This is a genomic window from Stenotrophomonas rhizophila (assembly GCF_001704155.1).
In the GTDB taxonomy this organism is placed as follows: domain Bacteria; phylum Pseudomonadota; class Gammaproteobacteria; order Xanthomonadales; family Xanthomonadaceae; genus Stenotrophomonas; species Stenotrophomonas rhizophila_A.
In genome coordinates this window covers 2940252-3167415 of sequence record NZ_CP016294.1, presented here as the reverse complement: position 1 = coordinate 3167415, position 227164 = coordinate 2940252, and the positions used below count along the sequence as shown (strand labels likewise).

Below are 227164 nucleotides of genomic sequence, written 5' to 3'. Positions count from 1 at the left end.
ATGTGCTGATTGCCAGCAGTGGTGCGGATACCTCGATGCTGCCGTTCAACCAGCCGGCGCTGGACCTGAGCGAGTTTGCCGTGTCCGGCCGCGACAACGCGTGGTTCGACGTGTTCGCCTGGTCCGGGCGCGACCTGTACCGTCCCGGCGAAACCGTGCGCATTTCCGCGCTGCTGCGCGACAACGACGGCAAGCCGGTCAGCGGCCCTGGCAAGGGCGGGCAGCCGGTGTTCCTGCGCCTGAAGCAGCCTGACGGCAAGACCTTCCGCGAAACCCGCCTGCAACCGGGCGAGCAGGGCTACCTGAGCTTCGAACAGACCATCCCGGTGGAGGCGCCGACCGGGCGCTGGCAGGTGGAGTTCCGCACCAACCCGGCCAGCAAGGAGGCAATCCAGGGAATGACCCTGCGCATCGAGGAGTTCCTGCCCGAGCGCATGAAGCTGGACCTGGACAGTCCGCAGAAGACCCTCAAGCCGGGAGAGCCGCTCAAGCTGCAGGCCGATGCGGCCTACCTGTACGGTGCGCCGGCCGATGGCAACCGCTTCACCGCGCGCCTGGCGGTGGCGGCCGAGCAGTCGCCGGTGGAATCGCTGCCGGGCTACTTCTTCGGCGACCCGACCCTGGAACTGCCGCGCGAAGCGCGCGATGTGATCGATACCGAGTTCCCCGCCGACGGCACGCTGCGCCAGGACGTGGAGCTGCCGGCCGAGGTCAAGGCCAGCGCGCCGGTGGCGGTGGTGCTGTCGGGCAGCGTGTATGAAACCGGCGGGCGCACGGTCAGCCGCACCCTGAAGCGGGTGCTGTGGCCGGCCCCGGTGCTGGTCGGCGTGCGCCCGCTGTTCAACCCCGATGACGGCGCCGATGCGAACAGCAACGCGCGCTTTGAAGTCCTGCGCGTGGATGCGGCCGGCAAGCCGCAGCCCGGCAAGGGCCTGAAGGTCACCCTGGTGCGCGAGCTGCGTGATTACCACTGGACCTTCAACGACAACCGTTGGGATTACGACTTCAGCCGCCGCTTCGAGAACAAGGAAAGCCGCACCCTGGACGCCGGGAGCGCGGCGGTGGGGGTGGACTTCCCGGTGGAATGGGGCGAGTACCGCCTGGATGTGTTCGACCCGGCCACCGGGCTGACCAGCCGTTACCCGTTCCACGCCGGCTGGAGCTGGAACGACGAAAACCGCGGCTTGGATGCACGCCCGGACAAGATCAAGCTGGGCCTGGACAAGACCGGCTACAAGGCCGGCGACAAGGTCCGCGTCACCGTCACCCCGCCGCACGCCGGCAAGGGCGTGCTGATGGTTGAAAGCGACAAGATGCTGTACGTGCAGGAGATCGACGCCAAGCCGGGCAGCACCTTCGACATTCCGGTCACCGCCGAGTGGGAGCGCCACGATGTCTACATCACCGCGCTGGTGTTCCGCGGTGGCAGTGCGCCGAGCAAGATCACCCCGGCCCGCGCGGTCGGCGTGGTCCACGTTCCGATGGACCGCAAGGCACGCCAGATCGCGGTCGGCCTGTCCGCGCCCAAGCAGATGCGGCCGGAGCAGGCCCTGCCGGTGACGGTGAGCGCGCCGCAGCTGGCGGGCAAGCTGGCGCATGTCACGGTCTCGGCGGTGGACGTGGGCATCCTCAACATCACCCGCTTCCCGGTGCCCGATGCGGCCGGCCACTTCTTCGCCCAGCGTCGCCTTGGCGTGGATGCGTACGACATCTACAGCCGGGTGATCGAAAGCTTCGATGGCAGCAGCGGCAAACTGAAGTTCGGTGGTGACATGGCCCTGGCCGCGTTGCCGCAGGCCAAGCGCCCCACCGCGCGCGTGCAGACCGTGGACCTGTTCTCCGGCCCGGTGAAACTGGATGCCAAGGGCATTGCCCGGATCGCGTTGAAGGTGCCGGATTTCAACGGCACCCTGCGCGTCTCCGCGCTGGTCTACGCCGATGACCAGTACGGCAAGCGCGACGTGGAAACCGTGGTGCGTGCACCGATCCTGGCCGAAGCCAGCATGCCGCGCGTGCTGGCCCCGGGCGACCGCAGCACGGTCACCCTGGATGTGCAGAACTTCACCGGCAAACCGGGCGAGTTCAACGTGCAGGTCGATGGGATCGGCCCGCTGACCCTCGGCGAGCCCAGCCGGGCGCTCAAGCTCAACGCCGATGCCAAGAGCACGCTCAGCTTCCCGCTGGTGGCGCGCGAGGGCTACACGGTGGCCAAGGTGCGGGTGCGGGTGGAAGGCAACGGCTTCAAGGTCGACCGCCGCTATGACCTGCCGGTACGCGCGGCGTGGCCGCAGGTGCTGCGCGCGCAGACCCGCACGCTGGACCCGCTGGCCGACGTGGAGCTGGGCGCCGGCCTGGCCGATGGCCTGATGAGCGATTCGGTCACCGCGCGCATGCTGGTCAGCGCGCTGCCGCCGATTCCCTTCGCCAGCGCGCTCGACGGTGCCCTGAAGTATCCGTATGGCTGCGCCGAACAGACCACCAGCAAGGGCTACGCGGCACTGATGCTGGATGAAGCCACCTCGGCCATGCTCGGTGCCGATGGGCTGGATGCCAGGACCCGCCGCGAACGCATGGAAGGCGCGTTCGGCCGCCTGGCGTCGATGCAGGTAGCCAACGGCAACTTCTCGATGTGGGGCGACGACGGCTACGTCAACCCGTGGCTGACCCCGTACATCGCCGAGTTCCTGCTCGACGCCAAGGACGCCGGCTTCGCCGTGCCCGACGGTGTGCTGCAGAAGGCGCTCAACCGGCTCAGCGAGGACCTGCTGTCCGGCGGCAACCAGTTCTACGGCGAGGACCGCCGCGAGAACCTGAAATTCGCCAACCAGGCGTACTCGGGCTATGTGCTGGCGCGGGTCAACCGGGCCCCGCTCGGTACCCTGCGCGCGCTGTACGACAACGAACGCAGCAAGTCGCTCACCGGCCTGTCGCTGGTACACCTGGGCATCGCGCTGTCGCTGCAGGGTGACCACAAGCGGGGCGATGCGGCCATTGCGGCCGGTTTCGCCAAGCCCAGCAGCGAGCGCCCGCAGTACTTCGGCGATTACGGCAGCGCGGTGCGCGACGATGCGTTGATGATCGCGCTGCTGCACGAGCGCAAGCTGTCCAAGCCCGCCTACGACGCGCGCGCGGTGGAACTGGGTCGCGCGCTGGATGCCCGCCGCAACAACGGCTGGATGTGGCTGAGCACGCAGGAACAGGTGGCCATCGCCCGCCTGGGCAAGGCGCTGGCGGCCAACCAGACCAGGCAGGTATCCGGCGAGCTGGCCGTCGGGAGTGACGTGGAAGCGATCGCCGCGCGCCGCATGTTCGGCCGTAGTTTCGACTACGCCGCACTGGCCAAGGGCGTGCGGTTCAGCCCCAAGGGCGAGCCGCCGATGTTCGCCAGCCTGGAAGTGGCCGGCATTCCGCGCACCGCCCCGGAACCGGACAGCCGCACCCTCGGCGTGGAACGCAGCTGGTTCACCACCGACGGCAAGCCGTGGACCCCGCGTGCGCTGAAGGAAGGCGAGGCACTGATCGTGCGCGTCAGCGTGACCCCGAACGTGGACATGCCCGATGCGCTGCTGACCGACCTGCTGCCGGCCGGGCTGGAGATCGAGAACTTCAACCTGGGCGATGCCAAACAGTGGGCCGACGTGGTGGTCGATGGACTGCGCGTGGAAGACCGTGGCGAGGCGGCCACGCTGCGCCACGAAGAGTTCCGCGACGACCGCTACGTGGCCGCGCTCAAGCTCTCGCGTGGCAGTACCGCCAAGGTGTTCTACCTGGTGCGTGCGGTCACCCCCGGCACCTACACGGTGCCCCCGCCGCTGGTCGAGGACATGTACCGGCCCGACCTGCGCGGGGTGGGGCGCAGCAACCCGACCACGCTGACGGTGGTCCAGCCGTGACCAAGGGCGGGCCCCGGCCGACGCCGGGGCCCGCGATGCCGGCCGTACTGCAATGACGACCCTTCGCTCCCGACTGCACTGGAACCGCTGGCGTCCCTGGCTGTGGCCGGTGTTGCGCTGGGGCACGGCCGCGCTGCTGGCTCTGCTGCTGGTGCTGGACCTGGCGTTCCCGCCGCCGTTGCCCCGGCAGCGCGATACCAGCACGCTGGTGGTGGCCGGCGACGGCACGCCGCTGCGCGCGTTTGCCGACGCCGATGGCGTGTGGCGCTATCCGGCCTCGGCCAGCAGCGTGTCGCCGCTGTACCTGCAGGCCCTGCTGAACTACGAAGACCGTTGGTTCTGGCGCCACCCCGGGGTCAACCCCTGGGCGCTGCTGCGCGCCGGCAAGCAGTGGCTGCTGGAACGGCGGATCGTGTCCGGTGGCTCCACCCTCACCATGCAGGTGGCCCGCATCCTCGACCCGCACACGCGCACCCCGTGGGGAAAGGCCAAGCAACTGCTGCGCGCGGTGCAGCTGGAACTGCACCTGGACAAGGCGCAGATCCTGGCGTTGTACCTCGAGCGCGCACCCTACGGCGGCACCATCGAAGGCGTGGAAGCGGCAAGCTGGGCGTATCTGGGCAAGCCGGCAGCGCAGCTGTCGCATGCCGAAGCCGCGCTGCTGGCGGTGTTGCCGCAGTCGCCCAGCCGGCTGCGCCCGGACCGCCACCCGGAGGCGGCACAGGCTGCGCGCGACAAGGTGCTTGAGCGCATGGTGGCGCTCGGGGTATGGACACGCGAGGAAGTGGACGACGCCCGTATCGAAGCGGTGGTGACCCGCGCGCTGCAGCCGCCGCTGCATGCGGCGCTGCTGGCACAGCGCCTGCATGCCGCGCAGCCGCGCGCCGCGCGCATCCAGAGCACGCTGGACAGCGGGCTGCAGCGCACCCTGGAAGAGCGCGTGGCGTCGTATTTCTCGCAGCTGCCCGAACGCACCTCGGCGGCCCTGCTGGTGGTGGACAACCGCACGCTGGAGGCGCGTGCCTACGTCGGGTCGGTGGCGTTCGGTGACAGACAGCGGCTGGGTCACGTGGACATGGTCCAGGCCTGGCGTTCGCCGGGCTCCACGCTCAAGCCGTTCCTGTATGGCATGGCCATCGACGACGGCCTGATCCATTCCGAAAGCCTGATGGTCGATGCGCCGCAGAGTTTTGCCGGGTATCGCCCCGGCAACTTCGATGCAGCGTTCAATGGCCCGGTGAGCGCCGCTACCGCGTTGCGGTTGTCGCTCAACGTACCGGCGGTGGACCTGCTGGACCGGGTCGGCTCGGCGCGTTTCGCCGCACGCCTGTCGCATGCCGGCATCACCCTGCGCTTCCCGCACGGCAGCGCGCCGAACCTGTCGCTGATCCTGGGCGGCACCGGTGCGCGGCTGGAGGATCTGGTTGGCACGTTCGCCGCGTTCAACCGCAACGGCATCGCCGGCCGCGTGCGCTACACGCCCGGTGATGCAGTGATCGAACGGCGGCTGATGTCACCGGGCGCCGCATGGATCACCCGCGAAGTACTTGAATCCAACCCGCGCCCGGGCTATGGCGCCGGTACGTTCGACGTGACCGGGCGCCCGCGCGTGGCCTGGAAAACCGGCACCAGCTACGGCTATCGCGATGCCTGGGCGATCGGCACCACCCGCCACTACACCGTGGGCGTATGGGTGGGGCGACCGGACGGCACGCCGTTGCCGGGCCAGTACGGCGCGGTGACCGCATTGCCGCTGATGTTCGAAGTGGTGGACAGCCTGCCACGCCAGCGCGGTGACGCCGCCGCCGCGCCACTGCCGGCCAACGTCACCCAGGCCGAGGTGTGCTGGCCGACCGGCGAACGCGCCGAGGCCACGCCGCCGGCACTGTGCCAGCGACGCCTGCAGGCCTACCTGCTCGATGATGTGGTGCCGCCCACCTTCGCAGAACGCGATGCGCGGCTGTGGCAGGCGGGGCGGCAGGCATTCAACGTGGATGCCCGCACCGGCCTGCGGCTGTCACCGGAATGCAGCGAACCGCACGAGGCCCAGCGCCGTGAAATAGCGCGGTGGCCGGCGCTGGTGTCGCCGTGGCTGCCACTGGCCCAGCGCCAGGCCGCGCAGCTGCCGGCGCTGTCGCCGGATTGCCGCGATGATGGCCGCAGCAGTGCGGGCAGCCTGCATATCGAGGGCCTCAACGACCGCGCAACGCTCGCACGCGCTCCCAATGCCGAACACGGTGTGCGCCTGCAGCTGCGTGCGCTGGGCAGTGAGCACGCGGTGGACTGGTTGCTGGATGACCGCTGGATCGCGCGCAGCGAAGGCGCGCGCAGCTTCCAGCGGGATTTCGACGAAGCCGGCGAGCACACCCTCACCGCGCTCGCCGCCGATGGTGCCTGGACCCAGGTGCGGTTCCGGATCCTCCGGTAACCGTCATTCGCGGGGGTAGACGGCCAATACCGAACAGCCGGGGCGGGCGAAGCGTGGGGTGTGGGCGCGTTGATCGCCTCCCTCACCATCGTTGACCAGGCCATTGTCGGCCATGACGATGCGGTCGCCCGGGTTGCCGCAGATCAACCCGTTCTGGAAACCGGACTGGAAGTCCACGGCGGTGGCGCCCTCCAGGATGCTGCAGCTGCTGCCCAGCTCCAGGTGGTAGTAGCGATGACCGCCGTTCTTCTTCGGATTGGTTTCCACCACCACGCCCTTGGGATCTTCGCTCCAGCCGCGCACGTTGCGGGTGGCGAAGCAGAACTCGGGAGAACCCTGGAAGGCCTGGGCCCGGTTGCTGCGCGCTGATCTGGCCGTCACATTGACTGTCGGCAGGGTCGCCGCGTACTGACGGCTGCTTTCGCGGGCGGCTTCGGCGAAGCTGCGGTTGTCCATCAGCCCGACCGCCGCCACCGCGCAGGTGCGGCCGTCGACCACCAGACGCTCACCGGGACTGCCACACGCCCAGCCATCGGGTGCGTCCAGCCGGACTTGTTCGGCCTCGTTGACACCGGGGCAGGCATCGGTGAACTCCAGCCGGTACGCCTGGCCATTGGCGCCCAGCACGGCGATGGCCGCAGGGCTGGCCTGCTCGACCTGGCGCACACCGCGTGCATCCAGGCAGTGCGGTGAAGGTGGCGAGCGCTCGCCTGCCGCGGGGGCAGGCTGAGCGAAGGCCCCGGCAGAAGCCAGCAGGGCAAGCACAAGCGGGGCAGAACGGCGGGCAATGGTCACGATGCATTCCATGCAAGGAGGACGTGGGCGACCTTACCACCGTGCCATGGCCGACGCATTGCCGATTCATTGCACGGTACCGACCAACGGTCGGCACCTACCGATCATGCATGCGTATCTGGTAGGTACCGACCGTTGGTCGGTACGGCGATCATTCGCCGATCCAACCCTCGAGCAGGTCCGCGAACTCATCGGCGTGTTCTTCTTCCTGCGCCAGGATTTCCTCGAGGATCCGCTTGGTGGTGGTGTCCTTGTCGCCAACGAAGTTGATCATTTCCCGATAGCTGTCGATGGCGATGCGTTCGGCGATCAGGTTCTCGCGGACCATGTCGCGAAGGTCCTTGCCTTCCTTGTACTCGGCATGGGAGCGTCGGGTCAGCGTGTCGGGGTTGAGGTCGGGTTCGCCGCCCAGCTGCACGATGCGCTCGGCCAGCTTGCCGGCATGCGCCTGCTCCTGCTGTGCGTGCTCGAGGAATTCGCCCTTGACCGCATCGGCCAGCATGCCCTTGGCCATGAAGTAGTGGCGGTAGTAGCGCAGCACGCACACGTATTCGGTGGCAAGCGCATCGTTGAGCAGCTTGATCACCGCTTCGCGGTCGGCGGTGTAGCTGTCGGTGATGGCGCCATCTTCGATGTCCTTGCGGGCCTTGGCGCGCAGGGTGGCCGTGTCGCTGATGCCCGGCGGACGGCTGGCGGGCTGCGGCGTGCTGTCGTTGGAGGAGGGTTTCGGGTGCTGCTTGGCTGGCTTTGACATGGCTGGCCGGGTTCCTTTGTTGCGGGAGGGGGATCAGCTGGGCAGGTGCTCCAGCACGTACTGCGCCGAAGAGACCTCGAACTTGCCGGGCTCTTCGATGAAGGTGTTGCGGACCACGCCGTCTTCCACGTACAGCGCGAAGCGGCGCGAGCGCATGCCCATGCCGGAACTGCTGGCATCCAGTTCCAGGCCGAGCGCGCGGGTGAAATCGCCGTTGCCATCGGACAGCAGCTGCAGCCCGTCGGGAACCTGCTGGCTTTCGCCCCAGGCCTTCATCACGAACGGGTCGTTGACCGCCATGCAGAACACGTCGATGCCGCGGTGGCGGAAATCGGCGAAATGCTCGACATAGCCGGGCAGGTGGCGGGCCGAGCAGGTCGGGGTAAACGCGCCGGGCACCGCGAACAGCACCGCCTTGCGGCCATCGAACAGGGCATGGGTGTCCAGCGTCTCCATGCCCTCGCGGATGCGCTTGAGGGTGACTTCGGGAATGCGGTCGCCAACGTGGATGGTCATGGGAGCTCCTGGGTCAAGGGCAGGGTAGTGAGGGGCGTGGGAGGGCGGCGTCAAAACGTTGAAAGCCGCCTGTTCATTCCCATATCGAGCATGAGCGGAACTTGTGGGTACCGCATTGCGCAGGATCATCCGCCCGATCACGGCAGCCGGGCTGCCAGCCGCTAGAATTGCGCTGACGGGGCCCGCCGGCGCGGGCGGCCGAACTTATTCGAGGTGTATGGATGGAATTCAAGGATTACTACGCCACGCTGGGTGTGGAACCCAGCGCGGGCGATGCCGAAATCAAGACCGCCTACCGCCGGCTGGCGCGCAAGTACCACCCGGACGTGAGCAAGGAAACCGGCGCGGAAGAGAAGTTCAAGGCGGTCAACGAGGCCTATGAGGCGCTGCGCGATCCGCAGAAGCGCGCGGCCTATGACCAGCTCAAGGCCCAGGGCTACCGGCCGGGCGAGGAGTTCCATGCCCCGCCGAACTATGGCGGTGCGCAGGGCTTTGATTTTGAGGAAGTGTTCGGCGGCGGCGCCGGTGGTGGTGGCTTCAGCGACTTCTTCGAAAGCCTGTTCGCCCGCCAGCGCGGCGGCGGCGGGGCTGGCCGCGCCAGTGGCTTTGGCGGCGCCGGCGCCGGCGCCGGCCCGCAGCCGGTCCGCGACACCCGCGCCAAGCTGTCGGTACCGCTGGAAGCGGCCTACGGCGGTGACAGCCTGCGCATCACCGTCAACGGCAAGCAGCTGGACGTGCGCGTGCCCAAGGGCATCCGTCCGGGCCAGGTGATCCGGCTGACCGGGCAGGGCACCAACGGCGGCAACCTGCTGCTGGAAGTGGAATACGCCGCGCATCCCCAGTTCGAGGTCGACGGCCGCAACATCCTCTACACGCTGGATGTCACCCCGTGGCAGGCGGCATTGGGGACCTCGATCAGCGTCCCCACCCTGGGCGGTGCCGTGGAGCTGAAGGTGCCGGCCGGCTCGGACGCCGGGCGCAAGCTGCGCCTGCGTGGCCGCGGCCTGCCGGGCAACCCGGACGGCGATCAGATCGTGGAAATCGAGATCATCGCCCCCGTGCCGACCGATGAGGCGCAGAAGAAGGCCTACAAGGCGCTGGCCAAGGCATTCGGCGAAAAGATCTAGCCGGGGTACCGACCAACGGTCGGTATCCACAACGGGTAGGTACCGACCGTTGGTCGGTACGCACTCAGATCATGCGGAAGGCGGCTGCTGCCCGCTGAAGACCCGTTCCAGCACTTCGGACAGCTCGTCTTCGGAAAACGGCTTGGTGATGTAGGCCTTGGCACCCTGGCGCATGCCCCACATGCGGTCGGTGTCCTGGTCCTTGGTGGTCACCAGGATCACGGGGATGTGCTTGGTGGTGGCATCGCGCGCAAGGGTGCGGGTCGCCTGGAACCCGTTGAGGTTGGGCATCACCACATCCATCAGGACCAGGTCGGGCAGCTCGGCCTTGGCCACTTCCACCCCGTCGGCGCCATCCACGGCGGTCAACGTCTCGTGACCCAGCTTCTCGACGATGCGTTTGATTGCGACCTGCTGCAACTGTGAATCGTCGACGATCAGAATGCGTGCCATGTTGTTCCCCAAGTGATGCCCGCAGTGTAGGGCCGCGCCCGTGTCAGAGAGAAGCGTCCGCCGCGCCGTCCGTCGCCCAGCTGCAACGCTCAGTCGATCCGCACCACGGTGCGGCCCAGCGCGCCGCCAGCCAGCATCCGCTCGAACGCGGCCGGCAATGCCTCCAGGGCGATCTCGCCGGTGCAGATCGCGTCCAGGTGGCGCGGCTTCCAGTCGCCGCCCAGTCGCTCCCAGACCTGCTCACGCAGCGCACGCGGGGCCGAAGACGACGACACGCCCAGCAGCGACACGCCGCGGATGATGAAGGGCATCACCGTCATGTCCAGCACGGGGCTGGCGGCCAGGCCCGCGCTCACCACGCTGCCATAGGGCACGGTCTGGGCCAGCAGGCCGGCCAGCATCGGCCCGCCAGCATTGTCCAGGCCACCCCCGAAGCGGGCGGACGCCATCGGCTTGTCCGTGGCCAGGCTGTCGCGCGGCAGCACCTCGCGCGCGCCCAGCCCCCGCAGGTAATCGGCCTGATCGGCCTTGCCGCTGATCGCGTGCACCTCGAACCCCGCCCGGCTGAAGATATCCACCGCCAGCGAACCGACCCCGCCGGTCGCACCGGTCACCGCCAGCGGGCCGTGGGCCGGGGTGAGCCGGTTGTCGAGCATCCGGAGCAGGGCCAGCGCCGCAGTGAAACCGGCGGTGCCGATCACCATTGCTTCGCGCGCGCCCAGGCCGGCGGGTCGTGCGATGACCGCGCTGGACGCCAGCCGGACATACTGGCTGTAACCGCCATCGCGGGTCTCGCTGAGCCCGCAGCCGGTGGCCAGCACCGCATCGCCCTCGCGCCAGGCCGGGTCGGCCGAGGCCACCACCGTGCCGGCCACGTCGATCCCGCCCACCAGCGGGAAGCGGCGCAGGATGCGCCCCTTGCCGGTGCCGGCCAGGGCATCCTTGTAGTTCACCGACGACCATTCGGCGCGCACCACCACCTCGCCCGGGTTGAGCTGGGCCAGGCCGATCGGCTCCAGGCCGCTGTGGTGGCCCTGCTCGTCCTGGTGGATGCGGAAAGCGGTGAACCGCTCGGGGATCGCCATGGGGGTGGCCCTGCAGAATGGGGGGCTCCACCTTACCGTGATGAATCGCGGCCTGCGCCGGGTTGCCCCTTCCAATCCTGTCGGTCAGCCCCATCTAGTAGAATCGGACAGGATTGAACGGTTGACGGTGCGGGACTGGCCCGCAGGCAACCTTTACTGATGGAGCGTGCATGGCCTGGAATACACCCGGCGGCAACAAGGGCGGACAGGGTTCCGACGAGAATCGACGAGGGCCGTTCGGCCCGCGCGGTGGCGGCGGTGGTGGTGGTTGGGGCGGGTTGCCCGGACCGCTCAAGGACCTGTTCGATGGCGGCATCCTGCGTTGGGTGGCGGTGGCGGTGGTCCTGCTGCTGTTGTTCTCCAGCTTCCAGCTGATCGGCGAACAGCAACGCGGCGTGGTGCTGCGCTTCGGCCAGTTCTCGCGGATCCTGCAGCCCGGCCCGAACTTCAAGCTGCCCTGGCCGATCGAGTCGGTGACCAAGGTCAACGCGACCCAGATCAAGACCTTCAGCAGCGAAGTGCCGGTGCTGACCCGCGACGAGAACATCGTGCGCGTGTCGCTCAACGTGCAGTACCGCATCGACGATCCGCGCCTGTACCTGTTCGGCTCGGTTTCGGCCGACCAGGTGCTTGAGCAGTCGGCGCAGAGCGCGGTGCGCGAGCAGGTCGGCCGTGCCGACCTCAATGCCGTCCTCAACAACCGTGGCCCGCTGGCCGTGGTCGCGCAGGAACGCCTGCAGGCCGCGCTCAAGGCCTACCGCACCGGCCTGGTCGTGACCGGCCTGACCCTGCCCGATGCCCGTCCGCCAGAAGAGGTCAAGCCGGCCTTCGACGAGGTCAACGGTGCCCAGCAGGTCAAGGAACGCCTGATCAACGAAGCCCAGGCCTACGCGGCCAAGGTCGTGCCCGAAGCCCGTGGCCAGGCCTCGCGCGCCCGCACCACCGCCGAAGGCTTCAAGCAGGCCGTGGTGGCTCGCGCGCAGGGTGACGCCGAGCGCTTCAGCCTGCTGCAGGCCCAGTACAAGGACGCCCCGGAAGTCACCCGCAAGCGCCTGTGGCTGGAAACCGTCGAGAAGGTGTTGGCCGAGAACCGCAAGGTCATCGGCGGCGATGGCCGCCAGCTGATCTACGTGCCCATGCCCGACAACCGCGCCGGCGTTGCCGCCGGCAACAGCGGCACCCCGCTGGTGACCCCGGAAGTGATGATGCCGTCGCTGCCGGCCAGCACTCCGGTTGACGGCGTGCGCAACGCCGAGCGCCCGACCACGCGCCCGACCACCCGACCGACCGGTAGCGAAGGAGCCATCCGATGAAGAGTCCGCTTTGGATTGGCCTGGCCGTTGCTGTCCTGCTGGGCCTGCTGGGTTCGGTGTTCGTGGTCCGTGAGGACCAGACCGCCATGGTGCTGAACCTGGGCAAGGTGGTCCGTGCCGACATCAAGCCCGGCCTGCACTTCAAGCTGCCGCTGGTGGAAACGGTGCGCGTGTTCGACCGTCGCTTCCAGGTGCTGGCCACCGCCCCGGCGCGTTACTTCACCGCCGAGCAGAAGGACGTCAGCGTCGACTTCTTCGCCATTGGCTACATCTCCGACGTGCGCGCCTACTACCGCGCCACCGGCGGCGATGCCAGCGTGGCCGATGCCCGGCTGGCGCCGATCATCACCGACTCGCTGCGCAACCAGATCAACTCGCGTTCGTTGCAGCAGCTGGTCTCCGGCGATCGCAGCGAATTGATTGCCGGCCAGCTGACCGGCATCAACGAGGCGGTCAAGGGCCTGGGCATGCAGATCATCGACCTGCGCATCAAGCAGATCGACCTGCCGACCGACAGCCAGGTGATCAACGACGTGTACGAGCGCATGCGCGCCCAGCGCAAGCAGGAAGCGGCCAAGCTGCGGGCAGAGGGTGAAGAGCAGTCGCTCACCATCCGTGCCCAGGCCGACCGCGAAAGCACCGTGATCGTGGCCGAAGCCGAGCGCGACGCCCAGCGCCTGCGCGGTGCCGGCGACGCCGAAGCGGCCCGCATCTACGGCCAGGCCGGCTCGGCCGATCCGTCGTTCTTCTCGTTCTACCGCAGCCTGGAGGCCTACCGGAACTCCATGACCGACGGCAACGGGGTGATCGTGCTGGACAAGAACGACCCGTTCCTGCAGTACCTCAAGAACGACCGCTGACCGCCGGTTGAACCTGCCACCCTGCGGGGTGGCGGTCGACCCCGGAAACCCGGATAATGCACAAAAGCCGGACGGGCCTCCCCGTTCGGCTTTTTCCGTGTCTGGGACTGCCTGCGCCGACCGCTCCCCGATTGGAGCCGTCACTTCCGCGCCGGCCGGCCCTGCTACGGTTTACCCGTCCGCGGCCCCGATGGCCGCAACAATTCGAGGAGCCCGTCATGGGTCAGTCTGTCGTAGTGCTTGGTGCCCAGTGGGGCGATGAAGGCAAGGGCAAGATCGTGGATCTGCTCACCGAGGAAATCGGTGCCGTAGTGCGTTTCCAGGGCGGCCACAATGCCGGCCACACGCTTGTCATCAATGGCAAGAAGACCGTGCTGCACCTGATCCCGTCGGGCATCCTGCGTGAAGACGCGCTGTGCCTGATCGGCAACGGCGTGGTCATTTCGCCGGCTGCGCTGCAGAAGGAAATCGCCGAGCTGGAAACCTCCGGCGTGGAAGTGCGTTCGCGCCTGAAGATCTCCCCGGCCGCGCCGCTGATCATGCCGTACCACATCGCCCTGGACCAGGCGCGCGAACGCGCCGCCGGCGGCAAGGCGATCGGCACCACCGGCCGTGGCATCGGCCCGGCCTATGAAGACAAGGTGGCGCGTCGCGGCATCCGCATCGCCGACCTGCATTACCCGGCCCAGCTCGAAGAGCTCCTGCGCACCGCGCTGGATTACCACAACTTCGTGCTGACCAATTACCTCAAGACCGATGCGGTCGACTTCCAGAAGACCTACGACGAAGCACTGGCCTTCGGCGAGTACGTCCAGCCGATGAAGTCCGACGTGGCCGGCATCCTGCACGACCTGCGCAAGCAGGGTAAGCGCGTGCTGTTTGAAGGTGCGCAGGGCGCGCTGCTGGACATCGACCACGGCACCTACCCGTACGTCACCAGCTCCAACACCACCGTGGGCGGTGCGCTGGCCGGTGCCGGCGTCGGCGCCGATGCGATCGACTACGTGCTGGGCATCGCCAAGGCGTATGCCACCCGCGTCGGCGGCGGCCCGTTCCCGACCGAGCTGGACGACGAGATCGGCCAGGGCATCCGCGACCGCGGTGCCGAATACGGCGCCTCCACCGGCCGTCCGCGTCGTTGCGGCTGGATGGACATCGTCGCGCTCAAGCGCGCCGTGGCCATCAACGGCATCAGCGGCCTGTGCATCACCAAGCTGGACGTGCTGGACGGCATGGAAAAGCTGAAGGTCTGCATTGCCTACGAATACCGTGGCAAGCGCACCGAATACGCGCCGCTGGACGCGCAGGGCTGGGAAGAGTGCACCCCGGTGTACCTGGAGTTCCCGGGCTGGAACGAGAACACCCACGGCATCACCGAGTGGGACAAGCTGCCGGCGGCCGCGCGTGCCTACCTGCGTGCCCTGGAAGAGCTGGCCGGTTGCCCGATCAGCATCGTCTCCACCGGCCCGGACCGCGACCACACCATGGTCCTGCAGGACCCGTTCGCCTGATCCAGGCGCCGGGCTACGCCGGACACCATCCGGCGTAGTGCCAGGCCCTGCCTGGCAACCAGAAGCCCCGCGAAAGCGGGGCTTTTGCGTTTGTGGCGTCCCTGCACTGCCCAGATCGGGTAGAACCCTGCTCAATCTGGGCATTGCCGAAAATTATAAGCAATTGTTTCGTTTTAGATGCGCTGATGTTTAACTAACTCAACTTCGAAGCTGTTGCTTAGAAATCGTTGCAATCGACCCGATCAGCCCGCATTATAGAAACAACTGCTTAGATATGGTGGTAATGGCGGTGATCGACATCCAAGTGAAAAACCCCGAAGACATTGGCCAGATCATCCGCCGTGTCCGCAGGAATCAGGGCATCCGCCAGGACGACCTGGCCGCCTACATCGACTCCAGCCACGTTTTCATGCGCGACGCCGAACGCGGGAAGCCCTCCGTGCAGCTGGGGCGCGTGCTGCGCGCGCTCGACGAACTTGGCATCAAAGTCACGCTGCAGGTTCCAGATGCAGTAATGGAGCCCAAATCAAAACGACCTGGTGCCAAATGAGCGCGCCCTTGCCGCGCCTGCTGTGCGTGTGGCTGGATACGGCGCTGGTAGGGCGCCTCTCCGAACACGGGAATATCTGGCGATTCGACTACGAACCAGCGTGGCAAGGGGGCGACCTGTCACCCGCGATTCGCCGCTCACAGGTTTCCATCATCGACGGAGCCTCGCTTCGACCGGTCCAATGGTTTTTCAGCAACCTCCTGCCGGAGGAAGGCGCGAAGGTTCTCCTCGCGCGGGATGCGCGCGTGGATGCTGCCGACAACTTCGGCTTGCTGCAATTCTACGGCCGGGAATCAGCAGGAGCCCTGACGCTGCTGCCCGAGGGTGAGGGCATTTCGCCTGCCAGCCTCCAGCCGTTGACCGATGAAGCCCTCTCCGAGCGAATCCGTCGCCTACCTCAGGTTCCCTTGAGTCATGACGCACCCAAGCGCATGTCGCTGGCGGGTGCTCAGCACAAGCTTGCGGTGACAGTGTTGGAGGACGGCATTTTTGAGCCCGTGGGAGCCGAGCCTTCCACCCACATCCTCAAACCAGATCACCCGCAGCCCGACCACTACTGGCAGACCACCATCAACGAGTGGTTTGTGATGCGGCTGGCATCGGCTGTGGGAATGGATACGGCAGAAGTGTCCATCCGACGCGTTCCTGAAGCGGTCTACCTGGTCCGGCGCTTTGATCGTACCTTCCGGACACCCGTCGAGCGTCTGCCGGTGCTGGACGCGTGTCAGATGCTCTCTCTGGACGCAGTGTTCAAATATAGGGAAGCGACGTCGACGTCATTGAATGCGCTCATCGACCTTTGCGTACATAAAGCCGACACGCGCGCCCGGCTCTACCGGTGGTGGCTGTTCAACCTGATAACGGGCAACTCCGACGCGCACTTGAAGAATCTAAGCTTCCTGGGCGGGACAGACGGATGGGTGCTGGCGCCGCACTACGATCTGATCTGTACCAGCATCTACGCAACAGGCGACGCGTGGGGTGACGATGTGCCCGTCACTCCTCCCGGATGGGGGCCGTACAAGCAGGTGAGTCGCGGCAGCGCAATTGCATTTGGCGCCACCATCGGAATCAACGCCCGGGCTGCCGAACGCGAGCTGGATTACCTGCTTGAGCGCATCCAGGCGCATGCGGGCAAGCTCTACGACGAGTACGAAGCAGGCGCCGCCCGGGGCGTGGATCCTGGGGAGGCCCGACTGATCCGAGGGATCATCCATGGCCCGGTCAGGGATATGCTTGCCCAGCTGCAATAGCGCCTGCATCTTTGAGCTTGGCGCCCATGATGTCTGCTCAGCCCAGGTTGGCGAGTCGGGGCAGCAAAAACCAGGTAATCAGCAATGACATGGCGCAGTAGAGACTGAGTAAGTAGTTCAGCGCTGCCAGTGCGGCCAGCGCGAAGGGCCGGTTGGATACCTGCTCCGCGACCGCCAGATTCCTGCAGCGGCAAGCACTGATACGGCTGCCGTGCCAAACAGCAGAACCGGCGCATGTAACAGCCACCGTGCATTCAGTGCGGCCACCGCGGGAATGCGCGGGCCATAGCTGGCCAGATGTTCTACGGGGAATGCCTCGATCAGCTGGGCGGTGTAAGCCCCCGTTCCCAGCACCGCAATCAGGCTGGTCACGTACAGGAACATTCCAAGGATCCGCGTCATGCGATGTGCCCCAGCATCAGTGATGAGCCTCGGCCGGATTCAGTTGATGTCGAAGGACGACTGCAGTGGAAGGCTGACGTTACGCACGGTGTCGCGCACGGTGATCGCCACGGTCCAGGTGCCATGCGGATCGCCCGCTTCCGCGGTGAACTTCATCCCCACCGAAGACAGATAGACACTATTGGGATCGGTATCGAGCTGGGTAACGAAGCAGGGCAGGTCATGCTCATCCCCGCTCAGGCTGCCGTCGGGGCGGGTGATCCGCAGGTCGCAGCGCACTTGCGCCATGCCGGCGGCGTCCAGCTTCGGGTTGGTCAGGAAGGACAGGATGTAGAGCGAGCCGCCTTCCTTGACCTCGGTGGCCAGTTCGAAACGCGGCACCCCGTTGACCGGGTTTTCCCATTTCTGTTGCCATTCCGGGTCTGCGGTGACCACCATCGACGCGGAGAAGTCTTCGCTGGATTTCGCCGACGACGTATCAGGCAGGGCGTTTCCTTGGCCGTCGTGGAGGGCGGTCTGCGCCAGTGCGGACAACGGCGTCAGCAGGGCCAACAAGGCAAGCGTGCGTGCAGATTTCATGTAAGTGGTTCCCCTGTCCGCATCCTGCGGTGATGAGCGAGTATCGCCCATCCACCGCGCAGGCCGTCAAGGCGGTGCCGGGCCAAACCCTGCATCGGGTCAGGGCGGCTGCTTACCCAGGCGCGGTGGTGGCCCGCTGGTGTACGCGTTGGTGATGCGGGAGCCTGTTTCGATTTCAGGTCCATGCGTCAATGTGCGTGGCACCTGTACCGGCGGTTGTTTGGGAACCAACCCTACCGGGATGCCTTGGAGGCCTTCTTCGCCGGCCGTTTCTTGCCGCCGCCATCCTGCTTGTTCACGGTCGCCCAGGCGATGCGTTCGGCGGCTTCGTCGCTGCGACCCTCGGCTTTTTCGCTTTCCTCGATGTGCTCGGCCTGGCGCTTCTGCTTGTCGGTGTAACTGGATTTGTCTCCGCGCGGCATGGGAATCGTCCTCTCTTCAGGAAGCAGCGGACCAACGGTCCGCTCTACACGTTGCCCGGCAGGAGCGGATCCACTGTCCGCTCCTGCCGGGCCGGGTCAGGCGAGGGTGCGGACCTTGGGTTCACGCGCCCACTGGCGGGTGGCGGCGGCGGCGATGAAGCCCTTGGCGTCTTCGGCTTCCACCACGCCATAGTCTTTGCCAACGCGCGCCGTCTTGAGCAGCTGCTGGGCGCCGTCATCGGCGGCGATGGCCTTCAGGTGGGCCCAGGCGTCCGCAGCGAAATCGATCGCGGCCGATTCCTTGCTCAGGCGCTTGGCGGCGTCGGCGCTCAGTACGATCGCCACTGCGTCGAACACCACCGAGGGCGTGCCTGCCAGCTGGCCATCCGCAGGCTGCAGTCTGCCGTCGCTCAACTTGCCGCCGCCGACCTTGGGCGCGACCAGCTTCACCTTCGCGCCGGCTTTCTCGGCCGCTTTGCGCAGGTTTGCGATCAACCCCGCGTCGGAGCCCTCGTCGAACAGGATGCCGATGCAGCGGCCCTTGAGCAGGTCCTTGGTGCGGCCGATGATGCGCACTTCCGGCGCCTTGGGCAGGTCCTTGGCCGGGGTGGCCGTCGGTGCAGGTTCCGGCAGGGCGGGCATCGCCAGGCCGTCGGCAACGCGTTTGGCCAACGACTCGTCGATGTTGCGCAGATGACTTACCGTGCGCTCGCGCACGGGTACCGTTTCCACCTTGGACAATTCAAACACCAGCGCCGAGGCCAGGTGCGCCTGCTCCGGCGCCTCCAGGCTGCGGAAGAACATGCGCGCCTGGCTGTAGTGGTCGGCGAAACTGGCAGCACGCACGCGCCCCTTGCGACCATCATCGGCCGGCGTGGCATGGCTGGGAAAGCCATCAGCGGTCTCGCGCGGGCTGTCGCCCTGCAGGGAGCTGGGGTCATATGCTACCCGGCCCTTGGGGATGTTCATCTGCATATGGCCGTCGCGTTGATGGTTGGCGAACGGGCACTTGGGTGCGTTGACCGGAATCTGGTGGAAGTTCGGTCCACCCAGGCGGCTGAGCTGGGTGTCCAGGTACGAGAACAGCCGTCCCTGCAGCAGCGGGTCGTTGCTGAAATCGATGCCGGGCGGCACGTTGGCCGGGCAGTAGGCGACCTGCTCGGTTTCGGCGAAGAAGTTGTCCGGCCAGCGGTCCAGCACCATCCGGCCGATCACGGTCAGCGGCACCAGCGACTCGGGAATGATCTTGGTCGAATCCAGGTGGTCGAACGGGAACGCCTCGGCTTCTTCTTCGGTGAACAGCTGCACCGCCAGCTCCCATTCGGGGAAGTCACCGGCAGTGATCGCCTCGAACAGGTCGCGGCGGTGGAAATCGTTGTCCGCCCCCTGCAGCTTCACCGCCTCGTCCCACACGGTGGACTGCACCCCAAGCTTGGGCCGCCAGTGGAACTTCACGAAGGTGGATTCGCCGGCATCGTTCAACAGCCGGAAGCTGTGGATGCCGAAGCCTTCGATGGTGCGAAGCGAACGCGGAATGGTGCGGTCGCTCATCGCCCACATGATCATGTGCATCGATTCGGGCATCAGCGAAACGAAGTCCCAGAACGTGTCATGGGCGCTGGCGGCCTGCGGGAATGCACGGTCCGGTTCCATCTTGACCGCGTGGATCAGGTCGGGGAACTTGATCGCGTCCTGGATGAAGAACACCGGGATGTTGTTGCCCACCAGGTCCCAGTTACCCTCGGGCGTATAGAACTTCACCGCGAAGCCGCGCACATCGCGCGGGGTGTCCACGGAACCGGCACCACCGGCGACGGTGGAGAAACGGGTGAACACGGGCGTGCGGACGCCTACTTCGGTCAGCACGCGCGCACGGGTGAATTCCTCCAGCGAACGGGTAAGTTCGAAATAGCCGTGCGCAGCGCTGCCGCGCGCGTGCACGATGCGCTCCGGAATGCGCTCATGGTCGAAGTGGGTGATCTTCTCGCGCAGGATGAAGTCTTCCAGCAACGTCGGTCCGCGCGGGGTGTCGCGCAGCGAGTTCTGGTTGTCCGCCACCGGGATGCCCTGGTTGGTGGTCAGTGCCGGATGGCCACCGCCGGCCTGCTGGTGAAGTTCGTCGCCTTCGCCACGGCGATCGGCGGGCGGGGCGGATTTGGTGCGGGGCTTGCTGGTGGCCATCAGGCGACTCCGGGCTGGCAGGGGGGATGCAACGCCTCACAGTGGCGGGCGGGGCGTTAATCGCCGGTCGGAGAACCCGGTCGCGCATGCACCTGCGCTTCACGCCGGCAGCCAGGCAGGTATCCTTGGTGGCGTGTCCATCCTCCTGCCGCCCCCGCATGCGCGTTGAACCTGCCGACATCGAAGCCCTGTTCGATGCGATTCCCGATGTGCTGTTCTTCATGAAGGACCGCGACGGGCGCTACACGCACATCAACCAGACCATGCTGCGCCGTCTGGGGCTGAAGTCCCGCAAGGAAGTGATCGGGCGCACCGCTGCCGAGATCTACCCCACGGGGCTGGGCGCGGACTACGCCACCCAGGATGCGCAGGTACTGGCCGGCAAAGTGATCGAGAACCTGATGGAGCTGCACCTGTTCGCCAACCGCGAGCCGGGCTGGTGCCTGACCTGCAAGCGGCCGCTGCTGGTGGACGGGCAGATCCGCGGGCTGATCGGCATCTCCCGCGACCTGGGGCAGAAAGACAGCCTGGGCACCCAATACGAACAGCTGCGGCTGGCGCTGGCCCACCTGAACGCGCATTACGCCGAGAACGTGCGCATGCAGACCTTGCTGGATATCACCGGGTTTTCGCTGTCCAAGCTGGAGCGCACCTTCCGCAGGGTGTTCCAGATGACCCCGCAGCAGGTACTGACCCGGCTGCGCATCCAGATGGCGGTGCATCTGCTGCATGGCAGCGACACCATCGCCAGCATCGGCCAGGCCTGCGGGTTTACCGACCAGAGCGCGTTCACCCGCAAGTTCAAGGCCGAGGTCGGGGTGTCGCCACGGGCCTATCGCGCCCAGATCGCGGAGCGCGCAGAGCCCTGATTACAGGGGCAGGGGCGTTGCCCCTATCCCGTCCGCCGGCCGGACAAGGTATGGTGTCGCACCTGTTGCCCGCCAATCGATTCCGATGCCCGCATCCCAGACTCCGGCCTCCGCCGCCGCACCCGCCGACACCCGCCTCGGGAGCTCGCTCAAACCCCGCCAGCTGATCATGATGGGCCTGGGCAGCGCCATCGGCGCCGGCCTGTTCCTGGGCTCCGGGGTGGGCGTGCAGGCCGCTGGTCCGGCGGTGCTGCTGTCCTACCTGGTGGCCGGTGCGCTGGTGATCATCGTGATGAACGCGCTGGGCGAGATGGCTGCGGCCAAGCCGACCAGTGGCGCGTTCTCGGTGTATGCCGCCGACGCCATGGGCGCCACGGCCGGCGCCACGGTGGGCTGGCTGTGGTGGGTGCAGCTGGTGATCGTGATCGCCGCCGAAGCGGTCGGTGCGGCGGGCCTGCTGGCCACGGTTTGGCCGGTGATCCCGGTACCGATGGCGGCGCTGGCATTCATGCTGTTCTTCACCGCGATCAACCTGCTGGGAGTGAAGAACTTCGGTGAATTCGAGTTCTGGTTCGCCATCCTCAAGGTGGCCGCCATCATCGGGTTCATCCTGATCGGCGTGGCGCTGCTGATGGGCTGGCTGCCGGACGTGGCGTCGCCGGGCCTGAGCAACTTCACCCAGCACGGCGGTTTCGCCCCCAACGGGCTGGCCGGGATCGGTGCGGCACTGCTGGTAGTGGTGTTCGCCTTCGGCGGCACCGAAATCGTGGCGGTGGCCGCGGCCGAAACCGAAGACCCCGAGCGCAGCATTGCCCGTGCCATCCGCACCGTGGCGTGGCGCATCCTGGTGTTCTACATCGGCTCGCTGAGCGTGATCATCGCCGTGGTGCCGTGGACCAGCGAAGCGCTGAAGTCGCCGTTCGCCGCCGTGCTGCAGGTGGCCAACATTCCGGGGGCCGCCACGGCCATCACCCTGATCGCGGTGATCGCACTGTTGTCGGCGCTCAACGCCAACCTGTATGGCGCCTCGCGCATGATGTATTCGCTGGCGCGCCGCCGCGAAGCCCCGGCGGTGCTGGGCTGGACCGACCCGCGCCACGTGCCGCTCATTGCGGTGCTGGCCAGCGTGCTGTTCGGCTTCGCCGCCACGGTGATGGAGCTGGTGTTTCCCGACAAGGTGCTGCCGGTGCTGCTGAACATCGTGGGCTCCACCTGCCTGCTGGTGTGGACGATTTCGCTGCTGTCGCAGCTGATCCTGCGCCACCGGGCCAACCGCGACGGCACCCGCCTGCCGTTCCGCATGGCCGGCTACCCGTACCTGACCGTGCTCGGCCTGTGCGTGCTGGCACTGATCTTCGGCCTGCTGCTGTCCGAAGCGCACACCCGCGTGCAGTTCCTGTCGATGGCCGCGCTCACCGCTGTGATTGCGATCATCAGCGAAGTCACCCGCCGCGTGCGCCGCAACCGCTCCTCGGAATAATCGTAGACACGCCACGCGTGTCCTGCGTGATCGAGGCGACCCATGACGGCGGTCGCGCGCGACACCGGCCAGGCAGAACCCATAACAATGACGGCCCGCGTCTGCGGGCCGTTCACACTGTTGCCACGCCGCTCAACGGTCAGCGTCAAGACGTAGGACTGTCGCCGTCAGTAACGATTGTCCAGATGCCTGTTGGCAGAGTTAGCATGGAGTGCAGGGTCTACGTCGTGCTCGCACTTCTGCGATCCGTTGGTGGTCTGGTCGATTCTTGGCGGGGTCGTGTTGGAGATCGTGGCCGGCTGCGGTCTTGCCGACGCCGGCGCCGGTCCGTACGGTTGTTCAATGCGGAACACCTGCGGCGGAATGATCCTGCCGACGGAGTGGGAAGAAACTTCTTTCGGAATCATCATTGCTCCAAGCGTAAGTCCAGCTGGGTGGGCAAGGGTGACCGCGATCATGCGATGCAGCTTTCAGAATGCCATCGCAGGACAAGAAAGAACGGCCCGCTTTGCGCGGGCCGTCGTCATTACCGCCTGGGCCGGCCAATGGCCGGCACTACCGGGTCATGACTTCGCCGGGGGCGCCTCTTCGGTCATTTTCAGCGCCACAGCGTACTCTTTCACGTTTGGATATTTTTGCGCCAAGGTGCACCATGGCATGTCGGCTTCGGACGTATAGGTGCGGTACAGCGGCGCCGCCGCGAATGCCATGGCCGCCGCTACGTTGTTCACATGGGTGATCGGCGCCTGCTCGCTGGCTTGGCTCGCTTGGCTTCGCATGGGCGCGGAGCTTGGGGTGCTGGTATCGAGTTTTGGGATCATGCGGAACGGGTCCAGTGTGAGAGGACCTGTACGCTACGAACCGTCCAGCGCCCGCGCTTCCATGTTTCATGCATGTGGGTTCGTTCCAGGCAGCGCTGGCCCAACTCGGGCCAAGCAAAAACGGCCCGCTTTCGCGGGCCGTTTCGTTTCAGCCAGGCAGGAGGATCAGACCTCCACGCCCTCGTCTTCCTTGTACGCGTCGACCGGGATGCAGGCGCACATCACGTTCTTGTCGCCGTAGACGTTGTCCACGCGTGCCACCGGCGGCCAGTACTTCTGCTGGCGCAGGCTGGCCAGCGGGAAGGCGGCCAGTTCGCGCGGGTAGGCGTGCGACCACTCGCTGGCCGACACCGCGGTCGCAGTGTGCGGTGCATGCTTGAGCGGGTTGTCCTCGCGGTCCAGGCGGCCGTCTTCGATCGCGGCGATTTCCTCGCGGATCTGGATCATCGCGTTGATGAAACGGTCCAGCTCGTGCAGCGATTCGCTTTCGGTCGGCTCCACCATCAGCGTGCCCGCGACCGGGAAGCTCAGGGTCGGGGCGTGGAAGCCGAAGTCGATCAGGCGCTTGGCCACGTCTTCAGCACCCACGCCAGAGGTCTTCTCCAGCGGGCGCACGTCCAGGATGCACTCGTGCGCCACCAGCCCGTTGCGGCCGGTGTACAGCGTCTTGAAGTGCGGGGCCAGGCGCTTGGCGATGTAGTTGGCGTTGAGCAGCGCCACCTGGGTGGCCTTGCGCAGGCCTTCAGTGCCCATCAGCGTGATGTACATCCAGCTGATCGGCAGGATCGAGGCGCTGCCGAAGCTGGCCGCGCTGACCATGCCCACCGGGCCGTTGTCGCCCAGCTTGCCCGGCAGGAACGGGGCAAGGTGCGACTTGACCGCGCACGGGCCCACGCCCGGGCCGCCGCCGCCATGCGGAATGCAGAAGGTCTTGTGCAGGTTCAGGTGCGACACGTCCGAGCCCCACTTGCCGGGCTTGGCCACGCCGACCAGGGCGTTCATGTTGGCGCCGTCGGTGTACACCTGGCCGCCGTGCTTGTGGATGATCTCGCAGATCTCGACCACTTCTTCCTCGAACACGCCGTGCGTGGAGGGGTAGGTCATCATGATCGCGGCCAGGCGGTCGCTGTACTTCTCGGCGTTGATGCGGATGTCTTCCACATCCACGTTGCCATTGCCGTCGGTCTTGGTCACCACCACCTTCATGCCGCACATCTGCGCGGAGGCCGGGTTGGTGCCGTGCGCCGAATCCGGAATCAGGCAGACGTCGCGATGGCCTTCGCCACGCGAGCGGTGGTAGGCGCGGATCGCCAGCAGGCCGGCATATTCGCCCTGCGCGCCGGAGTTCGGCTGCAGGCTCACCGCGTCATAGCCGGTGCACTCGACCAGCATCGCTTCCAGCCCGTCGATCAGTTCCTTGTAACCAAGGGCCTGGTCGGCCGGGGCCAGCGGGTGGATGTTGGCGAACTCCGGCCAGGTCACCGGGATCATCTCGGCGGTGGCATTGAGCTTCATGGTGCAGCTGCCCAGCGGGATCATGGTGCGATCCATCGCCAGGTCCTTGTCGGCCAGCGAGCGCAGGTAGCGCAGCAGCTCGTGTTCGCTGTGGTGGGTGTTGAACACCGGGTGGGTCAGGAACGCGCTGGTGCGCACCAGGCCGGCCGGCAGGGCATCGGCGGTGGCCGCGTCCAGTGCTTCCACGTCCACGCTGGCACCGAACAGCTGGCCCAGCGCGACGATGTCGGCGCGGGTGGTGGTTTCGTCCAGGCTGATGCCGACCGCTTCGCTGTCGATCGCGCGCAGGTTGATGCGGGCGGCGGCCGCCTTGGCATGGATCGCGGTCGCGTCGATGTCCTTGACGTGCAGGGTGTCGAAGAACTGCTCGCCGACGTTGATGCCGGCCGTGCGCAGCGCGGCAGCCAGGATCGCGGCCAGGCGGTGGGTGCGGCGGGCGATGCGGGTCAGGCCCTCCGGGCCGTGGTACACGGCATACATCGAGGCCATGACCGCCAGCAGCACCTGCGCGGTGCAGATGTTGGAGGTGGCCTTCTCGCGGCGGATGTGCTGTTCGCGGGTCTGCAGGGTGAGGCGGTAGGCCGCATTGCCCTGCGCATCGACCGACACGCCGATCAGGCGGCCCGGCATCGAACGCTTGTAGGCATCACGGCAGGCCATGAAGGCCGCGTGCGGGCCGCCGAAGCCGAACGGCACGCCGAAGCGCTGCGAGTTGCCCACCACGATGTCCGCGCCCCATTCGCCGGGGGCGGCAATCAGGGTCAGCGCCAGCAGGTCGGTGGCCACGGCCACCAGGCCACCACGGGCATGCACGGCATCGGCCAGCGCCTTGTAGTCGCCGATGTGGCCGAAGGTATCGGGGTACTGCAGCAGCACGCCGTAGGCTTCGGCTTCCATGGCTTCGGCCGGGGTGCCCACGCGCAGCACGATGCCCATCGGCTCGGCGCGGGTGCGCAGCAGTTCCAGCGTCTGCGGGTGCACGGCGTCGTGCACGAAGAAGGTGTCGGACCTGGACTTGGCCGAACGCTTGGCCAGGGTCATCGCTTCGGCCGCGGCGGTGGCTTCATCCAGCAGCGAGGCGTTGGCGATCTCCATGCCGGTCAGGTCGGCGCACAGGGTCTGGAAGTTGATCAGCGCTTCCATGCGGCCCTGCGAGATCTCGGCCTGGTATGGGGTGTAAGCGGTGTACCACGCCGGGTTTTCCAGCACGTTACGCAGGATGACGTTCGGGGTGAGGGTGCCGTAGTACCCCTGGCCGATGAAGGTGCGGAACACCTGGTTCTTTTCGGCGATGGTGCGGATCTTGGCCAGGGCTTCCACTTCGGTCAGCGAGCTGGGCAGCGCCAGCGCGGCCGGCGACTTGATGCCCGACGGCACGATGGCGTCGGTCAGTGCGTCCAGCGAGGCGTGGCCGACCACGTCGAGCATCTGCGCGATTTCGGCGTCGTTGGGGCCGATGTGGCGTTCAACGAACGCGTGGTGGTGTTCAAGCTCGCGCAGGGTAGGGGTGTTCTGGGACATGGCTGGCATCCAAAAGAGTGGGCACGCACGTTCGGAAGCGCGGACGGGGCGTGTCATGGGCGACAACGATCCACCGGACCCTGCGGTCTTCCTGGGTGCCCCTCTGTCCTTTTGCCTGAGAGTTTAAAAGCGCGCGGCTGCGTGCTTCGTGCCCCTTCGGCGCCGGCACTGGCCGGTCTCTCCAGAGTTTTGGTGCGGGTGGTATCGGGCCTGAGCGATTACGGGCGTTGCGCCTTCGGCAGCGGGTGCTTCAATACAAAGCGCCGCTTCTCCCACCATGTAGCGTGGGAATTATAGCCCAGCGGCCCGGCCGACAACGCCCGTCCGGCACATGAACAGGGGGCGCCGACCGCGTCATAACCGGCCGCCGGGCATGGTGCCAGGCAGGCGGACGGCCTATCATGGCTGCATCCTCGTATTCATCAGGCGCCACCGCAGGCTGCGGCCGGCGCCTTCCGTGCGTTCGCACGGCCGCTGACGGAAGACCCGATGACACCCGCTCCGCCCTCCAACCGCCGCCTGGCCCTGCTGCTTGCCGGCCTGGCCATGTTCGGCCCGTTCTCGATCGACACCATCTTCCCGGCGTTCCTGCTGCTGGGCGAGCGCATGCAGGTCGACCAGGTCGCGGTGCAGCAGACGGTGAGCGTGTACCTGCTGTTCTACGGCCTGATGAGCCTGGCGCACGGCCCGCTGTCGGACGCGTTCGGCCGCCGCCGGGTGATCCTGGGGGGGCTGGTGCTGTTCATCGCCGCCTCGATCGGCTGCGCGCTGTCGCGCGACCTGACCACGCTGCTGGTGTTCCGCGCGCTGCAGGGCGTCACCGCCGGCGTAGGCGTGATCGTCGGCCGCGCGGTGATCCGCGACCTCTACCATGGCGCCGACGCGCAGCGGTTGATGAGCCAGGTCTCGATGATCTTCGGCATCGCCCCGGCGATCGCGCCGATCATCGGCGGCTGGATCCTGCTCGGCGGCGGCGACTGGCCGCTGATCTTCTGGTTCCTGGTGGTGTTCGCGCTGGTGTTGCTCGCCGCCACCGGCAAGTGGCTGCCGGAGACCCACCCGGTGGAAGCCCGCACCCCGCTGTCCACCCGCGCGCTGCTGCGCAGCTACCTGCAGATGGGCACCAATCCGCGCCTGCTGCGCCTGGCGGCAGCCGGTGCGTTCAATTTCTCCGGCATTTTCCTGTACATCGCCTCGGCACCGGTGTTCGTGATGCAGCACCTGCAGCTGGGCGAGGGCGGTTTTGCCTGGCTGTTCATTCCCACCATCGGCGGCATGACCACGGGCTCGTTCCTGTCCGGGCGCATGGCCGGGCGGATGACCGCCGCCCGCCAGGTCGGGATCGGCTTCAGCCTGTGTGCGGTATCGGCGCTGGTCAACCTGGCCTATGTGCTGGCGGTGGACCAGATCGCGCTGCCCTGGGCGGTGCTGCCGATCTTCGTCGGTGGCGTGGGCATGGCGCTGATCTTCCCGATCCTGGCGCTTGCCGTGCTGGATATGTACCCGCACCAGCGCGGTCTTGCCTCGTCGATGCAGATGTTCCTGCAGCTGATGATCAACACCGTGGTGGCCGGGGTGGTGTCGCCGATGCTCAGCCACACCCCGCTGCACCTGGCGCTGGGCTATGCCGGCTTCTTCGCCATCGGCGCCAGCTTCTGGTTCTGGGAGCGTCGCTGCGAACGCCGCCGCGAGGCCCTGGCCGGCCTGGCCTGAGCCGGTGCGTTATCCTTTCCCCATCTGTTGAAGTCCGGAAGTCCCGCTGATGTCGACCACCTCCAAGCTGCGCCGTGACCTGCGCAAGCGCCGCGAAACCGAAGCGGCCAATCGTGAAAAGGCCAACGCGTCGCCGGTGGAGCCCCATGCCGAACTGCGCGACCAGCAGCGCACGCTGCTGGCCGGCGTGGTGCGCCGCGATGGCGAATGGGTGCTGGGCATGGATGGCCGTATCGCCGGGCAGACCCCCAGCGCCGCCCGCGTGCTGGCGCTGATCATGCAGGCCGCCGAACTGCACGAGCGCCAGGGAACGCCGGTGCGCCTGGTGTATTCGGATGCATTGAAAGACGCCGCGCACGCCGAAGCCAAGGCCGACGGCAAGGATTTCGAGCAGTTCAAGACCGAGTTGGCCGCGTCGTTGAAACCAAGATCCTGACAACCGACCGCGCAAAAAAAAACCGGCCAATGGCCGGTTTTTTTCGTTTACGGGGCCTTCGGCGCCGCCGCCGCCGGCGGCTGCCACCCGCACATCTGGCCCTGGTTCTGCTGCTTCAGCCACTCGTTGACCGGGGTGAAGTACTCGATCATCGGGCCGGCATCGAGCTTGTCGCCGCCGGTGATTTCCTTCAGCGTGGCCTGCCACGGCTGGCTGGCACCCTTGCTCAGCATCGCCCAGAACTTCTGGCCGGCTTCCTTGTTGCCGTAGAAGCTGCACTGGTGCAGCGGGCCCTTGTAGCCGGCCGCGTCGCACAGGCCCTTGTAGAACTGGAACTGCAGGATGCGCGCCAGGAAGTAGCGCGTGTACGGGGTATTGCCCGGCACGTGGTACTTGGCGCCCGGATCGAAGAACTCCTCGCCGCGCGCCGAGGCCGGGGCCACGCCCTGGTACTTGGCCTTCAGGTCCCACCAGGCCTTGTTGTACTGGTCCGGGGTGATCGAGCCATCGAACACGCCCCAGCGCCAGCGGTCGATCATCAGGCCGAACGGCAGGAACGACACGCCGCTCAGGGCCATGCGCATCTGCGCGTTGATGGTCGCCTCGCGGCTTTCCTGCGGCTTGTCGACCAGGCCGATCGAGTTCAGGTACTGCGGGGTCATCGCCAGCACGATGGTGTCGCCGATCGCTTCGTGGAAGCCATCGTTGGCACCGCCCTGGAACAGCGGCGGCAGCGGGTTGTAGGCCAGGTCGTAATAGATGTGGCCCAGCTCGTGGTAGATGGTGGTGAAGTTTTCTTCGGTCGGCTTGATGCACATCTTGGTACGCACGTCGCCTTCCATGTTCATGTCCCACGCGCTGGCGTGGCAGACCACGTCACGGTCCAGCGGCTTGATGAACTGGGTCTTGTCCCAGTACGACTTCGGCAGCGCCGGCATGCCCAGCGACACGTAGAAGTCCTGCGCGCGTTCGGTCATCTGCTTGGCGGTACGCAGTTCGGCCTCACGCTGCGCCTTGTACAGCGCTTCCACGTTCGCGTTGCTGCCGCCGGCCTTGGCCAGCGCACCGCTCAGGTTCGCCTGGTACTGCTTTTCCAGCGCGGCGGTGATGTCCAGGCTGCCCGCGCCCGGGTACGGCTCAAGCTGGTCCCACAGGTTGGACCAGTCCTGCTGCCACATGTTGCCCAGCAGGTGCGCGGCGATCAGGCCGCCTTCGGTTTCGGCCTTGTCCTTGCCGTAGGTGCCGTCCAGCTTGGTGCGGGCGTAGCAGTGCAGCTGCTCGTACATCGGTTTGACCTGTTCCCACAGGCGGTCGGTTTCCGGGCCGATCTGCTCGGGCGGCATGTCGTAGCCGCTGCGCCACATCTGCCCGGCATCGGCGAAGCCCATTTCCTTGGCGCCTTCGTTGACCAGGCCGACGAAGCGCTGGTAATCGGCGCGCATCGGCTTGGTGGTGCCGTGCCAGCCCTGCCAGGCGTCCAGCTGCTTGTCGTAGTCGCGGCTGCTGGCCAGCACTTCTTCCAGGTCGCCGAGCTGGCGGCAGGTGGCCGGGTTGGCCTCGTCGGTGCAGTACTTGCCCGAGCCGTACGCGCCTTCCATGCGGCTGGCGATGCGGGTCAGCTCGCCCAGCTTGGCCGGGTCGCGCGGGGCCGGCATGGCGGTCATCAGCTTGAGCAGGTGGATCTGGCGCTTGGTGTCCTCGCTCATCGGCTGGCCGTCGTACTTGCCGGCCTGGGCGATCCAGCCATTGAGGATGGTCAGCCAGCGTTCGTTGGCCTTGGCCGCCACGCGCTCGGAATCGTCATTGATGTAGGTCGACGACAGCCACTGCGCCGAGGTCATTTCCGGGTACAGGGCCTTGTACTCGGCGTTGACGCGGGCGATGAACTGGTCCGCGGTCTCGGTCGGCGCGGTGGTGCCTGCGGCCGGTGCGGTGGTGGGGGACGATTCCTTCTGGCAGGCCGCCAGCGTCAGTGCGGCAGCACCGACAGCCAGGGCCAGCAGGAGCGGGCGGTGGTTCACGGGGACATCCTTGGGTGGTGACAGACCGGCGAAGGCTAGTGGGGCCGCCGCCGCACCGCAAGGGCCACAGGTCCCGTCAGCGCCCGCAGCCGGCGAACAGGTCGCGGTCGCGCTCGTACAGCGCGGTCTTCACCTGCATCAGGCCCAGTACCGACGGGAACACGTTGTCATGGTCCGTGTACTGGCTGGCGCGCCGCCGCACGCAGGCCAGGTCCAGCCCGCGGCTGGCGGCGAAGCCGGGCGAGAACCACATCGTCATCGGCACCCGGGTCTGTTCCTGCGGGGCGATCGCGTACGGCACCCCGTGCAGGTACAGGCCCTTCTCGCCGAGCGATTCGCCATGGTCGGACAGATAGATCATCGCCGTGTCGTAATCCTGCATGCCCTGCAGCGTGCCGATGGTGTGGGCCAGCAGCTGGTCGGTGTACAGCAGCGCGTTGTCGTAGCTGTTGGTGATTTCCTCGCGGCTGCACTTGCCCAGGTCCGGGGTGTCGCAGGTCGGGGTGAAGTGGCGGAAGCGGGTGGGGTAGCGCTCGAAGTAGCTCGGGCCGTGGTTGCCCAGCTGGTGCAGCACCACCACCCGGTCGCCCGGCGTTGCACGGACCTGTTGGGCGAGGTTGTCGATCAGGATCTCGTCCATGCAACGGCCGTTGGCGCACAGCGTGGGATGCGTTGCATCGTCCAGTGCCTGCATCGGCAGTCCTTCGCACACGCCCTTGCAGCCGGACTGGTTGTCGCGCCACAGCGTGCCGATGCCGGCGTGGTCGAGCACGTGCAGCAGCGACTGGTGCGCGTGGATCTTCTTCTCATCGTAATCGTGGCGGCCATAGGGCGAGAACAGGCAGGGCAGCGACACTTCCGTGCTGGTACCGCAGGAATGCATGTCCGGGAAGTTGATCGCGCTGGTCTGCGCCAGCTGCGGCGTGGTCTGCCGCGCGTAGCCGTTCAAGCCCCAGTTCTGCGCGCGCGCGGTTTCGCCCATCACGATCACCAGCAGCCGCGGCCTGCTGTCGGCCGCGCGCGGGGTGGCCTTGGCATCCAACCCGATCGGCAGCTTCGGTGCGCGCTGGATCGGGTTGTCGCCGCGCAGCGCCTTGGGCAGGCCCAGCAGGTAGTTGCCCGGCGTGGCCAGGTAGCGCACCTCGCGCTGGTTGCGCATCAGCGCCGACATTTCCTGGAACGACAGCAGCGAACCGCCCAGTGCGGTGGCGGCCGACAGCAGCAGGAAGCCGCCACGCCACAGCAGTGCCTTGCCCCAGCTGCGGCGCAGCAGCTGCAAGCGCCACAGTACGACCATCGGCAGCGCCGCGAGCAGCACCAGCGGGGCGATCAGGCTGGGAGTGATCAGTTCGCGGCTTTCCTTGTGGTCGGTCGCCAGCACGTTGCGCAGCATGTCCGCATCCAGGTAGATGTGGTAACTGCCCATGTAATGTGCGGCCATCGCCGTGCCCAGCAGCAGCACGCCGATCATCACCTTGGCGTTCCAGCGCCACACCAGCAGTCCCATCAGCAGGCTGTGCGCGCCGACCAGCAGCAACAGCAGCGAAAGGCCGAAGCGCAGGCTTCCCGGATGGGTGGCCATCGCGCTGTGCCAGAACAGGCCGTTGCAGGCCAGCGCGAAGAACATGCTGGTGAGCGCGATCAGGACTTCCGTGGACAAGGTTGGGCGCCAGTTGCGCACGGTGGTGAACGCGGAGAGGCCTGGCACTCGCGATGCGAGGGTGTTCACGCGCGGACTCCGCGGGCGTTGATGCGGCGTACCAGCAGGAACAACAGCAGCGACACCGTCCAGCAGGTCGCCAGCGTCCACAGGTCATGCGACAGGAAATGCGCGCCGCGCAGCTGCTGCGCGGCACCGAACACGCCGCCGGCGACCAGCCCCACGGCAAGGCCACGCCATCGCCATGCCGGGCGCACCAGCAGCGCGAAGAAGTACAGGCTCACCCAGGCAAACCCGGCGCTGGAATGCCCGGCCGGGAAGCACACCCCGCGCGGCATGTCGTGCGGGCGGGAGGCGAACAGGCCTACGTACTCGCGCAGGCCGCCATAGCGCGCCAGGTCCCACGGGCAATCCATGTTGGTGAGCGACTTCAGCAGCGACACCACGCCGGTGCCCAGCGCGACGGCCATTACCAGGTACAGCAGCGGCCAGCGCCATGCGGCCGCGCGTTCGTGGCGCCAGGCGTGGAAGCACAGCACGAGGGTCAGCAGCGTTGCCGCTGCGCTCAGCCACTTGCCACCCTTGTGGATCAGCTGGCTCGTCGCCCATGCGTTCTGCAGGAGCCAGTGATGGCCTTCCATGCGGTACAGCTGGTCCGCAAGCCACTGGTCACCCCCGCCCGCCATCAGCACGGCACTGGCGGCCAGCACGGCCAGCAGCGGCCAACCGAGATGGCGGCGCAGGAAGCCGGACGCCTGCGCGGGCGCATCGGAAGCAAGCGGGACAAGTGCAGGGGAAGCAGGAAGCATCAGGCAGGGCCGGCGGGGAAACCGGCGCCATGGTCGTCAGCGGCGTGTCGGAGACCGGTCGGAGCGATGTTCCCCGCGCGTTAATCGGCCGCGCCGTGCATCCGCGATTCAGTCACCGTCGTCCACGCCGGCGGCTGCATCCTTGGACAGTTCCGCGTGGCAGGCTGCATTCCATGCCGTGCCGGGTACCAGCCACCAGCGGTTGCGGTTGGCACTGCCGACCATCACCGCCTGCGCGCGATCCACGCAGGGACTGATCGCCTGCTCCAGCACCAGCAGCCAGCGCTCGTGCGGCGCCTGCGCCAGCCACGGGCCCGCGTCATGCCACTGTTCGTCCCAGGGGCGCTTGAACCCGAAGTCGGTCACCGGCCGGTCGGCCTGCAGCAGGTTCTGCTCGCGCCAGGCCAGCGCGCCCAGCTCGGCCGACGGGCCCATCCGCTCGCCGACCTGCTGCATCAATGCCGACGAAGAACTGTACGGACCCAATGCAGGCATCAGGCCCCAGCCGTGCAGGTTCCACAACAGCACCGCAGTCAACACAGCAAGCATGCCGGCACGCCGCTGGCGAAGCCAGGCGGCCAGCAGCAGCACCACAATGCCGAAGCCAAGCAGCCACGCCCCGAGTACCGGCAGCAGGGTTTCTGGCATGCCGCGCTTGGCCAGCTGCGCATGCGCCCAGGCACCGTCGCCCAGCAACTGCGCGCCGATCCCCAGAGCCGCCGCGCCCAGCACCAGCACGTAGGCCAGCAGCAACCAGCGCGGACCAGGCCGGCGCAGCAGGCCGGGCAGCAGCGGGGCGGCGGCCACGCACAGCGCCGGCAGCATCGGGAAGATGTAGACCTCGCGCTTGCCGGGGCTGGCACTGAAGAACACCAGCACCAGCAGCGCCCAACCGAGCAGGAGCCAGTAGCGTCCATCCAGGCGCTTCAGGCGCCTCCACCACGCCGGAGCCAGCGCGGGCAGCAGCAGGCTGCCGGGCAGCCACAGGATGGCGATCACCTGCAGGTAGTACCAGGCCGGCTGCACGTGGTGCCAGGCATTGGCATCGCGGGTGCCGGTCTGCTTGAACAGGAGTTCGCGGGCATAGCCCTGCAGCTCGGGCGCGGGGTCATTGAGCAGCGCGATCCCAAGTGGACCCAGCCACACGGCGGTGCCGAGTAGGAATGCGGGTATCAGCCACAGCATTGAACGCGCGCGGGGCAGGGCAGCGCCAGGCCGCAGCTGGCCCTGCCAGCGCCACAGCGCCCACGGCAGCAGCACCAGCAGCGGCAGGAAGCCCACGCCCTTGGTGACCGTGCCGAGGCCCGCAGCGAACCCGGCCACCCACAGCATGCGCGTGTTCGGCCGTTCCAGCAGGTGACGCAGCAGCGCCCACAACGACAGGGTGGTGAGCGTGACCAGCACCATGTCGATCTGCGCGCGCTTGGCCATCAGCCCGAACTGCAGGCAGCTGGCCAGCGACAACATCGCCCACCACGCGACGCGCCGGTTCCACAGGCGCCGGGCCAGGTCCCAGCTCAACCACAGCGTGGCCAGCCCGGCCAGCAGCGAGGGCAGCAGGAAGGCCAGGTTCCAGTGGCCGATCAGCTGGTAGGTGGCCGCCTGCATCCACATGAACAGCGGCGGTTTTTCGGCGTAGAGTTCGCTGCCCCGGTGCGGCAGCAGCCATTGGCCGGTCTCGACCATGGCCCGGGCGGCCAGCACGAAGCGCGGCTCATCCGGTGGCGTAGGAGCGCGCAGGCCGATTCCCGCCGCAAGGGCCAGCAACAGGGCAAGGCAGGTGAGCAGTTGCCACCGATGGCGCGTCAGTAGTGTCGGCAAGGGGGCATGGGGTTCCCGGAAGAGCAGGCACTTTCGCCGAAGCAATGTAAGAAAAGCGTCGAATCGGGGCAATTGCGACTGGATTCCGACATTCCCGGGGCTACCATGCGGCCATCACCCCCGAGTTCCCGACGCATGCGGCTCCTGGTCATCGAAGACAACCGCCAACTGGTCGCCAACCTGTTCGAGTATTTCGAAGCGCGTGGCCATGTCCTCGACGTCGCCCCCGATGGCGTCACCGGCCTGCACCTGGCCGCCACCCAGAACTACGACGCGCTGATCCTGGACTGGATGCTGCCGCGCATGGAAGGCCCCGACGTGCTGCGCCGCCTGCGCGTCGAGCACGGCTCGGAAGTGCCGGTGATCATGCTCACCGCGCGCGACGAACTGCCCGACAAGATCGCCGGCTTCCGCGCCGGCGCCGACGACTACCTGACCAAGCCGTTCGCCCTGCCGGAACTGGAAGTCCGGCTGGAAGCGCTGCGCGTGCGCGCGCAGGGGCGCAACCCGCGCAAGGTGCTGGAAGTAGCCGATCTCACCCTGGACCTGGCCACGCTGGAAGCGCAGCGCGACGGCCAGGCCCTGCACCTGTACCCGGCCTGCCGCAAGCTGCTTGAAGTGCTGATGCGCGCCAGCCCGGCGGCGGTCACCCGCCAGCAGCTGGAGTTCGCGCTGTGGGGCGATGAGCTGCCCGACGGCGACCTGCTGCGTTCCCACATCTACGAACTGCGCCGCAGCGTGGACGGTCCGTTCCAGCACAAGCTCATCCATACCCTGCCGCGCGTGGGGTATCGCCTGGGTGCGCCGGCCACCGAAGGCCACGATGAAACTGCGTAAGCCCGCGCCGCTGCACCGGCGGCTGGTCTGGTGGCTACTGGGCTACCTGGCGTTGATCTCCCTGGCGGTGTTCAGCGTGGGCAACTACGTGCACGAGCATGCCGAGCATTCGGCGTGGCGCGCACTATTGAACTCCGAACTGGACAGCATCGTCAGCCACATCGAACACGAACCGCATTACCGCTGGCAGGACTCGGACACGTTGCGCCTGTTCACCGTCGATGACAGTCCCGGTGTTCCGCCGATCCTGCGCACCCTGCATCCGGGCCTGCACGACGGCGTGGAAATCGCCGGCCGCGCCAGCGCGGTGATGGTGCGCGACACCGCCGGGCAGGGGCGGCTTGCACTGGTGCTGGACATCAACGACTTCCACGACCTGGAAGAATTCGCCACCCGCTGGGTGATGCTGGCCAGCGTGGTGATGATCGTAGTGACGGTGGTGATGGCCTCGTTCGGTGTCAGTCGCCTGGTCAGCCCGCTGCGCTCGCTGGCCCGGCATATCGACGGCCTCAAGCCCGGCGTGCCTGGCCAGCGCGTCGAAGTCGACCCGCGCGGCAGTTCCGAGCTGTACGTCATCGCCGCCGCACTCAACGACTACCTGGCCCGCAACGAACAGTTCGTCGAGCGCGAACGGGTGTTCATCAGCACCGCCAGCCACGAACTGCGCACCCCCATCGCGGTGATCACCGGCGCCGCCGAACTGGCGCTGGAGCAGCCCGCGCTGCCCGACCGTGCGCGCCAGCAGATGCAGCGCGTGCACCGCACCGCCCAGGGCGTGGAGCAGCTCATCCAGCTGCTGCTGGTGCTCGCGCGCGAACCGGCGCGCCTGGCCGCGTTGAAGGAACGCATCCCGCTGGACCAGCTGGTGCCGGACATCATCGAAGACCATCGCCACCTGATGGGCGACAAGGACCTGCAGATCGCCGTGCAGGGCCTGGCCAACGTGGACATCATCGCGCCGCTCGGCGTGGTCCAGGCCGCGATCGGCAACCTGCTGCGCAACGCCATCGAAAACAGTGGCCGCGGCACCATCACCATCAACGTATCCGACCGTGCCGTGGTCACCCTGCAGGATCCCGGCGAAGGCATGAGCCCTGAAGAAATTGCCGCGGTCTACGCGCGCATGGCCCGCGGTGATCGCAACGGACAGAGCGGCATCGGCCTCGAACTGATCGCCCGCCTGTGCGAACACCTCGGCTGGGCACTCACCATCGAACAGAGCGAACCGCGCGGTACCCGCGTCATCCTCGACCTGAGCGCATCGCTGCCAGGGTAGGCGTGGCAGTGCGCGGCAGCGCAACGTGGCATGTGGTGAAGAGAGTGTTAAGCTCAAAAAGGCGTCGCATCATGCGGCGCTTTTTTTTGCCCTTTCGATCGACAGAGGATCGCATGCCGACCGAACCCAGTACTGCCCTCATCACCAACGACATCGTTGGCCTTGGCCTGATCGCCGCCACCCTGGCCCTGATTTTCTGGGCCGCCAGCGGCCCGACCCCCCTGCTGAAGAAAATCTTCGCCTGGGTGCCCGCCCTGCTGCTGTGCTACTTCATCCCGGCCATCTACAACACCGCTGGCCTCATCGACGGCCACGACACCGCCCTCTACAACCCCATCGCCCGCGACGTGCTGCTGCCCGCCGCCCTGGTGCTGCTCACCCTTTCCATCGACCTCAAGGGCATCCTCAAGCTCGGCCCCAAGCTGCTCATCGTGTTCTGCGCCGGCACCTTCGGCATCATGCTAGGCGCCGTGGTGTCGTTCCAGCTGATGTCCTGGATCCACCCGGAAACCGTCGCCGGCGACACCTGGGCCGGCATGGCCGCACTGGCCGGCAGCTGGATCGGTGGCGGCGCCAACATGGTCGCCATGCGCGAAGTATTCGGTACCGACGCCACCACCTTCGGCCAGTTCGCCGTCGTCGACGTCGCCTGCGCCAGCCTGTGGATGGCCGTCCTGCTGTTCCTGGCCAACCGCGCCACCCAGATCGACGCCCGCAACGGCGCCGACACCCGCGCCATCGACGAAATGAAAGCGCGCATCAGTGCCTATGAGGCCCAGAATGCCCGCATTCCCAGCCTCACCGACCTCATGCTGATCGTCGGCGTCGCCCTCGGCGGCGTCGGCCTGGCCCACGCCATCGCCGCCCCCCTGAGCGCCTGGTTCAAAGCCCACATCAGCTGGGCCAGCCAGTTCAGCCTCGACAGCGCCTTCGTCTGGGTGGTCCTGCTCTCCACGTTGCTCGGCCTCGGCCTGAGCTTCACCCGCGCACGCCGGCTCGAATCGGCCGGCGCATCCCGCCTGGGCACCGTGTTCCTGTACTTCCTGATCGCCTGCATCGGCATGCAGATGGACCTGCTGTCCCTGCTGGATCGCCCGTGGCTGTTCCTGCTCGGCGTGATCTGGATGCTCACCCACATCCTCGTCCTGTGGACCGTCGCCAAGCTGGTCAAAGCGCCCCTGTTCTTCTTCGGCATCGGCTCGATGGGCAACATCGGCGCGGCGGCATCGGCGCCGGTGGTGGCGGCAGCATTCCATCCCAGCCTGGCGCCGGTGGGAGTGCTCCTGGGAACAGTCGGGTACGCCACGGGAACCGGTCTGGCATACGTAACCGGCTTGATCCTTAAATGGATGGCCGGAGCGTAACGACACCATCAGCATGGTGAGGGCCGGCCAACGGCCGGCGCTACCGCGTTTTCGTTCCGTCCCGCCATAGCCGATGGAAATGAAGAGCCAAAGAAAAGGCGGCGCAGATGCGCCGCCTTTTCGGTTTTGAATCCACCACCAATTAAATCAACAGCAGCGACCCCCATTACGGCCGCCGTAACGCGCTTCCTGGCGCTCGCGGAAGAACGTCTTGTAGTCCATCGGCGTGCGGTCCGGATGCTTCTCCAGCACGTGCCGCACGTAGTTGTCGTAATCGGGAATCCCGCAGCACAGACGTGCCGTCTGCACCAGGCGCCGCCAGATGCGGCGGTGCGCCTGGTACTGCCCGACCGGAACCAGACCCGTGCTCATCACAGGTCCGCCATCTGGTGCGGCTGCAGCGCCACGTATTCCGTCTCACGGTCCGTGCGCTGCGGCGTACGGCGTGCCACCACGATCGTCTTGATCGCATAGGCCAGGATCGCGAACACCACGAACAGGAACAGCACCGTCAGACCCGTGTTCACGTACGCGTTCACCACGATCTGCTGCATCTGCCCCACCGTCTTGGCCGGTGCCGTGATCGTCCCGCTCGCAATCGCATCCTGGAACTTGTGCGCCTGCGCCAGGAAGCCCTGCGCCGGATTGCTGTCGAAGATCTTGATCAGCCCCGCATACGTCGTGCAGATCAGCAGCCATACCGCCGGCACCGCCGTCACCCACGCATAGCGGTCACGCTTCATCTTGAACAGCACCACCGTACCCAGCATCAGCGCGATACCCGCCAGCATCTGGTTCGAGATGCCGAACAGCGGCCACAACGTCTGGATGCCACCGAACGGATCCACCACGCCCGTGTACAGCAGGTAGCCCCACAGCGCCACGCAGCCCGCCGTCGCGATGATGTTCGCCGTCCACGACTCGGTCTTCTTCAGCGCCGGGATGAAGTTGCCCAGCAGGTCCTGCAGCATGAATCGGCCCGCACGCGTACCCGCATCCACCGCCGTCAGGATGAACAGTGCCTCGAACAGGATCGCGAAGTGGTACCAGAACGCCATCATCGCGTTGCTGCCACTCGGGATCGCCTGGTGCAGGATCTGCGCGATACCCACCGCCAGCGTCGGCGCGCCACCCGCACGGTGCAGGATCGTCGGCTCGCCAATCGCCGCCGCCGTCGCCTCCAGCTGCTCCGGCGTGATGGTGAAGCCCCACGTCGTGGTGATGTAGTGTGCCGCCGAGACCGCATCGGCACCGATCACCGCCGCCGGGCTGTTCATCGCGAAGTAGATGCCCGGATCGATGATCGATGCCGCCACCAGCGCCATCACCGCCACGAACGATTCCATCAGCATGCCGCCGTAACCGATGTAGCGCATGTGGCGCTCATTGGCCAGCAGCTTCGGCGTCGTGCCCGACGCGATCAGCGCATGGAAGCCCGACACCGCACCGCACGCAATGGTGATGAACAGGAACGGGAACATCCCGCCCTTCCACACCGGACCATCGCCGCTGGCCGCGAACTGCGTCAGCGCCGGCATCTTCAGCTCCGGCATCACGATCAGGATGCCGATGGCCAGCGCCACGATCGTGCCGATCTTCAGGAACGTCGACAGGTAATCGCGCGGGGCCAGCAGCAGCCACACCGGCAGCACCGAAGCCACGAAGCCGTAACCGATCAGCATCCAGGTGATCTGGATCCCGGTGAAGGTGAAGGCCGGGCCCCAGACCGGGTCCGCCGCCACCTTGCCGCCGTACCAGATCGCCAGCAGCAGCAGGATCAACCCCACCACCGAAATCTCGCCGATCTTGCCAGGGCGGATGTAGCGCATGTAGATGCCCATCAGGATCGCGATGGGCATCGTCGCAATCACCGTGAACATGCCCCACGGGCTTTCCGCCAGTGCCTTCACCACGACCATCGCCAGCACCGCCAGGATGATGATCATGATCAGGAACGCGCCGAACAACGCGATGGTGCCAGGCACCTGGCCCATTTCCTCGCGCACCAGGTCACCCAGTGAACGCCCGTTGCGGCGGCTGGAAATGAACAGGATCATGAAGTCCTGCACCGCGCCGGCCAGCACCACGCCCACCACCAGCCACAGCAGGCCGGGCAGGTAGCCCATCTGCGCCGCCAGCACCGGGCCCACCAGTGGCCCCGCGCCGGCGATGGCCGCGAAGTGGTGGCCGAACAGCACGTGCTTGTTGGTGGGCACGTAATCCAGGCCATCGTTGTTGATCACCGCGGGCGTGGCCCGGGTGGGATCGAGCTGCATCACCTTGTCGGCAATGAACAGGCTGTAGAAGCGATAGGCAATGAGATAGATGGAGACTGCGGCGACCACGATCCACAGCGCGTTGATGTGTTCGCCCCGCCGCAATGCGACGGTGCCAAGACAGAATGCGCCGAGCAGCGCGAGCGCCGCCCAACCCAGCTTGGAAAAACCTTTCATGAGATTGCGTCTCCCTGAAGAACTCCGTAAGGGTCCGCCCTGGCAGTGACCGGGTCAATGCGCCTGCGGAGGCTTGCCGCTAGTACTTTGGTCGTACACGGGTACAGAACACCACGCTTGGAACAATCGGTTGCGGGCATGACGGTTGGCGCCTCCGGGGGCTGCGCCCATCTTGTATCCATCTTCCTTTCGCCGGAGTCAACATGAGCAGCCCAACCCCGGTGCGCGTGCAGCGCACCATCCGTGGCATGGCCACCTCCGACGGGGCCGGCGTGCGCCTGACCCGGGTCATCGGTGGTCCCTCGCTGCCGGACCTGGACCCGTTCCTGCTGCTGGATGAATTCGGCACCGATCGCGCCGAGGACTACATCGCCGGCTTCCCCAGCCACCCGCATCGCGGCTTCGAGACCGTGACCTATATGCTCGACGGGCGCATGCGGCACAAGGACAACCACGGCAACGAAGGCCTGCTCACCCCGGGCAGCGTGCAGTGGATGACCGCCGGCCGCGGCCTGGTGCATTCCGAAATGCCCGAGCAGGAATCGGGGCAGATGCGCGGCTTCCAGTTGTGGGTGAACCTGCCGGCGCGCGACAAGATGACCGATCCCAAGTACCAGGAGTTCGCGCCGGACCGCATCCCGCTGGCCCAGCCGGCGCCGGGCGTGCAGGTCAAGGTGATCGCGGGGCAGGTGGGCGACACGGTCGGCCCGATCGTGCAGCCGGCCACCGATCCGCTGTACCTGGACGTGCAGCTGGACGCAGGCACGGCCTGGGATTACGTGCTGCCGGAAGGACATAACGCGTTCGCCTATGTGTTCGAAGGCGGGCTGACGATTGGCGACGGCGATGACGCGCGTCCGGTCGACCGGCAGGAAATGGCGGTGCTCGGTGGCGGCGAACTGCTGCAGCTGCGCGCGGGCGCCGGTGGAGCGCGATTGATCCTGGTCGCCGGCCGGCCGTTGCGGGAGCCGGTGATGCGTCATGGCCCGTTTGTGATGAACACCAGGCAGGAACTGATGCAGGCCTTCGTGGATTTCCAGGAAGGCCGCTTCTGAAACAAGGCAGCGCCGGCCGTTGGCCGGCGCTGGCCACCCGCGTGCCGGCCAACGGCCGGCGCTACCGGGTGTCACCGCTCGGCGGCGACCGCCGACGGATTGAGGTTCATGCCCTGCGACAACGTCTGCAGCGTGCGCAGTTCGCTGGCGTCGCTGGGATACAGCGAAATCTGCGCGTAGCGGTTCTTGTCGAACTTGACCACGGTCATACGGCGGGTGGCATACCCCGGCGGCTGCTGTCCGCCCAGGTCAGGCTGGTACCAGTACAGCGACTCACCGGCGAAGTTGCCCTTTTCCTGGCGCAGCGGGCGGGCCAGCGGAATTTCCGGGTCGCGCCCGGTGAGCATCATGGTCATCACCTCGCGCCCGTCTGCCGCAGTGGCCTTGCAGAGCACGTAGGTGGCCGCAGACTGTTCCTGCCACTGCAGGCCGCTGGATTCGGGCAGTGCCGGGCATTTGGCCGCCGATTGCGCCGTGGCGGTGCCGGCCGTCAGTGAAAGGCCAAGGAATATCAAGGCGTGCAGGATCTTCATGCGTTCCCCCAAGTGTGCAAGTAGCCGTGCCGTCCCCTGCGGGCGCTTCCGGTGGCCAAGCGTTCCCTGGCCGATGTGCTGCGCATGCCCCATGCGCGTACCGGAAGGACCCGTCAGGTGACGGTCTGGTGATTTCGACCTTAACGGAATGTGACCGGTTCTTCAAATAACCGTTTCAAATGTTTCTGAACGCGGTTAGCGGTCGCCGTCGATGGGAACGTCGCTGGCGCCCATCCACTTGTAGGCGATCCCGCCGATCAGCCCGCCCAGCAGCGGGGCCAGCCAGAACAGCCACAGCTGGCCAAGCGCGCCGCTGCCGGCGAACACCGCCACGGCAGTGGAGCGGGCCGGGTTCACGGAGGTGTTGGTGACCGGGATGCTGATCAGGTGGATCAGGGTCAGGGCCAGGCCGATGGCGATCGGGGCGAAGCCCGCCGGGGCGCGGCCGTGGGTGGCGCCCATGATGACGACCAGGAACAGGGCGGTGAGCACCACTTCGCACAGGAAGGCGGCGGCGACGCTGTAGCCACCGGGCGAGAGTGCGCCGTATCCGTTGCTGGCGAAGGCACCTGCCTGGCTGCCGTCGATCTGGAAGCCGGGTGCGCCGGAGGCGATCTGCAGCAGGATGAAGCCGGCCAGCAGGCCGCCCAGCACCTGGGCGACGATGTAGGGCAGCAGGTCGCGCGCCGGGAAGCGCCCGCCGACCCACAGGCCGACGCTGACAGCGGGGTTGAAGTGGGCGCCGGAGATGTGGCCGAACGCGTAGGCGCCGGTCAGGACGGTGAGGCCGAAGGCCAGTGCGACGCCGAGGAAGCCGATGCCCAGCGGGTTGCCCTCACCGCCGAATTTCGCTGCGAGGACGGCGCTGCCACAGCCGCCGAGAACCAGCCAGAAGGTGCCGAGGAATTCGGCGGCAAGACGCTTGCCCATGCTCATTGAAGATCTCCACGGATGCCCAGGGGGAATCACGTCGGAAATCGGATGATGCAACGCGCGCGCATTACGCCGGCAGTGGAATGAACTCCTTGTCGTCGCCGGGAATGTTGCCGAAAGCCCCCGATTCCCAATCGTGCTTGGCCTGCTCGATGCGTTCCTTGGAACTGGAGACGAAGTTCCACCAGAGGTGGCGCGGTCCGTCCAGCGGTTCACCACCGAGCAGCATGGCCTTCAACGGGGTCTTGGCGCGCAACCGGCCACGTGCGCCGGCTTCGGGAATGATGAGATGCTGGGCGGGCAGATCGACGCCGTCGAGCTGGGCCTCGCCTTCCAGGATGTAGAGCGCGCGTTCGACGTGGCCGGTATCGAGGTCGAGTTCGGCACCGGGGTCGAGGTCGATGGCGACGTTGAGGGTGTCGGCAAAGACTTTCACGGGGGATTCTTCGCCGTAGGCGCGACCGGCGATGACGCGCAGCCAGGCGCCGTTGCGGCGCTGCTCGGGCAGGGTGGCGGCGGCGTGGTGGTAGAAGGCGGGCGCGGTTTCTTCATACGCCTTCGGCAGTGCGACCCAGGTCTGCATGCCGTGGATGGGGTGGTCGTGTTCGCGCTCCACCGGCGGGGTGCGTTCGGAGTGGGCGATGCCGCGGCCGGCGGTCATCCAGTTGACGTCGCCGGGGCGGATCACCTGGTCGGAGCCGAGGGTATCGCGGTGGCCGATGGCGCCGGACCAGAGGAAGGTGACGGTGGCCAGGCCGATGTGCGGGTGCGGGCGGACGTCGATGCCGGCACCGGCGCCCATGACGGCGGGACCCATCTGGTCGACGAACACGAACGGGCCGACGCTGCGCGCCTGGATGCTGGGCACGGCGCGGCGGACTTCAAGGCCGCCGATGTCATGGACGCGCGGGGCGATGATGGTCGTCATGCGGGCTTTCTCGCTGGCGGGGGACAGGTTGGAAGGATGGCACGCGCGCAGGGCGGTTTCATGGCCCGTTCGGGTAACAGGTTGTTCCAGTCAACCGCAGGTCGCCCGCGTTACATGTTGGTGGGTTGACCTGGATCCGAATGGGCCCGTGGTGGGTTAATCCCGATCCCAATGGGCCCGTATGAATTCGTAGCCCCGGCCGTTGGCCGGACACCGCGCAGCGCGGCCCAGGTTTCCGAACACCGTGGTTCATCGCCCGCGACCATCCACCCGACGTTTGGACCATACCGAAATCGTGTTTCAGGCGTTCATGACCCCGGACGGACGGCTTCGGAACGTTTAAACGCCGGGTGGATGGTGGCGATCGTTGCGCAACCGCCTTCGGATGCTTGGGCCGCGCTGCGCGCGGTGTCCGGCCAACGGCCGAGGCTACGAATTGTTACGTAACGTCCGCAGATCGGGATCAACCAACCAGAGGCCAGTGACCGTTACCGGCCCATTGGGATCGGGATCAACCAACCAACGGCAAACAGAAACGCCACCGGGCGGTGGCGTTTCTGTTTTGGTCAATCAACCGTCAGATCACCGGCTCACGCAACACCGCCGCGTCCCACCCCGGGCGCGGGGCAAAACGGTCGCCGTGGCGCTGCTGCAGTACCTTCAGGCGCTCCACCAGCGCATCGGCGCCGGTGGCGCGGATGTACTGGATCGGGCCGCCGCGGAACGGGGCGAAGCCGGTGCCGAAGATGACGCCGGCGTCGAGCAGGTCTGCGTCAGCCACCACCCCGTCGTGCAGGCAGGCGACGGCTTCGTTGAGCAACGGCAGGATCAGGCGGTCCTCCAGGTCCTCCGGCGCCTGGTAATTGGCCGGTACGTCCGGCTTCTGGGCGCGGCCGTTGTCCCACTTGTAGATGCCCTGGCCATCCTTCTTGCCGCGCTTGCCCGGTTCGACGGTCTGCAGGGCAGCGGGGATCTGCAGGCCCAGGAACGGAGCCAGTTCCTTGCCGACGCCGCCGGCGACGTCCAGGCCGACGGTGTCGAGCAGTTCGATCGGGCCCATGGGCATGCCGAACTTGACGGCGGCCTTGTCGATGACCGGGCCGGGCACGCCTTCGGCATAAGCGGTGGCCGCTTCGAGCATGTACGGGAACAGGACGCGGTTGACCAGGAAGCCGGGGGTGCCGGCGACGGGCACGGGGAACTTGCCCAAGGCCTTGCAGAACGAGGCCAGGCGGCGCTCGGTCTCCGGGGCCATGCCGTCGTGGTGGATGATTTCCACCAGCGGCATCTGGGCGACGGGATTGAAGTAGTGCAGGCCGGCGAACTGGGCCGGGCGCTGGATGTGGTCGCGCAGTTCCACCAGCGGGATGGAGGAGGTGTTGGTGGTCAGCAGGGCGTCGGCCTTCATCTTCGGCTCGAGCGTCTGGTAAAGGCCACGCTTGGCTTCAGCATCCTCGATGATGGCTTCGATCACCAGATCGGCCACGGCAACGCCGTCGCCGGCGAGGTCGGCCTTGAGGCGCGCGGCGACGGCGGGGCGCTTGCTCTCGTCACGCACTTTCTTGGCGAACAGGGCCTGGGCGCGTTCGATGGCCGGGTCGATGAAGCGCTGTTCGCGGTCCTGCAGGGTGACCTCGAAGCCCTTGTAGGCAGACCACGCGGCGATGTCGCCGCCCATCACGCCGGCGCCGACCACGTGCACGTGGCGGATGCCGTGGTCCTTTCCGCCCAGTGCCTTGAGGCGCTCGGTCAGGAAGAAGATGCGGATCAGGTTGCGCGCGGTCGGGGTGCCGGCCAGCTTGACCACGGCGCGGCGTTCGGCGTCCAGGCGGGCCTGGATGCCGCTGCCGCCGGTGCGTGCCCAGGTGTTGATCAGGGCATACGGGGCGGGGTAGTGGTCTTTCTTGGCCTTGCGCGCGACCTGCTTGGCCATCTGCGGGGCGAGCAGCCTGCGCGCCAGCCAGATGTTGGTGGCCCAGGCGGTCAGGCGTTGTTTGAACGGGCGGGTGGTGCCGGACAGGCCCAGTGCGACGGCGGTGTCGAGCAGCACTGCCGGGGCAACGACCTTGTCGACCAGGCCGATGTTGCGGGCGGCCGATGCCGACAGGTTGCGGCCGGTCAGCATCATGTCCATGGCGGCGGGGGCGCCGACCAGCTGCGGCAGGCGCGCGCTGCCACCCCAACCGGGGAAGATGCCGAGCTGGGTTTCGGGCAGGCCGATCCGGGTGGAGGGATCGTTGGAGGCCACGCGGTAGCGGCAGGCCAGCGCCAGCTCGGTGCCGCCGCCCAGGCAGTGGCCATGGATGGCGGCCACGGTCGGGCAGGGCAGCTCGGACAGCTTCTGGTAGGTGGTCTGGCCACGGCGGATGGCGTCGTTGACGGTGCCGCGGCGATCGAATTCCTGGAATTCCTTCAGGTCCGCACCGGCGATGAAGCCGGCCGGCTTGATCGACTGCACCACCACCGCCTTGGGCGGGTCCAGCGCCAGGCGTTCGACCAGGTCGCCCAGTTCCAGCAGCACGTCCTGCGACATCGCATTGACGCTGCTGTCGTGGCGGTCGAGGCTGAGCACCACGACACCATCGTCACGGATCTCGGGGTGCCAATGTGAGAAGCGGAGCCCATCGAAGCCTGAGAGCATGGAGGCGTTCCATCCGGTTGTGTATGGAGAAGGGGGCTATGATCCAGAGGTTGTTTCCTCCCCGTCAAATCCCTATAGCTGGGGGGAGGAGCAGCCGGTTCATGGCGGTGATCTGGAACCTTAACGGAACGGTGGTTAAAAGCTGGTACGGCGCGCGGTGATCGGCGCTGAACTTTTCCCGGGATTGGCAGTCTCATTGCCCGACGTCGGTTGGGCTGACAGGAGTGCGGCCCCCCATGGCCGAGGTTGAAACACCACAGGAGCTGGACCTGGAGCTGGTCCGGCGCGTGCAGCGCGGCGAAAGCGCGGCGTTCGATGTGCTGGTGCGCAAGTACCAGCATCGGATCGTCGCCTTGATCGGGCGCTACATCGCCGACTGGAGTGAATGTCAGGACGTTGCCCAGGATACGTTCGTCCGCGCTTACCGCGCGATCGGCAGTTTCCGCGGCGATGCCCAGTTCTATACCTGGTTGCACCGGATTGCCGTGAACACTGCCAAAAACCATCTAGCCGCCCACAACCGCCGCCCGCCCACCGATGACATCGAGATCGGGGACGCCGAACAGTTCGACAGCGGCACCCGCCTGCGCGATACCGACACGCCCGAACGCGAGTTGATGCGCCAGGAGCTGGAGCAGACGGTGATGAAGGCGGTGTCGGCGTTGCCGGAAGAGTTGAGATCGGCCATCACCCTGCGCGAGGTTGAGGGCCTGAGTTACGAAGAAATCGCGCAGAAGATGGGGTGCCCGATCGGCACCGTGCGGTCGCGGATCTTCCGTGCCCGCGAGGCGATCGACACTGAACTTCGGCCGCTGCTGGATGTCGGCAGCGCCACCCGCGAGAAGAGCCGCGTATGAGCCACCAGATGCCTGACAAATTCGATGCCCACCACCGCCAGCAGCTTTCTGCACTGGTCGATGGAGAGCTGCCGCTGGAAGAGGCGCGGTTCCTGCTGCGCCGCCTGGAACACGATGAAGACCTGTCCCGCTGCCAGGAACGCTGGCAGCTGCTGGGCGATGTGCTGCGCGGGCAGGCCTGTGCGCCGGCGCCGCAGGGCTTTGCCGACCGGATCCAGGCCGCTGTTGCGGCCGAGCCGGTCACGGTGGTCGCCGCAACGCCGGCGCCGCGCCAGCGCCGCGGCGGTCTGCTGCGCTGGGGTGGCGGTGCCGCGCTGGCCGCCTCGGTGGCCGCCATCGCACTGTTCATGAGCCGCGAGCAGTTGCCCGGGCAGGCCCCGCCGGAGCAGCCGACCACGATCATCGCCAGCCAAGCGCAGCTGCCGCCGGCCCCGCCGCGCGCGCCGCTGGATGCCGCCGTAGTGGCCGATGCCGCCCTGGCCGTGGCCGCCGTGCCGGCCGCAGCCGTCAATGCCCGCCGTAGCAGTGCCACCCGCACCCAGCAGGCCGCCGCGCGCAGCGTGGCCGGCCGCAGCGCCGAACCGGTGCGTGCGGTGGCCAGCCAGCCTGCACCGGCCCCGTCGGTGCCAGCCCCCGATGCCCGGACCCTGCCGTTCGGTGAGGTCGGCAACCTGCAGGCCCGGCCGTGGCCGCGCTCGACGGTGGGCAGCAGCGGGGCGCTCAATGCCAGCTTCTCCACGCAGGAGCCCCAGGCGGCGTTCTATCCGTTCGAGCCGCGCCTGCAGGATGACGCGTCCGGCGCGCCGCCGGTGCGTCGCCAGCGCGACTGACCTTTGCCTCCATTCCCGACATCCAGGCGCTGCACGCGACGTGCAGCGCCACCCCTTCCCCTGAACATCCCTGACCCGGAGGCTCGAGTCTGATGACCGCCCGTATCCGCACGCACGCCATGGCCCTGCTGGCCATCACCCTTCCGCTGGTGGCCTGTGCCCAGTCGCCCAGCCCGACCGCGCCTGCGGCGCAGGTGGCCGCCGCCCCGCGTGCGCCGGCCGCGCCGCTGGTCAGTGGCCTGCCGGACTTCACCAACCTGGTGGAGCAGGTCGGTCCGGGCGTGGTAAACATTGAAACCACCATCGTGCGCAGCAACCGCCAGGCGCGCGGCGCCGGCCCCGGTCCGGGCGATGACGAGATGCCGGAGTTCTTCCGCCGCTTCTTCGGCCCGGACTTCCAGATGCCGGGCCAGCCCGGTGGCGATGATGAAGGTCCCAGCATCCGCGGCCGCGGCATGGGCTCGGGCTTCATCATCTCGCCCGACGGCTACGTGCTGACCAACCACCATGTGGTGGCCGACGCCGGCGAAGTGAAGGTCAAGCTGGGCGACCGCCGCGAATTCACCGCCAAGGTGATCGGCAGCGACCAGCAGTACGACGTGGCCCTGCTCAAGATCGATGCGAAGAACCTGCCGACCGTGCGCGTGGGCGATTCCAATACGCTCAAGCCCGGCCAGTGGGTGGTCGCGATCGGCTCGCCGTTCGGCCTGGACCACTCGGTCACCGCCGGCGTGGTCAGTGCGGTTGGGCGGAGCACCGGCGGCCAGGACCAGCGCTACGTGCCGTTCATCCAGACCGACGTCGCGATCAACCAGGGCAACTCGGGTGGCCCGCTGCTCAATACCCGCGGTGAAGTGGTCGGCATCAACTCGCAGATCTTCTCCGCTTCGGGCGGCTACATGGGCATCAGCTTCGCGATCCCGATCGACCTGGCCATGGGTGCGGTCGAGCAGATCAAGAAGAACGGGCGCGTGAGCCGTGGCCAGCTGGGCGCGATCGTGGGCGCCATCACCGGCGATGTTGCGCAGGGCTTCAACCTGCCCGACAGCCGTGGCGCGCTGGTCAACGAACTGGTTCCGGGCAGTGCCGCGGCCAAATCCGGGCTGGAAGTCGGCGATGTGATCCGCTCGGTCAACGGCACCCCGATCAACACCTTCAGCGATCTGCCGCCGCTGATCGGCGCCCAGGCGCCGGGCAGCAAGGTCCGCCTGGGCGTGCTGCGCGAAGGGAAGGAGCGTGAGATCACCGCGACCCTGACCGAGCTGGCCGAGGATGCCGCCCGCGGCACCGCCGGTCCGGCTGCCGCCGACGCGGCGCCGCAGGTGGGTGCCAACGCCCTGCTGGGCCTGGACGTGGCCGACCTGACCGCCCCGCAGCGCCAGCAGCTGGGGCTGGACGCGGGTGAAGGCGTGCGCATCACCAACGTCAAGGGCCAGGCTGCCCGCGATGCCCGGTTGTCGCCGGGCATGGTGATCCTGCAGGTCGGGCGCACCCCGGTCGGCAGCGTGGCTGCGCTGAACAAGGCGCTGGGCGGCTACAAGAAGGGCGATGTGGTGATGCTGCTGGTGCGCGCGGGCAGCAACAGCGCCTTCGTGGCGGTCAAAACCGGGCAGTAAACCCCGTCCCTGCTGCGTTTCCGGGCCCGCTTCGGCGGGCCCGGTCGTATTTGGCCCCCCGGCACGCGGGGAGGGGTCGGCCATGCGATAATGTGCCGTTATCCTGACGACGCGCCGCGCCGCCGCCACCTATGTCCTCTGATTCGATGCGGAACATCCGCAACTTCTCCATCATCGCCCACGTCGACCACGGCAAGTCCACGCTGGCCGACCGCATCATCCAGCTTTGCGGCGGCCTCCAGGCCCGCGAGATGGAGGCGCAGGTGCTCGACTCCAATCCGATCGAGCGCGAGCGTGGCATCACCATCAAGGCCCAGTCGGTGTCGCTGCCGTACGTGGCGAAAGATGGCCAGACCTACCACCTGAATTTCATCGACACCCCCGGGCACGTCGACTTCTCCTATGAAGTCAGCCGCTCGCTGGCCGCCTGCGAAGGCGCGCTGCTTGTGGTGGATGCGGCGCAGGGCGTGGAAGCGCAGTCGGTCGCCAACTGCTACACCGCCGTGGAGCAGGGCCTGGAAGTGGTGCCGGTGATCAACAAGATCGACCTGCCCACTGCCGACATCGAGCGCGCCAAGGCCGAAATCGAAGCCGTGATCGGCATCGATGCCAGCGACGCGGTGCCGGTCAGTGCCAAGACCGGCCTGAACGTGGTGGACGTGCTGGAAGCCATCGTGCATCGCATCCCGGCCCCGCAGCCGCGCGATACCGACAAGCTGCAGGCGCTGATCATCGACTCCTGGTTCGACAACTACCTGGGCGTGGTCTCGCTGGTGCGCGTGATGCAGGGCCAGATCAAGGCCGGTGACAAGCTGCAGGTGATGTCCACCGGCCGCAACCACCAGGTCGACAACGTCGGCGTGTTCACCCCCAAGCGCAAGGTGCTGCCGGCCCTGCGCGCGGGCGAGGTGGGCTGGGTCACGGCCAGCATCAAGGACGTGCATGGTGCCCCGGTGGGCGACACCCTGACCCTGGCCGCCGACCCGGCGCCGTCGGCATTGCCCGGCTTCCAGGAAATGCAGCCGCGCGTGTTCGCCGGCCTGTTCCCGGTCGATGCCGAAGACTACCCGGACCTGCGCGAAGCGCTGGACAAGCTGCGCCTGAACGATGCGGCGCTGCGCTTCGAGCCGGAAAGCTCCGAAGCGATGGGCTTCGGCTTCCGCTGCGGCTTCCTGGGCATGCTGCACATGGAAATCGTGCAGGAGCGGCTGGAGCGCGAGTACAACCTCGACCTGATCAGCACCGCGCCGACCGTCATCTATGAAGTCCTGAAGACCGACGGCACGATCATCAACATGGACAACCCGGCCAAGCTGCCGCCGGTGAACATGGTGAGCGAGATCCGCGAGCCGATCATCCGTGCCAACGTGCTCACCCCCGAGGAGTACATCGGCAACATTATCAAGCTGTGCGAGGAAAAGCGCGGCAGCCAGATCGGCATCAACTACCTGGGCAGCCAGGTGCAGATCAGCTACGAGCTGCCGATGGCCGAGGTGGTGCTGGACTTCTTCGACAAGCTCAAGTCGGTCAGCCGCGGCTATGCCTCGCTGGATTACCAGTTCGTGCGGTTCGACGCCGGTCCGTTCGTCCGCGTGGACGTGCTGATCAACGGCGACAAGGTCGATGCGCTGTCGCTGATCGTGCACCGCAGCCATGCCGACCGGCGCGGCCGCGAGCTGTGCGAAAAGATGAAGGAACTGATCCCGCGGCAGATGTTCGACGTGGCCATCCAGGCCGCCGTCGGCTCGCAGATCATCTCCCGCACCACGGTCAAGGCCATGCGCAAGAACGTGCTGGCCAAGTGCTATGGTGGCGACGTTTCGCGCAAGAAGAAGCTGCTGGAGAAGCAGAAGGAAGGCAAGAAGCGCATGAAGCAGGTCGGCCGCGTGGAGATTCCGCAGGAAGCCTTCCTCGCCGTGCTGCAGATGGACAAGTAAGGCTCCCGTTCCCAAGGACACTGCATGAAACTGTTTGAAATCCTGCTGGTCGTACTGACGCTGGCCTCGGGCCTGATCCTGCTGGCCGACAAGCTGTACTTCGCCAAGCGCCGCGCGGCGCGGGCCGGCCTGCTGGACAGCGAGCCGGTACTGGTGGATTACTCCCGGGCGTTCTTCCCGGTGCTGGCCATCGTGCTGGTGGTGCGCAGCTTCATTGCAGAGCCTTACAAAATCCCGTCCAGTTCAATGATGCCGAACCTGCTGATCGGCGATTTCATCCTGGTCAACAAGTTCGCCTATGGCCTGCGCCTGCCGCTGAACAACGCCAAGGTCGTCCCGATCGGCGAGCCGGCGCGTGGTGACGTGGTGGTGTTCCACTTCCCGGGCCATTCGGACAACGACCCGAACAGGGGCGAGAACTTCATCAAGCGCGTGATCGGCGTCCCGGGCGACGAAATCGCCTTCCAGGGCGATGGGGTCATCCTCAACGGCACCCCGCTCAAGTACGACAGCAAGGGATTGTATGCTGGGCACCGTGGCCAGGGGGAGGGCGCCTCACTGCTGGTGGAGCACCTGCCGGGCCGCACCCATACCGTGCTGGAGACCGATTATCCGCGTGGCGAAGGCCAGTGGACCGTGCCGCCGGGCAAGTACCTGGTCATGGGCGACAACCGCGACAACAGCGATGACGGCCGTTTCTGGGGCCTGCTGCCGGAAGAGAACCTTCGCGGCAAGGCGTTCCTGATCTGGCTGAACTGCTCGGGCTGGTTCTGCAAGGATGGTTTCGAACCGTCCCGCATCGGCACCGGCATCAACTGATTCCAATGGCAAACGCGTATCTGGGGAGAACGCAATGAAGACGATGAAGACGCAGCGTGGCATGACCCTGACCTCGTTCCTGGTCGTGCTGTGCATCGTGGGGTTCGGCCTGTACATCGGCATGAAGCTGTTCCCGATGTATTCCGAGTTCTACGCAGTGAAGACCGCGCTCAAGGGCGTGGCCAAGGAACCGGGCGTGGCCAACATGGAACCGGGCAAGGTGCAGGAAATGTTCTTCCGCCGGCTGGACATCAGCTATTCGGAGAGCGTCAAGCCGGCCAACGTCAAGTTCGAACGCGTCAGTGGCGGTTGGAACATGAAGGTCAACTACGAAGTGCGTCGCCCGCTGGTGGGCAACCTCGACGTGGTTGGAAAATTTGATGCACACCAGGAATTGACCCTCAGCGGTGCCGACTAAAACCTATCAACGTGGTGACCAGATCGGTCACGCCTTCCAGGATCCGGGCCTGCTCCAGCAGGCCCTGACGCATCGCAGTGCCGGCACGCCGAACAACGAGCGGCTGGAATTCCTCGGCGACAGCATCGTCAACATGATGGTGGCCCAGGCGCTCTACCAGCGCTGGCCGAAGGCCGACGAGGGCGCCTTGACCCGGGCGCGGGCCGAGCTGGTGCGCGAAGGCGCGCTGGCGGTCATTGCCCGCACCCTGCATCTGGGCGAGCGGCTCACGCTCGGGCCGGGCGAAATGAAATCCGGGGGCCACCGGCGGGACTCGATCCTGGCCGACGCGCTGGAGGCCGTGGTGGCCGCCATCTACCTGGACGCAGGCTTCGCCGCCTGCCAGGCCGTGGTGCTGCCCTGGTTTGGCCCCTCCATGGAGGCGCTGCCGGCTACCGGCAAGCCTGAAAAAGACCCCAAGACCCGGCTCCAGGAATGGCTGCAGGGCCGACAGAAGGCATTGCCGCTGTACGAATTGGTGTCAGAATCAGGCGACGATCACGCCAAGACCTTCCGGGTACGCTGCGGCGTAGCCGATCCTGCTGTCAGCACCGAAGGCGAAGGTGCCTCGCGACGGCTGGCCGAACAACAGGCGGCAGCTGCCGCCCTCGAGCAACTGGATTCCAAGTGAGCGAAGCAACTCCCCATCATTGCGGCAGCGTGGCCGTTATCGGCCGCCCCAACGTCGGCAAGTCGACCCTGACCAACGCCCTCGTGGGCGCCAAGGTCAGCATCGTCTCCAACCGGCCGCAGACCACCCGCCACCGGTTGCTGGGCATTGCCAGCTATCCGGAGGGCCAGCTGGTGCTGGTCGACACCCCCGGCCTGCACCGCGTGCAGAAGCGCGCCATGAACCGGGTGATGAACCGCGCTGCGCGCGGCTCGCTCGAGGGCGTGGATGCCGGCATGCTGGTGATCGAGGCTGGCCGCTGGGACGAAGAGGACACCCTGGCGTTCAACGTGCTCAGCGACGCCGGCATTCCGGTGGTGCTGGTGGTGAACAAGGTCGATCGACTGAAGGACAAGGCGGCCCTGCTGCCGTTCCTGCAGCAGGTCACCGAAGGCCGTACGTTCGCGTCCGTGCATCCCATCTCCGCGCAGAAACGCAACGGCCTGGAAGCGCTGGTGCGCGACCTCCTGAAGCTGCTGCCCGAAGCCCCGCCGATGTTCGGCGAAGATGAAATCACCGACCGCAGCCAGCGCTTCCTGGCCGGGGAACTGGTTCGCGAGCAGCTGATGCGCCAGCTCGGTGAAGAGCTGCCGTACGCCACCACGGTGGAAATCGAGCGCTTCGTCGAAGATGGCAACCTGCTGCGCATCGGTGCGGTGATCTGGGTCGAACGCGAAGGCCAGAAGGCCATCGTGATCGGCAAGGGCGGCAGCCGCCTGAAGGACATCGGCGCGAAGTCGCGCATGCAGATGGAGCGCCTGTTCGACGCCAAGGTCTTCCTGGAAACCTGGGTGCGCGTGCGCGAAGGCTGGTCGGACGACGAAGCTGCGCTGAAGGCCTTCGGCTACGAGTAAACCCGGCAGGGTTGCCGCTCACCGCCCCCGGCCATGCGCATCGACGACGAACCGGCCTTCGTGCTGCATGCCCGCCCCTGGCGGGAGACCAGCCTGCTGGTCGAGGTCCTGACCGAGCAGCACGGCCGGATCGGGCTGCTGGCGCGCGGCGTGAGCAGCCCGCGCAGCCAGGCGCTGCGCGCCGCCCTCCAGCCCCTGCAATGGATCCGCCTGGCCGCCGTGCAGCGCGGCGAGCTGGCCCAGCTGCGTGGGGCCGAGGCCCTGGATGCCGCGCCGCGGCTGAGCGGCGATGCCATGCTGGCCGGCTTCTATGTCAATGAACTGGTGATGCGGCTGGCGCCCCGCCAGGACCCGCTGCCCGACCTCTACGACCACTACGGGCAGGTGCGCCAGCGGCTGGCAGCCGCCGAGCCGTTGGCCTGGACGCTGCGGCGGTTCGAGCGCGACCTGCTGGAGACATTGGGGTTTGGCTTCGAACTGACCCATGGCAGCGATGGCGATCCGGTCGACCCCGCCGCGCGTTATGAGCTGGACCCGCTGGAAGGGCCGCGACGGTTGCTCAGCGAGCGCGGGGTGGATCCGCGGCGGGGGACGGCGACCGGGAGTGCGTTGCTGGCGTTGGCTGGCGACGTCCTGCCCGGCGCGGAGGATCTGGCCAGCCTGCGGCGAGGCATGCGTGCGGTGCTGCTGCACCACCTGGGTGGGCGCGGGCTGAAGTCGTGGGAAATGCTGGAGGATCTGGCGCGGCGGCGGTGACCTTCAATGCAACAGGGACTCCACGGCCGCCTTGAACTGGGTGTGGGCGCCGTTGGATTCGGGGGCCTGGTGCAGCTGGCGTACCGCGCGCGCAAGGCGCGCGGCGCCGACGAAGCCGCAGCTGGCCTGCAGCCGGTGCAGCTGGCCCTTCAAGGTGCCTACATCGTGTTGCTGTACCGCCTGGGCCACCGCGTCGCGGACCCCGGGCAGCTCTGCCAGGAACAGTTCGCGCAGGGCGATCAGGTGATGGCGCTGCCCATTCAGGGCCGCCAGGGCGGTGATTTCGTCCCAGTCCTCGCGTTCGAGCTCACTGCCGCCAGCGGCGACGGCCCGGGCGGCGCTGCCGGGGCTGTTGACCAGCGCACGGCGCACGGCCTGCAGCAGCTGCTCACGGCTCAACGGTTTGACCAGGGTTTCGCTGAACCCGTCATCCCGCAGGCGGGCATGGATGCTGGTGTCGCCATCGGCCGTGTGGGCCAGGGCGGGCGTGTCAGGACGGGTCAGCCGCAAGGCGCTCAGCAGCTGGCTGCCATTGCCGTCGGGCAGGTTCACATCGATCAGCCACAGATCGTGCTCGCCGTTGCGGCCCCGTTCCAGGGCAGTGACCAGCGAATCGGCGGTTTCCACCTGCGCGGGCAGGGTTTCCAGCGCGGCCCGGAAAAAGCCGCGACTGATGGTGTCGTCCTCGACGAGCAGGAGTCGGGGCACGGGAGCCCTCGGGGTCATCTGCATTGGGGCTGCCTCCATGTCAGCTATGCCCATATTAAACACGATATGGCGTCCTGCAAGCCTCCCGATGGGGTCACCCGGCAGCTCGCGGCGCGTATCTGCGACAATACGCACCCTTTTTGCCCGCAGCCTGTTGCCACGTGGCCCGATCCCGTTCCCGCCTCGACAAGACGCCGTTCCAGACCGACATCCTCGACCTCAGCCATGATGGCCGGGGCGTCGCCCGCCGTGAAGGCGAGGGCGGCAAGGTCACCTTCATTTCCGGCGCCCTGCCGGGCGAAGTGGTGCGCGCCGAGCCCACTGCCCGCAACCGCCATTTCGACGAGGCGCGGACCGTGGAGGTCCTGCAGCCCTCGCCGCAGCGGGTCACCCCGCGCTGCCCGCACTTCGGCGTCTGTGCCGGCTGCGTGCTGCAGCACCTGGAAGAAGGTCAGCAGATCGTGGCCAAGCAGCGCGTGCTGCTCGACAACCTGACCCGGATCGGCCATGTCAGCCCCGGAACCGTGCTGCCGCCGCTGGTCGGCGAAAGCTGGGGCTACCGCCGCAAGGGGCGCTTCTCCGTGCGCCGGGTGGAAAAGAAGGACAAGACCCTGGTCGGCTTCCGTGAACAGGACCCGCGCTTCGTGGCGGACCTGAGCCAGTGCCTGACCGTGATCCCGGAAATCGGCCTGAAGGTGGCGGCACTGTCGGCGTTCATCGAATCCCTGGATGGCAAGCGCGACATCCCCCAAGTAGAGTTCATTGCCGGCGACGATGCGATCGTGCTGACCATCCGCCACATGCTGCCGCTCAGCGATGCGGACAAGGCGGCCTGGGCCGCGTTCGGGGCTGAGCACGGGTTTGCGATCTTCCTGCAGCCCGGCGGTGTTGAATCGGTGCACCCGCTGCTGCCTGGCGAGGTGCCGCTGTCGTTCCGGCTGGCGCCGTGGAACGTGGAGCTGGCGTTCCGCCCGCTGGATTTCATCCAGGTCAACGCCAAGCTCAATGAAAAGATGATCGCGCTGGCGCTCGAGCTGCTCGACGCCGGCCCGGACGAGCGCGTGCTCGATCTGTTCTGTGGCCTGGGCAACTTCACCCTGCCGCTGGCGCGCACCGTGCGCGAAGTGGTGGGCGTGGAAGGCGAAGCCGGGCTGGTGGCGCGGGCCAGGGAAAACGCCGCGCGCAACGGCCTGGACAACGCGCAGTTCTTTGCCGCCGACCTGACCCAGGACCAGCGCCAGACCCCGTGGATGCGCCAGGGCTTCGACAAGCTGCTGCTGGACCCGCCGCGCTCGGGCGCGATCGAAGTCCTGCAGCAGTTGCCGCTCAAGCAGTTCAAGCGCATCGTCTACGTCAGCTGCCACCCCGGCTCGCTGGCGCGCGACGCCGGCTACCTGGTCAACGAGCAGGGCTTCACCCTGGTGTCGGCCGGTGCGATGGACATGTTCCCGCACACCGCGCACGTGGAAAGCATCGCCGTCTTCGAGAAGCGTTGAGATGGGCATCGAGATCGAGCGCAAGTTCCTGGTCACCGGCGATGACTGGCGCGCCGCCGCGCACGCGGTCATTCCGATGGCACAGGGCTACCTCAACGACACCGCCTCGATCGACAGCGGCGCCCAGAAGGCCTCGGTGCGGGTGCGCATCCAGGGCGATGAGGCATTTCTCAACATGAAATCGCGCGAGATCGGGCACACCCGCCAGGAATTCGATTACCCGATCCCGGTGGAGGACGCCCGCGCGCTGCTGGCGCTGTGCGTGGGCGGCCTGATCGACAAGCGCCGGCACCTGGTCCACCACGCCGGGCTGCTGTGGGAAGTGGACGAGTTCCTGGGCGACAACGCCGGGCTGGTGGTGGCCGAGGTCGAACTGGACCAGGCCGACCAGGCCATCGACCTGCCGTCCTGGGTCGGGGAGGAAGTGACCGACCAGGTCCGGTACTACAACCTCGCCCTGGCCGCGAACCCCTACAGCCGCTGGCCCTGAATACGCCCGCCGCGCCCGTGGCCTCGGGGACACGCCTTCTGCGACAATGCGGCAGTGCGCCATCACGGCGCCCCGCTTTGGAGATCGACCCATGCTCGTGATCGGCGTTGCCGGGACCGAACTTACCGCCCAGGAACGCGATTGGCTGCAGCACGACGCCGTGTCCGGCGTCATCCTGTTCAAGCGCAATTTCGCCTCGCGCCAGCAGATCGCCGAGCTGTCGGCCGCGATCCGCGCCGCCGCGCCGCGCCCGCTGCTGATCTGCGTGGACCAGGAAGGCGGCCGCGTGCAGCGCTTCCGCGAAGGGTTCAGCGCGCTGCCGCCGCTGCAGGGCTTCGACTCCCTGTACGCACAGGATCCCGAGGCAGCCCTGGCCCTTGCCGAACAGCACGCCTGGCTGATGGCCAGCGAAGTGCGCGCCAGCGGCGTGGACCTCAGCTTCGCCCCGGTGGTCGACCTGGGCCGCGGCAACCGCGCCATCGGCGACCGTGCCTTCAGTGCCGACCCGGAGGTCGTTGCCGCCTTCACCCGCGCCTACGTGCGCGGCATGCACAGCGTCGGCATGGCCGCCACCCTCAAGCATTTCCCCGGCCACGGCAGCGTGCTGGAAGACACCCACGTGGCGGCGGCCAGCGATCCGCGTGATCTCGACGCGCTGCGGGCGCTGGACCTGGTGCCGTTCGTCGCCGGCATCGATGCCGGCGCCGACGCGGTGATGATGGCCCATGTGGTCTACCCGCAGGTCGCACCGGAACCGGCCGGTTACTCGTCGCGCTGGATCCAGCAGATCCTGCGCGGGGAAATGGGCTTCCGTGGCGTGGTCTTCTCCGACGACATCGGCATGGCCGCCTCGTTCTCCGCCGGGGGCGTGCAGGCGCGCGTGCATGCGCACCTGGATGCCGGCTGCGACGTGGTGCTGGTCTGCCACCCGGAACTGGTCGACGAGGCGCTGCTCGCGGTCGACGGCCGCCCCCTCAATACTGCTGCGCTGCTCGGCCTGATCGGCCGGGGCGCGCTTGGCTGGGACGGCCTGCTGGCCGATGCCCGCCATGGCACCTCCCAATCCCGTTTGCTCGACACCCTTGGAAGAAACGTCTGATGCCCAACCTCACCATTTCCCAGGCCCTGGCCCAGGCCGACCTGCTGGTCGACCGCCCCACCATCGATGCGGCCATCGCGGCCATCGCCGATGCCATCGCGGCGGATTACAAGGGCGAGGTCCCGCTGTTCCTGTCGATCATGCACGGCGCGCTGCCGTTCGCCGGCCAGCTGGCGCTGGAGCTGGGCGCGCGCGGCCAGGACCTGCAGTTCGATTACCTGCACGCCACCCGCTACCGCGGTGAAACCACCGGCGGCGAGCTGGTCTGGAAGCACAAGCCGGCCACCTCGCTATTCGGCCGCCGCGTGCTGCTGGTCGACGATATCCTGGACGAAGGCTTCACCCTGCAGGGCGTGCGCACCTGGTGCCTGGAGCAGGGCGCCACCGATGTGCGCATCGCCGCGATGACGGTGAAGAAGCACGACCGCGCGCTGCCCGACGTCAAGGCGGACTACGCCGGTGTCGAACTGCCGGACCGTTACGTGTTCGGCTTCGGCATGGACGTCAACGAAGCGCTGCGTGGCGTGCCGGCCATCTACGCGATGAAGGAATAAGCAGCGCCCATGGACCCTATTGCCCTGGCCGTCATCGGCGGCACCGGTGTGTACAAGCTGGCCCAGCTCGATGACGTGAACAGCCACGTGGTCGAAACCCGTTACGGCACGCCGTCCGGCCCGATCCGGGTCGGCACGCTGCTCGGCCAGCGCGTGGCGTTCCTGGCCCGGCATGGCGAAGGTCATTCGCTGCCGCCGCACAAGATCAATTACCGCGCGAATCTTGCTGCGTTGCAGCAGATCGGAGCCACCCGCGTGCTCGCGCTCAACACCGTCGGCGGCATCACCGAGCAGTTCGGTCCGCGCGTGCTGGCCTGCCCGGACCAGCTGATCGATTACACGTGGGGCCGCATCTCCACGCTCAGCGAGGAGCCGGGCACCGAGGTGCTGCATGTGGACTTCGGCCACCCGTACACGCCGATGCTGCGCAGCAAGGTGCTGGCGGCGGCCAAGGTCACCGGGGTGCGCCTGCAGGACGGCGGCTGCTACGGGGCCACGCAGGGGCCGCGGCTGGAGACCAATGCGGAAATCGCGCGCATGCGCCGTGATGGCTGCGACCTGGTCGGCATGACCGGCATGCCCGAAGCCGGCCTGGCCCGCGAGCTGGGCCTGGACTACGCCTGCCTGGCGATCGTGGCCAACTGGGCGGCCGGCTGTGGCGATGGCGACGAGATCACGATGGCCGAAGTACTGGCCAATGTTGACGCGGCTTCGGCCGGATTGCCGGAACTGATTGGCGAATTGGCACGCGGATGATTGTCATTGCATGACAAGCTTTGCATACTCCGCCAGTGCGCTGGTTGAGCGTACACCACCCATTCATTGAAGAAGGTCTCGCATTACCATGCCGAACGGTACCGTCAAGTGGTTCAACGACGCCAAGGGATTTGGCTTTATCTCGCCGGATGACGGCAGCGCTGATGTCTTCGCGCACTTCTCCGCGATCAACTCCAAGGGCTTCCGCAGCCTGCAGGAAGGCCAGAAGGTCACTTATGAAGTGAGCCAGGGTCCGAAGGGCGCCCAGGCCTCGAACATCGCGCCGGCGGAGTAACTCCACCGTAGCGCAAGGAAAACCCCGCTTCGGCGGGGTTTTTTTTGATGCCGGACAGGACGTCAGATGAAAAAACGTACGATTGCCATCGTTGGCTACGGAACGGCGGGCCAGGCGCTCTCGATTCTTCTTTCACGCGACCATCACGATGTGCACGTGTTCGAGCGCGCGCCCAAGCCGGGTCCGGTCGGCGCGGGGTTCCTGCTGCAGCCGAGCGGTCTGGACGTGCTGTGGCAGATGGACCTGCTGCCACGGGTGCTGCAGCACGGCGCGCCGGTGCGCCGGCTGTACGGTGAAACGCCGTGCGGGCGCGCGGTGATGGACATGCGCTATGCGGCGTTGCACGCGCACCTGCACGGCATCGGCATGCAGCGCGGCGCGCTGTTCTCGCTGCTGGCCCAGGCCTGGGAGCACCCGGGCAACCTGCAGGCCGACACCGCCATCGTCGATGTGGATACCGAAAATGGCCGCGTGCGCGACGCACGCGGGCACTGGCACGGCCCGTATGACCTGGTGATCGCCGCCGATGGGTCGGCCTCGTCGCTGCGCACGCTGGTGCAGGGCACGCGGCTGGACCGCGAATACCCGTGGGGTGCGCTGTGGTGCCTGTTGCCGCGTGGCGACTGGCCGCATCACGACGAGCTGCGGCAGCGCTACGTGGCGGCGCGCAAGATGATCGGGCTGTTGCCGGTCGGCACCCGCCCCGATGATGCGCAGCCGCGCCTGAGCTTCTTCTGGAGCCTGCCGCGCGCGCAGTTCGAGCAGTGGGAACGGGATGGCATGCAGCGCTGGCTGGAGGAGATCGCCGCGCTGTGGCCGCAGGCGCACTTGCGCCTGCAGGACGTGCGTGATGGCGCGCAGCTGGCGCGTGCCGGTTACCGGGATGCCGTGATGAGCCGCTGGCACCGCGACCGGCTGGTGCTGGCCGGGGATTCGGCGCATGCCATGAGCCCGCAGCTGGGGCAGGGCGTGAACATGGCGCTGATGGACGCGCTGGCGCTGCGCGATGCGCTGCGCGCGCACGACGCTGCCGATGCCGCGTTGCAGGCCTACCAGGCGCAGCGCAGTGCACACGTGGGCATCTACCAGTTCTGGAGCCGGTGGCTGACCCCGGTGTTCCAGTCCGAGCGCGACCTGCTCGCGCACGCACGCGATGTGCTGTTCCAGCCGATGGGTCGGCTGCCGGGTGGTCGCGGCCACATGCTGCGCGTGCTCAGCGGCACCCAGCGCGGCTGGTGGGGCACGCTGGGATTGTCGCCGGGTTTCGTCGAGGCGATGAGCACATGAATGGCGGCCGTTGACGGCAGGGTCACTTGCCTTGTGGCACAAGAACAATGCTGTGTTGTTGCCCCCAAGGAGAAAGACATGCTGTTTCCGGCCGACGTTCTCGATTCTGAAATCCGCAAACTGCGCGGGTTGCTGCAGATGCTCCACGAGGATCAGCCGGATGTGATGGAAGATGTGTTCGACTTCCATGTCACCAGTCTGATCACCCATGCCGCCCCCGAACACCACGCCCGCATCCGCGCCGCAGCGCGTTCCATGCTGGCCGAGGTGCAGCGCTGTCCCGTGCGGCGCAATCCCGATGCCCCGCAGATCCTGTTGATGGAAGCGCTCCCTTCGGCGGCGTAGGCCGCCGTACCCGCGCGTGCCGGCGTCAACGTGCCGGCAGCGCGATCGCGTCGTCGTCGACGCACGCGACCAGCTGCTCGCCGGCGCCCACGACCGGTGCGATGCCGGCGGTGAAGCGCGAGTAAGCCGGCAGCACGGTCAAGCGTTCGCGCAGCCAGAAGGCCGGCCAGCGTCGTTGCATGCCCGGCAGGCGGGCCAGTGGATGCAGGTGGCCACACAGCACATGCAGGCTGGGATGCGGTTGTGGATCATGGCGCAGCAGGAACGGCCCCTCCTGGACGCGTTCGCCGAGCAGGGTGATGCCCAGGTCGGCCTTGGGCAGCACGCGGTCATGGTTGCCGGCCACTGCGCCGATCTCCAGTCGCGGATGCTGCTCCCGCCATGCCTGCCATTGCCGATACCACGCGGCCCGATGCGCGGGGCCATGCAGCACATCGCCCAGGATCCATACCGTGCGGACGGGGCGGTCGGCCACCAGTGCAGACAGCCGCGCCAGATCATCACCGGTGCCGCCGCTGGGCAACCCGATGCCCGCGCGCCGGAACAGATCGGCCTTGCCAAGGTGGAGGTCGGCAATCAGCAGCGCTTCGCGCGCCGGCCAGTACAGCGCGCGCGCGCCAAGCAGGCGGACCTGCTCGCCCGCGATCTCGGTCACGACGTCAGTCGGCATGGCGTTTCTCCAGTTGGCCCACGGCGCGCAGCACGCGCGTCTTCCAGTCTTCATTGCTGAGTTGCCCACGCAGGCGCTCGGCCCACAGCGGGAAAGACAAGGGCCCCAGCGTTGCCGGGTGCTGCACGCACAACGTGCGGCCCTGGCAGCGGCGCAGCGTTTCGGCCAGGCAGGTCAGGTCGAGCTGCTCATGCAGTACCTCACGTTCGGCCAGGCCGAGCAGGATGTGCCCGGGATCATGCTGGCGCAGCACGTCATACAGCAGGCCGGCCGACGCCTGCAGCTGGCGCAGGCTGCGTGGCGTGCGGCCTGGCAACGCGGGGATCAACAGCCCGGACACACGCGCGATATCGCGGAACTGGCGGCGTGCCAGCTCGCCCAGGTTGAGGCTGTCGCGCAGGTCCTCGAACAGACCCTCCGGCTGCAGCAGCGCCGCTACCTGCGCCGCATCCACCTCCACCGCGCGCGCCGGTGCCAGCACGAAGCCGTAGTCGTTGGCGGCGTAGCCGAAGGTATTGGCCTGCAGGCGCGTCCAGCGCATCGCCATCAGCGCCGCCAGCCCCTCGTTGACCTGGCGCCCCGCGAAGGGATACACGAACACGAACTGTCCTTCGCGGCGGCGCACGCTTTCCACCAGCAGCAGTGACGGGCCGGGCAGCGCGGATACGCGTGCCTGCAGGCGCAGCAGCGGTGCAAGCCAGTGCATTTCGGGGCTGTCCGGCGCGGCCGCGAGCACGCTTTCCATTTCGTGGCCCAGCGCCTCCGACAGCGGCAGGCGGCCCCCCTGCCAGCGCGGCACCACGCCATCGCCGCCACGCGCCATCCTGACGTAAGCGGTGAGGTTCTCCAGCCGTACCAGCTCCAGCAGCCGGCCGGCGAACTGGAAGCGGTCGCCGGGGCGCAGGCGACCGACGAACTGTTCTTCCACGCTGCCGAGCCGGCCGCCGCGCAGGAACTGCACCATGACGCTGCCATCGCTGGTGATGGTGCCGATCGACAGCCGGTGGCGCAGCGCCACGCGGCGGTCGTTCACGCGGTAGATGCCGTCGTCGTCGCGCACCACCTTGTGGAAGTCCGGGTACTGCGCAAGCGCCTGGCCGCCTTGCACGATGAAGTCCAGGACGCCCTGCCACTGCGCCAGCTCCAGCGATGCGAACGCGTGCGTGCGCCGCACCTGGGCCAGCAGCTCCTCGGCGCGGAAGCCGCCGCCCAACGCGCAGCTCACGCAGTGCTGGGCCAGCACATCCAGCGACAACCGCAGCGGGCGCCGCGCTTCGATCACGCCAGCGGCCAGTGCACGCCGCGCGGCGGCGTATTCCACCAGCTCCAGCGCGTGCGACGGCACGCAGACGATGTGGCCCGATTCCCCCGGTCGATGCCGCGCGCGCCCGGCGCGCTGCACCAGCCGCGCGATGCCTTTCGGGCTGCCGATCTGCAGGACCTGGTCGACGGCCGGGAAATCCACCCCCAGGTCGAGGCTGGAGGTGGCCACCACGCAGCGCAGTGCCCCGTCGCGCAGGCCCTGCTCGACGGTGCGGCGCTGCACCGGGTCCAACGAGCCGTGGTGCAGGCCCAGCGTGGCCGGGTCTTCGGGCCACACCGCCGACAGTGCCTGGTGCCACAGTTCGGCCTGCGCCCGGGTATTGGTGAACAGCAGGCTGGTGCCGACCGCGAACAGCTTCTGCTGCACCCGCTGCAGCTGCGACAGGCCGAGGTGGCCCGCCCATGGAAAGCGCTCGCCATGCGCGGGCAACAGCGTTTCCACCTTCACCGGGCGTGGCCGCGCCCCCGACACCAGCGGCGCGTCGGGCACATCGGGCAGCAATACCTCGCGCGCTTCGTCCAGGTTGCCGAGCGTGGCCGACAGGCCCCACACCTGCAGCGCCGGCAGCGCATCACGCAGGCGACGCAGATTCAACTGCAGCAGCACGCCGCGCTTGTTGCCCAGCAGCTCATGCCACTCATCCACCACCACGCAGCGCAGCCGGCGCATGCGCTCCTGCGTATCGGGGTAGCTCAGCAGCAGCGCCAGCGATTCGGGCGTGGTCACCAGTACATCCACCCGGCCTTCGCGGGCGAGGCGTTTGTCGCGCGCGCTGGCATCGCCGGTGCGCAGCCCCACCTGCCAGTCCAGCCCAAGCGCCGCCAGCGGTTCACGCAGCGCGCGTGCGGTATCGCTGGCCAGCGCGCGCAGCGGGGTGATCCACAGCACCTGCAGCGCCGGCACGGTCTTGCCAGCGCGCGTACCCGGTGCGCGCGGCAGCGGATCGACCAGCGCCTGCAGCAGCGGCCCGCCGAACATCGCCAGCGTCTTGCCGCTGCCGGTAGGCGTGTGCAGCAGCCCGGATTCGCCGGCCAGGTAGTGCCGCCACATCGTTTTCTGGAACGCCAGCGGCGACCAGCCACGGCTGGCGAACCACGCCGCCAGCCGCGCCATCGCGTCGCGTCGGGTCACCGTGCCAGTGCCTGCAGCTGAGCCAGCGTGTCGGCTTCGCCGGCCGGCTTGTCGTGGCGCCAGCGCAGGATGCGCGGGAAGCGCACTGCGATGCCCGACTTGTGCCGGCTGCTGCGGTTGACCGCTTCAAAGCCGAGTTCGAACACCTGCTCGCCACGGACGCTGCGCACCGGCCCGAAGCGTTCGATCGTGTTGGCCCGGATCCAGCGGTCCAGGGCCAGGATTTCCTTGTCGTCCAGCCCCGAATACGCCTTGGCCACCGGCACCAGTCGCTCGCCGTCCCACACCCCGAAGGTGTAGTCGGTGTACAGCGTGCTGCGCCGGCCATGTCCCGCCTGCGCGTAGATCATCACCGCATCGATGGTCAGCGGTTCTATCTTCCACTTCCACCAGTCGCCACGGCGGCGCCCGCCCTGGTAGACCGACGTGCTGCGCTTGAGCATCAGCCCTTCCACGCCGCGTTCGCGCGCCAATGCCCGCTGAGCGGCGGCGTCCTGCCAGTCCGTGGCATCAAGCGTGGGCGACAGCACCATGCGCGTATCGCCGAGCGTGGCAAGCAATCCGGCGAGCAGGGTGCGCCGTTCGGCCAGCGGCTGCTGGCGCAGATCGTTACCGTCGAGTTCGAGCAGGTCGTAGGCAAGCACGCGCACCGGCGTATCGCGTAACGTCTTCGGGCCGGGTCTGCGCCGTTGGATCCGGGTCTGCAGGGCGGTGAAAGGCAGCGGCTGTGCATCGTCATCGCGCCAGGCGAGAAGCTCGCCATCGATCACGGTGCCATCCGGCAACGCCATCGCGGCCGCTTCGATTTCCGGAAAGCGCCCATCCAGCCGCTCTTCGCCGCGCGACCACAGGGCGACTTCGCCTTTGCGACGCAGCACCTGCAGGCGGATCCCATCCCACTTCCATTCCAGCGTCCACTCGCCGATCGGGCCCAGGCTGTCGGCCTCGGCTTCCAATGGCGAGGCCAGGAAGAACGGATACGGCTGCTGGCGGTCTTCCGGCCGTTCTTCAGCGCTGAGGAGGTTGGCGAGCAGCCCCGGCGAGGGCACCCACTCGCCCAGCATGCGCTGCGCGATGCGGGCGATGTCGATCCCCGACAGTTCCGCCAGCGCCTGCTGGACCAGCCGCTGGGAGACGCCTACGCGCAACGCCCCGGTCAGCAGCTTGTTGAATACCAGCCGTTCGGCGGCAGGCAGCTGCCTCCAGCCTGCCTCCACCGCAACACGACGTACCGGTTCCGGCTGGTTCGCCACCGCCAGCAGGTGGCCTTCGATCCAGTCGGCAAGGGGGCGGTCCTGCGCGCCTTCCGCAGGATCATCCAACAGCAGGGTCAGGGTTTCGGCCAGGTCGCCGACCTGGTCGTAGCTGTCGGCCACCAGCCACGCGGGTAGGCCCGATGCCTCGGCGATCCACGCGCGCAGCTCGCCGCTGGCCGCGATCTTCCGGCGTGCGCCACCGACCTTGCCGCCGCTGAGCAGGTACAGCGCCCACGCTGCGTCATGCGGGCGCGCGTCGCGGAAGTAAGCCACCAGCGCGGCGCGTTTGTCCGACGTGGCGGTGCTGCGGTCCAGGCGCTGATACAGCGCGGCAAATGCCTTCATTCCTCGCTCCCGAAATCGGTGCGGAAGGCTTCGGCGGCAACACCACGTTCGCGCAGGAACGGAATCAGCGCATCGGTGTTGCCGTGGGTGGCGATCACCCGGCGCGCACCGGTCTGTTCAATGGTCTGCAGCAACGCCGGCCAGTCGGCATGGTCGGACACCACGAAGCCACGGTCGTAATTGCGTCGGCGCCGGTTGCCGCGCAGCCGCATCCAACCGGAGGCGAAGCCCAGTTGGTGCTTGCCGAAGCGGCGCAGCCAGGTGGTGCCCGCGGCAGAAGGCGGCGCCAGGATCAACTTGCCGGCCGCGTCGGGTTCGCGGCCCTGTTCGGCCACCGTGTGGGTTTCCAACATGGCGATGCCGGCCTCGCGATACACCGCCACCCCATTGGCGATGGCGCCGTGCAGCCAGGCCGGTCGGTCATCCAGCGGCAGCAGTTCGGCCAGCACCCGCTGCGCTTTGCCCAGCGCGTAACACAGCAGGATCGCCGCTTCGCCGCGCTGTTCGCATTCGCGCCGCCACGCCACGATCTCGGCGGCGACCTCGCGCGTGTCCTGCCAGCGGTAGATCGGCAATGCGAACGTCGCCTCGGTGATGAACACATCGCAGGGCACCACCTCGAACGGTGCGCAGGTCGGGTCCGGTTGGCGCTTGTAGTCGCCCGACGCCACCCACACCTGCTGGCCGTCATCGATGCGCACCTGCGCCGACCCCAGTACATGCCCGGCCGAATGCAGCGACACCTGCACGCCGCCCAACGTGAAGCGTTCACCGTAGTCATGTGCTTCCAGGGCCACATCACCCAGCCGCCAGCGCAGGATCGGCACGCTGCCGGTACTGCAGTAGTAGCGGCCCATGCCGCTGCGCGCATGGTCGCCGTGGCCGTGGGTGATGACCGCGCGCGGCACCGGTCGCCACGGGTCGATATGGAAATCGCCTGCTGGGCAGTACAGGCCCTCGGGGCGCAGTACTACCAGGTCGCTGTTTGCCGCGTGCGTCGTCATGCCTGCACTGTGCCGACGGGTTCGTGCACGAGGTGAGAATCCGCCTGAACAGCAGCCCGCATGCGGATGCGGCAGAATCATCGGGTCCGCCAGGAGGCCCGCACGATGACGTCCGTATTGCCTGTATTCGAGACCCATGAAGTGGCCAACCAGCCGCCCCCGTTCGGCGGCCGCAACCTGTGGGCCGACGACGTGGCATTGAGCGAGGCGGTGCAGCGCGAGGGCGGTGCCGCGTTCATCGATACGCTGCAGACCTATGGCGCCATTGCGGGCGACACCCTCTACCGGCTCGGTTTCGACGCCAACCGCGACCGCCCGCGGCTGCGCACGCACGACCCGCAGGGGCACCGCATCGACACCGTGGAGTTCCATCCGGCCTACCACCAGCTGATGGAGCTGGCCAAGCGCCACGGAGTGGCGGGACTGTCGTGGCACGAGGGCGGCCCCGGCGCGCACGTGGCCCGCGCCGCACTGAGTTTCCTGCACCACCAGGCCGATGCCGGTACCAGTTGCCCGCTGACCATGACCCACGCCGCGGTGGCGGTGCTGCGCCAGGACCCGTTGCTGGCCGAGTGGGCCGAAAAAGCCGCCGCACCGGTCTACGATCCGCGCGACGTGCCGATGGCCGACAAGGCCGGCATCACGCTGGGCATGGGCATGACCGAGAAGCAGGGCGGCTCTGACGTGCGCAGCAACACCACCCGCGCCGAACGTCGCGACGATGGCAGCTACGCGCTGGTGGGGCACAAGTGGTTCTTCTCCGCACCGATGTCCGATGCATTCCTGGTGCTGGCGCAGGCGGCGGGAGGACTGACCTGCTTCCTGATGCCACGCCGGCTGGCCGATGGCAACCGCAACGCGTTCCGCCTGATGCGGCTGAAGGACAAGCTGGGCGACTGGTCCAATGCCTCCAGCGAGATCGAGCTGTGCGGCGCCTGGGCCCGCCGGGTCGGTGCCGAAGGGCGGGGCGTGGCAACCATCATCGGCATGGTGATGATGACCCGGCTGGACTGCATGCTGGGCGCGGCGGCGGAAATGCGCATGGCCCTGGCGCAGGCGCTGCACCACACCCGACACCGCAGCAGCTTCGGACGCCGCCTGTGCGACCACCCGCTGATGGCCAACGTGCTGGCCGACCTGGCCATCGAATCCGAAGCGGCCACCACCTTCGCCATGCGCGTGGCACGCGCGGTGGACCAGGCGCCGCAGGATGCGCATGAAGCCGCGTTCGCACGCGTTGCGACGGCGGTGGGCAAGTACTGGGTCTGCAAGCGCGCGGCGGTGTTCGTCAACGAAGCGCAGGAGTGCCTGGGCGGCGCGGGCTACGTGGAGGAGTCGATCCTGCCGCGGCTGTACCGGCAGGCACCGCTGAATTCCATCTGGGAAGGCAGCGGCAACATCCAGTGCCTGGACGTGCTGCGTGCGTTGGCGCGCGAGCCGCAGGTGCTGCCGGTGCTGGATGCGGAGCTGGACGCGGTGGCCGGGCGCGATGCGGACTATGACCACGCGTTGGCGTCGTTGCGGGAGCTGTTGGCCGCTACGCCATCGGAAGCGCAGGCGCGGGTGGTGACCGAACGGCTGGCCCTGTTGCTGCAGGCCGCCGTGCTGCTGCGTGCGGGAAGCCCGATGGCCCCTGCGTTCGTGCGCTCGCGGTTGGGCGGGGCGCATGGAGCGGCATTCGGGACGCTGCCCGATGAGGTGGATGTCGGCGCGGTGATGGCGCGGGCGTTGCCTTGATCGATTGCCAGGCCGGACCTGGCACTACCGCTGGAGGTCACGCCGGCCGGTGGCCGGCGTGACATGTCGCATCAGCGTTTGGCGGCGTCTGCGTTCTGCTTGGCGTCTTCGGCCACGTCACGCGCCTTGTCGGCCACCTTCTCGGCGGCATCGGCGGTCGCCTCGCTGGCATGCGCCGCTGCATCGCGCGCGGCAACCTTGGCATCGGCAGCAGCCGCTGCACTGGCGTCGGCGGCACGGTCCAAGGCCGGCTGTACATCGGCCGCGGCGCGTTCGGAGGCGGCAGCCGCTTCATCGGCGGCATTGCGGGTGGATGCCGCAGCCTTGTCCACGGCGACACGTGCCGCTTCGCCGGTGCTGTCGGCCGCCTGCGCGGCATCGGCACGCGCCTGTTCGGCTTCCGGGCCCTTGCAGGCCACCAGGGCCAGCAGCAGGGAGGCGGCCATCAGCGGGGTGGTGATCGAACGAATCTTCATGGCGTTCTCCGTCAGGTTTCAGGGACGCTGATCCTATTCACCCTGCCGTGAAGCCAAAGAAAAAGCCGCTGGCGAACCAGCGGCTTTTTCAGACTTGCTTGAAGAAAGAAGTTATTACTTCTTGGCTTCTTCAGCAGCGTCCTTGGCCTGCTCGGCGGTGGCTTCACCGGCCTTGGCAGCGTCGGCAGCAGCGTCGGCAGCAGCGTCGGTGGCAGCAGCGCCAGCCTGGGCAGCGGCATCAGCCGAAGCGTCAGCAGCGGTGGTGGCGGTGTCGGCGGCAGCCTGGGCAGCGTCCGCGGTCTGGGCGCCAGCAGCAGCGGCCTGGTCGGCAGCGACCTGGGCGTCGGCAGCAGCTTCGTTGGCCGAAGCGGCGGCGTCAGCAGCCTGCTCCTGCTTCGAGCAGGCGGTCAGAGCCAGGCCCAGGGCCATTGCGATCAGCAGCTTGTTGATGCTCATTTGTGTGAATCCTCGTCGTTAGATTAGGCAACGCGCTATTGCGCGCCCGGCAACATGATGACAAGCCACGTTGGGCTGTCAAGCGATCCCGCATTCAGTTTTGCGAAACGGGTGTTAAAACCAATCAAATCAATTCGATGGCGATGGCGGTTGCTTCCCCGCCACCAATGCACAGTGTAGCAATTCCGCGCTTTGCATCACGCTTGCGCAAGGCATTGACCAACGTCACCACCAGCCGGGCGCCCGAGGCACCAATCGGGTGGCCCAGTGCGCAGGCGCCGCCGTTGACGTTGACCTTCGCCGGGTCGATGCCCAGTTCGCGGATGGGCGCCATGGCCACCACGGCGAACGCCTCGTTGATCTCGAACAGGTCCACCTGGTCCAGGCGCCAGCCGGCTTTTTCAAGCACCTTGTGGATGGCGCCGATCGGCGCGGTGGTGAACCACTCCGGTTCCTGCGAGTGGGTGGCGTGGGCCACGATCCGGGCAAGCGGCTGCACGCCGCGGGCGGCCGCATCGTCTTCGGACAGCAGCACGACGGCGGCAGCGCCGTCGGAAATGCTCGACGAGCTGGCGGCAGTCACCGTGCCGTCCTTCTTGAACGCCGGGCGCAGGGTCGGGATCTTGGCGATATCCGAACGGCCGGGCTGCTCGTCCTGGCTGTACTCCACGTCGCCCTTGCGACCCGCAACCTTCACGGCCACGATTTCATCATCGAACGCGCCGGCAGCCTGCGCGGCCTGCGCGCGGCGCACCGATTCGATCGCATACGCGTCCTGTTCCTCGCGGCTGAACTGGAACTTGTCCACCGCGCATTCGGCGAATTCGCCCATGGCCTTGCCGTCGTACGCATTGACCAGGCCGTCGTGGGCCATGTGGTCGACCGCCTGGAAGTTGCCGAAGCGGTTGCCGGTGCGCGAATTGGGCAGCAGGTGCGGCGCGTTGGACATCGATTCCATGCCGCCGGCGACCACGATGCTGGCCGAGCCGGCCTTGATCAGGTCGTGGCCCAGCATGATGGCCTTCATGCCCGACCCGCAAACCTTGTTCAGGGTGGTTGCGCCGGTGGCGTAGGGGATCCCTGCGGCCACGGCGGCCTGGCGGGCCGGGGCCTGGCCCAGGTTGGCCGGCAGCACGCAGCCCATGATCACTTCGGAGACATCCGCCGCCGGCACGCCGGACTGTTCCAGGGCGGCGGCGATGGCAGTGGCGCCCAGGGTGGGGGTGGGCACGCCGTTGAACTGGCCGAGGAAGGAACCGATGGCGGTCCGCTTGGCAGCGGCGATGACAATGTTGGGCATGGCAATCTCGTTATTGCGTGAGCGATTTACGAAAAGGGAACGCAGGGCATGGTATAGCGGCGCGTTTCCCGGCAGACTGCGTGGGGGTGGCCCAGTATAGAGGGTCAGCATTTACCACCGGTGTCGGCCGGACAGGCGGGACGCCACGCGTGGTTTCAATTACGTTTTGGGGAGCAGGGATGAATCAGGTAGTTTTCAGCAGGAACGTGCTGGCCGGCGCGCTGGCCGTGGCCTTGAGCGCGTGCGGTGGCGGCAGCGGCAACAGCAAGGGGGACCTGCCGGTAGCGCCGGTCGTGCCGCCGGTCACGCCACCGGTCGTGGTGGTGCCGCCGGTGACGCCGCCGCCGGTCAAGCCGACCCAGCCGGCCATCGACGCGCACCTTGCCATCATCAACGGCAAGGACCAGGACTGGAGTGGCGAGGGGATCCGGATCGGCGTGGTCGATTCCGGAGTAAACCGGGCCCATCCGACCCTGGCGGGCCGGGTGGTGGCCAGCCACAGCTATGTCGATCCGACCAAGAACAACCTGGCGGTGGACGATGTGGTCGGCCATGGTACGACCGTGGCATCGCTGGCCGCTGGCGCCGCATTCGGCGACTGGCCTGGCGGGGTGGCCACCAGGGCGCAGATCGTGTCGGCGCGCATCATCGCCGACAAGGCGCCGGTCGACGACGGCACCGGCAACGGCAACCAGGTGGATGGTGCGCTGGGGCTGGCCAGCGTGCACCAGGATCTGATCGCCGACGGCGTGAAGATCATGAACAACTCCTGGGGCGGGCTGTACTGGACCAACCCGGCTGCGACCGCTGCAATTGCGGCCGAGTACCGGCCCTTCATCACGACCAACAACGGCCTGGTGGTGTTTGCCACCGGCAACGAAAGCAAGGCGGACCCGTCCAACATGGCCGCGCTGCCGAGCCAGGCCGGTCCCAACGGTACCCGCCCGGCCGCGGACCTGGAGCGTGGCTGGCTGGCAGTCACCGCGGTCAATTCCAACCAGCCCGACACCCTGGCGTCCTACGCCAACGCCTGTGGCGTGGCGGCCAATTACTGCCTGGCCGCGCCGGGCGAAGCGGTGTTTGTCGACCCCGCAAGCACCACGGGCAGTACCCCCAGCTACCTCTGGGGCGGCGGTACCTCCTACGCGGCACCGCTGGTCTCGGGTACGGCGGCGCTGGTGTGGCAGAGGTACCCGTACTTCAGCAATGACCAGGTGCGGCAGACCCTGCTCGGCACCGCCACCGACCTCGGCGCGGCCGGCGTGGACAGCGTGTTCGGGTACGGCCTGCTCAACGTGGGCAAGGCGGTCAACGGCCCTGGCCGGTTCGACTGGGGCACCATGGTGGTCGACCTGCCGGGTTCGTCCAACTTCAGCACCTGGAGCAACAACATCGGCGGTGCCGGCGGACTGGACAAGTCCGGCGCGGGAACGCTGATCCTCGGTGGCAAGAACACCTACACCGGCGGCACCATCGTCCGCTCGGGCGCGCTCTCGCTGGCCGACGGCGCGTCGCTGGGTTCCGATGTCCAGGTCCTGCAGGCCGGCGGCCTGCAGTTCCGCGCCGGTACCACGGGGGTTACCGGCAACGTGGTCAACCGCGGCACGCTGTACCTGTTCGAGGCCGGCGTTACCGCCGTGATCCAGGGCAACTACACCCACGAGGCGACCGGCGTGTTCTCGACCGCGCTGGGTGCGCAGGCGTTGAAGGTGACCGGCACCGCCCAGCTCAACGGCGGCACCGTACGGATCGACCGCGCGGTGGAAGGCTATGTCCCGCAGACGGGTGTCCGGCAGGAGCTGATTACCGCCGCCCAGGGCCTGACCGGCACGTTCGATCGCTACACCGCGCTCGGCAACGTCGTGCTGCTGGATGCGACGTTCACCTATGACCACTACTCGGCCGGGTTGAACATCAACCGCGTGAGCGTCTCCGGCGCTGCCGCGTCGGCCGGATTGGGTGCCATTTCGGCCGCCTCGGCCCTGCGCGTGGAACAGGCGTTCGACCTGCTCGATACCGGCACCGGTCCGGGCACGCCGGGCTTTGCCGATGCGGCCGGCGAGCTGCAGCGGGTGCAGGGCGCGGCCGGCCTGGAGGCCAGCCTGGAAAGCCTGTCGGGCAAGGCGCACAGCCTGGCCAACGGCATGACCTTCGACAACCTCGACATGAATCGCCGCGCATTGTCGACGCGCTTCGATGCAGTGTCCGCCGCACCGCGCCTGCGCGGCGCCTGGCAGAGTGCGTTGGGCGAAGCCGGGCAGGGCAGCTTCGCCGGCAGCGGCTTCCAGACCCAGGGCTGGATGATGGGCCAGGACATGGCGCTGGGCAGCAACGGCGTCATGGGCTTTGCCTTTGGCGAAACCCGCAGCAACAGCAGCCGCGAGTGGGGCGGCGACAGCGGTCGTGACCGCCAGTCGCAGGCCCAGCTGTACGCGGGTTGGAACAGTGGTGCGGCCTACACCCTGGCGCAGCTGGGCGCCGGCCAGTTCACCCGCGAGATCGACCGCCAGCTGTTGCTGGGCGCGGGGCAGTACGGGGTCAATGCCCGTTACGGCGGCAACTTCAGCACCGCCAGCGTGGAATCGGGCTACCGCTTCGGCGGTGCCGGGGCATCGTTGACGCCGTACCTCGGTGCGGACTACGCGCGCCTGGACAGCGACAGCTTCAGCGAAGACGGCGGCTTCGGCTTCGGCCTGCGTGCGGACCGCCGCGCGTCGAGCCGCAGCCAAGCGCTGGCCGGCCTGCGCGCGGAAACGCGCCTGCGTGGCTGGTCGCTGCGCGGCTATGCCGAGTGGCAGCAGACGCTGTCCAGCGATGGCCTGGCCTTCGATGCCAGCTTCGTGGGCGTGGATGCCTGGGCGCCGGTGGCCGGGCTGCAGCCGGCCCGCTCCGGCGGCCTGTTCGGCCTGTCGGTGCAGTCCTGGCTGACCCGCAACTCGCAGCTCTCGTTCGGCTACGACCAGCGCTTCGGCCCGCGAGGCGACCTCAGCCAGGTCGCGCTGCGGTACTCCGCCGCGTTCTGATCCAGGCGCGACAGGCAACAAAAAAGGGCGCGAGTTGATCGCGCCCTTTTTTTTCATCTGCCCGTTGGGATCACCCGCCGCGCAGCGTGCCCAGTCGCGGGCGCGCACGGCCCAACGGCATCTTCAGCTTGCCGATCGACTGGATGCGGGTTTCGGCGATGCGGTCGGCGGCGCGCTGCGGCGCAATGCCTTCCTGCTGGGACAGCGCGAAGATGCGGCCCAGGTTGTGGTAGATGCTGCGGATCAGGCGCATCGCGCGTTCGCGGTTGTAGCCGTCGATCTCCAGCGACACATTCATCACCCCGCCCGCATTCACCGCATAGTCCGGGGCGTACAGGATGCCGCGGGCATGCAGCTCATCGCCGATCTCGGGCGTGGAGAGCTGGTTGTTGGCGGTGCCGCAGACGATCTTGCACTTCAGGCGCGGCAGGGTCTGCGCATTGATCGCCCCTTCCAGCGCGCACGGCGCGAACACATCGGCGTTGACGTCGTAGATGTCATCGGGCTTGACCGCCTCGGCGCCGTACTCGGTCACCGCGCGCTCCACCAGCGCAGGGTCCAGATCGGTGACGAACAGCTTGGCGCCGCGATCCCGCAGCAGCTTCACCAGTTCCATGCCGATATGACCCAGGCCCTGCACCGCGATGCTGACCTTGCCCACTTCCTCGTGGCCGAGCTTGTGCTGCATGGCCGCCATCAGCGCCTGCAGCGCGCCGTAGGCGGTGAACGGGGCCGGGTCGCCCGAGCCGCCGTGCACCTGGTGCACGCCGGTGACGTACTCGCTTTCCAGGTAGATGTTTTCCATGTCATTGACGTCGGTACCGACGTCCTCGGCGGTGATGTAGCGCCCGCCGAGCGAATCCACGTAGCGGCCGAACGCGCGGAACAGCACTTCGGTCTTGTCCTTGCGCGGGTCGCCGATGATCACCGCTTTGCCACCCCCGACATTCAAGCCCGCCAGCGCGTTCTTGTAGGTCATCGTGCGGCTGAGCCGCAGCGCGTCGGCCAGCGCGTCGTCCGTGCTGGCGTAAGGGCGCATGCGCACACCGCCCAGCGCCGGACCCAGCGTGGTGTTGTGGATGGCGATGATGGCCCTCAGACCGGCATCGCGGCTGTGGCAGAACACCACCTGTTCATGGCCGGACGTTTCGAGGGTTTCAAATAACATGGTGACTCCGATGCTGCGAACGACGGCAAACGCCGGCAAACGCACCAGCAAAAGGTGGGTGTAAAACAAAAAAAGCGACGTCGTCGGTTGGTCAGGACGGGTCGCGCGGCGCCATTCTAGTGCATTCCGCCGGACGGTGTTGTCAGGGCCGGGTGACCATTGCCCGCTAAAGTTGCCCCGTTCCGGGCCGATGCCGTGGCAACGGTGCGCAGTACCGGCAAGCCAGGACGGAACACGTGGGTGCAGTGGCGACAATTCGGGTGCGGTGCCACACCGGCAGGGGCGCGGCCCGATGATGGCGATCGTGGCGGGGGCCGGCGTACTGCTGGTGGCACTTCTGGGGTGGGGCTGGTATCGCCGCCCGGCGGAGGCGGGACCGGCGCCGGGTAGTACCGGCGGCCGGGCCCGTACGCAGCCGCAGCCGCCGACCCCGACTCAGCCCTGCACTGGCGATGCGGACGAGGTGCTGCAGGCCGGCCTGCACGCACTGGCGTTGCAGCCGGGCAGCGGCAGCGCGCCGGCCACCGTCGCGCAGGACGCGGCCCTGCTGGCGGCGGTGGCGGCAGCGCTGGAGGCGCAGGACTGGTCGGCCCGGCACCTGCCGCGGCGGCCGCAGCTGCTGCCGCAGCTGATCCAGACCGTGAACGACAGCGACGCCTCGGCGCGCAGCATGGCCTCGATCATCAGCCAGGATGCGGTGCTGACCGGCAACCTGCTGCGCATCGCCAACAGCCCGGTCTACCGGCTGCAGGCCAAGCCGGTGGACAGCCTGCAGCGTGCGGTCACGCTGGTGGGTACCGAGGGCATCCGCCAGATCATCAGCGCGGTGCTGGTGCAACCGGTGATGCAACTGCACAGCGACGCCTTTCCGCAGTTCGGAACGGTGGTCTGGGAGCACGCGCTGCTGGCCTCGCGGGCCGCAGCCGATCATGCCCGCCTGGTGACCCATGAAGACGGCTTCGCCGCGCAGTGGATGGGGCTGACCCAGGGCCTTGGCGCGGCCCTGGTGATGCGACACCTGCTGGACGTTGCCCGTGAACAGGCCGTGCTGCCGTCACCGCAGCTGGCCAGCACCCTGCTGGATGCCTGGACCCTGCCGGTGGCCAGCCGCATCGCGGCGGCCTGGGAACTGCCGCCCTCGGTGCACCAGGCGCTGCTGCGCGACGCCGATGCGACAGGCGGTGGGCTGGCGGCCAGCCTGCGCTTCGCGCGTGCCGGGGCATCGGCCAGCCTGCTGTGCCGGCATGGCCGGATCAGCCAGGCCCAGGCGCTGGCGCTGCTGGAGCAGCTGCATGACACCCCGGCGCATGCATTGCAGTGGATCTGGCGCCGCCTGCATGGTCGCGCGGTGGAAACGCTGGAGGCGGACGAGTCGGCCGATGCGTAGCGCCACGCCCTGCGTGGCTGCTCCTAAAGTTGGGACTCCAAGGGCAACCAGCTGATGACGCGGGCGCTGGCGCGCTGCCAGAACGAGGTGTCCGGCTCTCGATCCAGCAATTGTGGGGGCTGTTCGGCCCGATCCAGCCAACACACCTGGTCATCGGCACCCAGCGTCACCCAATAGCTCTGCTTCGGATCGGCCAGGCGCAGGTATTCCGCGCGCAGCTGTGCGGCCAGTTCCCGATCATCAAACAGCACCCCCATCTCCGTGTTGAGGTAGGCAGAGCGGGGGTCCAGGTTGAACGAGCCTACGAAGCCACGCTGGTCATCGATCATGAAGGCCTTGGTATGCAGGCTGGCGCCGCTGCTGCCGAACAGGCCGCCGCTGCCGCCACCCGCGCCGCGCGATCGCAGTTCGTACAGGTGCACCCCATCGCGCAGCAGCGGTGCGCGGTAATGCATGTAGCCGCTGTGCACGGCCGCCACGTCATTGGCGGCCAGTGAGTTGGTGACCACGCCCACGTAGGCGCCGCGCTGCACCATCGCGGCCATCCCGCGCGTGCCTTCCTCGCCCGGCACGAAGTAGGGCGAGATCAACAGCGCTTTGTGGCGGGTGGCCTCAAGTTCGCGCACCAGGCGGGTGACCAGCCAGTTGGCGGGGTCGTCGCGGCGGTGCTTCATCGCCGGATCGGACACGATCTCCACGCCCGGCGACCAGTGCAGGTCTACCGCATCGGTGTAGAACGAACGCGCTGCCGGCGAACGCTCGACGCGCTCAAGATAGGGTCGGGCGGCCGCCAGCTTGGCCTCATGTGCCGATTCAAGCATCAGCAGGCGCAGCTGGGCCGGGGTGTGGAAGGCGAGGGCGGCCACGGGTACCGCCGCGTCGCTGTTCCAGTACGCATCGAAGATCGTATTGGCCTGCTGCACCGCCTTGCCGGCCACGATCAGGTCCAGGTCGCGGAAGTTCACATCGCTGCGCGCGCTGAAGTATTCCTCGCCGATGTTGCGTCCGCCGACGATGGCCACCCGGCCATCGGCGATCCACTGTTTGTTGTGCATGCGGTGGTTGACGCTGAAGAAGCGCTGCACCATCTCCACCAGCCGCCACAGTCCATCGCGGTTGCGGAACGGGTTGTAGAGGCGGAGCTCGATGTTGGGGTGCTCATCGAGCGCCATCATCAACGCATCCTTGTCCTGCGCGTTCATGTCATCCAGCAGCAGGCGCACGCGCACGCCACGTTCGGCGGCCTGGTACAGCTCCTGCGCCATCAGGTGGCCGATCAGGTCGTCCTTCCAGATGTAGTACTGCAGGTCCAGGCTGCGGGCGGCATGGCGGGTGATCACGGCGCGCGCGGCGTACGCGTCCAGCCCTTCGGACAGGAACGCCACGCCGGACTGGTCCGGGTGCTCGGCCTGCAGGCGCACCACCTCGCGATCAATCGCGCTCTGTGCCGGCTGCAGCGGCAGCACGCTGCTGCGCGGTCCCATCGCCTTGGGCGTGAGGTGGTCGCCCAGCAGCAGCCCGCTGAGCACCAGCAGGATCACGATCGCCAGCAGGATGCCCGCGCCGCGCAGCACGCGGCGCCACAGTGGCTTCTGCGGGTTGCGTGCGCGGATCAGAAGCGTTCGTCCGGCGCCAGGTAGCGCCACTGGCCCGGGGCCAGCTTGCCCATCGCCACCCGGCCGATGCGCAGGCGACGCACGCTGATGACCTCCAGCCCGACCTGCCGGCACATGTCGCGCAGCTGGCCGGGGGCCACCGGCTTGATCGCAAAGCGCAGCCGGGTTTCGTTCTGCCAGCTGACCTTGCACGGCGGCAACGGCCAGTTGCGGAAGCTCAGGCCGTGCGCAAGCCGCTTCATGCCGTAGGGCACCAGCTCGCCGCTGACCTCGACCAGGTATTCCTGCTCCAGCGTCGCGCCGCGGTCCTTCAGATGCGACACCACGCGGCCGTCCTGGCTGACCACCACCAGGCCGCTGTCTTCATCGGCCAGCGGCATCACCAGCTGCAGCGCGTGGAAGTGCCGCTGCAGCAGGGCCACGCCGGTGGCGTCCAGTTCGCTGCGGGTCTCCCGCGTGACCAGCGCGCACAATTCATCAGCGCGCATGCCGGCCGGTTTGTGCAGCAGCATGCTGACCGTCTCGGCGCGGGTCGCCTCGGCGTTCTCGCGCAGCACCACCACCTCATCGGTGACCATCGCCTGCGGTTGTTCGACCACCACACCGTTGACCGTCACCCAGCCCCCCTCGATGAAGCGCTGGGCGTCGCCCCGGGAGCAGCCGATCAGGCGGGTCAGGTGTTTGTCGAGTCGGATCGGATCGGTCATCAGGCAGGCAGCACAAAGCGGGACGCGGGCGGGGAGTGTACTGGCTCGGGGCCGGGGCTGCGCGTGACAGGGCTGCGGCCCCGCCCCGCTGCTGGCATGATCCGATGATGAACTGGCGTGCGTCCCCTGCCGTGAAAGTCGGCCTTTCCATTGCCGTGGCTACCGGCCTGTATGGCATTTCCTTTGGTGCGCTGGCGGTGGCGGCCGGGCTGAGCCCGTGGCAGGCGCAGGCGCTGAGCCTGTTGATGTTCACCGGCGGCTCGCAGTTTGCGTTCATCGGCGTGATCGCGGGCGGCGGTGCCGGCTCCGCCGCGTTCACCGCCGCCACGCTGCTCGGCGTGCGCAACGCGGTATACGGCATGCAGATGAACCGGATGCTCGGGCTGCGCGGCTGGCGGCGCGGGGTGGGTGCGCAGATCACCATCGACGAATCGGCCGCCACCGCGTCCAGCCAGACCATGCCGCTGGAGCAGCGGCGCGGGTTCTGGACCGCCGGCGTCGGCGTGTTCCTGCTCTGGAACCTGTTCACCGCCGTCGGCGCCATCGCCGGCGACGCGCTGGGCGATCCGCGCCGGTGGGGCCTGGACGGTGCCGCAGTGGCGGCGTTCCTGGCGTTGCTGTGGCCCCGGCTGCGCCAGCGTGATGCGGTGGCCATCGCAATCGTGGCCGCGCTGGTCACGGTGCTGGCGCTGCCCTGGGTGCCACCGGGCATTCCGATCCTGCTGGCGGCAACAGTGGCGGCAGTGTGGGGCGCGTTCGTGCCCGGTCCACGCGATGAAGGGCTGGAGCCGGACGTTGAGCCGCGTTCGCCGGGGGAGCGCGTATGAGCCTGTGGGCATGGTTGCTGCTGGGCTGCGTGGCGGCCTATGCGATCAAGCTGGCCGGGTGGCTGGTGCCGGCGCGCTGGCTGGAGTCACCGCGCATGACCCGCGTGGCCGGCACGCTCACGATCGGCCTGCTGGCGTCGCTGACCGCCATGAATGCGGTGGCTGCCGGTGCGTCGGTGGCGCTGGATGCCCGCCTGGCCGCGCTGGCCGTGGCGGCCGTGGCGTTGTTGCTGCGCCTGCCATTTCTGGCCGTGGTGGTGCTGGGTGCGGCGGCGGCCGCCGCGCTGCGCTGGGCCGGTATCGGCTGAGCGTCAGCCGCTGGGCCGCTCCAGGTGGGTCAGGTACAGGCGCAGGTCGAACTCCAGCTGGTGGTAGTCCGCTTCCATGTGGGTGCACAGCTGGTAGAACGCCTTGTTGTGGTCCGATTCCTTCAGGTGCGCCAGTTCGTGGACCACGATCATCTTCAGGAACGGGGCAGGTGCCTCGCGGAACACGCTGGCAATGCGGATCTCGCGGCTGGCCTTGAGCCGGCTGCCCTGCACCCGCGACACGGTGGTATGGGTGCCCAGTGCGTGCTTGAGCACCTGCAGGCGGCTGTCGTAGATCACCTTGGACAACGGCACCGACTGGCGAAGGTAGCGCTCCTTCAGTGCCTGGGTGTAGTCATACAGCTGACGGTCGTTGCGCACCGTGTGCAGCTCGGCATAGCGGCGCTCCAGCCAGGGGCCCAGCCGATCGGCCGCGATCAGCTCGCGCACCTGCTGCTGCAGGGCGTCGGGGTAGCCGGCAAGGTACTTCAGGGCGGTCATGCCGCTATGATGACGCCTGGAATCCCGCACCAACAGATGCAAAGGCAATGGCGAAGGCAAATCCCCTGCAGGAACAGCTGCTCAAGGCCGGGCTGGTCAAGAAATCCCAGGTGTCCCAGGCCGCACGCGAGCAGGTGAAGGCCCGCCACGGCAAGGCCCCGTTGGCGCCCACCGACAGCCAGCGCGAAGCCGAGCGCCTGCGGGCGGAAAAAGCCGAGCGCGACCGCGCGCTGGAAGCCGAGCGCAAGGAAAAGAACCGCCTGCAGGAGCTGCAGGCCCAGGTGCGCCAGATCATCGAAAGCAACCGGGTCAAGCGCGAAGGCGAAAGCGAGTACCGCTTCAACGACGGCACCCTGATCCGCACGATGCTGGTCAACGAGATGCTGCGCCGCCAGCTGGCCGTGGGCAGCTTGGTGATCGTGCGGCTGGGCGAGGGCTTCGAGCTGGTGCCGCGTGCGGCCGCCGACAAGATCCGTGAACGCGATCCGGCCGTGATCGTGCTCGACAACGGCAAGGATCGCGCCGCATCCGCCGAGCCCAGCACCGGCAATGCCGAGGACGATGCCTACTACGCGCAGTTCCAGGTGCCCGACGACCTGATCTGGTGATGCCGGGCTGAACGGTTCACTGGAAGCGGGGGATGTTCAGCCGGCCGTAAACCGACGTCGCCCGGCCGGATCTATGCTGGCGCTCCGGCAACGGTATGGGAGATGCGGCATGGCCACAGGGTGGGCAGGCGACGGCGCCGTCCAGGACCAGATCGACGCGACCGTGGATGACGCGATCCAGCGCGCCCGCGCGCAGCTGCGCCACGGTCCCGGGCTGACCCATTGCGAGGAATGCGAAGCGCCCATACCCGAAGCGCGGCGCCGTGCCGTGCCCGGCGTGCGCCTGTGCGTGCGCTGCCAGGAGGCCGAGGATGCCGCGCAGCAGGATGCAGGCATGTACAACCGCCGGGGCAGCAAGGACAGTCAGCTGCGCTGACGCCGGATCACCCGTCGCCCTGGATGCCGCCCGGCGCCTGCGACGGATCACGCCAGCGGCGCACCGTGCGCTGGAAGAACATGTTGTTGGGAATCTGCAGCACCGTGCCTTCGTGGCCGCCGCTGTTTTCCTGCAGGGTGGTGTAGATCAGGTTGACGTCGATGACGCGGCCCTTCAGTCCGGGCTTCTCGCCGTTCTCCAGCACCTCGATGTAGTCGTGCAGCCGGAACGGGCGGGTGGTGAAGATCAGCAGGGTGCAGAAGATGTTGGAGAGCACGCTCCACGCGGCAAAGAATGCCACCGCGCCCACTGCAGCAAAGCCGGTGAACGCGGTCCACAGCACGCTGGCCTGCACGCCGATGATCTGCAGCACCACCAGCAGCACGGTGAAATACACCACGAACGTGAACACCCGGCGCGCGCCCATCACCATCTCCGGTGGCAGCGTGTAGTGCTCGCCCACGCGGCGCAGCAGCCGGCGCGCGATCAGCCGCAGCAGCCACGCCACCAGCAGGGTCAGCAGGATTTTCAGGGCAGGCGCCCCGTACTGCAGCCACTCATGGGTCCAGGCGGGCAGGTGGTCTTTCATGGAAACCGGGGGTCGACGTGGGAGCGTCAGTTTACCCCGCGCGCTAGAGCCGGGCCGTGTCCGGCTGCGCCAGCACACCGACCAGCGTTGAAACGCACAGCGGCGCATGGTCCTGGTACTGCACGCACAGGTCCGGTTGCGGCGGCAGTGCCACCCGCAGCGTCACCGGGCTTCCCGGCAGGGTGCAAGCGCTGGCCAGCGACAGCAGAAGGGCAAGGCAACTGGGGGACATGGGCGACTCCTGGGACCACGCCCGGCGTGGTGACAGGAGATTGGATGCCGCGGGTGCCGGAAAGGTTTAAACCTTTTCGATCGACCCCGCATCCAAGGGATATGCTCGATACGACCATGCCCGCCCTCCGCGCTGCCAACGACGCCGATTCCACCGACGAGTGGGCGTGGGTGCGGGCGGCGGTGGCCGGCGACACCGCCGCCTACGAGCGCATCTACCATCGGCACGCGCCGCGCCTGTATGCGGTGTTGTGGCGGCTGTGCGGCGGTCATGCCGCGCGTGCCGAGGATGCCCTCCAGGAAGCGTTCCTGCAGGCCTGGCGCGCACTGCCGGGGTTCCGCTTCGACAGCAGCCTGGGTACCTGGCTGCACCGGCTGGGGGTAAACGCGGCACTGATGGAGATTCGCGCCAATGCCGCCCGCGACGCGGGCGACAGCGGCGAAGAAGGCTGGGACCTGCTGGCGGCAGTGCCGGCAGTGGATCGCTGCGCGGGGACCAGCCTGGACCTGGAGCGCGCGCTGGAGACCCTGCCGCCGCGCGCCCGGGCGGTGCTGGTGCTGCACGATATCGAAGGATGGAAACACCAGGAGATTGCCGACCAGCTGCAGATGGCGGTGGGCAGTTCCAAGGCACAGTTGCACCGCGCGCGCGGCCTGTTGCGCGCGCGCCTGGGAGAACCGGCATGAACGACAACCACGACCTCGATTCCGATCTGCAGTCGCGCCTGCGCGCGCTGCCCGCCGAACGATTGCCGCCAGCGGATGCCTGGCAGCGCATCGCTGCGCAGCTTCCGCCGCGCGTGGCTGCGCTGCCAGTCTCTGCGCCCGCACCGCGTGCGCGCCGTTGGTCGCTGCGCATCGGCCTGGGCCTGGCCGCCGCGCTGGCGGTGCTGGTGGTGGTACCCACCTCCACACCGCCCACGCCGCGCCCATCGCCCCTGCAACGGCAGGCCGACGTGATCGCCGCCGCGTACCAGCAGGCGATGGCCACGCTGCCGGCGGCCCCGATCGGCGCGGACTGGCAGCCGGCGCTGCACGAACTGGATACCAGTGCCGTGTACATCCGCGCGGCCATCGCCGAAAACCCGCGCTCGGGTTACCTGCTTACCCAGCTGCAGCGCACCTACGCGCTGCGCCTTGAACTTACCCAGCAGGCCGTCAACGCCGCTGGCCTGCCATCCTGAAGGAGAGTCCCATGCGAAACACCGTGCGTTTCACCGCAGCCCTGGCCGTGCTGCTGCCCCTGGCCGCGCAGGCCGCCACCCGCGTCGACGAGCGCCATCCGCTGGCCGCGGGTGGGCGCGTGGAAGTGAGCAACATCGCCGGCAAGGTCACCGTGCGGGGCTGGGACCGCAATGAAGTGGCGTTGACCGGCAGCATGGCCGATGGCCTGCGCCTGCAGCAGGACAAGAGCACCAACCGGGTGCGCTGGGAAGTGATCTACCCGCGCAACGGCAACAATGGTGGCGCCACGCTGGAGCTGCGGGTGCCGCGCTCGGTGGAAGTGCAGCTGGGCACGGTAAGCGCCGACATCGACGTGGCCGAGGTCGACCTGCGCCGCCTGCAGGCCAATGCGGTAAGTGGCGATGTCTCGGCCGCCGGGCGAACGGCCGAAGCCAACCTGAGTACCGTCAGCGGCGATATCCGCGCGCAGGTGCAGAGCCAGCGCATGGCACTGCGTGCGGTCAGCGGTTCGATCCAGGCCGGCGGCGGCATGGGCGGTGAGGTCTCGGCGGAAACGGTATCGGGCAGCATCCGCCTGGACACGGCGCAGGTGCAGCGCCTGGCCGCCGAAGCGGTCTCCGGCAACCTCACCGTGGCAGCGTCCGGCCTGGCGCCGGGTGGCAAGGTGACGTTGCAGACGGTGAGCGGGTCGATCGCCCTGCGCCTGCCGGCCAGGGTCTCGGCGCAGCTGGCCGTGAAGACCTTCAGTGGCGACATCCAGTCCGATGCCGGCCAGGTGGAACGGCCGCGTTATGGCCCGGGTCGCAGCCTGGACACGCGCCTGGGCGGGGGTGACGGCGATATTTCGATCAATGCCCATTCGGGCAACGTGCGGGTCTCGCTGGGCGGCCGCTGAGTGCGGCCCCCGCACCGGCCAGGGGCCGGTGCGGACGGCAGCGGCGTCAGCCGGCCTTTTTCAGCGCCAGGGTGTTGCCCAGTACTTCGATCTTGCCGCCGCTCTTGCGGAACGCAGCCAGATCGGCAGCGATGCTGGCGCTGCTCAGTGCGGTGTTGGAACCCTGCTTGCGGTCAACGCGAACGGTGTTGCCTGCCTTGGGGGAGGTCTTTGGCGAACGGGCCATGGATGCTCCTGTCATGGGTGTAGCGTGGAAAAAATCGTCGACGCATCGTGCTGTTGTCGACGGTAGTCCTGCCGCACGAGGCGGCAGTCATCGCCGCCCATCGCAAACTGGCGGCAGATCGCGGGACGCTGCGAATAAATGGTGCAGCGCAGGTGATAGGGGTCGATCGCGGCACACCAACCTTCGTCGTTGCGCGCCATCACGGTGCGGCCCGCTTCGTCGGTATCCAGCAGGTAGCCGGGTACCGCGTCGTCAGGCATGACGGTGACCGACAGCCGGCAACAGACTGCGTCGCAGCGGCGGCAGTCGATGGGATCGGCCTTGGCGATTTCGCCCAATCGAATCTCTCTTGGCGGCTCGGGGTGCTGCATGCTGGGAACGAGCCGGATCACAGCGATAGACGATCCCAGCGCCGCGGACGGATCCGGACGGCGGCGGTATCGGCGAGGATGGTGGCCTCTTCGAGGCTGGGTACGACATGCGCATTGCGCATCGAAGCCGAAAGATGATAGCGCTTTCGGCGTAACGTTTTGTTAATGCGAGGGTTCCACGGCCGGAAACCCTTGTCCCACGGGACTTCGCGGCCGCAGGCTCAGCCTGCGGCGGCCCACGCCAGGCCGTGCACCACGCCGAACGAGGGGTTGCCGCGCACCAGCGTCGAGCCGGGGAAGGCAGCGGCCACCGCCGTCTGCAGATAGCCCGCGCGTGACATGCCGCCGGTCAGGAAGATCGCCGCCGGGTCGTGCCCGATATCGGCGCGGACCTGTTCCAGCAACCCGGTCAGTTCGCCCAGGTAGCTGCCGGCCGCCGCTTCCAGCCGGGACGGGTCGACGTCCACCCCCAGGTCGCGTTCGATGAAGTCCAGCGCACTGGTGTGCTCTGGCGCGCTGCTCAGGGCGATCTTGCAGCGCTCCACCTCGCGGTACAGGCGTGCGGTGTTGCCGGTGTCCTGCAGCGCCTGCAGGCGCGCGCCCCACGGCGCCTCGGCCTCGCGATAGTTGTGCTGGCGGAAATCGCGCTGGCGGGTCATGTCCTGCACCATCGCGGCCTCCACGTAGTGGTGCGCCGGCACGCGGCTGTGGCCGCGGCCGAACAGCGGCATGTAGGCGCCGAGGCTCAAGGCCAGGTCGATATCGGTACCGCCGCGCGCGATACCCCACGCGCGATGGATCTTCGGGGCCTGTACGCCGCCCACCCGCGCATGCGCCACATCGGTGGTGCCGCCGCCGATGTCGACCACCACCGCGTCATGTTCCTGCGCGCTTTCGGCGTGGTAATGCATGGCTGCGGCAGCCGGCTCCTCCAGGAAATCGACGCTGTCGAAACCCGCGGCGATCGCGGCGGTGTGCAGGATATCCAGCGCCTGGTCGTTGCCGGCCGCGCCGATCGAGCTGCGGAACTGCACCGGGCGGCCCAGCGTGGCGGTGCGCACCGGCGCGTCGAGCTGGCGCGATGCGGTCAGCCGGATGTGCTCCAGGATGTGCGTGGCGATACCGGTGATGGTCTGGCGCGCGCGCGGGTGCAGGTTGTAGCCCAGCATCGATTTCGGGCTCTGCACCAGGTTGCCTTCGTTCTCCTCGAAGTAGGCTTCCAGCGCCTCGTCCCCGTACACCGCGTTCTGCAGCAGCTTGGTCGAGCTCAGCGGCGCGCGCATCTGCTCTTCCATCCACTGCCGGCGCACCACGCGCAGGGCCTCGCGGCGCAGCGCATCCGGCGCGCGTTCCTGGCCGGCGGCGCGGGCGTCGCGCGCGGCCGCGTCGATCAACCGGGCCAGTTCGTGCTCCAGCGCCGGGGTCAGTTCGAAGTCGTTGGGATCGCGCATTACCTCGGGGAAGTACACCGTGGTGCGGAACTGTTCGGCCTCGCCAAACCGGATCGGCACGACCCGGCCGTCCACCACGGCGGCGGCGGCGGAGTTGCTGGTGCCAAAGTCGATGCCGATTTTCATGCGGGGCCGGGCCGGAGGTCAGGGGGCGCGCACTGTGCGGCAAGCGGGCCGCCGGTGCAAGGCCTGCCCGGGCCGGGCGGTTACAATGGGGGTTGTTCCGAACCTGAAGGCTTCATCATGTCCGCCGCACCCGCCTGCCCGCAATGCACCCTGGAAAACACCTATGCCGATGGCGCGCTGTGGATCTGCGCCGACTGCGGCCATGAGTGGGCGGCCGGCGATGAAGGCGGCCAGGGCCTGGTCGTGCGTGACAGCAACGGCAACACGCTGGCCAGCGGCGACACCGTCACCGTGATCAAGGACCTGAAGGTCAAGGGCTCGTCGATCCCGCTCAAGCAGGGCACCGTGATCCGCAACATCCGCTTGGTCGAAGACGATGCCGAGCACATCGAAGGCAACTCGGACAAGATCAAGGGCCTGGTCCTGAAGACCTGTTTTTTGAAAAAAGCGTAGGTAACGACCGTTGGTCGTTACGGATCAGCGGCGGCACGCCGCCATTCAATTGCTGGCCGTGCGTTCCCGCCATTTCTGCAGGCTGTCCAGCTTGGCCTGGTAGGTCGCCCGCAGCACGTCGGCATCTTCGCCGGCCAGGTCGCGGGCACGCAGCATTGCAAGCGAGGCGCGGCGGGTGTTGCCGGCCAGGAAGTAGGCGCGTGCCAGCCCGAAATGGAACTGGTGCGCACTGCTGTACAGGCGCACCGCCTGCTGGTAGTACTGGATGGCCTTCGCATAGTCGTGACGCTGTTCGGCTTCGTTGCCGAACCGGAACTGCGCGAAGGGATCGCTTTTCTGCACCTGTTCCAGCCGCTTGGCCAGCACGTCAGCGCGGCGCGCATCGCCCAGCCTGCGATACAAGGCGCTGGCATTGGTCAGCGCCGCCGCATGCCGCGGTTGCAGCTGCAGGGCCTGTTCGTAATCCTTCCGGGCCTGGTCCAGGCGGCCTTCGCGGGTATCAAGCACGCCCAGGTTGTTCCAGCCGGCAGGGAAGGCCGGTGCCATCGCCAGCGCGGCGTCCAGGTACACGCGCGCCTGCGCGGTGTCTCCCTCGGCCATGTGTTCGGCGCCGCGGTTGTTGTAGAAGTGCGCCAGGGCGCGCTGCTCGGTGATCGGGCGCGGCCCGTAGCGGTCATACAGCACGTTGCGGTCCAGGTCGACCACGGCGGTGCGACCGTTGAGGTTGAGCCCCACGTTGACGTGGCCCACGTTGTAGATCACGCCCTGGTCCTGGTGCCAGGTGACCACCTGCGCCACCTCCTGTACCCGGGCATCGATGCCCGCCGCGCGCGCCAGGGTGACGAACATCAGGGTGAAGGACAGGCAGTTGGCGCGGTGGGTTTTCCAGGTTTCGGCCAGGGTGTGGGTGGCGTACGGGTCGTACTCCAGGTGCATCGCGTCTTCGTCGAAGATCAGGTGCACCAAGCGCACCAGCCGTTGTTCGCGCGAACTGACCGGGGCGATCACCCGTTCCTGCAGCAACGCGCGAAGATCCGGCGGAATGGCCAGGATCTGCTGGGGAGAGGGGATGGGTTCGACCGCCGGGGCCTGCGTGGCAGCGGTATCCGCAGGCGCGGCCAGCACCGGCGTCGGTGCGGCGGCCAACAGGGCCAACAGGGCAAGGGATTTCCAGCCGTTCATCGCGGTCACCTCGCGGGCATGACGAAGCCTTCGTTCCTGCAGTCTAGGCCGACGCCCGGCAGCCGGCGCACCGCTTGTCGGCCTGTTGCACCAGCCACCGCCCTTGCCATCCGCCGCGGGACCGGCCAATGATGCCGCCATGACCTTCTCCCCGCTTTCATTGCCGGCGGCCATGCAGGCCGACCTGGAAGCCGCCTACGCCACGCCCCCGCGGGCCTATCACGGCTACCCTCACGTGCGCGCGGTGCTGCTGCACTGCCAGGCGGTGGCGGAGGGCCCTGGCTGGGCGCACCCGCGCGAAGTGCAGCTGGCCGCGCTGTACCACGATGCGATCTACGAAGCCGGGCGCAACGACAACGAAACCCGCTCAGCCGCGCTGGCACGTGCGCAGGTGGAGCGCTGGCTGCCGGGCGCCGGCGTGGATGTGGCCCGGATCGAACAGCTGATCCTGCTGACCGCGCGCCATGGCACCCTGGGCGCCGCCGACGTTGACCCCGAAGCGGCCTTGTTCCTGGACTGCGACATGGCCATCCTGGGCGCGCCGCCCGACGTGTTCGATGCCTACGACCGTGGCATCGCCGAGGAGTACGCCGGGCATGTGCCGGGCTTCCTGTTCCGGCTCAACCGGCGGCGGTTCCTCAAGCACCTGCTGCGCAGCCCGCGCATCTTCCTGAGCGACTTCTTCCACCAGCGCCTGGATGCGCCGGCGCGGGCCAACCTGCGTCGGCGACTCGGGCACTGACAGCGGTCGATTACACTGCACCGGTTGAAATCCGTCGCTCACGCCATGCCCGTTCCCCTCCCATCCGCCACGCCCGATCCAGATCCGCGCCCGCAACCGCCGGAAGAACCCGGCCCCAACGAGTGCTGCGGCAGCGGCTGCCCGCTGTGTGTGCTGGACCTGTACAGCGACGAGCTGCAGCGCTATCGCGCCGCCCTCGCGGCCTGGCGGCTGCGCCACCCCGACGCCGCGCCCTGAGCACCGATCGCGATGGATCGACCGGCCCATACCCCTGCACGGTTGCCTGCCCACGCCCACGTGGCTGCACTGACGCTGCTGGCGCTGGCGGGGTTCGTGCTGACCGCGTTGTGGACCCAATGGGTGCGCCAGGACCTTGACTGGGTGCAGGCCACGCTGAGCGTGTACCTGCACGGCCCCTGGGGCCTTGCGCTGCGGACCGCCTACTGCGTACTGGCCGTGGCGATCATGCTGCTGGCCTGGTCACTGCACGCCGCCAGCCGCTCGCCGCGGCGCAGTGCGGCGGCGCCGCTGCTGTTCTGCGTGGCGGGACTGGGGCTGATGGGCGTGGCCATCGGCGACAGCTGGCTGCCCGGGCAGGCGCCGCTGCTGGCCCCGTTGGTCCATGGCCTGGCGGCCAACACCGCGTTCCTGTGCGTAAGCGTGGCGATGCTGCTGCAGAGCTGGTACCTGCGTGCCGACCCGCAGTGGGCGCGCTGGGCCAGCGCCGCGTGGTGGTGGGCCTGGCTGTGTTTCGCGCTGCTGTGGCTGCACGTGCTGTGGCGGGGCCCGCCGCGTGGGGCCGGGCAGAAGCTGGTGATCGCCGCAGTGGTGCTGTGGTTGTTCGTGGCCGCGCTGCAGCTGTGGCGGCAGGCGCGACGTGAAGAGGCTGCACGAAAATAAAAAGGCGTATCGTGGGGCGACTTTTCCGGGATGCGTGACGATGCGGCGAGCCAGTGTGGGCAGGGGACTGGGAGTGGTGCTGGGCCTGGTGTCGATGATGGGGGCCGCAGCGGCCCCGGCGGCGCCGCAGCAGGTCAGCCACGGGCGCTTCAACGACGTCCCGATCCACGCGCCGGAAGGCCACCCGCAACGCGTGGTGGTCTGGTTCGATGGTGGCAGCGAACCCCAGCGCACGCGCGAGCGCATCGAAGCCCTGCGCGCGCAGGGCGCCCTGGTGGCCCAGGTCGATGTGGCCCGGCTGCGCACCGGTCTGGCCCACGAAGGGGGCGGCAAGTGCAGCTTTGGCGCAGGCGACGTGGAGAATTTTTCGCGCTGGTTCCAGGCGTACCTGCACGTGCCCGGTTACCACCTGCCGCTGATCGGCGGCGATGGCAGCGGCGCCGAGCTGGCCTATGCAGTGGCGGCGCAGGCCGATACGCAGGTCTTCGCCGGCTTGATCACCACCGGGTTCTGCCCCGACCAGGCGCGCGAGCGCGCGGTGTGCGGCGCCGGTGTCAGCCATGGCCGCCTGCAGCCGGCGGAGCTGGCGTTTCCCTGGTTGAACGCCGCCGGTGACCACAAGTGCACGGCAGGTGACGCCACAGCGTTCGTGCACAAGGTGGCAATGGGGCGGCAGTTCCAACGCACCGCGCGGGGCGATGACCTGCCCGGACTGCTGGCAGCCGCCAATGTGATCGGGGCGCAGAAGGGTGTCAGCCTGGCGCCGCCGCCGGATGGCCTCAACGGCTTGCCGGTGGTGGAAGTACCCGCGCAGAAAGGCGGCGACACCCTGGCCATCTTCGTTTCCGGCGACGGCGGCTGGGCGGGGCTGGACAAGGATGTGGCCGCCGCGCTCAGCGAAAACGGCATTTCGGTGGTCGGCCTGGATTCGCTGCGCTATTTCTGGACGGCGCGCACGCCGGAAGGCTTCGCCCGCGACCTGGAACGCATCGCACGCCATTACGGCAGCCAGTGGCAGCGCAAGCGGCTGCTGCTGGTGGGCTTCTCGCAGGGCGCTGATGTCCTGCCAGCGGCCATCAACCAGCTCGACCCGGCCACGCGCGGGTCGATCGCATTGATCGGCCTGATGTCGGTAGGGCGCAAGGCGGACTACGAATTCCACGTCAGCAACTGGCTGGGCGGCGGCGCGGATGGCCTGCCCATTGCCCCGGAGATCGCCCGGTTGCCGGCAGACCGGACGGTGTGCCTGTACGGCGAGGACGATGGCGATGCACTGTGCCCGGAGCTGCCAAAGGGCGGCGCCACGGTGATTGCGCTGCCGGGCGACCACCATTTCAAGGGCGACTACGACCGCTTGGCGAAGACGCTGCTTGAGCACCTGCCGGCGCGTTGATGGAATCATGGAAGCCGCGTCATCTCCGTTGCGTACACCATCCACGCGGATCTTCCTGCGTGGGGTGTTGAGTGTTTCCAGTTTCATCCGTTGCGCCGACGCGCCAGTCTCCGCCTGTCGAGGTGTCCGATGAGCGGCCTTCGGTGGGACGCCTTCAGGCGCCCGCGATGATCTCCAATGCGCCCATCGAGCGGCGCTTGTACGCGCTGATGGCCGATGACCGCTCGGCGCCCCGGGCGGGAGATGGGTCTTCCGCGCAGAAGATGGCCGACGCCCTGTCGCTCTGGCGCGCGGGCGACCGTAACGCCTCCACCCGCGAGCAGTTCTGCGCAGGCTTGAAGGAAACGCTGGAGCGGTTGGTCAGGGACAATGACGTCGACCTGCGCAAGGCGATCCTGCAGCATCGTTTTCCCAAGGTGAAGGACTATCGCCTGCTTGTGGCTTCCCCGGAATGCGAGGCCGCGCTGCAGGCCGCGAAGAAGTTGAGGAACCTCGCGCATCCTGCGCGCATCGAGCGCGAACCGGATCCAGCCAGAAAGACACACCTGGAAGCGCTCGCCGCCGCCGTGGACGATGCCCGGGCAGGCACGGGCGAGTGGGCCAACGTGACGGCAGGCGCCTGCGCGCTGGGCGAAAAAATCGCGGCCGACTTCGCGCCGCATGCGGACGTGCTGGCCGAAAAGCAGGAACTGGAACGGGAGGCCAGCGTGAACGAATATCTGGCGCAGCGGGCAACGCATCAGTCCCGGAGCGGAGGCGGCGCGCGCGGGCGGGACGTGGAAGATCGCGTCGGCACCGCACTGACACAGCTCTGCAACGCAATGAACGAGGCGACCGCTTCCAGTGAGGATCCGGGCTATCGCATCGTCCGTGGTGCCAACGTCCCGCCTGCGCTGCGCCCGGCGGAGAGCAGGCACGTCAAGGGAGAGCTCGATTTCCTGCTGATGCACGGCAACGACGTGGTGCTGGTGGGTGAAACCAAGGCCGGTGGCGCGACCGCGATCGGCGCGGATTGCCTGAAGCTCCGCAACGCGGTGGTGGAAATGGCCGCCCGCGCGCAGCAGGACAGGGCCTACGCGTTTACCCTGGGCGGCGACAAGCGTTCGGTGGACGTCGGCGGAAAGGGCAAACTGCAGGTCAGCGGGGAGTCGCTCAAGCGGCTGGCGGCAGCGCCAGGGGATGCGCCGGACGTCCAGCCCACCTGGCCTGCCAGCGCGCGGTACTTCCTGCCCGACGCGGTTGCCGGCATCCCGCTGTCGCAGCGTGCAGTGGCCTACCTCACCTGGCGCCCTGCGAGCCTGGATTACGCGCAGGCCTTGTTCGACGGCGCGCAACCGGCCGTCGAGGGGCTCGAGTCCGTGTGGCGCGAGCTGGGCGAAGACCCCAAGCTCGCGTGGATATGGGAGGAGCGTGCCTTGGCCGAGCAGGCGCTGAACGCCGTGCACGGCAGCGAGAGCATTGCCGGCTTCACTGCGGCGTTCGCGCAGATGAAGCCCGGGTCCTGACTGCCGCGTTACGTCTTCCGCGGCGCCAGTGAGATCAACCGTGTCGCATCCAGCAGCGCCGCTGGCAGGTGCATGCCGCCCGGCGCCGCCAGATAACGTGCGCGCCACTGCGGCGCGAACTTGGATTTGAAGCGGCGCAGCCCGCTGAAGCCGTAGAAGCGCTCGCCGTGCCGTGCGACCACGTTGGCAAAGCGGTTCCAGCGGCCGGCCAGGCGGTGCTGGGCCAGGCCCGACAGCGGCGCCATGCCCAGCGAGAAACGGTGGAAGCCCTGCGCGCGCCCCCACAGGAACAGCTCGATGAACAGGAAATCCATCGTGCCTTTCGGTGCATCGTCGACGTGCCGCATCAGGTCCACCGACAGCTCGTGCCCGGCCGGTGCCTGCCACAGGTTGGCGAAGGCGACGATGCGGCCCTCGGCCTCGACCACGGCCACCGGGAAGCGCACCAGGTAGTCCAGATCGAAACTGCCCAGCGAAAACCCTTTCTCGTCGCCGGCCTTGTCGTCCAGCCACTGCTGCGATACCTCGGCCAGTGCGGGAATCAACGCGGCAACCTCGTCGGGCGGTGCAACGCGGAAGCTGAGGCCGCTGCGCTTGCCCCGGTTCCAGGCCTGGCGCAGGTCGGCGCGTTCGCGTCCCTCCAGCCCGAAGTCCTGCAGCGGCACCATCGCTTCCTCGCCCAGTTTCACCAGGGTCAGCCCCAGGTCGAGGTAGGTCTGCCAGTACGCTTCGCCCACCTGGTAGAACACCGGGCGCAGGCCGAGGCGATCCGCCTCCTCGCGGAAGCGCCAGATCAAGGCGCGTGCGACGTCCGGGGGCCCGACCGGATCGCCCATCGCGATCAGCGAACCGCCGTAGCGCTGCATCATCACGAAGCCGCGCCCAGCATCGTCGCGCAGTACGGCCTTGTCGGCGGTGAGCACCAGGCAGGCCTGGGTGTCCTGCGCCGCCTGCAGGATCGGCGCCAGCGCGTCGAGCGTGGCCGGGTCGGCTGCCGGCAGGGGCGTGCGGGTGCTGTGCAGCAGCCGCGCCAGGCCGAAGATGGCCAACGCGATTGCTACCACCAGCAGTGCGCGCAGCGCACGCGGTGCGTTGCCCTGCGCGGCGAATTGCCACCACAGCTCGTTCTGGTATTCGACATGGCTGTAGACGAAGAACAGCAGCCAGATCACCGCCACCAGCACCAGACCCAGGTTGCGGATCCACGGCCACGACCACGCTTCGTCGAGCAGCGCGCCCTGCCGGTAGAACTCGCGACGCGACGCCCACAGCGCCATCGCCACCAGCACCGAGGCCAGCGCGATCAGCACCTGCCCGCCGCGCAGCCAGATCGGCAGCGGCGCGATCACGCAGATCGCCAACGCCAGCATCCAGGCCGCATGGCTGCGCCGCTGCAGGCCCTGGCCGATCAGCAGCAGCACCACGCCGGCCAGGCTGCCGAGCAGGTGCGAGGTTTCCAGGATCGGCAGCGAGGCATGCAGCAGGTGCCGGCGCGGGGTGGGCAGGGTGCCGTCGATCACCAGCGCGGCGCCCACGCTGAACACCGCCAGCGCGATGATCTGCGGCAGCCAGGGCCGCAGCGCGGTCCAACCCGCGCGGGTAGCGCCGGCACCCACGCGCAGTGGACGGCGAAGTGCCGGCGCCACGGCCAGCACGGTGGCCAGCAACAGCGGCAACACGTAGTAGGTGACCCGATAGATCAGGGCCGCTGCAAGCACCGCAGCAGGCGCCACCTGCGGCAGCAGCTTGAGCAGGCTCCACTCGAACACGCCCAACCCGGCCGGCACGCTGGAAATCAGTCCGGCCAGCACGGCCACCAGATACAGGCCGACAAACCCGGGCAGCCCGGTCGGGGTATCCATCGGCAGCAGCACGTAGAACGCCGCGCTGGCCAGCACCAGCTCCACCACGCTGAGCGCGGTCACGCCCAGCATCGTGCGGCGATCGGGCAGCCACAGCGCGTGCCCGCGGATCTGGAAGCTGCGGCCCTCGCGCCCGACCAGCAGCACCGTGCCCACGTAGGCGAGCAGGCCTGCCGCGCCCAGCATGCGTACGGCCTGCGCCGACACGGGCAATGCGAGTGCGGCGGCGCCCGGTTCCAGCAGGAAGGCCAGCGCCAACAGCAGCCAGGCGCCGAACACGAAGCCCAGCGTGCTCATCAGTACCACCTGGCCGATCTCGGCCAGGCTCAGCCCGGCGCCGCCATAGCCGCGCAGGCGCACCGCACCGCCGGTCAGTGCCGCAAAGCCGAGCGTCTGCCCCAGGGTGTGGGCGAGGAAGGCGGTGATGCCCACCCGTGCCGGGTGCAGGCGCTTGCCGCTGCGACGCAGGCCTATCGCGTCAAATCCGATCAGGCAGGCGTAGCTGGCCAAGCCCAGGATGACGGTCAATGCGATCTGGCCAGCGCCCAGCTGGTGGAAGGCCTCACGGATGGCGCGATAGCCGTGGTCGTCGAATTCGTTGGCCAGGCCACGCAGGGCCAGCGCCAGGATGCCCAGGCTGAAGACGACGGTCGCCGCGCGGCGCCAGCCGACGCGGGACGAGGGGGCAGGTGCAGGATCGGTCATCGGTACAGCGTGCTCCGGGGCAGGCGATGAAGAGGTCAAAGCACGCCAGCGTGCCTCGCCGGCGCATCGTGCGCTTCCGCCGGGGACTTGCCAAGCCGGGTGGCTGTGCGCGCTGTGGCTGCTTGGATCGGCCGCAACGACAGCGTGACCCCGCTTCGGCGACAATGCCTGGACCATCACAGAGGAGCCATCGCCATGTTGGAACGTTTCGACGTCGGTCCGCGTATGTCCGAAATGACCGTGCACAACAAGGTCGCTTACCTGTCCGGGCAGATCCCCGAAGACACCAGCCAGGACATCACCGGCCAGACCCGCCAGGTGCTGGCCGAGATCGACAAGCTGCTGGCGCTGGTGGCCAGCGACAAGCAGCACGTGCTGCGCGCGGAAGTCTACCTGGCCGACATCGGTGATTTCGCCGGCATGAACGCCGCGTGGGACGAATGGGTGGTGGCGGGCATGACCCCGGCGCGTGCGACGGTGGAAGCCAAGCTGGCCGACCCGAGCTGGAAAGTGGAGATCGTGATTACGGCTGCGTTGCCGTAAGCACCAGTTCAATGCAGTCCACCGGACACGGTGGAATGCACAATTCGCAACCGGTACACAGATCGGCGATGACGGCGTGCATGTACCTGGCGCCGCCCACGATCGCATCCACCGGACACGCCTGGATGCACTTGGTGCAGCCGATGCAGTCGGCCTCGATCACCCGCGCGACCTGCGCGGGCTTGTGCTCGCCGCGGCTGCGGTCGAACGGCAGCGCCGGCACTTCCAGCACGCGTGCCAGCGCGCGCGCGCCTTCATCACCTCCGGGCGGGCAGTGGTCCACGCCTGCCTCGCCACGCGCCATCGCCTCGGCGTACGGGCGGCAGCCGTCGTAGCCGCACTGCCCGCATTGGGTCTGCGGCAGCAGGCGGTCAAGGCGTTCGACCAGGGGCAGGGAAGGCGATGTCATGCGTGGCGTCGGCTGCGCGGGAGCTTCATTTCAGGGGTTTTCCGCGGTACCAGCGTTCCTGCGCCAATGCGAGCATCGGCCGGTCTTCGCGGCTGTCGCCGTAGGCATGGATGCGCACGTAACGCGACAGGTCATAGCGCGCCCGGATGCGGTCGGCCTTGTGCGGCGCGCAGTCACCCTCGGCATAACGCCCGGTCAGGCGGCCATCCTGGCTTTCCAGCCGGTTGCAGATCAGGTCCAGCCCCAGCGCCTCGCACCACGGGCGCAGGTACAGGTCCAGCGAACCGGACACGATCACCACCGTATGCCGCTGCTGCAGGTGCCAGCGGATCTGCTCCAGCATCTGCGGGCGCACCACCTCGGGCAGCACCTCGCGGGAGAACCCGGCCGCCAGGGTGGCGATGTCGTCGGCGTGGCGGTCGCGCAGGGTCAACCCGGTCACGCGCGCACGGATGCGCTCGGCGGAAATCAACTTCAACCGATAGGCCAACAGCCACGGACCCACCTTCCACCACGCCTGGGCCAACTGCTCGGGCGTGGCCACCCGGCGCAGGAAACGCGCGTACGTATCGCAGTCGGTGACGGTGTGATCGAAGTCGACAAGGGCCAATTCCATCTACGCCCTCCCGGCAGGCATCAGCGAACCGGCATGCCCGGCAGCGCGGTGCTGTCGGCATCGAGCAGCGCCAGCGCGCCACCGTCGAAGCCCGCCGACAGGATCATGCCTTCGCTCACGCCGAAGCGCATCTTGCGCGGGGCCAGGTTGGCGATGAACACCACGCTGCGGCCGACCAGCGCTTCGGGTTCGCCATAGCTGGCACGGATACCGGAGAAGATCTGGCGCTTGCCCAGCTCACCGGCATCCAGTTCGAAGCGCAGCAGCTTGTCCGAGCCTTCGACGAACTCGCAGGCCAGCACCTTGCCGATGCGCAGGTCCAGCTTGGCGAAATCGTCGATACCGATATACGCCGGGCCTTCCGCCGCCGCAGCGGGAGCGGCGGCCGGCGCGGCAGCAGGCGCCGCCGGCTTGGCGGGCTTGGCCGGGGCTGCAGGTGCGGGGGCGGCGAGGGTGTCTTTGGAAGCGTCGGTCATGGCGTCAATCATTTTCGGGTCGATACGGGTGAACAGCGGGCTGTACACGGCGATGGTGTGGGCCAGCAGCGGCGAGGCGATGTCGGTCCAGCGCAGCACTGGGGCGGCCAGGAATGTTTCGGCCTGCGCGGCAGTAGCCGGCAGCACCGGCTTGAGCGCGGTGACCAGCACGCGGAACAGGTTCAGGCCCTGGGTGCACACCGACTGCAGCTGCGCGTCGGCGCCCTCCTGCTTGGCGATCACCCACGGTTTCTGCTCGTCGATGTAACGGTTGGCCTCGTCGGCCAGCGCCATGGTCAGGCGCAGCGCGGCAGCCGGATCATTGCGCTCGTACGCCTCGCGCACCGGCGCCAGCGCGGCCACGAAGCGGTCGTACTGCGCAGCATCGGGCAGCGCGTCGGCCAGGCGGCCGTCGAAGCGCTTGCTGATGAAACCGGCGCAGCGGCTGGCCAGGTTGACGAACTTGCCGACCAGGTCGGCGTTCACGCGCGCGATGAAGTCGCCCAGGTTCAGGTCGAGATCGTCGACGCCGCCGGAGGACTTGGCCGCGAAGTAATAACGCAGTGCTTCCGGCTCCAGCCCGGCATCCAGGAAGGTGCGGGCCATGACGAACGTACCGCGCGACTTTGACATCTTGGCGCCGTCCACGGTGAGGTAGCCGTTGACGTGCAGGCGGGTCGGCGCGCGGTGGCCGGTGCCGTGCAGCACCGCCGGCCAGAACAGGCCGTGGAAATTGACGATGTCCTTGCCGATGAAGTGGTGCAGTTCGGTGCTGGTGCCGGCGCGCAGGTGCGCGTCGAAATCCTCGCCGTTCTTCGCGCACAGCGCCTGGAAGCTGGACAGGTAGCCGATCGGCGCATCCAGCCACACGTAGAAGTACTTGCCCGGGTGGCCCGGGATCTGGAAGCCGAAGTAGGGCGCATCGCGGGAAATGTCCCACGCGCGCAGGCCGCCTTCGGCATTGAGCCACTCGCCCAGCTTGGCCTTCACCCCGGGCAGGGCGACATCGCCGGCCAGCCATTCGCGCAGGAAGCTTTCGAAACGGCCGACCTCGAAGAAGAAGTGCTCCGAATCGCGGATTTCCGGCGTGGCGCCGGAAATGACCGAGCGCGGGTCCTTCAGGTCGGTGGGGGCGTAGGTGGCGCCGCACACTTCGCAGTTGTCGCCGTACTGGTCAGGCGTGCCGCAGTTGGGGCAGATGCCCTTGATGTAGCGGTCGGGCAGGAACATGCCCTTGGCCGGGTCGTAGAACTGGGCCACCGAACGGCGCGTGATGTGGCCTTCCGCCTCGAGCTTGAGGTAGAACGCCTCGGTCAGGGCCTTGTTGCCGGCCGAGTTGGTCGAGTCGTAATGATCGAACGCAACGCCGAAGGCGGCGAAATCGCGCTCGTGGCTGGCCTGGATGTTGGCGATGAACGCTTCCGGGGTCACGCCGGCCTTTTCGGCCGCCAGCATGATCGGGGTGCCGTGGGTGTCGTCGGCGCATACGAACCAGGTCTTGCCGCCGCTCATTCGCCGCGCGCGCACCCAGATATCAGCCTGGATGTAGCCGACCAGATGGCCCAGGTGCAGCGGGCCGTTGGCGTAGGGCAGTGCGGTGGTGACAAGAGCGGTGCGGGTCATGATCTGCGCGGGTGCGGGGGGAACGCGGGATTATCGCATGCTCCCCGGAAAGACGAAGGGCCGGCGCGGTCATCCCGCGCCAGCCCCATGTCGTTGATCTGCCAGCGCTTTACGCGGCGGGATTTACTCGCGCACCCAAGTCTGGGCGCGGCAGATGAACGCCACGCAGCCGGACATGTCCAGCTTCTTGCCACCCGGCTGCAGCTCGAGCTTGGACTTGTAGGTCTTGCCGTTGGCCGGATCCAGCACCGTACCGCCGGACCACTTGGTGGTGGTGCCCTTGTCCTGCGTCAGGTTCCACAGGATGGTCATGCCCTTTACCGGCTTGCCCTTGTTGGCGCCGCTGCAGTCGTCACAGACCGGGTTCGGGCCCTTGTCCGAGTGCAGCACTTCCACCACCTTCCCGCTCAACGTGCCATTGGTGGCCTGGGTGATCTCCACGATGGACTTCACCTTGCCGGTCTTGTCATCGATGGTCTTCCAGCGGCCTACCGCGCCGTCGGCCGCCGAGGCCGACATCGCGGCCATCACCAGCGGCAGTGCCAGCAGCAGGGTCTTGAAGGTCTTGCGCATGTTCCCCTCCCAGGGATGTACGTGAATGCCGGCGCGGGGCCGGGACAGCTGGACTGTATACCCATTCGCTCTGGTACGGAACGCATCCCGGCGGTCAGCCACAACGCATTCAGGTGGTTTCGTACAGCTCCAGCGGCAGCCCATCGGGGTCAGCGAAGAAGGTGAAGCGCTGGCCGGTGTACTCGTCAACGCGGATCGGCTCGCAGGGCACGCCTTCGGCCGCGAGGCGTTCAATCATTGGCTCCAGTGCAGCCACCCGGAAGGCCAGGTGGCGCAGGCCCTGCGCTTCCGGGCGACTGGGCCGCGGCGGCGGCGACGGGAAGGAGAACAGCTCGAGCTGGCCACCGTCAGGCAGGGCCAGGTCCAGCTTCCACGAATCGCGCGCGGCGCGGTGGTGTTCGGCCTTCACGGCAAGGCCCAGCACGCGGACGTAGAAGTCGCGCGAGCGGTCGTAATCGGCACAGATCAGAGCGACATGGTGGATGCCGAGCAGCGGTGTCATGGGATCGATTCCTGGTGGCGCATCGGCGCAACCGTCTGAGTGGGGTCGCTACAAATACCGCAACTCGCGCCGGCTTTCTAACTTCTTGTAGAGCCTTGCCCCCCGGCCGTCTCCAACATGCAGCCCTCATCGAGAAGGGCCGCAGACCGCGTGCCGCCTCGGCAAATGCCTGAACGGGAGTGGTCGGATGCACGTCATCGTCAATGCAGGGCAGGACCCCATCGACCTCACCGTCGCTGGGCAGGTCATTCAGCTTGCGCCCGGTGACCGCCTGCTGTTGGCCGGCGTGCCGCTGCCGCGCAACAGCGCGCTGAATGCCGTCGCGCTGGCCGGCAGTGGCATGGCACGGGCGCTGGCCCACTTCGACCATGCCAGCAACGTGCTGCGCCCGGCCGGTGAGCCGCAGCCGGTGTGCTGGGTGGCACAGGCCGCGCTGGAAGACCCCGATGTGGCGGCCGCCTGGCTGATTGACCAGCTCGCCCGCGGTGCCGGCCAGCCCGACGACGGCCAGGCCGCCCAGCTGCTGCGCCACCTGGCGCGCAGTGAAAGCTACGGCCTGATGCGTTTCCTGCTGGACGAAGGCGGCGAAAACTCCGTGGCCGCCCTGGCCCAGCGCTATGGCCTGTCTTCGGCGCAGTTCCACCGGCGCTGCCGGCAGGTACTGGGCCGCCCGCTCAAGCGCGAGCTGCGCATCCAGCGCGCCGCGCGCGCGCTGCTGGCCTATCCCGGCCGCGCGCGCTCGTTCACCTACCTCGCCGCCGATCACGGTTATGCGTCGCTGTCGCACTTCTGCACCGACGTGAAATCGCTGATCGGTTGTTCGCCCCTTTCCGTCTACCGGGCCGTCTCGACGCCCAACGAGTGATCCATGCGTTCCCTGACGTTGTACGTGTTGTTGCTGACCGTTCCTTCCTTCGCCTTCGCACAGACCCCGCTGGAAGGCACCGCGATCCAGGATCGCGCCGACCTGCCGCATGCCTCCGGCTTCGTTTCCCGCGCCGACAGCGCCAGCCACCTGCTCAATGCCATCGGCGCGCGTGCTCGCCAGGCCGTGGTGATCAGCCCCAAGGCACTGAAGAAAAAGGTGAGCGGCAGCTTCGATCTGGCCCGCCCGCTCGACGTGCTGGCCAAGGTCTCCGCCGAACTGGGCCTGGTCTGGTACAGCGACGGCCAGTCCATCTACGTCTACGACGCCGACGAGCAGAAAAACGCCGTGGGCCGCCTGCGGCACACCTCCATCGCCACGTTGTCGGACTTTCTGCGCAAGGCGCGGTTGTCCGATACCCGCTACCCGGTGCGCGGCGGCGGCGCCGATGGCACCTTCTACGTGGCCGGCCCGCCGGTGTACGTGGACATCGTGATGAACGCGGCGCGCTATCTGGACGATTTGTATGAAGGCGCCGACGCCAGCCCGCACCACGTGGAAGTGATCAAGCTGGAGCACAGTTTCGTCAATGGTCGCCGCTACGGCCTGCGCAGCGCGGAAATCGCGCTGCCGGGCGTGGCCGAGGTGCTCGCCGGCGTGCTGAAACTGGGCGATTTCGGTGCAGTGGTCAAGCAGCCGGCGACCCCGCTTGACCCGGCCGCCATCGCCGAAGAGATCCTGCCCGCCACCGCGCCATTGGCGCAGCCGGGCCAGGTGTCCTCGTCGGTGCCGACCGGCCCCGCGCCGGCCGTGGTGATGGCGTATGCGGAAACCAACAGCCTGATCGTGCGCGGCACGCTGGCCCAGATCGAACAGGTCAAGCGACTGGTCGGCGAACTGGACGTTCCCCGCAAGCAGATCGAACTGTCGTTGTGGATCATCGACATCAAGAAGACCGAGCTCGACCGCCTGGGCGTGAACTGGAGCGGTGGCATCAACATCGGCAACCGCCTGTCCATCGGCATCAACCAGGGCAAGTCGGTCAGCACGCTGGATGGCACGCGGTTCCTGGCCTCGGTACAGGCACTGGCCAGCAAGGGGGATGCACACATCATCTCGCGCCCGGTGCTGCTGACGCAGGAGAACATCCCGGCCTATTTCGACAGCAACCAGACCTTCTATGCACAGCTGGTCGGCGACCGCGCCGTGTCGCTGGAGCAGGTGACCTACGGCACCCTGATCAGCGTGCTGCCGCGCATTTCCAGCAGTCATGACGTGGAAATGCAGCTGAAGATCGAGGATGGCGCCGCCGACGCCACCCGCACGGTGGATGCGTTGCCGCTGGTCAACCGCACGGTCATCGACACCGTTGCACGGGTGCCGCAGCAGCTCAGCCTGCTGGTTGGCGGTTACACCCGTTCCTCGGCCGACGACGGCCACAGCGGCATTCCCGGCCTGCGCCGCATCCCGGGCGTGGGCCGGCTGTTCGGACAGGACAGCCGCTCGGCCGAAAGCCACGTGCGGGTGTTCCTGATCCAGCCGCGCCTGCTCACCGGCAGTGACCCGGTCGACCCGTACCGCATGCCCGAGGTATATGGCCCCGGCGTGGGCGACTCGGTGCACGATTCGCTGCGTGCGGTGCATCCGCAGTTCAACTCCGCGGAGGCCGCGCATGGCACTGCCGGCCATTAACCGCCCGATGACCACGCCGTTGCCCGTCACCTCGCGCCAGGCGACGGTGCAGGGAGATCGCGATGACGCGGCGAAGGACCTGCTGGCCGGAGCGGGCAAGCCGTCCCGCCCCGGGACCCTGGCCACCGCCATGTCGATGCAGGATGACCTGGCTGCGCTGGTCGCCTCGTTGCAGCGCCGTCGGGATGGCCAGCGCAGCGTCGGCTCCGGCGAGTCACAGGCGTGGATCGACCATGTGTTGGACGATGAGGTGCACAGCAAGGTCACGGACCTGCGCGCAGTGCTCGACGGCATGCGCAGCCCCGTGCAGTTGCTGGCCCTGCTCCGGCAGCTGTTCCCCGATCCCAGCGACATGCTGGCGGTGCTGCGCTCACTGATCGCCGATGACGAACTGGAGGAATTGCGCGAGCTGTTGCAGCAGTCGCTGGAGCAGCTGCTCGCCGACGAGGCCGCGCAGGGCAATGGCGCGGCTACGCGCGGTGGCCTGAACGTGGCGATCAAGGCGCGGCTGGCCGCGCGCGGCAGCCAGTTCTCGGCCCGCGCGCTGCGCCAGAGCTACCGCGACTTCATCGGCAACCACCAGGACTGCGTGGGCGAATACGCCGGGTGGATCGCACTGTACGGATTCGACCGGCGCGCGCAGGTCGTGGATTTCATGGAGCAGGCGCTGGGTGCGGACATGTACTCGCTGGATCCCAGTGCCTCGCACCTGGAGTTCGGCCGGCTGCTGCGCCAGGTGCGCAACCTGGCCGTGCTGCGCTCGACCGACCACCTGCTGGTCCAGGAAGCCACCCGCGACCGGCTGCTGGCACGGCTGTCCACCACCGCCGAAGCGGTGGTCGGCGGGTTGCTGGATGTAGTGCGCGGCCTGCAGGACTGGGCCGGGCTGTTTGCCGGCCCGCTGGCCGACACACGCGTCGCGCTGTCGGCACGGGAGCGGGCGCGCCTGGTGCAGGCCCTGCGTCGTGCCCTGGGCGGCCTGCCCGATGCGGTGTGGAGCGATGACGTCGCGCGCGAACGCGCGGCGCAGTCCCTGGAGGTCATGGTGGTGGAAAGCATGAAACGCGAACGCTGGCACGCCGGCCACGCCTGCGGGGTGAGCGTATGAGCGCCACCGCCAACACCGCAGCGCGCGGGCTGGGTGCCCGCGCGCGCGGCATCCTGCGCCCGGAGCTGGCCCTGGTGGTGCTGATGGCCGTGATCGTGGCCATGCTGATCATCCCGCTGCCGACGATCCTGGTCGACCTGCTGATCGGCCTGAACATGGCCGTGGCCATCGTGATTTTCCTGAGCTCGTTCTACGTCGAGCGCATCCTGAACTTCTCCACGTTCCCCTCGGTACTGCTGTTCACCACGCTGATGCGGCTGGCGCTGTCGGTCAGCACCAGCCGGCTGATCCTGCTCGACGCCGATGCCGGCCACATCATCAGTGCCTTCGGCGATTTCGTGGTGGGCGACAACCTGGTGGTGGGTGCGGTGATCTTCGCCATCATCACCCTGGTCCAGTTCATCGTGATCACCAAGGGTTCCGAGCGTATCGGTGAAGTGGTGGCGCGCTTCTCGCTCGACGGCATGCCCGGCAAGCAGATGAGCATCGACGCGGACCTGCGCGCCGAGGCCATCACCTCGGAAGAAGCACAGCGCCGCCGTCGCGACGTGGAACGCGAAAGCCAGCTCTATGGCTCGTACGACGGTGCCATGAAGTTCGTGAAGGGCGATGCCATCGCCGGCATCGTGATCGTGTTCGTCAACCTGTTCGGCGGTATCGCCGTGGGCATGCTGCAGCATGGCATGGCTTTCTCGCAGGCGCTCAACACCTTCACCCTGCTGACCATCGGCGATGGCCTGGTCGCACAGATTCCCGCACTGCTGATCTGCATCAGCGCCGGTTTCATCGTCACCCGGGTCAGCGGCGAGAGCAACAACCTGGGCGCCAACATCCTGGGCGAACTGTTCAACAGCAACGTGGTACTCGGCACCGGCGCGGTGCTGGTGCTGCTGCTGGGCCTGCTGCCCGGCTTCCCGCTGCCGGTGTTCGCCGGCCTGGCCGTGGGCCTGGCGGCCATGCTCGTGTGGCGCCTGCGCCGTGCCAAGACCGCCGATGCCGGCGGCACCCCGGGGACGGGGCAGGGCGGCGCTGCGCCGCCGGCCGCCAAGGGCGACGCCGCCAACGCCCGCCTCACCAGCGAAACCCTGCCGCTGATCCTGTTGATGCCGCCGTCGCTGCATGAGGCGGGCGTTGCCGGCCAATGGGAAGAGCAGCTGCGTCACGACGCCTTCGTCAACACCGGCATGCAGCTCGCACCGCTGGTCCTGCGCAGCCACACCCCGGCCAAGGACCACGAGGTCAAGGTGCTGATCAACGAGATTCCGGCAGCGTCCTCGCACGTGGTCAGCGGGCACGTGCGGGTCTGGGGCCGGCAGGACGAACTGGAAGCACTCGACATGGGCCTGGTGGTACCGCACGACGGCGGCACCGCGCGCTGGGTGCTGGCCGACGCGCACGAAGACGTGCGCGCACTTGGGTGCGATGTCTCCAGCGACTACGAGGAACTGCGCCGGCTGGTGCACGGCGCGGTACAGCGCAACATCGGTGAGCTGTTCGGCATCCAGGAAGCCAAGCATGTCCTGGACGCGTTGGAGAAGCGCTTCCCCGAACTGGTCAAGGAAACCTACCGGCACATGCCGATCCAGCGCGTGGCCGAAGTGTTGCAGCGCCTGCTCCGCGAGGACGTTTCCATCCGCAACATGAAGGTGGTGCTGGAAACCCTGGCCCAGTGGGGCCAGCGCGAAAAGGACGTGATCCTGCTGGTGGAGCACGTGCGTGGCGCACTGGCCCGCTACATCTCCGCGCGCTTCGCCCGCGATGGGCGCATTCCCGCGATCCTGGTGTCCAGCCCGGTTGAAGACCAGATCCGCGCCGGCATCCGCCAGAGCCAGGGTGCGGCCTACCTCAACCTGGAGCCGGCCGAAGCCGGTGAGCTGATGGATCGCTTCGCCCTGCATGTCGGCGAAGTCGCCGCGCACCGCCCCGACGTGGTGCTGATGGTCGCGCCGGACATCCGTCGCTTCGTCAAGCGCTTCATTGAAACCCGCCTCCCCTCGACCGCGGTGCTCTCGTTCGCCGAGATCTCCGACACGGTCACCCTTGATGTGATGAGAAGCTTATGACCTCCCTGCTGGATACCCTCAACTCCGCCCTCAAGGAACTGGGCTGCGACCCATCGCGGTTCCAGTTCGACACCCACTCCTCGGTGGTGATGGGCTTCGCCGACGTGGGCGAGCTTCTGCTCGATCCGGTGGACGACATGGTGTACCTGTGGGGCCGCCTGGATACCTCGCCGGCCGAGCGCTTCAGCAACCGTGCCGATGAGCTGCTCACCGCGCTGTCCGCACCGGCCGCACACTTCGCCAATGGTTGCCTGGCGCTTCGCCAGCTTGAAGACGGCTGCCTGGTCGGCGGCGCGCTGCAGCCGGATTGTCGCCACGAATCGAGCCTGCTGGCCGCTGCCATAGAAGGGTTCCACGCGCGCGTGATCGAACTGCAGGCCCTGCTGCGGTGACAGCGGCCACGCCCTGCTGGCGCCCTTGTGCCACGCCGGTCGCGATGCGGGCCGGCGAGCTGCGGGTGCCCCTGCCGGATGTCGCGGTGGGCGAGCACTGCCACGTGCGCCATTCGGCGGGCGACGACCGTGTGCTCACCCATGGCGTGGTCACCCGGGTCGACCATGGCGTGGCCACGCTGGCGCTGATTGGTGCCCCGGTGCGGCTGGCAGCCGACGTGGTGGTGGCTGCCACCGGTCGCCCGCTGCAGGTGGCACTGGGCACGCATCTGCTCGGGTGCGTGCTGGACGGGTTCGGTGAAGTGGTGGAGCGGCTGCGCGATGGCGAAGACGTGACCGTAGCCGGTGTATCGGCACCAGTGCAGGCTGCGCCGCTGGACTATCGCCAGCGCCGTGCCATCCAGACCCCGTTCGCCACCGGCATCCGTGCCCTGGACGCTTTGCTCACCGTAGGCGAAGGACAGCGCATGGGGGTTTTTGCCGCAGCCGGGTGCGGCAAAACCACCCTGGTGGAGATGCTGCTGGCCAACGCCGACTGCGATGTGCGCGTGGTGGCGCTGGTGGGCGAGCGGGGCCGTGAAGTGGCCTCCTTCGTCGATGCCATCCGCCACGGTCCGGCGGCCACGCGCACCATCATCGTGCAGGCCACCTCCGATACCTCGCCGGCCACCCGCGTCAACGCGGCGATGGTGGCCACCCGGATTGCCGAATACTTCCGCGACCAGGGCAGCCGGGTGCTGCTGGTCATGGACTCGGCCACCCGCTACGCGCGCGCGCTGCGTGACGTCGCATTGTCGGCCGGCGAACCGCCGGCACGGCGTGGCTTCCCCGCGTCGGTGTTCGAAGCACTGCCACGCCTGGTGGAGCGCCCGGGCAACGCACAGTCCGGCAGCATCACCGCGTTCTACACCGTGCTGCTGGAAGACGACGCCGACCCCGACCCGGTCGGCGAGGAAGTCAAATCGTTGCTGGACGGCCACGTGTACCTCAGCCCGCGCCTGGCCCAGCGCGGCCACTTCCCGGCCATCGACGTGCTGCGCAGCGCCAGCCGGCTGTACCCGCAGCTGGCCAGCGAGCGCCAGGCCGCCGCGGCCACCCGCGTGCGCGCGGTGATGGGCCGTCTGGATGACCTGCAGCTGCTGCGCGACATCGGCGAGTACCGCCCCGGTGCGCAGCCCGAGCAGGACGATGCCGTGGCCCGCGAACCGCGCCTGCTGGCATTCCTGCGCCAGCCGCTGCACGAACCGGTCACCTTTGATGCGGCGGTGGAGGCACTTGATGCGCTCGCCCGCTGACCCCGCGCGGCTGGCCACGCTGCTGGAGCATCGCGCCCACCGCCTGCGTCGCGACGCCAGCGCGCAGGCAGAGCAGGCTGCGCAACGCGACCGCGAAGCGCAGACCCTGCGCAGCGCGGCAGACAAGCGCCTGCAGGCCGCGCAGCTTGGCGAGGAACACGGGCTCGACCGCCAGCGCCTGTTCGAGCGCCTGCGCGGCGTCGCCATTGCCCGGGCGCATGTCCTGGAATGCGAACTGCGCGCCGGCCACCTGCAGGAGCAGGCCGGCGACGCCCGCGAGCAGGAACAGGAACTGCGCAATGCCGCCGCCGGTAACCACTCACGCGCGCGCCGGCTGCAGGCCGTCGGCGCGCATATCGACCAGAAGCACCGGCAGGCGCGCGTGCGCCGCCAGGAGCGCCAGATCCAAGAGGAATACACATGTCGTTGAAGATCCAAGAACCGCAGGCTGCCGTCATGGCGGCCAGCCCCGTCGACGCGGTCTCCCTGAGCGAGCGCGTGCAGGCCAGGCAGCCCCAGCCGACCGCGCAGCAGGCGGCCGAGCGGGCTCCTGAACCCACTGCCGAACCCACCGCTGAAGAAGCGCCGGAACAGTCGCCTTTCCCCGGCGACGTCGCGATGTGGGCGCCGGACGAGTCGGACAGAGACGTTGAGCAGGAGTGGGCGCGTGATTCCGCTCCCTTGCCGCAGCGTGAGGTCCACATTCTGGCGACGGTGCAACGCGAGGGCGGCAGGGACGGGCAGGACATCGGCCACCGCGATCCGCGCGGAATGGCCGCACACGCGCAGGCGGCGGCTTCAGCGCCCGTGCTGCCGGCCATCACGTCACGGCCGCTGCCGACGGTGGCCAGTCCTGCGGCACCGATCGTACCCGGCAATGAACCCGCGGCGCTGCTGCCAGCAGCGGTGGAGGGCAGCGTCCTGCCCGGCGCCAAGGCGCCGGCCGCCACGGCGGCCAGCAACGCCACCGCCAACCTGCACGCCGTCTCCCTGAACGGTGGCGCAGTGACCGATACCGCAGAAAAGCCCGGCCCGGCTGCCGCTTCGGCACAGGTCGCCACGGCCACCACGGCATCAGCACTGCCTTCGCGGGGGCAGCCGGGGCAGGGCGAGCGGACCGCGCGTGATGCATCGCCTGGCGCGCCGGTGAGTGCCGGCATGATGCGTACGGCGCCTGCGAGGGATGTCCCGGTCGCCGCAGCAGCTCCCGAACCGCCAGCGCCGGACCTGCTACCAGCCGCCGGCCGCCCCGCCCCGACGGACCTCGCGCAGGCCGCGGCTGCCGCAGGTGCCACCGTGATGCCGCAACCGCACACCGGCGAAGCCGCGCCCGACGCCCAGGCAATGGCCGACGCGCGTCGTGCCGAAGCCAACCTCGGCACCCGCCAGCATGTCCGCGCGGTGCGCCAGGCCGAAGCGTTGCAGACGGCCATGGCCCAGCGCGCCGACACCGCCAGCCACTTCAACGTGTCCTTCAAGAGCTGGGGCGCAGGCGCGGGTCACTCGGTCAGTGGACGCGTGGACGGTAACCGCCTGGTCCTGCAGCCGTCCTCGGCACGGGTCGGGCAGGCACTGTCTTCCGCGCTGGCGCCGCCGGGCGCTGACCTGCAGATCGCCGTGGAAAGCAGCGACAGCGCCACCGACGAACGGCGCCGCCGCGGCGGCCAGGGCCACGCATGAGCGCGCGGCCCTGGCCCTTCTCAACGCTGACACCGGCCCAGGCCACCCAGGCGGCCAACCTCGCGGTGTGTGCACGCATGGGCATTACGCCTGACCAGCAACCGTTGCCGACGCGCGGCGCCATGCTGCGTTTCGACGTAAGCGGGCGCGGCGGCGTGCTGCGTCTGGCGGTTGCCGCGGACCAGTGGTGCCCGGCGATGCTGCCCGCGATGGGCGGACTGGCCTGGTCGGAGTTGGTGGACCGCAACGCACTGGCGTGCTGGCTGCCCGAGCGGCCGCTGCTGGACATCGCCGCTGAGCCCTTCCATGGCGCGCAGGTAACGCTGCAGGACGTGGTCCCCATCAACGCGCTTGCGATGGGACAGGGCGTGCAGCCCTGCCTGCCCACCGCACAGGGGCCTGCCTGGATCGAACACGCCGGGTGCGCCGCTGCAGCGCCCTTGGCCGCACCGCTCCGTGCGCTGCGCGTTCGCACCGACCTGGGTATCGCCCGTCTTTCCCTGCCCCTGCACCGTCTGCGCGGTCTGGCCCCGGGTGCGGTGCTGCTGCTCGACCAGCTGCTGCCGGTCGCCCGCACGGGTGGCCGCCGCCTGTACTCCTTCGACTTCACCCTAGAGACCATCTCCGTGAACACACCCTTCGATTTCCTCGACGACGACGACGGCAGCGCCGAGATCGCCCCATCCGCCCCGGAACCCACGGCCGCCACCGCGCCCGGTATCGACATCAAGCGCCTGCCGGTGAACGTGGACGTGGTGCTGTGCCAGCTGCAGCACGCCATCGGCGAACTGGACGGGCTGCAGCCCGGCACCGTGTTCCACTTGCCCGCCGACGCCTGGAAGCAGCTGCAGCTGCGGGTCAACGGCCAGCTGATCGCCCGCGGTGAGCTGGTGCAGGTGGGTGACCAGCTCGGCGTACAGCTGGCGCAGGCGCCCGTGCTGCCATGAATTTCGTCAACAACGACATCTCGCTGATCGCGGTCATGTCGATGGCTGCGTTGCTGCCGTTCCTGATCGCAGCCGGCACCTGCTACCTGAAGTTCTCCGTGGTGTTCGTACTGCTGCGCAACGGCCTGGGCCTGCAGCAGGTGCCCTCCAACATGGTGCTGAACGCACTGGCGCTGATGCTGGCGTTCTACGTGATGCAGCCGATCGTGCAGAACATGTACGACGCCTACCTCGCGCTGGAGGCACCACTCAATTCGGTGGCGGCGGTGGTCACCTTCCTCGACAGCAGCCTGGATGGCTACAAGGTCTACCTGGCCACCTACTCGGACCCCGAGCTGGTGAAGTTCTTCGAGCGCGCCCGGCATGCCGAAACCGGCATGCCGGTGCCGGACCTGGAGCCGCATGAGCGCTCGCTGTTCGCGCTGATGCCCAGCTATGCCCTGAGCGAGCTGAAGGATGCGTTCCGCATCGGCTTCTACCTGTACCTGCCGTTCGTGGTGATCGACTTGGTGGTGTCCAGCGTGCTGCTGTCGCTGGGCATGATGATGATGAGCCCGGTGACCATCTCCGCGCCGATCAAGCTGATCCTGTTCGTGGCGATGGATGGCTGGAGCCTGCTGTCGCAGGGTCTGGTGCGCCAGTACCTCGACGTGCCGATGTAGCCATGGACGCGATCATGTTCATGGGCAACAAGAGCCTGCTGCTCATCCTCCTGCTGTCGGCCGCGCCGGTGGCCGTGGCCACCATCGTCGGCCTGGCCATCGGCCTGTTCCAGACCGTTACCCAGCTGCAGGAGCAGACCCTTCCCTACGGCGCCAAGCTGCTGGCGGTGATCGCCTGCCTGCTGGTGCTGATGACCTGGATGTCCGCGCGCATGCTGGATTTCGCCCGGCTGGCGCTGCACACCGCGCTGAACGGGTAGGGCAGTGCAGCTTTCCGCGCTCGACACCGAACTGGTCGCGCTGGCCCGCGACCACGGCCTGCCGGCGCTGCTGGGCATGGCCCGCATCGGCGCCTGCCTGGTCTGGATTCCGTATCTGTCGCCGGGCGTCATGCCGGCCAAGATGACCCGGACCGTGGGGGCGATGATGATCCTGATAGGCCTGTGGCCGTCTACCGCCGGCGCCACGGTGCCGCCCGATATCCTCTCCATGGCCGGCGTGGTGCTGCGCGAAGTATTGATCGGCACCGCCATCGGCATGGTGGTGGCCTTGCCGTTCCACATTTTCCACGGCATGGGCGCCATCATCGACAACCAGCGCGGCGCCGGCATCGGCGCCATGCTCGATCCGGTCAGCGGCATGGAGGCGATCCGCCTGCGCAGCCCGCAGCGCCCGGAAGTGGTGATCACCGCACTGGGCTTGAACGATGCCGAGCGCCAGCGCCAGGTGCAGGCCCTGCTCGTTCCGCAGATGCCGTACGCGGCCAGCATCGATGTGCGCCTGGTAGGCGATGGCCAGCTGGTGGCCATCGCACGTGACGAGCTGCGCGCACGTGGCATTACTACCCGCGCCGGCAGCCACGCCGGCCGGGCCAGCATTTCCAACGATGTGTTCCTCGATGACGCATCGCTGCACGCCATGGCGCAGTACCGCGACGACTTCGTGCAGCAGTGGGGCGAGCGCCGCGTGCGCATCAGCATCCGTTTGTGGGACGACCTGCTCAAGGGGCGTTCCTACCAGTATTCCCAGGACCAGCTGCTCTCGGTGGGCGAAGGTCGCTGGGATTTTTCTACGGCGGGTAGCCGTTGACCTTTCTTCCGGAGTAACTGTAATGACTACACCAACCGTTGGTACCAAGCCCGTTCCGGGCGACGATTTTGATGGCGATGTCCAGGGCCCGAAGTGGGGCTGGTTGGGCGACCACAGCGACCGATTTGACGCGGGGGTAACGTCCCTGAAGAAGGCGCTGGACGATGCGTTCAAGAAGATTGCCGGTGACGGCATTCCTGGCGGCGACGAGGGTGATCCGACCAACCCGGCGCACCTTGCCGACTATCAGACCGCCCTTTCGGCCTACACCACCTACCGCACCCTGCAGTCGAACTCGGCCAAGAGCCTGTCGGACATGCAGAAGCAGAACGCCCGCAACCTGGGTTGATGACCTCCTGTGCCGGCAGCGGTGCTGCCGGTACCAGGACCCTATGCGGATGTTCCGCAGGAGATGCACCCGTGCAAGTTACACAGATCGCTACCGAGATCGACGTGGTGGGCGGCGCTGAAGGCGCCGCCGTACCGCTCTCGGATCGCATGAGCCAGGCGTTGGCCAATGGCTACGTCAGCGCCGGCAATGATCTGGCCTCGATCCAGGCCGCCAGCAACAATCCCACCACCGCATCGAGCCCGGCTGCGCTGCACGAGCTGCAGCTCAACCTCGCCGATTACACCAAGCGCATGATCGTCGCCGCCGGCTTGGCCAACCACGCCAACAAGACGGTGGAGACGCTGCTCAAGTCATGAACATGCCGCCTTTTGCGGTGGCCGTGCGCCGCCTGAGCCGGTGGCGTGTGGTGCTTCCCCTGCTTGCACTGGTGGTGCTGGTTGGCTGCGCGCGCAAGCCACTGCTGGAAAACCTGGACGAGCGCCAGGCCAATGAAGTGATTGCCGTGCTGCTCCGCCATAACATCGATGCCGAAAAGCTCAACCTGGGCAAGGGCGGCTACCAGGTTCAGGTGGGTCCGCGCGATCTGCCCGAAGCCATTGAGCTGATGCAACGCAACGACCTGCCATCGGCGCCGCGCAGCCAGGTGTCGGCGGCGTTCCCGGCCGATTCTCTTGTCAGTACGCCGCTCGGTGAGCGTGCGCGGCTGATTTCGGCGGTGGAACAGCGGCTGGAAGAGTCACTGCAGCTGATCGATGGCGTGCAGTCCAGTCGGGTGCACCTGAACTACGATGCCAACCTGGGCACCGAAGGTCGACGTGCCGAACGCCGGCGCATGCACGTGGCCGCCGTAGTGGCACATGAGCCCGGTGTCGATGCGGAAGTGCTGTTGCAGACCGTGAAGCGCTTCCTGCGCAACACCTTTGATGGCGTGGAGTACGACAACGTCTCGGTCATCCTCACCGAGGTCGAGGGGCCGCGGACGCTCGCCGTGACGGCCGGCAACGAACGCAGCCTGCCGCTGGCCTGGATGCTGCTCTGCGGTGGCCTGGCCCTGCTGTTGCTGCTGGGCGGGTGGGTGCTGGTGCGTCTGGTGCCGGCGGTAGGCAACCGCCTGCGCACGGCATGGCAGCGGCTCAGCGCGCGTGGCACCGGCACTGGCACTGGCACTGGCGCAACCGGCTGGAGGCGCTGGCGTGGCGCATGATGCCATGCACATCGCTTATGCCCCGGCTGCGTACTACCGGCCGTGGCGGGCGGTGTACGCCGACGCCACCCTGGATCAGCAGCGCTGGCTCAACACCACGCTGATCCGCCAGCGTCGCCTGCCCATGCCGGCAACGCTGGCGGCTCCCGCGGATGTGCTGACGCGGCGGTTGATGGGGCTGTGGCCCCAGCTGCCGGAGGTGGCCACGCTCATGGCGGCCGCGCGGCTGCGTGACTGGCTGGCGTCGCAGCGTGGCTGTTCGGCATTGCCGGCCACGGTGCAGGCGTTCATGCGGGCCGATCATGCGAGGCAACCGGGGGGCTGCGTGCAGGCGCCCGTACCGGCGGATCTCTCCAGGGTGCTGCTGGTCTGGGGCGGCGTCGAGCTGCAGCCGTTGGCACCGCTGCTGCCCGCCTGGCTCTCCGCGCGCCTCTCCCTTCCGTTCGCGCCGATGGCAGGCGACACCCTACGCCCGCTGCCGCGTGAACGTATCGACCTGGACCTTTTCTGGACGGCGGTGACCTATGTTGAAAAGCTTTCCTGAGCACGTGCTGGCACATGCGCAGGGCGGGGTGATCGCGCCCAGCGCGCTGGGCCAGGCCGCACGGGCCGACCAGCTCGAATCCGCCGCGCGGCGTCGCGCCTCCGCTGTGTTGGGGGCGTTGCCCGAGCAGGTGGACGCCGCCATCGCACAGGCGCGGGTTGATGGATTCGGCCAAGGCTACGCCGACGCCATTGCCGAGGCGGTGCCATTGCTGGCGGCCGCGCTGGGCGACGTGCAGGCCACGCGTCAAGCGGTACTCGGCCAGGTGCGTGAGGTGATCTCCGCAAGTCTTGCCGACGAAGGCGTGGACGCGGCCTTGGTGGTACGTCGCTGCGAGCAGCTGCTGGGTACGGCCGAGGGGGGTCTGGTGCTGTACGTGCCTGAGCAGATGCCTGCACTGGGCGAAACCGTGCTGGCGCAGCTGGCGACGAAGGCCGACGCTCCGCCTGTGCAGATAATGGCTTGCCGGTCGGCGTTGCCGATGCTCAAAGCCGGTCCGTTGTTGTTTGAACTGGACCCGGTAGGCGCCATCGCCGCCGCCGTGGAAGCCAGCGTGGATGCCAGTGCCCTGGAAGCGGCTGCGCGCCAGCGTGCCGGTGCCTATGTGAGCGGGATCGACGCCCGCCTCAAGCGGTTGCCCTTACCCCTGACCCCGATTGGAGTAGATTGATGATGCTTGAAAAACTGGGGGCGATGGCGCCCCTCAACACCGCTACGGTGGAGGGCCAGAAGCAGACGCTGATGCAGCGCATGCAGGCCGCGGTGGACGATCCGTCCATCAACCCACCCGAGCCTGGCATCAACCCGCCGGAGCCCGGTCACGACATAAAGCCGATCGCGCCGGACATGGCGGAGGTGACCCGGGAAATGGCCGCGAAGTTCTTCCGCGATGAGTTCATGCGGCTGATGATCTTCGGCGATGAGGACATGCTCGGCGCCAAGCCCGACGACGTGTGATCTGCAGTGCGGGCCGCAAGTGCGGCCCGCACTTCGTTTCAACGCGACGGCGGTGCCTCGCTGGTGGCCGGCGCGGCCAGCCAGCGCTCTATCTTCGCTTCCAGGATATCCAGCGGCATCGAGCCATCGCGCAGCACCTCGGCATGGAACCGGCGCGGGTTGAACGCCGCACCCTGCGATGCCTTGGCCTTGTCGCGCAGTTCCATCATTTTCAGCTCGCCCAGGCCATTGGCCAGGGTCTGGCCGGGCAGGGCCATGAAACGCTCCACTTCGGCGGTGGCATCCTCTGCCGGCATGTCGGCCGTCTTGACCAGATAATCCACCGCCTGCTTCTTGCTCCAGCCCTGCGCGTGCACGCCGGTGTCGGCGACCATGCGGGCGCTTCGGGTGAGTGCACCCTGCAGGTAGGCAATGCGCGCGTAGGGATCCTGGTATACGCCCAGTTCCTCGCCCAGCGATTCGGCATACAGGCCCCAGCCCTCGACGAATGCAACATCGCCGCCGAGGCGGCGGAAGCGCGGCAGCTTGTCCAGTTCCTGCTGCAGCCCCAGCTGCACGTGGTGGCCGGGAATCCCTTCGTGCAGGTACTGCGCCGGCGCCGACCAGGTGCGGCGGCTGGGCAGGGCATTGGTGTTCACGTACAGCACGGCCGGGCGCATGCCGTCGGGCAGCGATGGCTGGTAACTCACGGCGGCGGCGCTGGCGGCGCGGTCGGCTTCCACCGGGCGGATTTCCAACGGTGCCTTGGGCAGCGTATCCAGCAACGAAGGAAGGCGCGTGCCCACCTGTTGCTGCAGCTGCTTGTAGCGCATCACCAGCGCATCGGGGGTGGCGTACTGGAAGTCCTTATCGGTGCGCATGCTGCGCAGCAGCTTCTGCTGCGAGCCGCGGATGCGGTTCTCCTTCATCACTGCCGTGATCTGTTCCTGCAGGCTGGCCACGCGCTGCTCGCCCAGCGCGTGGATCTGCTGCGGGGTAAGCGTGCTGGCGGTGCTCTGGAGGATGTTCTGGGTGTACCACGCCACGCCATTGGGCAGTGCGGACAGCCCATCGGTTTTCCGGGTGGCCGGCAGGTATTCGGTGGCGATGAAGCCGCGCAGCGCGCGGTAGGCCGGCATCAGCCGGTACTCGATCATGCGCTTGTAGTCGGCGGTGATGCGCGCCTTGTCTGCTTCGGGGAAATCGTCGGGCATGTTGCGCACCGGCGCCCAGAAGATGCTCTCTTCGGCGGTGGGCTTGATCACCGCATCCAGCTGCGGCAGCACCTTTTCTATCAGGTCGCGCGGCTGCACCACGCCGGCACGCATGCCTTCGCGCATGTTGGCAATGGCCTGGTCGAACAGCGGCGGAATGCCCAGCGAACGCTTGGACCAGGTGTCGTAGTCCTGCACGGTGTTGAACGGCTGCGCGCCTGAGCCGGAGCCCAGGATGGCCATGATGCTGCCGAGGTTGTAGTACTGGCTCACCGGCAGCATCCAGCCCGGGTACTTCTCGGCGGCCAGCGACATGCGCGCATCGCGCACGAAGATCTGGTAGCTCAGCAGGTCCTGGCCGGTGAGGCCGTCCGGGCCGATCTTCTCGACCTTGCCCAGCCATTGTTCGGTGAAGTCATGCGACTGCTGGCGGTAAGCCGCCGAAAGGATGTTGGGCAGCTGGTCGTTGTGGCGGGCATCGCCCTGGAACGTGGCCTGCAGCGGATTGAGCCGCATCGAGGCGTCCCAGTACTCATCGTAGATGCGCTCGAGCTGGACGGCCTTGGTCTGCTGGCGCACCAGCGGTTGCCGCGCGGGCGCGGCGGCGGGGCGGGCGCGGGGTTTGGCCTTGGGCTTGGCCTGGCGCGTCTGTGCGGCGGCGGGCCGGTTGGCCTTCTTCTTGGCGGCTTCGGCCGGGGCAGCGGCAGTGAAGACCAGCAGTGAGGCAATCACGAGCGCCAGGGCACGGGCGGGGTGGGGCATCGAATGCTTCCGTAAATCCTATACAGACCCGGGAGCTTGCCTGATTCAGCCGGACACAACCACCTCAGTGCCCCGCTCAGGATGCCGGCGTACAGCGTAGAGACACGCCACGCGTGTCCCACGCAGCGCGGGCCGAAGCCCGCAACCCCCTATTCAGCGCTCCCCAGCCCGGGTAAACGGCACGGTTTCAGGCGCCACAGCCCCACCGGAGATGATGAAGCTCATCGCCTGGTCCACCGTCCAGTCGGTCGGGGTCAGCAGCTCCACCGGCACGATTTCCAGGTACCCGGAGGTCGGGTTGGGGGTGGTCGGCACATACACGGCCGCCAGCTCGCGGCCGGTGCCCTGTTCACGGATCACCCGCGTCACCAGGCCCACCGCCTTCATGTCCCGGTGCGGGAAGTCGATCAGCACCACGCGCTGGGTGGTACCCGGCTCGGTCTGCAGCATGTCCAGCAGTTTCTTGGCGCTTTCATAGATGATGCTGGCCAGCGGAATGCGCTTGATCACCGCACCGAACCAACGCAGCAGGCGCTGGCCAATCACGCGCCGGCTGAGCACGCCCACGCTCAGGATGACCAGCAGCGTGGCCAGCAGCCCGAATACGTTCTGCATCCACTCGACCTTGACCCAGCCAAGGTAATGCGGGAACGAGGCGGCGATCTGTGCCGACAACGGCACCACCACCGGGCTGCTGATGCCCGAGAGCAGCACGAACACGAACTTGATGACCACCCAGGTCAACCAGATCGGCAGCAGGGTGAGCAGGCCGGTCAGGAACAGGCGCTGCAGGGAGGGGCGCGGTACGAGGTGGGGGGCTTCAGGCGACATCGGCGCATTGTAGCGGGGCGCGGGCCCGGTTTACGCGGCCAGCCACCGCAGAATGCGTCCTGTCGGGAAATGCTGTGTTGACCGCAGTGAAACGGGCTGGATCACGATTGTCGCTCGACCAGCCGCACGTCAAACGCGCGCCTGTGGCTTCAACCGGATGTACACCTGCTTGCGCACCCGCGCCACGACTTCACCCTGCGCATCGACGATGTCATTGCTGAACCAGTGCAGATACTTCTCACCACCGGCGGTAGCCGCCCGCAACTGATCCAACAGCGCCTCATCCAGCCGGAACTCGGCGGTAACCGTGCCACGGCCAGGCTTGAGGAACTCGATCTCACCCGCCCGATCCCACACGTAATAGTCGCGCCCCAGGTTCTGCATGACGGTGAGCATCCAGAACGGATCGGTCATCGCAAACAGGCTTCCACCAAAGTGCGTCCCCACATAATTCTTGTTCCACGGCCGCATCCGCAGCTCTACCCGGACATGCCGGTAGTCGGGGCTGACCCTGGTGACGTGAATGCCGGCAAATAGAAACGGCGGCCACAGGTTGAGTCCATGGCGGAACAGGCTGGCTTTCATGGGGACGGAGGGGCAGGGGGAGTTGCTGAGAGCTTACCATTCGCGTGCGTATGGTGCGCAATCCTCCCCCCTGCCCGGCCGCCCCTGTAGGGGCCCATCCAGATCGATCGCCGACCTTGGTGGGTACCCCGGGGAGACAGGACTGTCAGCGAGGGCGCTGCTTTATGCGGGCGCTGAAGTCTCCAGTCACTCGATGTAGCACTGAATGTCGTCCGCCGCTCGTTTGCAGGTGAACTGCACGGGATCAAAAATGGGTAGCTGGCCATGAACAGGAATCTTCGCCCAAAGTGCCCGCTCAATGAATGCTTGAGCGAGATCGTTATCGGTCCGTGAATAACGAAATGTCCAATCGCCGTCAGACGGAGCAAAATCTTCCCGGCGATCTTGAATCGACGGCTGGTACGGGGACTCTGTACCGAGGTACTGCCATTGGCGAGACTTATGGTCGAAGTAGACCAGAGTGTGGAGCCCCTTCCGGTAGATGAACTGCAGCTGCGCAGTGATCGGATGCTCGCCTCCCAGCATGTACTCGAACCTCAGTAGCTTCCCTCCAGACGTCGAGGTATCGAGAAACTTCAAATCCGGGTGCTCAGCCAGATAGCGATACACGTACTCACGTGCGATTGGATTGGTTGGGTTGAGTGAGGATAGATGGTGCCCCCACAAGTAGCTATATCCTCTGCCATGCTCGGTGCCGGGTGCGAAAAGGCTTACATCTTCTATCCTGGCACTCATGTCGCCAGTGTATCCGTCGTAAAGCTTCATCATTCCAAGAAACTGTGTTTTTACCCAGTCTTCCGCAGTGAATGAGTCCGCCTTCAGCGTTCCGTCTACCAGCCTGACGTCATGGCCGGTGATTGTCATCTTGCTGGCGTCATACAAATAGTGCTTCCCAACCCCCTGCGCCAGCGCCACCTCCTCCATCTCATCCGGCGTGCAGTAGTAGCACTTGTACGCAATCGGATCTTCCTCGTTGGCGACCGCCTGCATCGGCATCGCCGCCAGCAACAACCACAGCATCTTCTTCATGGTCCAGCTCCTTGCCAACCCGCACGCGCGGGGTAGGCGAAGTGGAGCAGCTGGGGTGATGGTGCGGTATAGGAATTCAACGAACGCGCGTGTCGTGAAATCACTTCGGCAACGCAGTGCCGGAATGAGTGTGATGTAGTGCATGCTTGAATGGCTGATCGCGTCTGAACGGTAGAGCCACGCCCTGCGTGGCTGTGCGGTGCCGGAACGTAGAGCAGCCACGCAGGGCGTGGCTCTACGCGCTGTTGTCCGTTTCCGTGTCGCCGGTGGCATAGCCGTCGCGACCTGCGGCCTTGGCGCGGTACAGCGCTGCGTCGGCGCCTTCGAAGTAATGGCGCGGCTCGCTGCTGGCATCGGGGGTGTGGGTGTACAGGCCCACGCTGAGGGTGATCTGCGCGTGCGGCTGCGGTCCGGGCGACAGGTGCATGCCGCGTACCGCGGCGATCAGGTCTTCGACCACCTGCACGGCGCCTTCCGACGTCGTATCGGGCAACACCAAGGCGAACTCATCACCGCCAAAGCGCGCGGCCATGTCGCGTGGGCGCCGCGCATGCGCGCGGATCTCGTTGGCGATCCGGCGCAGCACCGCATCGCCGGCATGATGCCCATGCAGGTCGTTGTGCTGCTTGAAGTGGTCCACGTCGATCAGCACCAGGGTCAGCGGGCGCCCACTGCGGCGGCCGGCATCATGCTCCTGCTGCAGGGTCTGTTCGAAACGCACGCGGTTGCCGAGCCCGGTCAAGCCATCGCTGTTGGCCTGCCGGCGCCACGCGGCGATCCGCCACAGCACCCACGCGCAGATCACCGCCAGCATGCAGGTGAGCGCTGCAGCGGGCGCGAACCACAGGTGGCCGGCACGCAGCAGCACGAAGCTGGACAGCAGCGCCACCGGCAGGGCCAGCAGGGCACTGGCCACCGCGCGCGGCAGAGTCAGGCCCAGCGCACACAACGCCACCAGCAGCCCGCTCAAGGCTGCCTGCCATGAGGGCGCCAATACGCTGATCACATTCCCGGAAAGCAGCATCGACGCCACGTTGGCCTGGTATTCGGTGCCGCTCATCCAGCGCTCGCGGGTGGTCGGGGTGAGCAGGCGCGGGGCGATGCCGCTGGCGGTCATGCCCACCAGCACCAAGCGGTCGTGCAGTACTTCCGGCGCGACATCGCCGTTCAACACATCCGCATACGACACCTGCGGGAAGCGATCCGGCGGGCCGGCGAAGCGCACGCGCACGTAGTGGTTGCGGTGCCATTGGTAGGGCGCGTCATGCCGTGGGCGGGTATCGATCAGCCCGGGAAGGGGGCCACGCGTGTTGGCCAACGCCAGGCCCAGCGCAGGCCAGTGCGGTGAGCCGATGCCGGCGGTGAGGTACAGCCCGCGGGTAACGCCATCGGCCTCCACTTCCACATCGCTGTGGCCCAGCATCGAGGCGTTGGCGGCGATCAATGGAATCGGCAGTAGTTCCTCGGCCATGCGCGGCCCGCTCGACGGCGCGGCCAGCACCGGCAGTACCACATGCCCATTGCGGCGGATCGCCGCCGCCAGTTCGGCATCCTGCGCGCTGTCCTGGCGGTCCGGTTCGGACAGCAGCAGGTCCAGCACCACGCGCTGGCTGCCGGCTGCGGTCAGGCGGTCCAGCAGCCGCGCATGGGTCGAACGCGGCCACGGCCACTGGCCGAGCTGCTGCAGGCTGCTGTCGTCGATGGCCACCACCAGCAGGCGCGGATCGGGCGTGTATTCCCAGGACCCGACGTAGGTGTCGTAGATCGCTTCATCCTGCTTCCAGAACCACTGCCCGTGGCTGGCGGCCGCCGCCAGCACGCCCACCAGCACCGCGAGCACGATGCGCCGGGGCCAGGAGAGCGTGAGCGGCCTCACAGCAGCAGGAGCAGCAGCGCGCCGGCACCGGCGCCATAGCAGGTGCGACAGGGCAGCGCGACCTGCTGCGCAGGCGAGAATGGGCCGCCGTAGCCGTCGTCGTCGATCGTCTGCACGCGCACGTGCAGGGTGCCGTGCCATGGCCGCTTGAGCGTGACCTCGGGTTGGTCCACCTGCTGGTCGAGCAGCGGCTGGGCGAAGTCGCCACGCTTGTCCAACTGCACGCGGTAGCGCTGGCCGGGTTCGCCTGCCTGCCAGCGCAGGGTGAGCTGGCCCCTGGCGGCCTGCGGCGGCTGCAGGCCGGGGTCCACCGGCGCGTGACTGATGCCCAGCGCCACCGGCTGGCCGAAGCGGCCGCGGTGTCCGTTGCCGTCGCGCGAGGCCACGCGCCAGAAATAGTCGCCGGGGGGCAGGTCTTCGGCAGCACGCACGCGGGTGCCGTGTCCTTCCTGCTCCAATACCGGCTGCAGGAACTGCGGCTCGGTGGCAACCTGCAGCACGGTGCTGGCGGCGCCTTCCACCTGGCTCCACTCGAAGCGCGGGCGCGGGCTGGCCATCGTTTCGCCATTGACCGGACGCACCGTGAGCGGCGGCGCCGGCTGGTCGCGCACTTCGAAATCGGCCTGCGCATCCAGGCCTTCCACGCCATCGGCACTGACCGCACGCACCAGCAGCCGCAGCAGGCCGGGGGGCAGGTCGGGCACGGTCATGGTGGTGTCGGCGGTGTCCCTGGCGAACACGAGGATCTCCGGCTGATCGGCGCGCACTACTTCTACCCGGTACTGGGTGGCCTGCGCTACTGTTTCCCACGCAAGTCGGGCCGGTAGTGGGTCCAGGCGCAGTCCAGTGCGGGCCAGGACAGGGGCGGGCAGCAGCGCCTCGGGCATGTCGGGACGGGCGTCCAGCGCCCGGTTGCGGGTGGCCTGGCCGTGGGTAACCCGTCGCTCGCCGCGCCGGTTGCCGACCTGCACGCGGCCTTCCAGTACCTCGGTGGCGGCCATGCGGCCCTGACCGCCGGCACTGACCCGGAACTGCGTGCCACGCACGCTGCTGGTCGCGGTGGGGGCATCGATGATGTAGCGCGAAGCCGGGCCCTTGGCGGGGGTGACCCGGTTGCTGCTGCGGCCCTGTTCCAGGCGCAGGCGGGTGTCCACCATGCCGGTGTGGCCGTAACGGCTGAGCTGGTCCAGGCGCAGGTGCGAATGCTCGCGCAGCTGCAGGCGCGAGTCGTCGGCGAAGGCGAGGGTCACGCTGGCCTCTGCCCCGGTGATCAGGTGCGTGCCGATGCCCAGCCGTTCGCCCTCCACCACAGGGCGCAATGCACCGCTGTCGCCCAGCCGGGCCTGCACGGCGCCGCGCACGGCCAGCACCCGGGCGGGCGCAGGCTGCACGCGCAGCCACGCGATGGGAAACCGGAGCGGGGTGCCGGGGGGCAGCCGGTAAGGGTCAGCGACGCGGTTGTGCGCCTGCAGGTGTGCCCAGGGCACATCCGGCTTGAGGTAACGCCCGCCCAGGTCCCAGAGGGTGTCGCCGGGGCGGACCCGGTAGGTCCAGTCCTGGGCCAGCACGGGGAAGGCGGACAACAGCAGCCCCAGCACCGTCAGCAGGCGGATCGAACGGGCGCGCAGGCGCGGGAAGCGGGTCGAACTCACGGTCATCTGTGCCCCTGGAGGCGGGGCCGAGCCGTAGGGCCCCCATGGCCAGACCGCATCCCCCCGAATGGATCGCGGTCGAAAGTTAGACCGCGATCACATTATTGACCGCTGCCGGTGCAGGGATTCTGAACGGCGGACGCGCTCAGAACAGCAGCGCGGCCATCGAACGGCGGTAGCGACCGACCAGCGCGGCGTCGTCGATGACCTTGAAGGCATCGATCAGCAGTCTGCGCGGCAGGTTGTCACTGTAGCTGCCGTCTTTCCGCAACATGGCCAGGAACTGCTCCAGCGCGGCTTCGTCTTCACCGCCCAGCAGCTGCTGCACGCCGCGCAGGTGGCGGGCCTGCAGGTCGCCGCCATCGGCCGCGATGCGGGCGTCCAGCTGCTCCGGTGCCGGGGCGTCCTGCAGGGCCTTGGCGAAATCCAGGCGGGCGCGGGCGCGCACGGCACGGTCGTCGGTGGACAGGTTCGCCGGCAGCGCATCGATCAATGCGCTGGCTTCGGTGGTGCCGCCGGTCTGCAGCAGGGCCAGGGCCAGGTCGAGCTTGAGCTCCTCCTTGTCCGGCTCGGCGGCGATGCCGGCGCGCAGCACGTCCACGCGGGCCTGCGGGTCCAGGGGTGCGGGCTCATCAGCCGCAGCTTCCGGAGCTTCGGCGGGGCTGATGCCGTGCTGGGTGAGGAACTCGCGCAGCTGGCCTTCGGGGATCGCACCGGGGAAGCCATCCACCAGCTGGCCGCCCTTGACCAGGAACACGGTGGGCACCGAGCGGATCTGGAAGGCCGCCGCGATCTGCTGCTCCTTGTCCACGTCGACCTTGGCCAGCTCGAACGCGCCGTTGTACTCGCCGGCCAGCTTTTCCAGCATCGGGCCCAGGGTCTTGCAGGGCTCGCACCAGGTGGCCCAGAAATCGACCAGTACCGGGGTCTGCAGCGACTTCTGCAGCACCTGTGCTTCGAAGGTTTCGGTGGTGGCGTCAAAGACGTGGGGCAGTTCGCTCATGGTCGGAAGATCAACGATAAAGATGTACGCAGTGTATGGTGCCGGCGATATCGAGAAGCAACCCCAATCGGTCGGCGTTGCCCTATAGGAGATGGCGCCACGCTGGCGGAGAATGGCCGCATGAAGACACTGCAACGTTTCGATCCACTGCTGGGCGCCCTGGCTGCGGTGCTGTTCCTGGCCTCGGTGCTGGGCTTTGGCGCGCTACTGCCGGGCTACCTGCCACTGGGGCACCCGGTGGCGCTGCTGGGTGCGACCGGGGTGCCGCACGCGGTGGCCTTCGACCTGCTTGGCTTCGTGTTGCCCGGGCTGCTGGCCGCGGTGGTGGCCGTGCGCCTGCTGGCGCGGGTGCCGGTCACCGCGCCGTGGACGATGCGGGTGGGCGGGCAGATGCTGGTGTTGTCCGGGCTGGCCTTCGCCGCGATGGGCGTGCTGCCGTTGGATCCCACCGACATCCAGAGCCCGGCCAGCCAGTTCCACGCCAGCGCGTGGATGGTCTGGGTGCTGGCGTTCGTGCCGGGCGCACTGATGGCCGGCTTCGGGGCGCGGCGCCTGCCGGGCTGGGGGCGGCTGGCGGCACTGCACGTGTCTGCGGGGCTGGCCGTACTGGTGGGTGCCTTCGTGCTGCAGGCGGTCATTCCGGCGCCGGTGGCGCAGCGCGTCGCCTTCGTTGCCTGGGCGGTGTGGCTGGCGGCGGCGCTGCCAGTGGCCAGCAGGGTCCGCCACGACTGAACTGGCGGATTCGGCCGCAATCCACGCGGGTGCGCGCGCGGGATGACCGTTGTAGATAATCTGGAAATGGGTAATTCCTTGATTTATCAACGGGATGCCATTCCAGTCCTGTATTCGTAGCGTCGATGATTGGAGCCCTTTGCCGCACTGCGGTACGCTGTGCCGCTTTGCCGCCGCAACTGTGTTTTCCATGACCAGCGTCGAACCCAACGTATACGATCCGCAGCAGGTTGAATCCGCCGCCCAGAAGTTCTGGGACGCCACGCGCGCCTTCGAGGTGAACGAGGCCTCGGACAAGCCGAAGTACTACTGCCTGTCGATGCTGCCGTACCCGTCGGGCGCGCTGCACATGGGCCATGTGCGCAACTACACCATTGGCGATGTGATCAGCCGCTACAAGCGGATGACCGGGCACAACGTGCTGCAGCCGATGGGGTGGGATGCGTTCGGCCTGCCGGCCGAGAACGCGGCGATCAAGAACAAGACCGCGCCGGCCAAGTGGACCTACGCCAACATCGAACACATGCGTGGGCAGTTCAAGTCGATGGGCTACGCGATCGACTGGTCGCGCGAGTTCGCCACCTGCACACCCGAATACTACGTGCACGAACAGCGCATGTTCACCCGGCTGATGCGCAAGGGCCTGGCCTACCGCCGCAACGCGGTGGTGAACTGGGACCCGGTCGACCAGACCGTGCTGGCCAACGAGCAGGTCATTGACGGCCGTGGCTGGCGCTCCGGCGCGCTGGTGGAGAAGCGCGAGATTCCGCAGTGGTTCCTGCGCATCACCGATTACGCCCAGGAACTGCTGGACGGCCTGGATGAACTGCCGGGCTGGCCGGAATCGGTCAAGACCATGCAGCGCAACTGGATCGGCCGCTCCGAAGGGCTGGAGATCCAGTTCGACGTGCGCGATGCCGACGGCAGCGCGCTGGACTCGGTGCGCGTGTTCACCACCCGCCCGGACACGGTGATGGGCGTGACCTTCGTGTCGATCGCAGGCGAGCATCCGCTGGCCCTGCATGCGGCGAAGTCGAACCCGGCGCTGGCCGCGCTGCTGGCCGAGATGAAGCAGGGCGGCGTGTCCGAGGCTGAGCTGGAAACCCAGGAAAAGCGCGGCATGGACACCGGCCTGCGCGCGGTGCACCCGGTCACCGGCGCCCAGGTGCCGGTGTGGGTGGCCAACTTCGTGCTGATGGGCTACGGCACCGGCGCGGTCATGGCCGTTCCCGGGCACGACCAGCGCGACTTCGAATTCGCCAACAAGTACGACCTGCCGATCCGCCAGGTCATCGCGCTGAAGTCGCCGCGCAAGGACGAAACCGCCTACGACCCGCGCAACTGGCAGGACTGGTACGGCGACAAGACCCGCGAGACCGAGCTGGTCAATTCCGACGAATTCGATGGCCTGGATTTCCAGGGCGCTTTCGAGGCGCTGGCTGAACGCTTCGAGCGCAAGGCCCAGGGCCAGCGCCGGGTGAACTACCGCCTGCGCGACTGGGGCGTGAGCCGCCAGCGTTACTGGGGTTGCCCGATTCCGGTGATCTACTGCCCCAAGTGCGGCGCGTTGCCGGTGCCGGAAGAGCAGCTGCCGGTGGTACTGCCGGAAGACGTCAACTTCGTCGGTACGGGTTCGCCGATCAAGGCCGATCCGGAATGGCGCAAGACCACCTGCCCCGATTGCGGTGGCGCGGCCGAGCGCGAGACCGATACCTTCGATACCTTCATGGAGTCGAGCTGGTACTACGCCCGCTACACTTCTCCGGGTGCCCGTGACGCGGTGGACAAGCGGGGCAACTACTGGCTGCCGGTGGACCAGTACATCGGCGGCATCGAACACGCGATCCTGCACCTGATGTACTTCCGTTTCTTCCACAAGCTGCTGCGCGATGCGCGCATGGTGGACAGCAACGAACCGGCACAGAACCTGCTGTGCCAGGGCATGGTCATCGCCGATACCTACTTCCGCCAGAACCCGGACGGGTCCAAGGACTGGATCAACCCGGCCGACGTGGACGTGCGGCGCGACGAGCGTGGCCGCGTCACCGGCGCGGTGCTGATCGCCGATGGCCAGCCGGTGGAGATCGGCGGCACCGAGAAGATGTCCAAGTCCAAGAACAATGGCGTGGACCCGCAGGCCATGGTGAGCCGCTACGGCGCCGACACCGTGCGCCTGTTCTCGATGTTCGCCGCACCGCCGGAACAGTCGCTGGAGTGGAACGAAGCGGGTGTGGACGGCATGGCGCGCTTCCTGCGCCGGCTGTGGACGCAGGTGCAGAAGCATGCGGACGAGGGGATTGCCCCGGCGCTGGACCTGGCGGCGCTGACCGCCGAACAGAAGGCGCTGCGCCGCAAGACCCACGAAACCATCGGTAAGGTCGGCGACGACTACGGCCGCCGCCACAGCTTCAACACCGCCATCGCCGCGGTGATGGAGCTGATGAACGCGCTGGCCAGGTTCGATGACGGCTCCGACCAGGGCCGTGCGGTCCGCCAGGAAGCGCTGCAGGCCACCGTGCTGCTGCTCAACCCGATCACCCCGCATGCCAGCCATGCGTTGTGGCAGCTGCTGGGCCATGGCGAAACGCTGCTGGAAGACCAGCCGTTCCCGCAGGCCGATGCCGGCGCGCTGGTGCGTGATGCGGTGACTCTGGCGGTGCAGGTCAATGGCAAGCTGCGTGGCACCATCGAGGTGGCTGCCGATGCCGCGCGCGACCAGATCGAGGCACTGGGCCTGGCCGAGCCGAATGCGGCGAAGTTCCTGGACGGACTGACCGTGCGCAAGATCATCATCGTGCCGGGCAAGATCGTGAACATCGTGGCGGGGTAAGCCCCGCTCTACGTGCTTCGTTCACGCAGGGTCGGGCATCGTATCGGCATCCAATTTTCTGTTGCCGGCTTCGCCCGGCTCCTCCAGACTGTGAACATGACCCGATTCCTGCTTGCCCTTGTTCTTACCGCTACCCTCGCCGGCTGTGGCTTCCACCTGCGCAACAAGCTGATGCTGCCGGCCGATACGGCGGCGGTGAAGGTGGTCTCCACGGCGCCCTACAGCGAACTGGCCAAGCTGCTCCGGCGTGGCCTGCAGGCATCGGGCGCGACGCTTGCCGACGCCGACAGCAAGGAACCGGCCGCGCAGCTGCAGGTGTTGTCCGAGCGTTGGGGCGACCTGCCCATCGCGATCGATGCCCAGGGCCGCGCACAGGAGTTCAGCCTGCGCTACGCTGTGATCTTCGTGTTCCGTCGCGAAGACGGCAGCGACCTGGTCCCGCAGCAGGTCATCGAGCTGTCGCGCGACTATGTCTCGCCGCCGACCGATTCCACCGGTACTACCACCGAACGCGAGATCCTGGCCGACGAACTGCGCCGTGAGATGTCGGCGTCGATCATGCGCCGCATCGACAGCGTGGTACGTGCCGAGCTGGAGCGCGGGCGGCTCAACCCGCCGGCCAAGCCGACCGCCGATCCGGCAGCGGCGCCTGCCGGCGTGCCGTCGACCACGCCTCCGGCCGCAGTGCCGGCCGTCAAGCCGCCGCAGGGCGGCTGACCGGCCCGCCTGGCGGACCGGCCGCACGATGGAACTGCGCCCCGAACAGCTTGCCAGCCAGCCGGCCGGCCAGGCCCTGGCGCCGGTGTACCTGATTGCCGGGCCGGAAACGCTGCGCGTGCTGGAAGCGGCCGATGCGGTGCGTGCTCGGGCCCGCGCCGACGGCATCAGCGAACGCGAAGTGTTCGATGCCGACGGCCGCGATTTCGACTGGAACCAGCTCGACGCCACCTTCAATGCCCCCAGCCTGTTCAGTGCGCGCCGGCTGGTGGAGCTGCGCCTGCCGACCGGCAAGCCGGGCAAGGAGGGTGGGGAGGTCATCAGCCAGTTCTGCGCCAACCCGGCGCCGGACGTGATCCTGCTGATCACCTGCAACGAATGGAGCAAGGCGCACCAGGGCAAGTGGGCCGAGGCGGTGAGCCGCGTCGGCGTGCTGTCGGTGGCCTGGGCGATCAAGCCGCACGAGCTGCCGGACTGGATCGAACGCCGCCTGCGCCAGCAGGGCCTGCGCGCGGACCCGGCCGCCGTGCAGCGGCTGGCCGAGCGGGTGGAGGGCAACCTGCTGGCGGCCGCGCAGGAAATCGACAAGCTGGCGCTGCTGGCCAGTGGCCAGACCCTGAATGTGGACACCATGGAATCGCTGGTGGCCGACGCCGCCCGCTACGACGTGTTCCGCCTGCTGGAAGCCACGTTCTCCGGGCAACCGGCGGCGGTGCTGCGCATGCTGGCCGGGCTGCGCGGCGAAGGCGAGGCGGTGGCCGCGCTGATGCCGATGGTGATCCGCGAGATGCTGTCCACCGCCGCGCTGGCCAGGGTGCAGGTGCGCGGTGGCAACCTGGCGGCCGAAATGAAGAGCCGCGGCATCTGGGAATCGCGCCAGGCGCCGTTCAAACGCGCGCTGCAGCGGCACCCGGAAGCCAAACGCTGGGAGCGCTTCGTCGCTGAGGCCGGGCTGGTGGACCGCATGGCCAAGGGGCGCGCCGACGGCGATGCCTGGCTGGGCCTGGAGCGGCTGCTGGTGGCCGTGGCCGAAGCGCGCGCGGTACGCCTGCTCGCGCGCGCCTGAGCCCCGTGGGCCTGCGCATCCATTACGGTGGAACCTTCGACCCCGTGCACCTGGGGCACCTGGCCATCGCGCGGGCGGCGCGCGACCAGTTGCAGGTCGCGGTGCGCCTGCTGCCGGCGGCCGATCCGCCGCACCGGCAGGCCCCCGGTGCGAATGCCGCCCAGCGGGCGGAGATGCTGGCGCTGGCGATCGGCGATGAGCCGGGACTGCTGCTGGACCGGCGCGAGCTGGAACGCGCCCAGCGCCAGCCGGCGACCCCTTCCTACACCGTCGACACGCTGCGCGAGCTGCGTGCCGAGTTGGGCCCGCGCCAGCCCATCGCCTGGCTGGTAGGCGCCGACAGCCTGCTGGGCCTGCCCAGCTGGCACCAGTGGGAGGACCTGTTCGAGCTGGCGCACTTCATCGTGGCCGACCGCCCGGGAAGCTCGCTGGAGCAGGCCCTGCCGGCCCCGCTGCAGCAGACGCTGGAGGGGCGTTGGGCAGACACCGACAAGGCGCTGTTCAGCGCCCCCGCAGGGCGCGTGTTGCGCCTGCACGCCCCCCTGCGCAACGAATCCGCCACGGCCGTGCGGGAGCGGATCGCCGCCGACGGGGACTGGCGCGGGCTCCTGCCACCGCCGGTCGCCGATTACATCGCCCGCCATGGCCTGTACGGGGTCCCTACGCCGTGAACACGTTCAGCTCCTCCGCCCCGTATAATCGGCCCCACATTTATCGAGTCTCCCTGCTTTGAGCGACCAAGCCCAGCCCCAGACCATCAAGGTCACCATGCCGAACCCGGCACCGTCCACCCAGCAGCTGCTGGAGTGCGTGCGCCAGGCCACCGAAGAACTGAAGGCCAGGGACGTGGTCGAGATCGACGTGATCGGCAAGTCCAGCGTCACCGATTTCATGGTGATCGCCTCGGGCACCTCCAGCCGCCACGTCAAGTCGATTGCCGACGAAGTGGTCAAGTTCGCCAAGAACCTCGGCATGATGCCGCTGGGCGTGGAAGGCGAGCGCGAAGCCGAGTGGGTGCTGGTTGACCTGGGCGACGTGCTGGTGCATGTGATGCTGCCGCGCGTGCGCGAGTTCTACGCGCTGGAGCGCCTGTGGACGGTGGGCGACCAGCCGCCGAGCCTGCTCGACGAGGGCGACGAAGAAGACGACTACGCTGCGCGCTGAGCGTTGCGCACGTGGTGACGACAACGGCGCCGGGTGGCGCCGTTGTCATTTGAAGGAGCATGACGATGAAAGCCAGGCTGATCGCCACCGGTGAACGCGCGCCCAGCTGGGTGGCGCAGGGTTTTGCCGAGTACCAGAAGCGGCTCTCGCACTGGTTGCCGTTCGAGCTGGTGGAAATCGAGCCGGGCCTGCGTGGCAAGGGACGCGATGCGCGTCGCGCCACCGAGGACGAAGGCAAGCGGGTGATCGCCGCGCTGCCCAAGAACGCGTATGTGGTGGCGCTGGATGTACCGGGGAAGCAACTCAGCTCCGAGCAGCTGGCGCAGCGCCTGGAGCACTGGCGCGGGCAGGGCAGGGACCTGGCGTTCCTGATTGGCGGCCCGGAAGGGCATTCGCCGGAGGTATCGGCGCTGGCCGACGAGAAGTGGTCGATCGGCCCGCTCACCCTGCCGCACATGCTGGTGCGGCTGGTGGTGGCCGAACAGCTGTATCGCGCAGCGGCGATGCTGGCCAACCATCCGTATCACCGCGCGTGAAGAAATTCTGCGCAGACGGGTTACAAGCTGCGAAAAACTGGTTACAATTTGCACCCCGCCCGAATAGCTCAGCCGGTTAGAGCACTTGACTGTTAATCAGGGGGTCGTTGGTTCGAGTCCAACTTCGGGCGCCAAGTTTTAACAGCCTCGCAGCGATGCGAGGCTTTTTTTTGCTTGTGACCCATGAACGAAGAAGCCCGGGCAATGCCCGGGCTTTTCGTTTCACACCAGCATGGATCAGTTGAAGGTGTACTTCGCACCCACCGTGAAGTAACGGCCGATCGCGCCACTGAAGTGCAGCGGGTTGTAGTTCACCCCGCCGTAGGTGGTCGGGTCGAGCGGGGCGGTGCGGTCGAACACGTTCTGCACCGAGGCGTTCAGTTCGAATGCGTCGGTGATGTTGTAGCGACCGGACAGGTCGAACGTGGTGAACGAGGAGATCTTCTCCACCGGCGTGCCATCGGCATAGAACGCGAGGTAATCGCCACCGCGGCGGTCCTTGTTCTCCAGGCTGCTGATGTAGTTGACCACGCCGCTCACGCTCCACGCATCCTGCTTCCAGGTGGTGCCGAAGTTGATGCGGTCTTCGGGCGTGCCGATGCAGTTGGTCACGTCGCAGTTGCCGTGCGTGCCCACGTAATCGACCGTGTTGTCACCTTCAGTGCGTTCGAACTTCAGCACGTGGCTCCACTGCAGGTCCATCTCCAGCTGGCCCGGGCCGACGTCGAAGGTCTGGCGGATATCGGTATCGATACCGCGCACCCGCGACGAGTTGGCGTTCACGTAGGCGGTATTCACCGCCAGGATGGTGCCGGTGCCGGGAATGCCGTTGATCAGGTCGGTGTCGCGCAGCACGCTGCCCGCTGCGATCGCGTCGGCGGTGCTGCCCTGCGCGATCTCATTGGTGCGCTTGATTTCCCATGCATCCACCGTCAATGACGTGGTCGAGGTCGGCTGCAGCACGATGCCGAACGAGTAGCTCTTGGACTCTTCCGGTTTCAGGTCCGGGTTCGGGCTGGTGATGATGGCCACCGGGCGCGCGCCGCAGTTGGTGGTCACATCCGCCGGCGGGCTGGCCGCGCAACGCACGGGATCACGTGCCGTGGAGAACGCCGCCAGGCCGCCGTCGCCGTTCTCGGCAGGATTCGGCGCGCGGAAGCCTTCCGCGTAGGTGGCACGCAGTGCCACCCAGTCCACCGGGGTCCACTTCACGCCGAACTTCGGGGTGGCCTTGCCTTCGCCGCTCTCATATTTGTCGTAACGCACGGCGCCCGACAACTCCAGCTGCTCCAGCACCGGCGCGGAAAGTTCCACGTAGCCGGCGTACACGTTCTGGGTGCCGTCATAGGCCGAGTAGCCCAGGCCGATGATGTCGCCCACGTCGGTATAGGTCTGCGGGGTCAGGCTGTTGCTGGTCTTGCGCCATTCGGTACCGATCGCCAGGCCGAGCGGGCCGCCCTTGAGGTCCATCAGGCTGCGCGAAACGGTGAAGTCGAACATGTCCAGGCTGGATTTGGCGTTGGCCTGGATCTGCGGCGAAATATAGTCGTACAGCGCCTGCGAGTTCTGCCCGGCGTTGTCGCCGATGCGCCAGGTCCCACCCGCGCAGGCCGGGTCGCCCAGCGCGCATTGCACGGCGCTGTAGCGCAGGAAGCCGTCACGCTTGTTGACCAGGTTGGTGCTCGAATGCAGGTAGGCCGTGTCGTAGCCCCACTCGCCCCAGTTGCCCTTGGTGCCAACCAGGAAGCGGGTGAACTCATTGGTGTTGGTGGTCACGCGCGGGCCGACGTCCCAGGCCGAATAGCGCAGGCGCGAGGCCTGGCCCGGGATCGGGTTGTCGGGATGGGTCGGCCCCAGCACGACCGCACCCGGGCCGCTGCTGGCGTTGACCGGGCCGCCGGGATAGCCCCAGCTGCCGGACACGCCGGACGGCGTGTTGCTGAAGACCGTTTCCTTCTTGGAGTACCCGATCTCGGTGTAGATCTCGCCGCCTTCGCCGTATGCAAAGCTGGCGCGGCCGAATACGTTGACGTATTCCTCCTTCGGGCTCAGGTCGCGGAACTGCTGGGCTGCATCGTACAGACAGCCGTCTTCGGCGATCGAGGCATCGGTCTGGCCCGGGATGTTGGTCACGGACTGGCAGCCCGGCAGCGGTACCAGGAAGGCCGGGTTGTCGGCATCCACGTTGCGGTCGTCGAACACCGAACCGTTCGGGCCGGCGCCGCCGCTGGTGGCGCCGTTAAGGAATGCGCCGCTGAGGAACTGCGCGTCGGAGGCGGCGATGCCCCAGCGGCGCAGGTCACCGGTACCGATCCACTTGCGGTCCTTGCGGTCGCTGATCTTGATCGCATCGGTCTTGCCGACGTCCAGGCTGAAGAAGGCGTTCCAGCCGTCTTCGACGAGGTCACCGGTACCGGCGGTCAAGGTCGCCTTTTTGGCGTCGCCGTCGCTGTCGCCGGACAGGCCGTACGAACCGCGCAGGATCACGCCTTCGAAATCGCTGCGCAGGATGATGTTGACCACGCCGGCGATGGCGTCGGAGCCGTAGATCGCCGACGCGCCATCCTTGAGCACTTCCACACGCTCGACTGCGTCCAGCGGGATGGTGCTCAGGTCGGTGAAGACCTTCTGGCCGTCATCGGCCAGGCCGTAGGTGGCCATGCGGCGACCGTTCAACAGCACCAGCGTGGAGCCGGCACCCAGGCCGCGCAGCGAGATGCCCGCGCCGCCGCCGGCAAAGCCGTTGCCGAAGGTCTTGGGAATGGAGCCGGCGCCGTCGGAGGTGAGCGTCTGCAGGTACTCGGCCACGGTGGTCTTGCCGCTGCGGTCGATGTCCTGGCGCGTCACTACCTGCACGGGCGAGGGGGTTTCAGTGTTGGTGCGGGGAATATTCGACCCGGTGACCGTGATGCGGTCCAGGTTGGTGGCCTGGTCCTGGGCCAGGGCCGAGGAGGAGGCGAAGGCGCCGGCCAGCAGCAGCACGCCGCCAGCAAGGGCCGAAGAAATGGAGTGGGCAAGCGGATTGCGACGGTTGCCGCTGTAGCGTTGTTGGATCGGGTGTTTCACAGCTTCTCTCCTGACTGGACAACCTGGGGTCTGGGCTGGGGCGCCGTCAACGGATTGACGCGTCGGCGCCAATCTAGGTTTCCAACAGGTGACGTAAACGTGAAAAATTGCTTAATTCGCGCAATTGGTGACGGCGGTCAAAGAAGTGCGGGGCCCCGGGTTCGGGACCCCGCATCCCTGACGTTACTGCGGCAGCGAGAAGCTCACCGGGACCAGACCCACGGCCGGCACGGCCTGCCCGTTGACCTGGGCCGGCACGAAGCGCCAGTTGCGCAGCACCTGCTGCCGCGCAGCATGGTCCAGCGCCCGCGAACCACTGCTGCGTTCGATGGAGACGGAGGTCGGCTTGCCGTCGGCGTCGACCTGCACCCGCAGGGTGACCGTCCCCTGCTCCCCGGCCCGGATGGCGGCGATGGGGTAGCTCGGCGGCGGTGCGGTGCGGTACTGCAGCTGCGCGCCGTCACCGGAGGCCGCCGGCGTCGGCTCGACCGGCGCCAGGGTCGGCGTCTGTACGTCGCTGGCGGCCAGAGGCGGCACGGCCAGTACGTCGTCTGCGCTGGCGGTGGGCAGCGGCAGCGGGGCCACGCGCGGGGTGGTGGTCGGCGCACGCACCGGCACCGGTTCCTGCGGGGGGATCGGCAGCGGCGGCTCCGGTTGCGGCACCGGCGGGGTGATCAGGTTCACCACCGTGCGTTCGCGTGGCAGCGGGGCGGCCACATAGGCGGCGGGAATCAGCAGCAGCATCAGGGCGAGCAGGTGCAGGGCCAGCGCGGTACTCCAGCCAAGCACGCGCGGGACGTCGATTTGCAGCGGGACCACCGGGGGATGCGTACGGACCATGCTCCACTCTCCTTGCCAGATGTGCGTGCGGGAACATCAACGTGCAGGGGCCGGGGCCCCGCAATGACAGCAATACCGCAGCCCGGCGCGGGCCGGAAGGCAGGGGTGGCGTGGGTGTTTGGCTGCCGGTCAGGAACACAGCGGACCAACGGTCCGCTGCTACCGGGCGGGCTCACCGGCCCAGGTCGAACACTGGGCGGGCTTACCGACCCAGGTCGAACACCACGTCCAGGTTGACCGACACCGTCGATTCGCCCGGCGAAACCGGGGTGGAAACATCGGCAGCCATCGGCGCGGCTGCGGCGCGCATCATCACCGGCCGGAAGTTGCCGCCGCCGCTTTCGGAGATGCTGACGATACGGCGCACGCGCAGGCCCAGCGACTTGGCGTACGTCTCGGCGCGGGCCTGGGCCTTCTTCAGTGCGGCCAGGCGGGCTTCGTCATAGACCGGTTCGGGCTGGTCGATCTCGAACTGCGGGCCGTTGATCTGGTTGGCGCCCTGTGCGGCCAGCGCGTCGAGTACCTTGCCCAGCTTGGCGATGTCGCGCACCTTCAGGCTGACGGTATTGCTGGCCTGGTACCCGGTGATCTTCGGCGCTTCATTTTCGGCGTAGCGGTACTGCGGGCTGAGGTTGACCCCGCTGGTCTGCACGTCGCGCTCGGCGATGCCGGCGGCCTTGATCGCGGCCAGCACCTTGACCATCTGTTCGGCGTTCTGGCGCATGGCCGTGTTGCCATCGGTGGCCTGGGTGACCACGCCGGCCGACAGCGTGGCCACGTCGGGCACGCGGCGGGCTTCGGCGTTGGCCGAGATGTTGAGCAGGGTGCTGTCGGCGGGGACGGCGATGGCAGGCGGGGTCTGGGCGTGGGCGGTCATCGAGGTTCCCAGGGCAAGGGACAGGGCAAGCAGCAGCGGGGACAGGGTCGGGCGGCGCATATGCATCTCCATGTGAAGGCGTTGAGGTTGGTGTCGGAGCGATGAACGTCTGGTGAGGTTTATCGGGGTTGATGACGATTCGGAGGCGTTGCTCGCGATTCAGACAGGGCCCGCAGGTTATGCTTCCGCGATGCTTTATCTCGCCTCTCGTTCGCCCCGACGAACCCAACTGCTGGCGCGCCTGGACCGACCGTTCCGCGCGCTGGACCTGGATGTGCCCGAAGTACGGGCCGCCGGGGAAACCGCCCAGGACTACGTGCAGCGCGTGGCCATCGACAAGGCCCGTGCCGGCTTGGCGCAGGTGGCCCACGACCCCGACGCGCTGGTGCTCGGCGCGGACACCGAAGTGGTGCTGGACGGTGAGGTGTTCGGCAAGCCGGTCGATGCTGCCGATGCCGCCGCCATGCTGCGCCGCTTGTCCGGCCGCACCCACCAGGTGATGACCGCCGCGGCGCTGGTCGCCGCCGGCGCCGAGCAGGCGGTGATGGTCGTGTCGGAGGTGAGCTTCATCGCGCTGGACGAGGCGGCCATTGCCGCCTACGTGGCCAGCGGCGAGCCGATGGGCAAGGCCGGGGCCTACGCCATCCAGGGCGGGGCCGAGCGTTACATCCGCCACCTGGCGGGAAGCTATTCGGGTGTCATGGGCTTGCCCCTGCAACAGACCGAGCAGTTGCTGCAGGCATTTGAATCGAAGGGAGTCGCCGGTGTCTGAAGAAATCCTGGTCAACGTCACCCCACGCGAGACCCGCGTGGCCGTCATCGAAAACGGCATGCTGCAGGAGCTGCACATCGAACGGGGCTGGCGCCGCGGGGTGGTGGGCAACATCTACAAGGGCAAGGTGCAGCGGGTGATGCCCGGCATGCAGGCGGCCTTCGTCGAGGTCGGGCTGGAGCGCGCCGCGTTCCTGCACGCCAACGACGTGGTACGGCCGGCCCCGGTGGCCAGCCCCGATACCGAGGGCACCACGCTGCCGCCGCCGTCGTCGGTGCCGATCGTGGAGCTGCTGCGCGACGGCCAGGACATCGTGGTGCAGGTGGTCAAGGACCCGATCGGCACCAAGGGCGCGCGCCTGACCACCCAGATCAGCATTCCCTCGCGTTACATGGTGCTGCTGCCGCAGTCCAAAGTGGTCGGGGTATCGGCGCGGATCGAGGACGAGGCCGAGCGTGCCCGGCTCAAGACGCTGGTCACCGAGCTGTCGGCCCAGCACGGGGGTTACGGCTACATCGTGCGTACCAACGCCGAAGGCCAGCCGGCCGAGGCGATTGCCGAAGACATCGCCTACCTGTCACGGGTCTGGAACGTGGTCGAGCGCCGTGGCCGCGAGGCGGCCCCGTGTAGCGTGATCTATGAAGACCTGAGCCTGCCGCTGCGTTCGGTGCGCGATCTGATCCGCAAGGACGTGGACAAGGTGAAGGTGGACTCCAAGGAGACCTTCACCCAGCTGCAGGCCTTCGTGGCCAAGTACATGCCGGTGCTGGCCGAGAAGCTGGAGCTGTACAGCGGCGACCGCCCGATCTTCGACATGTTCGGGGTGGAGGATGAGATCGGCCGCGCGCTGGACAAGCAGGTGCCGCTCAAATCCGGCGGCTACCTGGTGATCGACCAGACCGAGGCGATGACCACCATCGACGTCAACACCGGCTCGTTCCTGGGCCAGCGCAACCTGGAGGAAACGGTGTTCCGCACCAACCTCGAGGCCGCGCAGTCGGTGGCGCGCCAGCTGCGCCTGCGCAACCTCGGCGGGATCATCATCATCGACTTCATCGACATGGATGACGCCGAGCACCGCCGCCAGGTGCTGCGCACGCTGGAGAAGGCGCTGGCGCGCGACCATGCCAAGACCACGGTGTATGAGTTCTCGCCGCTGGGGCTGGTGGAAATGACCCGCAAGCGCACCGTGGAAAGCCTGGAGCGCCAGCTGTCCGAGCCGTGCCCGGAATGCAGCGGGCGCGGGTCGATCAAGACCGCGGAAACGGTCACCTACGAAATCTTCCGTGAGATCACCCGGGCCGTGCGCCAGTTCGATGCCGCGCGCCTGCTGGTGATCGCCTCGTCCAAGGTCGTGGCGCGGATCACCGATGAGGAATCCTCGGCGGTGGCCGAACTGGAGGAATTCCTCGGCAAGTCGATCCGCTTCCAGGCCGACGAGCAGTACCTGCAGGAGCAGTTCGATGTCGTGCTGCTGTGACCTGAGCCGGCCCGCGCAGTGGTGCGCCGGCGCCTGCGGGACCCGATGAGCGCGCCGCTGCGCCTGCGACTGCGAAGGATTCGCCGCCATGCTGTCTATGCCATGGCGATCGTACTGGTCTGTGTGGCGGTGCTGGTGGGCAGCCTCAGCCAGGTGCTGCCGCTGGCCGAACGGCACCCGGACAAGGTGGCCGGGTGGTTGAGTGCGCGTGCCGGCCAGCCGGTGCGTTTCGACCAGCTGCAGACGCGCTGGACCCGGCGCGGCCCGGTGCTGGCGTTGAAGGGCCTGCGCATCGGTGAAGGCGAGGGACTGCGCATCGGCGAGGCTGAAGTGCAGGTCTCGATGTATTCAGGGCTGCTGCCCGGCCGTTCGCTGACCGAGCTGCGCCTGCGCGGCCTGGCGCTGGTGCTGCAGCGTGCGCCCGATGGCCGCTGGTCGGTGCAGGGGCTGCCGCAACCCAAGGCCGGCGGCGATCCGCTGGATACCCTGCGCCGGCTGGGCGAACTGCAGGTCATCGGCGGCCGGCTGCGGGTGGATGCGCCGTCGTTGAACGTACAGACCGAACTGCCGCGCATCGACCTGCGGCTGCGGGTGAACGGGCAGCGGCTGGCGGTGGGCGCGCGCGCGTGGGCCGATCTCAAGGGCGCCCCGCTGACGGCCGTGGTGGATTTCGACCGTGCCCACGGCAACGGGCAGGCCTGGCTGGCCGCCGACCCGGCCGACTTCCGTGCGTGGTCGTCGCTGCTGCAGTTCGGCGGCGTGGCCCTGCAGCAGGGTACCGGCACGTTGAATGCCTGGGTGGACCTGCGCGACCGCCGTCCGGTGATGATCACCACCGATGCCGACCTGGCTGGCGTACAGCTGCGCGGTGCGCGCCTGGCCGATGGCGGGCGTCCGCAACTGAAGCTCGATACCTTGCAGCTGCGCGCGCGCTGGCGTTGGGTGCGGGGCGGCTGGCGTGCCGATGCACCGCGCCTGCGGATCGGCCTGGAAGGACGCACCGAAACGCTGGATGGGCTGTTGGTGGCCGGCGGCCAGCACATGGCGCTGGCCGGCGACAACATCGATGCCACCGCGCTGCTGCGCGGGCTGGCGTTGACCGATCGGATCGATGCCGGGCTGCGCCGTTGGCTGCACGACGCGGCGCCGAAGGTGCGCATGAGCCGCGTGCGGTTCGCCGGCGAGCGCGACGGGCCGCTGGGTTTTGAAGGCGAGCTGGAAGAGATCCAGTTCGCCGCCGCCGGGCACGCACCCGGCCTGGGTGGGGTGGGCGGCCATTTCGAGGGCGATGCCAACGGCTTCCGGCTCGACCTTCAGCCGACCCGGGTGATGCATTTCGACTGGCCCACCGGGTTCGGCGTGCGCCATGACGTGCGCCTGGCCGGCAGCATGGTGGGTTGGCGCGATGAAGGCGGCGGCTGGCGCATCGGCACCCCGGCGCTGCGCGTGCAGGGCACCGATTACGCCGCCGACGTGCGCGGCACGATGTGGTTCCAGGGCAATGGCACGCGCCCGTGGATGCAGCTGGCGGCCAAGCTCGACGACGTGCCGATGACCGCGGCCAAGCGCTTCTGGATCCATTCCAAGATGAGCAAAGCGGCCACCGACTGGCTGGATGCGGCGCTGGTGGGGGGCCATATCCGCGGGGGTATCGGCCTGGTGACCGGCGACCTGGAAGACTGGCCGTTCAAGGACCACAATGGTCGCTTCGAGGCGACCGGCCGCATCGACAACGGCAACATCCGCTTCCAGCGTGACTGGCCGACCATGGACAAGGTCGAAGGCGATATCGCCTTCATCGGCCCGGGCTTCGAGCTGCACGGCCGTGGCGACCTGGCCGGCGTGGCGGTGGACCACTTCGATGCGGGCATTGCCGATTTCGGCGCCTCCCAGCTGTACGTCAAGGCGGCCAGCCGCAGCGACGCCGGCGCGCTGCTGGCGATGCTCAAGCAGAGCCCGCTGCACAGGACCTATGCCGATTCGCTGGACAACCTGGCGGCCAAGGGCCCGGCGGCGGTGACCTTCGACCTGCTGCAGCCGCTGCACCACGCCGAGGGCGGCGGGCACCTGCAGGGCACGGTGGATCTGGACGGCGCCACGCTGTCGGACAAACGCTTCGACCTGACCTTCGAGGCGATGCGCGGCCAGGCCAGGTACAGCCAGGACGGGTTCGGTGCCGAGGCACTGGCCGTGCGCCACCTGGGCCAGGACGGCCAGCTCAGCCTGCGCGCCGGCGGTTATGCGCGTGACCCGCAGCATGCGTTCGAAGCCGAGCTGGCCGCGCGGATGGATGCCGGCCAGCTGCTGGACCGTGCGCCCGAGCTGGGCTGGCTCAAGCCTTACATCGAGGGGACGTCGCGCTGGACGATCGGGGTGACGCTGCCCAAGCTGGCGCCGGGCGGCAAGACCGCGCCGCCGACCCTGCTCACCCTGCACTCGGACCTGGTCGGCACCCGGCTGGACCTGCCGGCACCGCTGGACAAGCCAGCCGAGGTGCCCCTGGCCACGGCCGTGAAGGCGCAGCTGCCGATGGGCGCCGGGCGGGTGGACGTCGCCTTCGGCGAACGCCTGGCCCTGGCCGCGCGCACCCACGACAACAAGACGGGCGTGCAGGTCACGCTGGGCAGCGCCACCGTTGACCGCGACCCGCCCGCCAGCGGGCTGGTCGTCAACGGCCGCAGCGGCTCGCTGGATGCCCTGGACTGGATCGCGCTGGCGCGTTCGCCGGGCGGGACGCCCGGTGCAGACCCGATGCCGTTGCGCCAGGTGGATGTGCAGGTCGGGCAGTTGCTGCTGGCTGGCGGCGTGTTCGCGCAGACGCGCCTGCAGCTGCGTCCGACTCCCACCGGCGTGGACGTGCGCCTGGACGGCCCGTCGCTGTCGGGCGATCTGAGCGTGCCCAATGCCGACGGCGCGGCCATCGTCGGCAAGCTGGACCGGGTGCACTGGCAGTCGCTGCCCACCCCCGTGAAAGCCCCGGCCGATGGCGCGCCGATCATCCTGCCGGCCGACGCCAGCTTGCCGGCGCGGGTGCAAGCCAGCGCCAACGACACCAACCCGGCAAAGATTCCGCCGCTGTCGCTGGACATCAACGACCTGCAGTTCGGCAAGGCGCGGCTGGGCCAGGCCGTGCTGCGCACGCGTCCGTTCGGCAACGGGCTGAGCGTGGACCAGCTGCAGTTCCGTGCGCCCAAGCAGGTGATCGACATCCAGGGCCGCTGGCTGGGCATGGGTGAGGCGGCGCGTACCCAGTTCCAGGTCAAGGTCGACAGTGAGGACCTGGGCGGGCTGATGCAGAACCTGGACTACGGCGGCCAGCTGCGCGGCGGGCAGGGCCAGATCAGCCTGGATGCCGGCTGGCAGGGCGGTCCATCGGACTTCCAGCTGGGCGCATTGCAGGGCCAGATGCAGGTGCACGCACGCAACGGCCAGCTGCTGGAGCTCGAGCCGGGCGCCGGCCGCGTGCTGGGCCTGCTCAGCGTGACCCAGCTGCCGCGCCGGTTGATGTTCGATTTCCGCGATTTCTTCTCCAAGGGCTTCGCCTTCAATCAGGTGGAGGGCACGCTGGCGTTCGCCGATGGCATGGCCACCACCGACAAGGTGCTGATCGAAGGCCCGGCCGCCAACATCAGCATCCGCGGCCGCACCGACCTGCGCCGCCAGCAGTTCGACCAGACCATCGACGTCAATCCGCGCGCCGGCAACCTGCTTACCGTGGTCGGCGCCGTCGCCGGCGGTCCGGTCGGCGCGGCGGTGGGCGCGGCCGCCAATGCGGTGCTGTCCAAGCCGCTGGGCGAGATCGGTGCCAAGACCTACCGCGTGACCGGCCCCTGGGCCGAACCCAAGGTCGAAGTGATCGACCGCGACGACGCGCCGCCACGTTGATCCCGGCCGTTACCCCCCACAATGTCCCGCGCACGGCTTGCGATATCGGCCCGCGCCCACAGATCAAGACCATGACCGACAACGCACTCACCCTTGCCCAAGACCGCCTGCTGCTGCCCGCCGGGCTGGATGCCGGTGGCCTGGAACGCACCTTTGGCACCCTGCTGGGGCCGGGTATCGATTTTGGCGATCTGTACTTCCAGCACGCCCGCCGCGAAAGCTGGAGCGTGGAAGACGGCATCGTGAAAGACGGCGCCCATTCCATCGAACAGGGCGTGGGCGTGCGCGCCATTGCCGGCGAGAAGACCGGGTTTGCCTATTCCGACGACATCCATGGCGATGCGCTGCTGGGCGCGGCCCGCTCGGCGCGCGCGATTTCCCGCGAGGGCGGGGCGCAGCCAGCGCGGTCGCTGGTGCGCGGCAATGCACGCGCGCTGTACCCCGCACTGGACCCGATCGATGGCATGGGCAACGAAGCCAAGGTGGAGGTGCTCAAGCGCCTGGACCGTTTCCTGCGTGCGGCCGACCCGCGCGTGCAGCAGGTGATGGTGAGCCTGTCCGGTGGCGTGGATACCATCCTGATCGCGCGTAGCGACGGCGTGCTGGCCGGCGACATCCGCCCGTTGGTGCGGCTGAACGTGCAGGTGATCGTGGAGCAGCACGGCCGCCGTGAATCGGGCTATTCCGGCGGTGGCGGGCGCTACAGCTACGAGGAGCTGTTCGCTGACGGGCGCCCGGAAGCCTTCGCCCGCGAAGCGCTGCGCCAGGCGCTGGTCAACCTGGACGCCATTCCGGCCCCGGCCGGGGTGATGACCGTGGTGCTCGGCCCGGGCTGGCCCGGCGTGCTGCTGCACGAGGCGGTCGGCCATGGCCTGGAAGGTGATTTCAACCGCAAGGGCACCAGCGTGTACGCCGGCCGTATTGGCGAGCGCGTGGCCGCCCCGGGCGTGACCATCGTCGACGACGGCACCCTGGCCGGTCGCCGCGGGTCGCTCAACATTGATGACGAAGGCCACCCGACCCAGTGCACCACGTTGATCGAGGACGGCATCCTGGTCGGCTACATGCAGGATTCGCTCAATGCACGCCTGATGGGCGTGGCCCCGACCGGCAACGGCCGCCGCGAATCGTTCGCGCACATGACCATGCCGCGCATGACCAACACTTACATGCGTGCCGGCCAGCATGACCCGGAAGAAATGATCCGTTCGGTCAAGCGTGGCCTGTATGCGGTGAACTTCGGTGGCGGCCAGGTCGACATCACCAGCGGCAAGTACGTGTTCTCGGCCACCGAGGCCTACCTGATCGAAGATGGCAAGGTCACCGCGCCGGTGAAGGGCGCGACCCTGATCGGCAATGGTCCGGAAACCATGCAGAAGGTGCGCATGATCGGCAACGACCTGGCCCTTGACGAAGGCGTGGGCGTGTGCGGCAAGGATGGCCAGAGCGTGCCGGTGGGCGTGGGCCAGCCGTCGCTGCTGATTGATGGCATCACCGTGGGCGGCACCCAGGCCTGACCGCCGGATGCGCCCGTCCTGCCAGCCCGGCTCAGTCTTCGGCGCTGTCGGCGTCGCCGATGTCGTCGTCGTCGGTGTCGGCCGCCGTCGCTTCCAGGCCCAGCGCGGCCGGCAGCAGCAGGGTGCGCAGCACCTGGTAGATTTCACGGAAGGCACGCGGCGGCTTGTTCTTGGCGCGCTCGGCCTGTGCATTGCGCACCAGCGTGCGCAGCTGCTGGCGGTCGGCCTGCGGGTACTCGGCCAGCAGCGCGCTCAGCGCGGTGTCGCCGTCCTTGAGCAGGCGCTCGCGCCAATCCTCGGCGCGGTGCAGCGCGGCCACTTCGCGGCGCGAGGTATCGCTGTTGGCGTCCAGCGCATCGCGGATCGCGTCCAGGGTGGCATCGTCCTCGCGGCGCATGTGCTTGGCCAGGAACGCCAGCTGGCGCTTGTGGGCGATATGGGCGGTGATCCGCTTGGCCTCGGCGATGTGCGGCAGCAGGTCTTCCGGCACCGGCACGCGGGCCAGCTGGGCCGGGGTCAGCGACACCAGCTTCTCGCCCAGGGCCAGCACGTCCAGCGCGTCGCGCCGGTTCTGGCTGCGGCTGATATCAAGGAATTCACCGGTTTCTTCGTCGCGTCCGCGCATCGTCTTCTTTCCACATCCAGAACTGTGCCCGGCGTTGCGCCAGGCACTCACCCGTACAGGATAAAGCATTGAACGTGATCTCCCCTGAAGCCCATGCCGCCGACGACAGCCTGCCGCGGCTGGAACAGCTGGCCGACATCTCCCAGCAGCTGCTGGCCCGGGCCCGGGCGCTGGGCGCCACCCAGGCCGAAGTCAGCTGCAGCGAGGAGCGCGGGCTGGATGTGAACGTGCGCCTGGGCGAAGTCGAGACGGTCGAATCCACCCGCGACCGTGGAATCGCGGTCACGGTGTACTTCGGCCAGCGCAAGGGCAGCGCCAGCACCGCCGACCTGCAGCCGGCCAGCCTGGAATCGACGGTGGCCCAGGCCTGCGCTATCGCCCGGCATACCGAGGACGACGAGGCCGCCGGCCTGGCCGACCCGGAACTGATGGCGCGCGAGTTCCCGGACCTGGACAGCTGGCACCCGTGGGCGCTGCAGGCTGACCAGGCGGTGGATCTGGCGCTGGCCTGCGAAGCGGCCGGGCGCGAGGCTGACCTGCGGATCAGCAACTCCGACGGCGCATCGGCGTCCACCGCCACCAGCCTGTCGGTCTATGCGAACTCGCACGGGTTCATCGGCCGTGACCGCAGCAGCCATCATTCGGTGGGCTGTGCGCTGATCGCAGGGCAGGGTGACGGCATGCAGCGCGACGGCTGGTACAGCAGCGCGCTGGCCCGCGAAGACCTGGAAGATGCGGCGTCGATCGGTCGCCGCGCCGCCGAGCGCACCCTGGCCCGGCTCAACCCGCGTTCGATGGCCACCGCGCAGATGCCGGTGCTGTATTCGCCGGAAGTCGCGCGCTCGCTGATCGGCCACCTGCTGGGTGCGGTGTCCGGCGGGGCGCTGTACCGCCGTGCCAGCTTCCTGCTCGACAGCGTGGGCACGCAGCTGTTCCCGGACTGGTTCGCGATCGAGGAGCGGCCGCTGCTGCGCCGTGGCCTGCGTTCGACCGCGTTCGATGGTGATGGCGTGGCCACCCGCGATTCGTCGCTGATTGAAGGCGGGGTGCTGCAGCGCTATGTGCTGGGCAGCTATTCGGCGCGCAAGCTGGGCCTGGTGACCACGGGCAACGCCGGCGGTGTGCATAACCTGCGGGTGCATTCCAACGCGGGCGATCTGGCCTCGATGGCGCGGCAGATGGGCAACGGCCTGCTGGTGACCGAGCTGATGGGGCAGGGCGTCAACGGCGTCACCGGCGACTACTCGCGCGGGGCCGGTGGCTTCCGGGTGGAAAATGGCGAAATCCAGTACCCGGTCGACGGGATCACCATCGCCGGCAACCTCAAGGAGATGTTCGCGGCGATCGAGGCGGTGGGCAGCGACATCGACCGCCGCTCGCACGTACACGTCGGCTCGATCCTGGTCGGGCGGATGACCGTTGCCGGTAACGATTGACGGCATCGATTGACGTATCCTGTGCCCGCTGCCTCGGCAGGCGGGGAGCCTGCCACGCACCACCCATACACTGGACAAGGAGTTTCACGTGAGCGAATTCGACAACATCACCGCCCCGCCGCCGCCGCCGACCAGCGCCGGCCCGGTTCCCAGCGACCAGCGCACCATGGCGCTTGCCGCGCACCTGCTGGGCATCTTCACCTGGTTCATCGGCCCGTTGATCATCTGGCTGATCAGCAAGGACGACGCCAGCAAGGGGTTCGTCACCGACCAGGCCAAGGAAGCGCTGAACTTCCAGATCACCATCGCCCTGGCGATGATCATCTGCTTCATCCTGATGATCGTGATCATCGGCGGCCTGCTGGCGCCGCTGGTGGGCATCCTCAACCTCGTGTTCTGCATCATTGCGGCGGTGAAGGCGAACAACGGCGAGGCTTACCGTTATCCGTTCACCCTGCGCCTGATCAAATAATTCCTGTTTTCCGGGAATGCAGAAACGCCCGGCATTGCCGGGCGTTTTTTGTTTGGAGCAAGAGCGAAAGCAAAAGCCGTCGCCTGCCCCCGACAGTGGATCGGTTGTTCAGGCAAAAGCGGTTCAATTGCCTTTGATCGCCTGTGCGCACCAACCAACCGTCAGAGGGCCGGCGGGGGTGGGTTTGCGGGGGCTTTGCGAAACATGGATGTTTCGCAAGAGCCTACACGGACGTATTCACGGCGCCCCCCGCAAACCCACACCCGCCGGCCCTGCGCAGATACGTTCGCAGACCAGGGCTCTTGCCTGCAGCAGACGAACACCGACCGAAGGCCGGTTCCTTAGTGATTGCGCTCGACCGCCAACCGCCCAAGCGCACGCAACGCATCAGCGCGTTCGTCATACCCGGCAAGGCTGTTGTGCATGCGCTCGCTCAGCGCCGCAAGTTCGGCTTTGGCACCGTCCATTCCCAACAACGCCGGGAACGTGGACTTGGCCTGCGCCTGGTCCTTGCCCGCCGTCTTGCCGAGCTGTTCGGAACTGGCTTCCACGTCCAGGATGTCATCGCGCACCTGGAACGCCAGGCCCAGCGCGTTGGCGAAATCGTCCAGCTGCAGCAGGTCCGCGTGCGGTGCATCGCCACACAGCGCGCCCATGCGGACCGCCGCGCGGATCAGCGCGCCGGTCTTCAATGCATGCATGTGCTGCAGGTCGGCCAGCGGCTGCGCGTGGCCCGTTGCATCGATATCCAACGCCTGGCCGCCGCACATGCCGGCCGCACCCGAGGCGTGGGTCAACGCCTGCAGGCAGTGCACCCGCAGCAGTGCCGGCAACGCCGCATCGGCCAGCAGCCCGAACGCGCGCGTCTGCAGCGCATCGCCGGCCAGGATCGCCGTGGCTTCGTCGAAGGCGATGTGCGTGGTCGGGCGGCCGCGACGCAGGGCGTCGTCGTCCATCGCCGGCAGATCGTCGTGCACCAGCGAATAGGCGTGGATCAGCTCCACCGCCATCGCCGGTGCGTCCAGCGCATGTTCGTCGGCACCGAAGATCTGCCCGCTGGCGTACACCAGCAGCGGGCGCATGCGTTTGCCGCCACCGAGCACTGCATAGCGCATCGCCTGGTGCAGGCGCTTGGGCGCCTGTTCCGGCGGGGGGAGGCTGGCGTCGAGCTGGCTTTCAATGCGGTCGCGCCAACGCGCGAACGTGGACTCAACCGTCATGGCTGGGCGGGTCGAACGGCTCGGCGGTTTCCGGGCGGGCCGGGTCGCTGAGCAGGCGCACGCGCAGCTCGGCCTGCTCCAGCGCCTGCTGGCACTGGCGGTACAGGCCCACGCCACGCTCGTAGGCGCTCAGCGACTGCTCCAGGCTCATGTCGCCGGTTTCCATCTTCTCCACCAGCTGCTCCAGTTCTTCCAGCGAATGCTCGAAGTGGGCGACCGGGGAGGCGTCAGTGGGGGATTTCTTGGCCATGCGGCAAGTGTGAAGCGCCAGCCCCAAGGGGTCAATTCACGCCGCGCCCGGCGTCCAGCGCAGTCGGGCGTGCTGTTCATCCAGCCACTGCTGCAACGGTGCCGCGATCACCTGGTCGCCGGCCGCAACCAGCACCTGGTCTGCATACAGCAGCGGCACCTGGCGGCGCTGCCACGGAGGCAACCCGCTCTGTTGCAGTAGATCTTTCAGCGCGTGCGAATGACTGCGCCCGCGCAGCTGGATGCGCTCGCCCCCCCGGCGTGCGCTGACCTGCACCGGTTCACCCAACCGCTGGGCGCCGATCAGTGCCAGTTCGCCACCATCGGGGAGTGCCAGCGGGCTGGCGCCATCCCAATGCACGCTCCAGTCCAGCGGCAGTGCCAAGGCCATCGGCAGCAGGTACAGGTGGCCGCGCCAGCGGCGGATGCGCACGCCCTGCCAGGCGAACTGCGCATCGGCATCCTGGGCAGCGGGCAGCAGTTCGCGTTCGATGGCCTGGACGCCCGCGGCCGGCAACGGCGGTTGTCCCGCGCTGCGCACCCACTGCCGCAGCAGCCGCGCACGGCGCTCGCGCGGCTGCCGTTGCAGCTTGGCGCAGTCAAGCACGCCGGGCGACACCGTGCAGCGCCGCAACGCGTCGTGGTCGGAGGCATCGAGCAGGCGCTGCGCCTGCGCGCTCAACTCGGCGCTGCGTGCGAACGCCGCATCGGCCTGCGGCCAGCGCTGCTGCAGCAGCGGCAGCACGTGCAGGCGGAGGAAGTTGCGGTCGGCCACGTCGCTGGCATTGCTGGGGTCTTCGATCCACTCCAGCCCGTGCGTCGCGGCATGCGCCCGCAGGTCGCTGCGCGGGATCTGCAGCAGCGGGCGCCAGATCGATCCGGCGCCGAACGGCGCATGGGCCCGGATCGCCGCCAGGCCATCCACCCCGGAGCCGCGCAGGGCCCGCAGCAGGAACGTTTCGGCCTGGTCATCGCGGTGGTGCGCCAGTGCGAGGTGTTCGCCTTCGCGCAGGACGCGGGCGAACGCTTCGCGGCGAACGTGGCGTGCCGCGGCTTCCAGGCCCGCACCGCTGTCGCGCGGCACCGCCACGCGGATCACCTGCAGCGGAATCGACCAGGCCGCGCAGATCGCCTCGCAGTGCGCCGCCCAACGATCTGCATCGGCCTGCAGGCCGTGGTGCACGTGCACCGCATGCAGGCCGGCGGCGCGCTGTGCGGGTGACTGGGCCAGCCAGTGCAGCAGCACCGTCGAATCCAGTCCGCCACTGAAACCCACCAATACGGGTGCGGGCAGGTCGGGGGCAGGGGGCAGCGCAGTAGGCATCGAATGGGACATGTCAGGCAGAGGGCCAGTATCGGCCCTGCCGGAAGCCGACGCCATCACGCGGCTTCAGCCGCGTGATGGGGCCGCCGGCCCGGCGCGTCAGTTGCCTGCGTCCTTGCGCTCGAACGCCTTGGGTGCGGGCAGTTCCACCGGCACGCCCTTGGCGTCGCAGGTGCCGGCCTCGCACAGGCGCTGGCGCAGGCGCGGGGTGGCCTGCACGATCATGTGGTAGATCGCGTTCTGTTCCATGGTGCCGCGCACCGCCTTGCTGCCCGGGCCACGGGCCCAGATGCCGACATCTTCGCCGCCGTGGCTTTCGCTCTTCATCGGCACCAGCGCTTCCTGCATGTAATCAGGGTGCTCGGTATCCACGTGGGTCAGGTCCGGGCGGCCCTTGGCCGGGTCGAAGCTGCTCGGGTTGTGCGGGTAGGCCTTGGGGCCTGCCGGCTGCTGGTTGGTGGCGCCGGTAAAGCCGGGGCCATTGGCGTAGCTGAGGGTGGTGTAGGGCAGGCCGAGGCCGTCGCGGGCCAGGTCGAGCGCGCCGGCGCCGTCTTCGCCGCCCTTGTCCTTGACCTTGCCGAGGATCGGGTTGCCACGCGCCGGGTAGCCCACGAAGTTGAGCGTGTGCGAGTGGTCGGCGGTGACGATGATCAGCGTGTCCTGGTCGGAGGTGGCCTCCACCGCCGCACGCACCGCGTCGGACAGCGCCACCGTATCGCTGAGCGCACGGTAGGCGTTGCCGCTGTGGTTGGCGTGGTCGATGCGCGCGCCCTCCACCATCAGCACGTAGCCTTCCTGGTGGCGCGACAGGTTGGCGATGGCCGCCTGGGTCAGTTCGGCCAGGCTGGGCTCGCCGGACGGGTCGTCCTTGCGCTCGATCTCATAGCGCATGTGGTCCGGCTCGAACAGGCCCAGGATCGCCGGGGCGTTGGCGGCGGCCTGCAGCTGCTGCGCGTTCCAGACATAGGCGCCCTGCGGGTGCGCCTGCTTCCATTCGCCGACGAGGCTGCGCCCGTCCAGGCGCAGGCCCACCTTGTCGTCGTACTCCGGGTCGGTTTCTTCCACGTTGGTGAACTGGGCGCGACCGCCGCCCAGTGCCACCAGCGGACCTCGCCCGTAACGCGAGGTATCCAGCAGCTGCTGGGCGATGTCCTTGCAGCCGGCCGCTTTGGCCGCCTCCGGCAGGTCCGCGTCGTTTTCCCAGTTGCGCTCGGGCGAATGGGCGTAGGTCGCGGCCGGGGTGGCGTGGGTGAGCCGCGCGGTGGTCACCACGCCGGTGGCCATGCCGGCGCTGTCGGCCAGCTGCAGCCAGGTCAGCAGGCCCTTGCCCAGGCTGTCGGCGCAGTCGCTGCGGCTGCCGGCGCTGACCCCGATGGCGCCCATGTGGGTCTTCACGCCGGTGGTGATCGCGGTCATGGTGCCGGCCGAATCCGGGGTCTGCGAATCGGTGTTGTAGGTCTTGCTGAACGCGGTGGCCGGGAAGCGCTCCCAGGAGAGCAGGTTCTCTTCGCCCGGGTTGCCGTTGCGCTGGCCCTCGAAGATGCGTGCGGCAGCCACGGTGGTCAGGCTCATGCCATCGCCCAGGAACAGGATCACGTTCTTCGCGCGGCCGTCCATGGCGCCACTGCCGGCGGCACGGGCGGCACCGCTGCGGTACCACCACTGAGGGGTTTCACCAGCCGGGTGGGCCACTGCCGGTACATCGACCTGAACGGCGCCGGCATTGGCGCGGGAAGTGGGGGCGGAGGCGGCGCAGGCGCCAAGCAGCAGGGTGGTGGCGAGGGCCGCCACAAGAGGCGTGAAACGGGACATGGACGCGCGTATCTCAATGGTGAAACGGGCGTTCATTATGCAGAACGCCGCAAGGCACGCCGATGACACGCTGATTTGTTTCTGTGCGCCTCGTCCGCAGGGGCGCGTTGGGCTAAGGTGAGGGGCTGTCACCCACTCCCTGGAATGCTCATGACGCTGGTGTCTGCCTGGCTGCGGATCCCGTTCTGGCAGCGCGTACTTGGCGGCTTCGTGCTCGGCGCGCTGGCCGGCTGGCTGCTTGGCCCCGCCGCCGAAACCTGGTTCGGCCCGCTGGGCGACCTGTACGTCACGCTGATCAAGATGATCGCGGTGCCGCTGGTGTTCTTCGCGGTGATCAACGCCATTTCCTCCCTGCACGGGCAGAAATCGGTGGCGGCGCTGGGCGGGCGCACCTTCCTGTGGTTCATCATCACCGCCGCGCTGGCGGTGGGCATCGGCCTGGCCGTGGGCACCCTGATGCAGCCGGGTACCGGCAACCTTAGCCTGAGCACGGACCACGGCTACACGCCGCGCGAAGTGCCCAGCGTGGTCAAGGTGGTCATGGACGTGGTGCCGTCCAACGTGTTCTACGCGCTCACCGGCATCGGCACCAAGGTCAACGCGGCCGGCGAGACGGTGCTGGCCGCGGGGCGCGGTTCGATCCTGCCGGTGATCTTCTTCGCCGGCCTGCTCGGCTTTGCCATGGTCAAGCTGGGCGACAAGGTCGCCGAGGCGCGCAAGCTGACCGGGCAGATGAGCGACATCATGATCCAGGTCACCCGCTTCGTGCTGGAGATGACCCCGCTGGGCACCTTCGGCCTGATCGCCGGGCTGGTGGGCAGCTACGGCTTCGAAAAGCTGTTGCCGCTGGGCAGCTTCGTGCTGGCCCTGTACGTGGCCTGCGCGCTGCATATCGTGCTGGTGTACGGCAGCCTGCTGCTGGTGCACGGCCTGAACCCGCTCAAGTTCTTCCGCGGTGCCGCGCCGGGCATGCAGGTGGCGTTCGTCAGCTCGTCCAGCTTCGCGGCGATGCCGGCGGCAATGCGTTCGATCACCCACAACCTTGGCGTGAACAAGGACTACGCGTCCTTCGCCGTGCCACTGGGCGCCAGCATCAAGATGGACGGTTGCGGCGCGATCTATCCGGCGCTGTGCGCGGTGTTCATCGCGCAGTATACCGGCGTGCCGCTCACCCCCGAGCAGTATGTGGTGGTGCTGATCGCTTCGGTGCTGGGCAGCTTCGGTACTGCCGGCGTACCCGGTACGGCGGTGGTGATGGCCACGGTGGTGCTGAGCGCAGCCAACCTGCCGCTGGAAACCATCGGCTACCTGTACGCGATCGACCGGATCCTGGACATGATGCGCACCATGACCAACGTCACCGGCCAGATGCTGGTGCCGGTGCTGGTGGCCAAGGAAACCGGGCTGCTCGACCGCGAGGTCTACGACAACCCGTCCACCAACCTGGGCGTGGACGAGGGCGAAGAGCGCACCTCTTAGCACGATCGGTCAGGTCGTCATGCAGCGGGCCGGCGATTGCCGGCCCGTCTGCGTTTGATGACTGCGCACTGTGACATCTGTATCCGGCGGTGTAACAACGCTGATACACCCACATGTGAAGTGAGCGTTATCCGCCTTCCTGACGCCCGCACGTTCGTGTTCAGGACGCGTGAACGCCACGCGGGTGTAACACCTGCGTTGCAGTGACAGCGGTCGCTGCCGGCAACATGCCCGCAAACAGGGCCTTTCGGACTTGGCACGATTGCTGCTCCATCCCTCCGCATGTATCGGGAGGTCGCAATGGACAGCGTTCGCGTACGAAGCAAGGCAACGGTGGTGACGTGGCTGCTGCTGGTGATGGTGCTGGCACCGGCAGCGGTGCAGGCCTCGGGCGCACGGCAGGGCGTGAAGCAGCAACCGGGTGAAATCGTGCTGCTGCGGGATGTATCCGCGCGGCCGGCGTATCGCCCCGCTCCCCCGGGCGTGGCCTTGCTCGCCGATCCCTCGCCCAAGCGCGAAGTCGCTGGCGCACTGGGCACCTCGACCGGCATGGACGAACTGAGCGACGACGATTACGCCTCGCTGGGCTCCAACACCGGCCTCTCTGCGGGGCACCCGCAGACCACCGTGGAGCGCGTCACCACCAGCACCATCAACAGCACCCTGGGCAAGGCCACCAGCAGCGGTGTGCTGTCGGGCAGCTCGCTCGGCCGCAGCATCGGCGGGCCGATGGGCGCGGTGGGCAACGCCACCCGCGGTATCGGTGACCAGGTGCGCGGTGCGCTGGCGCAGTTCCCGCTCGGCCAGCCGGCCGGTGCGCCCGCAGGTGGGCCCGGCAAATGAAGCGCGCAACCGTGCTGCTCTCGCTGGGGCTCTCGCTGGTGCTGCCACTGCCGCTGTACGCGCAGCAGGCAGACGACTACGCCGGCATGCTGGGCTACCTCAACAACACCCGCCTGGAGGGCCGCGCGCTGAGCGGCGCCGACGGCGCCATGGTGGTCAACATGGCCGCCGGCGACCTCAACCTGCAGGCCAACCTGCTGGGTATCGCCAGCGGCGAAAACGCACAGGTCAACATCGATGCACGCCAACGCCTCGCCGGCAACCGCGTGCGCGCCGATGGCGCGCTGGATGCCAGCGCCAGCATCGGCGGCCAGGCACTGAACGGCGCCAGCGGCGTCGCCATGATCAACCAGGCCAGCGGTATCGGCAACGCGACGCTCAACGTCGTCACGGCCACGCTGGCGCAACAGGGCATACGCGAGACGAACGACGAGGCCTTGGCCGCGTCGGGGGCACTCGCGTCAGCAGGGGGGCAGGGCACCGCACGTCGCGGTGGTTCCGCCGGAACCCGCAGTGTCGCCGTGGAGGACACCGCACTGCAGGGATTCGACGGCGTTCTGCAACTCAATCAAATCGCGGGTACCGGCAACACCACCGCCAACCAGTTGGGCATTTCGGTGCAGTCCACCCCGTGAGCAGTTCCATCCACCCGATTGACCGTGAAGAGAGAGGGCACCATGAACACCATGAACAAGACGGTACTTGCGCTGGCCATCGCAGTTGCGGCTACCGCATCTGCCTCCGCACAGGACAACCAGAACGCAAGCGCGTTCATCAACCACATCCACAACGTGTGGGAAACCCGCACCAACACGAACACGAACACCAACACCAACCTCAATACCGACGTTGATACCAGCATCAACACCGATATCGATACCGATGTCGACACCGACATCACCACCAGCATCGATACCGATATCGATACCAACATCGATACCAACATCCGCAATGACTGGGATTCGCGCACCCGCGTACGCAACAACAGCACCACCAACACCAGCTCCGACACCAGCACCAAGACCACGACCAAGAGCTACAGCGACACCAGCGACGTGAACCACACGCGCAATGTCTCGGTCAACGAGAACGTGCAGAAGAACAGCAACATCCAGGCCGACGAGCGCAAGGAAAAGAACAACCACGGCGTGGACGTGAACCTGGAATCGGACCTGCAGGTGGGTGCGGACGTGCAGTTCCGCGGCCGTCCGACCGTCTCGGGTGACCTCGAAGTGGACTCGGCCGCGATTGCCATCATCGACAACCGCCAGTCGATCACCGACAACGAAGGCGACAACCAGCTGCTCGAGAACAATTCCTCGATCAGCGAAAACGTGGCGCAGGACGCGTCGGGCAACCTCGGCTTCAACACCGCCGCTGGTGACAACAATGCCCAGGACAACGCCGCATCGCTGTCCGCCGCCGATGCTTCGTTCACCTTCGGCATGTCCGATGCGCAGGTGTACGTGAACCAGTACGGCGCCGGCAACACCACCACCAACGAAGGCGTGGTCAACAACTCCAGCCTCAGCGGCAACGCCTTCCGCGGCGCCACCGGCAACATCGGCGTGAACAGCGCCGCCGGCAACAACAACGAGCAGAAGAACGCCCTGGCTGCGTCGGTGTCCACCGCCCGCATGGCCACCGCGAGCATCAGCTCGAACCAGGTGTCCACCGGCAACAGCGTGTCCAACGAGGGCTACGTGAAGGCCATGCGTGACACCACCCAGGTCACCCTGCGTGGCAACGTCCGGGGCGGTACTGCAGCCATCGGCGTGGGTGGTTACGCCGGTCGCGGCAATGCCTACCAGAAGGAAAACTTCTACCCGGATACCTGGAGCGGCTCGTCGCATACCGGTGGCAACCAGACCGGGCACATCGACCTGGATGCTGACGCCCAGGGCGCCACCGACAACCCGTACAACGAAGGTGCAGGCGGTCTCGCCTTCGACACCGACGAGCGCGGCGTTCTGGCGTACGGTGAAGTGGGCTATGCCGATCTGCAGGCCAGCCTGAGCGGTACCGTGGCCACCACCCGCTGGGTCGTGGAACGTGCCGAAAACAACGCTTCGCTGTCGGGTGACTCGTTCCGCAGCGCCAGCGGCAACATCGGCGTGAACGTCGCAGCCGGCACCGGCAACCTGCAGGCCAACAGCCTGGCCCTGGCCGTGGCCCAACCGTCCACTGGCGGCAACCCGGGCGGCGGTGGCGGCGAGTAACGCTGTCCGTTTTCGCAGGCAACACGCGTTGAGCGCAACAAACCCGGCCATCCGCCAATGGCCGGGTTCCCCGGGAGCCCCTGTTCCATCCTCCCCCTTTGGGGCAGGGGCTCCTTCCTTCTTCCGGAGCATGCCGATGTGGTTGACCCGAGCCCTGTGCTGCGCGTTGTCGCTGCTGATCCTGCCGGTGGGCGCCTCGCGCGCCGGTGATGTGTCCTTCAGCGGCGTGCTGCCCAATGGCGCGGTGTACTCCCAGCGCGTGGAGAGCATGCAGGAACGGCGCTTCCGCAACGTGGTGCGCCAACACACCGATTACAGCTGCGGCGCGGCCGCTTTGGCCACGATCCTGCGTTATGCCTACCACCTGGACGCGGACGAAGGCGCGGTGATCGAAGGAATGATGGGGGTCTCGGACCCTGAACTGGTCCACCAGCGTGGCTTCTCGCTGCTGGACATCAAGCGTTACGTGGAATCGATGGGCATGCGTGGGCGCGGCTACCGCGTCAACGAAGAGCGCCTGCGCTCGCTGCGCGTGCCCGGGTTGGTGTTGATGGATGTACGTGGATTCCGCCACTTCGTGGTCCTCAAGCAGGTCCGCGGTGACGTGGTGGACGTAGCGGACCCGATCCTGGGCAACCGCAGCATACCCGTCAACGAATTTCTCGAATCATGGCCGTCGCGCGCCGTGTTCGTCGTGATCGGTACCGATTTCGACCGCAACACCGTGTTGCTGCAGCCCGGCGAACAGCCCAGTGCGCGTTCGCTGTATGCACGGCAGGGCCCGATCACCGACGCGGAACTGGTGGATTTCGGTTTCACCCATGCCGATCTGTTCTAGGAGGCACCATGAACATCGCAAACTGGACGCACAGTGCATTGCTCGTCGCGCTGCTCGGGGTCGCCCCGGTACACGCCGCCGATGCACCCAAGGCGCAGGAGCAGGGACGCCCCGGCAAGGGATTGAGCGAGATCCCCGACCCGGAACTGAAACTGATGCGTGGCCGCTACACCGTCAACGGCAATGCCGTGGCCTGGTTCGGCGTGACCATGGTTTCGCAATGGCAGGCCGGCAACCAGTCCGCACAGAGCGCGCTGACCCTGGGCATGGATTTCAGCCATGGCGGCAACACGCCCAAAGTGAGCTTCACGCCCAGCGTCACCGTCACCGCGGCCGACGCGCCGCTGCCGGAGACCCCGGGGCGCAGCGTGGATTCCAGCGGCCTGCAGAACGTGGCCGGGCTCACCCAGAGCATCCAGGTGGCCGGTGACAACAACGTGGCCAGCAACGCCACCCAGTTGAACGTGCGCGAAGGCACCGCACCCACCACCACCGAACAGAGCGCCCCGCAGGCCAGCGCGCAACAGGGCGGCGTGAGCGCCGTGGCCCAGCAGGACGGCAACAGCGCCAGCGTGCAGCTGCAGATCCAGGGCGTGGGGCAGGTGCAGCAATGGATCCGCAACGGCAGCGTCGGCCAGAGCATCGCCGTGGCCAGCGATGGCCAATCGGCCAGCAACCGCATGCAGATCGACCTGGTGCGGCAGACCCTGGCCAACAGCGCGTCGCTGAACCAGAACGTGGCCCAGGCGATGAACCTGGTACGCGGCGTAGGCATGGGGCCCGGCCAGTAACACCGGCCGGGTGGGGGGAACGACACCAGAACACAGGGCAAGGAAATGCACACCTCGATATGCACGACACCGCTGGCGCTGGCGGCGCTGGCACTGACCGCGTCAGCTGCGGCAAACGCCCAGGACGCACCGGCCACCCCGGCAGACGAAGCAGACGTAAAAGCACTCATCCAGCAGCTGGAAACGCTCAAAGCCAATTACGCCCAGGAAGTGCGCCGGCTGCGCGAACTGGACATGCAGGTGCAGGCCATGCAGGCCCGCCTGAGCGGCAAGACCGCACCGCTGGCCGGCGCCGCCCCGCCCGAACCGCTGCCCTCGAGCACCCCCGCCGCACCGCCGACCGGCGATGGCTACGCCAGCACCGCCGCCGAAGCGCAGCAGGCCAAAGAAGCCTCGCGCCGCAGCGTCGACGACGTCAAACAACAGACCTCGACCCTGTTCACCCGCCGCTTCACGCTGGAAAACAGCCTCAGCTACGCACGCTACGACCGCAAGCAGCTGACCCTCAACGGCTTCCTCGCCCTCGACGCGATCTTCCTCGGCAACATCGCCATCGAAAACGTCGAGTCCGACACCCTCACCTACAACCTCGCCGCACGCTGGGGCCTCACCCCGCGCCTGGCCCTGAACCTGGACGTGCCCTACCTGGCCCGCAAGACCGTCTTCCAGAAGGGCGGCGCCGGTGGCTCGGCGGCGGCCATCGCCCAGGAAGAAACCACCGGGAACGGCATCGGCGACATCAGCCTCAGTGCCAACTACAAACTGTTCTCCGAAAAAGGCCGCTGGCCCGAAACCGTGTTGACCGTCGGCGCCACCGCCCCCACCGGCCGCGAACCCTACGGCCTGAGCTGGAAAGTACTCGAGCGCGACGACGACGACTTCATCCGCTTCGCCGTGCCCGAACAGCAACCCACCGGCAACGGCGTCTGGCAGGCCAACGTCGGCCTCTCGGCGGTCAAGACCGCCGACCCGGCCATCCTGTTCGCCAACATCGGCTACATCCATTCGTTCGAAAACAGCTTCGACGACCTCGACGCCAACCCCGATACCGTCAACCCCGGTGACGTCAAACTCGGCGGCTCGTATTACTTCGGCGCCGGCGTGGCGTTCGCCTTCAACGAACGCACCAGCCTGAGCATCTCCTTCAGCGACAAGCTCAGCGCCCGCGCCTCCACCCGCTTCAAGGGCGGGCAGTGGGTCAAGATCGTCGGCAGCGACGCCAACGCGGCCACGCTCAACCTGGGCATCACCTACGCACTCAACCAGAACACCACGATCGTGAGCCTGCTGGGGATCGGCCTGACGCCGGATTCGCCGGACTTCACCCTGGCATTCAAGGTGCCGTACATCCTGTAGCGCGCGTATCGACCAACGGTCGATACCTACCGCAGCCGGCAATGCGGAGGGCCGGCAATGCGGAGGGCCGGCAATGCAGAGGGCCGACCAACGGCCGGCGTCAGCGAAGCCCCAGCTTTTCCCATGGCCACCGACCCGATGTCGAAGGGTCGGCGGGGGCGGGTTTGCGGGACCGTAGAGCGCCATGGATGGCGCGAACGTACACGGACGTACTTGCGGCGTGTCCCGCAAACCCGCACCCGCCGGCCCAAAGCCCGTACGTTCGCAAACCAAGGCGTTTGACGTTAGCGCAACTCAGGCAGAGCGAGTTGATGCTTGCGGCAGAGGCGATACACGGTCACACGAGACACCTGCATCGTTCGGGCGCAGGCAGTGATGTTGAACGCGTTATCGCGCAGGGCCTGCAACAAGGCGTCGCGCTCGGCCGCCTGGCGCGCATCGTGCAGCAGCCGCTGCGGCATCTCCACCTGCGGTGGCAGCAGTTCCAGATCGGCCACGTTGATCAGCTCGGCCTCGCTCACGATCGCCGCCCGCTGCACCCGGTTCAACAGCTCGCGCACATTGCCCGGCCAGTTGAACCGCAGCAGCGCCTGCGCCGCTTCCGTCGTGAATCCGCGCGCGCGCGTCACGTGCCGGCGGCGGAAACTGGCCAGGAAATGCTCCGCCAGCAGCACGATGTCGCTGCCGCGGTCGCGCAGCGCCGGCATCGGCAAGCGCAGCACATTGAGCCGGTAGAACAGATCGCGGCGGAACTGCCCGCGCTCCACCGCCTGCTCCAGATCGACGTGCGTTGCCGCCACTACCCGTACATCCACCGCCAGCGGATGATTGCTGCCCACCCGCTCGATCGTGCCTTCCTGCAGCACCCGCAACAGGTTCGTCTGCGCATCCAGCGGCAGGTCGCCGATCTCGTCAAGGAACACCGTGCCCCCGCTGGCCGTCTCGAACAGGCCCAGCCGACGCGTCGCCGCACCGGTGAACGCCCCGCGCTCATGCCCGAACAGTTCCGACTGCACCAGCGCCGCCGGAATCGCCCCGCAGTTCACCGCCAGGAATGGCCGCGCATGGCGCGGTGACAGCGCGTGCAGTGCCTGCGCCGCCAGCTCCTTGCCCGTGCCCGTTTCGCCCGTGACCAGCACCGGCAGTTCCACCGGCGCGAACTTGCGCAACGCCGCCCGTGCCACCTGCAGCACCGCACTGTTCCCGACCAGCGCCTGCGCACCGGCTGGCGAACGCGTCTCGTCGCCGTCCGCCAGGTGCTGCAGCCGCTGCACCAGGCTGGAGAGATCCAGCGGCGCCGTGAACGTCTCCACACACCCCGCCAGCAGCGACTGCAGCGGCGGCGGCGTGGGGTAGGGCCCGGGCGGCAGGATCGCCAGCACGCGCATGTGCCGGTGCTGCTCCAGCAGCGCCTGCAGGTGCTCCACGTTGCCGGGGGCCGCCCCGCGCAGGTCCAGCAGCCCGACCACCACGTCGCTGCCGCGCATGCCGATGGCCACGCATGCATCGCTGGCCACCCCGCGCACCTGCCACCCTTCCGCTGCCAATGCGGCGCGCTCGGCCGCGTGTGGTTGCCCAAACCAGATCACACACCGGGCCGGAAATTCAGGGACTGCCGCCATGCGTCACCTTTACTGGAAAGATCCCGGGCGGTGTCTACTGGTCGGCGTGACCCCGGCGAGCCGCCCCACGCCGGAGTCAACAACCCCTGCCGAAGCCGGCCTGGGCTGGTCGCACGCACTTGGAATTGCTCGAACGACAGTAGGGACAACGCCGGTTGCCCCCGTTACCGGCCACCGGCGCCCATAACGAAAAAGGCCGCTGCACGGGGCAGCGGCCTTCAGGCGGCGGGGCGGGCCGGCCGGCTCAGAGCTCGACGCGGCGGGCCTGCATGAACTTGCCGCTCCAGTAGCCCGAGACCAGGCTGTCCACGCGGACGTCCTTGCCGGTGCTGGGGGCGTGCAGGAAGCGGCCCTCGCCCACGTAGATGCCCACGTGGTCGACCCGACCCCTGCGGCCGAAGAACACCAGGTCACCGGCCGCCAGCGCGTTGCGGTCGTTGATCAGCTCGGCTTCGCCGTCATGGGCCATTTCACGCGAGACGCGCGGCAGGTCGATGCCCAGCGCGGTCTTGAACACGTAGCCGACCAGGCCGCTGCAGTCGAAACCGCTGTCCGGCGAGGTGCCGCCCCAACGGTACGGGGTGCCCAGCAGCGTCATCGCACGGCGCAGCAGCGACTGCACCTTGCCATTGTCGGCGGCGCCACCGACCACGACGCCATTGGCGCCGGAGCTGGCATCGTAGTTGGCCAGCAGGCGGCTCAGGTCGCCGGCGAACATCGCTGAGCGGTCCATGAGCGGAATGGTGTCGTTGGCCGCCAGGTGCGGAAGCAGGGCGGCGAGGGTGGCACTGGCAGCGGCATCGGCCTTGCTGCGGGCCGGCGCGTCAGCCTTGGGCTTGGCGGCGGCGGGGATCTCGGTGGCGGCTACGGTGGCAACCGGAGCAGCATCGACGGTGGTCGTCGGTGCCGTCTGCGCCCAGGCCGGAAGGCTGGCCAGGCAGAGGGCGAAAGCGATAAGAGCGGGGCGGGCAGTGCGCCGGAAAGTGGCGGTCTGGCCTTGGCACGTCAGGTCGGCTGTCGTCACGCGGCGGTCACTGAATAAAAACGATGGGTGATGATGCCGTGTAAGACGTGTGATTTGGTACAAATTTCGTTAAAGTTTCGTTTATATGAACGTGATACAGGTCACATTTTTAGACCTTTGCCCTGTTCATTTCAGTGAAGGACACGTTTCGCGCCTGTGTAGTGCTGCTTCCAGTAGGTGCCGCCGAGCGAATCCAGCCGGACCGTTCCGCCGGTGCTCGGGGCATGCACGAAGCGCCCTTCGCCCACGTAGATGCCGACGTGGAAGACGTTGCCGCGGTCGCCGAAGAACACCAGATCGCCCGGTGCCAGCCGCTGCGGATCGATCTTCGGCCCCTGCACCGCCGCCAGGTCGCGCGAGGTCCGGGGCAGCTTCAGGTCCAGCATTTCCCGGTACACGTAGGCCACCAGCCCGCTGCAGTCAAAGCCCGACTCGGGGGTGTTGCCGCCGTAGCGGTAGGGCGTTCCGACCAGCCCGATGGCGCGCATCAACACCGCATTGGCCGCCTGCGGGTCATTGGGCACCACCGTCGGCCAGACCTGGGTGGAGGCGGCCGGCGCACTCGGGCGGGTGCCCTTGCCACCGCCGCAGGCGGCCAGCAGGGCCAGGGCAAGCACGGCGGCAACCCGGGCAACAGAGCGGTTCAAGCGCGGAACTGGCGTCATGTGCGTGATGTCCGGATAATGCGCGGCCTCAGAAGGCCGTCATGATGGCGGCGTACTTGGCGGGCGACAACCCGTCCCACCCGTCTGCCCTGGCAGCCTCAGCACAAGAGTTCCGCATGAAGATCGAAAAAGACCGCGTCGTCCGCTTCCATTACACCGTCGCCGAGCAGGGCCAGGAGCCGATCGAGAGCTCCAGGGACCGTGACCCGCTGGCGATCCTGATCGGCCACGGCAACATCATCCCGGGCCTGGAAGCCGCCATGCTCGACAAGGAAGCCGGCGCCTCCTTCGAGGTCGATGTGAAGGCCGCCGACGCCTATGGCGAGCGCAAGGAAGGCCTGAGCCAGCGCGTGCCGAAGAAGCACTTCGGTGAAACCCGCCTGGTGAAGGGTCAGCAGGTCGTGCTGCAGACCAACTTCGGCCCGCGCGCCGTGACCGTTGAAAAGGTCGGCATGAGCGTGGTCGACGTGGACCTCAACCACCCGATGGCCGGCAAGGACCTGCACTTCTCGGTCGAGATCGTCGACGTGCGTGAAGCTGCTGCCGCAGAACTCGAGCACGGCCACGTGCACGGCGACGGCGGCCACCAGCACTGAGTGCAGGCCACCGCCTGAGGCAACGGCCCGCTTCGGCGGGCCGTTGCGTATCTGCAGCCCCGAAATGCCGGGCGGCCTGCGTGCTGCGGCGGCATACTGTCCGCCCTGCCAAGCGAGTCGCCCGTGAAGCCTGTTTCCCCCACGCTGCAGCCGGTGGCTGCCGGCGACCGCATCGAAGTCATCGACATCCTGCGCGGAGTGGCGCTGCTGGGCATCCTGTTGATGAACATGGAAGCGCTGAGCGGCCCGCTGGACCTGGCCTTCACCGGCATCGACCCGCACTGGCAGGGGCTGGACTACTGGGTTGATGCCGCCGTCTACGTGCTGGTGCAGGGCAAGTTCTTCACCCTGTTCTCGCTGCTGTTCGGCGCCGGCTTTGCGATCATGGCGCAACGTGCCGAAGCGGCGCGCCGCGACTTCACGACCTTCTACCTGCGCCGCAGTGGCGGGCTGCTGCTGATCGGCCTGTGCCATGCGTTGCTGGTGTGGTCCGGCGACATCCTGGTGATCTACGCGCTGGTGTCGTTGCCGCTGCTGGCCACGCGCGAAGCGCCGCAACGCTGGCTGCCGGCGATGGGCGTGGCCACCTACCTGTGTGCGGCGGCGATGATGCTGCTGCTGGGCGCGATGCTGGGCCTGGTCGGACAGGTCGAAGGCGACAGCGGCGCCCTCGGCTCGGCCATGGCGCAGGGCCAGCAGACCGTCGAACTGCAACGTCAGGCGTATGGCCATGGCAGCTTCGGCCAGGCGGTGGCGCAGCGGGCCAGCGATCTGGGCACGGCCCTGTCCGGGGCGCTGATCATTGGCCCGGAAGTGCTGGGCATGTTCCTGCTCGGCAGCTGGTTCGCACGCAGTGGCGCGCTGGCCGACCCGGCGCGGTTCGAGCGCCTCTACCGTTGGTTGCGGCGCGGCGCGTTGCCGGTTGGACTGCTGTTGATGCTCATCAGCGCGAGCTGGGTGCCGTACCTGGCGCCCGGCACGTTCACCCCCACCACCGGCGCAGCGTATGCGTTGTCGTCGGTGGCCAGCCTGTTGATGTGCCTGGGCTACCTGGCCTGGATCGTGCACTGGCGGCACCGCCTGCGCGTGCTGGCGCCGATGGGGCGGATGGCGCTGACCCAATACATCCTGCAGTCACTGGTCTGCACCTGGCTGTTCTACGGCTACGGGCTGGGTGCGTTTGAAACGATGCCGCGTGCCTGGCAGGTTCCGTTCGCGGTGGCGCTGTTCGCATTGCAGGTGCTGCTCAGCCATGCGTGGCTGCGCCATTTCCGGTTCGGGCCGCTGGAGTGGATCTGGCGCGCGATGACCTACGGGCGTTGGCCAGCGTTGCGCCGATGAAACGATTCGGGCCGCGTCGTCACGTTTGAATCGCGACGTGGCATGGCATGCTGGTGCCCATGACAACGCATTACGACTACGATCTGATCGTGCTGGGCGGTGGCTCCGGTGGCCTGGCCGCCGCCTTCCGCGCAGCGCAGCACGGCAAGCGGGTGGCGATGCTGGAACCGGGCGAACTGGGCGGTACCTGCGTCAACGTCGGCTGCGTGCCGAAGAAGGCGATGTGGCTGGCGGCCGACCTTTCCGGGCGGATCGGCCTGGCCGCGGCGATGGGCTTCGATGTGCCGGCACGACCGGCGCTGGACTGGAAGGAACTGGTGGTGCATCGCCAGGCCTACATCGCCAACATCCATGCCAGTTACCTCAAGCGCCTGAACGACAGCAACGTGGTGCGCGTGCCGCGCAAGGGCAGGCTGCTGGATGCGCACACGGTGGAATGCAGCGATGGCATCCGCATCAGCGGGGAACACGTGCTGCTCGCCACCGGTGCCCACCCGCAGCGCCCGGACATTCCCGGCGCCGAACTGGGGTCGGTGTCGGACGACTTCTTCAACCTCTGCGGCGCCCCCGGGCGCGTGGCGATCGTCGGTGGCGGTTACATCGCCGTGGAACTGGCCGGCCTGCTGCAGGCACTGGGCAGCCGCGTGACGTTGCTGGTGCGCGGCGAACGCCTGCTGGAGCGCTTCGACGCCGAGCTGACCGCACAGTTGGCCGAGAACCTGCGCCACCAGGGCGTGCAGCTGCACTTCAATTACCGGCTGCGCGAACTGCGGCGCGAGGGCGATGATCTCATTGCCTACGGCCACGATGGCCCGGCCGAACCGCGCTTCGACCAGGTGTTCTTCGCGACCGGCCGGCGTGGCAACAGTGCCGGGTTGGGACTGGAGGCACTGGGCATCGTGGTCGGTGACAAGGGCGAGGTCGAGGTTGACGACTGGCAGACCACGGCGGTGCCCAGCGTTCACGCGGTGGGCGATATCGCGGGCAAGGTGGGCCTGACCCCGGTGGCCATCGCCGCCGCCCGCAAGCTGATGGACCGCCTGTTCGGCGGACAGCCGCAGGCGAAGATGGATTACCAGAACATCGCCAGCGTGGTGTTCTCGCACCCGGCACTGGGTGCGGTGGGCTTGAGCGAAGAAGAGGCGCGCGCCCGCCACGATGACGTGCGCATCTACCGCACCAATTTCCGACCGATGCTGCAGGCGCTGGCCGACGGCACCCAACGCAGCCTGTTCAAACTGGTCTGCGTGGGCGAAGAGGAGCGGGTGGTAGGCGTACACCTGCTCGGCGAATCGGCCGACGAGATCCTGCAGGGTTTCGCGGTCGCGGTGAAAATGGGCGTCACCAAGGCCCAGCTCGACGACACCGTCGCCATCCATCCGACATCGTCGGAAGAGGTGGTGTTGATGCGCTGAGGCGTATCAACACCCCCTGGGTAGCTGCCGACCGTTGCTCGGTAGACATCCGCTGATGCGACAATGCGTGGGATGTCGCACGCGCTTCCCACCTCGTCCCCACGCCTTGCCACCTCCGGCATCCTGCTCGCCGCGGTCGGCGCGGTAGCCGCCTCCGGCAAGGCCGTGATCGTCAAACTGGCCTATCGCCACGGCGTGGACGCTACCACGCTGCTGGCATTGCGCATGTTGATGGCGTTCCCGTTGTTCGCATTGCTCGCAGTGTGGTCGGCCCGCCGCGCCACCGCCTTGTCCTGGGCCGACCGGGGGCGGGTGGTGTGGCTGGGCTTCACCGGCTACTACCTTTCCAGCCTGCTCGACTTCCAGGGACTGCAGTACATCAGCGTGACCCTTGAACGGCTGATCCTGTACCTCAATCCCACCCTGGTGCTGCTGATCAGCCTGGTGCTGTTGAAAAAGAAGCCCGGGCGCTGGCAGGTGGCCGCGCTGGTACTCAGCTATCTCGGCGTGCTGCTGGCCTTCGGCCACGACCTGCAGCTGGAAGGCGGGCGCATCGTGCTGGGCAGTGCGCTGGTGTTCGCCAGCGCGCTCAGCTACGCGCTGTACCTGTTCGGCAGCGGCCAGGTGGTGGCGCGGATCGGCGCGATCCGGCTCACCGCCTATGCCAGTTGCGTGGCCTGCGTGCTGTGCGTGCTGCACTTCGCGGTCCTGCACCCGCTGCCGGTGCTGTTCCAGCAGCCGGTGCCGGTGTACTGGCTGTCGCTGGTCAACGCGACGGTCTGCACGGTGCTGCCGGTGCTGGCGATCATGCTGGCGGTGAAGCGGATCGGCTCGTCGCTGGCCGCGCAGGTGGGTATGCTCGGGCCGGTATCCACCATCGTGATGAGTCTATGGCTGCTCGACGAACCCATGGGCCCCTGGCAGATCCTGGGGACGGCGCTGGTGCTGGTCGGCGTGCTGCTGGTCAGCCGCGTGCGCGCGTGAACAAACCCGCGTCGCCGTCCGACGACGCGGTGGACGCTGCCGCCCAGGCGCGCGAGCGCATCCTGGCGGTGATCCGGGCCATTCCGCGCGGGCAGGTAATGGGCTACGGCCAGGTGGCCGCCAAGGCCGGGCTGCCGGGCCGGGCACGACTGACCGCACGGGTGCTGGGCATGAACGACGATCCGGACCTGCCCTGGCACCGGGTGCTGCGCTCGGACGGGCGCATCGCGATGCCGGAAGGCTCGCGTGGCTGGCGCGAGCAGAACCAGCGGCTGCGCGCCGAAGGGGTGGTGATGGAGCGCGGGCGGGTCAAGCACATGCCGCGTGGCAGCGGCGATGACCTGGACGCGGCGGTGTGGGGACCGGGCTAGCCCGTTATGATGGGCGCGGTTCCAAAGGATGCCCCCATGTTCCCGCGACTGCCCACCGTCACCAAGGCACTGTTGATCGCCAACATCGTGCTGTTCCTGCTGCAGCAGCCGTTCCTGCTCGGCAATGGCACGTTCGAGCCGTTCATGCTGCAACCGCTGCGCGGTGGCTTCGACCCGTTCTCGCCGGGTGGCAATTTCCAGCCGTGGCAGCTGCTCACCTATGGGTTCCTGCATGGCAGCTTCGGGCACCTGTTCTTCAACATGCTGGCGCTCTTCATGTTCGGTGCGCCGCTGGAGCAGACCTGGGGCGAGAAGCGCTTCCTGACCTATTACCTGGTGTGCGTGGCCGGTGCCGGCCTGTGCCAGCTGGCCGTGGGGGCCATGATCGCCGACCCGGCCACCGTGCTGGGCGCATCCGGCGGCGTGTTCGGCCTGTTGCTGGCCTACGGCATGCTGTTCCCCAACCAGCGCGTGATGCTGCTGTTCCCGCCCATTCCGATGAAGGCACGCACCTTCGTGATCGTGTTCGGCGTGATGGAACTCGTGCTCGGCGCCACCGGTTGGCAACCGGGCGTGGCCCACTTCGCCCACCTGGGCGGCATGTTGTTCGGCTGGCTGCTGATCCGCTACTGGCGGGGGCAGCCGCCATTCAACCGGCGCCCGCCGGGTGGCCCGAAGCGGCCCAACCACCTGCGCAGCGTGAAGTGATCGCGTAGAACAGCATTGGCCAGGGAGGGCGCACGCATGAAGATCCTGATTCTGGGCGGGTATGGCGTCTTCGGTGGACGACTGGCCCGGTTGTTGTCGGACCTGCCGGACATCGAGCTGTTGATCTGCGGCCGCAACCTGGACGCTGCCCAGGCGTTCTGTGCCAGCTACGCCGGTGCGCCGCGCGTGCACCCGGTGGTGGTGGAGCGGCAGCGCATTGAAGCCGTGCTTGGGGCCGAGCAGCCCGCACTGGTGGTGGATGCCTCCGGACCCTTCCAGGACTATGGCGAACACCGCTATAACGTGATCGAGGCATGCATCGCAGCAGGCATCGATTACCTCGACTTTGCCGACGCGGCCGATTTCGTGTTCGGCGTCGCCCGGTTCGATGCGCAGGCGAGGGCGGCCGGTGTTTTCGTGCTGTCCGGGGTCAGCAGCTTCCCCGTCCTGACCGCAGCGGTGCTGCGCGAGATGGCGCAGCGCATGGACCTGGTATCCGTTGAGGGGGGTATCGCACCATCACCGTATGCGGGCATCGGTCTGAACGTGATGCGCGCGGTGGTGGGCTATGCCGGGGCGCCGGTGAAGCTGCAGCGCGGTGGCCAACCTGGTCATGGGCGCGGCCTTGCAGAAAGCCGGCGGTTCACCATCGCGGTGCCGGGCCGGCTGCCGCTGCGCAACCTGCACTTCTCGCTGGTGGACGTGCCCGACCTGCAGGTGATTCCGCCCGAACACCCGACCCTGACCGACATCTGGATGGGCGCCGGCCCGGTGCCGGAAGTACTGCACCGCGTGCTCAACCTGCTGGCCAGGGCGCGTGCGCGCTTTACCCTGCCGTCGCTGGAGCCGCTCTCGCCATTGTTCTACCGCGTGTTGAACCTGATGAAGTTTGGCGAGCACCGGGGTGGGATGTACGTGCGCGCGCAGGGCATGCGCGACGGGGCGCCCACCACGCTGAGCTGGCACCTGCTCGCCGAAGGCGATGACGGCCCTTACATTCCATCCATGGCGATCGAAGCGGTGATCCGCAAGCTGCTGGCGGGTGAGCGGCCGTTGCCCGGTGCGCGGCCCGCGACCCGGGCGCTGGAACTTACCGACTACCACGCGCTGTTCGAGGGGCGCGCGATCCACACCGGTTTCCGCAGCGACGATGCCGGCGCCAGCCTGTACCGGCAGGTGCTGGCCAGTGCCTACGATGCGCTGCCTGCGCAGGTGCAGGCGCTGCACGACATGTCCGGGCAGCATCGCTGGAGCGGTACAGCGCAGGTGAGTCGTGGCACCGGGTTGGTGTCACGCCTGGTGGCGGCGGTGATCGGTTTTCCGGAAGCGGGCGCCGATGTACCGGTCACCGTGACCTTAATGCCGGAGCAGGGCATCGAGCGCTGGACGCGTGACTTTGGCGGTCGCCGGTTCAACTCGTGGCAACGGCGCGGGACAGGGCGCAACGATGCGCTGCTGGTGGAGCGCTTCGGGGTGATCGAGGTCGCGTTGGCGCTGGTAGTGGAAGGCGAGCGGTTGCTGCTGGTGCCGCGGCGGTGGTCCTGCCTGGGCGTGCCGCTGCCGAAGGCGCTGCTGCCCAGGGGCAACACGTTCGAAACCGAAGTGGACGGCCGGTTCGTGTTCAACGTGGAGATCGCCGCACCCGGGGTGGGGTTGATCGTGAATTACCGGGGCTGGCTGCAGCCCAGCGCGTAGAGCCACGCCCTGCGTGGCTCTACGTGCATGAAAAAGGGCGCCCCTGGGGGCGCCCTCATTCAATCCATCAACGTTTCACTCAGCGCCAGATCTTGATCTGGTCGCTGTCCACGCGCTGCATCGGCTGTCCCGGCTTGCAGCTGAAGGTGGCACCGAAGGCGGGCAGGTTGGACAGCGGCACGTTGGTGCGCCACTTGCCCGGGGCCAGCGTGTCCGCGGTCAACCGCTGCGCGGCTTCGCCCGGCGAGAGCTGCTGCGGCCACAGGCTGGCCCAGGCGCGGAAGAAGCCCTGCTGCGCGGCCGGCTTGGCGGCGGGTTCGGCCGACTGGTAGGCCGCCCATGCCAGTTCCACGCCGGCCAGATCGGCCAGGTTCTCTTCGCGGGTCAGTTCGCCATTGACCTTGGCCCCCTTCACGCCGGGGAAGTCCAGGCTGCTGTACTGCGCGGCCACGCGGTTGCCCAGTAGGTTCCAGGCGGTCTTGTCGGCCGGGGTCCACCAGCTGCGCAGTTCGCCCTTGGAATCGACCAGGGCACCCTTGGCATCGATCGCACGGTTCAGTTCGTGGGCAACCAGCGCACCGAAGCTGCCGTACTTGTCGGCGTTGTCGGCCTTGGCATTGAACACCGGGCCCTGCAGCACGGCGGCGGTGACGATCAGGCGGTTCTGCGCGATGTCATAGGCCAGTGCCGGCTGCTGCGGCAACACATCCCAGCGGCGGTCGGCGTTGCCTTTGCCGATGCGCTTCATTTCTTCGCGATGGCGCCAGGTGGAGGCGATCAGCATGTTGCCGCCGAAGCTGCCACGGCCCATCGGCTGCACGCTGTAATCGAGGTCGCGCAGCGGCGTGCCGATCTCGATCTTCAGCGCGGCCAGCTTGGCCTGTGCTTCGGTCTTGGCTTCCGGGCTCAGCCAGCCGCTGGCCTTGACCGCCTCGATCTGCGTTTCGCGGATCTTGTCGACGATCACGGCGGCCTGGCGGCGATCGTCGGCCGACAGGTAACGTGCGGCATATTCACGGCCGACCATCGGGCCGGCGGCCACGTTCATCGCATCCAGCACCTGCTCCCAGCGGGCCGGGGCGATGGTTTCGCCACGGATCACGCGGCCGCGGAATTCAAACTCCGCATCGCGGTAGGCCTTGGACAGGTAGGGGGCCATGGCATCGCCCACGCGCCAGCGCAGATAGGCCTTCCACTGGTCCGGCTTGATCCGGGTGACCATGCCGTCGAGCGCCTTGAACAGCTCCGGGTCGGACAACGAGACCAGGTCGTCGTTGACGCCCTGCGCCTTCAGGAACGCATCCAGCTGCAGGTTGCGGAAGCGGCTGTTGAGTTCCTTGGTGGAAATCGGCGCGTAGTTGTTGAACGGGTTGTTGATGCCGGCCAGCGACTGCGCATTGCGCGCCAGCTCGGTTTCCAGCGCGATCACCGCCTGCGATTCGGCCTCCAGCTTGTCGGCCGGGGTGCCGGTCAGGGCCAGGATCTGCTTCACGTACGCACGGTAACGGCCCATCAGCGCCACGGTATCGGCGTCGGTGCGGGTGTAGAAGGCCGGGTCGGGCAGGCCCATGCCGCCCTGCATGAAGTAGCCGATGTGGCGATCCAGCGCCTTCAGGTCCACGTCCGGGGCGAAGTTGAAGGCCACCGGGATGCCGACCTGGTGCAGCGCGGCAATCGAGGCCGGCACATCCTTGGCCTTCTTGATGGCGTTGATGCGGGTCAGCAGCGGCGCGATCGGGGCCGAGCCGTCGGCTTCCACGGCCGCTTCATCCAGGCCGCTGGCCCAGAAGTCGCCCAGCAGCTTCTGCACGTTGCCCTGCGGTGCCTTCATCGCGCCATCCAGCAGCTCGCGCTGCTGCACGCGGGTACGCTCGGCGAGCTGGCCAATGGCGGTGGTGGCACCGGTCTGCGGCACCGGGTTGGCCTTCAGCCAGCCGGCATTGGTGGCGTCATGGAAGTCGCTGCACTGCGCGCTCACGGCGGGCGCACGGCTGGCGGCCTTCTTCTTCGGGGCGGCGGAGGCGTCGGTGACGACCAGGGTGGCCAGGCCCAGGCCTAGGGCGATGGCAAGCGGACGAAGGTTGGGCATGCGAAACAAATCCAGGAGGATTGAAGACCGCGGAACTATAGCAAGCCCGCATGAAAACGCGGCATTCACCGACGCCGACGGTAGCCCCGGCCGTTGGCCGGCAACCGGGCAAACAAAAAGGCCCGGGAAAATCCCGGGCCTTTCTGCTTCACGCCACCGCGTGAACGATTACCAGATCACCACCTGCTTGTCGCCGGCGCGCACCATCGGCGTACCCGGCTTGCACTCGAACGCGGCCGCGAAGGTCGGCAGGTTCGACGGCGCGCCCATGGCACGGAACGCAGCCGGAGCGTGCGGGTCGGTGGCCAGGCGGACCTTGGCGTTCTCCGGGGTGTACTTGGTGCGCCACACGGTGGCCCAGTTGAAGAAGAAGCGCTGGTCGCGGCTGAAGCCGTCCACCTTCGGGTCTTCCTTGCCGGCGCTGGCCTTCTGCAGGGCGTCGTAGGCAGTGGCCAGGCCGCCCAGGTCGGCGATGTTCTCGCCCAGGGTCAGCTTGCCGTTGACCGCCTGGTCGCCGACCTTGTAGCCGTCGAACTGGTTCACCAGCTTACCGGTCAGCCCGCTGAAGTTCTTGGTGTCCGCATCGGTCCACCAGTTCTCGAAGTTGCCGGTCGGCCCGAAGCGGCTGCCCTGGTCGTCGTAGCCGTGGGTCATTTCGTGGCCGATCACCGCACCAATGCCGCCGTAGTTCAGCGCGTCGTCGGCCTTCGGGTCGAAGAACGGCGGCTGCAGGATGGCGGCCGGGAACACGATCTCGTTCTGCAGCGGGTTGTAGTAGGCGTTGACCGTTTGCGGGGTCATGCCCCACTCGGTCTTGTCCACCGGCTTGCCGATCTTGCCCAGCGCGAACTTGTAGTTGAATTCGTTGGCCGCGCGCACGTTGCCGAAGTAGCTGTCACGGCCGGTGCTCAGGCCGCTCCAGTCGCGCCACTTGTCCGGATAGCCGATCTTCGGGGTGAAGGTTTCCCACTTGGCGATCGCCTTGGCCTTGGTCTCATCGCTCATCCAGGTCAGGCCCTGAATGCGTTCCTTGAGCGCGGCGGCCAGGTTCTTCACCAGCTCTTCCATCTTGGCCTTCGACTCGGGCGAGAAGGCGACCTTGACGTACAGCTGGCCGAAGGCTTCACCGGCATCGTTTTCGATGGTGCCCAGCACGCGCTTCCAGCGCGGCTTCATTTCCTTCTGGCCGTTGAGGGTCTTGCCGTAGAACTCGTAGTTTTCCTGGGCGAAGGTGTCAGCCAGGAACGGCGACGCCGAATCCACGGTGTGGAAGCGCAGGTACGAACGCCACACCGACGGGTCGGTGTCGCCCAGCGCCTTGCTCACTTCCTGGTGGAAGCTGGGAATGGCCAGCGAGAACTTCTCCGGCGCGGCAATGCCCTGCGCTTCGAAGAACCGGCTCCAGCTGAAGTTCGGGGTCAGCTTGTCGGCGTCGGCCACGGTGACCGGGTTGTAGTACAGCGAGACATCGCGCGAGAGCTGTTCGCTGGACTTGGAGGCCTTGGCCAGGCGGGTTTCGAACTTGACCACGTCCGCGGCCTGCTTGGCGGCGTCGGCAGCGGCCACGCCGGACAGTTCCAGCACCTTGGCCACGTGCGCCTGGTAGGCCTTGAGCTTGTCGGCGTTCTTGGCGTCGGTGTAGTACGTGGTGTCCGGCAGGCCCAGGCCGCCCTGGCTGGCGTAAGCCATGTTCATGCTGGAGTTCTTGAAGTCCGCTTCCGGACCGAACCCGAACAGCACGTTTTCGCCCTTGGCGGCGGTGGTGCGCAGGTAGTTGGCGATGGCGTCCTTGTCCTGCAGGCCGTCGATGGCCGCCAGGTCAGCCTTGATCGGCTCGATGCCCTGCGCGTTGATCTTGGCTTCGTCCATGCCGGTGGCCCAGAAGTCGCCGACGATCTTTTCGATGCCGGTCGGGTTCTTCACCGCTGCGACCTGTTCGGCCAGCTGGTGCTGCACGGCGACCGAGCGCTCGTCCAGGATGGTGAAGGCGCCCCAGCTGGTGCGGTCGCCCGGGATTTCATTGGCGGCCAGCCACTTGCTGTTCACGTAATCACCGAACGCGGTGCAGGCGTCCAGGCTCTTGTCCAGGTCGGACGGGTGGAAGGCGTTGTAGGCCGGCAGCTTGGCTTCGTCGAGCTTGAACTCGGTGGCGGCCGGGGCGGCGGCGGTCGGGGTGGCGGTGGAGGCCGCGCTGTCCGTAGCCGGGGTTTCGTTCTTGCCGCAGCCGACCAGCGCGGCCGAAACGGCCAGGGTCAGCAGGACAATCTTGGGAGTACGAGAGATCACTAGTATGGCCTCCGGGCCGAAGAATCTTTCAGGAAGGCCCCCCTGATGGGGGCCGTGGGCCAGACGATACGCCGCTGGCCCGGCCTGCAAGGGTGTCGAAGGTCATGTATACAGCGAGCATGGACACTTCAACGACGCGTGCTTGGGATGCAGTCATCATCGGCGGCGGGCACAACGGCCTGGTCTGCGCGGCCTACCTGGCCCGGGCCGGGCAGCGGGTGCTGGTGCTGGAACGGCGGCCGGTAGTGGGCGGGGCGGCGGTCACCGAGGAGTTCCATCCCGGTTTCTGCAATTCGGTGGCTTCCTATACGGTGTCGCTGCTGCAGCCGCGCATCATCCAGGCCTTGGCGCTGGCCGAGCACGGGCTGCGGGTGGTGCCGCGGCGGATCAACAACTTCCTGCCGCTGGACGGCGATTACCTGTTGGCCGGTGCCGGGCTGACCCGCTCGGAGGTGGCGCGCTTTTCCGCACGTGATGCCGAGCGCCTGCCGGCCTTCGAGCAGCGCCTGGAGGCATTCGCCGATGTGCTGCGCGATCTTGCGCTGCAGGCGCCGCCCAACGTGGGGGAAGGCCATTGGCTGACCCAGCTGCCGGCGCTGTGGCAGGCCGGCCAGCTCGGCAGGCGGCTGCATGGGCTGGCGCCGGCGTTGCGCCAGGAACTGCTGGACCTGTTCACCATCTCGGCCTCGGAATACCTGGACCGCTGGTTCGAGAGCGAGCCGATCAAGGCGCTGTTCGGGTTCGACGGCATCGTGGGCAACTACGCCAGCCCGGAGGCGCCCGGCTCGGCCTACGTGCTGCTGCACCACGCCTTTGGCGAGAGCAACGGAGTGAAGGGCGCCTGGGGCCACGCCATCGGCGGCATGGGCGCCATCACCCAGGCGATGGCGCGCTCGGCCATCGCCGCCGGGGCGAGCATCCGTACCGACAGCGGCGTGCGCAGGGTCGTCGTCGAGCAGGGCCGCGCGGTAGGGGTGGAAACGCTGCAGGGCGACGTCATCCGCGCCCGCAGGGTGGTGGCCAATGTCAATCCCAAGCTGTTGTACGAACAGCTGCTCGCGCCTGGGGAGGTGCCACTGGCCACCCGCGAGCGCATGGCGAACTGGCGCTGCGGTTCAGGCACGTTCCGCATGAACGTCGCGCTGTCCGGCCTGCCCTCGTTCTCCGTGCTGCCCGGGGCAGGGGACCACCTCACGGCCGGCATCATCATGGCGCCCACGCTGGCTTACATGGACCGCGCCTACCGCGATGCGCGCCAGCACGGCTGGTCACGCGAACCAATCGTGGAAATGCTGATCCCGAGTACGCTGGACGATTCGCTGGCGCCGCCCGGCCAGCACGTGGCCAGCCTGTTCTGCCAGCACGTGGCCCCGGTGCTTTCCGGCGGGCGCAGCTGGGATGACCACCGCGACGAAGTGGCCGACCTGATGATCGCAACGGTCGAGAAGCACGCGCCGGGATTCAGCGCATTGGTGCTGGGCCGGCAGGCGCTCAGTCCGCTGGATCTTGAGCGCACCTTCGGGCTGATCGGCGGCGACATCTTCCATGGCGCGCTCAGCCTCAACCAGCTGTTCAGCGCCCGGCCGATGCTGGGACAGGCCGACTACCGCGGTGCCCTGCCGGGCCTGTACCTGTGCGGTTCGGGGACGCATCCGGGTGGCGGCGTCACCGGCGCGCCGGGACACAACGCGGCACAGGCCATTCTTCGCGAATAAAAAGAGGCCACCCGAAGGTGGCCGATAATCATCGGGAGCACCCGACCGTGGGTCGGGTGCCCCTCAGCGGCGATTACAACCCGCCGCCACCACACCCCTTGCCCAGGTAATCATCGATCAGCCGCAGCTGGTCGCCCATGATCGCGCGCGTCCAGGCCGGGCCATGCGCGTAATCGGCGATTTCGTGGTACTCCACCGGCTGGCCGGAATTCTTCGCCTTGGCCACGAACCATTCGGACTGTTCGATCGGCACGGTGCGGTCGCGGTCGCCGTGGTAGACCATCAGCGGGATCTTCATCTCGCCGGCCTTGTCCAGCGGGTTCAGACCGTCCACCGTCTTGGCCTGGGCCTGGCGGAAGAACGGGTTGGTGTAGAACCGCGACCAGATCTTCTTGATGTCCGAAACGCCGGCACCGGCAATGGCGCACTTGTACAACCCGTTGGGCCGCACCGATGCGGCGAATGCCGAATAGCCACCGTAGGAGAAGCCGAACATGGCGATGTGGCCGGGCTGGGCGATCTTCTGGTCGATCATCCACTTGGCGCCATCATCCTTGTCGTCCTGCATCTTCTGGCCCCACTCGGCATCGCCGGCCATCCACAGCTTGCGGCTCCAGTCGGCCGAACCGCGGAACTGCGGGCGCAGCACCGCCATGCAGCGCGATGCCATCAGCGGCACCCACATGGAACCGTCGAAGTCCATGCCATCGCGCGCCCACGGACCGCCGTGCGGGTGCACAACGGCCTTCCACGGACCGGCACCGCACAGTTCGGTGTTCGGGGTGGTCAGGAAGGCGGGAATGTCCAGCCCGTCGCGCGCCTTGTAATAGACCAGCTTGGTCGTGCCCAGCGCGGCCGGGTCGATCTGCGGGTAGGACTTGGCCAGCTCGGTCAGCTGCCCGTTGTTGAACAGGTAGTAGGTGGGCGGGTCGGACGGGCCGGACACCACCACCAGGAACGTCTTGAGGTTGGCGCTGTAGTCCAGCAGGCGGATCGACCTGCCACCGTCGAGCTGGGTGGTGGCGCGCTGGCCCGTGCTCGGATCGACCAGGGTGACCTCGCTTGCCTGGATGCCCAGAGCCTGGCGCAGGCCCTGTTCCAGCGCCTTGAAGGTCGGATCGGTCCACTGGATCTCGTTCTCGCGCGGGCCGCTGTAGCCAACGCCGAGCAGTGCGCCGAACGGCACGCCGTCCACGTTCTTGTAGCGGTTCAGCACCACGGTGCCGGCATTGAAGAACTTGTGCTCGAACAGCACTTCCTTCTGCTTGCGCGCGGCGATGTCGTATTCGTAGATGACCGTCTTGTCGCGGCCCACGTTGCTCTGGATGAACGCGATGTTCGGGTCATCGGCAAAGCCGACCACCTGGTTGATGTCGCGATCCTTCACGTGCGAACGGAAGTGTTCTTCCCAGGAACCGGTAGCGGGGTTGCGGAATTCAGTGGCGATATACGCACCGGTGCCATCCACGTCCTGGCGCAGGCGCGCGCGCAGTTCGCTGTTGAGATCGGTGACATAGCCGGCCACGCGCTCTTCGGTTTTCTGGATGCGCTGGGAGGTGAAGCTGCGCAGGTTCACCTTGTACACGTCACCGGAATTGCTGCCCGAACCGTTCACCACCAGGATGTGGTCCGGGTCGTTGGGCAGGGTATCGAGCACGGTGGAGTTGGACAGGGCCTGCTCCAGTTCTTCGTTGCGGCTGGTGGCGCGGGCCGGGCTGATCGGCTCCTTCCACTGCTTGCCTTCGATGTCGGTGATGAAGAACTTGCTGATGAAGGTCTTGTTGACCCGGTCGGTACGCAGGTCGTAGGGCTGCCACAGGGTGACGGCCAGCAGGCCGTTCTTGATGAAGCTCACGCTCTGGAACTTCATGCGGCCGGCACCGATGACGGTGGGCGCCTTGTCCAGGGCGTTGGTTTCCCAGACCACGATGACGCGCTCTTCGCCATTGGCGCGCAGGCCGGCGATGTGCTTGCCGTCAGGGGAGAGGGACAGGCTGGAAATGGCCGGGAAGGCGGCCATCTGCTCGATGGTCGGTGCCACCGGCTTGGCGTGCAGGAGCGAGGAAGCACTGGCCAGGGCGGCCAGCAGAAGAATCCGTTTCATTGATGACCTCTGTTCGTGGAGCGGGCCGACCACCGGTTTACCAGGGCCGGAAACGAGACCGCCGCCCCGAAGGGCGGCGGCTCGCGAAGCGGGATCAGAACGAGTAGGTGACGTTTGCGAAGTACTGGCGGCCCCAGTAGTCGAAGCCGCTGTACAGCAACGCATTGCCGACGGTGCTGTACACACCCTGGGAAATGGTCGGCGGTTCCTTGTCCGCCAGGTTGCGCACGCCGACCGTGGCCGACCACTTGTCCGCTTCGTACTGCACCGAGAACGACTGCAGGAAGTAGTTCGGGGTGTAGATCTTGTACGGCGAGGTGTCCGGCTCGAACAGACCCGGGTTGCGCTCCTCGTAGTACGCGTAGCTGTCCATCTTGTCGATCCAGTCCAGGCCGTAGCGGACCTGCCATTCCTTCCACTTGTAGGCCATGTCGAAGGTGGCGGTGTTCGCCGGGGTGCCCAGCATGCCCGCGTAGTTCACCAGCGGATCGTCCTGGAAGATCTTGCTGGACTGTTCGATGTAGTGGGTGAACTGGGTGGTGGTGCGGAACTCGCCCGGCCCGATGTCACGGACATAACGCAGGGTCAGGTCCACGCCGCGCACCTTGTCGGTGGAGACGTTGATGAAGCCGTTGGTGACCGTCAGCGCGTTGTTCAGCGGGTTGCGGTCGACCAGGCGGCACAGGCCGTTGCCGGCAAGGAAGTCGGCGGTGGCGCTGCCGTAGCATGCGTTCAGGATGCCGGCGCCGCCTGCGGCCTGCACGCCGTTCTCGACCTTGATGTCGAAGTAGTCGGCGGCGAAGGACAGGTCGCCGAAACCGCTGCCGAACTCCGGCTGGATCACCACGCCGAGGGTCTTGGCAGTGGAGGTTTCCGCCTTCAGGCCGGTTTCCGCGCCGCCCTGGGTGATCACGGTCACGCCCTGGGTTGCGATGTAGTCGGCCGGCAGGCCTTCTGCAGCGCAGTTCTGGTAACGGATCGACGACGGATCGCGGTCGCTGTACTCGTTGCAGGGATCGGAGGTGCTGCCCAGGAAGCCGGTGGTGCCGCCCAGGAACTGTTCGTACAGCGCCGGAGCGCGGTAGGACGTGCCGTAGGACGCGCGGAACGACAGCCACTTCACCGGGGTCCACAGGCCGCCGATCTTGTAGGTCTCATCCGACCCGTACGACTCGTAGTCGGTGTAGCGGCCGGACAGGTTGAGGGTCAGCTCTTCGGCAGCGGTGACGCCCGACAGCAGCGGGAATTCCAGTTCGCCGTAGACTTCCGTGACCGAGTCGCTGCCGCGGGTCGGCGCCGCCGAGGTCAGGTTGAACAGGTCGCCGTCGATGGAGTACTGCGACGGGCTGTCGTCGATCTTGGCTTTGCGGTATTCGGCACCGAACGCGCCGCGGACCGTGCCGTGCGGCATGTCGAACAGCGGGCCGTTGACGTTGAAGTTGACCGTGTCTTCCTTGTACATGGTGTTGCCGGTGACCGGCACGAACACCCAGTTCTTCCAGTCCGCCGGCAGGTTGCCGCCGATGGTGTTGGAGTTCAGCGCCGGTGCGGCGATACAGCCGTTCGACGGGTCGACGCAGGAATAGCCGCCGGCACCGTTGGAGACCACGTTCAGGCTCTGCGCCAGGCGGCTGGTCAGGAAGCTCTGGAAGGTGTAGTCGGCGTCATTGTCCGAGTGCATGACATTGAAGTCGTACTTCCAGTCTGCCGTCAGGTTGCCCCGCAGGCCGGCGTTGAAGCGGTAGTAGTCGACGTTCTGCTTGTTCTGGTCGTTGCCGAAGCCGATGAACGCACGCACGCCCATGTTGGCGCCATTGGTCAGGTTGGTCGCCGGGCCGGCCACGCTGTCGCGCAGGTTGGCCGGGATCAGCGGGCTGCCTACGGCATAGTCCAGCGACAGCTGGCGGTAACCGGTCTGGGTCGACTTGCGCTTGTTGCCCAGGAACTCGTAGTACAGCTCGGCGTCACCCAGCACGCCGGTGTCGAAGCCGCCCTGCAGGAACAGGGTGTGGGTCTTGGCCGGCGAGATCAGCGACTGGTTCAGCATCGCGTCGTCGAAGGTGTCGCGGGTATAGGTGTCCACGCCTTCATAACCGACCAGGCCGGTGGTGACGGCCGCGTTCGGACGCCAGCGGTTGAAGCGCGTGCCGGCACCACCCGGGGCGGCAACGCCGGTGCGGGTGTTGGTGCCGATCGTGTTGATGGTCACGCCGCCCGCATCGAGGGTGTAGCACTTGGACTTGCCGGTCAGCGGGTCGATGAAGTCGCCGCTGCCCCAGTAGTCGCCCACGTCGATGTCGCGGTACTTGTCGGTGGCGCAACGGGTCCAGTCGCGGTCGCGCAGGCTCAGGTCGTTACGGGTGTAATACTCGTACGAACCGGAGAAGTGCGAGCGCTCGCCGGTGGTGCCGAACATGATCGAGTAACGGCGCTGGTCACCGCCGCCACCGTCGGTGGCGTTGTGCTGCCCTTCAAAGGAGACGCCGTCGACCTTGGTCTTGGTGACGATGTTGATCACGCCGGCCACGGCGTCGGAGCCGTAGATCGACGAGGCACCGTCCTTCAGGATTTCGATGCGGTCCACGATCGCGTTCGGCAGCACGTTCAGGTCGGCCGAGCCGACCGCGCCACGCGAACCGGCCGGCGCCACGCGGCGGCCATTGAGCAGGATCAGGGTGCGGGTCGGGCCAAGGCCGCGCAGGCCGAGCGTGTTGGCACCGGGGCCGCCGTCGGTGACGTAGCCGCCGTACGCATTGTTGATCTGCGAGCTGCCGGTGGTCACTGCGGTGCTCTGCAGCACGTCGGTGGTGGAGTTGAAGCCGGCGAGCACCGACTCCTGTCGGGTCACGACCTGCACCGGCGACACCGAGTTGAAGGTATCGCGGCCGATGCGCGAACCGGTCACGGTCACGGTGTCGAAGTTCGTGGTGGCCTTGGCCTTCTCGGCGGCGACCTCTTCGGCCGTCTTGGTCGAAGTGGTGTCCTGCGCGAATGCCGGCGCGGCCGCGAACACCATCGCGGTGGCCAGGGCGAAGCTCAGCGGATTCCGGCTGAGCGACTTGCGATTCATCATGTGTGGATCCCCTTGGAACGATCGATTGCGTCAAACACCGGTGACATGGACCAGCAGGCGTCTCCGTGTGCCCTCGGATCAGGTCTTGGCAATGGCTGCCCCCCTGTTCACCAGCTTCACGAGCTGATGATTCGAGGTTAACACGGGCTTAACGCGCCCTGTCAACTGTTCATCAAGAGGTCATAAAGACAAGATAGGCAAAGAGCAGCTTTCGTTCTCATTTGAGCTGCAACATGTTGAAAAGTAATCACTTCATAATGGTTTGTGATGAAACCATTGCCTCCGTACTGTGACGAATGCACGGTTCATTTTTTGGCCGCACCGCACCACGGAATGCGTTCCTGACGCGCCAATGACGTGAAAATCGTTTCCGGGACAGCCCCAGGACAGGGCAGGACAACGGCCTGGCAGCGCAGGGACGCCCTGTATAGTGGCGGGCTGTCCCGTTCGGCTTTTCCGGAGTTCCCGCAGTGAGTGCCAGCCCGTCTCGACGTCCCCATGCCAGCCAGGTGCAGAAGGGCCTGACCCTTCATCCGCGCGTCCGCAACGTGATCGCGGTCGGGTCAGGCAAGGGCGGGGTGGGCAAATCCACCACGGCGGTGAACCTGGCCGTGGCGCTGGCCCGCCTGGGCGCGCGGGTCGGGCTGTTGGATGCCGACATCTACGGCCCCAGCGTGCCGATGATGCTGGGCCTGAGCGGCCGCCCGGAAAGCCCGGACAACAAGTCGATCGAGCCGCTGCGCGCGTTCGGCGTGGAGACCATGTCGATCGGCTACCTGATCGAGGACGAGACGCCGATGATCTGGCGCGGTCCGATGGCGACCTCGGCCATGACCCAGTTCTTCAACGACACCCTCTGGGATGACCTGGACTACCTGCTGATCGACCTGCCGCCCGGTACCGGCGACATCCAGCTGACACTGACCCAGAAGATTCCGCTGGCCGGCGCGGTCATCGTTACCACCCCGCAGGACATCGCCACGCTGGATGCGAAGAAAGCGCTGAAGATGTTCGAAAAGGTCGAGGTGCCGGTGCTGGGCATCGTCGAGAACATGGCCGTGCACACCTGCAGCAACTGCGGCCACATCGAACACCTGTTCGGCGATGGCGGCGGCGAACGCATGGCCGCGCAGTACGGCGTGCCCCTGCTGGGCTCGCTGCCGCTGGATATCGGCATCCGCGAGCAGGGCGATGCCGGCACCCCGATCACCGCCGCCGCGCCGGAGTCGCCGGCAGCGCAGGCTTACCTGCGCGCCGCCGAGCGGCTGGTGGAGGAAGTGGCCAAGCGCCCGCGCGCCAGCATTCCGATCCTGTCCTCGCTGCTCTGATCGCCTAGAATCGCCCATTCCCGCACCCAGGATTCCCCATGAGCATCAAGAGTGACCGTTGGATCCGCCGCATGTCCGAACAGCACGGCATGATCGAGCCGTTCGAAGCCGGCCAGGTCAAGCAGGCCAACGGCCAGCGCATCGTCAGCTACGGCACTTCCAGCTATGGCTACGACGTGCGCTGCTCGCGCGAGTTCAAGGTGTTCACCAACATCAACTCCACCATCGTCGACCCCAAGCACTTCGACCCGGGCAGCTTCGTGGACATCGTGGGCGACGAGTGCATCATCCCGCCCAACAGCTTCGCGCTGGCGCGCACCGTGGAGTACTTCCGCATTCCGCGCGACACCCTGGTGGTGTGCCTGGGCAAGAGCACCTACGCGCGCTGCGGGATCATCGTCAACGTGACCCCGCTGGAGCCGGAGTGGGAAGGCCACGTGACCCTGGAATTCAGCAACACCACGCCGCTGCCGGCGCGCATCTACGCCAACGAAGGCGTCGCCCAGATGCTGTTCTTCCAGGCCGACAGCGACGACATCTGCGAGACCTCGTACAAGGATCGCGGCGGCAAGTACCAGGGCCAGACTGGCGTGACCCTGCCGCGCACCTGACCGGCAGGGCAAATAAAAAAGCGCGGATCTCTCCGCGCTTTTTTTTTGGGGTTATTTCCCGCGTCCGAACAACAACCCGATCCCCACTGCCACCAGGATCACCGGCCACCAGGTAAGGATCAGGCGACCCAGGTTCATGTTGGTCCAGCCCAGGTTGCTGGCCAGCAGGAACAGGCCGACGAGGATCAGGACGATGGCGGCGACAAGGTTGGAGCGCATCAGGGGCAGGGTCCGCTTAGGGCTGGGGCGAATATCCTAGCCGTTCCTTCCACATCGCGACACGCTCCTGCAGCACGGCCGCGTCGAACGGATGGGCCTGGCCATGCCCCCACACCGGCGCCGGCCACGCCGGATCGCCCACATGTCGGCCGACCACGTGGAAGTGCAGCTGCGGCACGATGTTGCCCAGCGTGGCGAAGTTGATCTTCTCGACCCCGTCGGTGCCCTTCAGCGCCCGGCAGCATCGGTTCAATTCCGTACGCAGCTGGTCCTGCTGGTTGCCGTCGAGCTCCAGCCATTCGGTGATGCCGGTCACGCGCGGCACCAGCACCAGCCACGGGAACCGTTCGTCGTTCATCAACCGCACTTGCGACAACGGGCCTTGGTCCACCAGCACACTGTTGGCGGCCAGGCGTGAATCCAGTTCAAAATCGCTCATCCAAGATGCTCCGAGAAGAAGTCCAGGGTGCGTGTCAGCGCCAGCTCGGCGCTGTCCGGATCATACGCATGTCCGACGCTGCGGTTAAAGGCGTGGTCGGCCGGATAGACGAAGGTGGCCATCTTGGGCAGCTTCTCGCGGTGGGCCTGGATGGCCTCGGGCGGAATGCTCTTGTCCTGCGCGCCGAAGTGGAACATGACCGGGGCCTTGGGCGTCTCATCCAGGAACTGCACGTTGCGCGCGCCGTAGTAGCTGACCGACGGCAGGCCCAGTCGCATGGCCGAGAGCAGCGCGATGCTGCCGCCCCAGCAGTAGCCCACGGTGCCGACCTTGCCGGCCGGCGCCAGCCGCGAGGCGGCCGCGCGGACCACTTCCAGCGCCTTCTCCACGCCCAGCGCATTGACGTGTTCCAACCCCTGCTTCACCCCGTCCGGGTCATAGGGCAGGGCATCCGGGTCGGAATCCGCCCCGTCGACCAGGTCGAAGAAGGAGGGGGCAAGCACCGCGTAGCCCTTCGCAGCGAAGCCCTCGGCCACCTCGCGGATGTGCGCGTTGGTGCCGAAGATCTCCTGGATGACCACCAGGCCCCCGCGGGGCTTGCCCTCCGGCGTGGCCTGCCAGGCCCGGACCGGACCGTGATGCGTATCAAGCGTGACCCACTCACCCATTGCCAGACTCCTGTTGGTTCAGGCGTTCATTATCGGCGTGCTGCAGGTTAGCGGGGTGTCGCGGGCATGCACGGATTGGCGGTTGGCGTTGCCCGGGCAGCCGGTGCATTCAGGGCTCGAGCCACAACGCCGGTATACTTGCCGCCGTTTCCGGCCCCAGGTCCCCGCGCCATTCCGGCGTGGGCCCAGGCCCCCAGAGTCCCGCGATCCATGTCCCAGCTGAACCCCAAAGTCGGCTTCGTCAGCCTTGGCTGCCCGAAGGCCCTCGTCGATTCCGAGCGCATCCTCACCCAGCTGCGGGCCGAGGGCTACGACATCGTTCCTTCCTACGATTCGGCCGACGTGGTGGTGGTCAACACCTGCGGCTTCATCGATTCGGCGGTGACCGAGTCGCTGGATGCGATCGGCGAGGCGATGAACGCCAACGGCAAGGTGATCGTCACAGGCTGCCTGGGCAAGCGCCCGGAAGAGATCCGCAAGGCCTACCCGGACGTGCTGGCGGTCTCCGGCCCGCAGGACTACACAAGCGTGATGGAGGCGGTGCACGCCGCGCTGCCGCCCAAGCATGACCCGTTCGTGGACCTGGTCCCGGACTACGGCATCAAGCTGACCCCGCGCCACTACGCCTACCTGAAGATTTCCGAGGGCTGCAACCATCATTGCAGCTTCTGCATCATTCCCTCGATGCGCGGCAAGCTGGTCTCGCGCCCGGTCGATGAGGTGCTGCGTGAAGCCGAGCGGCTGGTGCGTGGCGGCGTGAAGGAACTGCTGGTGGTGTCGCAGGACACCTCGGCCTACGGCGTGGACGTCAAGTACGCCGAGCGCATGTGGCGCGACAAGGCCTACCAGACCCGCATGAAGTCGCTGTGCGAAGGCTTGTCCGAGCTCGATGCGTGGACCCGCATGCACTACGTGTACCCGTACCCGCACGTGGATGACGTGGTCCCGCTGATGGCCGAAAACCGGATCCTGCCGTACCTGGACATCCCGTTCCAGCACGCCAGCCCGCGCATCCTCAAGCTGATGAAGCGCCCGGGTGCGGTCGACAAGACCCTGGAACGCGTGCAGCGCTGGCGCCAGCTGTGCCCGGATATCACCGTGCGCTCGACCTTCATCGTCGGCTTCCCCGGCGAGACCGAAGCCGAGTTTGAAGAACTGCTGTCATTCCTGGATGAGGCACAGCTGGATCGCGTGGGCGCGTTCGCGTATTCGCCGGTCACCGGCGCCACCGCCAACGACCTGCCCGGCGCGGTGCCCGAAGAAGTGAAGCAGGAGCGCCTGGCGCGCTTCATGGCCCGCCAGGCCGACATTTCCGCTGCGCGCCTGGAAGCCAAGATCGGCACGGTGCAGCAGTGCCTGGTCGATGCGATCGAAGACGGCATCGCGGTGGCCCGTTCCAAGGCCGATGCGCCGGAGATCGACGGCCTGGTGCATATCCAGAACGCCGATGAAGCCAGGCTGCGCGTGGGCCAGTTCGTGGACGTGGAAATCACCGAGAGCGACGACCACGACCTCTACGGCGACGCGTTGATCGACGAGAGTGCGGCAAAGAAACTGCTCGACCTCAAGGTGCTGTGACCGACGCGGCCGCCCCCGGGGCGGTCGGCCGCCGGCGTTTCATCGCGCCGGCGCGCGCCGACGTGGATCGGGCTAGCTTCGCCCATCCGCTGTTCGCCGCGTTCGCGGATTACCAGGGCCTGCTGGTGGCCGCCGACTGGCCAACCATTTCCGCGTTGAACCGGCAGCTCGCTTTATCGGGAAAGCAGCTGGTGGCGCAGGACGACGAACTGCTGGCCGACGGCCTGCACTACGAACAACGCATCGCACGCGGGCGGATCGCCACGCGGCCGTGCAACTGGCATGACCTGTTCAATGCACTGGTGTGGGCGCGCTACCCGGCAGTGAAGATCGCGCTCAATGCGCGCCAATGCCAGGACATCGGGCGCCACCCGCCCGGCCAGCGCACCCGCGCGCAGGCCGCGCTGACCCAGTTCGACGAAACCGGCGTGATCGTGCGGGTGCGCGATGCGTCGTTGCTGCACGCCTGGGATCACCACGACTGGCAGGCGCTGTTCGTCGACGGCGCGGCGCAGTGGCGTAGCGGCGACATCGCCGTGTCTGCCGTGTTCGGCCATGCGTTGATGGAACAGGCGCTGCTGCCTTCGCGATTGCTGGTGGGTAAATGTGTGGTGGTGCAGGGCGATGATGATGCGCTGGTGGTGCAGCAGGTAGCGCAGGCGATCGCGCGTGCCGACGTGCTCAATGACCCGCTGGAGCTGCGTCCGCTCCCGTTGATGGGGATCCCCGGTTGGCATGCCGATCAGGACCACGCGTTCTATCAGCGGATCGAGTATTTCCGGCCAGCCCGAGCGGGCAGGGTGTACCCCTTAACCGTCCGGTAGCGCACTGGAAGCAACCTCAAACGCGCTCTTCGCCGACGTTCATGCCACCATCGAACGCGGCATGTTCCACGGCAGTCGATCGGGATGCGACCCTACCAGCCGTGCATGCACGGGTAGGGTTGGTTCCCAAACAACCGCCCGTAACGGTTCAACGCCCGGTAACGCATTGCAACCAACGTCGTAACCGCCTTCGTATCATCCGCCCGGATACTCCACCGCCAGGATCGCAAACCCGGTCCGCCCGCTCGGCAGTTCCACCTCGAACTCATCATCCACGCGCTTCTTCAATAACGCACGCGCCAACGGCGAATCGATGCTGATCCACCCGGCACCCGCATCGGTCTCGTCCGGGCCCACGATGCGATACCGGCTGACATCGCCGCTGTCCACGTTCTCCAGCTCCACCCACGCGCCGAAGAACACCGCCTGCGGGTCGGTCGGCACGGTATCCACCACCCGCAGCGACTCCAGCCGTTTGGTCAGGTAACGCACGCGCCGGTCAATCTCGCCCAGCTGCTTCTTGCGGTAGGTGTACTCGGCATTCTCTGAGCGGTCGCCCTCCGCCGCGGCCGCGGCCAATGCTTTGACCACCTCCGGCCGGCGCACGCGCCACAGCTCGTCCAGCTCGCTCTTCAACCGCTGGTGGCCCTGTGCGGTGATCAGGGCCGTGCTCTTTTCCGCAGGGGGACGCCAACGCGACATCGGTCAGCGCTTGCCCCCGAAAATGCCGCCCAGGATGCCGCGCACGATCTGGTTGCCCAGCTTGGTGCCCATGGTGCGGGTAGTCTGCTTGGCCATCGTTTCGATCATGCCCTGGCGGCGCTTGGTGCCGAAGATCGCATCCTTGATCGACTGGCCGAAGCCGCCTTCCTGCTGCTCATCCTGCTCACGGGTACGCGCCTTGGGCGCGTCGGGCTGTTCCACCACCTTGGCCGCGCGCTGGGCCAGCAGCTCCGCTGCCGATTCGCGGTTCACTGCGGTGTCGTAGCGGCTGCCGACCGGGCTGCCGGCGCGTACCTGCGCACGCTCGGCCTCGGTGATCGCGCCCATCCGGCAGCGCGGCGGGGCGATCCGGGTCTGCTGCACGGGGGAGGGGATGCCTTTGTCCTGCAGCGTGGACACCAGCGCCTCGCCGGTACCCAGCTGGGAAAGGGCCGCCACCACGTCCAGCTTCGGGTTCGGCACGAAGGTTTCGGCGGCGATCTTCACCGCCTTCTGGTCGCGCGGGGTGAACGCCCGCAGCGCGTGCTGCACGCGGTTGCCCAGCTGGCCCAGGATGTTGGCTGGCACGTCGTCGGGGAACTGCGAGCACAAGTACACGCCCACGCCCTTGGAGCGGATCAGCCGCACCACCTGCTCGATGCGCTGCACCAGCGCGGCCGGCGCGTCGTCGAACAGCAGGTGCGCCTCGTCGAAGATGAAGACCAGCTTGGGCTTGTCCAGGTCGCCCACCTCCGGCAGCGTCTCGAACAGCTCCGACAGCAGCCACAGCAGGAAGGTCGAGTACAGGCGCGGCTTGAGCACCAGCTGGTCGGCGGCCAGGATGCCGATCACGCCGCGGCCGTCGTGATTGACCCGCATCAGGTCCGCCAGCTCCAGCGCCGGCTCGCCAAAGAAGGATTCACCGCCGTCCTGCGACAGCCGCAGCAGCGAACGCTGGATCGCCGCCACCGTCTGCGCGCTGACCAGGCCATATTCGGTGGAGATGTCCTTGCGCTCGTCGGCCACCAGGCCGAGCAGGGCACGCAGGTCGTCCAGGTCGAGCAGCAGCAGGCCACGGTCGTCGGCCAGCTTGAACACGATGTCCAGCACCCCCGACTGGGTGTCGTTGAGCTCCAGGATGCGCGCCAGCAGGGTCGGGCCCATTTCGCTCACCGTAGTGCGCACCGGGTGGCCCAGCTTGCCGTACAGGTCCCAGAAGATCGTGGGGCTGCCGGCCGGCGCGTAATCGGCCACGCCGATCTCCTTCGCGCGCTGCAGCAGCGCCTCGGTGCCTGCGCCGGGCACGGCCAGGCCGGAGACATCGCCCTTGACGTCCGCCAGGAACACCGGGACGCCGATGCGCGAAAAGCCTTCGGCCAGGGTCATCAGGGTCACGGTCTTGCCCGTGCCCGTCGCCCCGGCCACCAGGCCATGGCGGTTGCCCAGTTTCGGTTGCAGGGTGACGGGGACATCGTCGGTAATGCCTTTGCCGAGGAGGATCGGATCCATGGTCAACTCGCTCTGTGGACGGGCTATGTGAATGGGCAGGATTCTAAACGTCGGCGGGTATCGGCCACCTGACCGGGTTGCCCCGATGCGAGTGGCACGGCTACTCTGCCCTGTCTTTTGCCCACAGTGCCAAAAATGCCCGTTCCTGTCCTGCTTGCCCGTGGTTGGCCGTTGTTGGCGCTCGCTTCCCTGCTGTCGTTCGTCCCCGAGGCCCATGCCCAGCGGGTCTCCGCCCGTGACAAGGTCAAGGTCGAAGCCCTGGAGCAGCGCATGGCCGCGGCCGAAAAGCGCTATGCCGATGCGCTGGTGCTGGTCAACAACGCCGACCCCAAGGGCAAGAACGAGGGCGATGCCGCGCTGGAGGACATGGAAGATGTCATCAGCGCCTGCATTGCGCAGAAGGGGTGCCAGGTCAGCAACCTGCTGGTGACCTACAAGCGCCTGCTGAAGAACAACGCCGACGCGCGCGATGGTGACGACAGCGATGCGATCGCCGTCGATGGCGGCCTGCTGGAGGCCGACCCGGACCATGTGGGCCCGCTGACCGCCGACGTGCCCGAAGCGGCGCGTGCCGCCGCGCTGCTCAACGACAAGCGCCATGCCTTCGACAGCATGGTCGAATACAACCCGGCCGTTCAGGCCGGCATCCGCCGCTGGCTGACCGACATGCGCCCGGCGTTGATGAACTCCTACGAGAATTACCAGAGCCTGCGCGCGGTGATGTGGCCGGAGTGGGAAAAGCGCGGCCTGCCCGAGGCGCTGCTGTTCGGGATCATGGCCAAGGAGTCCAACGGTCGCGTACACGCGTCCTCCCGCGCCGGCGCTGCCGGGCTGATGCAGTTCATGCCGGCCACCGGCCGCCGCTTCGGGCTGGGCCCGGACGGCACCGGCTTCGACACCCGCTTCGACGCGCGCAGCGCCGCCGAGGCCAGTGCCAATTACCTCAATGAGCGCATGCGCGAGCTTAACAACAACGTGGAGCTGTCGCTGGCCGGCTACAACGGTGGCGAAGGCCGTGCCGGGCGGGTGTATCGCCAGAACGTGGGGCAGAGCTTCTGGGTGGACAGCGTCTACAACCAGTTCCCGGCCGAAACCAAGGACTACGTGCCGATGGTGATCGCCGCCGCGTGGATCTACCTGCACCCGCAGCAGTACGGCGTGGACTTCCCCAAGGTCAGTGCGCAGCCGGCCACCATCCGCCTGGCCAAGTCCACCACCATCTATGAGCTGACCATCTGCCTGGGCAGCACTGGCACCCGCGACGGCTACATGCGCGCGCTGCGCAACCTCAACCCGCGCTATGAAGCCGACGGCTGGATCCCGGCCGGCACGCTGATCAACGCCACCACCCGCATTGCCGGGCTGTACAACCGCTACTGCGTCAGCGGTCCGCGCGCGGACCTGGCGCGCACGCTGATCACCGCCGATCTCAATGCGGCCATCGTCCGTCCGACCGTGGCCAGCTACACCGGCAACGTGGCGGTGGGCAGCGTGGTGCCGGTGGCCGGCCTGCAGGCCAGCACCCCGGTGGCCACCGCCCCGGCTGCGCCGGTGGCAGTACCGGCGCCCAAGCCGAAGGCCAAGCCGGTGCGCAGCCACAAGGTGGGCAAGGGTGAGACCCTGGGCCGGATCGCCGACAAGTTCGATTGCGATGTGCGTGAGCTGGCCAAGGCCAATGGGCTCAAGGCGCCCGCGTATGCGTTGCGCCAAGGCCAGTCGATCAAGCTGCAGGGCTGCGGTAAATAACTTCCGGGGAACACTGATGGATATCACCGCAATCAACGAGATGTTCGCCAACATCCGTGAAAACACCGACTGGGACCTCAACGGAAACCTGGTGTGGGGTTACTTCTTCGTCAACACCACGCCGGAGCCGCTGCACGGGCTGGCCAGGGTGCTGGAAGGGGAGGGCTACACCGTGGTCGAGGTGTTCGAGCCGGAGCTGGAAGAAGGCGAAGCGGAGTACCACGTGCTGCACGTGGAGCGGGTGGAAACCCACAGCGAAGCGTCGCTGGACAAGCGCAACCACGAGCTGCAGGCGCTGGCCGAAGCCAACGGGGTCGAGGATTACGACGGGATGGATGTAGGGCCCGTCGAGTTCGCGCACGATCCGGGTAATGCTTGAAAAAAAACGCCCCGTGGAAACGGGGCGTTTTTCATTGCGCCTGGGGTATAGAGCCACGCCCTGCGTGGCTGCCCTCAACGAAGGGTGGCCAATGCCTGGCCCAGCTGCACGGCATGCTCGGCATCCAGGTGCGGGGCGAAATCGGCCACGCCCGGCGGCAGCAGCACGATCACCGTCGAGCCGTAATTGAAGCGCGCCATCTCGGCAAACCGTTCCAGGGTGATGCCCTTGCCACGGTAATCCTTGCGGGTGATGGTGTCGCCATAGGCCGGAATCTCTTCGCCACCCCACACCGTCTCCACGCCCGACACCAGCAGCGCGCCCACCATCACCTGCACCATCGGGCCGAAGTCGGTGTCGAAATGGCAGACCAGCCGCTCGTTGCGGGCGAACAGCCCCGGGACGCTGTTGACTGCCGCCGGGCCCACGCTGAACAGGCGGCCCGGCACGTGCACGGTTTCGCGCAGGGTGCCGGTCCACGGCATGTGCACGCGGTGGTAGTCCTTCGGCGACAGGTAGACGGTGGCGAACAGGCCGTGGTGGAACACCTCGGCGTCGGCTGCATCGCCCAGCAGCTCGGCGGCGGTGAACGACTGGCCCTTGGCCTGGAAGATGCGGCCGTCCTCAATGGCGCCCAGCTGGCTGATCCGGCCGTCGGCCGGCATCACCAGGGTGCGGGCGCCGGCGTCGGGCACGCGCGCGCCGGGCTTCAGGGCGCGGGTGAAGAACTGGTTGAAGGTCGGATAACTGCGCGGGTCGGGATTGGCCGCCTCGGCCAGGTTCACCCCGAACTTTTCGGTCACCGTGTCGATCAGCCAGCGCGAGATCCGCGGGTTGCTGGAATACGCCAGGCGCCGCGCCATCGACGACAGCAGGCGGTGGGGCAGGACGTAGCTCAGCGTGGTGGTCAGGCTCATGGGGCGGATTTCTCGGTCAACAGGTTCAGGTCGCGGGCAATGGCCTGCGGGTTGAAAGGGGGGCGGATCAGGCCGGCCAGCCTGCCGTCCGGGTCCAGCACGGCCAGGCTGGCCGAATGTTCCAGGGTGTAGTCCTGCGGGTTTTCTTCAAAGCCCTTGCCCGGCACCTTCTGGAACACGAAGCCCAGCGCAGTGGCAAAGCGCTCCAGCGAAGGCACGTCGGCGGTGGCCGCCAGGGTGTCCTTGTGGAAGGCATGCACGTATTCGCCCAGGCGTGCCGGGGTGTCGCGCTCGGGGTCCACCGAGACGAACACCAGGCGCGGCCGCAGGCTCTCGGGCAGGGTTTCCCACTGTTTCTGGGCCTGGGCCAGGTCGGCCAGGGTGGTCGGGCAGATGTCGGGGCAGGACAGGAAGCCCAGGAACACCAGGGTCCAGTGGCCCTTGAGCTCGCCGGGAATCAGCCGGGTACCGTCGGACTGGCCCAGGTTGAAGTCCGGCAACGGACGCGGCTGCGGGTAGAAGGTGATCGACTCGGTGGCCGGGCGGTTGCCGGCCGGTTTGGGCGCGAACACCTTCTGGGCGACGACCAGGCCGAGCCCGGCGGCCAGCGCGATGAGCAGGATGATGCCGACATTGCGATTGAACATGAAAGGCCCGTACCCGAAGGGGCCTCCATGATAGGGGATGGGGGGCGGCGGTTTCCGTTTCCGCTGCAACGGATGCCGTGCTGCGCCGCAGCGCCTATAATCTGGGGCCACTTTGTCTGTTGCCCTGCCATGACCGCCGAAACGGCCGCCGAACTCCATACGATCATCGACCTGATCCGCTACGGCACCAGCCGTTTCAACGCCGCCGGGCTGACCTTCGGGCACAGCTACGACAACGCCCTGGACGAAGCCACCCAGCTGGTCCTGCACGCGCTGCACCTGCCGCACGACCTGGGCCCGGCCTATGGCGCCGCCCGCGTGCTCGCATCGGAGAAAGCCGAGGTGCTGGCCCTGTTCGAGCGCCGCATCAGCGAGCGCCTGCCGGCCGCCTACCTGACCGGTGAAGCCTGGTTCGCCGGCCTGAGCTTCAAGAGCGACCGCCGTGCCCTGGTGCCGCGCTCGCCGATCGCCGAGCTGATCGAAACCGGCTTCGAGCCGTGGCTGGCCGGCCGTGACGTACACCGCGCGCTGGACCTGTGCACCGGTTCGGGCTGCATCGCCATCGCCATGGGCCACTATTACCCGAACTGGGAAGTGGACGGCGTGGACCTCAGCGATGAGGCCCTGTCGCTGGCTGAAGAGAACAAGGAACGCCTGCAGGCGCACAACGTCACCCTGCTCAAGTCGGACCTGTTCAACGGCCTCACCGGCCGCCACTACGACCTGATCGTGACCAACCCGCCGTACGTCACCAACGACGAAACCGACGCGCTGCCGAAGGAATACTCGTACGAGCCCGAAATGGGCCTGCGTGCCGGCGACGACGGCCTGGACCTGGTACTGAAGATCCTGCGCGACGCCCCGCTGCACCTGAGCGAAGACGGCCTGCTGATCTGCGAAGTGGGCGAATCCGAACAGCACCTGGTCAAGCTGCTGCCGGAAGTCGATTTTGCGTGGGTTGAATTCAAGGTCGGCCAGATGGGCATCTTCGCGGTCGAGTGCCGCGAGCTGATCGCCCACAGCGCCCGCATCACCGAACTGGCAGCGCAGCGGCCGTGAGTTCCAATACCTTCGGCAAGCTGCTTTCGGTCACCACCTTCGGCGAATCGCACGGTCCGGCGATCGGCTGCGTGATCGACGGCTGCCCGCCGGGGCTGGAGATCAGTGCCGACGAATTCGCCCACGACCTGCAGCGCCGCGCCACCGGCAAGAGCCGGCACACCTCGGCGCGGCGCGAGGCCGATGAGGTCGAAATCCTCTCGGGCGTGTACGAGGGCCGCACCACCGGTACGCCCATTGCGCTGCTGATCCGCAACACCGACCAGCGCAGCAAGGATTACAGCAACATCGCCCAGCAGTTCCGCCCGGGCCATGCCGACTACAGCTACTGGCAGAAGTACGGCATCCGCGACCCGCGCGGTGGCGGCCGCTCGTCCGCGCGTGAAACCACCATGCGCGTGGCCGCCGGCGTGATTGCGAAGAAGTGGCTGCTGCAGCGCTTCGGGGTGACCGTGCGCGGTTACCTGTCGCAGCTGGGCGAGATCACCCCGACCGGCCATGACTGGTCGGCGGTGGAAGACAACCCGTTCTTCTGGCCGGTGGCCGAACAGGTCCCCGCGCTGGAAAGCTACATGGACGCGCTGCGCAAGTCCGGCGATTCGGTCGGCGCGCGGGTCAACGTGGTGGCCGATGGCGTGCCGCCGGGCTGGGGCGAGCCGATCTACGGCAAGCTCGATGGCGAACTCGCCTCGGCGCTGATGAGCATCAACGCGGTCAAGGGCGTGGAGATCGGCGACGGCTTTGCCAGCGCCGCCCAGAAGGGCACCGAACACCGTGACCTGATCACTCCCGAAGGCTTCGCCAGCAATCATGCCGGCGGCATCCTCGGCGGCATTTCCACCGGCCAGCAGGTCACCGCCTCGATCGTGCTCAAGCCCACCTCCAGCCTGCGCCTGCCCGGCGCCACGGTGGATGCCAGCGGTGCGGCCGTCGATGTGATCACCACCGGCCGCCATGATCCGTGCGTCGGCATCCGCGCCACGCCCATCGCCGAGGCGATGGTGGCGCTGGTACTGATGGACCAGGCGCTGCGCCACCGCGCCCAGTGCGGTGACGTGGGCGAGATCGCGCCACGCATTCCCGGCTCCATCGATGGCTGAGACGCGCCCCCGGGTCTGGGTCAGCCAACCGCTGTTCGATGACGTCATCGAACAGCTCGGGCAGCATGTCGAGCTCGCGATGACCCACGAGGTCACCCGCTACACGCCCGCGATGCTGGCCGACCAGCTGGCCCGGGTCGATGGCGCGCTGATCACCCTCAACGAACGCATCGGCCCGGCCGAGATCGCCAACGCGCCGCAGCTGCGCGCGATCGCCAACGTCGGCGTGGGGTACAACAACCTGGATGTAAGTGCGCTCAGCGCGGCCGGCATCCTGGCCAGCAACACCCCGGATGTGCTTACCGAAACCACCGCCGACCTCGGGTTCGCGCTGCTGATGGCCACCGCGCGGCGCATCACCGAATCCGAACGCTGGCTGCGCGACGGCCAGTGGGGCCAGTGGTCGTTCCAGACCATGCTCGGGGCCGATATCCATGGCAGCACGCTGGGCATCCTGGGCATGGGCCGCATCGGGCAGGGTATTGCCCGCCGTGGCGCGCTCGGCTTCGGCATGCGCGTGCTGTACCACAACCGCTCGCGCCTGCCCGAGGCCACCGAAGCCGAGGTGGGCGCGCAGTATGTCGAGCTGGACACGCTGCTGGCGCAGGCCGACCACCTGGTGCTCGTGCTGCCGTACAGCCCGTCCTCGCACCACATCATCGACGCCGCCGCACTGGCGAAGATGAAGCCCAGCGCCACCCTGGTGAACATCGCCCGTGGCGGCATCGTCGACGAACTGGCCCTGGCCGATGCACTGGCCCAGGGCCGGCTGGCCGCCGCCGGGCTGGACGTATTCGAAGGCGAACCGACGGTGCGCCCCGAATTGCTGGCCCTGCACAACATCGTGCTTACCCCGCATATCGGCAGCGCCAGCCAGGCCACGCGCCGGGCGATGGTGCAGCTGGCCGTGGACAACCTGCTGGCCGCGCTCGGCCTGGGCGCGAACGCCGGCAACCCGCCGAGCGCGATCAACGCAGATGCCGTGGCTGCCAAAAAAATCGACGACGCAAAACGATAGGGAATCTCCGCGCCTGTTGCGCGAGGTTCCCCGAGCCCAATCCGCGTTCCCGAATATTCCGGTAGGTACCGACCGTTGGCCGGTACTCCCCATCACGGTTGAAGAGGTTCCCATGAGCAATCAAGATCGTCGCTTCCACGTCGCAGTCGTCGGTGCCACCGGCGCCGTCGGCGAAACCATGCTGGCCATCCTGGCTGAACGCAATTTCCCGATCGCCACCCTGAGCCTGCTCGCTTCCTCGCGTTCGGCCGGTGGCGACATCGAATTCGACGGCAAGAAGATCAAGGTCCAGGACCTGGCCACGTTCGACCCGAACGGCGTGGATATCGCGCTGTTCTCCGCAGGTGGCAGCGTCTCCAAGGAGTTCGGCCCGAAGTTCGCCGCCGCCGGTGCGGTGGTGATCGACAACTCCTCGGCCTTCCGTTACGACGATGACGTGCCGCTGGTGGTGTCCGAAGTGAACCCCGAGGCGCTGAAGAACCGCCCGCGCGGCATCATCGCCAACCCGAACTGCTCGACCATGCAGATGCTGGTCGCGCTGGCTCCGCTGCACCGCCAGTACGGTATCCAGCGCATCAACGTGGCCACCTACCAGTCGGTCTCCGGCGGTGGTCGCTCGGCGCTGGAAGAACTGGGCAAGCAGACCGGCCAGCTGCTCAGCTTCCAGGAGATCGACCCGCAGCGCTTCCCGGTGCAGATCGCCTTCAACCTGATCCCGCACATCGACGACTTCCAGGACAACGGCTTCACCAAGGAAGAAATGAAGCTGGTCTGGGAAACCCGCAAGATCCTCGGCGATGACAGCATCCTGGTGAACCCCACCGCGGTGCGCGTGCCGGTGTTCTACGGCCACTCCGAAGCGGTCACCATCGAAACCCGCGACAAGGTGACGCCGGATGCAGCACGCGAGCTGCTGTCGCGTTCGCCCGGCGTGGAAGTGGTCGACAAGCACGAAGCCGGCGGTTACCCGACCCCGGTCACCCACGCATCGGGCACCGATGCAGTGTATGTGGGCCGCATCCGTGAAGACCTGTCGCACCCGCGCGGCCTGAACCTGTGGATCGTGTCGGACAACATCCGCAAGGGTGCCGCGCTCAATGCGGTGCAGCTGGCCGAGCTGGTGGCAGCGGAAGGCTGAGATGGAGGTGCCACGCAGGGCGTGGTACCTGCCACGTCCTTCGTGGCTGTATTGGTCGGGAATCGCTATATTGCCCGCATGAAGAACCGGGTTCCGGGCGCATCGCGCCCGCTCAAGTATGTCTCGACCCTGCTGCTGGCCCTGGCCAGCAGCTCCGCCATGGCCCTCGGGCTGGGCGACATCCGGGTGCTGTCCAAGCCCGGGCAACCCCTGCTGGCGGAGATCCCGGTCATTTCGGCCGATCCGGCCGAGCTCGAGAACCTGCGCGTTGCGCTGGCCTCGCCGGTGACCTTTGCGCGCGTCGGGCTGGAACGCCCGACCGGGCTGGTGAGCGAACTGCAGTTCGAACTGACCCGCGACGCCAACGGCCGTGCCGTGGTGCGGGTGAGCTCGCAGGCGCCGGTGACCACGCCGTCGCTCAACTTCCTGATTGAAGCCGACTGGGGGCAGGGCCGCCTGGTCCGCGAGTATTCGGCGCTGGTCGATGCGCCGGACAGTGCGTTGGCCGTGGCCGAACCGGAGATCGTCGCGCCGGCCGGTGCGATGTCCAACGCCATCGTGCGCGAGCCCGAACCTGCACCGGTGCAGGCGCCGGTAGCGCAGGCCGAGCCCACGCCGTCGCGCACCGCGCCGGTTCCCGCACGGCCCGCCGCCCCATCGCGCTCCGCTCCGTCCGCGACGCCGGCGGCCACGGCCGCTGATGGCAGCATCACCGTGCAGCGGGGCCAGACCCTGTCGCAGATTGCCGGCAGCGTGGCCCGCGAGCAGGGCATCAGCCGCGACCAGGCAATGATCGCCCTGTTGCGTGCCAATCCCGACGCCTTCATCCGTGGCAACGTCAACCTGCTCAAGCAGGGCGCCGTGCTGCGCAGCGCGGGGACCGACGCTCCGGTCGATGCCGCCCAGGCCGCCGCCATGGTGCGCGAGCACGCGGCGCAATGGCGCCAGTCGCGGTCGGCCATTCCGCAGCCGGTCGCCAGTGGCGTCGCAGCCGCGCCGGCCGCCGCGGCTGCGCCTGCGTCGGCGGCTCCCGCGGCCGCCGCGGGTGGACGCCTGGAGATCGCCCCGGCGGTCGCCGCTACCGACAACAACGCAGGTACAACCACCGGCACCGCTGCCGGCAGCGAGGGTGACATGCTGGGCAACGAACAACTGCGGCAGGCCAAGGAAGACGTGGCTACCCGCGATGCCGAGATCCAGGAGCTGCGCAACCGCGTGGCCGAACTCGAGAAGCTCAAGCAGCAGCAGGCCTCGCTGATTGCCATGAAAGACACGGACCTGGCCGCCGCGCAGCAGCGCCTGGGCGAAGCCCCGGCCACGCGCGAAGCGGGCAGTGGCGGCTGGGCCTGGCTGGGGTTGGCGGTGCTGCTTTTGATCGTGGCCGGTTGGGCCGTGGCGCGTCGGCGCAAGCCGTCGCCGCTGCCGCCGCTGCGCCGCGAGGGACTGGATGCAGCCAGCCTGGCCGCTGCCGTTCCCGCCGCCGATTACGTGGACGAACTGGCGGCCCAGCAGGACGTGGCCGCTGACGAGCCCGACCTGCGCGATGCGCCGGATTACGTGCTGGCCGAGCCGGATGTGCTCGACGCGGGGCGACGCGAGCCGGTGTTCACCCTGGAGCCGCAGCCGGGCCGCCCGGTGCAGGACGCCGAGGAGACGGTTGCCCCCCCGGTGGTGCTGGCTACATCGGTTGCCGCCGAGGACGTCGTTCCGCCGCATGCGCTCGAAGCGGCGGCGCAGCCGTCCTATCGTGGCGTGTTCGAATTCCCCGAGGACGCTGCTGCGGCGGCCGAAGCCCCCGCGCCGGTCCACCACGACCCGGCCCCGCTCGGTGCACCCGGTCGCGACCGCCTTGAACTGGCCATCGCCTACCTCGACCTGGGCGATGCCGAAACCGCCCGCATCCTGCTGATGGAGGTTGCCCAGGCGGGCGACCCGCACAGCCAGCAGCAGGCGCACGAGCTGCTGTCGCGGCTCGGATGAGCCGCGTCGGCCGCCCTCCCGCATTTGAAGTGAAGTCCTGAACATGCGTTACGCATTGGGCGTGGAATACGACGGCAGCGAGTTCAAGGGCTGGCAGCAGCTCGGTGAGAGCGGCTGCCCCAGCGTGCAGGCCAGCCTGCAGGACGCCCTTTCATCGGTGGCCGCTGCGCCGATCCAGGTGGTCTGTGCCGGGCGCACCGATGCCGGCGTGCACGGCGAATGCCAAGTGGTGCACTTCGAGACCGATGTGGCGCGTGATCCGCGCGGCTGGACCCTGGGCACCACCACCCGGCTGCCACGCTCGATCGCGGTGCGCTGGTGCGTACCGGTGGCCGATGACTTCCACGCGCGCTTCTCCGCCCGCGCCCGGCGTTACCGCTACCGGCTGCTCAACCGGCAGATCCGCCCGGCACTGCACCGGCAGACCCTGAGCTGGGAGCGCCGGCCGCTCGATGCCGCGCTGATGCACCAGGCCGGGCAGGCCCTGCTCGGCGAGAACGACTTCAGCGCCTTCCGCAGCGCCCAGTGCGAGGCGCTGCACGCCCGCCGCGAGCTGCAGGCGATCAGCGTGACCCGCCAGGGCGAGATCGTGGAGGTCTGCGTTCAGGCCAATGCATTCCTTCATCACATGGTGCGCAATATCGTCGGCTCATTGATCCTGATTGGCTGTGGGGAAAAGCCGGTGTCGTGGATGGCCGAGCTGCTGGCCGGCCAGGACCGCACCGTGGCCGGCCCGACCGCACCGCCGCAGGGCCTTGTATTCGTTGGCCCGTTGTACCCCGACAACTGGCACCTGCCCGCCGAGGTCACCCTATGAGCCGCTCCTTCTACCGCACCCGCATCAAGTTCTGCGGCATGACCCGCGCCGGCGACGTGCGCCTGGCCGGCGAACTGGGCGTGGATGCGGTCGGCTTCATCTTCGCCCGGGAAAGCAAGCGCCGCGTGGCCCCGGCCGAAGCCCGCGCCATGCGCCAGGCGATCGCGCCGATGGTCGACGTGGTCGCGCTGTTCCGCGACAACACCAAGGAAGAAGTGCGTGAAGTGCTGCGCACCGTGCGGCCGACCCTGCTGCAGTTCCACGGCGACGAAGACGAATCGTTCTGCCGCAGCTTCAACATGCCGTACCTGAAGGCGGTGGCCATGGGCGGCCGTGAAGAGGTCAATGCCCGCCAGCTGCAGCTGCGCTACCCCAGCGCGGCCGGCTTCCTGTTCGACAGCCACGCCCCGGGCGGCGGTGGCGGCACCGGCGTGGCCTTCGACTGGACCCGCCTGCCGACCGGCCTGCACCGCCCGTTCCTGCTGGCCGGCGGCATCACCCCGGACAACGTGTTCGACGCCATCGTGGCCACCCTGCCGTGGGGCGTGGACGTCTCCAGCGGTATTGAAAGCGAGCCGGGCATCAAGGACGGCTACAAGATGCGCAAATTCGTCGAAGAAGTCCGCCGCGCGGACTGTCACGAAGCGGATTAGCGCTCAGGCGCCAATCCGCGGTAGCTCCCGACCGTTGGTCGGGAGACCTTCTGCGTCGGAAACGCCTATGTGCGTATCCGCCGATTTCACGTAGCATCGACAGGACAGGACGCGGCCAGGCCGGCGCGTAGTCGCGGGAGGCCGGAGTGTCTCCTGCAGGACGCCGCGGGGGCGGCACCGATGCAGGGAAGTAGTGGAATGGCGGAATTTCTCACTGTCGCGCTTACGTTTCCCACGCTGCCTTACAGCATCGTGCTGGCGTTCGCCATGGTCTATTGGCTGTTGGCCGCCTGTGGGGTGGTGGACGACGGTATCGGCGGCGACGGCGTGGACCTTGAGCTGGGCGATGACGGCCTGCACGGCCTTTCCGGCATGTTCGCCCGGCTTGGCCTCGGCGGCGCCCCGGTCATGCTGGTAATCGCGCTGCTGGCCTTCTTCGGCTGGACCGCCACCTATTTCGTCCACCTCTTCCTGCTGCAGCCGCTGCCGGCGCCGATGCGCTGGCTGGCCGGCAGCGCCACTGCGGTGTTGGCGCTGGTGCCGGCGGTACCGGTCACTGCCTGGCTGCTGCGCCCGATCCGTCGCCTGCTCCTGCGGCTGCGCCCGGTGCCGCAGCGGTCGCTGCTCGGCCGGGTCGGGGTGGTCGCCTCGCCGCAGGTCACCGGCGAGGCCGGCCATGCCACCGTCGACGACGGCGGTGCCGGACTCATCCTGCAGGTGCGCGTGCGCGACGGTCTGCCGCTGCCGCGCGGCGAGCGCATCGTCCTGCTCGACTACCTGCCCGAGACCAACCACTACCTGGTGGCCCGTGAACACGGGCACCCCGCGCTTTCGTTCCAAGACAGCCTGATTCCGGGCGATAAGGAGATCCACCGATGAGTTTTGCGACCATGGCCCCCTTCCTGATCGGGGTGGGCGCCCTGCTGGTGCTGATGCTTGGCCTGGCCGGCCTGTTCAAGGCGTTCTACCGCAAGGTGGACCAGGGCGTGGCCCTGATCGTCAACGACATGAGCGCCCAGCCCAAGGTGCATTTCACCGGCGCCCTGATCATTCCCGTGCTGTACCGCGCCGAGCTGATGCGGATCAGCCTGATCACCCTGCAGATCGACCGCCGTGGCAAGGAAGGCCTGATCTGCCGCGACAACATGCGCGCCGACATCGCGGTGGCGTTCTACCTGCGGGTCAATGAAACCCAGGCCGATGTGCTGCGCGTGGCCAAGGCCATTGGCGCCGACCGCGCCTCGGACAAGCATGCGGTCGATGAACTGTTCAATGCCAAGTTCTCCGAAGCGCTGAAGACGGTGGGCAAGAAGTTCGAGTTCACCGAACTGTTCGAGAAGCGCCAGGAGTTCCGCGACGAGATCATCGCGGTGATCGGCAACGACCTCAACGGCTATGCGCTGGAAGACGTCGCCATCGATTACCTGGAGCAGACCCCCAAGCTGCTGCTGGACCAGAACAACATCCTGGATGCGCAGGGCATCCGCAAGATCACCGAGCTCACCGCCGCGCAGAACGTGGTGACCAACGAGCTGGAACAGAACGAAAAGCTCGCCATCACCAAGAAAAACGTGGAAGCACGTGAAGCGCTGCTGGCGCTGGAACGCCAGCAGGCCGAGGCCGAAGCCCGCCAGAAGCGCGAGATTGAAACCATCCAGGCCCGCGAGCAGGCGGAAACCGCGAAGGTGCAGGAAGAGCAGCGCCAGCTGTCCGAACAGGCCCGCATCGAAGCGCAGGAAGTCATCGAAATCCGCGAGCAGAACCGCATGCGCGAGGTCGAGGTGGCCGAACAGAACCGCCAGCGTGCCGTCGCCATCGAAGCCGAACGGGTCGAACGTGCGCGCCAGCTGGAACAGGTCACCACCCAGCGCGAAGTGCAGCTGCAGGGCGTGGAGCGGGACAAGGTGGTCGAGTCCGGCAAGATGGACGTGGCCAACATCACCCGTGAGCGCATCGCCATCGACAAGACCGTGGCGCAGGAAGAAGAGCGCATCAAGGAAGTGCGTGAAGTCTCCGAGGCCGATCGCCAGAAGCAGGTGCTGATCCTGGAGGCCGAAGCCAAGGCGCAGGAACTGATGGTGCGCCAGGTCAAGGAAGCCCAGGCGGCCGAGACCTCGGCCAAGCACCGCGCGGTGGAGATCACCACGCTGGCCCAGGCCGAACACGAAGCCGCAGGCAAGCAGGCCGAAGCCAAGCGCCTGCTGGCCGACGGTACCCGCGCCGAACAGGCCGCACCGGGCCTGGCCGAAGCGCAGGTGCGTGAAGCGTCCGCGCTGGCCATCGAAAAGGTGGGTATCGCCGAGGCCCGCGTGATCGAGGCCAAGGCCGAAGCGAGCCTCAAGCAGGGCACCAACGACGCCCGCGTGCTGGCCGAGACCCTGCAGGCGCAGGCCCAGGGCGAAGAGCAGATGGGTCGTGCCCGCGCCAGCGCCACCGAATCGGTGGGCGGCGCCGAAGCGGGCGTGGTGCAGAAGAAGCTGCTGGCCGAGGCCGAAGGCCTGGTGCGCAAGTTCGAGGCCATCGCGTCGCTGAGCGATACCGCGCGCGGCCACGAAGAGTTCCGCATGATGCTCGACAACAGCCTCAAGCAGGCCCTGGCCTCGATCGAAGCGGGCAAGGAAGTCTCGCGCGAGAACGCCGGCGTCATCGCCAGCGCGCTGCGCAATGCCGACATCGACCTGGTAGGGGGCGACGGTGGCATGTTCGAGAACCTGATCAAGGCGGTGTCGCTGGGCAAGTCGATCGAAGGGCTGGCCGGCAAGAGCCCGATCGTGCAGGACCTCATGCAGCGCTACCTGGGCGTCGCGCCGCGCGAGGACAGCCCGCGCAAGATCGAAGACCAGCACCTGGCCGAGGTCGAAACCGTGTCGGCCACCGTGGTCGACGCCCGCTGAGCCCCCGATGGCGCGCCGCGCGCGCGCCGTCGACGCCCTCTCACTGGCCGGCCTGTCCGGCCGGTTGTCCGTGAGCCGGAAGGAAGCCGATGTCTGATACCGCCCAACGTCCCGAGCCGTCGCCGCCGGAAGCCACCACCACCGTCGACCAGGCCGTTGCCCAAGGGGGTGCCTATGAAGTGCTGCGCCGCCGGTTGGGTGACCAGGGCGGCCGCCTGCGCGGCCTGGCCGATGCGCTCAACCAGCAGCGCCTGGCCGAATTCGGCGACAGCCGCCTGGAGGTCACCGGCCGCTTCCGCATCCGCAGCGAGAACAACTGCGTGGGCCGCGACATCGTGCAGGTCGGCCCCGACCTGCTGCTGTTCGGTTACAACGTTTTCCTGGGGCTGAAGACCCAGACCCGCGTGGAAGACGTGTTCGGGCTGTACCGGCTGGTACAGGCGGGCGAGGGCTACGACGTGGTACCGGTGGAAGCCAAGGGCAGCTTCCTGGCGCAGGCCGCCTTCGTGCACGACTTCGGCGAACTGTATGCGTACTACAAGCACGCGCGCCTGCTGCAGCTGATCAAGGTCGGCGACAAACTGCTGGCGTCCTTCCAGATCGGCGAGCGCAGCACCGACGTGCGCGTGTTCCGCTGGGCGGTCGCCCGCGATGGCGCGTTGACCTATCTGGACGCCCGCGGCGAACGCGATATCGCGTTGCCGCCACCGTTCGATTTCGAATGGACCCGGGCCACCCGCGACATGGCGGTCAGTGGCCGCCATTCGCACCTGAACATCCTCGATACCCTGTTCGTCGAGACCACCGGTGGCGACCTCACCATCAAGGTGGAGAACAACACCGAAAGCGGGCAGGGCATCTACAGCGAACCGGTCGACGACAGCACCCAGTCACTGGATGACGCACAGTTCGATTTCGTCCGGGTCGGTTCGCTGGTGCTGCTGAAGGTGCTGCCGTACCGCGAAACCACCTGGCGCGGGCTGATCTACAACACACTCACCGGCACCATCACGCGCAACGATGCGATCGTGCAGGCCTGCGTGCAGCTGCCCGAAGACCACGGCATCATCTTCCCTGGCGGCTACTACCTGCAGAGCGGCGAGCACAAGGCGTTCGACGCGGCCATGCAGGGCATGCAGTTCAAGCGCGCCATCCGCTCGCCGAACGGCGAAGATGTGCTGTACATCTTCTATGAGCGTGAGGGCGGGCGCTCGGCCCTGTTCGTATACAACACCATCCAGCGCGTGCTGCAGACGCCGGTGTTCGGCCACGGCTACGCCTTCCTGCACGATGGGCGGATGGTGCTGTTCCATGCCGAAGGCACCGAGCCCACCCGCATCCACCCGATGCAGGTGTGGCAGACCCCCTTCAGCAGCGACGAGTTCGCCGCGAGCCGGCCACCCGGCAATACCTTCATGGGCCGGATCGGCAATGCCGAACTGGTGCGCGGCATTTCCAACCTGTTCGACCTGGCCCGCACCATCGAGGGCCAGGATGTGTCGGTGCAGCGCTACCAGCGCCTGGTGCAGGACACCCGGCGGCTGTTCGACGCCCACCACTGGCTGGACGACGCGCAGTGCGACGGGGCCGCGGGCCTGCTGCGCGAGATCAGCGCCACCGGTGAGTCGGTGCTGGACGAGTACGAAAAGGTACAGTCGATCCGGCAGCAGTCGGCGCAGGCCATGGCCCAGGCGCAGGCCGGCCAGAAGGCCCTGCTGGCCCGCCTGCAGCCGGAAAACTGGACCGAAGTGCAGGCCTTCGTGGAGGCGCTGAACGCGATCTCCACCCAGCGTGGCCACCTGTTGACCATCCGCGATTACCGTTACATCGACACCGATGTGATCGATGCGATGACCGCCGCCTTGCAGGAGGCCCACGATCGTATCGGTACGGCCACCGGCCAGTTCCTGGGCGGCGAGCAGGCACTGGCGCCGCTGGGCGCGCGCCTGCAGGTGCTGGACGAAGCGGCCCAACAGGCCGAGAGCGCCCGCGTGCTGGACGAGCAGCTGGCTGGCATGCGTGCGATGGCGGCCGACCTGGACATGCTGTCGACGCTGATGGCCGGGTTGAAGGTGGATGACGCCAGCGCACGCACCCGCGTGGTGGAATCCATCTCCGCGGTGTACGCCCGGCTCAATCAGAGTCGGGTGCGCGCCGAACAGCGTCGGCGCACGCTGGGGTCGGCCGAGGCGGTGGCGCAGTTCGCCGCGCAGTTCGCGCTGTTCTCCCAGGCCATCACCAGCGCGCTGGCCATGGCCACCGACCCGGAGCGGGCCGATGAGCAGATGTCGCGCCTGCTGGTGCAGCTGGAAGAACTGGAAAGCCAGTTCGGCGAGCACGAGCAGTTCCTGGGCGACATCCTGGCCAAGCGCGAAGAACTGATCGAAGCCTTCGAAACGCACAAGCAGGCGCTGCAGGACGAGCGCCAGCGCAAGGCGCGTTCGGTGCTGGACGCCGCCACCCGCATCCTCGATGGCCTCGCCAAGCGCACCGAGCGCTTTGCCAGTGCCGACGAGCTCAACGCCTTCTTCGCCGGCGACGCGCTGGTGCTCAAGCTGCGCGAGTTGGCCGGGCGCCTGCGCGAGCTGCGCGACAGCGTCAAGGCCGACGATGTCGAAGCGCGCCTGAAGGGCGTGCGCGACCAGGCCGTGCGCGCGCTGCGCGACCGTACCGAGTTGTTCGAGGAGGGGGGCAATGTGGTCCGGCTGGGGCCGCGCCACCGCTTCAGCGTCAACACCCAGGCGCTGGACCTGACCCTGCTGCCGCGCGGGGATGAGTTGGCCATCCACCTGACCGGCACCGACTTCCTGGAGACACTGCACGACCCGGAGCTGGCCGGCCTGAAGGCATACTGGCAGGTCGGGCTGGAGTCCGAATCGGCGCAGCTGTATCGGGGCGAGTACCTGGCCGGGAGCCTGCTGCAGGCGGCGATGGAAGGCCGCGACGGCCTTGAGTTGGCCACCCTGCAGCGCAGTGCCGCCGAGCCCGACGCGCTGGAACGGATCGTGCGCGACTTCGCCGCACCGCGTTACCGCGAAGGGTACGAGCGCGGCATCCATGACCACGACGCCAGCCTGATCCTGCACGCACTGCTGCCGCTGCAGCAGGCTGCAGGAACCCTGCGGTACGCGCCACGCGCCCGCGCGTTGGCAATGCTGTTCTGGTCCGCGCAGCAACGCCGCGACGATGTCATGCAGTGGCCTGCACGACAGGCCGGTGCCGATGCGATCGTGCGCCTGTTCGGGTCACGCGAAGGCCAGCTGGCGCTGCTGGCCGAGATCGACGCTGCGCTGTCCGGCTTCGTCGAAGAGCGCAAGCTGCCGTTCGACCCGGTTCAGGTGCAGGCCGCGGCGGCGTATCTCGCCGCGGAACTGGGCGCCGGCGAGCCGGTGTTCAGTACCAGCCGTCATGCGCAGGCGCTGCTGGATGCACTGGGCCAGCAGCTGCAGGCCGCCGGCCAGCGCGAGGCCTTCGACCGTGCCCTGCAGCGCGAACAGGATGGCCTGGCGGCGCGCTGGGCACTGGCCGGGCAGTGGCTGCGCGCGTTGTGCCAGCTGCCTGCGTTCACCGACCACCTCGCCTATGCCGATGAAGCGGCGGCGCTGCTGCTGGTTGCGCGCACGTTGCGTACCCGGCCCAGCGACGTGGCGCTGCTGGTACAGGTTGACGGCCTGCTGGGCGAGCACGCGCGCGTGCAGAAGGGGCGCCTGCTGTTGTCGCTGGATGACTTCCTGGCCCGCCTGCGCGACCACCTGCAGGTGTTCGTGCCGGCGTTCCATGCCTACCAGGGCGTGCGCCAGCGCATCATCGGCCGCGAGCGCGATGCCCTGCGCCTCTCTGAATTCAAGGCACGGCCGCTGTCGTCGTTCGTGCGCAACAAGCTGATCAACGATGTGTACCTGGGCGTGATCGGCGACAACCTCGCCAAGCAGATGGGCACCGTCGGCGAAAACAAGCGCAGCGACCTGATGGGCCTGCTGATGATGATCTCACCGCCCGGCTACGGTAAAACCACCCTTATGGAGTACGTGGCGCACCGGCTGGGCCTGGTCTTCATGAAGATCAATGGCCCCGCGCTCGGCCATGAGGTGCGTTCGCTGGATCCGGCCCAGGCGCCGGACGCCACGTCGCGGCAGGAACTGGAAAAGCTCAACCTGGCGCTGGAGATGGGCAACAACACCATGTTGTATGTCGACGACATCCAGCACACCCATCCGGAGTTCCTGCAGAAGTTCATTTCCCTGTGCGACGGCACCCGCCGCATCGAAGGCGTGTGGCGCGGGCGCACCCGCACCTACGACATGCGCGGCAAGAAGTTCTGCGTGGTGATGGCCGGCAACCCGTACACCGAGTCCGGCGAAGTGTTCAAGATCCCGGACATGCTGGCCAACCGCGCCGACATCTACAACCTGGGCGATGTGCTGGGCGGCATGGAAGATGCTTTCACCCTGAGCTACATCGAGAACAGCCTGACCTCCAACCCGGTGCTGGCCCCGCTGGCTACCCGCGACATGGCCGACCTGTACCTGCTTGCCGAGCGGGCCGCAGGCAAGGAGGTCTCGACCAACGCGCTCAGCCACGCCTACAGCGGTGCGGAGATCAACGAGATCGTCGCCACCCTGCAGCGCATGCTGCGCGTGCGCGACGTGGTGTACCGGGTCAACCAGCAGTACATCGCCAGTGCCGCGCAGGACGACCGCTACCGTACCGAACCGCCGTTCCGCCTGCAGGGCAGCTACCGCAACATGAACAAGCTGGCCGAGAAGATCTCGCCGGTGATGAACGACGCCGAGCTGCAGCAGCTGGTCTCCGACCACTACCTGGGCGAGGCCCAGCTGCTTACCACCGGTGCGGAAGAGAACCTGCTCAAGCTGGCTGAGCTGCGCGGGCTGCAGGGCGACGAAGAACAGCAGCGCTGGGCCCAGATCAAGCGCGATTTTCTGCGCAACAAGGCCATGGGCGCCGGCGACGCCGATGTCGGCGGCCGGGTGGTGGCACAGCTGGCCGATATCGCCAGTGCGTTGCAGCCCAGCGCTGCCCCGGCAGCGGTGGTGGAGGAAGAACCCGCACCGTGGCCTGCGCTGCTGGCCGCGCTGGACCGGCTGGCCCAGGCCCATGCCGCCAGCGTGGCCCCTGCGGCCGCGCCCGCCGAGGCGCCCCTTGCCGAACCCTTGTCACAAGGTCTGCAGCAGGGCCTTGCGCCATTGCTGCAGCTGCTGGGCCAGTCCAATGCGCAGCAGGCCCGCACTGGCGAGACGCTGGCGTTGTTGGCCAGATGGGTGCGCCAGCAGGCCGAGCGCGAGCCGGCACCGGCCGCACGTCCGCGCGTACGCCGCGCCAGCACGCCTGAAGAGCGCGCGCTGGATGAGGCGCTGATGCGCCATTTCTACGGCGAATCGGCATGGCCACCGCGTGACGCGGCCGCTGCGGACGACGCGCACGCATGAGTGCGGGCTGGCCCCTGCCGACAGCATCGGCTCCCGATGCCGCCGATCTGGCGCATTGGGGAGAAGCGGTGGTGGCCGCAGTGGGACAGCGCGATGCAGCGCCTCCGGCAGCCGCACGGGCAGCACGCCCATTGCTTGACCTGTTGGCGCAACTGGCACTGGTGCTGCAATCGACGGCGCCTGGTGGCGTGCGCCGGCAGACCGGCTGGTGGGGGCGTCTGCTTGGCCGCGACGTTGAAGGCGAACTGGACGCGCGCGACTGGCAGTCGCGCCTTGGCGTCTTGGTGGCCCAGACCGACGCGGCAGCGCAGGCGCTGCGGGAACAGAGCAGCAGCTACCCCACCGCGCAGGCCAACGCGCTCGATGCGGCACGGGCCATCCAGCGGTGGGCGGATGCCGGTGCCGCACAGCTGTCCACGCTGCCGGCACAGCTGCAACCGGTACTGGCCCAGCGCGTGGACCACCTGCGCCGGCTGGCCGCCGTGCAGCAGCTCGAAGCTGGGCAGTGGCAGCTCTTGTTCGAACAGGACAGTGCCCTGCTGGCGCGCAGCCAGCGCATCACCGAAACGTTGTTGCCGGCCTGGCGGCAGGCGGTACTGGCGCGCCGCGCCGATGACCAGCAGCAGCGCAACCAGCAGGCCGCGCAGCTGCAGGCACAGATCACCGCCGAGCTGGCCTCGGCGCAGGCTAGACTCGACTGACCCTCATACCCGATTGACCCCCTTCAAGGAGATCACGCCATGACCCAGGACCCGCAGGACAGCACCGCGCTTGCCGTGGCACCGGCCGCCGTCGACGACGCCACGCTGCAGGCCCTCGGGCTGGTAGCTGACGACCTGCCGCGCATCGCGGAAATCGGCCGCAGCCTGGAGGATATCCGTCCGGGCGACCTCCAGGTGTTCGGGCGCGAAGCGGCGGCCAGGACCGCCGCGTTCTCCAGCCAGCTGCTTGACCAGGTGCGCAACCGCGACCTGGACGCCAGTGGCGACAAGCTGGGCGAAGTGGTGCGCATCGCGCGCACGCTCAACCTGGATGGGCTCACCCAGCGTTCGAAGGTGCCGGTGATCGGGGGTCTGATCGACAAGCTGCGCGCCTCCAAGGGCGAGCTGGTGCAGAAGTTCAGTGACACCAACCGCCAGATCGAACAGCTGCTCGGCGATGTCGGCAGCCAGCAGGCACTGATGGGCCAGCGTGTGGGCGAGTTCGACCGCATGCACGAGATCGTGCGCGACGAACGTCATGCACTGGGCCTGCACATCGCCGCCGGCAAGCAGCGGCTGGCCGGCCTGCGCAGTGAACAGCTGGCCGGTGCCAGCAGTGAAGATCCGCAGGTGCGCATCCGCCAGGGAGAGCTGGACAACGCGATCCGGCTGCTCGACAAGCGGGTGGGCGACCTGGTCGTGATGCAGCATGCGGCCGATCAGTCGCTGCCGATGATCCGCCTGATCCAGGCCAATGCGATCCAGCTGATCGAGAAATTCAACACCGTCCGCGACATCACCATTCCGTCGTGGAAGCGCCAGTTCGCGATCCAGCTGTCGTTGAGCGAGCAGAAGCGTGCGGCGGAACTGTCCAACACGATCGATGACGCCACCAACGAGCTGATGCGACGCAACGCAGACCTGATGCGGCAGACCTCGGTGGACACTGCCAAGGCCAACCAGCGTGCGGTGATCGACGTGGCGACCCTGCGCCACACCCACGAGCAGCTCATCGCCACCGTGGAAGAAGTCCGCACCATCCACCGCGAAGGCATGCAGCAACGCCAGCAGGCCGAGGTGGAACTGGCCAAGCTGCGCGATGACGTTCAGCAGCGCCTGGCGGCCCCCACTGCTGTTTAAGTGGGGGAACGACCCTACCGCAGCTGTTTGGCCAACCACCCGGCCAAGGATTCCACCCGCGGATCCTGGCCACCCTCCGGGGTGGCCAGCACCCAGAAGCCACCGGTTGCGGCAAAACCCCACGGCGCCAGCAGGCGCCCGGCTGCCAGCTCATCGGCCACCAGGGGCTCGGGCGCGATCGCCACGCCGAGTCCTGCCACCGCCGCCTCCAGCAGGTAGTACAGGTGCTCGAACCCGGTGCCCAGCTGCAGCTGCGCCGGGTCCAGATCATGCGACAACGCCCAGTCCGGCCACGCCTGCGGGCGCGAGGTGGTGTGCAGCAGCGGTTCGCGCAGCAGCGCCTGCGGTGGCTGCTGGCGCAGGCGCACCGCAGCCGGATGCTGCGGGCTGACCACCACGCCGACGCGTTCCGGGGCCAGTTCGCGCACCTGCCAGCCACGCGGCCACGGCGGCTGCGCCAGCAGCAGCACCGCATCCAGCGCCTGCTGCTGGTCGGTGAAGCTGCCGTCCTGCGCCGACCAGTGCAACGGCACCTGGGGCAGGTCGGCCTGCAGCGCGGGCAGGCGTGGAATCATCCAACGCGCCAGGATGCTGCCGCTGCAGCCCAGGACCAGCGCCTCCGGCCGCTGCCGGCGCTGCAGGGTGTCCACCGCCTCGCGGATCTGGGTGAACGCCCCGGCGCAGGCAACCTGCAGCGCCTGGCCGGCGGCAGTCAGGCGCAGGCCGCGGCCGGCGCGTTCGAACAGCGCCAGCCCCAGGTGCTCCTCGAGCAGCCGCAGCTGGCGGCTGATCGCCCCGTGGGTCACATGCAGCGCTTCTGCGGCGCGTGCCACGCCCCCCAGCCGGGCGGTGGCCTCGAAGCTGCGCAGCGCGTTGAGGGGCGGCAGTGGCGTCTGGCTCATGTGAGTTTTCCTGACGTGTTTGTGCAGATAATATCGATATTCCGGCCACCACATGTGCGCTAAATTGTCAGCCTGTCTCCAACGGCTGTCGCGTCATGTCCGTATCGCCCGTCCCCCCCATCACCGATTTCCACGCCTACCCCGACGCCAACGGCCATTTCGGCCGCTATGGCGGCAGTTTCGTTGCCGAAACGCTGATCGGGCCACTGCAGGAGCTGGCGGCGGCCTATGACGAAGCGCGCCGTGACCCCGCCTTCATCGCCGCCTACGACAAGGATCTCACCCATTACGTGGGCCGGCCCAGCCCGATCTACCACGCCGAGCGGCTGAGCCGGCAGGTCGGCGGGGCGCAGATCCTGCTCAAGCGCGAAGACCTGAACCACACCGGCGCGCACAAGATCAACAACACCATCGGCCAGGCCCTGCTGGCCGCGCGGATGGGCAAGAAGCGCATCATCGCCGAGACAGGTGCCGGGCAGCACGGCGTGGCCAGCGCCACCGTGGCCGCACGGCTGGGCCTGGAATGCGTGGTGTACATGGGTGCCACCGACATCGAGCGGCAGAAGATCAACGTCTACCGCATGAAGCTGCTGGGCGCGACGGTGGTGCCGGTCACGTCGGGCTCGGCCACGCTCAAGGATGCGCTCAACGAAGCCATGCGCGACTGGGTCACCAACGTGCGCGATACCTTCTACATCATCGGCACCGTCGCCGGCCCAGACCCGTACCCGCGCATGGTGCGCGACTTCAACGCCATCGTCGGCCGCGAAGCACGCGCACAGATGCTCACCGATTACGGCCGCCTGCCCGATGCGATCACTGCCTGCGTCGGCGGCGGCAGCAATGCCATCGGCCTGTTCCATGCCTTCCTCAACGATCGCGACGTGCGCATCGTCGGCGCCGAAGCGGCCGGCGACGGCATCGAGACCGGGCGCCACGCGGCCTCCATCGCGGCAGGCCGCCCGGGCGTGCTGCATGGCAACCGCACCTATGTGATCTGCGACGACGACGGCCAGATCATTGAAACCCACTCGGTCTCGGCCGGGCTGGATTACCCCGGCGTGGGCCCGGAACACGCGTTCCTGGCCGACGCCGGTCGCGCCGAATACGTGGGCATCACCGACGATGAAGCGCTGGCCGCGTTCCACCAGCTGGCGCACAGCGAAGGCATCCTGGCCGCGCTGGAATCCAGCCATGCCGTGGCCCAGGCGATCAAGATCGCGCGCGAGCTGCCCAGCGACAAGCTGGTGCTGTGCAACCTGTCCGGCCGTGGCGACAAGGACGTGCACACCATTGCCGCGCGCGAGGGCCTGGTTCTGTGAATCCAGTGCTGCGCCAGGGAAGTGCGCTGCTGATCGTGGTCGGTCTGGCCGGTTGCAAGCCGCCCGAGCCGCCGGTGCTGGCCCCCGCGGCGACGCCGGCGGCCATTGCGCCGGCCCGGCTGCCGGCGAGCAATGATGATGTGGCAGATCGCCCGTTCGAGGATGCACCACAGGACGCACCGCCTGCGGACCAGACCGATGCGCCGGCCGTGGTTTCGGTCGCGCTGGATCATGCCGGCGACGTGCTGGTCGGCCAGCGTTTCAGCGAAGTCGAAGCGGACGGCGCATGGCATTCGGCCGGCCTGAGCGAAGGCGATGGTGCGCGCGCCTGTGAGTACTACGAGCGCGGCAGCCTGCCCGAAGGGGTGTCGATGATGGTCGATGATGGCCACGTGCAGCGCTTCGACCTCGACACCATCGACGGTTCCTATGAGGCGATTGTCCAGCCGGGGCCGTTCGGCCTGCGCCTGGGCATGTCGCTGGACGACGCGCTCAAACGCCTGCCCCCCGGCAGCACCCGCACACCGCATGCCTACGACCCGGACGTGGGTGAGTACCTGACCTGGCAGGACCCCGGTTCGGATCTGGCGATCCGGCTGGAGATCTTCGGCGGGGTGATATCGAAGCTGTACTGGGGCGCCAGTGGCGCCGTTGAATTGAAAGAAGGATGTGCCTGAAATGCCTGTTGCCCGTATCGACGCCTGTTTCGCCCGCCTGCGTGCCAGTCGCCGCAAGGCGCTGATTCCGTTCATCACCGCCGGCGATCCGGGCCTGGATGCGACCGTGCCGGTGATGCATGCGCTGGCCGCTGCCGGTGCGGACGTGATCGAACTCGGGGTGCCGTTCTCCGACCCGATGGCCGATGGCCCGACCATCCAGCGCAGCTCCGAACGCGCGCTGGCGCGCGGCGCTGGCCTGCGTTACGTGCTGGACACGGTGCAGGCGTTCCGGCGTGACGACACCACCACCCCGGTGGTGCTGATGGGGTATCTGAACCCGGTGGAGATCCACGGCACGACGCGCTTTGCCGAGGCGGCAATCGCGGCGGGCGTGGATGGTGTGCTGCTGGTGGACCTGCCGCCGGAAGAGGCGGCCGAAACCCTGGAGATCTTCACCGCTGCCGGCCTCGCGCTGATCCTGCTGGCGTCGCCGACCACGGCGGACGCCAGGTTGGATCTGCTTTCGTCGATGGCCAGGGGTTACCTCTATTACGTAAGCTTTGCCGGTGTCACCGGTGCGTCGGAACGGCTCGACAGCAGCGCTGCCGGCACCCGCCTGCGTGACCTGCGCAGCCGCTCGACCGTGCCGGTGGTGGCCGGATTCGGCATCAAGGACGCACAGAGCGCCGCCGCCATGGCAGTAGAGGCCGATGGCGTGGTGGTCGGCAGCGCGCTGGTGGCGGCCCTGGCCGAGGCGGTGGATGCCGCCGGCGCTGCCCAGGTGGCGCGTACCTTCCTGCAGCCGCTGCGCGCCGCGCTGGATGCCTGAGAAGGTCGCAACGTACGGCCCAGCATGGTTTTCACGCCGGGATAACCCCGCCGGCAGGGGGTCCCGGCCATGGAACGGGTGAGCTAGACTGTCCGCCTTTGCGGCCCTCGGGCCGCCCTGAACGGAAGTGTCATCCCGCATGAGTTGGCTCAGCAAGTTGATGCCGTCGGGCATCCGCACCGACAACGTCCCCAGCAAGAAGCGCAGCGTCCCCGAGGGCCTGTGGGAGAAGTGCAGCAGCTGCGGCAGCGCGCTTTACGGTCCTGAGCTGGAAGAGAACCTGGAAGTCTGCCCCAAGTGTGGCCATCACATGGCCATCCGCGCGCGGGCGCGCCTGGCGTCGTTGTTCGACGCTGACAGCACCACTGAAATCGCCGCGCGCCTGGGGCCGACCGACCTGCTCAAGTTCAAGGACCAGAAAAAGTACAGCGAGCGCATCAAGGCCTCGCAGAAGAACACCGGCGAGTACGATGCGTTGATCGCCATGCAGGGTCTGCTCAAGGGGCGGCCGCTGGTGGCCTCGGCCTTCGATTTCGCCTTCATGGGCGGCTCGATGGGCTCTGTGGTCGGCGAGCGCTTCTCGCTGGCCGCGGAAAAGGCGCTGGAAATCGGCGCCCCCTACGTGTGCTTCTCCGCCAGTGGCGGTGCGCGCATGCAGGAAGGCCTGTTCTCGCTGATGCAGATGGCCAAGACCTCGGCGGCGCTCGGTCGCCTGCGCGCGGCGGGGCTGCCGTACATTTCGGTGCTGACCCATCCCACCACCGGTGGCGTGTCGGCATCGTTCGCGATGCTGGGCGACATCAACATCGCCGAGCCGCAGGCGCTGATCGGCTTCGCCGGCCCGCGCGTGATCGAGCAGACGGTGCGCGAGAAGCTGCCGGAAGGTTTCCAGCGCTCGGAGTTCCTGCTTGAGCACGGCGCCATCGACCAGATCTGCGACCGCCGCGAGATGCGTGACCGCCTGTCCGACCTGCTGGCCATGCTGGGCCGCCAGCCCGCCCCGGACGCTGCTGCCTGATGGGCGCGCGCAGGTATTTCGGCACCGACGGCATCCGCGGTCGGGTCGGGCAGGGCGTCATCTCGGCGGACTTCGTGCTGCGCCTGGGCAATGCGCTTGGCCGCGTGCTGACCGAGCGTAACGGTCATCGGCCGGTGGTGGTGATCGGCAAGGACACGCGCATTTCGGGCTACATGTTCGAAGCGGCGCTGGAAGCCGGGCTGGTCGCGGCCGGGGCCGACGTGCAGCTGCTCGGGCCGATGCCGACCCCGGCGGTCGCGTTCCTGACCCGTACGCTGGGCGCAGACGCCGGGATCGTGATCAGTGCCTCGCACAACCCGCATTACGACAATGGCATCAAGTTCTTCTCCGCCGATGGCGAGAAGCTCGACGATGCAACGGAGCTGGCGCTGGAAGCGGCGCTGGATACCGATTTCACCACGGCCGATTCGGATCGGCTGGGGAAGGCCGCGCGCGGTCGTGATGCAGTGGGCCGCTACATCGAGTTCTGCAAGGCCAGCGTGCCGCGCGGGTTTGACCTGCGCGGGTTGAAGATCGTGCTGGACTGCGCTCACGGCGCCACGTACCACATCGCGCCGCTGCTGTTCCGGGAGCTGGGTGCGGAGGTGGTGGCCATCGGTGCCGAGCCGAACGGGGTCAACATCAACGATGGCGTCGGTTCGATGCACATCGACAACCTGGCGGCCAAGGTGCGTGAGGTGGGTGCAGACCTGGGCATCGCATTCGATGGTGACGGTGACCGCGTGTTGATGGCCGATGACCAGGGCAACCCGGTCGACGGGGACGACCTGCTGTATGTGCTGGCCCCGTCGTGGCAGCGCAGCGGGCGCCTGCGCGGTCCGGTGGTGGGCACGCTGATGACGAACTTCGGGCTGGAGCAGGCGCTGGAACGCCTGGGCCTGCCGTTCCAGCGCAGCAATGTGGGCGACCGCTACGTGCACCAGGCGCTGGTGGAAGGTGGCGGGGTGCTCGGTGGTGAAGCGTCGGGGCACCTGTTGTGCCTGGATCGCGCCACCACGGGCGATGCGATCGTCAGTGCGCTGCAGGTCCTGGAAGTGCTGCGTCGGGAAGGCAAGAGCCTGCGCGAATCGCTGGTCGGGCTGACCCGGGTACCGCAGAAGACGGTCAACGTGCGCCTGGCGGGTGTTTCTGCAAAGGTGATCGTGCAGTCCGAAGGCGTGCAGTCGGCACTGGCCGCTGCGCAGCAGGCGGTCAAGGGCCGCGGCCGCGCGTTCCTGCGCCCCTCCGGCACCGAGCCGGTGGTGCGCGTCACGGTTGAAGCAGATACCGCCGAGCTGATGCAGGCCACACTGGACAGCCTGTCCAGCGCGGTGAAAGCAGCAGCCGCAGCGTAATGAAAAACCCGGCTTCGGCCGGGTTTTTTTTGCGTTACGGTCCCGGCACCATTTTTTTCTGCCTGGCCTTGAACCGGTTGAACACCGGCGCGATCAAGGGGTGGTAACTCCACGCGATGCGCTTGCGCAGCCAGCTGGCGGGGCGGTTGCGGATGGCGAAACGGTAGATGTGTTCCGGATCGCCGCCGACCACGTTGCGGCCGAACGGGTGGGTGGTGTGCAGGTAGCGGAAGCCCTGCGCGCGTGCGATGGGCAGGTAGTCCTCGTCGAAATCGCCGTAGGGCCAGCACAGCGTGTCGGACACTTCGCCCAGCTGTTCCTGCAGCACGCTGCGCGCCATTTCCAGGTCGCGGGTGATGCCTTCGCGCTTCTGCTCGCGGCTGATGTCCTGCTTCATCCAGCGCGTGTGGGTGTGGGTGTGGCAGTGCACTTCGAAGGTGCCGGCGTCGATCATGGCGCGCGCTTCGCTCCAGCGCATCATCACGTCGTCGTGGCGGTTCTCGCGCAGAACTGCCGCCTCACAGCCGCGGTGGTCGGGCGTGGGGGGCAGTGCCGCGCCGGGCTGGCCGGCGTGCGGCCGTACCGGACCTTCTCCCATCCAGTCGGTGACCACGAACACCACGGCGTGCATGCCGTACTTCTGCAGGATCGGGTGCGCGTACACCCAGTTGTCCAGGTAACCGTCATCGAAGGTGATCACGATGGACTTCCGTGGGACGGGCCTGCCGGCCAGGAAGCCGGCGTACTGCTCGAGCGTGAGCGAGGTCCAGCCGTTGCCGGCCAGCCAGTCGATCTGGCTTTCAAAGTTTTCCGGCGACACCGTGATCATGCCCGGCGAGGGCGACACGTGGTGGTGCATCAGCACCGGCACGGTTCTAGCGTTGGCCATGGCCCAGTTCCTTCAACCACTGGTGGTAATAGTGTTCGGTGGCTTCAGTGTGCCCGGTCGGGGTGAAGCGGTGCGCGCTGCGCATCCAGTCCCACCCGGCCTGGCCCATCTGCCGGCGGCGCTCCGGCTGCTCGACCAGGGTCTGCAGCGCGCGGGTGAGCGCGGCCTGGTCGCCGAGCGGGGCGAGCAGGGCATTGCTGCCTTCCACCAGCATCTCCGGCACGCCGCCGACCCGCGTGGCCACGATCGGCACGCCGACGTAGGCGGCCTCGAGGAACACCGTGCCGGCCGCCTCCTTGTGGGTGGCCAGGGCAAAGATGTCGAAGCCGGTCATCAACCGGCAGGCGCCGTGGCGGTAGCCGAGCAGGTGGACCTGCGCGGCGATGCCGAGCGCTTCGCGCAGCGCCTTGAGTTGATCCAGCACGGGCTGGCCGTCGCCCACGATCACCAGCTGCAGGTTCGGCTGCTGGCGGCACAGCGGGGCCATGGCGCGCAGCAGGTCGGCGTGGCCCTTGGCTTCGCGCAGCACCGCGACGCAGCCGACGACGATCTGGTCATCGGTGAAGCCGAGTTCGCGGCGAACCTCGGCACGGGTTTCCTGCAGGCACTGCCAGGCATCATCACTGTGCGCCTGCGACCACTGCGGCGGCACGGCGATGGGCGGAACGATGCCGATGTGGCCGTCGGCCACGCCGCGGTGGACCAGCAACTGCTTCACGAAGCTGCTCACGGTCAGCACCCGGTGCGGCAGGCCGGTGTAGGTGAGCAGGGAGTTGACCGGGCTCATCAGGTGCCGTGAGCGCACCACCAGCGGCGCGCCGGCCAGGCGCGCACCGGCGGCGGCAATGAGTGCGTCGCGGCGGCTGGTGGTGTTGACCACGTCATAGGTGTGCCGGCGCACCAGCCGTTTCACCGACCAGATGCCGCGCAGCAACCGCAGCAGCCCACCCATTTTCAGCGCATGCACGGTGAAGCCCGCTTCGCGCGCCACTTCGCCCAGGCGTGCACCGGGCTGGCACAGCAGCGACACGTCGTGGCCGCGCTCGCGCATGGCCAGCATGTGCCGGTAGATGTAGATCTCCTGGCCGCCAAATCCCTTGGCGGCTTCCGTGTGCAGGATTTTGAGGGGCTTGTTCATCATGAACGTTCCAGGGGTCTGGATAATCAACGTCATTGCTTGCGGAAGTGGGTCAACGCGTTCCAGGCAGTCCGCACTGCCGCCGGGTCCGGCGGCTGGTCGTGCAGGGGCAGGTAGTGGGCGTCCAGGGTGGTGGCGTTGCCGAACTTGTCGAACACGTAGGTGCGGTCGCCTTCACGGATGCCGCGCTGCGACCAGCTTTCCACCAGCAGGGGACGCGCAGGGCGGGTGGCGTCGAACAGGTCCTGGCCGGTGCTGAAATCGGCCAGCGCGTTCTCGCAGCCCAGCCCGTGACGCATCAGGGTCGGCACCCAGTCTTCGTGGCTGCTGGCGGCGTCGTGCCGTGCCGGGTCACGCCCGGGCCAGTGCAGCACGAACGGCACCTGCATCTGGTAGTCAGAGAAGTTGCCGTTGTGGCCCCAGTAGTTCAGGCCCAGGTCGTTGAATTCTTCGGCGTGGTCGCCGGTGACCAGCACGATGGTGTTGTCGGCCTGGCCACTCTCGCGAAGGGTCGCCAGCAGCTGGCCGATCAAGGCATCGGTGTAATGCACGGCGGTGCGATAGCGGTTGCGCTCGGGCGTGGCGTCGTGCTCGTCGTCGAAGGCAAGGAAGTTCACCTCCGTGGCCATCGGCGTGGCCAGCGCAGGGTAGGCCTCCGGCAGGTGGTACGGCGCGTGGGTGCTGTCCAGGAACACCGTGCCGAACCAGTGGCCGCCGCCGGGCTGGCGGATGTCCGCACCGAGCGCATCAACGATGTGCTGGTCACGCGCGGCGACCGCCAACGACGACGGCGCGGTATGCAGCTGGTCGCGTACCTGGGCGAACACGGTGCGGTCGAATTCGGGGCTGTACAGCGGTGCACTGCCGTACAGGTGCAGGTCGTAGCCCTGTCGCTGCAGCACGTCGAACAGGATCGAGCCGCGCTGCTCGCTGAGCATGCTGGACCAATAGCCGCCGGGCAGGCCGTAGAGCAGGCCGAACAGGCCATAACGGGTGGCATTGCCGCTGCTGTAGTGGCGGTCGAACACCTCCGCTTGCTGCGCCAGCGCCCAGGTGTTGGGCATGGTGGTGGCATCCAGCGCGTCATGCCGCAGCGATTCGAGCACCACCACCAGCACATTGGGTCGGGTGTGGCTCTGGCAGCGCAGCGGCTGCAGCGGGTACTGCAGCTGGCTGTGGCGCGGATCGGGCAGGTTGGCCTGCGGCAGGCTGCGTACGCCAAGGCGGTGCATGTGGCGCTTGGCGGTGATCGGCTGCGCCCACGGCAGGTAGGCCCACTGGCCGGTCACGGCGCGCTCGCCCAGGGCGTCGTAATAGGCCGTGGCGATCTGGCCGGTAGCCATCAGCGCCAGTCCGGCGGCCCAGGCCAACAGCACCGGGCGACGCCGGGTGCGGTCGGGCACCAGTTTCCAGCAGGCCCAGGCGAGCAGGACTTCGGCGGTGGCCACGGCCGCCAGCACGCCCAGCGACTGCAGCCAGCTCTGCCAGGACAGGGCCACCTGGTCCTGCAGCGCGCCCCCGAACACCATGTTCATCACCATGGCATTGAGGTGGAAGCGGTACAGCGCGAAGACCTTTGCATCCACCAGCAGCAGGCACAGCCACATTCCCTGCAGCAGCACGGCGCTGACCACCAGCGGCCGCGGCGAGCGCGGCCACAGCCCCACGGCCAGTGGCAGCAGCGACACCAGGCTGCCGAAGGCAAGGAAATGACCCGGAAGGGCGAGGGCCAGGTAGCCCAGCCCCAATGCGCCACCGGGGTTGTCGTGCAGGGGCGTGTTGCCCAGCGCGATGGCGATGGCCACGCAGGCGTTGATGGCGGTGAACAGGCTCAGCCAACCCAGTCGCGTCCAGCGCGTGGGTGCGGGCAAAGGGGAGGCGGGGCGCGATACGTCCATGCAGGGTCGGTCAGATAGGGTGAATCGGAAGACGTGGCGGCGGCGTCCTGTGCCGCCCGGCCGCGTCGACGCGGTGGGCGGGCGCATTGTATCGGTTTGTATCAACCTATCGGCGGCGTCGATTGTCCGATCTGGCACAATGTTCAGCCGGGCCACAGGCGTGGCCCCGCATACCCACCACGAACAAGCCAGGAATCGCTGTGAGCCAGATCCCCACCCTCGACATCACCCGTTTCGACAGTGACCGCGATGCCTTCGTCGCCGAGCTGGGGGCGGCCTACCGTGAATGGGGTTTCGCGGGCATCCGCAACCACGGCATCCCGCAGGCGGACATCGACGCGGCCTACGACGTATTCAAAGCCTTCTTCGCGCTACCGGAAGCCACCAAGCTGCAGTACCACCTGCCGGGCACCGGCGGTGCGCGTGGCTACACGCCGTTCGGCGTGGAAACGGCGAAGGGCTCCAAGCACTTCGACCTGAAGGAGTTCTGGCATATCGGCCGTGAGATCCCGGACGACTCGAAGTACCGTGACGTGATGGCCCCCAACCTGTGGCCGACCGAGGTCCCGGGCTTCAAGGAGAAGGGCTACGGCCTGTACCAGGAACTGGACAAGCTGGGCTCGCGCGTGCTGTCGGCCCTGGCGCTGCACATCGGCCTGCCGATCGACTTCTTCGCCGACAAGACCAACAACGGCAATTCGATCCTGCGCCCGATCCACTACCCGCCGATCACCGCCGACGACATCCCGAACGTGCGCGCGGGCGCGCATGGCGACATCAACTTCATCACGCTGCTGGTGGGCGCCAGTGCGGCCGGCCTGGAAGTGCAGTCGCACGAGGGCAAGTGGGTGCCGTTCACCTCGGACGCGGACACCATCGTGGTCAACATCGGCGACATGCTGCAGCGCCTGACCAACCACGTGTACCCGTCCACGATCCACCGGGTGGTCAACCCCCCGGGCGAACAGGCGCGCCAGCCGCGTTACTCGGTGCCGTTCTTCCTGCACCCCAACCCGGATTTCCTGATCGACGTGCTGCCGACCTGCATCACCCCGGAAAACCCGAGCCGCTACCCGGAGCCGATCACCGCGCATGGCTTCCTCGAAGAGCGGCTGCGTGAGATCAAGCTGAAATAAGAACAAGGCCACCGAAGGGTGGCCTTGTTCATTTCAGCGTAGCCCCGGCCGTTGGCCGGACGCTCTTGGATCCGGGTCCATCAATCCGTGATGGATGATTGCGGTTGGGTATAAACCCCGGACGCCGAGGGGCAGTGGTGGGTCACCGGTTCCGGACGCGTTGCCGCGCTGCGCGCGGTGTCCGGCCAACGGCCGGGGCTACGACCTGGTGCGGGCGTATCGGGATCGGGATCAATCAACCATGTGCCCATCGCGGATCCGGTGGGCTGGTCCGACCTGTATCCAATATCCATTTGAAATGTAAGCGTTTTCGGGAAACGCGCATTCGTTACATCCGGTATCATTGCCGGCTGATACCCCAAAGGAGCCCCCCATGCGCCGCAAGATCGTCGCCGGTAACTGGAAGCTGCACGGCAGCCGTCAATTCGCGACCGAGCTGGTCAGCGATATCGTCGCCAGCCTGCCGAAGGGTGGGGTAGAGGTCGTCATCCTGCCGCCGCTTCCGTACCTGGGTGAGCTGGTCGAAGCCTTCGAGGGCCGTGCCGTCGCTTTTGGCTCGCAGGACGTCAGCTCCAACGAAAAGGGCGCCTACACCGGCGAAGTCTGCGCCGCCATGCTGGCCGACGTCGGTGCCCGCTATGGGCTGGTCGGCCATTCCGAGCGCCGCCAGTACCACAATGAAAGCAGCGAGCTGGTGGCCCGCAAGTTCGCCGCCGCCGTGCATGCCGGCCTGGTGCCGGTGCTGTGCGTGGGCGAAACCCTGGAGCAGCGTGAGGCTGGCCAGACCGAAGACGTCATCGCCAGCCAGCTGGCGCCCGTGCTGGAGCTGGTCGGCCCGGCCGGGTTCCAGCATGCCGTGGTGGCTTATGAGCCGGTCTGGGCCATTGGCACCGGCCGGACCGCCACCAAGGAGCAGGCCCAGCAGGTCCACGCGTTCATCCGTGGCGAAGTGGCCAAGCTCGATGCTAGAATTGCCGATTCGTTGCCCATCCTGTACGGCGGCAGCGTGAAGCCCGACAACGCAGCGGAACTGTTCGCGCAGCCCGATGTCGATGGTGGGCTGGTGGGCGGCGCCTCGCTGGTGGCCGCGGATTTCCTGGCCATCGCCCATGCGGCGGCCGCTATTTGACATGCCCGAGGGCGGATTCGAAATGCTGATGTTGATCCTCAATGTGGTCTACGTGCTGGTCGCGGTGTCCATGATCGCGCTCATCCTGATGCAGCGTGGTTCCGGCGCGGCCGCAGGCTCGGGTTTCGGTGCCGGCGCTTCGGGCACGGTGTTCGGCGCGCGCGGCGCGTCCAACTTCCTGTCCAAGTCGACCAAGTGGCTGGCCGTGGTGTTCTTCGGCATCAGCCTGTTCATGGCCTGGTACGCCAGCCATGGCGCGCGCCCGGCGGTCCAGCAGGACCTCGGCGTGATGTCTGCCCCGGTGGCGCCCAGCGCCCCGGCGGTCCCCGCAGGTGAGCTGCCGGCCGTGCCGAAGGCCCCGGAAGCCGCTGCCCAGCAGCCGGTTCCGCAGGCTACTGTGCCGGCTCAGGCGGAAACGCCGAAATCGGGTGAAGAAAAGCCTTCGGAAGGCTCCCAGACTCCCTGAAGACGGTTACAATATGCGGCGCGTTGGGGGATTCGATTGGAACTCCCGGCGCGATACGTAAGCCCAGGTGGCGGAATTGGTAGACGCACTACCTTGAGGTGGTAGCGACTTAGGTCGTAGGGGTTCGAGTCCCCTCTTGGGCACCATTTTGTTTGTAAGCGGATACGTCTGGCGCGCAAAGCGCCAGTAGCGTTTTCCGTCCACTCCCCCATGCCAAGACGCCTGCAGGCGTGGCGGCAGAGGCAAGAGAGAATCGCTGTGCTGGCCGAATATTTGCCGTCTCTGCTGTTTCTGATTGTTGCCACCGGTATCGGCGTTGCGCTGATGCTGGTCGGCCGGTTCCTCGGTCCCCGGCGTCCCGATCTGAAAAAGCTCTCGCCGTACGAATGCGGCTTCGAGGCTTTCGAGGACGCGCGCATGAAGTTCGATGTGCGCTACTACCTGATCGCCATCCAGTTCATCGTATTTGACTTGGAAATCATCTTCATCGTGCCGTGGACCCAGGTCTTCATGGAGCTGGGCGCACGTTCGCTGGTCACGATGGGCCTGTTCGTGGGCATGCTTTTCCTCGGTTTCATTTACGTCTGGAAGAAGGGAGCGCTGGAATGGGAGTAATTCAGACTCTCGATGGCCTGATGAACAACCCGGTCCCGGAAGGGCGGGTCGATGACATCCTGCGCCCCGAAGGCGACAACCCGCTGCTCGAGAAGGGCTATGTGACCACCAGCGTCGACGCGCTGTTGAACTGGGCACGTACCGGCTCGATGTGGCCCATGACCTTCGGTCTGGCCTGCTGCGCGGTTGAGATGATGCATGCCGGTGCCGCGCGCCTGGACCTTGACCGCTACGGCGTGGTGTTCCGCCCGTCGCCGCGCCAGTCCGACGTGATGATCGTGGCCGGTACCCTGGTCAACAAGATGGCCCCGGCCCTGCGCAAGGTCTACGACCAGATGCCGGACCCGAAGTGGGTCATCTCCATGGGCAGCTGCGCCAACGGTGGCGGCTACTACCACTACTCGTATGCAGTGGTGCGTGGTTGCGACCGCGTGGTGCCGGTGGACGTGTACGTCCCCGGTTGTCCGCCTACCGCCGAAGCGCTGGTGTACGGGATCCTGCAGCTGCAGAAGAAGATCTGGCGTACGCAGACCATCGCCCGCTGACATTCCTCCTGACAAGAGCACGCCAAGCCCCCATGGCAGAGCAAGCATCCTTCATCGACCGACTTTCCGCACGTTTCGCTGGTGCGCAGGTCTTCGTGGTCGAACCCCGCGGCGAAGTGACGCTGGAAGTGCCCGCCGCTGACTGGCATGCCACCGCTCTGGCGCTGCGCGACGAATTCGGTTTCGAGCAGGCCGTTGACCTGTGCGGCCTGGACTACCTCGGCTACGGCAGCGACGAGTGGGACACCTCCGATGTCTCCTCGCAGGGCTTCAGCCGTGGCGTCGAGGGCAAGTCCGTCGGCCGTTTCGCCTGGGGCGAGTTCCCCACCCGCGAAACCAGCGATGGCGCCCAGCCGCAGCCGGTGCCGCTGCAGCGCTACGCCGTGGTCGCCCAGCTGCGTTCCTACCAGCACAACCTCACCATGCGCATCCGCTGCTTTGCGCCGAACGAGGAACTGCCGGTGGTCGCCTCGCTGACCAGCGTGTGGCCGGGCCTGAACTGGTTCGAGCGCGAAGCGTTCGACCTGTTCGGTGTGATCTTCGAAGGCCACCCGGACCTGCGCCGCATCCTGACCGACTACGGCTTCGTGGGGCATCCGTTCCGCAAGGACTTCCCGCTGATCGGCAACGTCGAAGTCCGCTACGACGAAGAAAAGAAGCGCGTTGTCTATGAGCCGGTCACCTCGGTCGAGCCGCGTGTCGGCGTGCCGCGCGTGATCCGTGACGACGCCCGTTTCCAGACCGCTGCCGGCGAAAGCGCGCAGACGGAGGCAAGCAAGTGAGCCAGATCCACCAAGCCCACCAGGCGTTTGCGAGCAACCCGGCCGAACTGCGCCAGGAAATCCGCAACTACACCATGAACTTCGGTCCCCAGCATCCGGCCGCGCACGGTGTGCTGCGCCTGATCCTGGAAATGGACGGCGAAACCATCATGCGCGCCGACCCGCACGTCGGCCTGCTGCACCGTGGTACCGAAAAGCTGGCCGAATCCAAGCCGTTCAACCAGTCCATCGGTTACATGGACCGCCTGGATTACGTGTCCATGATGTGCAACGAGCACGCCTACGTGCGCGCCATCGAAACCCTGATGGGAATCGAAGCGCCCGAGCGTGCCCAGTACATCCGCACCATGTTCGATGAAATCACCCGCATCCTGAACCACCTGATGTGGCTGGGGTCCAACGCGCTCGACCTGGGCGCGATGGCGGTGATGCTGTACGCCTTCCGCGAACGCGAAGAGCTGATGGACTGCTACGAAGCGGTCAGCGGCGCGCGCATGCACGCGGCGTACTACCGTCCGGGCGGCGTCTACCGCGACCTGCCGGACCAGATGCCCAAGTACAAGGAATCGCGCTGGCACAAGGGCAAGGCCCTGAAGAACCTCAACGCCTCGCGCGAAGGTTCGCTGCTGGACTTCCTGGAAAACTTCACGGTCGAGTTCCCCGGCCGCGTCGACGAATACGAAACCCTGCTCACCGACAACCGTATCTGGAAGCAGCGTACGGTCGGCATCGGCGTGGTCAGCCCGGAACTGGCGCATGCCTGGGGCATGACCGGCGTGATGCTGCGTGGCTCGGGCGTGGCCTGGGACCTGCGCAAGAAGCAGCCGTATGCCAAGTACGATGCCGTGGATTTCGACATCCCGCTGGGCAAGGAAGGCGACTGCTACGACCGTTACCTGGTCCGCGTGGCCGAGATGCGCGAATCCAACCGCATCATCAAGCAGTGCGTGCAGTGGCTGCGTGCCAACCCCGGCCCGGTCATGGTCAAGAACTTCAAGGTCGCCCCGCCCAGCCGCGAGGACATGAAGGACGACATGGAAGCGCTGATCCATCACTTCAAGCTGTTCAGTGAAGGCTACTGCGTCCCGGCCGGCGAAACCTACGCCGCGGTTGAAGCGCCCAAGGGCGAATTCGGCTGCTACCTGATGTCCGATGGCGCCAACAAGCCGTTCCGCGTGCACCTGCGCGCGCCGGGCTTCGCCCATCTGTCCTCGATCGACTCGGTCGTGCGCGGGCACATGCTCGCCGACGTGGTGGCCATGATCGGCACCTACGACCTGGTATTCGGCGAGGTGGACCGGTAATGGCCACCGCCCGCACGATGCCTGACACCCGCCGGCTGCTGCCGGCGCTGCAGGTTCTGGTTTTTAACGATTTGGTATTCGCTGAGGTCGGCCGATGAAGGCGACGGGTAATTTCGAGGCGGCGCGCGACGTCGACCCGATGGTGGTGTTGAGCGACAAGACGCGCGCGCACATCGATCACTGGCTGTCCAAGTTCCCGCCGGACCGCAAGCGTTCGGCGGTGCTGCAGGGCCTGCACGCCGCCCAGGAACAGAACGCCGGTTGGTTGACCGACGAGCTGATCGCCGGCGTGGCCAAGTACCTGGACCTGCCGCCGGTGTGGGCCTACGAAGTGGCCAGCTTCTACTCGATGTTCGAGCTGGAAAAGGTCGGCCGCCACAACGTTGCCTTCTGCACCAACATCAGCTGCTGGTTGAACGGCGCCGAAGACCTGGTCGCGCATGCCGAGAAGAAGCTCGGCTGCAGGACCGGCCAGTCCACCGCCGATGGCCGCATCTACCTCAAGCGTGAAGAAGAATGCCTGGCCGGTTGCGCCGGTGCGCCGATGATGGTCATCAACGGCCATTACCACGAGCGCCTGACCGTCGAGAAAGTCGACGAGCTGCTGGACGGGTTGGAGTAAGACATGGCACATCA

The 227164-nt window shown here is 67.6% G+C and carries 206 protein-coding genes, 2 tRNA genes, 1 pseudogene and 1 riboswitch (2 of these 210 only partly in view); of the genes and pseudogenes, 130 read left to right on the top strand and 79 right to left on the bottom strand.

Translation table 11 applies throughout. From position 1 onward, the window contains the following. Window positions 1-3893, top strand: the 3' portion of a protein-coding gene (locus tag BAY15_RS14195; protein ID WP_428999272.1) for an alpha-2-macroglobulin family protein. Its footprint begins 991 nt before the window's first position; the window shows 3893 of its 4884 coding nt (coding positions 992-4884); its start codon lies off the left edge, out of view; it ends in the stop codon at window positions 3891-3893. Between the two features lie 52 nt (window positions 3894-3945). Next, window positions 3946-6321 carry a penicillin-binding protein 1C gene (gene pbpC, locus BAY15_RS14190; protein ID WP_068853664.1) on the top strand — a complete coding sequence of 792 codons (2376 nt, stop codon included), beginning with the start codon at window positions 3946-3948 and terminating at the stop codon, window positions 6319-6321. A 3-nt stretch (window positions 6322-6324) separates the two neighbouring features. Here the strand turns inward: pbpC and BAY15_RS14185 are convergent, their stop codons facing one another. The 3 genes from BAY15_RS14185 to BAY15_RS14175 form a co-directional block, all read right to left on the bottom strand. Continuing rightward, window positions 6325-7116 carry a hypothetical protein gene (locus tag BAY15_RS14185; protein WP_237334267.1) on the bottom strand — a complete coding sequence of 264 codons (792 nt, stop codon included), beginning with the start codon at window positions 7114-7116 and terminating at the stop codon, window positions 6325-6327. Between the two features lie 151 nt (window positions 7117-7267). Then, window positions 7268-7870, bottom strand: coding sequence for a ferritin-like domain-containing protein (locus BAY15_RS14180; RefSeq protein WP_068853662.1), 603 nt, complete (start codon window positions 7868-7870; stop codon window positions 7268-7270). Window positions 7871-7903: 33 nt separating this feature from the next. After that, window positions 7904-8386 carry a peroxiredoxin gene (locus BAY15_RS14175; RefSeq protein ID WP_068853661.1) on the bottom strand — a complete coding sequence of 161 codons (483 nt, stop codon included), beginning with the start codon at window positions 8384-8386 and terminating at the stop codon, window positions 7904-7906. A 221-nt stretch (window positions 8387-8607) separates the two neighbouring features. Here BAY15_RS14175 and BAY15_RS14170 point away from each other — a divergent pair, with 221 nt between their 5' ends. Then, window positions 8608-9513, top strand: a complete 906-nt coding sequence (locus BAY15_RS14170) for a DnaJ C-terminal domain-containing protein (protein ID WP_068853660.1) — start codon at window positions 8608-8610, stop codon at window positions 9511-9513. Window positions 9514-9582: 69 nt separating this feature from the next. Here the strand turns inward: BAY15_RS14170 and pilH are convergent, their stop codons facing one another. Together pilH and BAY15_RS14160 are read right to left on the bottom strand one after the other, a co-directional pair. Then, on the bottom strand, window positions 9583-9966 hold the full coding sequence (gene pilH, locus BAY15_RS14165; RefSeq protein WP_068853659.1) for a twitching motility response regulator PilH: 384 nt from the start codon (window positions 9964-9966) through the stop codon (window positions 9583-9585). A gap of 89 nt (window positions 9967-10055) precedes the next feature. Beyond that, window positions 10056-11051, bottom strand: a complete 996-nt coding sequence (locus tag BAY15_RS14160) for a YhdH/YhfP family quinone oxidoreductase (protein WP_068853658.1) — start codon at window positions 11049-11051, stop codon at window positions 10056-10058. A 170-nt stretch (window positions 11052-11221) separates the two neighbouring features. On the opposite strand from BAY15_RS14160, the gene hflK reads away from it, so the two are divergent. The 5 genes from hflK to BAY15_RS14135 all read left to right on the top strand — a co-directional run bounded on the left by hflK (window position 11222) and on the right by BAY15_RS14135 (window position 16538). Beyond that, window positions 11222-12364, top strand: coding sequence for an FtsH protease activity modulator HflK (gene hflK, locus BAY15_RS14155; RefSeq protein ID WP_068853657.1), 1143 nt, complete (start codon window positions 11222-11224; stop codon window positions 12362-12364). Then, the gene (hflC, locus tag BAY15_RS14150; RefSeq protein ID WP_068853656.1) at window positions 12361-13224 is read left to right on the top strand and encodes a protease modulator HflC; all 864 of its coding nucleotides are present in this window, start codon (window positions 12361-12363) and stop codon (window positions 13222-13224) included. The genes hflK and hflC overlap by 4 nt, the downstream gene beginning before the upstream one ends. 218 nt (window positions 13225-13442) lie before the next feature. Beyond that, the gene (locus tag BAY15_RS14145; protein ID WP_068853655.1) at window positions 13443-14735 is read left to right on the top strand and encodes an adenylosuccinate synthase; all 1293 of its coding nucleotides are present in this window, start codon (window positions 13443-13445) and stop codon (window positions 14733-14735) included. Window positions 14736-15018: 283 nt separating this feature from the next. Further along, window positions 15019-15285 (top strand): helix-turn-helix transcriptional regulator, encoded by a 267-nt coding sequence (locus tag BAY15_RS14140; protein WP_083214281.1) that lies wholly within the window; start codon window positions 15019-15021, stop codon window positions 15283-15285. After that, entirely contained in the window at window positions 15282-16538 is a 1257-nt protein-coding gene (locus BAY15_RS14135) for a HipA domain-containing protein (protein ID WP_068853653.1), read from the top strand. Before BAY15_RS14140 ends, BAY15_RS14135 begins: the two co-directional genes overlap by 4 nt. A 117-nt stretch (window positions 16539-16655) precedes the next feature. On the opposite strand, the gene BAY15_RS14130 is transcribed toward BAY15_RS14135, so the two are convergent. The 4 genes and pseudogenes from BAY15_RS14130 to BAY15_RS14115 all read right to left on the bottom strand — a co-directional run bounded on the left by BAY15_RS14130 (window position 16656) and on the right by BAY15_RS14115 (window position 20122). Further along, the gene (locus tag BAY15_RS14130; protein ID WP_068853652.1) at window positions 16656-16922 is read right to left on the bottom strand and encodes a hypothetical protein; all 267 of its coding nucleotides are present in this window, start codon (window positions 16920-16922) and stop codon (window positions 16656-16658) included. Between the two features lie 57 nt (window positions 16923-16979). After that, the gene (locus tag BAY15_RS14125) at window positions 16980-17519 is read right to left on the bottom strand and encodes a hypothetical protein (RefSeq protein WP_068853651.1); all 540 of its coding nucleotides are present in this window, start codon (window positions 17517-17519) and stop codon (window positions 16980-16982) included. 245 nt (window positions 17520-17764) lie between these two features. Beyond that, a pseudogene (locus tag BAY15_RS14120) lies at window positions 17765-17941 on the bottom strand (HupB); the annotation flags it as partial. Window positions 17942-18037: 96 nt separating this feature from the next. After that, window positions 18038-20122, bottom strand: a complete 2085-nt coding sequence (locus BAY15_RS14115; RefSeq protein ID WP_068853649.1) for a catalase — start codon at window positions 20120-20122, stop codon at window positions 18038-18040. 158 nt (window positions 20123-20280) lie between these two features. On the opposite strand from BAY15_RS14115, the gene BAY15_RS14110 reads away from it, so the two are divergent. Together BAY15_RS14110 and BAY15_RS14105 are read left to right on the top strand one after the other, a co-directional pair. After that, window positions 20281-20991, top strand: a complete 711-nt coding sequence (locus BAY15_RS14110; RefSeq protein WP_068853648.1) for an AraC family transcriptional regulator — start codon at window positions 20281-20283, stop codon at window positions 20989-20991. 85 nt (window positions 20992-21076) lie between these two features. Then, on the top strand, window positions 21077-22471 hold the full coding sequence (locus BAY15_RS14105) for an amino acid permease (RefSeq protein ID WP_083214196.1): 1395 nt from the start codon (window positions 21077-21079) through the stop codon (window positions 22469-22471). Between the two features lie 167 nt (window positions 22472-22638). Here the strand turns inward: BAY15_RS14105 and BAY15_RS19455 are convergent, their stop codons facing one another. From BAY15_RS19455 to gcvP, 3 genes are all read right to left on the bottom strand, one after another. After that, on the bottom strand, window positions 22639-22929 hold the full coding sequence (locus BAY15_RS19455; protein ID WP_208856106.1) for a hypothetical protein: 291 nt from the start codon (window positions 22927-22929) through the stop codon (window positions 22639-22641). A 105-nt stretch (window positions 22930-23034) separates the two neighbouring features. Continuing rightward, window positions 23035-23292: a hypothetical protein gene (locus BAY15_RS14100; RefSeq protein ID WP_095364408.1), complete on the bottom strand. Its 258-nt coding sequence runs from the start codon at window positions 23290-23292 to the stop codon at window positions 23035-23037. 165 nt (window positions 23293-23457) lie between these two features. Beyond that, entirely contained in the window at window positions 23458-26337 is a 2880-nt protein-coding gene (gene gcvP / locus BAY15_RS14095; RefSeq protein WP_208856105.1) for an aminomethyl-transferring glycine dehydrogenase, read from the bottom strand. A gap of 84 nt (window positions 26338-26421) precedes the next feature. Next, window positions 26422-26523, bottom strand: a riboswitch (glycine riboswitch). Between the two features lie 294 nt (window positions 26524-26817). Here gcvP and BAY15_RS14090 point away from each other — a divergent pair. Both BAY15_RS14090 and BAY15_RS14085 read left to right on the top strand, forming a co-directional pair. After that, window positions 26818-28041: a multidrug effflux MFS transporter gene (locus BAY15_RS14090; RefSeq protein WP_068853645.1), complete on the top strand. Its 1224-nt coding sequence runs from the start codon at window positions 26818-26820 to the stop codon at window positions 28039-28041. A 49-nt stretch (window positions 28042-28090) separates the two neighbouring features. Further along, entirely contained in the window at window positions 28091-28477 is a 387-nt protein-coding gene (locus BAY15_RS14085; protein WP_068853644.1) for a hypothetical protein, read from the top strand. Between the two features lie 47 nt (window positions 28478-28524). Here the strand turns inward: BAY15_RS14085 and BAY15_RS14080 are convergent, their stop codons facing one another. The 4 genes from BAY15_RS14080 to BAY15_RS14065 all read right to left on the bottom strand — a co-directional run bounded on the left by BAY15_RS14080 (window position 28525) and on the right by BAY15_RS14065 (window position 34788). After that, window positions 28525-30498: a M2 family metallopeptidase gene (locus BAY15_RS14080; protein WP_068853643.1), complete on the bottom strand. Its 1974-nt coding sequence runs from the start codon at window positions 30496-30498 to the stop codon at window positions 28525-28527. 76 nt (window positions 30499-30574) lie between these two features. Continuing rightward, complete coding sequence (locus BAY15_RS14075; RefSeq protein WP_068853642.1) at window positions 30575-32227, bottom strand: phosphoethanolamine transferase; 1653 nt, start codon at window positions 32225-32227, stop codon at window positions 30575-30577. Next, window positions 32224-32967, bottom strand: a complete 744-nt coding sequence (locus tag BAY15_RS14070) for a phosphatase PAP2 family protein (protein WP_068853641.1) — start codon at window positions 32965-32967, stop codon at window positions 32224-32226. The genes BAY15_RS14075 and BAY15_RS14070 overlap by 4 nt, the downstream gene beginning before the upstream one ends. A 108-nt stretch (window positions 32968-33075) precedes the next feature. Further along, on the bottom strand, window positions 33076-34788 hold the full coding sequence (locus tag BAY15_RS14065; protein WP_068853640.1) for an ArnT family glycosyltransferase: 1713 nt from the start codon (window positions 34786-34788) through the stop codon (window positions 33076-33078). Between the two features lie 135 nt (window positions 34789-34923). On the opposite strand from BAY15_RS14065, the gene BAY15_RS14060 reads away from it, so the two are divergent. From BAY15_RS14060 to BAY15_RS14050, 3 genes are all read left to right on the top strand, one after another. Next, the gene (locus BAY15_RS14060; RefSeq protein WP_068853639.1) at window positions 34924-35625 is read left to right on the top strand and encodes a response regulator transcription factor; all 702 of its coding nucleotides are present in this window, start codon (window positions 34924-34926) and stop codon (window positions 35623-35625) included. Beyond that, on the top strand, window positions 35612-36901 hold the full coding sequence (locus BAY15_RS14055; protein ID WP_068853638.1) for a sensor histidine kinase: 1290 nt from the start codon (window positions 35612-35614) through the stop codon (window positions 36899-36901). The genes BAY15_RS14060 and BAY15_RS14055 overlap by 14 nt, the downstream gene beginning before the upstream one ends. A 113-nt stretch (window positions 36902-37014) precedes the next feature. After that, a complete protein-coding gene (locus BAY15_RS14050; protein WP_068853637.1) occupies window positions 37015-38265 on the top strand; it encodes a DUF819 domain-containing protein in 1251 nt (416 codons plus the stop codon). Window positions 38266-38412: 147 nt separating this feature from the next. Here the strand turns inward: BAY15_RS14050 and BAY15_RS14045 are convergent, their stop codons facing one another. Together BAY15_RS14045 and BAY15_RS14040 are read right to left on the bottom strand one after the other, a co-directional pair. Further along, entirely contained in the window at window positions 38413-38637 is a 225-nt protein-coding gene (locus BAY15_RS14045; protein WP_068853636.1) for a YbdD/YjiX family protein, read from the bottom strand. After that, window positions 38637-40718 (bottom strand): carbon starvation CstA family protein, encoded by a 2082-nt coding sequence (locus tag BAY15_RS14040; RefSeq protein WP_068853635.1) that lies wholly within the window; start codon window positions 40716-40718, stop codon window positions 38637-38639. Before BAY15_RS14040 ends, BAY15_RS14045 begins: the two co-directional genes overlap by 1 nt. A gap of 203 nt (window positions 40719-40921) precedes the next feature. Here BAY15_RS14040 and BAY15_RS14035 point away from each other — a divergent pair, with 203 nt between their 5' ends. After that, complete coding sequence (locus tag BAY15_RS14035) at window positions 40922-41773, top strand: pirin family protein (protein WP_068853634.1); 852 nt, start codon at window positions 40922-40924, stop codon at window positions 41771-41773. A gap of 71 nt (window positions 41774-41844) precedes the next feature. Here the strand turns inward: BAY15_RS14035 and BAY15_RS14030 are convergent, their stop codons facing one another. From BAY15_RS14030 to BAY15_RS14015, 4 genes are all read right to left on the bottom strand, one after another. Beyond that, complete coding sequence (locus tag BAY15_RS14030) at window positions 41845-42306, bottom strand: hypothetical protein (protein WP_068853633.1); 462 nt, start codon at window positions 42304-42306, stop codon at window positions 41845-41847. 195 nt (window positions 42307-42501) lie between these two features. After that, the gene (gene aqpZ / locus BAY15_RS14025; protein WP_083214195.1) at window positions 42502-43242 is read right to left on the bottom strand and encodes an aquaporin Z; all 741 of its coding nucleotides are present in this window, start codon (window positions 43240-43242) and stop codon (window positions 42502-42504) included. Window positions 43243-43306: 64 nt separating this feature from the next. Next, window positions 43307-44167 (bottom strand): pirin family protein, encoded by an 861-nt coding sequence (locus BAY15_RS14020; protein ID WP_068853632.1) that lies wholly within the window; start codon window positions 44165-44167, stop codon window positions 43307-43309. A 577-nt stretch (window positions 44168-44744) separates the two neighbouring features. Next, window positions 44745-46808 (bottom strand): 3-hydroxyacyl-CoA dehydrogenase NAD-binding domain-containing protein, encoded by a 2064-nt coding sequence (locus BAY15_RS14015; RefSeq protein WP_068853631.1) that lies wholly within the window; start codon window positions 46806-46808, stop codon window positions 44745-44747. A 236-nt stretch (window positions 46809-47044) separates the two neighbouring features. On the opposite strand from BAY15_RS14015, the gene rpoE reads away from it, so the two are divergent. The 9 genes from rpoE to recO all read left to right on the top strand — a co-directional run bounded on the left by rpoE (window position 47045) and on the right by recO (window position 55604). Further along, window positions 47045-47665 (top strand): RNA polymerase sigma factor RpoE, encoded by a 621-nt coding sequence (rpoE, locus tag BAY15_RS14010; protein ID WP_068853630.1) that lies wholly within the window; start codon window positions 47045-47047, stop codon window positions 47663-47665. After that, window positions 47662-48495: a sigma-E factor negative regulatory protein gene (locus BAY15_RS14005; protein WP_068853629.1), complete on the top strand. Its 834-nt coding sequence runs from the start codon at window positions 47662-47664 to the stop codon at window positions 48493-48495. Before rpoE ends, BAY15_RS14005 begins: the two co-directional genes overlap by 4 nt. Before the next feature lie 92 nt (window positions 48496-48587). Further along, complete coding sequence (locus BAY15_RS14000; RefSeq protein WP_068853628.1) at window positions 48588-50111, top strand: DegQ family serine endoprotease; 1524 nt, start codon at window positions 48588-48590, stop codon at window positions 50109-50111. 146 nt (window positions 50112-50257) lie between these two features. Continuing rightward, complete coding sequence (gene lepA / locus BAY15_RS13995) at window positions 50258-52048, top strand: translation elongation factor 4 (RefSeq protein WP_068853627.1); 1791 nt, start codon at window positions 50258-50260, stop codon at window positions 52046-52048. A gap of 24 nt (window positions 52049-52072) precedes the next feature. Next, the gene (gene lepB / locus BAY15_RS13990) at window positions 52073-52867 is read left to right on the top strand and encodes a signal peptidase I (protein WP_068853626.1); all 795 of its coding nucleotides are present in this window, start codon (window positions 52073-52075) and stop codon (window positions 52865-52867) included. A gap of 34 nt (window positions 52868-52901) precedes the next feature. Next, on the top strand, window positions 52902-53285 hold the full coding sequence (locus BAY15_RS13985) for a DUF4845 domain-containing protein (protein WP_068853625.1): 384 nt from the start codon (window positions 52902-52904) through the stop codon (window positions 53283-53285). Next, entirely contained in the window at window positions 53275-53955 is a 681-nt protein-coding gene (gene rnc, locus BAY15_RS13980; RefSeq protein WP_068853624.1) for a ribonuclease III, read from the top strand. The genes BAY15_RS13985 and rnc overlap by 11 nt, the downstream gene beginning before the upstream one ends. Next, window positions 53952-54848, top strand: a complete 897-nt coding sequence (gene era / locus BAY15_RS13975) for a GTPase Era (protein WP_068853623.1) — start codon at window positions 53952-53954, stop codon at window positions 54846-54848. The genes rnc and era overlap by 4 nt, the downstream gene beginning before the upstream one ends. Before the next feature lie 33 nt (window positions 54849-54881). Next, window positions 54882-55604, top strand: a complete 723-nt coding sequence (gene recO, locus BAY15_RS13970) for a DNA repair protein RecO (protein WP_068853622.1) — start codon at window positions 54882-54884, stop codon at window positions 55602-55604. Between the two features lie 3 nt (window positions 55605-55607). Here recO and BAY15_RS13965 read toward each other — a convergent pair whose 3' ends face one another. Beyond that, window positions 55608-56336, bottom strand: a complete 729-nt coding sequence (locus tag BAY15_RS13965) for an Hpt domain-containing response regulator (RefSeq protein WP_068853621.1) — start codon at window positions 56334-56336, stop codon at window positions 55608-55610. A gap of 137 nt (window positions 56337-56473) precedes the next feature. On the opposite strand from BAY15_RS13965, the gene rlmD reads away from it, so the two are divergent. The 8 genes from rlmD to BAY15_RS13925 all read left to right on the top strand — a co-directional run bounded on the left by rlmD (window position 56474) and on the right by BAY15_RS13925 (window position 62634). Next, window positions 56474-57808 carry a 23S rRNA (uracil(1939)-C(5))-methyltransferase RlmD gene (gene rlmD / locus BAY15_RS13960; protein ID WP_068853620.1) on the top strand — a complete coding sequence of 445 codons (1335 nt, stop codon included), beginning with the start codon at window positions 56474-56476 and terminating at the stop codon, window positions 57806-57808. Between the two features lies 1 nt (window position 57809). Next, complete coding sequence (locus BAY15_RS13955) at window positions 57810-58298, top strand: CYTH domain-containing protein (RefSeq protein ID WP_068853619.1); 489 nt, start codon at window positions 57810-57812, stop codon at window positions 58296-58298. A gap of 91 nt (window positions 58299-58389) precedes the next feature. After that, window positions 58390-59397, top strand: a complete 1008-nt coding sequence (nagZ, locus tag BAY15_RS13950; RefSeq protein WP_068853618.1) for a beta-N-acetylhexosaminidase — start codon at window positions 58390-58392, stop codon at window positions 59395-59397. Next, a complete protein-coding gene (locus BAY15_RS13945; RefSeq protein ID WP_068853617.1) occupies window positions 59397-59951 on the top strand; it encodes a hypoxanthine-guanine phosphoribosyltransferase in 555 nt (184 codons plus the stop codon). Before nagZ ends, BAY15_RS13945 begins: the two co-directional genes overlap by 1 nt. 9 nt (window positions 59952-59960) lie before the next feature. Continuing rightward, entirely contained in the window at window positions 59961-60707 is a 747-nt protein-coding gene (locus BAY15_RS13940) for an S-methyl-5'-thioinosine phosphorylase (RefSeq protein WP_068853616.1), read from the top strand. A gap of 88 nt (window positions 60708-60795) precedes the next feature. After that, a complete protein-coding gene (locus BAY15_RS13935; RefSeq protein ID WP_068853615.1) occupies window positions 60796-61002 on the top strand; it encodes a cold-shock protein in 207 nt (68 codons plus the stop codon). Window positions 61003-61068: 66 nt separating this feature from the next. After that, window positions 61069-62289 carry an FAD-dependent oxidoreductase gene (locus BAY15_RS13930; RefSeq protein WP_068853614.1) on the top strand — a complete coding sequence of 407 codons (1221 nt, stop codon included), beginning with the start codon at window positions 61069-61071 and terminating at the stop codon, window positions 62287-62289. A gap of 78 nt (window positions 62290-62367) precedes the next feature. After that, window positions 62368-62634, top strand: a complete 267-nt coding sequence (locus BAY15_RS13925; RefSeq protein WP_068853613.1) for a hypothetical protein — start codon at window positions 62368-62370, stop codon at window positions 62632-62634. Window positions 62635-62659: 25 nt separating this feature from the next. On the opposite strand, the gene pdeM is transcribed toward BAY15_RS13925, so the two are convergent. From pdeM to BAY15_RS13905, 4 genes are read right to left on the bottom strand one after another with little or no spacing between them, the layout of a single operon-like run. Beyond that, window positions 62660-63304 carry a ligase-associated DNA damage response endonuclease PdeM gene (gene pdeM, locus BAY15_RS13920; RefSeq protein WP_068853612.1) on the bottom strand — a complete coding sequence of 215 codons (645 nt, stop codon included), beginning with the start codon at window positions 63302-63304 and terminating at the stop codon, window positions 62660-62662. After that, complete coding sequence (locus BAY15_RS13915; RefSeq protein ID WP_068853611.1) at window positions 63294-65741, bottom strand: ligase-associated DNA damage response DEXH box helicase; 2448 nt, start codon at window positions 65739-65741, stop codon at window positions 63294-63296. The genes pdeM and BAY15_RS13915 overlap by 11 nt, the downstream gene beginning before the upstream one ends. Before the next feature lie 14 nt (window positions 65742-65755). Further along, window positions 65756-67360 (bottom strand): ATP-dependent DNA ligase, encoded by a 1605-nt coding sequence (locus tag BAY15_RS13910; protein WP_068853610.1) that lies wholly within the window; start codon window positions 67358-67360, stop codon window positions 65756-65758. Further along, entirely contained in the window at window positions 67357-68364 is a 1008-nt protein-coding gene (locus BAY15_RS13905; RefSeq protein WP_068853609.1) for a ligase-associated DNA damage response exonuclease, read from the bottom strand. Before BAY15_RS13905 ends, BAY15_RS13910 begins: the two co-directional genes overlap by 4 nt. 105 nt (window positions 68365-68469) lie before the next feature. Between BAY15_RS13905 and BAY15_RS13900 the strand changes: the two genes are divergently transcribed. Next, complete coding sequence (locus BAY15_RS13900) at window positions 68470-70101, top strand: acyl-CoA dehydrogenase family protein (protein ID WP_068853608.1); 1632 nt, start codon at window positions 68470-68472, stop codon at window positions 70099-70101. A 71-nt stretch (window positions 70102-70172) separates the two neighbouring features. Here BAY15_RS13900 and BAY15_RS13895 read toward each other — a convergent pair whose 3' ends face one another. From BAY15_RS13895 to BAY15_RS13885, 3 genes are all read right to left on the bottom strand, one after another. Then, complete coding sequence (locus tag BAY15_RS13895; RefSeq protein ID WP_068853607.1) at window positions 70173-70577, bottom strand: hypothetical protein; 405 nt, start codon at window positions 70575-70577, stop codon at window positions 70173-70175. Between the two features lie 114 nt (window positions 70578-70691). Then, window positions 70692-71033 (bottom strand): hypothetical protein, encoded by a 342-nt coding sequence (locus BAY15_RS13890; RefSeq protein ID WP_068853606.1) that lies wholly within the window; start codon window positions 71031-71033, stop codon window positions 70692-70694. Between the two features lie 124 nt (window positions 71034-71157). After that, the gene (locus BAY15_RS13885) at window positions 71158-72333 is read right to left on the bottom strand and encodes a thiolase family protein (protein ID WP_068853605.1); all 1176 of its coding nucleotides are present in this window, start codon (window positions 72331-72333) and stop codon (window positions 71158-71160) included. A 179-nt stretch (window positions 72334-72512) separates the two neighbouring features. On the opposite strand from BAY15_RS13885, the gene BAY15_RS13880 reads away from it, so the two are divergent. After that, window positions 72513-75356: a S8 family serine peptidase gene (locus BAY15_RS13880; protein WP_068853604.1), complete on the top strand. Its 2844-nt coding sequence runs from the start codon at window positions 72513-72515 to the stop codon at window positions 75354-75356. A 70-nt stretch (window positions 75357-75426) separates the two neighbouring features. On the opposite strand, the gene BAY15_RS13875 is transcribed toward BAY15_RS13880, so the two are convergent. Next, window positions 75427-76524, bottom strand: a complete 1098-nt coding sequence (locus BAY15_RS13875) for a Glu/Leu/Phe/Val dehydrogenase dimerization domain-containing protein (protein ID WP_068854729.1) — start codon at window positions 76522-76524, stop codon at window positions 75427-75429. A gap of 292 nt (window positions 76525-76816) precedes the next feature. Here BAY15_RS13875 and BAY15_RS13870 point away from each other — a divergent pair, with 292 nt between their 5' ends. Next, a complete protein-coding gene (locus BAY15_RS13870; protein WP_068853603.1) occupies window positions 76817-77911 on the top strand; it encodes an HDOD domain-containing protein in 1095 nt (364 codons plus the stop codon). A 23-nt stretch (window positions 77912-77934) separates the two neighbouring features. On the opposite strand, the gene BAY15_RS13865 is transcribed toward BAY15_RS13870, so the two are convergent. Then, window positions 77935-79557, bottom strand: coding sequence for a phospholipase D family protein (locus tag BAY15_RS13865; protein WP_237334265.1), 1623 nt, complete (start codon window positions 79555-79557; stop codon window positions 77935-77937). After that, window positions 79524-80234 carry an rRNA pseudouridine synthase gene (locus BAY15_RS13860; RefSeq protein WP_068853602.1) on the bottom strand — a complete coding sequence of 237 codons (711 nt, stop codon included), beginning with the start codon at window positions 80232-80234 and terminating at the stop codon, window positions 79524-79526. Before BAY15_RS13860 ends, BAY15_RS13865 begins: the two co-directional genes overlap by 34 nt. 107 nt (window positions 80235-80341) lie before the next feature. Here BAY15_RS13860 and BAY15_RS13855 point away from each other — a divergent pair, with 107 nt between their 5' ends. Together BAY15_RS13855 and BAY15_RS13850 are read left to right on the top strand one after the other, a co-directional pair. After that, window positions 80342-81061: an AzlC family ABC transporter permease gene (locus BAY15_RS13855; RefSeq protein ID WP_068854727.1), complete on the top strand. Its 720-nt coding sequence runs from the start codon at window positions 80342-80344 to the stop codon at window positions 81059-81061. Next, the gene (locus tag BAY15_RS13850) at window positions 81058-81369 is read left to right on the top strand and encodes an AzlD domain-containing protein (protein WP_068853601.1); all 312 of its coding nucleotides are present in this window, start codon (window positions 81058-81060) and stop codon (window positions 81367-81369) included. Before BAY15_RS13855 ends, BAY15_RS13850 begins: the two co-directional genes overlap by 4 nt. 3 nt (window positions 81370-81372) lie before the next feature. On the opposite strand, the gene BAY15_RS13845 is transcribed toward BAY15_RS13850, so the two are convergent. Continuing rightward, window positions 81373-81870: a M48 family metallopeptidase gene (locus BAY15_RS13845; protein WP_068853600.1), complete on the bottom strand. Its 498-nt coding sequence runs from the start codon at window positions 81868-81870 to the stop codon at window positions 81373-81375. A 47-nt stretch (window positions 81871-81917) separates the two neighbouring features. Here BAY15_RS13845 and BAY15_RS13840 point away from each other — a divergent pair, with 47 nt between their 5' ends. Together BAY15_RS13840 and BAY15_RS13835 are read left to right on the top strand one after the other, a co-directional pair. Further along, entirely contained in the window at window positions 81918-82478 is a 561-nt protein-coding gene (locus tag BAY15_RS13840; protein WP_068853599.1) for a DUF2058 domain-containing protein, read from the top strand. Between the two features lie 109 nt (window positions 82479-82587). After that, window positions 82588-82854: a DksA/TraR family C4-type zinc finger protein gene (locus tag BAY15_RS13835; protein ID WP_068853598.1), complete on the top strand. Its 267-nt coding sequence runs from the start codon at window positions 82588-82590 to the stop codon at window positions 82852-82854. A 7-nt stretch (window positions 82855-82861) separates the two neighbouring features. Here BAY15_RS13835 and BAY15_RS13830 read toward each other — a convergent pair whose 3' ends face one another. Together BAY15_RS13830 and BAY15_RS19235 are read right to left on the bottom strand one after the other, a co-directional pair. Then, entirely contained in the window at window positions 82862-83443 is a 582-nt protein-coding gene (locus tag BAY15_RS13830; RefSeq protein ID WP_068853597.1) for a mechanosensitive ion channel family protein, read from the bottom strand. A gap of 43 nt (window positions 83444-83486) precedes the next feature. Further along, window positions 83487-83675: a hypothetical protein gene (locus BAY15_RS19235; RefSeq protein ID WP_157771752.1), complete on the bottom strand. Its 189-nt coding sequence runs from the start codon at window positions 83673-83675 to the stop codon at window positions 83487-83489. Window positions 83676-83776: 101 nt separating this feature from the next. Between BAY15_RS19235 and BAY15_RS13825 the strand changes: the two genes are divergently transcribed. Genes BAY15_RS13825 through BAY15_RS13815 form a run of 3 tightly spaced genes read left to right on the top strand, consistent with a single transcriptional unit; the run spans window position 83777 to window position 85754 of the window. Continuing rightward, window positions 83777-84361 (top strand): RNA polymerase sigma factor, encoded by a 585-nt coding sequence (locus tag BAY15_RS13825; protein WP_068853596.1) that lies wholly within the window; start codon window positions 83777-83779, stop codon window positions 84359-84361. Then, window positions 84358-84858 carry a hypothetical protein gene (locus tag BAY15_RS13820; protein ID WP_068853595.1) on the top strand — a complete coding sequence of 167 codons (501 nt, stop codon included), beginning with the start codon at window positions 84358-84360 and terminating at the stop codon, window positions 84856-84858. Before BAY15_RS13825 ends, BAY15_RS13820 begins: the two co-directional genes overlap by 4 nt. Before the next feature lie 11 nt (window positions 84859-84869). Then, window positions 84870-85754: a DUF4097 family beta strand repeat-containing protein gene (locus tag BAY15_RS13815; protein ID WP_068853594.1), complete on the top strand. Its 885-nt coding sequence runs from the start codon at window positions 84870-84872 to the stop codon at window positions 85752-85754. Window positions 85755-85800: 46 nt separating this feature from the next. Here BAY15_RS13815 and BAY15_RS13810 read toward each other — a convergent pair whose 3' ends face one another. The 3 genes from BAY15_RS13810 to BAY15_RS13800 all read right to left on the bottom strand — a co-directional run bounded on the left by BAY15_RS13810 (window position 85801) and on the right by BAY15_RS13800 (window position 87928). Continuing rightward, window positions 85801-85980 carry a hypothetical protein gene (locus BAY15_RS13810; RefSeq protein WP_068853593.1) on the bottom strand — a complete coding sequence of 60 codons (180 nt, stop codon included), beginning with the start codon at window positions 85978-85980 and terminating at the stop codon, window positions 85801-85803. A gap of 11 nt (window positions 85981-85991) precedes the next feature. Next, window positions 85992-86240 carry a YkgJ family cysteine cluster protein gene (locus BAY15_RS13805; protein ID WP_335743694.1) on the bottom strand — a complete coding sequence of 83 codons (249 nt, stop codon included), beginning with the start codon at window positions 86238-86240 and terminating at the stop codon, window positions 85992-85994. 332 nt (window positions 86241-86572) lie between these two features. Then, entirely contained in the window at window positions 86573-87928 is a 1356-nt protein-coding gene (locus BAY15_RS13800; RefSeq protein ID WP_068853591.1) for an Hsp70 family protein, read from the bottom strand. 117 nt (window positions 87929-88045) lie between these two features. On the opposite strand from BAY15_RS13800, the gene BAY15_RS13795 reads away from it, so the two are divergent. Beyond that, complete coding sequence (locus BAY15_RS13795; protein ID WP_068853590.1) at window positions 88046-88381, top strand: zinc ribbon domain-containing protein YjdM; 336 nt, start codon at window positions 88046-88048, stop codon at window positions 88379-88381. Between the two features lie 45 nt (window positions 88382-88426). On the opposite strand, the gene BAY15_RS13790 is transcribed toward BAY15_RS13795, so the two are convergent. Then, window positions 88427-89563 carry a tetratricopeptide repeat protein gene (locus tag BAY15_RS13790; RefSeq protein WP_068853589.1) on the bottom strand — a complete coding sequence of 379 codons (1137 nt, stop codon included), beginning with the start codon at window positions 89561-89563 and terminating at the stop codon, window positions 88427-88429. Window positions 89564-89702: 139 nt separating this feature from the next. Between BAY15_RS13790 and BAY15_RS13785 the strand changes: the two genes are divergently transcribed. From BAY15_RS13785 to BAY15_RS13765, 5 genes are all read left to right on the top strand, one after another. Further along, window positions 89703-90305 carry an HD domain-containing protein gene (locus BAY15_RS13785; RefSeq protein ID WP_068853588.1) on the top strand — a complete coding sequence of 201 codons (603 nt, stop codon included), beginning with the start codon at window positions 89703-89705 and terminating at the stop codon, window positions 90303-90305. Between the two features lie 45 nt (window positions 90306-90350). Then, window positions 90351-90542: an oxidoreductase-like domain-containing protein gene (locus BAY15_RS13780; protein ID WP_068853587.1), complete on the top strand. Its 192-nt coding sequence runs from the start codon at window positions 90351-90353 to the stop codon at window positions 90540-90542. A 12-nt stretch (window positions 90543-90554) separates the two neighbouring features. Then, complete coding sequence (locus BAY15_RS13775; RefSeq protein WP_068853586.1) at window positions 90555-91205, top strand: DUF998 domain-containing protein; 651 nt, start codon at window positions 90555-90557, stop codon at window positions 91203-91205. 40 nt (window positions 91206-91245) lie between these two features. After that, on the top strand, window positions 91246-92598 hold the full coding sequence (locus BAY15_RS13770; protein ID WP_068853585.1) for a virulence factor family protein: 1353 nt from the start codon (window positions 91246-91248) through the stop codon (window positions 92596-92598). A 167-nt stretch (window positions 92599-92765) separates the two neighbouring features. Next, window positions 92766-94103, top strand: coding sequence for a hypothetical protein (locus BAY15_RS13765; RefSeq protein WP_068853584.1), 1338 nt, complete (start codon window positions 92766-92768; stop codon window positions 94101-94103). A gap of 8 nt (window positions 94104-94111) precedes the next feature. Here BAY15_RS13765 and mprF read toward each other — a convergent pair whose 3' ends face one another. Continuing rightward, window positions 94112-96670 (bottom strand): bifunctional lysylphosphatidylglycerol flippase/synthetase MprF, encoded by a 2559-nt coding sequence (gene mprF / locus BAY15_RS13760; protein ID WP_068853583.1) that lies wholly within the window; start codon window positions 96668-96670, stop codon window positions 94112-94114. Between the two features lie 195 nt (window positions 96671-96865). Here mprF and BAY15_RS13755 point away from each other — a divergent pair, with 195 nt between their 5' ends. Next, complete coding sequence (locus BAY15_RS13755) at window positions 96866-97213, top strand: RidA family protein (protein ID WP_068853582.1); 348 nt, start codon at window positions 96866-96868, stop codon at window positions 97211-97213. On the opposite strand, the gene rnfB is transcribed toward BAY15_RS13755, so the two are convergent. The 5 genes from rnfB to gloA2 form a co-directional block, all read right to left on the bottom strand. Beyond that, entirely contained in the window at window positions 97194-97622 is a 429-nt protein-coding gene (rnfB, locus tag BAY15_RS13750; RefSeq protein ID WP_068853581.1) for an Rnf electron transport complex subunit RnfB, read from the bottom strand. The genes BAY15_RS13755 and rnfB overlap by 20 nt on opposite strands. Window positions 97623-97647: 25 nt before the next feature. Then, entirely contained in the window at window positions 97648-98238 is a 591-nt protein-coding gene (locus BAY15_RS13745; protein ID WP_068853580.1) for an HAD family hydrolase, read from the bottom strand. Window positions 98239-98258: 20 nt separating this feature from the next. After that, window positions 98259-100337 carry a methionine--tRNA ligase gene (gene metG / locus BAY15_RS13740; RefSeq protein ID WP_068853579.1) on the bottom strand — a complete coding sequence of 693 codons (2079 nt, stop codon included), beginning with the start codon at window positions 100335-100337 and terminating at the stop codon, window positions 98259-98261. Between the two features lie 123 nt (window positions 100338-100460). Further along, complete coding sequence (locus BAY15_RS13735) at window positions 100461-100910, bottom strand: DUF2147 domain-containing protein (protein WP_068853578.1); 450 nt, start codon at window positions 100908-100910, stop codon at window positions 100461-100463. 109 nt (window positions 100911-101019) lie between these two features. Beyond that, a complete protein-coding gene (gene gloA2, locus BAY15_RS13730) occupies window positions 101020-101412 on the bottom strand; it encodes an SMU1112c/YaeR family gloxylase I-like metalloprotein (protein WP_068853577.1) in 393 nt (130 codons plus the stop codon). Window positions 101413-101599: 187 nt separating this feature from the next. Between gloA2 and BAY15_RS13725 the strand changes: the two genes are divergently transcribed. From BAY15_RS13725 to BAY15_RS13640, 18 genes are all read left to right on the top strand, one after another. Next, the gene (locus tag BAY15_RS13725; protein ID WP_068853576.1) at window positions 101600-102277 is read left to right on the top strand and encodes a helix-turn-helix domain-containing protein; all 678 of its coding nucleotides are present in this window, start codon (window positions 101600-101602) and stop codon (window positions 102275-102277) included. A gap of 3 nt (window positions 102278-102280) precedes the next feature. Further along, entirely contained in the window at window positions 102281-103969 is a 1689-nt protein-coding gene (sctC, locus tag BAY15_RS13720) for a type III secretion system outer membrane ring subunit SctC (protein WP_083214194.1), read from the top strand. Continuing rightward, window positions 103950-105077, top strand: coding sequence for a type III secretion system gatekeeper subunit SctW (gene sctW / locus BAY15_RS13715; protein ID WP_157771751.1), 1128 nt, complete (start codon window positions 103950-103952; stop codon window positions 105075-105077). Before sctC ends, sctW begins: the two co-directional genes overlap by 20 nt. Continuing rightward, complete coding sequence (locus BAY15_RS13710; RefSeq protein ID WP_068853573.1) at window positions 105074-107140, top strand: EscV/YscV/HrcV family type III secretion system export apparatus protein; 2067 nt, start codon at window positions 105074-105076, stop codon at window positions 107138-107140. Before sctW ends, BAY15_RS13710 begins: the two co-directional genes overlap by 4 nt. Continuing rightward, a complete protein-coding gene (locus BAY15_RS13705; protein WP_068853572.1) occupies window positions 107137-107532 on the top strand; it encodes a hypothetical protein in 396 nt (131 codons plus the stop codon). The genes BAY15_RS13710 and BAY15_RS13705 overlap by 4 nt, the downstream gene beginning before the upstream one ends. Before the next feature lie 65 nt (window positions 107533-107597). Next, window positions 107598-108827, top strand: a complete 1230-nt coding sequence (locus BAY15_RS13700) for a FliI/YscN family ATPase (protein WP_157771750.1) — start codon at window positions 107598-107600, stop codon at window positions 108825-108827. Then, window positions 108811-109257, top strand: a complete 447-nt coding sequence (locus BAY15_RS13695; protein WP_068853570.1) for a hypothetical protein — start codon at window positions 108811-108813, stop codon at window positions 109255-109257. Before BAY15_RS13700 ends, BAY15_RS13695 begins: the two co-directional genes overlap by 17 nt. After that, complete coding sequence (locus BAY15_RS13690; RefSeq protein WP_068853569.1) at window positions 109248-110507, top strand: hypothetical protein; 1260 nt, start codon at window positions 109248-109250, stop codon at window positions 110505-110507. Before BAY15_RS13695 ends, BAY15_RS13690 begins: the two co-directional genes overlap by 10 nt. Next, window positions 110504-111454, top strand: a complete 951-nt coding sequence (gene sctQ / locus BAY15_RS13685) for a type III secretion system cytoplasmic ring protein SctQ (protein ID WP_083214192.1) — start codon at window positions 110504-110506, stop codon at window positions 111452-111454. Before BAY15_RS13690 ends, sctQ begins: the two co-directional genes overlap by 4 nt. Further along, the gene (locus tag BAY15_RS13680; RefSeq protein ID WP_068853567.1) at window positions 111451-112116 is read left to right on the top strand and encodes an EscR/YscR/HrcR family type III secretion system export apparatus protein; all 666 of its coding nucleotides are present in this window, start codon (window positions 111451-111453) and stop codon (window positions 112114-112116) included. Before sctQ ends, BAY15_RS13680 begins: the two co-directional genes overlap by 4 nt. A gap of 2 nt (window positions 112117-112118) precedes the next feature. Then, on the top strand, window positions 112119-112376 hold the full coding sequence (sctS, locus tag BAY15_RS13675; RefSeq protein ID WP_068853566.1) for a type III secretion system export apparatus subunit SctS: 258 nt from the start codon (window positions 112119-112121) through the stop codon (window positions 112374-112376). Window positions 112377-112380: 4 nt separating this feature from the next. Further along, window positions 112381-113205: a PrgH/EprH family type III secretion apparatus protein gene (locus BAY15_RS13670; RefSeq protein WP_068853565.1), complete on the top strand. Its 825-nt coding sequence runs from the start codon at window positions 112381-112383 to the stop codon at window positions 113203-113205. Window positions 113206-113227: 22 nt separating this feature from the next. After that, on the top strand, window positions 113228-113554 hold the full coding sequence (locus BAY15_RS13665) for an EscF/YscF/HrpA family type III secretion system needle major subunit (RefSeq protein ID WP_083214191.1): 327 nt from the start codon (window positions 113228-113230) through the stop codon (window positions 113552-113554). Between the two features lie 71 nt (window positions 113555-113625). Further along, the gene (gene sctI / locus BAY15_RS13660) at window positions 113626-113913 is read left to right on the top strand and encodes a type III secretion system inner rod subunit SctI (protein WP_068853563.1); all 288 of its coding nucleotides are present in this window, start codon (window positions 113626-113628) and stop codon (window positions 113911-113913) included. Further along, window positions 113910-114761, top strand: a complete 852-nt coding sequence (sctJ, locus tag BAY15_RS13655) for a type III secretion system inner membrane ring lipoprotein SctJ (RefSeq protein WP_083214190.1) — start codon at window positions 113910-113912, stop codon at window positions 114759-114761. The genes sctI and sctJ overlap by 4 nt, the downstream gene beginning before the upstream one ends. A gap of 4 nt (window positions 114762-114765) precedes the next feature. After that, complete coding sequence (locus BAY15_RS13650; protein WP_157771749.1) at window positions 114766-115305, top strand: hypothetical protein; 540 nt, start codon at window positions 114766-114768, stop codon at window positions 115303-115305. Further along, a complete protein-coding gene (locus tag BAY15_RS13645) occupies window positions 115289-115975 on the top strand; it encodes a hypothetical protein (RefSeq protein WP_157771748.1) in 687 nt (228 codons plus the stop codon). Before BAY15_RS13650 ends, BAY15_RS13645 begins: the two co-directional genes overlap by 17 nt. Continuing rightward, a complete protein-coding gene (locus tag BAY15_RS13640; protein ID WP_068853559.1) occupies window positions 115975-116262 on the top strand; it encodes a hypothetical protein in 288 nt (95 codons plus the stop codon). The genes BAY15_RS13645 and BAY15_RS13640 overlap by 1 nt, the downstream gene beginning before the upstream one ends. A 38-nt stretch (window positions 116263-116300) precedes the next feature. On the opposite strand, the gene BAY15_RS13635 is transcribed toward BAY15_RS13640, so the two are convergent. The 7 genes from BAY15_RS13635 to trxA all read right to left on the bottom strand — a co-directional run bounded on the left by BAY15_RS13635 (window position 116301) and on the right by trxA (window position 125193). Next, window positions 116301-118217, bottom strand: coding sequence for a DUF885 domain-containing protein (locus BAY15_RS13635; protein ID WP_068853558.1), 1917 nt, complete (start codon window positions 118215-118217; stop codon window positions 116301-116303). Between the two features lie 153 nt (window positions 118218-118370). Next, window positions 118371-119048 (bottom strand): DUF502 domain-containing protein, encoded by a 678-nt coding sequence (locus BAY15_RS13630; protein ID WP_068853557.1) that lies wholly within the window; start codon window positions 119046-119048, stop codon window positions 118371-118373. Between the two features lie 129 nt (window positions 119049-119177). Further along, complete coding sequence (locus BAY15_RS13625) at window positions 119178-119633, bottom strand: DUF4442 domain-containing protein (RefSeq protein WP_068853556.1); 456 nt, start codon at window positions 119631-119633, stop codon at window positions 119178-119180. Between the two features lie 186 nt (window positions 119634-119819). Next, window positions 119820-120662, bottom strand: coding sequence for a hypothetical protein (locus BAY15_RS13620; protein WP_068853555.1), 843 nt, complete (start codon window positions 120660-120662; stop codon window positions 119820-119822). Window positions 120663-120897: 235 nt separating this feature from the next. After that, on the bottom strand, window positions 120898-122538 hold the full coding sequence (locus tag BAY15_RS13615; RefSeq protein WP_068853554.1) for a CHASE2 domain-containing protein: 1641 nt from the start codon (window positions 122536-122538) through the stop codon (window positions 120898-120900). Beyond that, entirely contained in the window at window positions 122535-124196 is a 1662-nt protein-coding gene (locus BAY15_RS13610) for a FecR family protein (protein ID WP_068853553.1), read from the bottom strand. Before BAY15_RS13610 ends, BAY15_RS13615 begins: the two co-directional genes overlap by 4 nt. Window positions 124197-124335: 139 nt before the next feature. Continuing rightward, on the bottom strand, window positions 124336-125193 hold the full coding sequence (gene trxA / locus BAY15_RS13605) for a thioredoxin (protein WP_068853552.1): 858 nt from the start codon (window positions 125191-125193) through the stop codon (window positions 124336-124338). Between the two features lie 120 nt (window positions 125194-125313). Here trxA and BAY15_RS13600 point away from each other — a divergent pair, with 120 nt between their 5' ends. From BAY15_RS13600 to BAY15_RS13565, 8 genes are all read left to right on the top strand, one after another. After that, complete coding sequence (locus tag BAY15_RS13600; protein ID WP_068853551.1) at window positions 125314-125925, top strand: DUF998 domain-containing protein; 612 nt, start codon at window positions 125314-125316, stop codon at window positions 125923-125925. Between the two features lie 190 nt (window positions 125926-126115). After that, entirely contained in the window at window positions 126116-128755 is a 2640-nt protein-coding gene (gene leuS, locus BAY15_RS13595) for a leucine--tRNA ligase (RefSeq protein WP_068853550.1), read from the top strand. A gap of 96 nt (window positions 128756-128851) precedes the next feature. Then, window positions 128852-129472: an LPS assembly lipoprotein LptE gene (gene lptE / locus BAY15_RS13590; protein ID WP_068853549.1), complete on the top strand. Its 621-nt coding sequence runs from the start codon at window positions 128852-128854 to the stop codon at window positions 129470-129472. A gap of 28 nt (window positions 129473-129500) precedes the next feature. Next, on the top strand, window positions 129501-130538 hold the full coding sequence (gene holA / locus BAY15_RS13585; protein ID WP_068853548.1) for a DNA polymerase III subunit delta: 1038 nt from the start codon (window positions 129501-129503) through the stop codon (window positions 130536-130538). Window positions 130539-130543: 5 nt separating this feature from the next. After that, window positions 130544-131209 carry a nicotinate-nucleotide adenylyltransferase gene (nadD, locus tag BAY15_RS13580; RefSeq protein WP_068853547.1) on the top strand — a complete coding sequence of 222 codons (666 nt, stop codon included), beginning with the start codon at window positions 130544-130546 and terminating at the stop codon, window positions 131207-131209. A 97-nt stretch (window positions 131210-131306) separates the two neighbouring features. Further along, window positions 131307-131702: a ribosome silencing factor gene (gene rsfS / locus BAY15_RS13575; protein ID WP_068854726.1), complete on the top strand. Its 396-nt coding sequence runs from the start codon at window positions 131307-131309 to the stop codon at window positions 131700-131702. Between the two features lie 65 nt (window positions 131703-131767). Further along, entirely contained in the window at window positions 131768-132238 is a 471-nt protein-coding gene (gene rlmH, locus BAY15_RS13570) for a 23S rRNA (pseudouridine(1915)-N(3))-methyltransferase RlmH (protein WP_068853546.1), read from the top strand. Window positions 132239-132295: 57 nt separating this feature from the next. Then, window positions 132296-132372, top strand: a tRNA-Asn gene (locus BAY15_RS13565). 103 nt (window positions 132373-132475) lie between these two features. On the opposite strand, the gene BAY15_RS13560 is transcribed toward BAY15_RS13565, so the two are convergent. The 3 genes from BAY15_RS13560 to BAY15_RS13550 form a co-directional block, all read right to left on the bottom strand. Continuing rightward, complete coding sequence (locus BAY15_RS13560) at window positions 132476-135304, bottom strand: TonB-dependent receptor (protein ID WP_068853545.1); 2829 nt, start codon at window positions 135302-135304, stop codon at window positions 132476-132478. 183 nt (window positions 135305-135487) lie between these two features. Next, complete coding sequence (locus BAY15_RS13555) at window positions 135488-136144, bottom strand: energy transducer TonB (RefSeq protein ID WP_068853544.1); 657 nt, start codon at window positions 136142-136144, stop codon at window positions 135488-135490. A gap of 202 nt (window positions 136145-136346) precedes the next feature. Continuing rightward, window positions 136347-137081 carry an SIMPL domain-containing protein gene (locus BAY15_RS13550; RefSeq protein ID WP_068853543.1) on the bottom strand — a complete coding sequence of 245 codons (735 nt, stop codon included), beginning with the start codon at window positions 137079-137081 and terminating at the stop codon, window positions 136347-136349. A 130-nt stretch (window positions 137082-137211) separates the two neighbouring features. Here BAY15_RS13550 and BAY15_RS13545 point away from each other — a divergent pair, with 130 nt between their 5' ends. The 4 genes from BAY15_RS13545 to tldD all read left to right on the top strand — a co-directional run bounded on the left by BAY15_RS13545 (window position 137212) and on the right by tldD (window position 144675). After that, window positions 137212-137793 carry a Maf-like protein gene (locus BAY15_RS13545; RefSeq protein WP_068853542.1) on the top strand — a complete coding sequence of 194 codons (582 nt, stop codon included), beginning with the start codon at window positions 137212-137214 and terminating at the stop codon, window positions 137791-137793. Next, window positions 137786-139273 (top strand): ribonuclease G, encoded by a 1488-nt coding sequence (gene rng, locus BAY15_RS13540; protein ID WP_068853541.1) that lies wholly within the window; start codon window positions 137786-137788, stop codon window positions 139271-139273. The genes BAY15_RS13545 and rng overlap by 8 nt, the downstream gene beginning before the upstream one ends. Before the next feature lie 45 nt (window positions 139274-139318). Continuing rightward, window positions 139319-143158, top strand: coding sequence for a YhdP family protein (locus BAY15_RS13535; protein ID WP_068854725.1), 3840 nt, complete (start codon window positions 139319-139321; stop codon window positions 143156-143158). Between the two features lie 71 nt (window positions 143159-143229). After that, a complete protein-coding gene (tldD, locus tag BAY15_RS13530) occupies window positions 143230-144675 on the top strand; it encodes a metalloprotease TldD (protein WP_068853540.1) in 1446 nt (481 codons plus the stop codon). 31 nt (window positions 144676-144706) lie between these two features. On the opposite strand, the gene yjgA is transcribed toward tldD, so the two are convergent. Then, entirely contained in the window at window positions 144707-145300 is a 594-nt protein-coding gene (gene yjgA / locus BAY15_RS13525) for a ribosome biogenesis factor YjgA (protein WP_068853539.1), read from the bottom strand. 68 nt (window positions 145301-145368) lie between these two features. Between yjgA and pmbA the strand changes: the two genes are divergently transcribed. After that, window positions 145369-146736, top strand: coding sequence for a metalloprotease PmbA (gene pmbA / locus BAY15_RS13520; protein WP_068853538.1), 1368 nt, complete (start codon window positions 145369-145371; stop codon window positions 146734-146736). Between the two features lie 88 nt (window positions 146737-146824). Continuing rightward, the gene (locus BAY15_RS13515) at window positions 146825-147208 is read left to right on the top strand and encodes a DUF4870 domain-containing protein (protein ID WP_068853536.1); all 384 of its coding nucleotides are present in this window, start codon (window positions 146825-146827) and stop codon (window positions 147206-147208) included. 341 nt (window positions 147209-147549) lie between these two features. Here the strand turns inward: BAY15_RS13515 and BAY15_RS13510 are convergent, their stop codons facing one another. The 4 genes from BAY15_RS13510 to BAY15_RS13495 form a co-directional block, all read right to left on the bottom strand. Next, a complete protein-coding gene (locus tag BAY15_RS13510; protein WP_068853533.1) occupies window positions 147550-148428 on the bottom strand; it encodes a polyprenyl synthetase family protein in 879 nt (292 codons plus the stop codon). Next, window positions 148418-148678, bottom strand: coding sequence for an exodeoxyribonuclease VII small subunit (locus tag BAY15_RS13505; protein WP_068853531.1), 261 nt, complete (start codon window positions 148676-148678; stop codon window positions 148418-148420). Before BAY15_RS13505 ends, BAY15_RS13510 begins: the two co-directional genes overlap by 11 nt. 36 nt (window positions 148679-148714) lie before the next feature. Further along, window positions 148715-150001 carry a tRNA lysidine(34) synthetase TilS gene (gene tilS, locus BAY15_RS13500; protein ID WP_099047459.1) on the bottom strand — a complete coding sequence of 429 codons (1287 nt, stop codon included), beginning with the start codon at window positions 149999-150001 and terminating at the stop codon, window positions 148715-148717. A 99-nt stretch (window positions 150002-150100) separates the two neighbouring features. Beyond that, window positions 150101-151813 (bottom strand): alkaline phosphatase, encoded by a 1713-nt coding sequence (locus BAY15_RS13495; RefSeq protein WP_068853520.1) that lies wholly within the window; start codon window positions 151811-151813, stop codon window positions 150101-150103. Window positions 151814-151963: 150 nt separating this feature from the next. On the opposite strand from BAY15_RS13495, the gene BAY15_RS13490 reads away from it, so the two are divergent. From BAY15_RS13490 to BAY15_RS13460, 7 genes are all read left to right on the top strand, one after another. Further along, entirely contained in the window at window positions 151964-153292 is a 1329-nt protein-coding gene (locus tag BAY15_RS13490) for a dicarboxylate/amino acid:cation symporter (protein ID WP_068853518.1), read from the top strand. A 300-nt stretch (window positions 153293-153592) separates the two neighbouring features. Beyond that, window positions 153593-154135 (top strand): hypothetical protein, encoded by a 543-nt coding sequence (locus tag BAY15_RS13485; protein ID WP_068853516.1) that lies wholly within the window; start codon window positions 153593-153595, stop codon window positions 154133-154135. Next, window positions 154132-154770, top strand: a complete 639-nt coding sequence (locus BAY15_RS13480; RefSeq protein WP_083214189.1) for a hypothetical protein — start codon at window positions 154132-154134, stop codon at window positions 154768-154770. Before BAY15_RS13485 ends, BAY15_RS13480 begins: the two co-directional genes overlap by 4 nt. 42 nt (window positions 154771-154812) lie before the next feature. Then, the gene (locus tag BAY15_RS13475; RefSeq protein WP_099047408.1) at window positions 154813-156354 is read left to right on the top strand and encodes an adhesin; all 1542 of its coding nucleotides are present in this window, start codon (window positions 154813-154815) and stop codon (window positions 156352-156354) included. A gap of 136 nt (window positions 156355-156490) precedes the next feature. Further along, window positions 156491-157192 (top strand): C39 family peptidase, encoded by a 702-nt coding sequence (locus BAY15_RS13470; protein ID WP_068853514.1) that lies wholly within the window; start codon window positions 156491-156493, stop codon window positions 157190-157192. An 8-nt stretch (window positions 157193-157200) separates the two neighbouring features. Beyond that, window positions 157201-157983: a hypothetical protein gene (locus tag BAY15_RS13465; RefSeq protein WP_068853512.1), complete on the top strand. Its 783-nt coding sequence runs from the start codon at window positions 157201-157203 to the stop codon at window positions 157981-157983. 45 nt (window positions 157984-158028) lie between these two features. Next, the gene (locus tag BAY15_RS13460) at window positions 158029-159339 is read left to right on the top strand and encodes a transporter (protein ID WP_068853510.1); all 1311 of its coding nucleotides are present in this window, start codon (window positions 158029-158031) and stop codon (window positions 159337-159339) included. A gap of 284 nt (window positions 159340-159623) precedes the next feature. On the opposite strand, the gene BAY15_RS13455 is transcribed toward BAY15_RS13460, so the two are convergent. From BAY15_RS13455 to BAY15_RS13445, 3 genes are all read right to left on the bottom strand, one after another. Continuing rightward, entirely contained in the window at window positions 159624-160961 is a 1338-nt protein-coding gene (locus BAY15_RS13455; protein ID WP_068853508.1) for a sigma-54 interaction domain-containing protein, read from the bottom strand. 244 nt (window positions 160962-161205) lie between these two features. After that, window positions 161206-161985, bottom strand: a complete 780-nt coding sequence (locus BAY15_RS13450; protein ID WP_068853506.1) for a C40 family peptidase — start codon at window positions 161983-161985, stop codon at window positions 161206-161208. A 131-nt stretch (window positions 161986-162116) separates the two neighbouring features. Next, window positions 162117-162650 carry a C40 family peptidase gene (locus BAY15_RS13445; RefSeq protein WP_083214188.1) on the bottom strand — a complete coding sequence of 178 codons (534 nt, stop codon included), beginning with the start codon at window positions 162648-162650 and terminating at the stop codon, window positions 162117-162119. Between the two features lie 116 nt (window positions 162651-162766). Here BAY15_RS13445 and BAY15_RS13440 point away from each other — a divergent pair, with 116 nt between their 5' ends. The 7 genes from BAY15_RS13440 (at window position 162767) to BAY15_RS13410 (ending at window position 169760) form a co-directional block, all read left to right on the top strand. Beyond that, the gene (locus tag BAY15_RS13440; RefSeq protein ID WP_068854722.1) at window positions 162767-163246 is read left to right on the top strand and encodes an FKBP-type peptidyl-prolyl cis-trans isomerase; all 480 of its coding nucleotides are present in this window, start codon (window positions 162767-162769) and stop codon (window positions 163244-163246) included. Window positions 163247-163342: 96 nt separating this feature from the next. Next, window positions 163343-164587, top strand: a complete 1245-nt coding sequence (locus BAY15_RS13435) for a DUF418 domain-containing protein (protein WP_068853504.1) — start codon at window positions 163343-163345, stop codon at window positions 164585-164587. Window positions 164588-164646: 59 nt separating this feature from the next. Next, window positions 164647-166002 (top strand): glutathione-disulfide reductase, encoded by a 1356-nt coding sequence (gorA, locus tag BAY15_RS13430; protein WP_068854720.1) that lies wholly within the window; start codon window positions 164647-164649, stop codon window positions 166000-166002. Between the two features lie 63 nt (window positions 166003-166065). After that, window positions 166066-166986 carry a DMT family transporter gene (locus BAY15_RS13425; protein ID WP_068853502.1) on the top strand — a complete coding sequence of 307 codons (921 nt, stop codon included), beginning with the start codon at window positions 166066-166068 and terminating at the stop codon, window positions 166984-166986. Then, on the top strand, window positions 166983-167357 hold the full coding sequence (locus BAY15_RS13420; protein WP_237334261.1) for an MGMT family protein: 375 nt from the start codon (window positions 166983-166985) through the stop codon (window positions 167355-167357). Before BAY15_RS13425 ends, BAY15_RS13420 begins: the two co-directional genes overlap by 4 nt. 36 nt (window positions 167358-167393) lie before the next feature. After that, on the top strand, window positions 167394-168065 hold the full coding sequence (locus tag BAY15_RS13415) for a rhomboid family intramembrane serine protease (protein WP_068853500.1): 672 nt from the start codon (window positions 167394-167396) through the stop codon (window positions 168063-168065). Window positions 168066-168101: 36 nt separating this feature from the next. Then, complete coding sequence (locus BAY15_RS13410; protein WP_068853498.1) at window positions 168102-169760, top strand: SDR family oxidoreductase; 1659 nt, start codon at window positions 168102-168104, stop codon at window positions 169758-169760. Between the two features lie 79 nt (window positions 169761-169839). Here BAY15_RS13410 and BAY15_RS13405 read toward each other — a convergent pair whose 3' ends face one another. Together BAY15_RS13405 and BAY15_RS13400 are read right to left on the bottom strand one after the other, a co-directional pair. Further along, on the bottom strand, window positions 169840-171849 hold the full coding sequence (locus BAY15_RS13405) for a M13 family metallopeptidase (protein ID WP_068853496.1): 2010 nt from the start codon (window positions 171847-171849) through the stop codon (window positions 169840-169842). Between the two features lie 168 nt (window positions 171850-172017). Continuing rightward, window positions 172018-174132: a M13 family metallopeptidase gene (locus BAY15_RS13400; protein ID WP_208856151.1), complete on the bottom strand. Its 2115-nt coding sequence runs from the start codon at window positions 174130-174132 to the stop codon at window positions 172018-172020. A 122-nt stretch (window positions 174133-174254) separates the two neighbouring features. Between BAY15_RS13400 and BAY15_RS13395 the strand changes: the two genes are divergently transcribed. Continuing rightward, window positions 174255-175850, top strand: coding sequence for a phytoene desaturase family protein (locus tag BAY15_RS13395; RefSeq protein ID WP_068853491.1), 1596 nt, complete (start codon window positions 174255-174257; stop codon window positions 175848-175850). A gap of 73 nt (window positions 175851-175923) precedes the next feature. Here the strand turns inward: BAY15_RS13395 and BAY15_RS13390 are convergent, their stop codons facing one another. Further along, window positions 175924-177954 carry an alpha/beta hydrolase family protein gene (locus BAY15_RS13390; protein ID WP_068853489.1) on the bottom strand — a complete coding sequence of 677 codons (2031 nt, stop codon included), beginning with the start codon at window positions 177952-177954 and terminating at the stop codon, window positions 175924-175926. A 94-nt stretch (window positions 177955-178048) separates the two neighbouring features. After that, a complete protein-coding gene (locus BAY15_RS13385) occupies window positions 178049-181027 on the bottom strand; it encodes a TonB-dependent receptor plug domain-containing protein (protein ID WP_068853488.1) in 2979 nt (992 codons plus the stop codon). A 470-nt stretch (window positions 181028-181497) separates the two neighbouring features. Here BAY15_RS13385 and apbC point away from each other — a divergent pair, with 470 nt between their 5' ends. Then, complete coding sequence (gene apbC / locus BAY15_RS13380) at window positions 181498-182355, top strand: iron-sulfur cluster carrier protein ApbC (RefSeq protein ID WP_068853486.1); 858 nt, start codon at window positions 181498-181500, stop codon at window positions 182353-182355. Window positions 182356-182393: 38 nt separating this feature from the next. Then, window positions 182394-182966: a dCTP deaminase gene (gene dcd / locus BAY15_RS13375; protein WP_068853484.1), complete on the top strand. Its 573-nt coding sequence runs from the start codon at window positions 182394-182396 to the stop codon at window positions 182964-182966. Window positions 182967-183017: 51 nt separating this feature from the next. Here dcd and BAY15_RS19395 read toward each other — a convergent pair whose 3' ends face one another. The 3 genes from BAY15_RS19395 to BAY15_RS13365 are packed head-to-tail and all read right to left on the bottom strand — an operon-like array spanning window position 183018 to window position 184292. Further along, window positions 183018-183185: a LiaI-LiaF-like domain-containing protein gene (locus tag BAY15_RS19395; RefSeq protein ID WP_093533394.1), complete on the bottom strand. Its 168-nt coding sequence runs from the start codon at window positions 183183-183185 to the stop codon at window positions 183018-183020. 16 nt (window positions 183186-183201) lie between these two features. Further along, window positions 183202-183624, bottom strand: coding sequence for an HIT domain-containing protein (locus tag BAY15_RS13370; protein ID WP_068853482.1), 423 nt, complete (start codon window positions 183622-183624; stop codon window positions 183202-183204). Further along, entirely contained in the window at window positions 183621-184292 is a 672-nt protein-coding gene (locus BAY15_RS13365) for a dienelactone hydrolase family protein (RefSeq protein WP_068853480.1), read from the bottom strand. The genes BAY15_RS13370 and BAY15_RS13365 overlap by 4 nt, the downstream gene beginning before the upstream one ends. A gap of 210 nt (window positions 184293-184502) precedes the next feature. On the opposite strand from BAY15_RS13365, the gene rimO reads away from it, so the two are divergent. Continuing rightward, entirely contained in the window at window positions 184503-185870 is a 1368-nt protein-coding gene (rimO, locus tag BAY15_RS13360) for a 30S ribosomal protein S12 methylthiotransferase RimO (protein ID WP_068853478.1), read from the top strand. Further along, window positions 185867-186694, top strand: coding sequence for a DUF3025 domain-containing protein (locus tag BAY15_RS13355; protein ID WP_068853477.1), 828 nt, complete (start codon window positions 185867-185869; stop codon window positions 186692-186694). The genes rimO and BAY15_RS13355 overlap by 4 nt, the downstream gene beginning before the upstream one ends. A gap of 195 nt (window positions 186695-186889) precedes the next feature. On the opposite strand, the gene greB is transcribed toward BAY15_RS13355, so the two are convergent. Both greB and BAY15_RS13345 read right to left on the bottom strand, forming a co-directional pair. Further along, on the bottom strand, window positions 186890-187396 hold the full coding sequence (greB, locus tag BAY15_RS13350; RefSeq protein ID WP_068853474.1) for a transcription elongation factor GreB: 507 nt from the start codon (window positions 187394-187396) through the stop codon (window positions 186890-186892). Window positions 187397-187399: 3 nt separating this feature from the next. Next, window positions 187400-188905 (bottom strand): helicase HerA-like domain-containing protein, encoded by a 1506-nt coding sequence (locus tag BAY15_RS13345; RefSeq protein WP_068853471.1) that lies wholly within the window; start codon window positions 188903-188905, stop codon window positions 187400-187402. Between the two features lie 135 nt (window positions 188906-189040). Between BAY15_RS13345 and BAY15_RS13340 the strand changes: the two genes are divergently transcribed. Beyond that, window positions 189041-190651 (top strand): transglycosylase SLT domain-containing protein, encoded by a 1611-nt coding sequence (locus tag BAY15_RS13340; RefSeq protein WP_068853469.1) that lies wholly within the window; start codon window positions 189041-189043, stop codon window positions 190649-190651. 16 nt (window positions 190652-190667) lie between these two features. Then, a complete protein-coding gene (locus tag BAY15_RS13335) occupies window positions 190668-191030 on the top strand; it encodes a ribonuclease E inhibitor RraB (protein WP_068853467.1) in 363 nt (120 codons plus the stop codon). A gap of 74 nt (window positions 191031-191104) precedes the next feature. On the opposite strand, the gene asd is transcribed toward BAY15_RS13335, so the two are convergent. Beyond that, window positions 191105-191947 carry an archaetidylserine decarboxylase gene (gene asd / locus BAY15_RS13330; RefSeq protein ID WP_068853465.1) on the bottom strand — a complete coding sequence of 281 codons (843 nt, stop codon included), beginning with the start codon at window positions 191945-191947 and terminating at the stop codon, window positions 191105-191107. Then, on the bottom strand, window positions 191944-192594 hold the full coding sequence (locus tag BAY15_RS13325; protein WP_068853463.1) for an SCO family protein: 651 nt from the start codon (window positions 192592-192594) through the stop codon (window positions 191944-191946). Before BAY15_RS13325 ends, asd begins: the two co-directional genes overlap by 4 nt. Window positions 192595-192723: 129 nt before the next feature. On the opposite strand from BAY15_RS13325, the gene prmB reads away from it, so the two are divergent. The 12 genes from prmB to BAY15_RS13265 all read left to right on the top strand — a co-directional run bounded on the left by prmB (window position 192724) and on the right by BAY15_RS13265 (window position 210541). Continuing rightward, entirely contained in the window at window positions 192724-193653 is a 930-nt protein-coding gene (gene prmB / locus BAY15_RS13320; protein ID WP_068853461.1) for a 50S ribosomal protein L3 N(5)-glutamine methyltransferase, read from the top strand. Beyond that, window positions 193650-194753 carry a chorismate synthase gene (gene aroC, locus BAY15_RS13315; RefSeq protein WP_068853459.1) on the top strand — a complete coding sequence of 368 codons (1104 nt, stop codon included), beginning with the start codon at window positions 193650-193652 and terminating at the stop codon, window positions 194751-194753. Before prmB ends, aroC begins: the two co-directional genes overlap by 4 nt. After that, a complete protein-coding gene (locus BAY15_RS13310; protein WP_068853457.1) occupies window positions 194746-195771 on the top strand; it encodes a 2-hydroxyacid dehydrogenase in 1026 nt (341 codons plus the stop codon). The genes aroC and BAY15_RS13310 overlap by 8 nt, the downstream gene beginning before the upstream one ends. Before the next feature lie 112 nt (window positions 195772-195883). After that, window positions 195884-196909, top strand: coding sequence for an aspartate-semialdehyde dehydrogenase (locus tag BAY15_RS13305; protein ID WP_068853455.1), 1026 nt, complete (start codon window positions 195884-195886; stop codon window positions 196907-196909). Between the two features lie 78 nt (window positions 196910-196987). After that, a complete protein-coding gene (locus BAY15_RS13300; RefSeq protein WP_068853453.1) occupies window positions 196988-198889 on the top strand; it encodes a type IV pilus assembly protein FimV in 1902 nt (633 codons plus the stop codon). 43 nt (window positions 198890-198932) lie between these two features. Further along, window positions 198933-199706 carry a tRNA pseudouridine(38-40) synthase TruA gene (truA, locus tag BAY15_RS13295; protein WP_068853450.1) on the top strand — a complete coding sequence of 258 codons (774 nt, stop codon included), beginning with the start codon at window positions 198933-198935 and terminating at the stop codon, window positions 199704-199706. Then, window positions 199703-200359, top strand: coding sequence for a phosphoribosylanthranilate isomerase (locus tag BAY15_RS13290; RefSeq protein ID WP_068853448.1), 657 nt, complete (start codon window positions 199703-199705; stop codon window positions 200357-200359). Before truA ends, BAY15_RS13290 begins: the two co-directional genes overlap by 4 nt. Before the next feature lie 198 nt (window positions 200360-200557). Continuing rightward, window positions 200558-201238 (top strand): hypothetical protein, encoded by a 681-nt coding sequence (locus tag BAY15_RS13285; protein WP_068853446.1) that lies wholly within the window; start codon window positions 200558-200560, stop codon window positions 201236-201238. Then, window positions 201235-203253: a hypothetical protein gene (locus tag BAY15_RS13280; protein ID WP_068853444.1), complete on the top strand. Its 2019-nt coding sequence runs from the start codon at window positions 201235-201237 to the stop codon at window positions 203251-203253. Before BAY15_RS13285 ends, BAY15_RS13280 begins: the two co-directional genes overlap by 4 nt. Window positions 203254-203342: 89 nt before the next feature. Further along, a complete protein-coding gene (locus BAY15_RS13275; protein WP_068853442.1) occupies window positions 203343-208700 on the top strand; it encodes a DNA repair ATPase in 5358 nt (1785 codons plus the stop codon). Beyond that, window positions 208697-209401, top strand: a complete 705-nt coding sequence (locus BAY15_RS13270) for a hypothetical protein (protein WP_068853440.1) — start codon at window positions 208697-208699, stop codon at window positions 209399-209401. The genes BAY15_RS13275 and BAY15_RS13270 overlap by 4 nt, the downstream gene beginning before the upstream one ends. Before the next feature lie 39 nt (window positions 209402-209440). Beyond that, the gene (locus BAY15_RS13265; RefSeq protein ID WP_068853438.1) at window positions 209441-210541 is read left to right on the top strand and encodes a toxic anion resistance protein; all 1101 of its coding nucleotides are present in this window, start codon (window positions 209441-209443) and stop codon (window positions 210539-210541) included. 14 nt (window positions 210542-210555) lie between these two features. Here BAY15_RS13265 and BAY15_RS13260 read toward each other — a convergent pair whose 3' ends face one another. After that, window positions 210556-211443, bottom strand: coding sequence for a LysR family transcriptional regulator (locus BAY15_RS13260; RefSeq protein WP_068853436.1), 888 nt, complete (start codon window positions 211441-211443; stop codon window positions 210556-210558). Window positions 211444-211538: 95 nt separating this feature from the next. On the opposite strand from BAY15_RS13260, the gene trpB reads away from it, so the two are divergent. The 5 genes from trpB (at window position 211539) to glmM (ending at window position 216626) form a co-directional block, all read left to right on the top strand. Next, the gene (gene trpB / locus BAY15_RS13255; protein ID WP_068853434.1) at window positions 211539-212765 is read left to right on the top strand and encodes a tryptophan synthase subunit beta; all 1227 of its coding nucleotides are present in this window, start codon (window positions 211539-211541) and stop codon (window positions 212763-212765) included. Next, a complete protein-coding gene (locus BAY15_RS13250) occupies window positions 212762-213442 on the top strand; it encodes a hypothetical protein (protein WP_068853430.1) in 681 nt (226 codons plus the stop codon). The genes trpB and BAY15_RS13250 overlap by 4 nt, the downstream gene beginning before the upstream one ends. Window position 213443: 1 nt before the next feature. Further along, on the top strand, window positions 213444-214253 hold the full coding sequence (gene trpA, locus BAY15_RS13245) for a tryptophan synthase subunit alpha (protein WP_068853428.1): 810 nt from the start codon (window positions 213444-213446) through the stop codon (window positions 214251-214253). A 139-nt stretch (window positions 214254-214392) separates the two neighbouring features. Further along, window positions 214393-215271 carry an acetyl-CoA carboxylase, carboxyltransferase subunit beta gene (gene accD / locus BAY15_RS13240; protein ID WP_068853426.1) on the top strand — a complete coding sequence of 293 codons (879 nt, stop codon included), beginning with the start codon at window positions 214393-214395 and terminating at the stop codon, window positions 215269-215271. After that, a complete protein-coding gene (gene glmM, locus BAY15_RS13235) occupies window positions 215271-216626 on the top strand; it encodes a phosphoglucosamine mutase (protein ID WP_068853424.1) in 1356 nt (451 codons plus the stop codon). Before accD ends, glmM begins: the two co-directional genes overlap by 1 nt. Window positions 216627-216660: 34 nt before the next feature. On the opposite strand, the gene BAY15_RS13230 is transcribed toward glmM, so the two are convergent. Genes BAY15_RS13230 through BAY15_RS13220 form a run of 3 tightly spaced genes read right to left on the bottom strand, consistent with a single transcriptional unit; the run spans window position 216661 to window position 220551 of the window. Continuing rightward, window positions 216661-217515: a polysaccharide deacetylase family protein gene (locus tag BAY15_RS13230; RefSeq protein ID WP_068853422.1), complete on the bottom strand. Its 855-nt coding sequence runs from the start codon at window positions 217513-217515 to the stop codon at window positions 216661-216663. Continuing rightward, window positions 217502-218653 carry a glycosyltransferase family 4 protein gene (locus BAY15_RS13225; RefSeq protein ID WP_068854718.1) on the bottom strand — a complete coding sequence of 384 codons (1152 nt, stop codon included), beginning with the start codon at window positions 218651-218653 and terminating at the stop codon, window positions 217502-217504. The genes BAY15_RS13230 and BAY15_RS13225 overlap by 14 nt, the downstream gene beginning before the upstream one ends. 32 nt (window positions 218654-218685) lie before the next feature. Further along, the gene (locus tag BAY15_RS13220) at window positions 218686-220551 is read right to left on the bottom strand and encodes a DUF3413 domain-containing protein (protein WP_068853420.1); all 1866 of its coding nucleotides are present in this window, start codon (window positions 220549-220551) and stop codon (window positions 218686-218688) included. A 200-nt stretch (window positions 220552-220751) separates the two neighbouring features. On the opposite strand from BAY15_RS13220, the gene BAY15_RS13215 reads away from it, so the two are divergent. The 10 genes from BAY15_RS13215 to nuoF all read left to right on the top strand — a co-directional run. Next, a complete protein-coding gene (locus BAY15_RS13215) occupies window positions 220752-221687 on the top strand; it encodes an isopenicillin N synthase family dioxygenase (protein ID WP_068853418.1) in 936 nt (311 codons plus the stop codon). Between the two features lie 373 nt (window positions 221688-222060). Continuing rightward, window positions 222061-222816, top strand: coding sequence for a triose-phosphate isomerase (gene tpiA / locus BAY15_RS13210; RefSeq protein ID WP_068853416.1), 756 nt, complete (start codon window positions 222061-222063; stop codon window positions 222814-222816). Window positions 222817-222838: 22 nt separating this feature from the next. Continuing rightward, window positions 222839-223282: a preprotein translocase subunit SecG gene (gene secG / locus BAY15_RS13205; protein ID WP_068854717.1), complete on the top strand. Its 444-nt coding sequence runs from the start codon at window positions 222839-222841 to the stop codon at window positions 223280-223282. Between the two features lie 61 nt (window positions 223283-223343). Then, window positions 223344-223428: transfer RNA gene (locus BAY15_RS13200), tRNA-Leu, on the top strand. Window positions 223429-223540: 112 nt separating this feature from the next. Next, window positions 223541-223897, top strand: coding sequence for an NADH-quinone oxidoreductase subunit A (locus BAY15_RS13195; protein ID WP_026069699.1), 357 nt, complete (start codon window positions 223541-223543; stop codon window positions 223895-223897). Further along, window positions 223888-224442: a NuoB/complex I 20 kDa subunit family protein gene (locus BAY15_RS13190; RefSeq protein ID WP_017354657.1), complete on the top strand. Its 555-nt coding sequence runs from the start codon at window positions 223888-223890 to the stop codon at window positions 224440-224442. Before BAY15_RS13195 ends, BAY15_RS13190 begins: the two co-directional genes overlap by 10 nt. A gap of 32 nt (window positions 224443-224474) precedes the next feature. Then, window positions 224475-225224, top strand: coding sequence for an NADH-quinone oxidoreductase subunit C (locus BAY15_RS13185; RefSeq protein ID WP_068853414.1), 750 nt, complete (start codon window positions 224475-224477; stop codon window positions 225222-225224). Continuing rightward, window positions 225221-226528, top strand: a complete 1308-nt coding sequence (locus BAY15_RS13180) for an NADH-quinone oxidoreductase subunit D (RefSeq protein ID WP_068853412.1) — start codon at window positions 225221-225223, stop codon at window positions 226526-226528. The genes BAY15_RS13185 and BAY15_RS13180 overlap by 4 nt, the downstream gene beginning before the upstream one ends. A gap of 94 nt (window positions 226529-226622) precedes the next feature. Continuing rightward, complete coding sequence (gene nuoE, locus BAY15_RS13175) at window positions 226623-227150, top strand: NADH-quinone oxidoreductase subunit NuoE (protein ID WP_042614963.1); 528 nt, start codon at window positions 226623-226625, stop codon at window positions 227148-227150. 3 nt (window positions 227151-227153) lie between these two features. Continuing rightward, window positions 227154-227164, top strand: partial view of an NADH-quinone oxidoreductase subunit NuoF gene (gene nuoF / locus BAY15_RS13170; protein WP_068853410.1) — the 5' end (the start) only. The gene runs 1330 nt beyond the window's last position; only the first 11 of its 1341 coding nucleotides appear in the window; its start codon is at window positions 227154-227156; its stop codon lies off the right edge, out of view.

Coding starts and splice junctions, on each gene's coding strand:
- glmM (WP_068853424.1), top strand. CDS start 215,271: ATGGGCGCGCGCAGGTATTTCGGCACCGACGGCATCCGCGGTCGGGTC.
- BAY15_RS13635 (WP_068853558.1), bottom strand. CDS start 118,217: ATGCCCCACCCCGCCCGTGCCCTGGCGCTCGTGATTGCCTCACTGCTG.
- holA (WP_068853548.1), top strand. CDS start 129,501: ATGGAACTGCGCCCCGAACAGCTTGCCAGCCAGCCGGCCGGCCAGGCC.
- BAY15_RS13815 (WP_068853594.1), top strand. CDS start 84,870: ATGCGAAACACCGTGCGTTTCACCGCAGCCCTGGCCGTGCTGCTGCCC.
- BAY15_RS13185 (WP_068853414.1), top strand. CDS start 224,475: ATGGCAGAGCAAGCATCCTTCATCGACCGACTTTCCGCACGTTTCGCT.
- BAY15_RS13695 (WP_068853570.1), top strand. CDS start 108,811: ATGCGCTCGCCCGCTGACCCCGCGCGGCTGGCCACGCTGCTGGAGCAT.
- BAY15_RS13965 (WP_068853621.1), bottom strand. CDS start 56,336: ATGCAGATGACCCCGAGGGCTCCCGTGCCCCGACTCCTGCTCGTCGAG.
- trxA (WP_068853552.1), bottom strand. CDS start 125,193: ATGAGCGAACTGCCCCACGTCTTTGACGCCACCACCGAAACCTTCGAA.
- BAY15_RS13440 (WP_068854722.1), top strand. CDS start 162,767: ATGAAGATCGAAAAAGACCGCGTCGTCCGCTTCCATTACACCGTCGCC.
- BAY15_RS14050 (WP_068853637.1), top strand. CDS start 37,015: ATGCCGACCGAACCCAGTACTGCCCTCATCACCAACGACATCGTTGGC.
- BAY15_RS13445 (WP_083214188.1), bottom strand. CDS start 162,650: ATGACGCCAGTTCCGCGCTTGAACCGCTCTGTTGCCCGGGTTGCCGCC.
- BAY15_RS13625 (WP_068853556.1), bottom strand. CDS start 119,633: ATGAAAGCCAGCCTGTTCCGCCATGGACTCAACCTGTGGCCGCCGTTT.
- BAY15_RS13610 (WP_068853553.1), bottom strand. CDS start 124,196: ATGACCGTGAGTTCGACCCGCTTCCCGCGCCTGCGCGCCCGTTCGATC.
- BAY15_RS13880 (WP_068853604.1), top strand. CDS start 72,513: ATGAATCAGGTAGTTTTCAGCAGGAACGTGCTGGCCGGCGCGCTGGCC.
- BAY15_RS13395 (WP_068853491.1), top strand. CDS start 174,255: ATGGACACTTCAACGACGCGTGCTTGGGATGCAGTCATCATCGGCGGC.
- mprF (WP_068853583.1), bottom strand. CDS start 96,670: ATGACCGATCCTGCACCTGCCCCCTCGTCCCGCGTCGGCTGGCGCCGC.
- BAY15_RS13805 (WP_335743694.1), bottom strand. CDS start 86,240: ATGCCTGACGACGCGGTACCCGGCTACCTGCTGGATACCGACGAAGCG.
- sctJ (WP_083214190.1), top strand. CDS start 113,910: ATGAACATGCCGCCTTTTGCGGTGGCCGTGCGCCGCCTGAGCCGGTGG.
- gloA2 (WP_068853577.1), bottom strand. CDS start 101,412: ATGACACCGCTGCTCGGCATCCACCATGTCGCTCTGATCTGTGCCGAT.
- tpiA (WP_068853416.1), top strand. CDS start 222,061: ATGCGCCGCAAGATCGTCGCCGGTAACTGGAAGCTGCACGGCAGCCGT.
- BAY15_RS13280 (WP_068853444.1), top strand. CDS start 201,235: ATGAGTTTTGCGACCATGGCCCCCTTCCTGATCGGGGTGGGCGCCCTG.
- BAY15_RS13650 (WP_157771749.1), top strand. CDS start 114,766: ATGCACATCGCTTATGCCCCGGCTGCGTACTACCGGCCGTGGCGGGCG.
- BAY15_RS13745 (WP_068853580.1), bottom strand. CDS start 98,238: ATGGAATTGGCCCTTGTCGACTTCGATCACACCGTCACCGACTGCGAT.
- BAY15_RS13800 (WP_068853591.1), bottom strand. CDS start 87,928: ATGAAAATCGGCATCGACTTTGGCACCAGCAACTCCGCCGCCGCCGCC.
- BAY15_RS14055 (WP_068853638.1), top strand. CDS start 35,612: ATGAAACTGCGTAAGCCCGCGCCGCTGCACCGGCGGCTGGTCTGGTGG.
- BAY15_RS14175 (WP_068853661.1), bottom strand. CDS start 8,386: ATGACCATCCACGTTGGCGACCGCATTCCCGAAGTCACCCTCAAGCGC.
- metG (WP_068853579.1), bottom strand. CDS start 100,337: ATGACCCGCACCGCTCTTGTCACCACCGCACTGCCCTACGCCAACGGC.
- sctW (WP_157771751.1), top strand. CDS start 103,950: ATGGCACTGCCGGCCATTAACCGCCCGATGACCACGCCGTTGCCCGTC.
- BAY15_RS14020 (WP_068853632.1), bottom strand. CDS start 44,167: ATGACGACCATCATCGCCCCGCGCGTCCATGACATCGGCGGCCTTGAA.
- BAY15_RS13845 (WP_068853600.1), bottom strand. CDS start 81,870: ATGACCGCCCTGAAGTACCTTGCCGGCTACCCCGACGCCCTGCAGCAG.
- rsfS (WP_068854726.1), top strand. CDS start 131,307: ATGCCGAACCCGGCACCGTCCACCCAGCAGCTGCTGGAGTGCGTGCGC.
- BAY15_RS13390 (WP_068853489.1), bottom strand. CDS start 177,954: ATGAAACGGATTCTTCTGCTGGCCGCCCTGGCCAGTGCTTCCTCGCTC.
- BAY15_RS14145 (WP_068853655.1), top strand. CDS start 13,443: ATGGGTCAGTCTGTCGTAGTGCTTGGTGCCCAGTGGGGCGATGAAGGC.
- BAY15_RS13425 (WP_068853502.1), top strand. CDS start 166,066: ATGCGTGGGATGTCGCACGCGCTTCCCACCTCGTCCCCACGCCTTGCC.
- rlmH (WP_068853546.1), top strand. CDS start 131,768: ATGAAAGCCAGGCTGATCGCCACCGGTGAACGCGCGCCCAGCTGGGTG.
- BAY15_RS13470 (WP_068853514.1), top strand. CDS start 156,491: ATGTGGTTGACCCGAGCCCTGTGCTGCGCGTTGTCGCTGCTGATCCTG.
- BAY15_RS13485 (WP_068853516.1), top strand. CDS start 153,593: ATGGACAGCGTTCGCGTACGAAGCAAGGCAACGGTGGTGACGTGGCTG.
- yjgA (WP_068853539.1), bottom strand. CDS start 145,300: ATGCGCGGACGCGACGAAGAAACCGGTGAATTCCTTGATATCAGCCGC.
- BAY15_RS14000 (WP_068853628.1), top strand. CDS start 48,588: ATGACCGCCCGTATCCGCACGCACGCCATGGCCCTGCTGGCCATCACC.
- BAY15_RS13985 (WP_068853625.1), top strand. CDS start 52,902: ATGAAGACGATGAAGACGCAGCGTGGCATGACCCTGACCTCGTTCCTG.
- BAY15_RS13505 (WP_068853531.1), bottom strand. CDS start 148,678: ATGGCCAAGAAATCCCCCACTGACGCCTCCCCGGTCGCCCACTTCGAG.
- BAY15_RS14030 (WP_068853633.1), bottom strand. CDS start 42,306: ATGAAGATCCTGCACGCCTTGATATTCCTTGGCCTTTCACTGACGGCC.
- BAY15_RS14110 (WP_068853648.1), top strand. CDS start 20,281: ATGCGCGTTGAACCTGCCGACATCGAAGCCCTGTTCGATGCGATTCCC.
- BAY15_RS13640 (WP_068853559.1), top strand. CDS start 115,975: ATGATGCTTGAAAAACTGGGGGCGATGGCGCCCCTCAACACCGCTACG.
- BAY15_RS13260 (WP_068853436.1), bottom strand. CDS start 211,443: ATGAGCCAGACGCCACTGCCGCCCCTCAACGCGCTGCGCAGCTTCGAG.
- sctQ (WP_083214192.1), top strand. CDS start 110,504: ATGAGCGCGCGGCCCTGGCCCTTCTCAACGCTGACACCGGCCCAGGCC.
- BAY15_RS13550 (WP_068853543.1), bottom strand. CDS start 137,081: ATGCGCCGCCCGACCCTGTCCCCGCTGCTGCTTGCCCTGTCCCTTGCC.
- trpA (WP_068853428.1), top strand. CDS start 213,444: ATGCCTGTTGCCCGTATCGACGCCTGTTTCGCCCGCCTGCGTGCCAGT.
- recO (WP_068853622.1), top strand. CDS start 54,882: ATGCGCATCGACGACGAACCGGCCTTCGTGCTGCATGCCCGCCCCTGG.
- BAY15_RS14170 (WP_068853660.1), top strand. CDS start 8,608: ATGGAATTCAAGGATTACTACGCCACGCTGGGTGTGGAACCCAGCGCG.
- BAY15_RS13925 (WP_068853613.1), top strand. CDS start 62,368: ATGCTGTTTCCGGCCGACGTTCTCGATTCTGAAATCCGCAAACTGCGC.
- BAY15_RS13840 (WP_068853599.1), top strand. CDS start 81,918: ATGGCGAAGGCAAATCCCCTGCAGGAACAGCTGCTCAAGGCCGGGCTG.
- BAY15_RS13270 (WP_068853440.1), top strand. CDS start 208,697: ATGAGTGCGGGCTGGCCCCTGCCGACAGCATCGGCTCCCGATGCCGCC.
- BAY15_RS13190 (WP_017354657.1), top strand. CDS start 223,888: ATGGGAGTAATTCAGACTCTCGATGGCCTGATGAACAACCCGGTCCCG.
- BAY15_RS13290 (WP_068853448.1), top strand. CDS start 199,703: ATGAGCCGCTCCTTCTACCGCACCCGCATCAAGTTCTGCGGCATGACC.
- BAY15_RS13900 (WP_068853608.1), top strand. CDS start 68,470: ATGACGTCCGTATTGCCTGTATTCGAGACCCATGAAGTGGCCAACCAG.
- BAY15_RS13460 (WP_068853510.1), top strand. CDS start 158,029: ATGCACACCTCGATATGCACGACACCGCTGGCGCTGGCGGCGCTGGCA.
- BAY15_RS13795 (WP_068853590.1), top strand. CDS start 88,046: ATGTCCGCCGCACCCGCCTGCCCGCAATGCACCCTGGAAAACACCTAT.
- rimO (WP_068853478.1), top strand. CDS start 184,503: ATGTCCCAGCTGAACCCCAAAGTCGGCTTCGTCAGCCTTGGCTGCCCG.
- pbpC (WP_068853664.1), top strand. CDS start 3,946: ATGACGACCCTTCGCTCCCGACTGCACTGGAACCGCTGGCGTCCCTGG.
- BAY15_RS13335 (WP_068853467.1), top strand. CDS start 190,668: ATGGATATCACCGCAATCAACGAGATGTTCGCCAACATCCGTGAAAAC.
- BAY15_RS13410 (WP_068853498.1), top strand. CDS start 168,102: ATGAAGATCCTGATTCTGGGCGGGTATGGCGTCTTCGGTGGACGACTG.
- BAY15_RS13230 (WP_068853422.1), bottom strand. CDS start 217,515: ATGGCCAACGCTAGAACCGTGCCGGTGCTGATGCACCACCACGTGTCG.
- BAY15_RS13910 (WP_068853610.1), bottom strand. CDS start 67,360: ATGAAGGCATTTGCCGCGCTGTATCAGCGCCTGGACCGCAGCACCGCC.
- lepA (WP_068853627.1), top strand. CDS start 50,258: ATGCGGAACATCCGCAACTTCTCCATCATCGCCCACGTCGACCACGGC.
- BAY15_RS14035 (WP_068853634.1), top strand. CDS start 40,922: ATGAGCAGCCCAACCCCGGTGCGCGTGCAGCGCACCATCCGTGGCATG.
- asd (WP_068853465.1), bottom strand. CDS start 191,947: ATGAGCCTGACCACCACGCTGAGCTACGTCCTGCCCCACCGCCTGCTG.
- BAY15_RS14060 (WP_068853639.1), top strand. CDS start 34,924: ATGCGGCTCCTGGTCATCGAAGACAACCGCCAACTGGTCGCCAACCTG.
- rpoE (WP_068853630.1), top strand. CDS start 47,045: ATGGCCGAGGTTGAAACACCACAGGAGCTGGACCTGGAGCTGGTCCGG.
- greB (WP_068853474.1), bottom strand. CDS start 187,396: ATGTCGCGTTGGCGTCCCCCTGCGGAAAAGAGCACGGCCCTGATCACC.
- secG (WP_068854717.1), top strand. CDS start 222,839: ATGCTGATGTTGATCCTCAATGTGGTCTACGTGCTGGTCGCGGTGTCC.
- BAY15_RS13370 (WP_068853482.1), bottom strand. CDS start 183,624: ATGAGCGATTTTGAACTGGATTCACGCCTGGCCGCCAACAGTGTGCTG.
- BAY15_RS14070 (WP_068853641.1), bottom strand. CDS start 32,967: ATGCTTCCTGCTTCCCCTGCACTTGTCCCGCTTGCTTCCGATGCGCCC.
- BAY15_RS13835 (WP_068853598.1), top strand. CDS start 82,588: ATGGCCACAGGGTGGGCAGGCGACGGCGCCGTCCAGGACCAGATCGAC.
- BAY15_RS13780 (WP_068853587.1), top strand. CDS start 90,351: ATGCCCGTTCCCCTCCCATCCGCCACGCCCGATCCAGATCCGCGCCCG.
- BAY15_RS13220 (WP_068853420.1), bottom strand. CDS start 220,551: ATGGACGTATCGCGCCCCGCCTCCCCTTTGCCCGCACCCACGCGCTGG.
- BAY15_RS13810 (WP_068853593.1), bottom strand. CDS start 85,980: ATGGCCCGTTCGCCAAAGACCTCCCCCAAGGCAGGCAACACCGTTCGC.
- BAY15_RS13600 (WP_068853551.1), top strand. CDS start 125,314: ATGAAGACACTGCAACGTTTCGATCCACTGCTGGGCGCCCTGGCTGCG.
- BAY15_RS14005 (WP_068853629.1), top strand. CDS start 47,662: ATGAGCCACCAGATGCCTGACAAATTCGATGCCCACCACCGCCAGCAG.
- BAY15_RS13510 (WP_068853533.1), bottom strand. CDS start 148,428: ATGACGGTTGAGTCCACGTTCGCGCGTTGGCGCGACCGCATTGAAAGC.
- BAY15_RS13665 (WP_083214191.1), top strand. CDS start 113,228: ATGACTACACCAACCGTTGGTACCAAGCCCGTTCCGGGCGACGATTTT.
- trpB (WP_068853434.1), top strand. CDS start 211,539: ATGTCCGTATCGCCCGTCCCCCCCATCACCGATTTCCACGCCTACCCC.
- pilH (WP_068853659.1), bottom strand. CDS start 9,966: ATGGCACGCATTCTGATCGTCGACGATTCACAGTTGCAGCAGGTCGCA.
- lptE (WP_068853549.1), top strand. CDS start 128,852: ATGACCCGATTCCTGCTTGCCCTTGTTCTTACCGCTACCCTCGCCGGC.
- BAY15_RS13310 (WP_068853457.1), top strand. CDS start 194,746: ATGGCTGAGACGCGCCCCCGGGTCTGGGTCAGCCAACCGCTGTTCGAT.
- BAY15_RS13940 (WP_068853616.1), top strand. CDS start 59,961: ATGGACCCTATTGCCCTGGCCGTCATCGGCGGCACCGGTGTGTACAAG.
- BAY15_RS14115 (WP_068853649.1), bottom strand. CDS start 20,122: ATGGCCACCAGCAAGCCCCGCACCAAATCCGCCCCGCCCGCCGATCGC.
- BAY15_RS14135 (WP_068853653.1), top strand. CDS start 15,282: ATGAGCGCGCCCTTGCCGCGCCTGCTGTGCGTGTGGCTGGATACGGCG.
- BAY15_RS14040 (WP_068853635.1), bottom strand. CDS start 40,718: ATGAAAGGTTTTTCCAAGCTGGGTTGGGCGGCGCTCGCGCTGCTCGGC.
- sctS (WP_068853566.1), top strand. CDS start 112,119: ATGGACGCGATCATGTTCATGGGCAACAAGAGCCTGCTGCTCATCCTC.
- BAY15_RS14100 (WP_095364408.1), bottom strand. CDS start 23,292: ATGATCCCAAAACTCGATACCAGCACCCCAAGCTCCGCGCCCATGCGA.
- accD (WP_068853426.1), top strand. CDS start 214,393: ATGAGTTGGCTCAGCAAGTTGATGCCGTCGGGCATCCGCACCGACAAC.
- prmB (WP_068853461.1), top strand. CDS start 192,724: ATGACCGCCGAAACGGCCGCCGAACTCCATACGATCATCGACCTGATC.
- BAY15_RS14125 (WP_068853651.1), bottom strand. CDS start 17,519: ATGAAATCTGCACGCACGCTTGCCTTGTTGGCCCTGCTGACGCCGTTG.
- BAY15_RS13735 (WP_068853578.1), bottom strand. CDS start 100,910: ATGCGCAAGACCTTCAAGACCCTGCTGCTGGCACTGCCGCTGGTGATG.
- BAY15_RS13935 (WP_068853615.1), top strand. CDS start 60,796: ATGCCGAACGGTACCGTCAAGTGGTTCAACGACGCCAAGGGATTTGGC.
- gorA (WP_068854720.1), top strand. CDS start 164,647: ATGACAACGCATTACGACTACGATCTGATCGTGCTGGGCGGTGGCTCC.
- BAY15_RS13345 (WP_068853471.1), bottom strand. CDS start 188,905: ATGGATCCGATCCTCCTCGGCAAAGGCATTACCGACGATGTCCCCGTC.
- BAY15_RS14105 (WP_083214196.1), top strand. CDS start 21,077: ATGCCCGCATCCCAGACTCCGGCCTCCGCCGCCGCACCCGCCGACACC.
- BAY15_RS13690 (WP_068853569.1), top strand. CDS start 109,248: ATGTCGTTGAAGATCCAAGAACCGCAGGCTGCCGTCATGGCGGCCAGC.
- BAY15_RS13475 (WP_099047408.1), top strand. CDS start 154,813: ATGAACACCATGAACAAGACGGTACTTGCGCTGGCCATCGCAGTTGCG.
- BAY15_RS13825 (WP_068853596.1), top strand. CDS start 83,777: ATGCTCGATACGACCATGCCCGCCCTCCGCGCTGCCAACGACGCCGAT.
- BAY15_RS13850 (WP_068853601.1), top strand. CDS start 81,058: ATGAGCCTGTGGGCATGGTTGCTGCTGGGCTGCGTGGCGGCCTATGCG.
- BAY15_RS14045 (WP_068853636.1), bottom strand. CDS start 38,637: ATGAGCACGGGTCTGGTTCCGGTCGGGCAGTACCAGGCGCACCGCCGC.
- BAY15_RS14140 (WP_083214281.1), top strand. CDS start 15,019: ATGGCGGTGATCGACATCCAAGTGAAAAACCCCGAAGACATTGGCCAG.
- BAY15_RS14090 (WP_068853645.1), top strand. CDS start 26,818: ATGACACCCGCTCCGCCCTCCAACCGCCGCCTGGCCCTGCTGCTTGCC.
- BAY15_RS19235 (WP_157771752.1), bottom strand. CDS start 83,675: ATGTCCCCCAGTTGCCTTGCCCTTCTGCTGTCGCTGGCCAGCGCTTGC.
- BAY15_RS13300 (WP_068853453.1), top strand. CDS start 196,988: ATGAAGAACCGGGTTCCGGGCGCATCGCGCCCGCTCAAGTATGTCTCG.
- BAY15_RS13490 (WP_068853518.1), top strand. CDS start 151,964: ATGACGCTGGTGTCTGCCTGGCTGCGGATCCCGTTCTGGCAGCGCGTA.
- BAY15_RS13705 (WP_068853572.1), top strand. CDS start 107,137: ATGACCTCCCTGCTGGATACCCTCAACTCCGCCCTCAAGGAACTGGGC.
- BAY15_RS13325 (WP_068853463.1), bottom strand. CDS start 192,594: ATGTTCAATCGCAATGTCGGCATCATCCTGCTCATCGCGCTGGCCGCC.
- BAY15_RS13405 (WP_068853496.1), bottom strand. CDS start 171,849: ATGCCCAACCTTCGTCCGCTTGCCATCGCCCTAGGCCTGGGCCTGGCC.
- BAY15_RS14130 (WP_068853652.1), bottom strand. CDS start 16,922: ATGTTCCTGTACGTGACCAGCCTGATTGCGGTGCTGGGAACGGGGGCT.
- dcd (WP_068853484.1), top strand. CDS start 182,394: ATGAGCATCAAGAGTGACCGTTGGATCCGCCGCATGTCCGAACAGCAC.
- BAY15_RS13555 (WP_068853544.1), bottom strand. CDS start 136,144: ATGGTCCGTACGCATCCCCCGGTGGTCCCGCTGCAAATCGACGTCCCG.
- BAY15_RS13895 (WP_068853607.1), bottom strand. CDS start 70,577: ATGAAGATTCGTTCGATCACCACCCCGCTGATGGCCGCCTCCCTGCTG.
- BAY15_RS13415 (WP_068853500.1), top strand. CDS start 167,394: ATGTTCCCGCGACTGCCCACCGTCACCAAGGCACTGTTGATCGCCAAC.
- BAY15_RS13265 (WP_068853438.1), top strand. CDS start 209,441: ATGACCCAGGACCCGCAGGACAGCACCGCGCTTGCCGTGGCACCGGCC.
- BAY15_RS13945 (WP_068853617.1), top strand. CDS start 59,397: ATGCCCAACCTCACCATTTCCCAGGCCCTGGCCCAGGCCGACCTGCTG.
- BAY15_RS13830 (WP_068853597.1), bottom strand. CDS start 83,443: ATGAAAGACCACCTGCCCGCCTGGACCCATGAGTGGCTGCAGTACGGG.
- BAY15_RS13535 (WP_068854725.1), top strand. CDS start 139,319: ATGAGCGCGCCGCTGCGCCTGCGACTGCGAAGGATTCGCCGCCATGCT.
- BAY15_RS13630 (WP_068853557.1), bottom strand. CDS start 119,048: ATGTCGCCTGAAGCCCCCCACCTCGTACCGCGCCCCTCCCTGCAGCGC.
- BAY15_RS13890 (WP_068853606.1), bottom strand. CDS start 71,033: ATGAGCATCAACAAGCTGCTGATCGCAATGGCCCTGGGCCTGGCTCTG.
- BAY15_RS13870 (WP_068853603.1), top strand. CDS start 76,817: ATGATGGCGATCGTGGCGGGGGCCGGCGTACTGCTGGTGGCACTTCTG.
- nagZ (WP_068853618.1), top strand. CDS start 58,390: ATGCTCGTGATCGGCGTTGCCGGGACCGAACTTACCGCCCAGGAACGC.
- BAY15_RS13340 (WP_068853469.1), top strand. CDS start 189,041: ATGCCCGTTCCTGTCCTGCTTGCCCGTGGTTGGCCGTTGTTGGCGCTC.
- BAY15_RS13305 (WP_068853455.1), top strand. CDS start 195,884: ATGAGCAATCAAGATCGTCGCTTCCACGTCGCAGTCGTCGGTGCCACC.
- hflC (WP_068853656.1), top strand. CDS start 12,361: ATGAAGAGTCCGCTTTGGATTGGCCTGGCCGTTGCTGTCCTGCTGGGC.
- sctC (WP_083214194.1), top strand. CDS start 102,281: ATGCGTTCCCTGACGTTGTACGTGTTGTTGCTGACCGTTCCTTCCTTC.
- BAY15_RS13495 (WP_068853520.1), bottom strand. CDS start 151,813: ATGTCCCGTTTCACGCCTCTTGTGGCGGCCCTCGCCACCACCCTGCTG.
- truA (WP_068853450.1), top strand. CDS start 198,933: ATGCGTTACGCATTGGGCGTGGAATACGACGGCAGCGAGTTCAAGGGC.
- BAY15_RS13770 (WP_068853585.1), top strand. CDS start 91,246: ATGCGGCGAGCCAGTGTGGGCAGGGGACTGGGAGTGGTGCTGGGCCTG.
- tldD (WP_068853540.1), top strand. CDS start 143,230: ATGACCGACAACGCACTCACCCTTGCCCAAGACCGCCTGCTGCTGCCC.
- BAY15_RS13875 (WP_068854729.1), bottom strand. CDS start 76,524: ATGTTATTTGAAACCCTCGAAACGTCCGGCCATGAACAGGTGGTGTTC.
- BAY15_RS13905 (WP_068853609.1), bottom strand. CDS start 68,364: ATGACGACGCACGCGGCAAACAGCGACCTGGTAGTACTGCGCCCCGAG.
- hflK (WP_068853657.1), top strand. CDS start 11,222: ATGGCCTGGAATACACCCGGCGGCAACAAGGGCGGACAGGGTTCCGAC.
- pdeM (WP_068853612.1), bottom strand. CDS start 63,304: ATGCCGACTGACGTCGTGACCGAGATCGCGGGCGAGCAGGTCCGCCTG.
- BAY15_RS19395 (WP_093533394.1), bottom strand. CDS start 183,185: ATGCGCTCCAACCTTGTCGCCGCCATCGTCCTGATCCTCGTCGGCCTG.
- BAY15_RS13620 (WP_068853555.1), bottom strand. CDS start 120,662: ATGAAGAAGATGCTGTGGTTGTTGCTGGCGGCGATGCCGATGCAGGCG.
- BAY15_RS13710 (WP_068853573.1), top strand. CDS start 105,074: ATGAGCGCCACCGCCAACACCGCAGCGCGCGGGCTGGGTGCCCGCGCG.
- tilS (WP_099047459.1), bottom strand. CDS start 150,001: ATGCCTACTGCGCTGCCCCCTGCCCCCGACCTGCCCGCACCCGTATTG.
- BAY15_RS13725 (WP_068853576.1), top strand. CDS start 101,600: ATGCACGTCATCGTCAATGCAGGGCAGGACCCCATCGACCTCACCGTC.
- BAY15_RS13275 (WP_068853442.1), top strand. CDS start 203,343: ATGTCTGATACCGCCCAACGTCCCGAGCCGTCGCCGCCGGAAGCCACC.
- BAY15_RS13465 (WP_068853512.1), top strand. CDS start 157,201: ATGAACATCGCAAACTGGACGCACAGTGCATTGCTCGTCGCGCTGCTC.
- leuS (WP_068853550.1), top strand. CDS start 126,116: ATGACCAGCGTCGAACCCAACGTATACGATCCGCAGCAGGTTGAATCC.
- BAY15_RS14160 (WP_068853658.1), bottom strand. CDS start 11,051: ATGGCGATCCCCGAGCGGTTCACCGCTTTCCGCATCCACCAGGACGAG.
- BAY15_RS13680 (WP_068853567.1), top strand. CDS start 111,451: ATGAATTTCGTCAACAACGACATCTCGCTGATCGCGGTCATGTCGATG.
- BAY15_RS13855 (WP_068854727.1), top strand. CDS start 80,342: ATGAACTGGCGTGCGTCCCCTGCCGTGAAAGTCGGCCTTTCCATTGCC.
- BAY15_RS13785 (WP_068853588.1), top strand. CDS start 89,703: ATGACCTTCTCCCCGCTTTCATTGCCGGCGGCCATGCAGGCCGACCTG.
- rnfB (WP_068853581.1), bottom strand. CDS start 97,622: ATGACATCGCCTTCCCTGCCCCTGGTCGAACGCCTTGACCGCCTGCTG.
- aqpZ (WP_083214195.1), bottom strand. CDS start 43,242: ATGAGCATGGGCAAGCGTCTTGCCGCCGAATTCCTCGGCACCTTCTGG.
- BAY15_RS13755 (WP_068853582.1), top strand. CDS start 96,866: ATGTTGGAACGTTTCGACGTCGGTCCGCGTATGTCCGAAATGACCGTG.
- nuoE (WP_042614963.1), top strand. CDS start 226,623: ATGAAGGCGACGGGTAATTTCGAGGCGGCGCGCGACGTCGACCCGATG.
- lepB (WP_068853626.1), top strand. CDS start 52,073: ATGAAACTGTTTGAAATCCTGCTGGTCGTACTGACGCTGGCCTCGGGC.
- BAY15_RS13365 (WP_068853480.1), bottom strand. CDS start 184,292: ATGGGTGAGTGGGTCACGCTTGATACGCATCACGGTCCGGTCCGGGCC.
- BAY15_RS13765 (WP_068853584.1), top strand. CDS start 92,766: ATGATCTCCAATGCGCCCATCGAGCGGCGCTTGTACGCGCTGATGGCC.
- BAY15_RS13885 (WP_068853605.1), bottom strand. CDS start 72,333: ATGCCCAACATTGTCATCGCCGCTGCCAAGCGGACCGCCATCGGTTCC.
- BAY15_RS13930 (WP_068853614.1), top strand. CDS start 61,069: ATGAAAAAACGTACGATTGCCATCGTTGGCTACGGAACGGCGGGCCAG.
- BAY15_RS13790 (WP_068853589.1), bottom strand. CDS start 89,563: ATGAACGGCTGGAAATCCCTTGCCCTGTTGGCCCTGTTGGCCGCCGCA.
- BAY15_RS14180 (WP_068853662.1), bottom strand. CDS start 7,870: ATGTCAAAGCCAGCCAAGCAGCACCCGAAACCCTCCTCCAACGACAGC.
- BAY15_RS13480 (WP_083214189.1), top strand. CDS start 154,132: ATGAAGCGCGCAACCGTGCTGCTCTCGCTGGGGCTCTCGCTGGTGCTG.
- BAY15_RS13955 (WP_068853619.1), top strand. CDS start 57,810: ATGGGCATCGAGATCGAGCGCAAGTTCCTGGTCACCGGCGATGACTGG.
- BAY15_RS13545 (WP_068853542.1), top strand. CDS start 137,212: ATGCTTTATCTCGCCTCTCGTTCGCCCCGACGAACCCAACTGCTGGCG.
- BAY15_RS19455 (WP_208856106.1), bottom strand. CDS start 22,929: ATGATCGCGGTCACCCTTGCCCACCCAGCTGGACTTACGCTTGGAGCA.
- BAY15_RS14085 (WP_068853644.1), top strand. CDS start 28,091: ATGTCGACCACCTCCAAGCTGCGCCGTGACCTGCGCAAGCGCCGCGAA.
- BAY15_RS13455 (WP_068853508.1), bottom strand. CDS start 160,961: ATGGCGGCAGTCCCTGAATTTCCGGCCCGGTGTGTGATCTGGTTTGGG.
- BAY15_RS13820 (WP_068853595.1), top strand. CDS start 84,358: ATGAACGACAACCACGACCTCGATTCCGATCTGCAGTCGCGCCTGCGC.
- BAY15_RS13285 (WP_068853446.1), top strand. CDS start 200,558: ATGGCGGAATTTCTCACTGTCGCGCTTACGTTTCCCACGCTGCCTTAC.
- BAY15_RS13225 (WP_068854718.1), bottom strand. CDS start 218,653: ATGAACAAGCCCCTCAAAATCCTGCACACGGAAGCCGCCAAGGGATTT.
- BAY15_RS14015 (WP_068853631.1), bottom strand. CDS start 46,808: ATGCTCTCAGGCTTCGATGGGCTCCGCTTCTCACATTGGCACCCCGAG.
- BAY15_RS13860 (WP_068853602.1), bottom strand. CDS start 80,234: ATGACCGATCCGATCCGACTCGACAAACACCTGACCCGCCTGATCGGC.
- BAY15_RS13385 (WP_068853488.1), bottom strand. CDS start 181,027: ATGATGAATCGCAAGTCGCTCAGCCGGAATCCGCTGAGCTTCGCCCTG.
- gcvP (WP_208856105.1), bottom strand. CDS start 26,337: ATGCCAGCCATGTCCCAGAACACCCCTACCCTGCGCGAGCTTGAACAC.
- BAY15_RS13775 (WP_068853586.1), top strand. CDS start 90,555: ATGGATCGACCGGCCCATACCCCTGCACGGTTGCCTGCCCACGCCCAC.
- BAY15_RS13915 (WP_068853611.1), bottom strand. CDS start 65,741: ATGGCGCGGCTGGCGGCGTGGTTCGCCAGCCGTGGCTGGTCGCCGCTG.